Here is a 230,686-nt window from a genome sequence, read left to right as displayed (position 1 = left end):
TGTGCGAACAAGTAGATCCGGATGTCATTTTAATGGATGTTCGTATGCCCGAAATGGATGGTATCAAAGCTTTGAAAGTGATAAAGGAAAAGTGGCCTGATCTTCGAGTTATTATGATGAGCACCTTCAGTGAGGTAGAACAAGCGGTGACTTCTCTTCAGAACGGAGCAGTCGGCTATTTGTTGAAGTCGATCCTGCCAAAAGAGTTAATAGAAACAATCCGGCTCATTCATATGGGGGGGACGTCTATTACACAAGAAATCGCGGAACAGGTGTTTGAGGAGATGAAGCAGCAAAGCCTGCGTCTAAAGGAGGGGGGAGGATCTGTAGGATCTAATCCGTACGGATTAACAAGACGCGAGTTGGACATATTGGAGCAGCTTTTTCAGGGACTCCGTTATAAAACTATTGCTGCCAACATGATCCTCTCGGAAGGTACGATTCGTAACTATGTATCGATCCTCTATTCAAAGCTTGGGGTCAATAACAGGGATGACGCTATAAACAAAGCGCAAGAGGAGGGACTGCTTGGCAAGGCAAGCGAGTTGAGTGGCAGGTATATTCGCTAACACCGTCATAAGCTGGGCATCAGAAAAGATCAATTAGAATATAGACGGGGTCAATAATCTGATCGTCGTCGCTCGTCTATTCATTCGACATTAAAGACAACGGAACTAGGAAGCTAACGCTTCATTCGTTATCTTTTCGATATCGATTGGAGATCTGGATCCTTCGCTGACTAAGTCGGGTAAAATATTTTGGAGAAAATACTCGACGCAATGAAGCTTGACCTGTTTTATTTTGATTAGGGCATTTCGGTACATGACGATGAACTCTTTCTCCGTATTCCCGCGCTGCAGCTCTGCGAAGGCTTCGTAGATTTGATCCATTTTATCGGCGACTTCTAATATTCTGCCTTCCACCGAATCATCCTTGCCTTCGCGCAGTTGTCTGCGGAAAATGTGCTTGAGGTCCTCAGGAATATTCTCTTCGATGAAGTGTTCGACCATACCTTCTTCTACTTTCTGCAGCATGGCTCGGAGTTCTAACGAATAGTGCTTAACGGGCGTTTTAATATCCCCGATAAAGATTTCGCCGTAATCGTGACTGCTCGTAATTTCATATAGCTTTTTCCAATCCACGGTGACTCCGTTGCTTTCTTCAATATCGGCCAACGTCTTCGCGTATTGGATGACCTTCCAAGAGTGAGCCGAAACGCTATGCTCCTGAAATTTGAATTTACCTGGGCAGCGAATGATTCTCTCTAAATCAGTTAGGGATTGAAAATACGTATGGATACCCATGCGGTGGATTCCTTTCTTCGAAAAAGAGATGATTTGTTGTGCTACATTCAGTATAAATTTGATTTGTAAATAGGCGATTAACAACTTCATATTTATATCCCAACCTGCCGAACCTCCTCCCACTTCGCCTTCAAAGCTTTCAAATCTTCTACGAAAAACCTAAGTAGGTTAGGCCGTCTCCTTACGGCAAGAGGGTGATAGGTAAAGCTGATGGGCGTATCCTGATACTCATACCAGCTGCCTCGTAACTCCTTTACACTGGCATTCTCTTTATCTGGGAATATGGATTCCGCTACGACATTACCAAATCCAAATAATACAAGCGGCTGCTTCTGAAGGAGCTGCATCTGCAGGTGAGGGAGACACGCCGTTCTAGCCTCGGGTTTATTGTAGGCACGCTTGGGTCTACATTTTAGCAAGTAGGTGACATAAATATCGTGGACATCTATCCCGGCTTCTCTCATACCGAATTGGAGTGTCTCCCTGGTGCCGCAGAGGAAGGGGTTCCCTGCTGGGTCCTCCCGGGCTCCGGGATTATCCAGGATCATCATCAGCGGGGCCTTTGGATTTCCCTCTCCCCAGATGACACGGCTGCGCTGCCTGGATAATTCGCAAATTTCACAGTGCTCTATACCATCAGGCGCTTGTTCTTCGGGTAAAATCACATAGGGATGATCCATTTTCTTATCAGCAGCTCCTTCCCCTTCACACATCATTGAATCTATTATGCCCATTCAATGCAAAAAACTTGCCCATAACAAAGTATAAGCGATGGAGAGAAAGGCCAACATAAAACCATCTGTTATACAAGGAGCTTGATACATGACGTATGGGGAAATCCTATTTCGTACGGCAGTGTCTTTCATTGTTCTGCTTGTTTTGACACGCCTGCTTGGTAAAAAACAGGTCGGGTCTCTGATATCTGGCTGGGCCAACAATTAAAGAAGGCGGGCATTCATGCCTTAGATCAAGTGTTCTACGCAGAGCTCCAATTAGACGGAAGTCTGTATATCGACATGTATGAGGATTCAATCCAATAAAATAGACTCTCCTATTCGTCTCTAAGCCGCAGGCCGTCCTTGGCCTTCGGCTATTTATAAATCTCTCAAAATACCGATATAAATGATATATACATAGGGCACGAAAATTACTGTAACCGAGGTGTAAGGCATCATGAAACTATTCGCAAAGAAAGAGAAGGCAGCATCCTCTAAAAAGGCAGCTTCCGTTAGGGAGGAAGCTCAGAAGCTTCAGGATCAGGTGAAGGTAGATATTCAAAGAGATCGCAATTTGAAGCAGCAGCTGGAGATCATCGGTTTCACGCAGGAGGACCTGGCGATTGCCAAGGCGCTGCAGCCGCATATTATAGCTAACATGGATAGAATATACACTCCTGTCTACAACAATCCTTTTCCGGGTACCAAAAAGGTGGTAGATATGACGGCTATAGGTATCGATATAAAGGGCAGTTATCAGCATTTAGCCAGCCTTTTTAGCGGAAATATTGATGACAGGTATGCCGAAATCAGGTACGGATTGAGTAAGTTCTATTTGAAATCTGGGGTTGAGGTAAGATGGTACCTTTGTGCGCTCCAGGCGATTACCGATAACGTCTTGGATGTCTTATCTGAGGTATACAAGGGCGATTATGAAAGTTATGTTCTTGCCTCCAAAGTGACCGGAAAGGTCTTTAACCTGGAGCACCAGCTAAGCCTATCCGCCATGCAGGAGCTGCAAAATGAGGCTATTGCCGCCAAGGAAATTCAAGCCAAGCAAAATGTTAAATCAACCATCGGAGGGATCACCGAGGAGTTGGCGGCAATGTCAGAAGAAGTGGGAGCTTCGGTGGCGGATACGGTAGTTCGTTCGGAGATGATCATGTCGGATCTGAATGAGGGACTGCAATCGTCCATTGTGACTTCGGAAGCCTCCGAAACGGGAAGAGAGCAGCTCGATAAAGTCATAGACCAAATGATCTCATTAAATGAGAGCGTCAGCCATATTAGCACTAACATCGTCTCGCTGGAGAAGAATTCACAGGAAATCGGTGATATCATGGCCGACATTACCTCAATTGCAGGACAAACCAATCTCCTGGCTTTAAATGCGGCAATTGAAGCAGCCAGAGCCGGAGAACATGGCAGGGGATTCTCTGTTGTAGCTTCCGAGGTCAGAAAATTGGCCGAGCAGACCAGCCTCTACTCGAACCATATTTCCGAGCTGGTTCTTTCAACTACTCATCAAATCGAGAATGTCGTAGAGCAGATCAACGAGATCCATTCCAAAACCGAGTCTGCTAACGAGAATGTGCAGGATACAGTAAAGAGCTTTGATGCGATCTTAGCCGCAAGCCTTACCAGTAAGGAACAGAATGAACGAAGCAACAAGGAGATGAGCAGCTTCGCGCTGACCTTAAAGGAAATCGGTGAAGCCGACATGAAGGTAGCGGAGCTTGCCGATGAATTGAATCGGACCATGCATGAGTTTTAATAGACAGAAAAGATACGTTTAAACAACAACCGCTTCTCGGTAATCAGCCGGGGAACGGTTGTTTTAGTAAAGTTACAATCTGCAAAGAGTAGACTTAGCCAGCGAGTTAGACAATTCCCATATTTGGGAAATAGTGATTGACACAGCAAGCAATTATCCTACAGAATACAGACAGAGCATCGCCCTGATAGGGACTTTTTGTGTGCGTAATAAATTATGATAGAAAGGGTGAAAGCGTATGCATAACGACCTGTTCACGATTGGGCCGCTTACGATTCATGGTTATGGCTTGATGATTGCACTGGGGATCGCCGCGGCATATGTGGTCTCCGTATATCGGGCCAAGCGCCAACATCTGGAGGGCGACCATATCGCGTCGTTGGTCATCTGGTGCCTGGTGGGCGGAATAGCAGGAGCCAAAATATTGTTTTGGATCACTCAGATAAGCAGCATCGTCAAGGACCCGGCAATTTTGCTGAACTTTACCGATGGCTTCGTCGTATATGGGGGGATTATCGGGGGCATCCTGGCCGGGTATCTGTACTGCCGCAAGGCTAAGCTGCATTTCATGCAGTACTTCGATCTGATCATTCCCTCGGTGGCGCTTGCGCAGGGATTCGGCCGAATCGGCTGCTTTCTTGCGGGCTGCTGTTATGGCCAGGAGACATCCGGTTGGTTCGGGGTCGTATTCCCGGAGAATTCATTTGCCCCGAGCGGTGTTCCTTTGATTCCCACCCAATTGATTTCAAGCGGGCTCGATTTTGTGCTCTTCTTCGTATTGGTACTCTTCTCCAGAGTGAAAAAGGTTCACGGGCAGGTCGCGGCGTTGTATCTGTTATTGTACAGCGCAGGGAGGTTCGTGCTTGAATTCTACAGAGGGGATATCATACGCGGCAATGTGGGCTTGCTGTCCACGTCCCAATTTATAGCCATGATCTTATTTGTGATCAGTATCGGGATGATGGTGACATCTTTAAAGAGACCGAAGCCGGAGGCGCTCTAAGCGTTCTCAAGAGGCTGATTGAAGAGTTAGAAGCCAACCTGGTGATCATAGGGGTTGGCTTTTTTTAATCCTAATGTGAGTTAATTCTTATGGGTATTCAATTCAGAGGTTCGGCGGGCAGGTCTTAGACGGTCTGCGCGATTTTATCCAAGACATCAAGTCCGGAACCAAATTTGCACATGGCATCACAATGACAGCGAAGCTCGGAAAAAAGAATATAGGAGATGGCCAGATTGGTTCCTTGTCTAAAGGCAGGTCGTAGCAATTGGGCACGAATTTCCTTCTCCCGCTTGTTTGGCGCGACCAGATAGAAGTGGACGGAGTTGTTATTCACAACCGACAGAGAGAGATCATGAAGACGAAGAATACCGGAATAAATGGACGTGCTTTTCTCGACTTCAAAGGCACTCACAATATGGCCAGACGAATCCAACCAAAGGACATCAATCAATGCGATAGTCTGAGCTGTTTGATGAGGGATTTCGGGTAAGTGGAGGCGAGGGACTGAGTGCTCACCAAGCTTCTTTCCCTTCCATTCCCGGTTATGGTCGTTCTGAGCAATCCAGACCTGATAACCAAGCGAAGTCCCGAGCCGGGCTAGTTCGGCCTGCATTTCGGTATGCTCGCTGCTCTCTGCAGAGTCCTCCATAATTTCCTTACGCCGTTTCAAGTTATTTTTATTTTGGCTTGTTATGATGTCTTGTAAAACTTTCTCCGCGTTTTCCTCTACCACATAACGTCCTGAACCTACTTCGAAGAGAAGGCCGGCAATAGCGCCTAAGTCCTTTGAAAATAGGGTACGATACTCGTTATTCACTTCTATAATCTTGTCTCGCATGTCCAGATAAGCCATCCAAGAGCCGAGCTTTATTTTCTGGTTGAATAGGAGATTAAAGCCGTTAACCATTGCGGTATTGAAAGGGGGGAAGAGAGTCGGATGCAGGAAATACAGGATGTTGGCCGCTGCAGGACCAAGGCCCTTAATTTGAAGCCGATCCAGCTTAATAATCTCTTCGACGACCTGCTCTTCTTGCTGTGAATGAAGACAAGCCTGCAGGAAGCGGCCAAAGGCCAATTGATTCTCATCGTTCTCGTAAATATCGGGGATACGCAGCTTAGGTTTCCAGTAAAAAGCGTGAGCAGCCCCATAGAAAATCTGTTTCTGCTCAGAAATTGCGGTTACTACGGTCTCCAACACGGAACCCTTAAAGTCATTCCCAAAGGTTCGGGTCTGAATGGCCTGGATAACATCTTGTACACCCGACTTAATCGTACGAAATGCTTTCAATCGCTCTTCGTTATGTAGGAACCATATTTGATACACGGATTCCGGGTCGTTACGGTACTGGTGTGCCAAACTTTGAAAGATTGCGTTCATAGGGGCCTCCATCTACAGAATAGCGTGGATAGTAAATAATCAATTGATTATATAATCAGATCATTATATAGTTATCGAGGGCATTCGCCCTGTGGAAAGGAGAGATTTAATGACCATTGAGATTGAGAGGATGGCTGATATCCTGAAGCTGCTTGGGGACCGAACCAGACTGACGATCATGACCTTGCTTCATGAAAGAGAACTGTGCGTATGTGAAATCGTAGATTTTCTTAAGACAAGTCAGCCTAATATTAGCCAGCATATGCGGAAGTTAAAGGCGGGAGGATTGGTTACAGAGGCAAAAAGAGGCCAGTGGGTATACTATTCCCTTAATACCCAGGATAAGCCTTACGTGGGTGAGATTCTGAGGCACGTCCCTTCCCAGCGGAAGGCGATTGAGCAGCAAACCATCTGTGAAGACAATAATTGCTGCATTTGATACATACAGGAGGTTCATATGGTTTACGCTGCTGTTCTTATATTTTTGATTACCCTTGTGTTCGTAATATGGCAGCCTAGAGGGCTTAACATTGGATGGTCTGCGCTTGGTGGAGCCGCTCTGGCCCTGATCTGCGGGGTAGTGACTTTCGGAGATGTGGCGGATGTCACCCGGATCGTGTGGAACGCGACGCTCACCTTTGTTGCTATTATTCTTATCTCGCTAATCTTAGAGGAGATCGGCTTCTTCGAATGGGCAGCTCTGCACATGGCTCGGGCAGCCAAAGGGAAGGGGATCAGGATGTTCATCTATGTTGTCCTTTTGGGCGCGCTGGTTGCTGCCTTATTCGCCAATGATGGAGCCGCCCTGATTCTAACCCCGATTGTTCTGGCTATGGTGCGGGCGCTTAAATTTGACAGCCGGATGGTCCTGCCTTTCATTATGGCATGCGGATTTATCGCAGATACGACCTCGCTGCCTTTCGTAGTGAGCAACCTGGTGAACATCGTGTCGGCGGATTACTTCAATATTGGATTTATGGAGTATACGGCTCGCATGTTTGTACCTAATCTTTTCTCGCTGGCGGCTAGTATTCTTGTACTTTATTTCGTGTTTCGCAAAAGTATTCCCAGAACCTACAACGTCGATGAGCTGAGAAAACCTCATGAAGCTATTAAGGACATGCGGATGTTTAAACTCTCCTGGGTCATTTTGGGTGTGCTATTAGCAGCCTATTTCTTAAGCGAGTTTATTGCTGTACCGGTGTCCCTATTTGCTGGAATCGCCGCGATCGCCTTTATCCTGGCAGCTAGGAGAAGTCCGGCAGTGGAACTTAAGACGGTGATCAAAGGCGCCCCGTGGAACGTTGTGGTTTTCTCGATTGGAATGTATGTCGTGGTGTACGGCCTGCGAAATGCGGGATTAACAGACCAGCTGGGAGATCTTATCGAGTGGGTTGCAGAGCAAGGTCTGTATGCTTCCACGATAGGAATGGGCTTCTTGGCCGCAGTCCTATCCTCAATTATGAACAATTTGCCTACGGTGATGATCGATGCCTTAGCGATCAAGGGAACGCAGACCGAAGGTGCAATTCGGGAGGCCCTTGTATATGCGAACGTTATTGGCTCCGATCTCGGCCCTAAGCTCACGCCCATTGGCTCCTTGGCGACCTTGTTATGGCTTCATGTTCTGTCTGGTAAAGGTGTTAAAATCACGTGGGGATATTATTTCAAAATTGGATTTGTGCTGACGATCCCAACGCTGTTCATTGCACTGACCGGGCTATACTTGTGGCTGCGGGTAATTTCATAAATATAATTTGGAAAGAGGTTATTCTCATGGATAAAAAATTAGTCTATTTTCTTTGCACAGGCAACTCCTGCCGCAGTCAGATTGCTGATGGCTTCTTGAGTACGCTTGGCAGTGACCGTTATGAAGTGGCAAGCGCGGGCCTTGAAGCCCACGGATTGAATCCGCGGGCGGTACAGGTCATGAAGGAAGCTGGCGTAGATATTAGCAGCAATACGTCTAACGTAATTGATCCTGAGCTTCTGAATCGTGCCGACTATGTGATTACGTTGTGCGGCCATGCTGATGAGCATTGTCCGGCGATCTCTAATCCGGGCGTAACCAAATGGCACTGGGGATTTGAGGATCCAGCCAAGGCTACCGGTACAGAGGAAGAGATTATGGGCCAGTTCCGGAAGGTTCGTGATGAGATCAAGGGCCGGATTGAGCAGTTTGTGGAGACATGCAGATAGACCTTAGGAGGCGCTATGAGAGCGAGACTGCCTCGCGGGAATACGTCTAATGATCCATTCGGCGAAGATCAGATTGGGAACCCAGCAGATCCAGGCAATGGCGCGGTAATATACGTTGAAATCTTCGAATCCGGATAGGAGCATGCATATAGGCAAGTAGATGCGCAGTGTTACCGCTGCCAGGGTTAGGGCATAATTGCGAAGCATCCAGCTTTTATGCTTATGCAGATTCTGTTCAACTACGATTGCGCGAAGGCCTTTAGTCAGGGTGTAGAGCCAAGAGAGGGAGAGAAGCACAAAGGCGACAGTAGAAATCCATCCGCCGGTGGCTTTGAACGCGATAAATATTCCGGAGGCTCCTGAGAAAAATACGCAGCCGCTATAAATGGCACCGAGTGTCCGGTGCAGGCCGCGGTATTTCACACGGATGGAGTCGATAAATTGGATCCATCCGATGGAAATGGCGATGATTCCTGCGGTTATATGAAGGTAGAGAACTAAGAAATAAAGATCGGATAATTTCAGATGCTGGTTGTTGACTTTATCTTGTATCATGCCTGATGAGGCTGCCCCGAAGCCAAAATATTGTACCCCTAAATATACGCTGACTCCTAAAGCAAGAATGGCGATCATTGCGACCCATACCCGTTTTGTACGCTGCTGGAACATGAAATCCCTCCTGAACTTGAAAGAATTGCTACCCTGTTATTTTACATGAATCCGTCCATTAGTTAGTTGGGCTGCAGATGGATTTGTGATCGGTCGGAGGGAGGATTATGGTTTCATCCGGTAATGCTTGGGTGAAAGCCCCTTTAGCTTCTTGAACACTTTGGAGAACAGAAGCGGGTCGCTGTAGCCGACCGAGCGGGAAATATCGCCGATCGATAGGTCGGCCTTGTCCATCATCTCACACGCTTTATTAACTCTATATCGAACCAGATACTCCTGGATGCTTGTGTTCATTCGTTCTTTGAATAATGAGCCCAAATAGCTTCGATTCAGTCCAATAAAACGGGCAATATCCTCAATCGTAATTTTCTGAGCATAGTTCATTTCAATGAAATCCGTGACTTTCTCCACGTACATCTCCGCAAGGCTTTCCCTTTCACTGGGGGGTGCTGCCGGTCCGAACTCCACGATGAGCGACAGCATTAAATACAAGAGTCCAGTCAATCGGGCTTCTTGGGCTTTAAGGTAACTTTTCGACTCGATCATCATTTGTAGGTATTGGTAGATCAAGTCGTCTTTTTCATAGTGGAGAATCGGGGAGGACTGCGTCAGACCTGCTTGCTTAAGGAGCAATTCAGCCAGCGTTCCATGAAAGCCAACCCAGCAATAAGACCAAGGGCGGGCGGTATCGGCTTGATAATAAGTAACTACATCGGGACAAATCAAGAACCCCTGTCCCTTCCGCAGAGGATACCTCTTCCCACCGACCTCATAGATTCCTTCCCCGTCCAAAATATAGTGCAGCAGATAATGCTCCCTTACAGCAGGCCCATAATCATGTCCGGGTATACAATCCTCCACACCAAATTGAGTCAAATAGAGTTCTGAATGATGCTTGCTGCGCGGCAAATATTCAATCATGGCGGATCTTCCCTCTCATTTCTCATTTAGTATATTATTTTTATAACTTCATATTATCTAGCATTTTAACATGTTTTGTTAGCGTCATGCCATGTACTGCATGACTGAAATATAATATATTTCTTTCTGAGAATACAACCGCTGTGTGTAAGGGGAATCAAGCTTTAAGACATATTAAAATTAACTAGATTCAAGCCTGCATGCTTTATGGGAGAAGGCTGCCAAAGAGAGGATGTATATTCATGAGCGTAATGGTTCAGGAGAACACCGGGCTGTTTCATCTGCAGTCGGCTGGCATGAGTTATATGATTCAGATCGTGGACGGGTATCCGCTGCACGTCTACTGGGGAGGCAGGCTGAGGCACCGGGATTCCATGGACGATCTGCTGATTCATACCCCGGCGAAGGCGGGGCTTGATCGGCTGCCCCAGGAATATCCGCAGTACGGGAGCGGAGACTTCCGGAATCCGGCGTACCAAGCGGAGCTTGAGGATGGAACCCGGATTACAGAGCTGCGGTATGACGGATACCGGATTATTGAGGGAAAGCCGTCCTTACCGGGGCTCCCGGCCGTATATACGGAGGATGAATCCGAAGCGGAGACCCTGGAACTGGATCTGAAGGATGCTTATTCAGGCCTTAAGGTCGTGCTTAGCTATACGGTCTATGCGAATCGTAATGTGATCACTCGTTCAGCCCGTCTGAGTAACGGGGGAGACAAGAGCCTACGGCTTCGCCGTGCTCTAAGCGCAAGTGTTGATTTCTCGGGCAAGAGTGACTTGGAGATGGTGTACCTGTCAGGAGCATGGGCCCGGGAAGCGAATATGGTCCGGAGACCGATTCATCAAGGCGAGACCCGGATCGATAGCAAAAGGGGGATGAGCAGCCATCAATTCAACCCTTTTGCGGCATTGGTGACTTCGGAGACAACCGAGAACCATGGTGAGGCATATGGCTTCAGCCTTGTGTACAGCGGTAGCTTTGAAGCCGGGGCTGAAGTGGATTCTTTCGGTTCCACACGGTTTAGTATGGGCCTGAATTCCTTTGACTTCGCATGGCTGCTTAGTCCGGGGGAGAGCTTTCAGACGCCCGAGGCGGTCATGGTCTACTCCGGTCAGGGACTTGGAGGCATGTCACGGACGTATCACCGCTTGTACCGGACTCGGCTATGCCGGGGGAAATACCGGGATGAAGAACGGCCTATTCTGGTCAATAACTGGGAAGCTACTTATTTCGACTTTAATGCGGATAAGTTGGTATCGATTGCAGAAGAGGGGGCAAGGCTTGGGATCGAACTGTTCGTCTTGGATGACGGCTGGTTCGGCACTAGGGACTCCGACAACTCCTCCCTTGGCGATTGGTACGAGGACCGACGGAAGCTGCCGGGCGGGCTAGCGGATGTTGCGCAGCGCGTGAACGAGCAGGGCCTGAAGTTCGGGCTCTGGTTCGAGCCCGAGATGATCTCGCCGGACAGCGAGCTGTATCGGAAGCATCCGGACTGGTGCCTCCATGTTCCGGGGAGAAGACGCAGTGAAGCCAGATGGCAGCTGGTGCTCGATTACACCCGCAAGGAAGTGCGCGATTACATCTATGACTCACTTTCAGCTATTTTCACAAGTGTGCCGGTCGCTTACGTGAAATGGGACATGAACCGGGCCCTGACGGAGATTGGTTCTGCCGCTCTGCCGCCTGAACGTCAAGCCGAGACTGCCCATCGCTATGTGCTTGGATTGTATGAACTGCTGGAGCGCATTACTACGGCATTCCCGCATATTCTGTTCGAGAGCTGCTCAAGCGGCGGCGGGCGCTTCGATCCCGGCATGCTCCACTATATGCCGCAGACCTGGACCAGCGATAATACCGATGCAGTGGAGCGGCTGAAGATTCAGTACGGCACCAGCCTGGTGTATCCGGTTAGCGCCATCGGGGCACACGTGTCGGCTGTGCCGAACCATCAGGTTGGACGGATGACCCCGCTTGAGTTCCGGGGAGATGTTGCCATGTCCGGGAACTTCGGCTATGAGCTGGATCTGACGAAATTTACCGATGAAGAGAAAGAGATCGTGAGGCGTCAAGTCTCAGCTTATAAGGAGATCCGCGGTTTGGTTCAGCAGGGAGACTTGTATCGGCTTAAAAGTCCATTCCGAGGAAATGAGTCAGCCTGGATGATCGTATCGGAGGACAAAGAGGAGGCTATCGTCTACTATTTCCAAGTGATGGCCGTGCCGAACCCGCCTCTGCGAAGTCTGCGTCTTGATGGGCTTAATCCGGAACTTGAATATGAAGTGCAGGCGGGCAATGGCAAGGAGATGTCAACTCACGGAGGAGACCGGCTCATGCAGTTAGGCCTGCCCCTTGCCTACGAGCAGAAGGACTATCAAAGCGGGTGGTTCAGACTCCGGGCGGTAACGCTGTAAACAGATGGGAGCTTAGGAACAGGCAGTTCTTGAGCTTCTATTTGATTGAGTTCAGCTAGGCAAAGGCCCCTTTGTAATCAAAAGGGGCCTTTACGCGTAGCTGCTGAATGGAGGGGAAGTACGATTCACCGCCCGCGGCTAATGAACGGGCATCCCAATCCGTTCATCTGCTCGCTCGATGGGGAAGGTGAGGATGACCGATGTGCCGACGTTGACGGTGCTGGTGACCGAGAAGGTGCCGCCGTGGCTTTCGATAATGCGGCGGCTGACCATAAGCCCGAGTCCGGTGCCTTTTTCTTTCGTGGTATAAAAAGGCTCGCCGAGCCTTGCCAGTCGGTCCTTGGAGATCCCGCACCCTGTATCGCGAATCTCGATCTCGATTGCCGCATAATTTAACTTGCGGACGCTGACTTCAATGGTTCCTCCGCTAGCGGTCGCTTCGAGTGCATTTTTAATAAAATTGATCATCACTTGCTTGATTTGATTCTCGTCACACACGAGCAGCGGCAGTTCGTCGTCAGTCGAAACTATGACCTCGATGCTGTTCAAAATCGCCTGCGTACTGAGTAAAGTGACGGTTTGCTGGATCAATTGCCCGATATCCTTCGGCACACGCTTCGAAATTTGCGGTTTAGCGAGCACAAGCAGCTCGGATAAAATATCTTCGATTCGGATCATTTCTTCCGAAATAATTTGGAGGTACTCCTGCTTGGTCGGCTGCCCGGACCTCATGAGCTGCAAAAATCCTTTGATCGCGGCAAGCGGATTGCGGATCTCATGTGCGATCCCGGCGGCAAGCTGGCCCGAGACGGACAACTTCTCCGAGTTGATCAGCAGATCCTGCGTCTTTTTCCGCTCTGTTATATCACGTATGACCGTGTAAATGGCAGCTTCCCCTTTAAAAACGGTCGGCATCGATTTCGATTCGACATGGATGATGGACCCGTCCGCACGAATCAGCTTATGTTCAATCAACTCAACGGTTTGACCGCCGGCAACCTCAAGCAGCCTCGCTTCGATCAAATCCCGATACTTCGGAGCGATGTATTGGATAAACGGTTTTTGCATGACCTCGGACTTATCGTTGCAGCCGATCAGGGCTGTACCGGCTTCATTAATAAACAGCCATTGCTGCCCGCGGGTTATAATGACCATATCCGGAGAGTCTTCCACAATTCGCCGGTATCCTTCTTCCGCTGCAAGCCGCTCCGTAATATCGCGGGCGATCGCAAGAAATTGAACGATCTCCCCCTGCTCATCGCAGATCGCTCGTATTTTGTTCTCCATATATACGATATGACCGTCTTTATGTAAGTTCGGGGCGGTTACGAGTACCTCAAGCGAGTCTTGGAAAGGTGACGAATTTTCAAATTCCCGTACTTCGTTCTGCTCCCATTGATTGCCGCCGTAAAGACCGATCACTTCTTCCGGCTTGTACCCAAGCACTCTCGTAATCGCAGGCGAAGTGTATTGGACGATTCCGGACTTGTCGGTAATTGTAATAATATCTTGCGAGTTCTCCGAAATCAGGTGATACAAATTCTCTGCCTGCTCCAGCCTTTCGCTCTTTAGCTTTTCGTTCGTAACGTCCTTCGCGATACAGAACAACGATTCAATCTTGCCGCCGCACGTAATCGGAACAGAAGTGACATTAACGTACAATGTACGTCCGTCTTTGTGAAGATAAGACATTTCGAAGTTGAGCGGCTCCCCTCGTAATGCCGATTCAAACTGCTGTTCAATTGAAGTTAAGTTGTGCACCTGGATCGCGTAAGGATTCGAGAGCAGTTCGTCCGCCTTATATCCGGTTAATTTCTCGCATGCTGGACTGATATATATGAGCCCGTCCGATTCAGAGTATAAGAAGACGGGTTCGGGATGGTTCTCTAAGATGGAATGGAATCGTTCTTCATATTCCCGCAACTGCTGTTCCAGCCGTTTCTGTTCCGAGATTTCGTGCATCTCAACGAGAAAATGCTGCATAACGCTGTCTGCGATAGTAATATGCAGCTGCATCCATACCCTTCGGCCGTCTTTGCGGACGAACGCCTGCTCCAGGCGCTGCGGCTGTCGTCTGTCTTGTTCGATCTGTGCAAGCAGCTCGCTGGTTGCGGCCGCTTCGCCGAATTGCATGATCTCATGAAAAAACTTCGGCTGCAGTTCATGCTCCGTATAACCGAGTATCCGGCAAAACGATTCGTTAACCATTAATAAAGCGCCCTCGTTGGAAACAACCGCCAAACCGGCCCCGGCATGTTGGAACCAATGGTCGAATAAGACTTCCCTATGTATCTTTTGGTCTGCGGACATGACGTACGTGACCCCCCTCACTTAAGCTTCATCTTTGAGGCTCATCGTCACTTCGAAAGCGGTAATCGTCGATTCTCTGGCGGCTAAAATGATGTGGGATTACAATGTGCTGCAGCTCATCTGAATATAAGCCGAGATCAACTGAACAGAGGGGAGACGTAAGTTTCGAAGGACGATGTTATTAAATCTGATTACGGCAAGATCGTGTAGAATAAGGCAGCCGAGCTTGGCCATTCGACTCATGACATAGAGAGCGCTACCATATCAACGATCGCGATCTGCGCCGTCGGCTGCCCGGGCAAGCTCAATGAAATATGGAATGCGCGCGGCGTCGTATGTCGGCGACATCTGTAAACATAATCGACATAAGGTGAACTCGAGCGAACTCTAGATTAAAGTGTTTCTATTAAGAGCGAAGGAACAGAGCTGCTACTTAGTGCAAACGATTGCACCTTACTGCCGAACGAACTGAAAGAGTAAGTTGTGTGGATTTTTTTTTATAGTATCCCATTTCAAAAAAATAGGCAATCTTTACAGTTTTGGGAGGGGAGGCATCTGCCGATTCCCATTGATGAACCAATGTTTCACACCTGCTTATGTCTCATACTTGCAATTTTCGTGTGGATTGTTGGTCAAATCAGAGTGGATAAACTAGATGAGTTAGAGTTATTATATGAATTTAGAATCAGGCACTTCTCCTATTCAAGGGAAGTGCCTGTTTATTTGCAGTAGTTCAGCTATTTCGCATTCTTATCCGGCTGATGAATACCGAACGTATTCCCTTCGGGATCTACATAATACCCCTGCCACGCCATACCGGGCAGAGCATATTTAGGCAGTGCAATCTTGCCTCCGTGCTTAAGAATTTGTGCCTCAGTGGAGTCGTAATCTTCTACTCCCATCGTGCAGGCATAGCCATTCAAAGCCTGCCCAGGCTGTGGAGATGCGCCCTGGCGCTGCATTAGAGCTCCGTTAATTCCGAGCTCGGCGGCCTCGCCGGTCACGGCTCCGAAGTAGGGCATTCCCGCATATTCGCTCCAATCCTCAAAGGTCCACCCAAATACATCTCCGTAAAACTTTTTGGCACGCTCCATGTCATCAACATGAATTTCAAAATGAACTAATCTGCCCATGATTTGCCCCCTTATTACTTATTCAGTACGATCGACACATCACCCTGTGCAGCCTTCCACTCCACCGCAGCTCCGAGAGCCTGAGACAAAAACCTCAGCGGTACGTAGGTCTTACCATCCACATAGATTGATGCGGTGCTCATCAACGATTGCTTTCCATCTATGGTTGCCGTCTTACTATACACGGTCAGCCAAAGGGTCCGCTCGCCCCGTGAAGCGTGGATTTGGCCATTGTTGTAATCTACCTTGGCACCGAAAGCCTCGAATAGCTCCCTCATCGGTACAAGCAGCGATCCGTCACGCAGTATAGGTGCGGATGTGAGCGGTAGGTTGGCACCGTTCCAGCTGACAGTCAGCTCATGCTGCACAGGCAGCACCTTGGGGGATCCGTTAAGGGGACTATCCTTGTGGGTAAAGTTCAAAGTCAATTTCGTTTTGCCCCATTGCCATACCTTGCCGCTTTTATCCATGGCCAAGCCGCTGTTGATCGACCGGGCCACAGCTTTCACGATATGGCTCAGTCCCTTTAGCTTAATGGAAGAGCTGGTATTGTCGGAGTTCCAGGAAGTTGTCCATACCTGCCCCTTTGAATCGGTCACGAGACTGTCCAATTGCGCCTCGTACCCTGCATCAATGGAACGGAAGGCAGAGTTGTGTGCGATCTTATGCAGATTGCCGCCATTAAAACCATACCAAAGACTTCCATCATCCGCGAATACGAACACGGCACCACGATTTGCAGACATCGCGTTCTCTGATATAGATACCACTTTGCGGTTACCTGGAAGTCGGTAGCTATTCGCCCCAGAATGTACATTATCCCCGTAATAAAACTGCTCAATAAGACCGTCCTTGCGAGCGAAGGCAAGATCTGTATTGATATCAGCATCAACGATGTCATGGGTAATCAGGATAGGCTGATCCAGCAGCGGATCTCGGGCCTGGTAATCAGAGCACATATCTTGGACAAGCTTGGAGTTCGCCGCGATGGCCACCTGGCAGCTCTGTCCCCAAGCCCACAGATTGCCGGTGTTATCCAGTGCCAGGCTGCCGGCATTGCTGCTCGAAATCTTGCGAATACTTGACAAGCCCTGCACCTGGTGGCTGGTAGAGGAGCCTGGTTTCCATTCCCATACAGTTCCGTCCCGCTTTAGCAGCAGCTTGGGGGTTATCTTCACAGCACCTGGGACGCTTGGCCCGCGTTTGGCTGGCTCGTTGCCGTGCCAATACCAGACTGTTCCATTCCTGTCCAGCGCAAGCCCGGTTCCATCTCCCTCAGCCGTAAAGTCAATGTCCACAATTCCGCTGAGTGCCCTTCCTTCACCGGGTGCGGGACTGGCGGCATAAGCGGCGGATGCCGATGAAGCTAGTAACATCAAGCTTAGTGACAGATAAGCTAGAAATTTCCTCACAAAAATTGAACCTCCTCTTGAATGATTATTACTATAGACAGTTAAATTATGGAGAAGTTTCGGAACACAATAGAATTAGTCTCAAGAATTACATGCAGGAAAGTGTATCGAAGGGGAAGAGACATGTTAAAATTCTAAATGCAGTAAGAATTACTTATAGGCAAGAGTGTGAAATGATTCTGGAGAAGCGGAGCGTTCTGAAAGCTTTCTGAAAGAAAGCTACATCGGAAGCCTATGCTTTGTGATTAGACTTCTACCTCTAAAAATTCAATGGAGAAGTCTGAGAACAACAGCGATCGTAGGAACATTTCATACGGCTGACCAGCATGTAAATCATTAGTTTCATTTATATAGATCTCATTACTATACAAAGACAGTTAGCAGGAAGGCTGGAATTATCATGAAAGTCATTGTTATTGGTGCCGGAATTGCCGGCGCATCTACGGCATACCATCTAGCTAAGCTTGGTACGGATGTGCTTATTATCGATCGACAGGAACAAGGACAGGCTACGGATGCGGCCGCAGGGATTATCTGTCCATGGCTGTCCCAGAGGCGAAATAAGGCGTGGTACCAGCTGGCGAAGGCCGGCGCGCGTTATTACCCGGCTCTAATTGAAGAGCTTGAACGAGAAGGGGAGACCGAGACGGGTTATGCCAGGGTAGGTGCTCTTAACATACATATAGATCCTGAGAGAATCGGCAAAATGGAGGAACGTGCATACCAGCGCCTCGAAGACGCACCGGAGATCGGTGAGATTACCCGGCTGGATGAGCATGCAACCCGCGAGCAGTTTCCCCTGCTCGTGGAAGGATATGCTTCCCTTCATATTAGCGGGGCCGCCCGGGTCGACGGGCGTGCGCTGCGCGGTGCTTTGCTCCGAGCTGCTGTGAGGAATGGGGCTGAGCTAATCCATGAGGACGCTAAGATTGAATTTCTTGCAGGCCGTGTAACGGGCGTAATATGCGGAGCAACCAGCTACCCGGCTGACAAGGTTATCGTGTGCGCAGGAGCATGGGCGGGGCAGGTGCTGAAGCCTTTGGGTGTTGATTTTCAGGTGAGATATCAGAAAGCCCAGATCATGCATCTGCAGCTCCCAGACGAGAAGCTGAATACGGGTGATTGGCCGGTCGTGATGCCGCCTTCGGATCAATATCTGCTTGCCTTTGAGCAGCAGAAGATTGTGGTGGGGGCGACGCATGAGAATAATGTTGAAGGTTATGATACGCGGGTAACTCCAGGGGGCATGCATGAAATTATAAGCAAATGCCTTACTTGGGCGCCGGGTCTGGCAGACAGCACTTTTCAGGAGGTACGAGTGGGATTTCGTCCTTTTACAGCTGATTTTCTGCCGGTAATTGGAGCGGTTCCGGGCTGGGAGGGACTTCTGGCGGTTAACGGCCTTGGCGCCTCCGGTTTGACGATGGGCCCATTCATCGGAAGCCAGATGGCCAAGTTAGCGCTGGGCATGCAGCCGGATATCGATCTAACCGATTATGATGTGAGCAAGGCGATTCAGAATAACACAAGGCAGTGAATAATCGGACATTATTCGAACAACTGCCCCTATAGAGAGAACCCGGCCGATTGGGGCCGGGCTTTCTTTTGCTGCAAGAGGAACGTAAAGGCCGTATAGCTGAGGGCAAGCAGGCTTTGCAAGAAGTTAACAGAAACAGCTCGGTGTGCCAGGGCTAGGAGGCTCCTCGGTTCTTTCCTCACGTGGCGAATGCTCCTCCTCAAAGGCAAGCAGGGAATGGGTGGCGTGGCTCAGAACCGCCCCGGCCTGGGTTGAGGTTGCTACCAGTACGGCTTCAAACATCTCTTCACGTGTCCCGCCAAGCGACTTGAACTTCTGAGTGTGTACATCAATGCAATAAGGACAGCCTGTCACGTGAGCAACGGCCAGCGCAATGAGCTCTTTAGTCTTAAGGGGAATGGTGTGGAGCTCATGATATACTTCTTTCTCAAATGCGAAGAAGGACTCAGCGGCCTGTGGAGCCAGACGAATGAGTTCGGGCACCTTCTTAAGGTTGGAGCTGTTGTAATAATTCGTACTTTGATCACCTGGGTTCTTCATACAAGTTCACCTCTATATGGAATTTGTATTTAGCTTAGCAATCTCCCAGCACATCAACCGTGACAAAGTCACATTGAACCATTATGTATGAGCTCAAGCAATAGATTACGATCCAAAATTTGAATACAGCCTCTGCGAGCTGAAATGATATTTTTACGGGCAAGGTCTTTCAGGGAACGGCTGATCACCTCTCTGGCTGTCCCGAGTTCAACAGCTAACTGTTCGTGGGTTATATGAAGAGTCGCTTGGTTGTCAGTGTCCATTTGCTTCAGCAAGAATTCCGCGATGCGGTACGGGATCGATTGGAAAGCAATGTTCTCCACGAGCTGAGTGACAGACGTAATTCTTTCGATAATTTGCTGGAAAATATGCTGCTTGAGCGGCAGATATAAGTCCATCCATTTCCTGAACAAGTGGATTGGGATTAATAGAACCTCGGTGTCAACTTCAATAGAAGCCGAGGCCTCGTAAGGTGTCTCTCCCAGGATACTGGCCATCATTAGGACACAAGTTTGCCCATTTTGCACACGGTAAAGAGTGATTTCTCTTCCTTGCGGGGTGAGTTTATAGATGCGGACCGTTCCTTGCAGAATGAACATGGCATGCTGCAGGACATGGCCTTCCCGGATGAAATGCGGAGTAGCAGGACTTACCGTCCGGATCTCGGCCTCTGCCCAATCCTCTTCAGGGATGAGGGACAGACTAGGGAGCAGAAGGGAGATTCGCTTCATATCAGCCTGGAGCATTTAATGCCGCCTCCTTGTCATAGGTTCTAGGATCAATACCTCGATGATACTCAGGTGTAACCCGTAAGCATAAGTCCAAAATGAAGAAGTTTCTGAGAGCGAAAAATATAACTTTTTCCAGGACAAATCGTCTATTATTATATACTGAAGAAGAGGTGAATAGTGGTGAAATCTTTATCAAAAATTGCGCTTTGCACGGCCCTCGGGGCGATGGTTGTTGTAGGTTCCGTGTATGCGGAATCCAAACTGAACTTGTTCATCAATGGTCAAGGTGTTGTGGCGAGCTATCTAGATCTTCAAGTCAAGGATGGCAAAGTGTATGCTCCGATCGATCGTCTTGCTGAGGAATTTAAAGGCAAAGCGGTCTACGATGCCGATAAGAATGAAGTTCAAGTAACGCTGCCGGATTCAGCTCAACAAGCGAATCAGATTGATCGTTTGGAATCAGCGATGGTCCCTTCAACACCTAAAGAAGCTTTGGATACCTGGGTCAAAGGCATTCAAACCCGCAATGGAGCGCTGCAATTCGCTGTGTTCTCACCTGAATTACGTACCAAAACCAAGAAAGAATTTGAAGATAATTACTGGGGCACGGGCGGCTCCAGTCCGCATATGTCTACGATAAGAAAGCTCAAAATCAAGTCGCTGAACAAAACAACGGTTCAGTTCTCTTTCGATTATGACCTGGTCGCTTCCAATTGGAAAGGCAAGGGCTTCGCCGTGGTCACTGTAAAGAAAATGGAATCTGAAGGTTACGAAGGCTGGTTTGTTACGAATATTAAAATGAAAGACCCGGGCGATACAGGTACTACCATCGGGGTTGAACCGCTGCACCCGTAGGGACGCAAGCGAGAGAAGAACAAGCCGCTCCTACCCGGGAGCGGCTTGTTCCTTGCAGGATTATGAGCATTCAGCAGCCGGGAGCCGGGGGCATCTCCTCAGATGATGGGTGAAGAATATGAACAAGAGGATCGCTGTAACGCTAGATTATTTTGATGGCCAGGATACACGTATACTTATGGCGCAGAGCACTACTGCAATTATGATGATCAATCTGGAGTACATGTCGAATCGCACCGTGCTCCTTTATTTTAGTACTGTTAATAATGATTTGGGAATATAAGGATGACAGGTTGATGTGATATACTGGTATTAGCTATTAAAACGGAGGTGTCCAAGATGCGATGGGAAGAGGTTAAAGAACGTTTTCCCAATGAATGGGTCGTTATGGAGGCAACCAAGGCTTCTTCTAAGGAAGGTCGCCGTTATATAGAGGAGATGGCTGTAATTGATTCCTTCGATGATTCTACCCAAGCATTGAAGCGTTACAGTGAGCTGCACCAAGAGAATCCTCGGCGCGAGTATTGCTTTTTCCATACATCCCGTTCAGAGGTTGTTGCAAGAGAACGATACGTAGGAATTAGAGGACCAAGATGAACATAGCCGAAATATACGGACTTCCTTTTGTAAGCATAACGGTTGCATTTAGAGGAAGAGAATTAAAGCTTGAGAAGGTTCTGCTCGACACCGGTTCGGCTAGTACGCTCTTAAATGCGGATATCGTACAAGAAATAGGCATGGTTCCCGAGGAAAATGATACTGTTGATATCATACGTGGAGTGGGTGGTGTAGAGTATGTCTATGCCAAAAATCTAGACTTAATTATAGTTGGGGAAGCTATACTTAAAGGTTTTCAAGTTGAAATCGGAAGTATGGATTATGGTATGGAAATCGACGGAATATTGGGCTTTAACTTCATGAAACAAGCAGGTGCATTGATCGATGCCAGAGCGATGGAGTTGAAAACTTTTCTTTGATAAGATTTTAACAGGCTTTGTCCATGAAGTGGGCAAAGCTATTTTTGTACGAATGCGTATTGTGCAAATAGAAAGATGTATACATGCATCGATACAATCATATACGATGTGGAGCCCTAGGAGGAAGACACGATGGATTCCAAAGCCAAGAAAATTCTAATCAACACACATTGGACCTCCGGCCGCTGGAGAGATGGTGAGTTCATCTGCTCGGACGAGGATTTCCAGTATGCGAAAAGCAAGGGACTTATGTTCGATCCGGTGACGATATCGCATGACGAGTGCGTTCAGAGGTTGAAAGAGCTTCATGAGATGAGCATCACCAAGGAAAAGGTAGCCCGCGCCTTCCTCCATAGTCTATCTACACGCAAAGTTTACTGGCGGAGCGCTTTGTCCAGCTATGCGCTTACGCATGACTTATCTATACATACCTATGCGCAGCGGCAGCCCGAAGGGCCGGCTTACTCTGCTTGCGGAGTGTGCAATGCAAATAGACTGATGGCAGACGAACAATACACCGACGAAGATTGGAACGTGCTTAATTTTGAGCGTGTAAAATGGGGCGGCGTCCGCCTTAACTATTTGATCTACTGCTTAATGGACCTTGAAATTCTCGCCAGGGAAGAAGAATTCGAGGTTAGCGAGGAGGACGTGGCCATTCTGCGGCGGATGCTTGAGGCCGCCCAGGCCTGCGGCGATGGGGAAGCAGCCCGTCAGCTGGAGAAGCGCTGGAAAGACATACTGCCGTCCAATCAAAATGAGCGGGATACCGTGATGGAGATTTGGGGGTTCGCCGGACTGCTGCAATCTCAGAATGATGATCGCCCGGATCGCGGGCGGGGGACGGACTTCGTATCGATGGCAACCTGGCGGGGCGAGGATGGGTACATCCGTGAGAGAGTGGAGTTCTTTTTCGGGGAGTATTTATAACGTACAAACTCTAAGGCGTGATGAGTGGCATCCACTCAAGTGTGAGATTTAGACTATCTATCATAGAGATATAGATTCCATAGAGTGTCTTTAACTTTAAAGGTAGGAGGGCGTTACCGTTGAGCGAAGCTGTAGAGCTTTTTCTAAATGAAGTGTGGAACGAGGTCATGGCGATTTATGCCAAGGAGAACCGCAGTATGGGGCAGGTCAAGAACCGGAGCAGGCTGCAGGCCGGAATAAGGGATTACCTGCGAGTGGCTTGGAGAAAAGGCAAATTTAGCTGGGCAGAGGGGCACATCCACATCGACGTGTCTGAACCCTTCTCCTGGAGCGACAGCTCGTACCAGATTGAGGCGGGTTCTTATATCGTGGAGCTGACCGATGAGCAGCTTACGGAGGAGTGGTTCCCGGCTTTGTGCGGGCGTGTGGAAGAACTGCTTCACTCGGAAGAGTTCGGCGCCCATTTCTTCGATTACAGGCTGGATGTCGTGTTCATATTCGAACGAGAAAATTCAACTATTGATCTTCAGCGCAGGCTGGTGAATGAGTCCAAGTTGGCTGAGCTGCGGAAGTCGCTGGATCATTTTATCCAGTCCAAAATCATGTCCGATTTGCCCGTGCTGCCGGGTGATCATGATCTGTTCTTTTTTGCCCAGCATCTGGTCAATCCGGACTTGATGAGTCAGGGCGAGAAGGGGATTGACCCGCTGCTTCGGCAGCTGGCGGGCAAGCTGCATAACTTCCCGAAGCGCAGAGACGCGTGGAGCCGGCAGTGTGCTTCGGCTTTTAGACAGTGGGCGCAGGATTATTTCCTGCCGCAGTATTTTGAACGCGCAGAGGATTATGGGCACGATTGGACTTTGAAAGGGGAACCGGATCTCGCTGGAGTAGACCCTGCAGAAGTGGATTTCTTCCTGTATGCGGCACTGCAGATCGGCCTCACCGAGCCGGATACCCGGCAGAAGTATCTGGAGCTTGCCGTGCTCCTGGGCTCCAAGCGGGCCCAAGATTATCTGCAGATCGGCAGCGGGAAGTTCAATAGCACTTACGCTGGTGAGCGGATGGAAGGCAAGAACAACGACGTGACACAGACGATCGAAATTGGGATTCTCTCTGAAGAGGAGCAGGCCTACGGGGAAGCTCTGGATTATATAACCGGCCTCTTGCGGCAGGGGTTCCCTAAGGGCTATCAACTGAAGCTGAAGAGCAGCCAGAAGCATTTCTTGCCCGTCAAAAAGCTGGCCAAGTCCAAGCTGCACCAGTTCTTTGCCAACGCGCTCAGCTATCCTTCGCTCTATCCGAAGCTTGCGGAATATGCGGATACCGCAATGGAGGAATTCGCTTGGTACGGAGATGTGGAACCTGGCGAAAAGTCGGTGATGCCGGGAACTTACGCCGTCATGGGCCTTGGCCTATGCAGCGAGGCCTATTTCCCACTGGTCTGCCGCTATATGGAATTGGTGGATACGGAGCATCAGATGGTGCAGGACGGTTACGCGGAGGTATTTATCGATGCCCATGGCGTACAGGCGGAGCACATGCCGGTGATCGTATCAATCCTGCTGGGCGGGAACGAGGAAGGCAGGCAGGTCAAGAATATAGCCATTGACCGCCCTGAGCTTGCGGATGCACTTGTCCAGGCGTTGAAAGACAAGGCGGATCATCAAGCCCACCTGGTGCTCAGCCGGATCTTTGGGAGTCCGAAGAAGCTCGCCGGGGCGGTGCGCCAAGCGCAGTCGCCGCTGCGAGAGGGGCTGGAGGAGCTGCTGGGGGTTTGGGGTTAGGACGCGAGTTGCCTGAACGGCTGCTGGCGCTTTGAGGTTAAGGCGCGAGTTACCCGGACAGCTGCTGGCAATTGGGTTAAAGCGCGGTACCTGAACAGCAACTGGTGCTGTGGGTTAAGGTGAGAGGTCCCGAACAGCGGCTGGCACTTTAGGCTAAGGCGAGAGTTGCCCGAACAGCTAGCTTGCACTTAAGGTATAAGCCAAGAGGCTGGAATAGCAACTCTTCCTCTGCTGTAACTTATTGAAAGATGGCAAAAGACAGGAGCCCGCGTTATACGCGGGCTCCTGTTTTAGTTGACCAATAAAGGGCTGGCCGCAAAGCGTCTAGCCTAGCGCCTGCTCATGCAGTTCAGGCCTGCTCTAGCTGCCGGATCAAATCGGCTTGGGCTTCCGCCGTCAAGCTCAGCCGCCCCTGCTCTTCGGCAATGCTTCCTTCACAGATACGCTGATCCAGCCAGTCGGTAATCCATCCCGGCGCATAACCGCCTTGGCTGAATTCACCGCCGAAGGCAATCATTGACGGATAGACATCCAGGTACTGCTGGCGTCCGGTATCCGGATGGGATTTCGTATAGAGCCAGAACTGCACGTCATACATCAGATAGGACAGCGGATCGTTATGGAACGAGAAATGGCCTTTGTCTTCGACAATCCGGGTACAGATACGCCGGATTGTGGACTCGATCTGCGGCACCTCCGTGACTTGGCTGCACAGCTCCTTCAGCAAGGGGGAGAACTCCCCGGTGGCCACCCTGTGGAGATCGGCTTCTTTATCCTCCTCAGAAGTATCAAATTCCTCCTCGTTCACCAAGCCTTTGATGAACGTCTCGAAATCTTCAGCCAGGAAGGTGATCTCATAGTCGCTCTCTTGGTCCACATGAATGACGGAGGGCTCGCCGTCCGGCCCGGAGGCTCTGTAGTCCAGCATGACCACGTCATGACCGGCAGATGGACAGTCGCAGATGACGACCCCAATGTCAGGATAGCCCCATTCTTCAATCATGAACAGGCTGCCCGTGTCTCCACAGAGCGAGTAGCTTTTCTCCCGGCCGATGCCCATAATGCTGGTAATAGCAATATGATCCTCAGCCCAGGAGGTCGCCTCATCGGTAGGGAAGCAGGTATTCTTCGGAATGCCGCCGTTCTGCTGCTTCATTAAGGCAATATATGACGCGGGCAGCTTGTATCCCAGCTCATCTTCAACTGAAGCGATCATTTCATCCGTTGGCGGTTCGCTAACGTAGGACTTCCTTGCATAGTCGCTATCTTCCCAGAACTCGTTCAGGAACTCGTCCGTAAAGGGAGCTGCATCTCCACTCGTACCCGTAGGCTCTAACGCGGCTGCCGCCCGTTTGGCTGCTATTCGCTGTTCCTCTCTGAGCTGCTTCCCGGCTTTTCGCAGACTCGATTTCAGCATCCACTCTGTGTCGGGATCGCCGGGCTCCAGCTTATCCGCAGCGCTAAAAGCCTGGGCCGCCTCTTCATACCTGCGCAAATAATAAAGAGCATAACCGACCCGGTAGTGCCACAGCGGGTCCTGCTGCCCGGGTTCGGCTATTAATGCAAATTGTTCAAGAGCTTCTTCATAGCGCTCCAGATTGTTATAGGCTCTGGCCAACCGGCTTACCACTTCATAATCGCGTTCCTCTTCAGGAATGGCCTGCAGCGTATCCACAATCTGCTGATGCTTGTCTTCTTCATGCCACTGGTTTAGTTGCTTGATAAGGTTTTGGTCCATGGGGGAGCCTCCGGAATTTAAAATGATTGCTTATAATTGGGGTAATAGGGGAATATGCCCAACCTCATATGTCTATTGTACATGCCGCAGATGAAAGTGTGTCAACTTTACTAAATGGGTTAGATTTTGTTGTGAATATGAGATGAAATGTGTTCCGTGCAACAAACCTACAAAAAAATGCAAGAAAGCGAAGAAGAGTGGTATTGGCACTAGTTTGCTTATAGTATGGGTTGTGAAAGGAGGGAACAACGCTTGAAGGTTATTTTTGAAGCCGACTCAACAATCAATAGAAACATTGCCAAAGTCTCTACCCACCCCGAGGAAAAGGGATCCTGGAGCAGTATAGAAGAAGTTCTCAGTGGCTGTGACAGACAAATCGTAGTCATTAACGCGAAAAATGACCGAAATGTTCAAATTTCGTTAAACTCCATTGCGGCAATTCAATCCGAGGATCGGATGTGCTGTGTACATGAGCTTAACGGAGAAATGTATCTGCTGAGCAAACGGCTCAAGCTTGTGGAAGAAGAACTGGATGAATCGGACTTCATGAGGATCAACAACCAGACCCTCATCAACACGAAGTACATCAAGGAATTCTTCTCAACAGAGCATGCCAGGATTCGGGTAGTCTTGACCAATAATTCCAGTTATTTTGTAAGTCGCCATTACATCAAACAATTCAGGGGGAAATATAAATGATCAACCAGTTGAAACAAAACTTTTTCGAGGTATTCACCATTACATCACTATGGGTAACCTTGCTTATGACCCTCTTTCTTAAGGATCAAACGATCAGCATGCTTTATTTATGGAATGTCGCGGGTATTGCGGTAATCTCGGCTGGGCTATTTGGAGTGATGTATAATGCGCTTTGGAACTACTTCTCTCTTAAGCCAGTGTGGAATATTCTTATCTCTTCCGTTCTTAACATGCTAGGTGGACTTGCTGCTGTCTGGTTGTTCTCAAAAGAGATGTTCGACCTGATCCTGCCGTGGGTGCCGGGAATGGTGGTATTATCTGTGTTTCTACATACGATTGCATTTTATTTCTACGCCAAAATGGATAGCAAGAAGACGGCTGAAGAATTGAACAAAATACTGAAGTAGACTTCATTCTAGTACGTTGACGTAGCTGCCTCCCAGAGGCAGCTACTTTTTGTTTGAGAGCAGACTTGCCGAGGGAGGAAATATAAGATATGGTTTAGCACTTTACATTCGTATTACCTAATAGATACCGGGAACAAAGTGAGGGAGGGCAGCTTTTCTTGTATACAATATCTGAGGAAGACCTCGTAGAGCAAATCAGGAGGCGCGATGAGAGAGCTATCGCTTCTATTATTCAAACCTATGGCGGGCTGCTTTCGGCCATTATCAGGCGCTTTGTCCACTACAATCAGCAGGAGTACGAGGAATGCCTGGACGATGTGCTGCTGGCGGCGTGGCAGAATATTGACTCTTTTGATCCTGAGAAGAATTCGTTCAAACAGTGGATTGCAGCGATTGCGAAATACCGTGCTATAGATTATCAGCGCAAAATTATAAGAAATCAGAGCCAAATCACCCATACTGAAATAACGGATGATTTATTTAAGGCGGAGCCGGTGCTGCCTCATCAGGATATTGATGAGGTGCTGTGTCACCTATCTCAAGTAGAACGGGAGATTTTCGTGAAATATTACTTGGAGGGCGTGCCTTCCCGCGAAATGGCAACCGAGATGAAAGTACAAGAATCCTGGATCCATAATAAGCTTTCGCGCGGACGGAAGAAGCTGAGACAGCTGTTCATTTCAAATAAAGAGGTGTAGTAGATGTCCTTATATGAAGAGTTAAATAATGTACGGATCGATGTATCGGCGTATGAGGAAGAGATGCTGACCGAGATAGAGCGGAAAAGATGGGAAAAGCGCGTGCTTCGCAAGCTTCCAAAGCGCAGAACTCCTTCCATGATCAAGTGGGTGGGACTGGCAGGCGCTATGGTTCTCCTAGCAAGTCTAATAATCCCGCTAAGCGGTACGGCGCTGGCCAAAATGCCGCTAGTCTACCAATTAATTGAGAGCTTCATCCAAGTGGATCACCCGCCGGACTTATCCAATTATAAGACGACCGTTGGCGAAACGGCCGAGAATGCCTATGGCAGGATGACCTTGAACGAAGTTCTGGTCGATACGGATCGTCTATTGATTAGTGCCACATTGGAGCCTAACAAGAGGATAAACAGATTTGATCTAGAAGTCCTCAAACCCACTATATTTATAAATGGAGAAGAGGCACGGGATCCCTATTTAACACAATCGATTGGCAGAGAGAACGATGGCGCCTACACAATAACCGGGGATGTGCCATTAAATACTCTGCCTCATTTTCCTAAGGGGGATCAACTTCAGTTTAAGATCTCATATAATAGCGTCAGGAAAGACGAAAAGGTTGTAATAGATAAACCCTGGGTGTTTGATGTCCGTGTCTCCACCAAGCAGATGCAGAAAGACACGGTTACCTATGAAATCAATAAACCTCTCCCTCTCAAGCATGGGGGAACGGTTACAATTAATAAGGTCGTGAGTTCCCCTGTCTCGACAACGCTCTATTACGATGTGAGCCAAGCTAAAATCGGTTCCTTCTGGATCAGGCTGGTATCCAAAGGCGGAAAGATAAAGGAACTTCAATTTTATGAATCCAAAATAAGCGGAGAACGCACTTATCACCGTTATGGTCCTCTGGATCTCAAGAAAGAGACCTACTGGATCGTGGCCGAGGACAAGAACGGTAAGGAAATCAGCCCCCGTGTACCCATTAAATAAGCATGAAATAACCCGCTCCTGGAGCGGGTTATTGCTTCTCATACGGGTTAGCTATCTATACCACCTAAGCCAGATAAGTAAGTGTTTTCTATTTAACCTTCAAGGAATGTGATTCAATAATGGAGACAAGCTGCTCAAAGTTGTACTTATGATTGACCATATCCACGGTCAGATCTTCGGCTGCCCTGGTCTCCATCTTAAAATGGAGGCCGTTGTATCGCAGAAAGATCACAAGTGCCGTAAAAGCGGTTCTTTTGTTAGCATTGTGAAATGGATGGTTTTGGCCAAGGGATTCAAACAAGGCAGCTGCTTTCTGGGCAATAGTAGCATACGCATCTTCTGCAAAGGCAGATGACTGGGGCCTTAGCACAGCGGACTCTAGCATGCTGGAGTCCTTTATCCCGACTAATTCACCCTCACTGTACCTTTGAATCATGGCCACATTAATGGCAATGACCTCTTGGACGGTCAAGTAACGTATGTTCATCTATCCTTTAATCCTTTTAGAGTCTGATCATAATCATGGATTACTTCAGTTAGACTATCTAGAAAGTCAGGGCTAATCTCGTCCGGCAAGGATACTTTATTAGCTTTTTTAATTACGATCTCCCCACTTGCTTGATTAACCTCGATCTGAACGGTGTCACCGAGATCAAGGCCCACCTGCTTTAATGCTTCTGTCATTGTAATTCCGAGACTATTCCCGAATTTGGTTACTTTTCTCTCCATGTCATTCACCCTACTCATCCTGAACTCCCTCCTTGCTATATTATTGAATCGTTATAACAATTATACATCGATACATATCTATTTGAAGCACACCAATGTGTGTTATATTTGGTTTGTAAAATGTTGGGAGAGCTGAACATGCCAAAACGCTTCATCATCTCTATTGCAGTCATATTTATTCTTGCCCTCATACTGGACTATTCCAATAAGGGCGTCATTTCGTTCCAGTTCCTTAAGCCTAAATTGGAGGAGCTCCATACGACGATCACGCCCGCCATAAATAATGAGCAAACCTTCAATGCGTTAAAGAACCACGCTAGAGATTGGCTGCCCCATGAGCTTGTTATGCTTCGGGACCCCGCGACGCTGGGTGATCCGTCAGGATACACCTTCGTAACCCTCACCCTAACAATAAGAAATACAGATTATATGAAGATGAGGAATCTGTATCTCGACCTGGATCCTGTCCTGGCAAATATGAATCAGATCATCCTGTATTCCAGAGATGCGCAATATATTGAAGTACCTCCCTTCAGGACATGTACGGTATCCTTCCATGTGTTGTTGAAGACAGACAGCCCCAGTCAAGAGGAGGCCCGTAAAATTTTGAGTTACAGCTATTTATATTTAAAATGGGATGGCAATCACAGCACAATAATCAATTTCCCCGAAAAAGCAAGCTTTTACAGCTATGAAAGGAGTACGGTTATGGACGTTCTGAGCGTGGTTATCGCTCTTATTCTATTTATCTTAAGCGCCCTGCATATCTATTGGATCTTTGGAGGGCGGTGGGGGACGACCGCCGCGATTCCGAGCAGGGGGGAGGAGCCGCTCTTTCGCCCATCCGCAATAAGTACAGGCGTGGTAGCCCTGCTGCTGGCTCTGGCGGCTTGGCTGGTATTGGAACTAGGGGCGGTTAAGCCTGTCTTGTTCCCGGAAGTTTTACTGCGGATCGGAGGATGGCTGATTGGAGCTGTGTTCACGCTCAGGGCCATCGGAGATTTCCGCTGGGTGGGGTTCTTCAAGAAGACAAAAGGCACGACCTTTGCCCGCATGGATAGTGTTTTCTTTTCCCCTTTGTGCTTGTTCCTTGGATTGTCTGTTCTGCTCATTGCAGCGTGGCGATGACCGCCTTCTTCAGGTCAAATCCAGTTGTGAGCAGTCCTAGTCATGGCATGATAATTCCTTGACAATGATGTCTAAGAGAAATAACATCTAATTCATAAAAATCTATCGGATTTATCGGCTAATAGACAATCAGGGGGCGGACACATGTTGAATTTATTCATACGAAATGAATCCCAGCGTGAATGGCTGGAGAAACTGCATCAGAAGGAAGCCGCGTTCAAGGAGAGGGCGGACCGGATCGACAAGCTGGGTATTTTCCCGGTGGACAATATACAGGAATTAACGGAGCTTGGGTATACACGGTCAACTCTGCCCGCTTCCTATGGAGGCTACGGGCTGGGGGTGTATGATATGATTCTTCTCCAGGAGACGCTGGCCAGCTTCGATGCTTCCACTGCATTGTCCCTTGGCTGGCACCTGTCCGTGGTAGGGGAACTATTCGAGAAGCAGCTCTGGACACAGGACAAGCTGGAATTTATCGCGCAGGAAGTCCAGAAGGGGGCCCTGCTTAACCGGGCAGCCAGCGAGGCGCAGACGGGAAGTCCAACGAGAGGCGGACGCCCGGGAACAACCGCGGTGAAGAAAGGTGACAGCTGGGTGATCTCGGGACGCAAAATTTTCACGACCTTGTCCCCGGTTCTGACCTATTTCATCGTATCGGCCTGGATTGAAGAGGAGCAGACAATCGGGCAGTTCCTGCTGCACAGGGATCTGGAAGGACTGCGCATCGAGGAGACGTGGGATACCATGTCGCTTCGGGGAACGGGGAGCCATGATCTTGTTCTTGATCACGTCACCGTGGGTGCAGATCAGCTTGTTGAGCTTGGACCTAAGCGGGTACCTGCGAGTCCGGGAGGCCAGTTGAATGCCTGGTTGCTCCACATTCCGGCCTGCTATCTGGGCATCGCCCAGGCGGCAAGGGACTATGCCTTGAATTTTGCCAACGAGTACACGCCGAACAGCATTAGCGGGCCGATCAGTCAGCTTCCGAACGTGCAGCATCTGCTGGGCGAGATTGATCTGGAGCTAATGAAGGCAAGGCATTTCTTATACAGTGTGGCAGAGGCCTATGACGATGAAGCCCGCAGAGCCCATTTGAGCACGGAGCTAGGCGCCGCCAAGCTCGTCGTTACCAATTCGGCGATTTCTATCGTGGACAAGGCGATGCGGGTAGTAGGCATTCGAAGCCTTCAGAATGATAACCCGCTCCAGCGTTACTACCGGGATGTAAGGGCCGGACTGCATAATCCGCCTATGGACGATGCCACCCTGAACAAAATTGCATTATCCGCCATCGAGCAGGCGAAGAGATAAGCTTCAGGGATCAGTAGTTAGCTGAGTTTTAAGATTAATGTAAGGGTAGGAACAGAGCAGGAAAGGGAGCTTTACTATACTGATCATAGAGAGCAAGCTAACAACTTGGTGAGAACTTCCTGGTGCATTACCCATGCTGATTGGGGCCCTTCTGGAGGGTCACGGATATTGGTGTGTGAGAGAGCAAACTCCACTCTGGACAACGAACATAATATAGAGGGTTCTATAGGAACGATCAAAGAAGAGACCTTGAGAGGTCTCTTCTTTGTGTATGAACGGAATTAAGTGCATCGCCGCGGCGCAATCTCCGGACTTCAGATAGCCAAGGAGGTGCAGCGGCTCGCGCACTATCTTGCGGAACGTGCCTTGCCGCATTTAAGAGGATAGGTCCTTCCGTAAGCTTTGCCATAAGCCACAATCCGGTTAATCATGGACGGGTCAGGCAGCAGGGTAAAAGGGCAGGGGTCCGGGCGAGTATTCACTTCGAGAATCCACGGCTTCAGCTTGCGGTCTACAGCAATATCCAGCCCCAGCTCGTTCATGAACGGATACCGTTTGGCCATCTTGGCCGAGGTAAGCAGGGCCATTCGGTCCATTCGCCGCAGCAGTCTTCTCGCTCCACGCTTGCCGGCCGGGCGGCGCAGCAGCTCTATGGGGTCATAGATGGTGCCTCCTTGACTGCCGTTCGTCACGGCTTTGCGGGGATGGGCGACTCTTCCGGCTGTACCTGTTGGTTCCCATACGCGATCAGGTCTGCGCTGAATCATAACGCGGAAGTCGTACGGCCTTCCATGGTGCCGAAGCACATGAATTCCCTTTTGAATTAAGTACCGCTTATGCCGGGTAATCCTCTGCAGCTGTGCGGCGAGCGATCTGAACGAGCGGCATTTCACGGGATGGGTACCCTGATGGTAGCTGTAATAGCTTTTGTGGACTTCAACCCGGATCACGCCTACTCCCATGGAACCGTTGTCTGGCTTCACATAGACCATTCCATAGCGGTGAAGCATCTTCAGCAGAGCTCTGCGGGAATAAGGACGGATCGCCGGAAGATGACGGGCAAGCTCACGGCTGGAGAGCAGAATATGGTGTTTAAGCAGCTTACTCTTTACACGTCTCTTTGATTTGCTCAAATTGTCATCCCTTTCCTGATCTTCTTCAAATTCATTTCATACTCTCATCGAATGGTAATTCTTAAGTTCAACCTATATGGCGTAGACTTCCGGTCCTTGTTCATCTTATGGGGGCAGCAGCTCGTATGTGTTAGACCAGAACCTAGCGGCAGGGGGATGCATACGCTACAAAGTGAACGAAAGTGAGCTGTAAGGAGTGTGCTGTGATGAATATGCCCGCCTGGGTGGTGGAGATATGGAACTGGATGAACAAGTCGTTCCCCTGGATTCAGTCGCGTTCGGGGAATCCTTCGGGACCCAGTCCATTTAGTGAATTGAATCAGCCGCTTCTGGTGACGGCGGAAGATCTGGAGACTTACTATTATGGCCCGGACTTTCCGTTCCCGGAGCAGTGGCAGCTGCACATGTACCAGACGTCCGGAACAAGCTCCGGACGGCGTAAGCGGATTTATTATTCAGATGCCGATGAAGCGGCCTATCTATCCATCAAGGAAGAGGTATTCCGGGCTATTTTGCAGGGGAACAGCTATCGGAGCGCGCTGTCGGATATGGGGACAGGTCATGCCGAGGCAACGGCTCTCGCTGTCTTCCGGGGACTTGGCATGGAGGCGGATTCCATCTCTTTCCGGCTGCCTGTAGAGCAGCATCTTGAGAAGCTCTCGGCGATGAAGCCGGAAGTTCTGTATACGATGCCATCTATTCTTGACCGCATCATCAAGGCGTCAGGAGACCCCAGCTCCTACGGGATAAAGCAGGTCATCCTGGTCGGGGAGATCGCTTCGCCGGGTTGGATCCAGAGAACCGCACAGCAGCTCCGAATCCCGGCAGATCGGATTACCGATACGTACGGCTCCATTGAAGTTGGAACCATCGCTTATTACTCTTATGCCCATGATCGTTACATCGTGACAGAGGGGCTGTGGGCGGAGGGAATTGATACGGAGGAGCTAGGTGAGGATCTTCAGCCCCTGCCTGAGGGGGAACAGGTACTGGTTCTGACTTCTTCGGTTCGGGAGGCTTTCCCCGTTGTGCGGTATGTAACTTATGATGTAGTCCGGGATCTGCGGCCGATCCTGGTGGACGGCTGCCTTAGGCAGAGCTTCAAGAGCCTGGTCCGGCGAATCGGCCCCGATCTGAAGCATGGGGAGAAGATCAGCATCTATGACATCGAGAACGTGGTGTATGCGCATGCGGGCAAGGCAGGGTTAGCTGTAGAGGTTGCGGGAAATACACTCCGCCTTCACATCGATAGTGAAGAGCTTAGCCCTGCGCTCATGAAGCAAATCGGCCATGAGGTTGAAGGCCGTATACCGGAGCTTGGTGAGATGATCCGATCGGGTATTTTAGGCGAGATTCAGGTTCTCCGTGGCCATGGACCGGCCAATGGCAACAGGAGCAGTGCGGTAAAAGGCAAGCGAATCTGGTACAGCTAAAAAGGGGGCTTTGTATCATGAGGCTGAGTGGAGGAATTGCCGACATTATTGGCGGCACACCACTGATTCATTTGGATAGGCTGTTCAACAATGAGCCTTACACAGTCTATGGCAAGCTGGAATGGATGAATCCCGGCGGAAGCGCCAAGGATCGTCCGGCTCTGTTCATGCTGAGAGAGGCGATTCTCCGCGGAGACATCACCGAGGAGACTGTAGTTGTTGAGTCGAGCTCGGGTAATCTTGCGATCAGTCTGGCGCAGCTGTGCGGTTATCTAGGGATCCGGTTCATCTGTGTGGTGGATCCGAGAACGACAGAGCAGCATAAGAAGATTATTCGAGCGCTGGGCGGCGAGATTGATCTGGTCACCCAGCCCGACCCGGCTACGGGAGAGTATCTACCGGCAAGACTCCAGCGGGTACAGGAGCTGATCCATGAGCTTCCCCATGCATACTGGACCAATCAATATGCGAATCCGGATAATGCTCTGGCCCACAACCGGACTACGATGAAGGAGATTGCCGACCGGATTGGACCTATTGATTATCTCTTCTGCGGTGTGAGCTCCTGTGGGACCCTGCATGGATGTGCGGATTACATCCGTGAACAAGGGTGGGATACCCGAATTATAGGGGTGGATGCGCTGGGCAGTGTAATTTTTGGCGGCGACAAAGCTCCTCGCAAATTCCCGGGCCTGGGATCGGGCATTGTACCGGGTCTGTACCGCAATGATCTGGCGGATGAAGTCGTATATGTGACCGATCAGGACTGTGTACAAGGCTGCCGGGAGCTGGTAAGCAGGGAAGCCATATTGGCTGGAGCCTCATCAGGGGGTGTCATCTCCGCCGTCCATAAGCTGAAGGCATCCATTCCTGACGGCGCAATCTGCGTATGTCTCCTGCCTGACCGGGGAGAACGGTATTTGGACACGGTGTTCAATAAGGAGTGGGTACAGAAGGAGCTTGGCATGCCTCCGGCAGGACCCGAGGAGGCAGGCGGATCATGCTCTATCTAAATGATGGACATATTCGGGACATCGGGTGGGATTGGTCCCGGTTGACAGATATTATACGTCAGGTGATTACCATACAGGATCAAGGAGAGACGGTGCATCCCTTGAAGCCGTACCTCCGGTTCGGCGACCCAAGCAATCGGATTATCGCGATGCCTGCCTATGTCGGGGGTGATCTTCAGCTTGCGGGGATCAAATGGATCGCGAGCTTCCCGAAGAATCGCAAGGTCGGTCTGCCCCGTGCCCATAATTCGATCATTCTGAATGATACAGGTACCGGCCGGCCGCGGGGGTTCCTGAAGAGCAGCCTGCTGAACGGGACCCGTACGGCTGCCGTCAGCGGGGTGATGCTTCAGAGCTATTTGGAGATGCGGGACCCCGAAAGCGTCAGTGTCGGAATTGTCGGATGGGGACCGGTTGGACGGCTTCATCTGGAGATGTGCGCAGAACTGCTTGGCAGCCGATTGAAGCAGGTGTATCTGTACGATCTGGAGCCCATTCAGCTGGACACAATACCAGAGGCCTTGCGTTCCAAAGCAGTGATTGAACAGGACTGGCGCCAGGTCTACCGGAAGTCCGATGTATTCATGACCTGTACCGTGTCCGAGCAACGCTATATTGATGAGCGCCCAAGAGAAGGTGCGCTGCTGCTCCATGTCTCGCTCAGGGATTATCTGCCGGAGAGCATCCGCCATCTTAAGGCTCTGGTTGTAGACGACTGGCAGGAAGTGTGCCGGGAGAATACCGATATGGAGCAGCTTCATCTGCGCCATGGTCTGCAGCGGCAGGATACGATCACCTTGGCTGATGTGGTTCTTCGTCAAGGACTAAGCGGGTATGGTGCAAGTGAGACGGTATTATTCAGCCCCATGGGTCTTGGTATATTTGATATGGGTGTGGCTGGATATTATATGAAGCAGGCCGAGGAGCTTGGACTCGGTACGGTCCTTGAGGATTGATTAGCGCATCCGCTTGGCTTGGATAGAGTATAGTATGGGCATTCATAACCTTGTTTAGGTAAGCCATTATTGTTCTGATATAATAAATAAAATAGTCAAGAATCGTATTGGCTCGGATAAGGAAGGTTGCCCATCTATGCAGGTATTCGAGGACTTCAATCTAAAGGTGAAGAAGACATTTAATGCAACAAGCAAGGAAGAAGTTCTCACAGTGACCGAAGCGGGAAGCCGGCTAGGCCTCTCCAAGGATCAAATGAAGGCTTATGCGGACAAAAACAAGCTGACCAAAGTTCCAATTATGCGCAGCGTGCATAGATACCTTTTGCTTAAGAGTGAAGTAGATGAGATTGTCAAGAATCAAGGTTAACAGTGGAAGTGACGAGAATGAGCCCGCATTGGGTCTCATTCTTATTTTTTTCCATAAATAGCATGGAGTTATGTCGAATTTTAGCATATATTGTAATACAATAACTTAACGTCTTTCCCAATAGCATGAATGTAAGAGGAAGACTCTATTAAATACTTATACAAGAATTGGGGAAGAACAGTCTAATGCGTTTGAAGAGAAAAGCTCGAAGTAGTAATCGCCCAAGAAGGTACATTTCCGTACAAAAGAAATTTTATTTCAGTCACATCCTCGCTGCGGTATGGATGATCGTCTCGATTGTCCTGTCCATCCCTTGGGTGCAGGATCTGGGTTTATTGTTCACCCTGCCTGCTGCTTTGTTCATAGTGATTGGCATCTCCTATATTCCGGGATATATGAACGCTTTTATGATCTCAAGTCTATTATTTGATAGACAGCCGAAAGTAAAGGACCAGGACCCTTCAGAGCCGATTACCATTCTGGTAGCCTGCTATAACGAGGAGGCGGGTGTCGCGGACACCCTGCGGTATATTGCTACCCAGGATTATCAAGGAGACATCCATGTCATTGTCATCGATAATAATTCGTCTGACCGGACTGCAGCGGTTGCGCTAGAATCGGGGGAGAGCTTAGGGCTAAGCCTGAGGGTAATTCATGAAAGCAAGCCTGGGAAGAATCACGCGCTGAACTCCGCGTTACCCCATGTCCACACCGAGTTGATGATTACCTTGGATGCGGACACTTTGCTGCATAAATCAGCCCTCAGGTATCTGGTTGCGAGATACGTATCCTCTCCAAGCGATGTCTGCGCGGTTGCAGGGGCTGTCCTTGTCCGTAACAGCAGGGGCAAATTTCTGGCGAGAATTCAGGAATGGGACTACTTCCTCGGGATTGCAAGCATCAAACGCCTGCAAGGGTTGTTCCAGGGAACTCTTGTTGCCCAAGGGGCCTTCTCCCTGTATAGAACCCAGAGTGTTATTGAAGTGGAAGGCTGGCCGGATGCGATTGGCGAAGATATTGTGCTGACCTGGCGTTTTCTAGGGAAGGGCTGGAAAGTATACTTTGAACCTTTGGCCGTGGCTTTTACGGATGTACCGGAGGGTTTGCATCACTTCTTCAGACAGCGCAGCCGCTGGGCCAGGGGCATGATTGAAGCTCTAAAAGTGGTCAAGCCCTGGCAGCAGCCGTCTCCTTATACCCGATACTTAACTTTTTGCAATCTGTTCATGCCTTATCTGGATGTGATCTATACCCTGGTGTGGTTGCCGGGGCTAATTCTGGTGTTCTTCGGTTACTACTGGATTGTCGGGATTGCGACACTGCTTGTGCTTCCGCTCACCTTCTGTGTGAACTTCATTCTCTACGCGTATCAGCGCAGTGTGTTCAGGAGGCTGGACCTCAGAATACGTAAAAATGCTACCGGTTTCTTCGCCTACGTGCTCCTGTATCAGATCATCATGAGTCCGGTTTCGGTGTGGGGATATTTGCAGGAGGCGTTCAAAGTGAACCGGGTGTGGAAATAACCGCGTACTTATCAAGCAGCAAGGCACCTGAGAAGGTGCTTTTTTGCTGCGGCAGAACAAGAAATAGCGGCACAGATCGGGCCGCGCCACAGGTTTTTTTGCCCGGGAAAAGAGACTCAGTCTATTACTATACGCGTACTTCTATAGATCTACCGAACATTTCCTGTTTGGGCCTATATTCTTTTGGTTATTCACTTGTTAATACTGTGTTAACATATGAACGGATGAGACATGCCGACAGGGGGAGAGAGAGAGTTGGAGTTAAGGAAGTGGACTAAGCAGGGAATACTGGGGTTATTGAGCTTCATTCTTGTGTGTGGAACGTTCTTGGGAACAGGGGGGAAGCCAGCCGCGGCGGCAGATTCATATAACGCATTCAGAAATGCATCGGTTAAGGGTCCGCTTATCGCCGGGTTGGGAGAAGGCAACACCTGGGTGCCACAGGGTCTGGCATTAGTTCCCTCGAAGGACTGGGTGATTACCTCCCACTACCGGGGTCAGGAGAACAGCTGGCAGGTATCGGGTATCGTAATCACGAGTACCACAACGAATAAGCGGATCAAGACGCTGTATCTCTATGATAATCCTATCATTCCGCATATGGGGAATGTCGGGGGTCTAGCTGTAAGCAAGAACCATCTATGGATTGTCTCGGGATTTACGATCTATAAGATTCCACTCAGTACGCTTTCGGAGAAAAAGGACAACAGCCGGGTAATGATGACAGGTTATGAGGTGAATCATAAGGCTTCTTATGCCGCCTATTCGGATGGGGTCCTGTGGGTTGGTGAGTATATGGACGGCAAGGATAGTGGGAAAACCACCTGTGACGCTGGTCCGAACGGCAGATTGTACGGCTACAAGCTGAATTCCAGCGATGATCTTTCTGCTAAACCGAAGGCTTCGTACACCCGGGCCACCCCGGACCGGATCCAGGGTCTGGCTATATCGAAGGACTACATCGTGTACAGTCAATCCTGCGGTCGGGATGTATCCAGCAAGCTGCTGTTCTACCCGGGAAGTAACCCGGCCAAGAAGCTCCGCTCTGTGACGCTGCCTCCTATGGCTGAAGGAATCTCGTTCTCGGGCAGCGTTCTATATACTCTCTTTGAGTCTGGAGCGTCTAAGTATAAAGGAAGCCCTTATCCACTCAAGAATATATACCTGATCAACACGAAAAAGCTGAAAATATAGATTAGCTTGTGACCAAAAAGAGGTGTCCCGGGCAGCCATGGCGATGGCTGCTTGGGACACCTCTTTTCTTATGGAGCACAGCTCACGTAATTGTTGCGCAGATTTCACGCTTTCAGATAATCGATCATCATATTCTTCAATAGGGTAAGCTGCCGGGAGGATTCCAGGTCGGAATCCAGGAGAAGGAAGCTGGCTTTAAGTGAGAGCTTCTTGGAGAACAAGCCGAAGGCATTGAACTTCCTGTCGATGGCGGTGTGACTGCGAAGTAACCCTCGGCCCTGCGGCAAATAGGCAGGAACAAGAGATGTAGACAAGCCCAGTATTTGGCAGTTGGCCAAGTACCGGGCTTGTCTCGTCTTACTGCTTATTAAATTACATAAGGAGTCGCTTCCATCGTCTGGGCCTTAGCCACGGCTTCCTCAAGGTTCATGCCTGTGAAATTCTGAGCGTGCAGGAATCTGCCGCTTTTCTTATCATCTACGAAGGCGCCTACAGCGATACCGGGAATAACGGTATCCACGGAGTTCGGAGCCTGCGGCCCTCCAAGATCCGTTCTGCACCAGCCTGGATTAGTCAGGCTGATAACGACATCGGTTTCGTCGATACGGGAAGCCAGATCCTTCGTGAATTTATCCAGCGCCGCCTTGCTTGCCGCATAGCCGGCTTGCTCAGGTTCATTCTTGATTCCGCTGGTTGTATTGATCACCCGACCGAAGCCGCGCTGAATCATCTTGGGAATCAAGCGGTTGCAGATCGTTACGGGCGCGATAAAGTTAATTCGGAAGCTCATGTCGAAATCCTCCACTGGCGTATTCCAGTAGTCTTCTCTATAAGCAATTTGCACGGCTGCATTATTGAAGACGATATCAACAGCAGTTCCTTTAGCCTCAATTTCATCCAGCATGGCCACCACTTCATCGTGATTGGCAAGTTCCGCCTGCACACTATAAGCTTCGACGCCAAGCGCTTTCACCTCATCTTCAACCTTGCTGGAGTGCTCAAGGCTTCTGCTGTGAAGGATAAGATTACATCCCTGCTTGGCCATAAACAGGGCGGTCTGATAACCAACACCCCTGCTCGCCCCTGTAATAAGAGCCCATTTACCTGATACATTTACCATCATTAAGATCTCCTTTGATATGGTTTGAACTTGTACTTCTTAAGTTCATTCCAATAGTTAGTATGGTTCCTGGCAGTCTAGATCTTTATAGATATTAGAGCAGTAAGTAAGCGCTTACATTTCAGTAGTATTGTAGCATATTTAATGTGTGGGATGTTAGGAAGGGTAGTAGGAATCCAGACTAGGGTTGACGAACTATAAGTATAAGCTAAATATGGAAGAAGCCCTATTCTCTCAAAGGATGTGCGAAATGAAAAAGGTACTGTTAAGATTGGGGATTTTGAGTATTGTATTAATGGTGAGTATGGGTGCAGCGAGTCCGAAGAACCCTTTGGATATTACCCAGAACCTGCCTATCAAGGATGACCGGGGGAAGCCTTGGGTCTTAAAGAATTCAAGTGAATACAAAATGAAATGGTCGATGACCGATCCAAGTCCCTTTCAAAATTACGAACTATACGAGGGGCCAAAAGGATTGATGTATATTAAAAGTTTTGATGACTTAATGTTGGTCAATCCCTTAACTGGATCAATAGTATGGAAGAAGCCATTAAAAACGGGTAGTGAACTTCAATCTACAATAGGCAGTGATCATACATACTACAGAGTTTCTTCCACAGAAGGTAAGCTCCTATCAAAAGATGTCTATCGTACAAACGTTACGCGTTATGATGTTACAGGTACGATGAGAACACTATCATCAATCGAGATGCGAATTGTTCCATGGTCGGAGGACAGTTCAGGTTTCTCAATAATAGATGCAGGGGATTCCCAAGGGAATTATCTTGTTATTTCGGATAAGGGCCTGCTGTCTATTAAGCCAGACGGTACGACCAACTGGTTAATAGGTACAATTCCTACTAAGGATGGAAGTTTAGACACAACTAAAGCTCAATCGATCCTTACTGACAATGAGGGAAACATTTATTTGAAGATAGATGAGACTCTTGTGTCACTAAGTGTAAATGGAACTGTAAATTGGGCGCGTAATTATCAGTTGAAAAATAGTAATACATTCTACTATGCCGATGGAGCAGGCATCCTGGGTGAATATACCTACTCCGATGACTTTAGTCTTCAGCACACGAAGCTTTATAAGATGACCGACCAGGGTCTGGTACAAATAACTGATCCGGCGGTTATAAACCAGAGAATGACAAATAGTGATCGCCATGGCGGAGTATACACAGTCAATGATAAGAATAATATCCTTACCAACGAAAATTACTCAACGGGGAAGCCTAAATGGACTTATCAATTAGGGAAGTTTGAGAGAAATAGCGGCATGAGCTTATTCAGCGGCAGCTTGGATTCCGACAACAAGGGTAACGTATATTTTGGAACTAATGCGGGAGCGGTGTACTCGCTTGATTTTACTGGAAAGCCAAGGTTTGTGCTCTGGATGTATAACAATGATTTGTCCTACCCCGAGATTTATGCGGTTAATGAGAATCTGGTAGTCATGAGCATTAATAACCATGTCATATGTATCGAGAAGAAAACCAAGAAATAAGGATAACTAACAAAAGGGACGTCATCATGACGTCCCTTTGATTGTTCTGCATTACATGCCAGAACGGTCTGGATTATGCAGCCGGTGGCCAGCTGAGCTTGAGTTATGCTTTAGGCTTCGCCCCAGGTACGGTCTCCAGTAAGGTATTTCTCGGTCAGTACTGCCAGCAGCTGAATTCCAACTTCGTTCTCCCCGCCTTCAGGGATAATCAGGTCGGCATACTTCTTGGATGGTTCGATAAAAGCCTCATGCATAGGCTTGACCGTAGCCAGATACTGCTGGTGAATCGATTGAATCGTTCTGCCGCGCTCCTCGATATCCCGAAGCACCCGGCGCAGGATGCGCACATCAGGGTCGGTGTCGACGAATACTTTAATATCAAGCTGCTCACGGAGCTTCTCATCAGACAGCACATGAAGTCCCTCAAGAATGATGATATGATTCGGCTTGAGTTCCACAGACTCCACAGTGGAACGGGCATGAACGGTGAAGTCATATACCGGGGCGTGAGCGGGCTGGCCCTCTTTCAGAAGAAGAAGATGCTGGATAAGCAGCTCGTTATCAAAAGCGAAGGGGTGATCGTAATTGATCGCCTCCCGTTCGCTCATACTGAGATACGAATGGTCCTTATAGTAGTTATCCTGAGATATAAAAGTTACTTTATCTGAGCCAAGACGGTGAATGACAGAGCGGGCAACGGTTGATTTGCCTGAGCCGGTGCCGCCGGCGATACCAATGATAAGCATGGTGATTCAATTACCCTCCCTAAGATGCTGCAATTTCAGTATTGTAGCACAACGCTTAACTTTTTTCATCTCGTTAGGGAGGGGGGAGCATGGCAGTTTTTTGAATATTATAGGACCCTGGAAAAACGGCCGTATAAGGTCGTGCCTATTGCTGTCGTTTTGCTTAACTGCACAAGGTGATTTACGATGGATAAGGAAGAATTGACACGATAGTATCGATACATTCGAGAGGGGCTATAAATCATGAGCAGCATAACTTTAGCAGAAGCCTTTGCGGGAACAGCCTATCCGGTGCCAGGACATGGAGTGCGTAACGTGAACGTGCTGATAGAAGCACTCGCCCATATGGATGGAGAACTGGACAGTGATGTTTATGGTACGGGTAAGTTAATAGAAGATTTCCAACATAAAATAGCTTCTTATCTAGGCAAAGAGACCGCCGTATTCTTCCCAAGCGGAACGATGGCGCAGCAGATCGCCTTGCGAATCTGGTGTGATCAGAAGGGTCTGCGGCGGGTCGCCTATCACCCGCTCTGTCATCTGGAGATTCACGAGCAGGATGGCATGAAGGAGCTTCATCAGATTGAGCCGGTGCTGCTGGCCGGGAAGGACAGGCTGATCAAGCTCGAAGATATCCTGGAGATGAAAGAGGACATTGCCTGCCTCCTGCTCGAGCTGCCTCAGCGTGAGATCGGCGGAGAGCTGCCCGCCTACGAGGAGCTTGAAGCGATCGCCGCTTACTGCAGAGAAAAGGGGATTAAGCTGCATCTGGACGGAGCAAGGCTGTTCGAGATCGTGCCTTACTATCAGCGCTCCGCGGCCGAGATCTGCTTGCTGTTCGACAGCGTATATGTCTCCTTCTACAAAGGCATTGGCGGCATCGCCGGAGCCATCTTGGCGGGAGATCAAGCGTTCACAGAGCGCTCCAAGGTATGGAAAAGACGACACGGCGGCGATCTGATCAGCCTGTATCCATATATCCTCAGCTCCGAATATTACTTCGACCAGCGCATTGGCCGCATGGAACAGTATTATGAGGAGGCCAAGGAGCTTGCAGCCCTATATAACCAGTGCCGCGGCGTCACCACCCGTCCGTTAATGCCTGTATCGAATATGTTCCATGTTCATGTTGAGCTGGACAAGGAACAGCTTGAGCCGCTGCTGATCAGCCTTTATGAAGAGACGGGGATCGGACTTACGGCGAACCTCCGGCCTTTAGGGGAGAAGGGCTGTTATTTCGAGATCAGTGTAGGTGACCGATACACGGGAGTGCCGAAGGACAGGCTGCGGGGAGCCTTTCAGCTGCTGGATGAGAAGTTAAGTGAGCTTGGAGAATTTGGACGGACCCGATAGTACGGTTGTGGATTAAGCTTGGATTCGGCTTCTCTGTAGGTTGGCGCTTCTGCTGGGCGGCGGCCCAGGTTTTTTGCAATTCCCCCAATATCCTGACTATACTATTTATACCAAGTCTTAACAGACGTGGGCTTTAGTAAATAAATCGTGTGCGGGAGGGGAATGAGCGTTGAGTTCAAATGAATCCGTAACCAGTTCTCTATTTACGAAAGAATTTACGAAGAATCCTTACCCGGTCTATGCCCAGCTGAGGGAGATGGACCCCATTTACAAATGTATTTTTCCACAAGGCAGTGAAGGCTGGATGATCACGAGATACGAGGATGCCGTAGAGGCTTTCAAGGACCCGAGACTCAGCAAGGATGTGGTCAAGCACGGGGGTCAGAATGGACATCAAAGTATCTTCGCCCAAAGTATGCTATTCTCTGATCCTCCGGATCATAAGAGGCTGCGGGGGCTGGTGCAGCAATCCTTCACCCCCGTTATGATCGAGGGAATGAGAGGGCGGATACAGGAGATTACGGATGAGCTTCTGGATGGGTTTAGGGGTAGAGATGAGATCCATCTGATTGATGAATTTGCCTTCCCTCTCCCGATTATTGTGATATGCGAAATGCTGGGGGTTCCAGCCGAGGACCGGGACAAATTCCGCCTGTGGTCGAACACCTTAGTCGGAGGATACAGTGAAGAAAATGCCGGCAAGTTGAAGCAGCATATGGATGAGTTCGTTCAGTATTTGGGAGCGATGTTCAATCGGCTGCGGGCGGAACCGGGGCAGGATATGATCAGTCAGCTTATCGCAGCCGAAGAGGAAGGCGACAAGCTTACGGAGCAAGAGCTGTACGGCGTCGTAGCCCTGCTGATTATTGCGGGACACGAGACGACGGTGAATTTGATCGGCAACAGCATCCTCTCCTTGCTTCAGTACCCGGATCAGCTTGAGCTTCTTGTACGTCAGCCTGAGCTTATTCATACCGCAATTGAAGAATCGCTTAGATTCAATGGCCCGGTTGAATTTAGCACCGGGAGATGGGCAAGAGAGGATTTTAATTTCAAGGGGAAGGAATTCAAGAAAGGTGACCTCGTTATCATTGCGCTGAATTCAGCCAATCATGACCCAAGTCAGTTTGAATCTCCCGATGTATTTGACATCACCAGGGAGAAGAGTCCTCATCTGGCTTTTGGGAAGGGCATCCACCTCTGTCTTGGAGCACCGCTGGCCCGGCTTGAGGGTGAAATCGCAATTAACAGCCTATTGAAGCGCTATCCTAATATGAAGCTGAATGCCGAGCCTGGTGAACTGGAGTGGAGACCGGGTATGATCGTAAGAGGAGTAAAAGAAATCCCGCTGCTCTTATAATTATTAATCCCCTATCCATTCTTCGAAGGCACTATATACAAAGAGACACCCGAATTTCGGGTGTCTCTATTTGTTATGAATGGCAGCTACTCTAGTAGGCCTGTAGAGTCCCTGAAGATCGGCTCGGTCCGTACGTGAGTGATCTGGTAAGGGTGAGAGGGATCCTTGACCCTCGATAAGAGCATTTCCGCAGCGGTGATCCCCATTTCGTTATTGAAAATATGCACCGTAGTCAGGTGTGGCTCTACAATGCGCGACTCGGGCGCATCATCGAACCCGCATACCCTAACCTCACCCGGGATCTGTACCCCTCTATTCTTCAGCGCCTTCATTAAGCCCACTGCAAGGAAATCATTCGCACAAATGAAAGCGGAGGGCAGCTCTTTCATGCCTTCCAATTGTTCACTCAGCCAGCTGTCACTGAAGAAATGGTCCTGATCAATAATGCAGTGAGACAAATTAAGCTGCCGCTGCGCTTCGATCAGTGCCCGATTGTAACCCACCCATCTCTCATTGAAGGACTTGCAGTGGTTGTAGTCCCCTACGAATCCTATCGTTTGGCAACCGCTTTCAATAAGCTTCCGGGTCATGAAGTAGGTACTGTGCTCATTCTCCATGAGCAGCAGATCGGCTTTAAGATCAGGGTAAAAGATATCCGCAGCACAGTCTATAAATATCGTAGGCAGCCCTAAGCTGCTGACGAGTTCGCTATATTGACTGTTGAACATCTCTATGCAGATGATGCCGTCCACTTTGGAAGTCTCAAAGTTGTTGGGCAGCGTGAGCGTACTGATTTCGGCTTCCCGAACAATATGAATCGATAAATTATAACCTTCTGCACTAATTCTCTTCTCAAGTCCGCTAATCAGAAATGAACCAAAGTGCGAACTGTTTGGCAGGTTACATGTCAGCAGGGCGATGTTACCTGGATTCTTGGGAAGGAGGCTCTCCGTTTCGACATAAGCGAATTGCTTATATTTCAGCTCAATGGCCCGCTTGATCACTTTGTTGCGGGTCTCGGCAGGGATACTGTCACTCCCATTCAGTGCTTTGGATGCGGTATTTCTGGATATCCCCAGGGAATCGGCAATATCCTGTATCGTAATTTTTTCTTTGGCCATAGTTAGATCTTCCACCTTTACTAATAACAACCGTCGAGTAGGGCTAACAATTATCTATGTTAAATGTATAATAGTTCAGGTTAAATAGCAACATGAAAGTTACAAATGCACAATTTGATATTACATATATAATCAAAAACTTAATCGCTGATTTTAATTTACAAATGTATGTTTTTTATTTCCGAAAATATCCAAAATGAGTAAGCTAAACCCTATTAGAATCCAAGAATTAAGGTGATTATATCGGATTTAGGGTGCAGGAGTAGACACAAAGTGAGAAATTTATTCTTAAATGAACAATTTAACTTGTCAAATGCGCAAAAATAATTTTACAAAAATGTATTGACTGTTGAATTTATATTTGGTAAATTGTAAAAACAGAAGCGAAATGAAAGCCCTTTCTTGTGTTCAAATGTAAACCTGATGAGGAAGATTGGAGGTAAGGGGATTGCAAAACCTGGTGGAAGTCGATAAAAGAGCGGCTGTACCTAAGAGAGAGAGTACTGCCCGAAGTAAATTAGCGTTTATCCGGAAGAACTATTTTCTGTATGTACTGTTAGCACCCGCATTAATCCTTACGCTTATTTTCAAGTATGTTCCGATGTACGGGGCTATTATTGCGTTTAAGGATTTCAGTCCGATGAAAGGAATCATGGGGAGTGACTGGGTCGGCTTTAAATATTTCGAGAAATTCATCACGGCTCCCAACTTTGAAGTGCTCCTGATCAATACGCTGAAACTTAGCTTATATGGGCTAATTCTTGGGTTTCCGGTACCGATTATACTGGCCCTGATGCTGAATCAGCTGCGTAAATCGGCAGTGAAGAAGAATGTCCAACTTGTCCTCTATGCGCCGAATTTCATCTCGGTTGTCGTTATCGTGGGCATGCTGTTCGTCTTCTTGTCTCCGACGGGCCCAATTAACCATCTCATTACTTCAATCACCGGACAGCCCGTCATGTTCATGACGGAACCTGAATACTTCAGGTGGGTGTATATCTTATCCGGCATCTGGCAAGGGGCAGGCTGGGCATCCATTATTTATGTAGCTGCTCTCGCCAATGTGGACCCTGAGCTGCATAATGCAGCCAGTCTTGACGGAGCAAATCTCCTTCAGCGTATTCGGCATATCGATCTGCCGACGATTAAGCCGATCATGGCGATCGTATTTATTCTCGCCGCAGGCGGCATTATGTCGATCGGTTTCGAGAAGGCCTATCTGATGCAGACTTCCTTGAACCTACCGACATCTGAAATCCTGCCTACCTATGTATATAAGATAGGTTTGCAGTCAGGCAACTACGCCTACTCGGCCGCTGTCGGACTATTTAACTCCGTCATCAACGTCGTTCTGCTTATCACCGTTAACTTCATAGTCAAGAGACTTAATGAGGGAGAAGGACTCTACTAGGAAAGGAGCGATCTCATGATTATCAAGCATTCCCGGCTTGACCGGTTCATTCTTGCAGTGAATTACATTCTGCTTTGTCTCGCTGTGCTGATTATTGTTCTTCCACTCGGTTATGTCGTCATTGCTTCATTTATGAATCCAACCGTGCTGCTGAATAGCGGAATTTCCTTTCACGTCTCTGACTGGAGCTTGGAAGGTTACAAGATGATCTTAACCAATCCGGCCATGATCCGGGGCTTTGGCAATGCGGTATTCTATTCGATCAGTTTTGCACTCATTACGGTGACGGTCTCTGTCTGTGCAGGCTACGCCCTTTCTGTGAAAGAGATGGTTGGCCGGAAATTATTCATGACCTTGTTTGTGATCACGATGTTCTTCGGGGGTGGGCTTGTGCCAACATACCTGCTCGTGAAGAATCTAGGCATGCTCAATACGGTGTGGGCGATTCTGGTCCCTGCTGCCGTAAATGTTTGGGATATTATTCTAGCCAGAACCTTTTTCCAAGGGGTTCCGAAGGAATTGAAAGAAGCGGCTAATGTTGACGGAGCTTCTGATATGCTGATCTTCTTCAAGATCGTACTGCCGCTATCCAAGCCGATTATCTTCGTCATTGCCTTGTACGCCTTCGTGGGTCAGTGGAACTCCTATTTCGATGCCATGATTTATCTGGATAATCCGAATCTGCATCCGCTTCAGCTGGTTCTAAGATCGATCTTGATTCAGAATCAGGCAGCATCCGGTATGATCGGTGACCAGTTAGCCATGGCGGAGCTCAAGCGTCTCTCTGAAATGATTAAATATTCGTCTATTGTAATTTCGAGCTTGCCATTGCTTGTGATGTATCCTTTCTTTCAAAAGTATTTCGAAAAAGGTGTCATGGTGGGTTCACTCAAATAGTGACCAGCTTCGACATATAGCGTTACGGATTTTTACCCTATATAAATTGGAGGTCATGGTATGAAAAATGTAAAAACAGTCTCCGTATCCGTTCTCGCAGCTGTGCTGCTGTTGTCCGGGTGCAGCAGCAACAGCAGTTCTTCACCTGAAGGAAGCGGTGGCGGCGCGAATGGCAAAGTCACACTGAATTTCTTGACCCAGAGCTCGGCGCTTGCTCCTGCAGACCCGAATGAGAAGCTGGTTAACAAGCGATTGGAAGAGAAGACAGGTATTCATATTAACTGGAAGAACTACACCAATGACGTATTTGTAGAGAAAAGAAACCTCGCGATCGCGAGCGGCGATCTCCCGGATGCTGTGTTCGATGCAGGCTATACGGATTATGACCTTCTGAAGCTGGGTAAAGACGGAGTTATTATCCCGCTTGAGGATCTAATTGAGAAGCACATGCCGAATCTCAAAAAGGTACTAGAGGCGGCACCAGAATATAAGGCGCTTATCACGGCTCCTGACGGGCATATCTACTCCTTCCCATGGATTGAGGAGCTTGGAACAGGCAAGGAAGCGATTCAAGCCGTCGACGATCTCCCATGGATCAATGTGGAATGGCTGAAGAAGCTGGGGCTGAAGATGCCAACAACTACGGAAGAATTGAAGCAGGTTCTAATTGCTTTCAAGACCAAGGACCCGAACGGAAATGGGAAGGCCGACGAGATCCCGCTGTCATTCATCGATAAGCCGGGCGGCGAAGACCTGGCCTTCTTATACGGCTCATTTGGACTTGGCGAGAATGGGGATCATGCGGTAGTGACGAACGAGGGCAAAGTTGTATTTACTCCGGCCGAGAATGGATACAAGGAAGCCGTTAAATATATTCATGATCTTTATCAGGCAGGACTGATTGACGTGGAGTCCTCACAGCAAGACTGGAACACCTACCTAGCCAAGGGCAAGGACAATCGTTATGGTCTTTACTTCACCTGGGATAAATCCAATATTACGGGTATGAATGACAAGTATGAAGTGATGCCGCCGCTGGCAGGCCCTGACGGCCATGTGAATGTGGCAAGAACCAACGGAATGGGATTTGACCGCGGGAAAATGGTCATTACAAGTGCCAACAAACAGCTCGAAGCTACAGCGAAATGGGTAGACCAGCTCTATGATCCGCTGCAGTCAGTACAGGACAACTGGGGTACCTACGGGGATACCAAGCAGCAGAATATTTTCGAATTAGACAAATCCAAGAATATGCTGAAGCATCTGCCTCTAAAAGGTACTGCACCAGTCGAATTGAGACAGAAGACAAGTATAGGCGGCCCGTTGGCCATCTTGGATGAGTATTATGGCAAGTACACTACGAAGCCGGATGACGCTGCCTGGAGAATGGATATTCTCAAGAAAGTCATGGTTCCGCATATGCAGGCAGAGCACAATATGCCGAAAGTGTTCCATTCTATTGATGAATTGGACCGCTTGACGACCATCGAGACTGACCTGTTCGCTTATGTGCTGAGAAAGCGCACGGAATGGTATCAGAATGGGAAAGTGGAAGAGGAGTGGCCAGATTATTTGAAGGAGCTGGATCGCCTGGGGCTTCAGGAATGGCTGAAGATCAAGCAGTCAGGATATGACAGAAGCACAAAATAAATCAATTGTTTAAGAGGTGCAAGATTATGAATGTTAGTTCTATACAGAAGTACCGCCCGGCGTATCACTATTCTCCCGCTGAAGGATGGATGAATGACCCAAATGGAATGGTGTATTTCGGCGGGGAATACCACCTGTTCTATCAGTATACGACCCATGGAGCGAAGCCTGACTTCGCTAACATGCACTGGGGACATGCGGTCAGCAAGGATCTACTCCATTGGGAGGAGCTCTCTGTTGCTCTAAAGCCAGATGACAACGGCGCGATTTTCTCAGGCAGCGTTGTCGTCGATCAGGATAACAGAACCGGCTTCTTTAATGAGGAGGGTTCCGGTCTAGTTGCGATCTATACGAATGCTGGAAATAAGACGATACCTGGGAAGGACCAGGTTCAAAGCATCGCTTACAGTAACGATAACGGAAGAACATGGTCCAAGTACGATGGAAATCCGGTACTGCTTCCAGCAGATACCGCCGATTTCCGGGACCCTAAAGTATTCTGGTATGGCCCGTCCTCGGAATGGGTTATGACGCTTGCAGTCAAGGACAGGGTGGAGTTCTATAAATCTCCGAACTTGAAAGAGTGGTCTTACGCCAGCTCATTTGGAGCTGAAGTTGCAGGTTCTCATCGAGGCGTGTACGAATGTCCCGATTTGGTCCAGATTCCGGTTGACGGAGATCCGAGTAACACAAAATGGGTGCTGATCGTCAGTGTAGGTGACCGCAATGGAATCAACGACAGTGATCCTGAGCCTCCGGCAGGCGGATCAGGTATTATGTATTTCGTAGGTGAATTTGATGGAACAACCTTTATACCGGACGATCAGGTGACATCAGAGGGCGATATAAGGTGGGTGGATCACGGCTCAGATTGTTATGCCGCTGTCACTTGGAGTAATATGACTACTGAAACTGGAAATCCACTCTGGTTAGGCTGGATGAGCAATTGGAGATACGCCAACCTCACTCCAACGGTGGACTGGAGAGGTGCCATGACGATTCCGAGAGAGCTTGCGCTGGAGACAAGAAGCGGGAAGGAGACCCTCGTTCAGCGGCCTGCACGGGAACTGGGACAACTCGGGGCTCCGGTTGTGTCACTTAAGGAAGTTAAGGCCTCCGAAGCGCAGTCTGCCTTATCCGCACTGCAGCTGGACAGTTATGTAATTAGGGCTGAGCTCGATGCGAAGGAATCCCTTGCCTTCAAAGTCCGGACTTCGGCGGACCAGGAGACGGTTGTCGGGTATGACTCTGGACTTAAGGAGCTGTATGTGGATCGGACGAGGTCGGGACAGGTAGAATTTCATGAAGATTTCGCTGCTCGCCATACTGCGGCGGTAGCTGAGCCGACAGACGGAAAGCTTGATCTCCTGGTGTATGTGGATCGTTCATCCGTGGAGGTATTCGCAAGCAGAGGGCAGGCGGTGATCACGGATTTGATCTTCCCGGAGCCGAGTGCCAAGGGACTCGGACTACTTACAGAGAAGGGCGACCTCAAGCTGCACTCACTCGAAATTCATGCGCTGACTTCGGAAGTCCGATAGCAGCAGGTATATGAGATGGGCTGCCCCGTTAGCGGGCAGTCTGTTTCTATTGTTTCTTATATAGAGTTAAGTCACAATGAAAGATAAGAAATAGAAAGCAGGAGGGATAGGTATGCGTATAGGTGCGATTGAAGCCGGGGGGACGAAATTCGTCTGCGGGATCGGCAATGAAGAAGGGATCATCGAAGACAGCGTAAGTTTCCCAACGGAACGGCCGGAAGAGACCCTGGACCGCGTCATAGCTTATTTTGAAGACAAGCAGATCGAAGCGATGGGGATCGGATCCTTTGGACCGATTGATCTTGATCCAGCCAGTCCGACTTATGGATATGTGACAACCACCCCGAAGCCGGGTTGGGCTAATTATGATTTTCTCGGTAAGCTGAAGCAATCTTTCCCTGTACCTTACGGCTGGGATACGGATGTGAATGCAGCTGCATTTGGTGAAGCCAAATGGGGGGCAGCTCAGGGGTTGGACAGCTGTGTCTACTATACCATTGGTACCGGTGTGGGCGTGGGTATCTATGCAGAAGGCAGACTGGTTCATGGGCTGGTCCATCCCGAAGGCGGGCATGTGCCGGTGAGACGTCATCCAGAGGATACATTCCAAGGAATATGCCCATTTCACGGGGATTGTCTGGAGGGAATGGCGGCGGGGCCTGCACTTGAAGCGCGCTGGAAGGTGAAAGGGCATGAGCTTCCAGAGGGGCATGAAGCCTGGGAGATGGAGGCCTACTATATTGCGGGGGCGGTAACCGGGGCCATCCTGATGCTGTCACCAAAAAAAGTCATTCTTGGCGGCGGAGTCATGCAGCAGGCTCAGCTCTTCGGATTGATTCGGGACCAGGTCAAATATAACCTGAATGGTTATGTTAGCTCAGAAGTATTATTGAATCATTTGGATAGCTACATCGTTCCTCCGGGTTTAGGAAATAGGGCTGGCTTGATAGGGGCCTTGGCACTGGGGGCTGAATCACTTAGACAGCGATAGGAGAAGCCTCAATTCCTATTTAGTTCCTTTTGGACTGTTTAAATTTTCCTCTCCCGTATTAAATATAATAAGAAAGGGGAGAGGATTGTTGACAACTAAGAAATGGGTAAGACAACAACTGGCCGTTCTGCTGGGCATCGCCTTGATTCTGGGTGCATTCAGCGCTTGGCCGAACACACAAGCGGAAGCTGCGAGCAAATACAGCACCTTTGACAAGGTGTCGGTAAAGGGCCCGGTGATTCCCGGCTTATCAGGGGATAAAGAATGGGTGCCTCAAGGGCTTGCCGTGGTACCTAGTAAGAACTGGGTGATTACGTCTCATTACTGGGGTGGCAGCGGAAGTACAGCTACTGCGATTGCGATTACCAGTACTACAACCAAGAAGCGGATCAAGACCTTATATCTCTACGAATCAAGTACCAAGAAGCATACCGGACATGCCGGCGGACTTGCAGTGAGCAAGAGCAATCTGTGGATCGCATCTGGCAAGACGGTATATAAAATCCCGCTCAGCACTCTGTCCAGCAAGAAGGACTACAGCAATGTGGTCATGAAGGGATATCCGCTGGGGCACAAAGCTTCCTATGCGACCTATGCGGAAGGTGTTCTGTGGGTGGGTGAATACATGGACGGTGAGGATGTCGGCAAGAAAATGTGTGATCCCGGCCCCAAAGGCCGTGCTTATGCTTATAAGCTGAACAGCAAGGACGATCTGCCGTCGAAGCCGAAGGCCGCCTATTCGTGGGTCACGCCTGACCGTGTACAGGGCATGTCAATTACGAAGAACCGCGCACTTTACAGCCAATCCTGCGGACGCAGTAACTCGAGTAAGCTGCTCATCTATACACGGGGAGCCTGGGGCAAGCAGATCAGCTCTTTGACTATGCCGCCGATGTCCGAGGGAATTGCCTTATATGGAAGCCAGTTGTACACGAACTTCGAGTCCGGCGCGCGCAAATATGCGAATGGAAGCATGCCGCTCAAAAATATGTACATTATCTACACCAGTAAATTGAAAATGTGAGTTGCAGCGTGTACATCTTTATCTAAGGGTGCTAGAGATGTACAGCTAGGGAACTCAAGTCAAGGAAGCTCCGGACCTGGGTGTCTGGAGCTTCTTCTGTATCTGTTCCTTCCGGCAGAGGGTTGTAAATGAATACAAGTTCGTTCGTATGTATTCAAGTTTTTTTCAACCAAGGAAGCTTTATTAGTAGAGGCGCTGGAAGTCTCATGGACCCGGGTTCTGGATGCATTTAAGCAAGTAGGGCTGCATAATCCGCAGGAGCGTACCTTGATGTTCCTCGCCAGAGGCATGCTGTGCAATATTTCGATGTCGCTGTCTCTGCCTTAGCTGATGTCGACCGAACAATAAGCTTTGCAGGCTTGTTGTTCGGTATTATTGATCAATTAGCTACTTTATAAGCAAGGTTTGGAAAGATGCTGATACTAGGGCCTAGCACCCCACGGATAAAAATAGGCGACCCACCGGGTTAATTCGGGGATCGCCTCTTCTTGGGATTAAAGTTTAACAATTTGCCCGGTTGCCTGGGACTCGAATGCAGCCAGGATAACCTTGAGTGAACGCAGGCCTTCTTCTCCAGAAATGCTCGGAGGCGTCTGACTTTGAATCGATTCTACGAAAGCATCAATGACGCCGCTAGGGACCTGCTTCTCGTTGGTAGCCATGGCGCCAACTTTGTAGGTTTCCACTGTGCCATTGGTTAACTCCACGATAACCTCGTCTCCTTCCACGGTACCGATCTTCATCACTCCGTTCTCACACCAGAGCACGGTGCTGTTATCCCCACCCCGATATTGAGTCCAGCTGGCTACGAGCGTACCGATCGCGCCGCTCTTCATGCGAAGAAGGCAGGCCGCATTGTCGTCGACTTCCGTTCCTTCCTTATCCAGGGTACCGATGAACGAGGCTACTTCAGCTACTTCATCATTCAGCAGGTAGCGGATAAAGTCGGACTTATGAACGCCGAGGTCACCCATAGCTCCAAGGATCGCTTCATCCTTCTCAAAGAACCAGCTGTCCCGGCCGTCTACACTCCACGCGTCTGGGCCCGGGTGGCCGAATGCCGTGCGGAAAGTAATTACTCTACCGAGTTTGCCCGAATCGAGAATTTCCTTGGCCTTCACATGCGGAGGCATCAGGCGCTGGTTGTGTCCAACCATCAGGTAGACGCCGTTCTTCCGTGCGGCCTCAATCATCTGCTGTCCTTCTTCTTCCGCCACAGCCATCGGCTTTTCTACCAGAACATGCACCCCGGCATTGGCAAAAGCAATCGTCATTGGAGCATGCAGGTAGTTCGGTGTACAAATACTGACGGCATCGATCTTCTCGTTGGCCAGAATTTCCTCATAACTGGCGTATGCTTTACCACCATGCTTTTCCGCCATTTCCTGTGCCCGCTCGATCTTGGGATCCGCGAAGGCCACCAATTCGACCTGCTCGTTATTCGTATACTCGGGTACATGACGACGCTGGGCAATGGCTCCGCAGCCGATCACCGCTACTTTAATTTTGCTCATATATTAGAAGTCTCCTTTGATCTTGTTAGAATTGGTTAAGATAATTAAGCTTCAGCCAGTTCAAGCTGTTCGATACGCTCTCGAGCGGCGGGATCTGGCAGAAGTCCTGCTCGACAATCAGCCACTGCACCCCTGCATCCGTGGCTGTCTCAATGACAGCGGGAAGATCTACGGAGCCTTTGCTGAGCTCCAGGGTAACCATTTGGCCCTGCTCATCCTTGCTGAAATCTTTCAAATGAAGCAGCGGCAGGCGGCCTGCATATTTATTGATATAGGCAATCGGATCCTGCCCGGCAAATTGAACCCAGCATACATCGAGCTCCACTTGTACGGCTTCCGGAGTTGTCTCAGCGAACATCGCATCAAAGGCAGTTAACTCCCCAACCTGATCCTGGAATTCAAAATCATGGTTATGATAGCCGAAGATCAGGCCCTGCTTGCGTGCTTCAGCACCTGCCTCCTGCAGGAAGGAGAACAGCTCTTTCCAGGCGTCTCCTTGCGGACGGTCTTCAGGTGCTAGGTAGGGACAAATGATATATTCAGCCCCGATAGTCTTAAGGTAGTCAATTTCCTTCTGAAGGTTTGTGCGCATCGCCTGAAGTGGGACATGGCTGCTGATCGCCTTTAGACCAAGCTCGTCTAAGAGCGCTTTCATTTCATCGGCTGGATTATCGCCGTAACCCGCAAATTCCACTCCTTCATAGCCAAGCTCCGCTACCTTGCGCAGCGTGCCGCGGAAATCCTCTGCCGTCTCATCGCGAAGCGTATACAGCTGCAAACCAATACCCAATCTTCTCAATTCACACACCTCATTCTATGGAATATATTAAGTGCTCTATCTGATTCCAGAATAAATGAAAATGAGCTAAAATGAACATACACAATCTACGCATAACCTGAACTATTTGATTACATTTTATATGATATGGATTGAACTAGGGATTGCATAACCGTGCTTAACGTTTATTTTGGAAGTTCATTCCATAGGGAGGACCACAAACCATATGGGGACAAGCTTGCTCATTTGCGATTATTCTTATCACTCCAAGCCTTTTGTACAGAACCATCGTGCTGGATTAACCAATTATCTGTTCAGACTGCAGACGGAAGGCTCCTGCAAGGTATACTGCCGCGGGAGGGAGTATAACGTACAGACCGGAGATCTGATACTGCTTAAACCCGGGGAGGACTATGCCCTTGAGGTGATTGACACCGATCATAGCGGCCGGATGTCCAGCGGGGACTATTATATTTTTTGTGAGGGCACATGGATTGATGAATGGTGGAGCCGCACTACCAGACCTGTCGTTCACAATATCGGAGTGGATGAGAAGCTGCTTCGGCTGTGGCAGAACCTGCTGATCGAGAAGCGGCGGGGGCCGCTGGAGGAGAGCAGCGAGATCATGGATTATTTGCTAAAAGGGTTATGCTTGTACATCGACCGGGCCATTGCGGAGAATACGCAGTCCAACCGGACAGGATTTGCTGCTCTAAGACTGAAGCGGTTCATCGAAGAGCATGCGACAGTGACCTTCAAGCTGGAAGAGGCGGCTAAATATGCCGGACTTAGTCTGTCCCGCTCCGTGCGTCTCTTCAAAGACTATTACGGAATGACCATGATCGGCTATGCGACCGAGATCAGACTCAATGCCGCTCTGGAGCGGATGAAATACAGCTCGATGACCCTGGAGAACATCGCAGAGACGTGCGGGTTCTCCAGCTACTCCTATTTCCACCGCGTATTTCGGGCCAAATTCGGGATATCCCCGAATGTGTACAGAGCGAAGGAAGGAGGAGGCTAGGGAAGAGCTTGGAGTGTAGTGATCAGAGGGAGCCATTCTGAATTATTCTAGGGCAGAATGGCGGGGTAAGTCATGATATTTTATTCGCAGGAGGGATCACGATGTCTTCTAATCCAACAAAGCTTTTAGAGACTGCGACGCTCGGCATGGGCTGTTTCTGGAGCCCTGATGCATTATTCGGCAGCCTGCCTGGCGTGATTAGAACTCAAACGGGCTATGCCGGAGGAACAACAGCGCAGCCCTCTTACCGAGATATGGGCGATCATTCCGAAATGGTCCAATTGGACTTTGACCCGGAGATTCTCAGCTTTGAAGAAGTCCTGCGTATTTTCTGGAACAACCATAACCCGGTTAATATCAACGATTATAAAGGGCGGCAATACAGATCAATGGTGCTGTATCATAATGTGCAGCAGAGGGGTCAGGCGGAGCAGGTAATCAGGGAACGAGAACGGGCAGGAAAAGTGAAGCCTGAAACGGAGATTTCGCCTTTTACTGCATTCTACCCGGCTGAGGAGCGGCACCAGAAATATTACCTTCACCGCTATCCAGATGCGGTGGAGAAGCTTAGCTCCATCTACCCGTCCCATCAAGAGTTGGTGAATTCAACCCTTGCAGCCCGCTTGAACGGATTAGCGAAGGGCTACGTAAATCTCGCTCAAATTAAGCAGGAAATTTCCGGATGGAAGGTGCATGAAGATGAGCGGGATCACTGGCTTGATCTAATCTCACGAATCAGGTGGTAAGAAAAAATGTGATTCTTGTCATATTGTGAAATAAATCACAATATAGGGGTGAGGGGTGTGATATATTTAACTCGTAAAGAAGATAAGGAGTGATTAAGATGAGAACAGTAGACCAAGAAGTAGTAACCAGAAACCTTATGCAGTTCTGCTATACCTGTGAGGATGCACATTTATGTACTACAGAAGCTGCTTGTCAGGAGTGTTGGGCAGCCAAAGGATTGCTTAATCTCGAAGAGCAGGATGGCGCCGAAGAGACCCGCGCACTACTTCAAGAATACTATGCTTGATCTGTCAACATCCTCACAGTCCATGAAGAGGCAAACCTGATCTTACCCGGTAGAGGGAGAGGTCAGGTTTGTCTTTTTCTATGTGATTGTTATGAAGCTTTACTCAAGCTCTCATTATACCTTTGCCCGGAATGACTTCCCGAGAGGCTGCCCGAGACCGAAATAGTGCCGGAAATTGTAGATCAAAGGACTCCATTTGTTCGGATCAATATAATTCTGCTCCAAGATAATCTCTTCGTGCACATGAACCTGGAGAACCTCAGTTTCTACTATGGCGAAGATGGGCTGATCATCGGGAACACGAATATGCTTGACCTTTGCTTCAAGCTGTATAGGGCACTCCGCTATTCGATCCGGCTGGACCGATAGGGACTGAACCGGAGTTAACCCGCTCGCGGAATACTTATCCTTCTCATATGTAAACCCCATATCTTTCTTGTCTTGTGGCACGCTTTCCTTCCCCGTAAATGGAGCCAACCGCTCAACATGTTCCCACAGCGAAGGCCCTGGAACGTTAATTACGCATTCAGGGTGTTTCTGCAGGTTCTCGAAAGCTTTTCCACTGACACCAAGACCTAATACGATACTGTAGCCCAGTGCCCATGATGAAGAGATTGGACTAATATTCACGCTTCTATCCTCGTTCAAGGTATTTAGCAGAATAACCGGAGTGCCGTAGTACAGAATACTCGGGTTAATGGTTATTGTCTTCATGATAATCTCCTCCCATTGCAAGTTCCCCCTTTATTGTAGAATATAGACATTTCAATTATCATCGAAATATGGATTACATACCTGATCGAACGGAATGGAACGTATAACGTTTGGGGGAGTTGATGGAGTGAAAATGAAAATGAATATGGAGATGAGCAGCAGCGTTGCTCTGGTAGCCTCACTTGCAAGCGAACCTACTCGTGCTGCCATATTAACCGCATTGCTTGACGGAAGGCTGCATCCAGCGGGCGATCTAGCTTATATGGCAGGCATTAAGCCGCAGACAGCCAGCTTTCATCTCGCCAAAATGGTTGAGGCTGGTGTGATCTCCGTTACCAAACAAGGAAGACACCGGTATTACGGCATACCTGATCAGCAGGTCGCCCAGGTGATGGAATCTTTACTATCGATCTCTAGGCCCGGGGAGATAAGATCGCTGAGACAAGCTCAGCAAGATGAGCGAATCCGAATGGCCAGAACTTGTTATGACCACATTGCAGGGAAGCTGGGTGTACAAATCGCGAGTTCACTGCTGAATCTTGGTGTACTTGAAGCAGATCAGGGTCAGAATCAATTCAAATTAACGGAGGAAGGTGAGAATTTCTTCAGCCGCCTGCAGATTGATGTGGCTGAAGTTAAGCGGAGAAGGCGTTCCTTTTCCCATAAATGCCTGGATTGGAGTGAAAGGCAGCATCATTTGGCGGGATCGCTGGGTGAAGCCCTTTTACATAAAATGATTGAGCTGCAGTGGATTGAGCGTTTACCTGACACGAGGGCTATTCGAGTTACGGATGAGGGCAGACAAGCGCTTCAGGAGAGATTCCTTATCGAAATCTAAGAGAAATTTATGCAAGGCATGAATATTCTACCGTCTTATTTTGTGTTACACTGTAGGGGCTTGAGGCTAAATGCCTATTAGTTTTGTTGAAGGGGATATTTTTGATGAAATTGCGTGATGTTGTCGGTCCTGTTATGGCTGTAATCGTGCCTTTCGTACTATTTGAGATTCTCAGGACACATCCTTCATGGGATGTCCCCATGGTTGCACTCAAAGGACATTTCTATGTGGTCAGCTCGGTCGCTATGCTGTCCATGATGGTAGCTATAGCTGTAGGAATCGCGGGACATCGCGTAAGAAATATAAAGGTCAGCTTTCTCGCATTGGCCTTCATTTCGTTAGGTGAAATATTCACGGTCCATGGACTGTCCACCCCTAATCTCATGATGCATGCTTCACATCTGCCTGGAGTTGCAGCACAGGCGAGCACGCTGCTTGCGACTTTCTGGTTGTGGTTGTCTTCGATGTCATCCGATTCAGCGCTTATTGTAAGGTTGTCCGGGCTGCAGGGCCGGCTGATCCCGGTATGGTTGGTTATTATTGTAGTTCTCAGCATCGTAAGCATTATGAATCCGCATCTAATGAATCTCATTCCGCTGGATCAGAACCCTTTGAAGTGGCCGGTTGCCTGTCTTGTGGCGGTCATGAACCTGATTACGATATACCGATATTTCCAATCCTACCGTTATTCCCGGTTCCCGTTGCAGAAAGCAATCATCTACAGCTGCTGCTGGCTTATAGTAGCCCAGTATATTATGTCGGCAGGGGAGTTGTGGCGTGTTAGCTGGTGGATGTATCACTTCCTCCTCCTGGCTTCAATGATTGTGATGATCACGGGACTGCTTCGCCAGTATGCTTCCAACCCTTCATGGAATATGACCTTCAAGGGGCTTTACTCGACAGATCCGATGGAGCGGATTACGAGCTGCCTGTCTCCCAGTGTGAGGAACTTGATTCATGCAACCGAAGAGAAGGACTTGTATACGGCTGGACATAACTTTAGAGTTACGATGTATGCGATGAAGCTTGGCGAGGAGATGAAGCTGTCACCCGAGGAGCTGCGGGCGATTTCCCAAGGGACCATTATCCATGATGTCGGCAAGATCCATGTTCCCAATGAAGTCCTGAACAAGCCGGGGCGTCTGACACCGGAGGAGAGGGAGATTATAGAGCTCCACCCGGTCAAAGGCTATGAGATGTGCCGTACGCTTGGATTTATGAAGGATGAGCTGGATATTATCCGTTACCATCATGAGAAGTGGGATGGCACCGGATATCCGGACCAGTTGAAAGGGGAAGAGATTCCCTTGTTGGCCAGAATCGTAGCTGTAGCCGATGTATATGATGCGTTAACCTCAACCAGAGCCTACCGGAAGGCCTGGACCCACGAAGAAGCGATGAAGCTGATTACCCGGGATCAGGGAACTCATTTCGATGCGGATTGTGTGATGGCCTGGATTCGCGTATGCGAGAAGGATCCGCAAGTCTATGAGTATCCTGCGCATCTGGTTGAAGAATGGGATCAGAAAAGGACGCTGACTGTACCAGAGGGCAGTGCCTAAAGAGACCGGAGCCATTAGATAGAGTTAGAACGAATGAGGCACAAGTTACAGTTATTTTAAAAAATAGATTAAGACTTAAAGGGGTAGTTCCGGCATGCCGATAATTTGGCTGCCGGGGCTACCCCTTTGTGCTTTTATTTGGTTAGATGATATGGAACTGTAGTTACAATGACTTTTCTCCGGTACAGCAGCTTGGTGCGAATCACAAGGCCGGACTGATTGTGGAGGATGTTGTGCCAGCCCTTCTTAGGGATGAACTGGGGAATTACCACGGTGACCTGATAATTCGATTCGCTTGCCTTACGCTGGACCGTGTCCACAAATTTGAGAAGCGGCTGGATGATACTGCGGTAAGGCGAGTACAATGTGACCAGTCTGACATCAGGCTGCCACTTCATCCATTTGGCTTCAAAATCGTTCTCTTCCTGCCTTTCAAAAGGCACATATACCGCAATGACTTGATGCGGGTTAAGCGACTTGGCATAGTTCAGTGAGTTCTCAACTACGTGCGTGATCCCCGCAACCGGAACGATGATGACGTTGCCTTCAATGGGCATGGCAGGCTCACAGGTTGTAAGACGCAGCTGGTCTCCCACGGCTAGATAATGCTTTTTGATCCGGTAGAAGATATAGATGATAATGGGCAGGAAGATCAATACAGGCCATACCTGCGCGAATTTGGTCAGGAAGAACATAATGGTAACGATCAAGCTGATCAAGGCACCGATGCTGTTGATGATGAGTTTGGGCATCCAGCCGCTCGGCTTCTCCCGAACCCATTTGAAGATCATGCCGGTCTGGGACAGGGTGAACGGGATGAACACGCCCACAGCATACAGCGGAATCAGGTGCTCTGTCTGACCTTTAAACACCAGGATCAACAGGATGGAGCAGACTCCGAGAATAATAATACCGTTAGAATACCCCAATCGGTCTCCGCGAACCGTGAACATTCTGGGAATGAACTTATCCTTCGCCAGATTGACAGCCAGCAGCGGGAATGCGGAATACCCCGTGTTGGCAGCGAGAATCAAGATTAAAGCGGTCGTCCCCTGAATGAAGTAGTACATGAAATTCCGTCCAAAGGTCTGTTCGGCAATTTGCGAGACGACAGTGACCTTGGCCTGAGGCGCAACCCCGTAGTAGTAAGCCATGAACACGATCCCGGTGAACAGCAAGGCAAGCAGTGTCCCCATCGCCATTAAGGTCTTGGAGGCGTTATTTGGGGCTGGGTCCTTGAAGTTCGGAATCGCGTTGGAGATCGCTTCTACACCGGTGAGCGCCGAACTCCCGGAAGCAAACGCCTTGAGAAGCAGGAACAGGCTAATCCCCGCTACAGGCGTACCCACAGGGGTATGCAGCTCAGGAGATACGTGGCCGGTCAGAATGTTGTAGATCCCTACTCCAATCAGAATGAACAGAGCCAGAACGAACAGATACACCGGATAGGCCAGAATGGAAGCGGACTCCGTCACCCCTCGAAGGTTCAAGGTCGTAATGAGTAACACGAATACGATGGCAATTACCACGGTATAGGGATGCAGGCTTGGAAAAGCAGAGGTGATGGCATCCGTACCCGCCGACACACTCACCGCAACGGTCAGGATGTAGTCGACCAGCAGGGAGCCTCCGGCAACCAGGCCGTAATTCATGCCGAGGTTCTCTTTGGAGACGACATAAGCTCCGCCGCCGTGCGGGTAAGCAAAGATGATCTGCCGATAAGATAAAATAAGTGCGGAGAGCAGTACCAGCACACCCACCGCAATCGGGATAGAATACCAGAAGGCCGCCGCACTAAGGGTAACCAGAACAATCAAGATCTGTTCAGGACCGTAGGCTACGGACGATAGTGCATCGGATGAAAGGATTGCTAGGGCTTTGGTTTTATTAAGCTTTTGTTCGCCAAGCTCATTGGATTTAAGCGGGCGACCAATTAGGAATCTTTTGAGAGCTGACAATCTTTTCACCACCATTTACGTCAATAATTTTAACAACTCAAGTACACCGTACGAAGTATAAAATGCCCACCAGCCTAATCTTAAATACTGTGGGCACATGGATATTTTCACTTCTCTTAAGCTCCACCTTCCTTCTCAAATAACGCTTACGGAGTTAGCTGTCGGATTCGGGCCCTTGAGTAGCCCTACCTTGGAAAGGATTCACCCCTGGATTGCTGCGGCAATCCGCTTGAACGGTTCCCCCGTACTTTGCAAGTTTCAGCGATTTGGAAATTGAAACCGATGCTTATATTACTCCCCTCTAACATCCTTGTAAACACTTTTTCATCCGCATTAAACCGCTTGTCCCACGGTTAAATAAGGTTGGATTTAAGCAAGCGGTTTCATTTGTTTGTACGCAAGGAAATTCCTTTCATGCACATTTTTGTCATAAAATGAAGAACCCCTTCCGGACATTCGGAGGGGTTCGCTTATTAGATATAAGATTAGTTCACTTTCGTAATGCGGTTCTCAATCTTCGCATCAATGTCTTTGCCAGCGAATTTTGTTTTTACATAATCAATAAATGCATCAAGATCCACGGCGCCCGCTTCACGGTTCGTGCCTTTAGTCAGAACCGTGTAGCCATCTCCGCCTGAAGCCATGAAGTCATTCACCGCGATTGTATAGTTAGCCGCGTCATCGATGGGTGTACCATCGGCTTTCTTAATCTCGGTAATCTTGGAGCCATCCGGCTTGCTGCTATCGTATTTGTAAGTTAAGCCGGAGACTTGACCAATACGGATAGTCGTACCGTTCCATTGCTGGTTAAGCAGCTCCTTGATCTGTGCTCCGGTCAAGGTCAGCTTCACCAACGCATTACCGAAAGGTTCTACCCCGAACATGTTGCCATAAGTGATATTGCCCTGCGGCAGGTCATTACGGATACCGCCGGAGTTCATGAACCCGAAGTCGGCCTTCATCGTCTCGCGCATGCTGTCCGCAATCAGATTGCCGAGAGCTGACTCGCCGGACGCATTGGCTGTACGGGTAATTGCAGCCGCAGTCTTGCCTACAGCAGCGTTCATTACTGGAGCATTCTTCGCTAGATAGTCACTGACCATCTTGGTGATTTCCGCATCCGGTGTGATCCCTTCATGCTTCGTATCCACAATAGCTGCTTTCTTGCTGATAATATTCTGGGAGGCACGGTCAATTTCTAGATCTAGATCAGAGAAAGCAACACCGTAAGAATAAGCTTCTACGATCAGCTTGCCGTCAACCACAGCATTCAGACCGCCATGGTCATGGCCTCCAAGAATCACATCGACCTCATCATCTACGCCGTTCGCCAGGTCTACGACTTCACCAGTCGGCGCGTCCTTGGAGCCGGCGAATGGATCGTGAGCCAGAATGACGATCGATTTGATGCCTTGTGCCTTAAGTTCAGCTACGGCTTTGTTCACGGCTGTAGTCTGATCTGTGAAGGTAAGGCCCTTGATACCGGCCGGGCTGACGATAGTAGGTGTGGTGTTCGTAACCACCCCGATAAACCCGATTTTCACGCCGCCCACTTCCTTAACGGTGTACGCCGGGAGGAACGGTTTGCCGTCCGCATCAAGGACGTTCGCCACCACGTAAGGGAAGTTGGCACCCGCAAAGTCATGTCCGTCTTTCGGGTTCTTGCCGCCATGAATCAGACGGAGTGCTTCTGCCGTACCCTTGTCAAATTCGTGGTTACCTACGGTTCCCACCGCGAAGCCGAGACGGTTAAGGAAATCAATGGTCGGCTCGTCCTGCAGCAGAGCGGACACAGGGGAACTTGCGCCAACCGCATCGCCTGCATGAACAAGCAGGGTGTTCGGGTTCTTTGCTTTGTACTGCTTCAGGTAAGCTGCGAGATAGTCCGCTCCCCCAACGGTGGAGGTCACTTTGCCTGTGGCATCCTTGTAATCTTTCTTGTAGTCCAGCTGGCCGTGGAAGTCATTAATGCCAAGCAGCTGTACAGAAATGTTCGTGATCAGCGTATCTACTACCTTCGCTGCTTCTGCGCGGTTTGAAGTTGCCGCAGGCTCGAATTTGCCACCACTGCGGCCGTTCATTAGGCCACGGTCCACAACGACGTTGATTTCAGCTTTGGACCATGCGCTCACTTTGGCACTGTCCGCAAACTTTGCTTCGGTGCTGACTTTGAGTTTCTCACCGGCTTTAATATCCAGTGCATGCTTCGCCATGACAGCCATCTCTTCGCGTGTTACCGGCTTATTCGGTTCAAAGGTAGATTTGCTAGTTCCATTAATGAGCCCGTTCTCGTAAGCGGCAATGACAGCGCCTGCGAACCAGCTCTTGTCGGATACATCCTTAAATGTGGATTTGCCCTTTGCCTTCAGGTTCAGCGCCTTCACCAGCAGGTTGGCGAACTCTGCACGGGTTACGGAAGCGTTCGGGTCAAAGGTCGATGCTGTCTTACCTGTCACAATCTGTTTGGAGACCAGGTCACGGATATAAGTGAAGGCCCAGTGTGCGGCAGGAACATCCTTGAAAATTGGGGCTTCAGGAGTTGGTGTACCCGGTTGTTCCGGTGTTGGAACCGGAGCGACTGCCTTGCTCAGATCCAGCTTGAAGATGCCGAAGCCTTTGTCATCGGTCTTGTTCGTATACTGAATGTTGTTCGTCAGCTTCGCGTACTGCTCGGCTTTTGGAGACGAAGTGAAGGTCACATTAACATCCGGATTAATCGGTGCAATAGACCAGTTGTTGTCCGCTGTAGGATTGATCTCTTTGTTGGCGGAAATGTAGTTCATCAGAATTTGACGGTTCTCATCCGGGCTGTCGATGATGTACTTGCTTCCTTTGACGCCAGGGAAGTTACCGCCGCCGCTTGCGCGGTAGTTATTGGTAGCCACGATGAAGTCCTGGTTCGGATCCACAGGCTTGCCTTGGTACTGCAGGTTCACGATCCGGCTGCTGTTCGCATCATTCACCGTACCGTCGATGTTGTACTTCGCCGGCTTGGTGACATCGACCTGGTATGTCACGCCGTCAATCACATCAAAGTTATACACCTGGAAGCTCGGGTTCAGAAGCGGCTGTTCATCCTTCTTGGAAGGATCGATCTGGTTGAACTTGCCGGCGGACATTTCCAGCCACTCCTTAACAACAGAACCTTTGACCAGGATGGCCTTGAGGGTATTGTCATACAAATACAGGTCGCCAGCGCTCTTAATGGCCAGAGGACCTTTCGCGATTTCGGTGAATTCTTCAGGGCCGTTACGTCCTGCCTTGAATGGAGCTCCTACGGACAGAATTGGTGTCTTGGCATACTCCGGCAGGTTCTTCTTCACATAGTCAGCAACGTAGTCTCTTTGCGCGTTCGTAACGATTTGAACCGAAGGGTCGTCCTGAACGAGTGCAAAATAGCTGTGGATTGGAGCCGTGGTGGTTCCGATCGGGCTGTTCGCATAGGTCATAGTCGCTTCATGGTCAGGTGTAATGGCATCCACCACGGCCTGATCAGGCTCTGCGAGAGACTTCTTGTTCGCAGCATCATAGATGGCTTTGGTAGAGGATTGGGAAGAGGCTACTTTCCATACCCCGTCTTTCTTCTCCAAAGTCAAATCGATAATACCTAGGTTGCTTCCGCCATATCCGGCCTGAACTGCAGGCACGCCATTGATAGTTCCCTTGGTGTTGTCCACTTCTGGGAGGACATTGCCTGCCGAGTCTTTGAACAGAGCATCCAGGGCTTTGTCGGAAGCGGCAGGGAACACCTTGTGAGTATGAGAGAAGGTGATGGCATCGATGCCAGGCACTTTACTCAGTGGAAGGACGACATCCTCGTCTTTCACGTAAGGCTTCGCCTTGCTGTTGAAGCCGGTATGAGCCATCGCGATGACGATATCGGCGCCCGCTTTTCTCATCTCGGGAACGAACTTCTCGGCAGTAGCCACGATATCCTTCGAAATGACTTTGCCTTCGAGATTGGCCTTGTCCCATTCCGTAATCTGCGGAGTCACGAGACCGAGCACACCGATCTTGACGGTCTGATCCTGACCTGCTTCATCTTTGTAAGTCTTGGTGATAATTTCATATGGCTTGAAACGGTTAACGTCATTATCAGGGTTGCTGTCTTTATCATCTTTGTAGACATTTGCGTTGATGTAAGGGAAATTCGCCTTCTTCACCACTTGATCCAGGAAATCAAGACCATAGTTGAACTCGTGGTTGCCGAGTGTAGCGGCGTCATAGCCCATCAGGTTCATGGCTTTATAGACGGCATGAGTCTGATCCGGCTTAACAGGGTTCACAAGCGCCTCATATGTACCCAGGGGCGTACCTTGAATTAAGTCACCGTTATCGACGAGCAGGGTGTTAGGCTGCTCCTTACGGGCTTCCTTCACAAGAGTTGCGGTTCTCGCCAGGCCTACAGTAGGCGCTGCAGCACTCTTGTAATAGTCATAGGACATCAGATTGGTATGAACATCCGTCGTCTCCATGATTCTGAGCTTTAATGGAGAATTTGCTGCGGCTGCGGCATCCGCAGAGGCAAGCACACCGTGGAAAGGCAGTGCAAGCAAGCTTAAAGCCAAGGAAGATGTAATCACTTTGCTAAGTTTTTTTGGTAGTCCCTTGTTCACGTAATTCTTCATCCCTCTCATTGAGTAGTCTATGAATCTTGCATGTACACCCATATAATAATGGAGATTTATTAAAAGAGATACAGATTTTAGATAAATAGGTCATTAGAATGTAAATTTATTGAACTCAGGTTAATAATAAGCTGCAAAAATAAAGCTGCTGGCCTAGATTTCAATTATCTGGAGTAAAATGGAAGTTAATTGTAAACCTAAGATCTGATCGTTGTGAAAAGAAAACACAAAGAAATCGCCCTTATCGGGCGACTTCTCTAAATGCTGTGCTTGGAATAGGAATTCCCTAACCTTGCTCTTGTTCCTTCTCCTTTTCTTTCTCTTTCTCGCCACCAAACTGAACGCCCAGATGGCCATTATGGCTGCCGAGGTTACCCCCAATGTCAAAACCTACCCCTTTGCCGCCGCCCATATGGGCATCACTGTGAATCCCTACGCCATGATTACCTCCGACTTTGCCGCCCACGTCGTAGCCGACTCCCTTGCCAATGCCAAGGTGGCCGCCGGCGTGCGCGCCAATACCGTTCTTGCCGCCTACATTGGCTCCGGCGTCAAAGCCGAAGCCCTGCTTCAGGCTCAGGTCAGCGCCGGCATGGGCGCCTATGCCATAGGTGCTGCCGCCCAAGTGTCCCTTGGCCTGGGCACCGATCCCTTGCGCGCCGATATGGCCTTCGCCTTGAAGCCCTAGCCCATGACTGCCGCCAATCTTGGCTCCCGTGTCCACCTGAAGGCCCTGACCACCGCCAAGGCTGGTATCGGCATGGACACCCAGGCCGTAACTGCTGCCGCCCAGGTGGCCGCCAGCCTTAAGCCCGGCTCCCTGGCCGCCGCCGAGGTGCCCGGCGGTCTGTACACCAACCCCATGCTCGCCGCCCAGGTTTCCGGCCGCATCGAAGGCTACCCCTTGGCCGCCGCCAATTTGGGCATCTGCATGAGCATCAAGCCCGTATTTGCCGCCATACTGGGCTTTGGACTGAAGGTTCATCTCGAAATCCCGGGGCTTATTCACAGGGCCCTCATTTCTACCATGGTGCTGTCCGCCCCCGTGATGATGCTCATCCTCGTGATGTCCGAATCCGCCTCCATGGTGATATCCGGGATATCCCCCGCCAGGGAAATACCCGGGATACGGATAGCCGAAATAGGGAGGAAAGGGCGGATAGAAAGGATAGGGAGGATATGAAGGATAAGGGTAGGGCGGGTATACTTTTGGATAAGGGTAAAGATAAGGACTAGGGTAAGAATACGGGTAAATGGAGCGATAGGCAGGATATCTATTTGGGACATACTGCGGATACGCCGTCTGAACAGTGTGGCCGGTACTCACGTCTCTTCTCATACAGGAACCCTCCAATAATATTGATGATGTAGCCTATTCACAAATGAGCCGAAATGACACCCGCCCAAGAGAACGGAGTATTTCCTTTGATGTGAAAAGGGGTGATTTATTGAATGATGACCCCAAATCGGATACCATGCTGTATAGGACTAGATCAGTTAAGGAGCTGGGAAGCGAGTGGAAATCTCAGAGCAGCAGGTGGCACAGTGGATGGTCGAGGAGATCAGACAAAGGGGCATCCTGCATCAAGAAGAAGCGATTAAATATGTCAGAGATCATTTCGGGGAACAGTATGTTTTTATAAATGAGAACGGCAATGCTTCACTGTCCAAAGAAGTGAAGAAGGCGTTCCGCAAGCTGCATGGCGGCCGGGTAGCCTGGGACCGGGATGGGTTCTTCTGGGCATGGACCTAGAGTTCGCAGGATCGCGTTGGCAGATTGGACAATAAGGAGAGAGAATAGAGGCTATGGCGAGTCAAAAATATTATGTGGTATGGGAAGGCACCACCCCTGGGGTATACGCAACTTGGGCGGAGTGCAAGGCTCAGGTGGATGCCTACAAGGATGCCAAATATAAATCCTACCCTTCCAAGGCAGAAGCCGAGAAGGCTTACCGGGAAGGCTGGAAGAAGCACTGGGGCAAGTCTGCTTCCTCCGCGGGAGGAAGCAGCCACAGCCGGAGTACGAAGAAAGCTCCTGGATCGGCAGGTAGTACGGCCTCACGGGAAGCCATCGATTATGACAGCATATCTGTGGATGTGGGGACCAAGGGCAATCCCGGCCCGATCGAGTACCGGGGAGTGAGCACGCGGACAGGTGAAGTGATTTTTGAGCGGGGCCCCATTCCAAATGGGACGAACAATCTGGGCGAATTTCTAGCGATTGTCCATTCGCTAGCCTACTTGAAGCAGAAGGGCAGCAAGATGACGGTGTACAGCGATTCGAGAACCGCGCTCAAATGGGTCCGCGAGAAGCAGGTCGCCACAACACTCGCGCGGAGTGAATCCACCCGCGAGGTCTGGGAACTGGTGGACCGTGCAGTGGCCTGGCTGAAGACGAACAGCTATGAGAACAGGCTGCTCAAGTGGGAGACCCAGGAATGGGGCGAGATTAAGGCGGATTACGGACGTAAGTAAGCTATTTCTATATGAAAAAGCTCAGGTTCCTTATGGGAATCTGAGCTTTTTTTGTAATTGAACCCACCTGTCCAAATACAAGAGAGCTGCCCCGTTGTAGAAATATCTACTTTGGGACAGCTCTTTTCTTTGGAATCCTATTTGAATTTGTTCATATAAGCGGAGAGCCCTGTGCTGAACTGGGAGATTAATTTGCGTCCCGCAGTCAGCTTGTCGTTGGCCTGCTTGATCAGCTTGGAGTCGACTTTGGTAGAATAGAGAGCCTTCTTCACCAGATTCATCCCTTCAAGTTGAAGGGAAGCGCCCTTGATATACAGTCCATTCAGTCTTGCCAGCTCCGTGTTCGAGGTCTTGATGGCTTTAAGCCCGGCGACAAACTTGGTGTAGTTAGGAATAACTGTATTGGCATAAGCCAGATACGATTCCTTGCGGTTCTTGCTGGTGAAGAAGCTGTACTTATTGGACGTATCAATAGCTTTATCCTCATAAGGTACAAGCTTATCCAGGGCAGCCGCGTAATCCTTGATCTGCTGGATAGCTGGGTTGACCGGCGGTTCTGTGACATGGAAAGGAATGCGGATAGGTTCATAACCATATACCGTGATAATTACATTCGCATCGCCTGGACCCTCCGCATATACATCAATGCTGCCAAATCCGTCCTCGGTGGTGACCACTGAAGGGTTATCCGAAGTGGAATCGACATCAATGGATAGAATGCCATCTGCGCATTTGTAGTAGATAGTTGTGCCCACTTTATAAGGATCTTTAGAGACAACCAGGTCATGGGTGTCTACCTGGAACGTGCACACGTCGTCCGTCAGCGGCTTAACTTCTGCAGCAGCACTTACCGACGGGAACGCCAGCACGGCAATCAGAATTGTGGCGAACAACCACTTGGTGAATCGATAGGTCTTCATTTTAAAAACTTCCCCCATACTCTGTAATATATTTCTTTGGTTCAATCCATGTACATGGATTGAACTAACGTCTATTTTTTAGTTCATTCCATGTACATTGTTATTATCGGGAAAATAGTCAGGTCTTTCCAGGAAATAAATTACTTTTCTCTACTCAATCATTCTATAATTGTAATATGGGCAAAAATTTTTACCTATTGAGGAAACTTTTAACATAGGTCCCGCGTCCAATATTAGCGAACAAGCAATTATAGGCTTGATAGAGGAGGATATTATGAAAAGAGTCGTTTTCTTGCTTACGATTATCGCATTAATTGCATCATTATCGTGGCACACACAGGCTCAGGCGGCGGCTTCGCCCATCCGCATTTATATGAACGGGATCAAATTAGCCGCAGACCAGGCACCTATTGAGAAAGAGGGACGCGTCCTGCTTCCGCTGAGGGCTATTTTTGAAGCGCTGGATGCGACGGTGGACTGGAACGCCAAGACGAGCATGATTACAGCCAAGAAGGGGAGCACTAAGGTCACCCTCAAGCTGAACTCCAAGGCGGCAACCCTTAATAATCAGAAGGTTACCCTGGATGTTCCTGCCCAAGAAGTCAATGGACGTACACTGGTTCCGGTAAGGTTCGTCAGCACGGCACTCGGAGCCGATGTGGAATGGAGAGCTTCTACCCGCAGCGTACATGTCAGCCATTCGGATACTCCTGAGCCGACCGAGCTGAGTCCGGTAGCTTACGTCACTCCGAGGATTATAAGTCAGTACGGGGATGGCCGGGATCTAAATGTCAGCTTCTCCAAATCCGCCAATGAATCTCTTGTAAGTCAATATCGTGTGCTCGTTGTCAAAACTAGCAGAACGGGCGCATTTGGCGAGACTGCCGCGCGGCAGGTATCCTCGGCGAACTATACCGCTGTAGGGCTTCAAGGATCGGACCGCTCTGTGAATCTGTCTTCGAACACCCGGGATACGGATGGAGAACTGCTCCGCTCTGGCCTGTCTTATACCGTGTATGTTCTTACAGTCGGCAGCAAGGGTCAAAGTGTTCTCTCTAGTGCATCTGGAGCTGTGACTTTGGGGTCGAATACAGCGGCTTCCTCTGTTAAAGGAACAGATATTGCCGATTACGGAGATGGGCGGGACTTGTCCGTCAGCTTCACCAAAGCACAGAATGAGTCCAATATTGCGAATTACCGGGTCTTTGTCGTGAAGACCAGGGATGTGAACAGCTTCAGTCCGTCCGCGGCAAGCAGTGCGGCGGTATCGAATTATACTACGGTGAACAAGACGGGGGCTTCCAGCCTTAGCGTTACACTCGGCTCCTCGGCTAGAGATACCTCCGGTGAGTATATCAAGAATGGCGTCTCCTATACGATCTATGTACTGTCAGTAAGCAGCAACTTAAGCATCGCTTCCCATCAATTATCTGCGGGTTCGCAAGCGTTCACCCTAAGCAGTGGTACAGTTACAGCTCCGTATATTACGGGGGTAAGTGATGTCAGTGACTATGGCGATGGCCGTGACGTGCGGATCAGCTTTAACAAGGTCTCCGATGAATCCCTAATCAGTGGATACAGAGTCTTTGCGGTTAAAGAGCAGAACGCTTCCAGCTTCACTCTGTCTTCTGCGAATGCACTGTATAGCAGCTATTACACTACAATTAGCAAGAGCGGCTACAATATCAGCCAGATGCTTAATTCCAACTCCAGAGATGTAAATGGTACCCTTCTCACCAATGGAACAGCCTATCGTTTCTTCGTTATGGCCGTTGGCACTGGCAGTTACTCGGGCACGAATACCCTGTCCTCGATGTCCTCATCGCTGACCTTATGGAATAACACCAATGTGAATGCAGTGACGAACGTGGGCGTCAGTGATGTAGGAGATTATAACGATGGCCGAGACCTGCGGGTGACCTTCACCCGGGCAGGCAATGAGACCAACATCAGCCATTACCGGATCTTTGTGGTCAGAAGCAGCAGTGCAAGCAACTTTGGCCTATCTACGGCGAACAACTTGTCCAGCAGCTATTACACCTATGTGAGCAAGACCGGATATAACATTGACCAGCTGCTTCCGAGTAGCGCCAAAGATACGGATGGATATCCGATTCGCAGCGGTATCAGCTACCGGGTCATTGTCCTCTCTGTGGGAAGCGGCAGCAGTGCGGGCAGTAATGCATTATCCAGTTACTCCTCTGCCCTTACCCTGTATGACAATATGAATGTCAGTGCTGTAACCGGCGTGAGTGCAGCAGATGTGAATAACAACAATAACGGCACAGATCTGCGAGTAAGCTTCAATAGGGTCAGCGATGAGTCTACCCTTTCGCAGTACCGTATCTTTGTCGTAAATAATGCCTCTGCAGGCAGCTTTAATCTGGCTAGTGCTCAGTCCAGCAGCTATTACACCCTGGTGAACAAGACGGGGTCTAATGTGAGCCAAGTACTGGCCTCCGGGGCCCGGGATACGAACGGGAACTTGATTCAAAATGGTGTGGCTTACCGGATCTTTGTACTCTCATTAGGTGGAGGCTACTATGCTGGCAGTAACGCACTGTCCTCAGCTTCAGCTGTAATTACGCTGGCTAATACAACCGTTGGGGCGGCAGCGGATGTTACCGCAGCCGATACCAAGAATTACGGGGATGCCCGTGATTTAAGGATCACGTTCAATAAGGCTCCAGATGAGACTGCACTTACGGAATATCGTATTTTTGTAGTTAAGAGCCAGTATGCCGCTAACTTCACGAAAGCGGAGGCGGTGTCTAATCCGAACTACACTTCTGTAAGCAAGACGGGAGGCGCTATCACCAAGGATCTTGCTTCCGGCGCGAAGGACACGGACGGAAATACGATTCGCAGCGGGATCAGCTACAGCGTGTATGTTCTTTCCGTGGGAACCGGATCTAGCGCGCTCTCTGCTAGCTCCCAGCCTGTCACACTTACGGATACCTCCAAGGTTGAACCAGCCACCAACGTTACGGCTGCCGTGAATAAAGATGGTGCGGGTAAGGCTACAGGGATTGCGGTAACCTTTGATCTTTCGGCAACCCCCTCGAACGTCAAGGAATACAGGGTCTTTGTAGTTCCTTCAGGTTCGGGGACGTTCGACTTGACGAGTGCCAATGACAATACAAACTTTACGAAGAGCAGCAGCGGGCAATTAACGATTCCAGTGTCTTCGAATGATACAACAAACCAGCCTATCTCCAGCGGAAAATACAAAGTGTACGTTCTGGCGGTCTCGTCCATCGCAGGCATTCCAAATGCCCTATCTGCTGCATCAGCCGAGATCACGATTGGGGATCCGCCAGCGCAAGTGCAAGCTCCGGTAACGGTTAAGGCTGTAACCAGTGTTACGGCGTCTCTGGACCAGACCGTACCCAAGCAAGTTAATGTGACTTACACAGTGCCTAACGACAGCAATTTTGCATCGTATACGGTAGCTCTTGTACCCGCAGGGGAGACTACTGTGACAGCAGCTAACGTATTATCCCTTGCCGTAGTAAGCCGCAGCGGGAACACGGGAGCTGCTGTGTTACTGGACGCAGCGGCAGTCACGGCAGGAACGTACAAAGTGTACGTTCTGTCTATAGCGGATGGCACGAACGCTACGATCAATGCCCTTTCAGCTCCTTCTTCCAATATCACCATTGGACAATAATCCACTAAGAGGCTGCCTCAGCATTCGTGCGGGGCAGCCTCTTGGGGCTGTATCTTCCTATAAGGATGTACCCCTGACTCACGAACTGAAAATCAATGCCATCAGGTGTTATGACGACTCTATACGTAGGCTGAGGCTGGAATCCCGCTTGACGAGCGGCCTCAGGTGTTAACCCTCAATGGCTCCTAGACTTTGGTCTAGGAACAATCCTCCCTCCAGATGGAGGTTAAATATTTCCAATCGTGTTATCCTGATAACAGATCAAAACGGGTAGAGGAGTGTTACATAACATGAATACAAAGTCGATTTTCGGACCTGTCTTCATTCTGCTGGGAACATACTTATTTCTAAATAAGACGGGTTCAATGGGGCCGGGAACTATATTTGAATACTTCTGGCCTACGCTGTTCATCATTCCGCTTGGCCTCCTGATGCACTGGCTGTACTTCTCCATGACGGGCCGTAAAGGCGTTGGCCTGCTCGTTCCGGGCGGAATCCTATTCACGGTGGGACTGGTGTGTCAGCTGGCTACGCTGTTTGACAGCTGGGGTACGATGTGGCCGGGCTTCATTCTGGCCCCTGCGGTGGGTCTGTTCGAGCTCTACTGGTTCGGCGGCCGCAACAGATGGCTGCTCATTCCGATTAACATTCTGACGGTGATTTCGCTTCTGTTCTTCGCCGTATTCTCCATTGGCTCTATGCTGAGCCATATGGTGCTCGGCCAGCCACTGATGGCTTTTGTGCTTATCCTGGCAGGAGCCGCGCTGATGTTGTCTCCGAAGAAGAAGAGGGAGTTTTAATCTCCGCTATAACGCCCGAGTGTCTATAATGACATCCGGGCGTTATTTTTTGTGAGCAAGGCAGAGGCTGGATGTTGAAATTCCGTCATGAAGGGGTGAGTCCCGGCTCCCGGTAGGGCATTCGGATCAGGTGAACCGCGTGCTTGCTGCTATCGGACTATACTCAGGCCGCAGGGAATCAGGTATGCTGAATACAAATTGCCAAAATTGGCATATTTCCTCAAAAGGAGTGTTCACATGAAGAAGAAATGGATTACAGCTGGTGCCGCTGCTGCTTTATTAATGAGCACCTCTGCTGGTGTATATGCGGGCGCAAATCTGCAGCAGATCCAAGCTTTCCTCGACCCGTCTATCAAATTTAAGGTGAATGGAAAGCCGTTCCAACCGCAGAATGACAAAGGGGCTGCACTGGCACCGATCACGTACAATGGAAGTACATACCTGCCGGTACGTGCCATTTCTAATGCTCTGGGCGTAGCGATTGATTATGATGGCAAGACGAATACGATTTTCCTGGGCGAGAAGCAGGACGGTGTTCCGATTGCCGATAGTGCTGGCGGAGACTTCCGGACTAAGGATCCTCAGTTAACGACGTATAACGGCAAGGATTATAAATATGTATTCTTCAATAACTCATCAGGGAGACGTTCCAGCGGATTTATGCTGTATCCAAAAGGAAAGTACCAGAAGCTGTATCTGCAGACCGCGGCAGTCGGCAAGGATATTGAAGAGTTCTTTGTTAGCGACAGCGATACAGATACGAAGCTGAAGATTGATAAGGTTAATGTATCTGATGGACTCAAGACGTATGAGATTGATATCAGCGGACTTCAAACTCTATATGTACATGCAGACCTTCAGGAAGGCGGGAACTGGTTCGTTCCGCTGACAACCTCCTATTATAAGTAAGTAGTCCACCATACAAGCTGAAGCCGGAATTTTACGGCTTCAGCTTGTTTTGATTTTGGGGCGGAATTTCCTAAGTAGATTTACTCCCTATATCTATGTGAAATTGGTGCAAACGATCCACCTTATCCTTTTAAATACAAATCTAAAAAAAACAAACCTTTCTTCTTAAATCCACAACTTGTTGGAAGCGCTGTTATCGCTAATAATTAACTTATACTTTTAAATAACAGGGGGCTACAAAATGGTACAAAAACCGTTAAGAAAAACGCTTTCCATTCTTATGGCAGGCGCGCTGACACTCAGCTTAGCCGCATGTGGAAGCGGAGCTAAGTCCGACTCGGGTACAGATAGCAGCAATGCATCCTCAGGTGGAGACAAAGCAAGTGACAAAAAAGTTACCATTACGTTCCAGAACATTTACCCAGACCCTACAACCCCAACTTATAAAACCCTTCATACGCTTGTAGAAGAGTACGAGAAGGCTAACCCGAACATTCATATCGAACTCGATACCTTGAACACAGACCAGCAGAAGATGAAGCTGAAGACACAGGCTGCTTCCAAGGAAGTGCCAGACATCACGATTGTTAACCCATCCGCACAAATGAAGCCGTTCGTGGATGCCAAATTGCTGGCACCGCTGAATGATGTGATCGATAAGAACGGATTGAAGGACACTTACCAGGCCGGACTCCTCGACAACTACAGCTTCGATGGCAATGTGTATGCGCTGCCAGATGGTAACAATATTGAAGTTGTGTATTATAACAAGGATCTGTTCAAGCAAGCAGGAATTGAGAAGGTTCCTACTACGTTCGATGAGTTCCTGGCCGACGTGAAGGCGCTCAAAGCCAAAGGAATTACACCACTCGCCATCGGAGAGAAAGATTCCTGGACTGGTTCCTTCCTGTTCATGAATATGCTGCTTCGCACAAACGGCGGCCCTGGCTTCCTGAAAGATGTAGTGGATGGCAAGAAGAAATTTGATGATCCTGCTTTTATTGAAGCTGTTGACCGCTTCCAGGATCTCGTTCAAGCTGGCGCATTCCCTGACGGAGCAACTTCCATTGATGCTAATGCTGGCGGTAACATCTTCAAATCTGGTAAAGCTGCAATGTGGGTGATCGGAACCTGGGAGACAGGTGCAATTGACGCTTCTTCTGTAGCCGGTAAAGTAGGGGCATTCCAGTTCCCGACGATTAACGGTAAAGGCAACCTTAACGATTTCATGCTCGCGCCAGGCAGTGGATTCGCCATTTCTGCTAATAGTGAGCATTTGCAGGAGACCAAGGATTTTCTCAACTACTTTACACTTAACTTCCCTAAGAAACAATTTGAGAATAAGAACGCTGTAGGTCTTGGACAAAAGGTAGAAGGTGATCTGAAATCTGGAGGTTACTCTGATCTTGCGATTGAAGTGGCGGGTCTATTCAACAACATCAAGGGCGGCGATCTGGCCTTTGATAACACGATGAATCCGGCAACCGCACAGGTTCACCTGAGCAGCATCCAGAACCTGTTCGTTCAGAAGACAGATTCCAAACAGGTGGCTGAAGAGCACCAGGCTGCATTTGAAGCGAACAAATAACTCAAGCGGTGCGAAGTGGCCAAGTGCCTCTTCGCACCGAGCTTTTAAACATAGGGGGCGAAAGTCGTGAATGTGTTGAAGGTGCCCGGACGTACGATTGCCGTCTTCGTATTGCCTTGTCTGCTGCTGTATGTATGTCTGGTGTTTGTCCCGATCCTTGTATCGTTCTATACCGGACTTCTAAGCTGGGACGGCATTGCGAGCGCCAAATTTATAGGATTAGATAATTTCAAAAATATGTTCTATCATGACCCGGTCTTCTGGCCTTCGGTCCGCAGAACTCTGGTGTATGCTGTTGCATCCATGCTGGAAATTCCATTATGTCTCTTGATGGCAATCTTGCTGAATCGCTATGTAAGAAGAGCGAACTCTTTGGTATCTATTTATTTCACTCCCGTTATTCTATCCGTCGTAATCATCGGTCAATTGTGGAAAACCATCTATAATCCAACCTCTATGGGCGGGATGCTCAATGGCGTTCTGATCTCCCTTGGACTTCCAAGCTGGGCGCATAACTGGCTGACTGAGCCCAACATTGCGATGTTCTGCCTGTATTTTGTATCCCTGTGGCAGTATTTCGGATATCATCTACTGATTCAATTTACCGGAATTCAGAATCTGCCGAGTGAAATTTATGAAGCGGCCAAAATCGACGGTGCCGACGGCTTCAAGGCAGATCGCTATATTACCCTGCCGCTGATCGTACCGATCTTCAAAATATCCGTTGTACTAGCTTTCATTGGCTCTCTGCAGGCTTTCGACCTCGTCATGGTTATGACGGGCGGCGGTCCAGCTCATGCCACAGATGTAATTTCTACACACATGTATAATAGTTCATTCTTGTCCATGAAATATGGTTACGGTAGTGCCATTGCGACCTTCCTGGTCATCGTATGCTTAATCTTTACCGTTATTATTAACCTGATCTTCAGCCGTATAGAGAAGAAAGTCGGATAGAAAGGGAGTGCACGAAAATGAGTAAAGTGAAAAAAGGATTCGTGTATCTTCTGTTCGCGATTCCGGTGATTACCCAGCTGTACCCGCTGCTCTGGCTGTTTCTGTATTCATTGAAGACCAATGAAGAAATCCTGGGCGGCAGCTTCTTCGCTCTTCCGAAAGTCTGGAAGTGGCACAACTATATTGAAGCCTACAAACAGGGCAGTTATTTGAAATATTTGTCCAACAGTGTCTTGGTCACTGTGGTGACTATGGTCTGTGTGATCATACTAAGCTCGATGGTAGCTTATGCGATCTCACGTTTCCGGTGGCGCTACGGGAACGTCATCCTGCTTATTTTCATGATGGGTCTGATGATCCCGATGCAGGCTACTCTGCTGCCGCTGATGATTATTTTCAAGAACATTCATATCCTTAATACGCATTTATCGCTCATCCTGCCCTACGTTGCCTTCTCGACACCGATTGCGGTGTTCATTCTGAGTGGCTTTATGAAAGGACTTCCGCATGAGATTGAAGAGTCGGCCTTTGTCGATGGGGCCAGTGTGTACCGGATCTTCCGCAGCATCATTATGCCGATCTCGATCCCGCCGATGATGACGGTATGTATTCTGACCTTTATCACCATTTGGAACGAGTACATTCTTGCCGCGACCTTCATCTCGGCCGAGAAGCTTAAGACGCTTCCATTCGGGGTGTACACGTTCGTCAGCCAGTATTCCGTGAACTACGGGGATATCGGAGCATTCCTGATATTGGGCGCGCTGCCTGTTATCCTGATCTACTTTATTCTATCCGAGCGGATCACCAAAGGAATGGTTGCCGGAGCCGTTAAGGGATAATTACGATTGCCGGGCTCACTCTGCCCTACTATAATGGAGTTAGAAGAAGTTCAATTTAAGAATTACCCATAGGCAAGAGTGTGAAATGATTCTGGAGAAGCGAAGCGTTCGCCTTTGTGACCGGATTTCCACCTTATTAATTTAATTGAGAAAACTGGGAACAACAGCGATCGGAAGAACATTTCACACGGCTGCCTCATGTGTAAGTCATTAGAAGAACAGCAGGACTACTGGATGGGAGGGGATAATCCTTTGAGAAGAGGTTTTCATTCCATAAACCATCGGTTGTTCCTGCTGTTCCTGTTTTGTATGTCAGGAATTGTACTTGTAGTGAGCCTGCTCTATTATAATCGCAACACGGAGCAGTTCCATGACAAAATAAGTGATCTGGCACAGAAGAACGTGTCACAGACTGTCGGCCTTTTCGATCTGCTGTATAAAGGATATGACAGTCTGTCGAAGACACTCAGCAACAACTTCGACATGGTCCGCAAGCTGAACGAGAACTATACAGAACCGGCTATGGCTTATTTTAACGAGCAGTCCATTACCAATATGATAGGAGCTATCTTTTATTCCCGGGATGATCTGGTTGGGATTCACGTGATTACAGATAAAGGCAAGATTTATAACTACGGGAACTACATCAATGTGGTCGACCCCCATTATCGGGAGCAGGAATGGTACAACCAGATTCAGCAGTCCTCCGGGAAAATGGTCTGGCTTGGCGTATTTCCGCACTCGCTGATCGACCAGAATCAAAGCATGCCGGTCTTCGCCTTCGGCCGTCAAATCTTCGATCTGGACGAACATAAGCGGATTGGCGTTGTGCTGTATGAGACGAATCCCAAGCCGATCATCGAGGCTCTGAACAATTTGAAGCTGGGACAGCACTCCAGCGTATACGTGGTCTCCAAGGGAGGGCGGATGGTCTCTACATCCGTTACTCCGCAGCCCAGTCCGGAAGTGCCGATTCCGGACCTCGGCAGTGAGAAGAATGTGGTGGTACAGCAGGATCAAGGTCATCTGCTAATTGCTTCCCGGCTGCCTTTTACCGATTGGTCGGTCGTCAGTATCACCCCGGATAAGGACCTGAATGTTGAGCTGATGCAGATGAAGCGATATTTGCTGATCGTGGTCTCCATTCTGATCATCGTGTCGGCTCTGATTGCTTCCATCATCTCCAAGACGTTCTCATCCCCGCTGAAGCGGTTGATCCGGGAAATGAAGCAGGTCGAAATGGGGAATTTCCGAGGGGAGCTTAATGTAACCTCTTATCAGGAAATTAACATTCTGGTGGCGTCCTTTAACCGGATGGTTAGGCGGATTGGGGAGCTGATTGAACGGGTGAAGATCTCGTCAGTTAGTGAGAAGAATGCAGAGCTGCATGCGCTGCAGTCCCAGGTTAACCCGCACTTCCTCTATAATACGCTGGACATGATCTACTGGATGCTTGATGAGAAGGGCGACGGAGATGAGCAGCTGGGCGAGATCATTCTGTCGCTTTCCCATATGTTCCGATACAGCAGTCATTGGGAGGAGGGGGCCGATGTCACCCTTCGGGAGGAATTTGAGCAGATCAATCATTATCTGAACATTATTCTGTTCCGGCTGGATGGAAGGCTGAAGGTAGAGACGGAGACGGATGAGATGTGGATGGATATCCGGATTCCGAAGATGACGCTTCAGCCGGTGATCGAGAATGCGGTGAAGCATGGGCTGGAATCGCTGGGCAGCAGACAGGGCGTTCTCAGAGTAACGGTCAGGGAAGACGGTCAGAATCTAAAAATTATGATTGCGGATAACGGCTGCGGAATGGAGCCGGCTGTGCTGGAGCGGCTTGTAGCCTCACTGGATGAAAGAAGACCATCCGGTAAAGGACCAGGTGGAATCGGGCTGCAGAATCTTCACCTGCGGCTGAAGATTATGTTCGGCGAGGAGTACGGTCTGGGAATTTACAGCATCCCAGGTGAAGGAACCACGGTGACCATTATAATTCCACTGCCGCAGAACCAAGGAGGAGAAGAACATGAACACCCTGAATATCCTGATCGCGGATGACGAGCGCGCAATTCGGGAGGGGATCAGACGGACGATCGAGCAGATCTGTCCGGAATATAACGTTCATTTAGCTGCCCGGGCCCCAGAGGCTGTTCAAATTATGGGGAGTCAGCGGATTGATATAGTGCTTACAGATATATTGATGCCTGGGATTAACGGGCTCGAGTTCATGAGGATCTCGAAGCACCGCTACCCGCTTGTGAAGTGGGTTGTGATCTCTGCACATTCCGAGTTCTCTTATGCCCAGGAGGCGGTAAGATTGGGTGCCCGGGATTATCTGCTTAAGCCGATAGGCAAGAAGCGGCTGGTTGAACTGATGGAGAGTCTGGAGACTGAGATCGAGCAGGAAAGTGAGCGCCTGAGAGAAGGGGAGAAGCTTCGCAAGAATCTCAAGTTTCTTCAGGAGGGCATTCTTCGCCGCTTGGCTTCTGGACTGGATACGGGCAACCTGGATATGCAGTCCTTTAGTAAGGAATACGCTGAATTCTATCTGATCATGGTACAGCTTGAAGGGGCGGAGACTCATCATGCCTTGGAGCATTTCATCGTCGAGAATGTGCTGTCTGAGCTGATTGATAACAGCGGCCGAGGGTTCGTCATGAGCTTTGATTCCAATTGCCTGCTGGGGCTAGTTGTACTTAACGAGGATCTCGATGTATTCAAAGGTTCGGTTAAGGGACACTTAACCCATTACGTGAAGATCCCTTTCCATATTGCAGTCTCCGGACTGAATAAAGATTTCAGTGCAATCCCGCAAATGGTCAAGCAGATGAGACAGGCATCCGCTGTGCAGTCCATTGAGCCTGTTAAAGGCAGTGGAGAAAAGTCGATTGACGATGCAATTGAATATATCAGGGAGCACTATAACGAGGAGCTCTCTCTCGAACGTGTGGCTTCCGTCGTCTACCTTAACCCTGCCTACTTCAGCCAGCTGTTCAAGCTGAAGACAGGGCAGGGTTACAAGGATTACGTTATCTCCCTGCGTCTTGAGCAGGCGAAGAAGCTGCTGCTGAATCCAAAGCTTCGGCTCGCCGAGATTGCCGAGCGGATAGGATACCAAGACATGCGGCATTTCACCCAGGTTTTCCGCCGGAAGTTCGGCTTAACTCCAACGGAGTTCCGGCATAAGCAGAATGTGAATGTGATCTAAGGGATTGCATTGTAGGAGCAAAGGCTGCCGGATGGATCCGGCAGTCTTTGCTGTGCTTCAAATCAAGTTACTTCGCTGGAATCTGGGCTCTCGCCTTGGCGATGATTCCGCTGATCTTCATCTCCAAAGTGTGAATCCCCTTCTTCTGATCAACAGTCTGGCGGGTTAGAGAGAGAAGGACAGATAAGCAGTCCGCTGTTCGCTTGGCGTCCTTTTTCTTCAGCAGCTGCTTGAAGTCACTCCATTCTGCAGAATACCGTTTCTTGGGGATATCTACCGCGCTTTTGGCTGATTTGATCTGCACTTTGACAGAATCTATGCCAGAAAGGACTGCTCGAATGTCCTTGATCTTCTTGGCTTTCTCATCTTTGGCGGCTTTCAGCTGCTTCTCCTTCAGCTTGATATCCTCCCTGGCCAGCTGGACAGCAAGCCGCATCTCGGCCGTAGCAGATTTGGTGCCGCTGACGGAGCTGTAGAGCACGAACATCGGCTTGTACTTGTCCTTGGTCATCTGGAGCTTCTTCTCCAGTTGAGCGACTTTGTCCGCATCAATCCCTGTGATCTGTTTGCGAACGGCGATTACCGCTTCTTCGTTCCCATAATGTGCATTCTTGATGGTCCCATCCAGAGCGGACTCCTGTGCAAGCAGTGAGGATAATTCACTGAAAGACGCAGTAATCCGGCTCTTTAGCGGTGCATCCGCCGCTGCGGCAGCCTTCTCCACAGATAACTTAAGCGAATCGGTCAGCTGGGAGGTTGATCCCATTACCGATGAGGGAACTGCTGCGGCAAGTACAGCAGCCAGAATGATGATGGCTATTGATTGGTTCAGATTCATAGTAAGTGCCTCCTTTAGATTGTTGTGCCTAAGCGGCAGGGCATGATGGAGAGGGGCTCTATGCAGTTGCGGGAACCGCTGCCCCTCTGCGCAGTCCCGCAGCTCTCGCTCTGTACAAGACTGCAACACTGAGCTCGATCACGCCAAAAAGCACCCGTAAGAAAAGGCATCTCGCCTGATCTTACGGGTGCTTCCGCGTAAGTACATATGTTTGCATTGAATATACAAGAGACCTGAAGGGGTGTCAAGTGGAATTTCATTTAGAATGAGCAGGAAAAACACGATCAGAAGTTGAAAAAATTAGAAAATATCTTTTTGACCTGTCGATTCTGGAGCCTCCCGTTCGTTGCAATTATAGATACCCATAAGAGACAAGGAGAGGATCTTCAATGAGATTTATGATGATTGTAAAAGCAACCCAAGATTCCGAGGCTGGTGTAATGCCTAGTCAAGAGCTATTTGACGCCATGGCGCGGTATAACGAGGAACTGGCTAGAGCAGGTGTGTTAGTTGCTGCAGAAGGACTTCACCCAAGCTCAAGCGCGATTCGCATTTCTTATCCGGAACCGGGCGGTAAGCCGGCGGTATTGGACGGGCCTTTCACGGAAGCCAAGGAGCTGATCGCGGGATTCACCTTGATCGAGGTGAAATCGAGGGAAGAGGCAATCCAGTGGGCCATGAGGATGCCAGACCCGCACGGCTTAGGAGAAGGTGAAATCGAGCTGAGACAAGTATTCGAGGCCCCGGAACTGACCCAGGACCCGGAAGCCTTAGCCAAAGAAATAGAAATGCGTGCAAGTGTAACGAGGAAGCCAGGTCGTGAATAAGTCCGCTGCCCACCGTACCATCGATGGAATTTGGAGAATTGAATCGCCCAGGATTATTGCAGGTCTGGCACGTAGGGTCAGAGATGTCGGTCTGGCCGAGGATTTGGCTCAGGATGCCCTTATTATTGCACTTGAGCGGTGGCCAGAATCAGGCATCCCGGATAACCCGGGAGCGTGGCTGATGACAACCGCGAAACGCCGAGCTATCGATCACCTGCGCAGAAGCAAAGTGCGTGACCAGAAATACGCGGAGCTCGGCTGGGAAATAGAAAGACAGTACGAGCCGGATTGGGATGAAGCGATCGACGATCCAGTCGGAGATGATCTCCTTCGTCTCATGTTCACAACGTGTCATCCCGTTCTTTCCGCCGAAGCCCGGGTGGCGCTCACACTCCGTCTGCTCGGGGGACTCACGACAAAAGAAATCGCGAGCGCGTTCCTCGTCCCGGAGCCGACTGTCGCTCAGCGGATTGTCCGAGCGAAGCGCACGCTCGCGGCTGCGCATGTCCCTTTCGAAATGCCGCCAAGGGCAGAGCTGCCAGCGCGGTTGTCGTCTGTACTTGAGGTGATCTACCTTATGTTCAACGAGGGCTACGCCGCATCCTCCGGCGGAAGCTGGATCCGGCCGATGCTCTGCGGGGAAGCACTGCGGCTCGGAAGGATATTGGCTGAGATAGCACCCGCCGAACCGGAGGTCCATGGACTCGTGGCCTTGATGGAGATTCAATCCTCCAGGTTCAAGGCGCGGATTGACAAGAAGGGGGAACCCATTCTGCTTATGGACCAGAACCGCGCTCTATGGGATCATCTGCTTATTCGCCGCGGGCTGTCTGCGATCGAACGAGCCGAGCGCCTTGGCAGGGCATTCGGCCCCTATCTGATTCAAGCTTCGATCGCAGCATGCCATGCTCGTGCCCGTACGGCTTCGGAGACGGATTGGGTCCGGATTTCGGCGCTGTACGATGCTCTTTCCCAAATCGCACCGTCGCCCGTCGTCGAACTGAACCGTGCCGTCGCACTCTCGATGGCGTTCGGCCCGGAAGTAGGCCTAGAAGTCATCGATGCGATAGGGCAAGAACCCTCCTTGAAGAACTACCACCTTTTACCGAGCGTTCGGGGGGACCTTCTTATGAAATTGGGACGCACACAAGAGGCGGGTATAGAATTCAAACATGCTGCTGCACTCACCTGTAATGAAAAGGAGCGCGAGTTTCTTTTGAGACGCGCAGCTGATTGTGCCATAGACTAAAATAAGGATCCGAGAGGAGAGTTTAAAATGAATCAAGAGGTTACCGAGTTTATCGAGAAAGTTAAAGAGCCGTGGCAGGCCCATCTTTGCCAAGAGTTACGCCAGGTCGTCTACCATGCTATTCCTGACGTTCAGGAACGCATTCAATACAATAAGCCCCATTTCTTGAAGAACAAGAAATATGCAGCAGTGATCTCGACTTCCAAGGATGCTGTTAGCTTTACGATCTTCAACGCAGCAGGACTGGAGTTTCCCGCAGGATTGTTCGCTGGCCCCCCAGAACGAAAGACGATCAAGTACCGAAGCGGGGAGCAGATGGATGGGGGTCTGCTAACTGATTTATTAAGACAAGCATCTGATACGATCTAGCCCGAACCCCGCCCAGCATTGGGCGGTTTTTTATTTCAGAACCCCATAATACGTGTCGATTTCCCCATCGGTGGTTCGTCGCCCTATATAGAGACTTGTATAAACAACGTGCAAAGGAGAAGTTCTATGTATACAGTAACCTCGAAAGACGGTACCCAAATTGCCTATGACAAGGTGGGTCAAGGACCTGCACTTATCCTCGTTGGAGGTGCGTTCAGCTACCGGAAATTCCCGCAAATGGTGAAGCTCGCCTCCCTGTTATCGGAGCGATTCACGGTTTACAATTATGACCGCCGCGGCCGCGGGGATAGCGGAGATCATCAGTCCTATGCCACTGGGCGAGAGATCGAAGATCTCCAGGCTTTAATCGATGAAGCGGGCGGCTCAGCCTATGTATATGGGCTGTCATCCGGTGCGGTTCTTGCCCTGCAGGCAGCAGCGAGTGGGGCAAGCATCACCAAGTTGGCATTGCATGAGCCTCCATTCATTGTGGATGCGGCAGATCGCCAGCCGCCAAAAGATTTTATTAAGCAAGTGACGAGGTTAATCGGGGACAATCGCCGTAAGGAAGCGATCAGCTATTTCATGACCAAGGGAATGGGGGCTCCTTCCTTCGTAGTCGGGATTATGAGATTAATGCCGAGCGTATGGCCGAATCTGATGGCAGTAGCTCACACGCTCCCTTATGATGCAGTATTGCTCGAAGGATATACGGCCGGCCGGCCTCTGCCCGCAGATGTCTGGTCTACAGTCCAAATACCTACATTGGTACTTGAGGGTACGGAGAGCCCGGCTTCGCTTCGTCGTGCCGCCCAGGCATTGACCAAGGTACTGCCTCGTGCGCAGCTGTTAAGCAGGAAGGGGCTCGGCCACACCAAGAAGCTTGATGCTAAGACAATCTCGCCAGAGCTGGTGACATTTTTTCTGGGAAAATAAATATGCGGCTCATATCTTATAAAAAGAGGACCAACTGGCACTTGTAGTGGAATGTAGTAGAGCAGCAAAAAACAGAGAATCCAATATTGGAAATAAGTGGTTTAGGAGTATAATATATAAGTTGCAGCATGAAAAGAAGGAGAGGACTAAAATTAAAAGGATAGCTCTGGTATTGGCCTCTTTGTTGTCATTAAGTACGCTATTTGCATGTAGTAATCAGCAGAATTCAGAACCTCCTACATCAAGTAAAGATAAGGCAGTCATAAGCAAGGAGAATACGGATTCAAAGTCTTCTAATTTACCCAGTGTCATTAAAAGTCAGTTTCCAGATGAAGCTCCGGCAAGAATCATAGATAAGGTGAATAATACCATCTCTATTCGTGCTGAGATTCAAACCGATGAGGGTATTCTGCGAGTAGAATCGAAAGGACCCGAAGAAATTGGGCACTTGGATGCCCCAAGTATCTACGGACAAGCAGGAGATTTAACTTTCCAGAGTAACTATATCCTTATTTATGGGCAAGACAATAAAAAGCAGATCGTAAAAGAATTGCCTGCTTTAACTTTTATTCAGCCTTCAGACCAGCCCATTTCATTTCATAAAGTTCACTTTAAGGAGACAGATGTCTATCTCCTGACTCCACAATATCAAGCTGCACATGGTTATACTTTTTATGCGGTAGCAATAGGGAAAGGTTCTGGAAAGGCTGTACCCTTAAGCTTTGTATATGATTCCGTGAAATTAGACAGTTATAATTATTCCGATAAGGAGCATTTACCGTACAATAAAAAAGATCTTTTCATCGTTAAGCCAGGCATAAGCGCAGGCTCAGATGATACTAAAGAGAAACAATTTCAATTAGACTTAGAAAAAGGTGAATTTATTGCAAAATAAAGGGGTTCTTCGGGTATTACTACCTGAAGGACTTCTTTTTTATTAAAGAATATTGAGTCCTTACCCCCTACGGGATACGAATAACTTCGGTCCCCTGCGGCCTGAAAGGAGTTCGGGCTGTTAGGGTAATGACATACATCAAGAGAATTTAAGGGAGAGATATGAATGCCTGACAAGAACGGATTAGCTCAAGGAGAAGAGAAGCAGCAGACAGAGGGACAACCATCCGGAGAAATCACGCTGGGCCAGTATCTACTGGACTGCCTGAGAGCCGAGGGGATCACGGAGATATTCGGGGTACCCGGCGACTATAATTTTACCTTGCTGGATACGCTGGAACGCTATGATGGAATCCGGTTCATCAACGGACGCAATGAATTGAATGCCGGGTATGCGGCGGACAGCTATGCAAGGCTAAAGGGAATCTCCGCCCTGATCACCACCTTTGGGGTGGGGGAGATGAGTGCCTGTAATGCGATTGCGGGCTCTTATAGTGAGAACGTGCCGGTCGTGCATATTGTTGGTTCCCCCAAATCGATGGTGCAGCAGGCCCATAAGCTGATGCATCATACGCTGCATGATGGGGACTACCAAGTGTTTCGTAAAATGTACAGCTCTATCACCGCCTACACGGCGGAGATTACTCCCGAGAATGCGGCCATCGAGATTCCAGCAGCCCTTTCTATTGCCAAGCGCAAGAAAAAGCCGGTCTATCTCGTCGTCGCCATAGACCTGGTGATGAAGCCGATCCTCGCCCGGCGGGCTCAGCTCCAGGATTTGCAGACAAGCACATCCTCGCTGAAAGCGGCTGTTGCTCATGCGAGTCAGCTGCTTGGCAGCTCGAAGCGGGCGGTAATCCTGTCCGATTCCATGGTCATGCGTCATAGACTCATGAACCCGGTTCGCGAACTGGCCGAGGGCATGAGCGTACCCGTGGCCTCGATGCCGCTCGGTAAGGGCGGGTTCGATGAGCATCACCCCAATTATATCGGGATGTACGGGGGAGCCTTTGGCAGCGAGCAGGTCAGTACCATCGTGGAAGAGGCGGATTGCGTAATCGCCGCGGGGCTCATCTGGTCTGACAGCAATACGGCCAACTTCACCGCCAAGCTGGATCCTATGAGAACCATCAATATTCAGCCGGAGTCCGTCAAAATCGGAGAAGCCGTGTATATGAATATCAAGGCGGAGGATATGCTGCGTGAGCTGATGAAAGTGGGGTTCGAGCAGGAAGAAGACCTGCCAAGCCTCTCTTTTCCTTACGAGCAGGAAGCGGCAGATGTCGCCGCGGAGAAGCTCTTAACCGCCGATGCTTATTATCCGCGGATTCAGCGAATGCTGAAGGAGGGGGATATTGTGGTTGCCGAGACGGGAACGTTCATGAACGGAATCTCCCAGATCAGACTGCCGGAGGGAGCGAGTTATATCGCTCAAGCGGGCTGGGAGAGCATCGGCTATGCGACGCCAGCCGCTTTTGGGGCATGCATAGCTGCGCCGGGACGCCGGGTGCTTCTCTTCACCGGCGACGGCTCGCTGCAGCTGACGGTACAGGAGATCAGCTCCATGCTGGCGAATGGCTGCCACCCGATTATTTTTGTGCTGAATAATGATGGTTACACGATTGAGAAGTACTTGAATGTGAAGACCGAGCAGCAGCGGTACAATGAGGTACCGATGTGGTCTTATACGAAGTTGGCTGAGGCCTTCGGCGGGGAGGCTTATACCGCCCGCGTGCAGACGATTGGAGAACTGGATGAGGCCATGGAGCAAGCTCAGGCGGCACAGGCGCAGGGACGGCTCTCCATCATTGAGATGGTAGCGGCGGATCCGATGGATGCTCCAGAATATCTCCGGAGAACCAGGGACTATCTGGAAGAGCAGGAGAAGCAGCAGAAGTGAGTTAAGAGAACTAAGTTAAGATAAAAAAACAGCCGTCCCCGAGAGGAATACCTGGGTGACGGCTGTTTCTGTTCGATCTACAGAACCGGAATTATTCTAGCTGCTGTGGCTACTGCTTCGGTTCTGCTCAGCGATAATTTCATTATCTTCACTGTTATCCCGGGTTACTTTCTGAGTCAGAATAGCCCCGACAGCTACCAGAATCATCACTGCGATATAATATCCCTTCTCGTTCAGCTGCATATCGGCATTATAAATTCCGATCAGGAACAACGCCACACCTGCAAAAAATGTGAAATAAGCTAGAAACGTGAACGCAGGCGTGTTTCTTTTTCTGTACTTTTGCACCCTTAATCATCCCTTTTTATTTTTTTGATTGAGTTGTAATAGATGCCTTATAGGCTGATTCTCCTACATGCAAGGCAAATATGGATATATCTTACTATGCCGGGTTCCATATTTCTACATATTTTTACTTCTAGGCGAGAGTTGTCCCTTTAAAAAGGACCCATTCATCTAGATACTGCTGTCCTTCATCAGCTTGCTGAGCTTGGTCTCCGTGTTGGAATCCTGGACTGGTGTATAGACGCTGCACCTTAGATCGGCGGAGCCCTGAACCTGTAGGGAGGTCAGGTTGAACAGCATCTTGCCGGCACGTGCATGCCGGAATTCAATCATGACCTCGGGTGCGGAACTGACGTCACTTTCATTCCAGAGCGCCTGGAAGTCCGGGTACTGACGGGTCATTTTGTCAATGAAATCGGAATACCAGGGGTCAGCAACATACTGTCCGTAATACGCGCGGAAGATGGAGAGGAAGCCCCGGACAAAGTGCTCCCAGTTCACGGCCAGACTGCGGAGCTCTTTCTTGTTGAACAACAGCTCAATCATGTTCCGCTCCGCTGCGGGAATCAGATCAAAGTTAAGAAACACGTGCGAAGCCGCTGCATTCCAGCCTACAATCTGGCATTTGCGGTCAGAGATAATAGTCGGACAGTATTTAAGCTCCTGCAGTATTCGGCTGAGTGAGGGGCTGATGACCGTGCCCGCTTCCCTCTCTGAAGGCTTCGTGTGTGAGCCCGATTCAAGCGCCAGATCATATAAATATTTGCGCTCATCGGCGTTCAGCTGAAGTGCCCCTGCAATGGCATCCAGGACAGAGGGGGATACCTTGATATCCCGGCCCTGTTCCAGCCATGTATACCACGTCGTACTGACCCCGGCGAGAGCGGCAACCTCTTCTCTGCGAAGACCTGGAGTTCTCCGCCGTGTCCCCGGGGGAAGGCCTACGGTATGAGGGTGAAGCTTCGAGCGCTGGGCTTTGAGAAATTCGGATAAGGCTTCAAGTCGTGCTTCCGGTTTCATAGTAATCGTCCTTTACAGGTTTATTGTAGTGTTAATTATACTAGGATAAATACAAACTTGTAATAGGATAAAGGATGGTTAGAATAATAAACAAATAATAAATGGTTATTAAGGGAGAGGTGCCAAGATGGAAAGAGTAGTAATTACGGGATTGGGGATTGTATCGCCCCTTGGAAATGAACTGGACACGTTCTGGAACGGTCTGAAGGAAGGAAAGTCGGGCATCAGCACGATTGATACTTTTGATGTATCGGGATACAAGACCCGGATTGCGGGCTTGGTCAAGGGACTTGATCCCGAAGGCAGATGGGGACGTAAGGAAGCTCGCAAGATGGACAGGTTCAGCCAGCTTGGGCTTGCGGCAGCGGAGCAGGCGCTTGAGCATTCCGGCCTGAAGCTGGATCAGATCGACCGTGAGCGCCTCGGGGTATATGTTGGCTCAGGCATTGGCGGGATTGAGACCCTGGTGAACAACGTGGATCTTCTGCGGGATCGCGGTCCGGGCAGAGTTAGCCCAAGCCTGGTTCCGATGATGATCTCCAATATGGCTGCGGCGCTCATCAGCATTCACTTTGGCGCGATGGGACCGACGCTCTCGCCGGTCACCGCTTGTTCGATCGGAAATACGGCGATTGGCGAGGCTTGGCGCGTGATTCGCAGTGGGGATGCGGATGTGATTTTTGCCGGGGGAACGGAGGCCGCTGCGCATCCCATTGCCCTGGCCGGGTTCGGAAATGCTACGGCACTTTCAGTCCGAAATGAGGAGCCTACCAAGGCTAGTCGGCCGTTCGATGCGGACCGGGACGGGTTCGTGATGGGAGAGGGAGCGGGCATCCTTGTGCTGGAATCCTTGACCCATGCCCAGAAGCGCGGCGCGCAAATCTATGGGGAAGTGATCGGCTATGGAGCAAGCTCGGATGCCTACCACATGGTGGCTTCTCACCCGGAGGGCATCGGCGGTTACCTGGCGATGAAGAGCGCCGTCAAATCGGCGGGTCTTACTCCGCAGGATATCGATGTAATCAGCGCCCATGCGACCAGCACGGAGGTGGGCGACATCGCGGAGACCAAGGCGATCAAGAAGCTGCTGGGCGAGGATGCCTACCGGGTTCCAGTCACGGCCAACAAGTCGATGATTGGCCACATGTTCGGAGCTGCCGGCGGGGCCGAAGCTATCGCTCTAGTACAGACGCTGCGAGAAGGCATTGTGCCGCCGACGATCAACCTGGATCAGCCCGGTGAAGGCTGCGATCTTGATTATGTGCCGAACACGGCCCGGACGGGCACGTTCGAGATCGGTTTGTCGAATTCCTTTGGCTTCGGTGGGCACAATGCGGTGATTGTGCTGAAGAAGTATGAGGGGTGACACGGGGAGAGTAGGTGAGCGGGCAGATCTAATGGACTAAGCTCCCTCCATCTACTTTTTATAAGAACATAAGCTTTTATGTACAAAAGAAGCGAGGGATTATAAGTACCCTCACTTCTTTTTAGCGTAATCTAATTTCAACACCGATTATGTATAATTTTCCCTGATCGACTAATCTGCTCCATAGAAATATTCATGTAGACAATCAAAGTAAACCATGTTAAAATTCCCAAAAAATGAAAGGAGTATGGGTTAATTAGATTTAAATTTGGAGGTGTTCTGGTGATCAAACGATATGCATATTTCTTTTTTTGGACTATTGGATTCATATTAATTTTATATTTAGCAAGCCAATCTTTGGAATACTTCAATACTAAGTCTGATGAAACATTTAACGCTTCATACGAATTTTGGCCTTGGGGAATAGCTAACATCATTATCGGTATTTACTTTTCTTTGTATAGGGGGATACCAAAAAAAATTATATTCAATTCATCTCAGCTCGTTATACTTATTTTAAGTTTTATATTTACCGCTTATCCATTTCTAATATTTTACTTGGGATTACCTAATTTATTAGGAATAGATATTGTAATGGTTTATAACAACGAAAGTAGTATTCTTATTCCAGTCCTTTTTGGCTTTTCCATAGTCAATACTTTTTTTGGATTTAAATACGACTAAACTTATAAACTTAATAGAGTAATGTTATCATAATCTGATGGATACAAAGGGTGCGGGTAGAATCAAAATTTCACAGTTAGCACTAACACCCTCAGAATCCCGGACAATCTTATGTCACGCCTGAGAGAGGCTGCTTGGTTTATGTTGGTCTAAAAAAGGGTGCCGGAAGCGGCGCAGCCTTCCGGCAAGGCAAGCGTGAACGTGCCGCGGTTAGACCGGCACGTCCTTGCGGCCCCTGTGCATGGGCTTCCCGCACAGGGGGCAGGCCTTCGCGGCGAGGCCATGGTCCCTCGCCGCAATCCGGGTCCAGGTAATACAGCCTGGACCTTGGCACAGCCAGGCGGCGACGCTCTCCGTTCGCGTCGCCGCCGCTGAACTGCCGCTTCGGGCGGGCGAAGCGCCCGAAGACCGGCCTCCGCTGCGGGCGTAGCCAGTGCCCGCAGCCACTTCACTTCGAGCCCGCAAAGCGCTCGAAGTGGTGACCGCGCCTTCGGCTGCATCGCCGCCGAAGGCCGAGAGCAGAAAGCGGGAGACGGCCGCTTTCTTGCCGCGGTACCTTGCGGGGGAGCTGATGATCAGCTCCTCCTTGGCGCGGGTGATCGCGACGTAGGCAAGCCGCCGCTCCTCTTCCAGGGCGGCCGCCCCTTTGGAGGCACCGCCCGCTTCGGGATAAGCGGTATCCTTCATGCGGTCGGCCTCGATTGCCGAGCTGTGCGGCAGACTGCCTTCAATGGCGCCGATCAGCATCACGACCGGGAACTCCAGGCCTTTGGACCGGTGGATGGTCATCAGGGCCACACGGTTCCCTTGTTCCCGGGACTTATCACTGCTCTGCTCCCGGCTCTTCTGAATCACATCACTGATGAATCCAAGGAAGCCTGCCACCGTATCAAAGCGTTCAGCTGAAGCCTCCAGCTCGTCCAGCATTTCCTTAATCATTTCCTTGTGCTGGGTCAGCAGCTTGCGCTCATCGGCCTCGACATAAGCATTGTAGAATTTCTCCCTCATCAGGGCGATGGCCGCCGAAGGCTTCATGGAGGATAGAGTTCGGATCAGTTCCAGCCTGTCCTGAATCTTGGTTATTTGGAAGTCCTTCAGGCCAGACAAGGTCAGAAGATGAACCAGCGGGCCTTTCTTAGCCCGGACAGATTCCTGCTGGACAATATGGGACATTCCCCGTTCCCGGTTGATGTAGAGGGTCGGCAGTACGCTCTCCATAGCGGTGAAGTCACGCCGATTGAGGCCAAGCCTTAAGTGATCCACCAGGGGGAGAACAAGGGTATTCTCATAGAGCAGCTGGCCATCCCCATATTCAATATATGGAATTTCGCGGATCATCAGCTGCTCCAGAATGGCCCGGTTGTTGCTGGTTGCCCGGTAGAGTACGGCGTAGTCCCCATAAGTTCGCTTGCCAGCCCGAACCTCATGCTCGATGCGGTCCAAGGCCAGCCGCGCCTCCTCATCACTGGTAAGCGGGCGCGTATACATGGGCCCTGAAGCTCCTGATCTTACAGCTGCCAGCGTCTTGCTTCTGCGGTGCTTGTTATGCCGGATCACTTCATTGCCAAGGCCCACAATCCGGGTGCCGGAGCGGTAATTAATATCGAGCGTAATGACTTTGGCCCTTGGATAAGTCTTCTCGAATTCCAGAATATACTCGCTGCGCGCTCCATTAAATGAATAGATGGTCTGATCATCATCTCCAACGACCATAAGGTGATCCTGCGGAGCGGCAATCATTTTGACCAGCTCATATTGCAGATGGTTCGTATCCTGGAATTCATCGACCATAATATAACGGAAGCGGTCCTGTATGGTGCGCAGCAGGGCAGGATTTCCCTTCAGCAGCCGGTAGGCCAGGATCAGGACATCGTCGAAATCCATCTTTTCGTGATCAAGCTTCCACTGTTCATACTGCAGAAGAATGCGCTTGGTCTCCCGCTCGGTCACACTATCTTCGGGCATATCCGGAATATCAATCAGGTTGGTCTTATACGAAGAGAGCAACGACAGCAGCGTTTCCGGTTGATAGGCATCCTGGAGGCCCATTTCCCGCATCATCTGCTTGAGCAGGATGTGCTGTCTGCGGGTCTCGCTCCAGATCTCAAGTTCATTGCCCTGCCTGCGAATCAACTGCAGGAAGAAGGAGTGGAACGTCCGGGCCTGTAGTAAGCGGATATCCTGTGGATGAATCCCGGGGAGCACAGCAATCCGGTCCCGCATTTCCTGGGCAGCCTTGCTGGAGAAGGTCAGCAGCAGGATTTCCCGCGGATCGACACGTCTTACCGAGAGCAGGTAGCCGGTGCGGCAGATCAAGACTGAGGTTTTGCCGGACCCGGCTCCGGCCAGGGTGAGCAGCGGTCCCTTGAAATGGCGAACGGCCGCGATCTGCGAGGCATTCAGCAGGATGCCGCTGGCCTCGAGCGTGCGGAAATAGGCAGCATCGGGATCGCCTGCGCCGACGACCTCGCGGCTGGTCCGGGCAGCAGCCATCCTGGCTTCGGGAACGCGCTGCTGGGCCGCACCCGAAGGTATTTTATTGAAAATGGATTCTCCCATTACATTCACCTTCATTTAATCGGTATATAAGTTCGACTTCTATATAAATTGAATTCAAGAATTACTTATAGGCAAGAGTGTGAAATGATTCTGAAGAAGCGAAACGTTCGCCTACAAGCCTTCTGAAAGAAAGCTACATCGGAAGCCTATGCTTTGTGACCGGATTTCTACACAGCGATCGTAGGAACATTTCCCGCGGCTGCCTTACATGTAAATCAATAGTCCCACTTCTATAAAGCAATCCAAAACATATTTTTATTCAGCTTAATAGCATACCTCTATTCTTCCAAACATACAATAAGTAGAGCACTGGGAAGTGAGGCAAAAACGGAGGTTAGCCGACCAGGGTTCTGGAAAATTCAGCATTTTTGGTATATGATTGTAAATCTAGCATAGTTAAGTTAAGATGGTACATAAGTTGAATTAAGAATTACTTATAGGCAAGAGTGTGAAATGATTCTGGATAAGCATAGCGTTCGTAAGAACATTTCACACGGCTGACTAACATGTAAGATCAATAGTTCAACTTTTATACCGACAACTGCATATCAAGCGGGAGCTCAAGGTTTTGGGCTGAGAGGGTAGGAATTCCACTATCGACCGTTATACCTGATCTGGGTAATGCCAGCGGAGGAATTGAAATGGACGAAGTCTGTCTAATTCAAGAGACCCTTTTTATTGTTGAAAAGAGGTCTTGTTATGTCCATTTACACGCTCGGCCTTTCTCGGATAAATCACAGAGGAGGCTTTTTTTGTTATGACCAAAGAGACGATTCAGCTTCAAACTACTGCCCTGCCGGGCAGCCGCAAGGTGTATGTAGAAGGCTCGCGCCCGGATATCCGGGTGCCTATGCGCGAGATTGCACTTAGTCCTACTTCAGACAGCTACGGCAGTCATGAGAATGCGCCGGTCCGTGTGTATGATACGAGCGGCCTTTATTCTGATGCTGAGGCACAGACCGATATTACGAAGGGGCTTCCTGAGAATCGCCGGGCCTGGATCAGGGAGCGCGGGGATGTGGAGGAGTATGAAGGAAGACAGATCAAGCCGGAGGATAACGGCTATCTAACCGATGATCCAAGGGCCAACACCCAGCAGTTCCCGGATTCAGGCAGACGTCCGCTGCGGGCGAAGCCGGGCCACAATGTAACCCAGATGCACTATGCACGTAAGGGGATTATCACACCGGAGATGGAGTATATCGCGATCCGCGAGAATGTGTCTGCCGAGTTCGTGCGGGACGAAGTAGCGCGCGGCAGAGCTATTATCCCCAGCAATATCAATCACCCGGAGAGCGAGCCGATGATTATTGGCCGGAATTTCCTTGTCAAGATTAATGCCAATATCGGGAACTCCGCCGTGGGCTCTTCTATTGAAGAGGAAGTGGAGAAGATGACCTGGGCAACCCGCTGGGGCGCGGATACGATTATGGATCTGTCTACAGGCAAGAACATTCACACGACCCGGGAGTGGATTGTCCGCAACTCTCCTGTACCGATTGGAACCGTGCCGATCTATCAGGCTTTGGAGAAAGTGAACGGCAAAGCCGAGGATCTGTCTTGGGAAGTCTACCGGGATACCCTGATCGAGCAGGCCGAGCAGGGGGTAGATTATTTTACAATTCATGCTGGTGTACTGCTGCGCTATGTCCCGCTTACGGCGAAGCGCCTGACCGGAATTGTCTCCCGCGGCGGCTCGATTATGGCGGCCTGGTGTCTGGCGCACCATCAGGAGAACTTCCTGTATACGCATTTTGAGGAAATCTGCGAGATTATGAAGGCTTATGACATTGCCTTCTCGCTTGGCGATGGTCTTCGCCCGGGCAGTATTGCGGATGCGAATGATGAAGCTCAGTTCGCGGAGCTTGAGACGCTGGGGGAACTCACGAAGATTGCCTGGAAGCATGATGTGCAGGTGATGATTGAAGGACCGGGCCATGTGCCGATGCATTTGATCAAGGAGAACATGGATAAGCAGCTGGAAATCTGCGATGAAGCGCCATTCTACACGCTCGGGCCGCTGACAACAGATATTGCGCCGGGATATGATCATATTACTTCCGCTATCGGCGCCGCCATGATCGGTTGGTTCGGAACTGCCATGTTGTGCTATGTTACCCCGAAGGAACACCTTGGTCTGCCGAATAAAGAGGATGTAAGAGAAGGCGTCGTCACCTACAAAATAGCGGCTCATGCTGCCGACCTGGCCAAGGGCCATCCGGGCGCGCAGGACCGGGATAATGCGCTCTCCAAGGCGCGCTTTGAATTCCGCTGGCGCGATCAGTTCCACCTCTCGCTCGATCCCGAGCGGGCCATGGAATATCATGATGAGACCCTTCCTGCTGAGGGAGCCAAGACGGCCCACTTCTGTTCCATGTGCGGACCGAAATTCTGCAGTATGCGGATTACACAGGATATCCGCCAGTATGCCAAAGACAACGGCCTGGACAGCGAAGCGGCAATCCAGGAGGGTCTGGAAGCCAAGTCGAAGGAGTTCAAGGAGACGGGCAGCGTAATCTATAAATAATTCTATTTCACAGAAGAAATATCGAAGAGACATAGAAGAGACAAGACATAGAAGAGTCTTAGGGAGTCTAGCTGATCCTGAGGACTCTTCTTTTTTTGTGATGTCGAAAATATCTCATATTGTCGAAAAATCTACAAAAAACTGGGTAAAAATTCGATATAATAGAAAGTAGACAGATTGGCGATTCCGTCTGTACGGAGCAAACAGTCTATTAATATATAGTAGGGACCGAAGGAGGTAGAGTGTTGAAGAGTAGCAAATTCACTAGGATGCTGATGGTGATGCTATCCGCAGTCTGTATCTCGAATGGAGCCTGGGGCATAGGCACTGTCCAGGCAGCTACCGGGGATGAGCAGCAGATTGCCGCACAGAGCAGCACGGATGAGGGGCAGCGGAGCGAGGATAAATCCCGTTTTTATAAAGATATAACATCACCAAGTCTTACAAGTGACAGCTCGGTGATGAACTTTTTGAAGGACAACAAGGAGCTTACCGGGTTAACCAATCCGCAGATGGACCTCAAGCTGATAGATAAGAAGCAGGATGATATCGATCAGACCCATTTCTTGTATCAGCAGCAGGTTCAGGGGATACCGGTGTACGGCAAATACATGAGGGTGCACCTGGATGAGAACAAGCAGGTTGAGGAGGTTGCGAGCCGAACTGAACCGGAAACGGTGGTTATGCCGGATAATCTCACAGCAGCCATCACCTCCAGTCAAGCTGTGAATATCCTCAAGCAGTGGATTGAGGACCAGGAAGGGACGAAGATTAGCTGGAGTCCTGTGAATGTCGGCACTCAGGTGCTTAATACCTCAGCCCCTACAGCCAAGCTGATCATCTATCCTAGTGATCAGGAATACCGGCTTGCTTATGAGGTTAACGTGACCTATCTTATGCCGTATCCCGGCAAATGGACAGGATATATTGATGCCGAGAATGGCTCTATTATTGACGAATATAGTACTTCCTATCAAGCAAGAAGTATGAATCCGTCCAATATGACGACTGGAGTCAGCACAGGCTTCAATGGGGACACGAAGTCGCTGAATCTTTATAAAGATCCAACGACCAACAAATATCAAATGCTCGATATCACCAAGCTAATGTGGCAGATGTATACGGATAAAGACCGCGGCGTATTCACTTATGCTTATAGCGGAACGGATAGTGCAGGAGCCATTTATTATACGAATATTGAAAGCTCTTCAACATCCTTCACGGATCGTCAGGCGGTAGATGCCCATTTCAATGCGGGGAAAGTCTATGACTATTACTATGGGAAGTTTGGAAGAAACAGCATTGATGCCAAAGGTGGCTCAATCCTCTCCATTGTTCACATTCCTGATCTATGGAGCACGACCAACCAAGGCGGAGCATGGGATAATGCGGCCTGGTTCGGAGGCTATATGCTGTACGGGGATGGCAGCGGGTCCGCAAGAGGCGGATTTGACTGCTTGTCCTGCGGACTTGATGTCGTTGCCCATGAAATGACGCATGGCGTGACCGAGAATACGGCGAATCTGGAGTATCAGAATCAATCCGGGGCGCTGAATGAGTCTTTCTCTGACCTAATGGGCGCGTTAATAGAGTCGAATAATGATCCGGCTGATACCAAGTGGTGGTTAATTGGAGAAGATCTGAGATTGGACCACCGGGCTTTGCGGAATCTGAAAAATCCGGGCGATACGACGGTTCTATCTCCACAGCCTGGTCAAATGAGCAGCTATGTGTATCTCCCTAATGACAGCACCCATGATAATGGGGGCGTTCATACGAACAGCGGTATCCCCAATCATGCCGGTTACCTGATGGTAGCCAATTTGGAATCGATTCTGGGAACAACAGGAGCCAAGGAAGCCGTAGCCTCCATGGCTTACGATGTATTAACACATTATCTGGTGTCTAACTCGAACTTTGTTGATGCGGCTAACGGGTATGAAAGTGCTGCGCAGAACTATGTGAAGGCGCATTCTGAATATCAGTATATTAGGCAGCAGATTATCCAAGCGGTTACAGGAGCCTGGAATGCGGTAGGCATCCAGACTGCGGACACCGCGGCACCTGCCTTTAATCAGGGCTATCCGCATACAGGAACGGTGACCGATGTGTCTGCTGAAGTGGTGCTGAGTGTAGATGAAGCCTCCAAGGTATATGCAAAGGTGCAGCCAGCTGCTGATCCAGCGCCGACCATAGAAGAGCTTAAGCAGTCTGCATCCCAGACCGCCGCTGCCAATCAGGATATTACGCTGACCTTCGGCAATCTGAATCCTCAGACCTCCTACGCCGTGTATCTGGCAGCATACGATACAACCGGGAACGTAAGCAGCGTTCCGGCCAAGGTGTCATTTGTAACCAAGCAGCAGGTTAAGCCGGCTGATACCGCGGCGCCGGTATTTGCGGCAGGTTATCCAAAAGCCGGCGTAGTGACGGACAACTCTCTTCATCTGCTCGTAAAGACGGATGAGAATGCGTCCGTGTACGCTCTGCCTGTTCCTGCAGGTCAGGCCAAGCCGACTGCCGAAGCGCTGCAGCAGCTTGCACCTTCTGCTGTATCTGCGGGTCAGGAAGCGGATATTTATTTCGACAAGCTTAGTCCCGATCAGGACTATATCATCTATATCCTGGCCAAGGATATGGCAGGCAATACCCAGGCAGCTATTACCGAGGTGCCTGTTCATACGGCAGCGCAGTACAGCGGAGAGCCTGTTCTCACCGTGCTGAATCCTGTCATCAAGGAGGACTTAAGCAATGACGGCACCTTGTCCGCTACACAGTCCCTGTATGTGGATCACGGGACATTTGTTCAGGATATGACCGGGGGCGTCCTGCTCGAAGGCCTTCCAGCAGGCCTCGGTTATGAAGTTATGAGAAGCAGTGATCAGCTTGTGCTGATTCATTTTACGGGAAAGGCACTCAGCCACACCAATGCAAACGATACGGTTGTCACAGTGAAAGTTAAGCCTGGCTTTATTATAGGTGTGACAACGGAGACGAAGGCAGGCGTGTTCACCCTCGACTTCATTGATCCGGTAACTGTTCCGGCAGATTCCACGGGCGGAAGCGGTGGAACTAGCGGAACTGGCGGAGACACTTCTGGAGGGAGTACTTCAGGAGGAACTGCTGGATCCGGAGGCGGTACTTCTGGAGGAGGCACCTCCGGTGGAAGTACGCCGGGCGGAGATACTTCAGGCGGAACTGGTGGATCCGGTGGCGGTGGCGGAAGCTATGGAGGAGGCGGCAGCTCAGGCGGCGGAGGCGGTGGTGCTCCGGCAGCTCCTGCAGATGGATCGCAAGCTGAAGGTTCCTTTAAGGATACCGCATCGGGCTTTGAATATGTGCCTGCCTCAGATGAAGTGAAGAGCACCCAGCAGGGTGGACAGCAGGAAGTGACGCTGGACGTGACTGCGGATACAGTCAGCAGCGCAGTGGGGCGGATGTCGTCCACAGATAAAGTCTGGTTGATCAGACTTGGTAACGAAGCGGATTCATGGAAAGTGACTTATCCTCTCAATGAGCTGCGAAATGCACCCTCTATCCCGGGTGCAGGGATCGAGCTTAGTACAAGTGCAGGAAGCTTCACACTTCCGTTATCGGTTCTTAAGCAGAGTGCGGTAACTGCCCAGGCGGGAAGCTCGGCTGAGGGATGGAGAATTGAAGTTACAGTCAAGAAGGCTGATTCAGTGGACAATGCCATCTGGAGTCAGGCGGTCTCCAAATTATCAGCAGGTAACCTGCTTCAGCCGGTAGAGTTCGAGGTAGCTCTGACTAACCATGTTCAGAAAGTGAAGCTGCAGGACTTCGGCCGGGAATATGCCGCTCGTACGCTAAGACTTTCTGCAGGAATTCCGCAGAACTGGACTGCGGTTACCTTGGACGCGAATGGGGAGCTTCAATTTGTTCCCGCTGTTCGGGTGAAGGAAAATGGTTATGATGCGGTTCAGATTCTGACCACGCATACCAGTCTGTATGGAATAGTAGCAGCCAGCAAGAGCTTTAGTGATCTTAACGGACACTGGTCAAGAAGTGATGTGGAACTGCTCGCTTCCAAGCTGCTGGTCAAAGGCGTATCGGCAAGCAAGTTCGAGCCGGATCGCCAGATCACACGGGCCGAATTTGCAGCATTGATGGTACGTGCATTAGGGCTGAATTTGGCACAGAATCAGACCAGCTTCACCGATGTAAAGGCGGATGCCTGGTATGCAGCTCCAGTGGAATCGGCTTATCAAGCCGGTCTGATCCGAGGAACGGGTGCTAACCAGTTCAAGCCAAATGCCCCGGTTACCCGGCAGGAAATGGCGGCAATGCTCGGATCAGCCATGAATCTGCTGGGCAGACAGGCGATAGATGGAGGCAGCGGAATCGAGATCTTCAAGGATCGAGGTACGGTAGCTTCCTGGGCGACCTCCTCGGTCGATGCGGCTGTCCGCGCCGGGCTCCTTCAGGGAAGCGGCGGTCTGTTCAGACCGAGCGCCGCGTCTACCCGGGCGGAAGCGTCCGTGGTCCTGAAGCGCCTGCTGGTGTTTGGGCAGCTGATGGAATAGTTTTACGCAGCATGCGTTTGATGTTAGATGGTTTACAGACTTAGAAAGACGGCAGGTCCCAGATTATCAGGGGCCTGCCGTTTTTGGTCTTTTATAGAGCTATGATCGCTAGATTAATTTAAACCATAACCATTTCAGAACGGCATAAGTAATGACGATGGCTGCAAACACGACCACGATCCAGAACAGAGCGGCCAGCTTGGGTGTGTTCTCTAGAATGCCGCGATAGACAACAAAGTAGCTGTCCTGAAATGAGTAATCCTCGGTCTTCTTAATATTAAGCATACTGACGACCAAGGGATAATTGATGGCGAACAATATGATTTCAACGATAAGTGCCACTACACTGCCTTGTATAATAGTGGCTTTAAGATAAGTTCCTTTCACGACCCACTTCCTTTGCATTTATGAGTGTCTCTATGCCCTTTCTGTATCTTACCATAATCATTAAAGGGACGAGGGAGTTATTGACATTTAACAAACAAAATTATATTATATCTATAAATAAGCAAACGAATTGGGGAATTACAATTATGAATTCGGAGTTGATTTGGAACTCGACTTTATCCGAGCTTGAACGGGGCTATATCGAGAAGGATGAATTTTATGTATGTATTTGCTGCGGCAAAAGCTTTGAGAAAGGGATTATCTATCCCGAAGATGGTGTGCTGTATGAGACCGAGAAGTATGTTCGTGTGCATCTGGAGAAGAAGCATGGCTCTGCCTTTGAGTATCTCATTAGCCTAGACAAAAGCTTTACCGGGTTATCCGAGATTCAGAGCAATTTGCTGAAGTTATTTTACCAAGGCAAGAGTGATAAGGAAGTGCAGCAGGAGCTTGGGATTGGAAGCACTTCGACTGTACGCAACCACAGGTTCGTGCTTAAGGAGAAGGAACGGCAAGCCAAAGTGTTTCTTGCCATTATGGAGCTTCTAAGAACGAGGGATAAGCATGCTCCAGCCATGCTGAAGGTTCAGGGCAGCAGCAAGGATGACCGCTACCGGATTACAGAGACCGAGAAGGAGAAGGTCCTCGCCAAGTATTTTCCTGCGGGAACGAATGGCCAGCTGAAGAGCTTTGGCATGCGGGAGAAGCAGAAGCTGATTATTCTTAACGAATTGTCCAAGCGATTTGAGCCGGAGCGGATCTACGCTGAGAAGGAAGTTAATGAGATCCTGAGCGCAGCTTTTGAAGATTTTGCCCTGCTGCGGCGTTATTTAGTTGAGTATGGATTCATGAACAGACAGCCGGACGGCAGTGAGTATTGGCTTGGCGGGCCGGCGACAGAGCAGGAGGAGAATAGAGTGGATCGCAAACAAGAACTGAAACTGATGGCTAAAGAAGTCAAGATTCAGGCAGGCGTGTACCAGATTAAGAATACGAAGAATGGCAAGATTTATGTGGATAGTACTCCAAATCTCAAGTCAATTAACGGCCAGGAATTCTCGCTCGAAATGGGTTCTCATATGTGCAAGAAGCTTCAGCAGGAATGGAGCGAGATGGGCAAGGAGAACTTTGTAATTGAGGTGCTGGAGACGGTGAAGGAGAAGGAAGGCGTGCGCCTGGATATGAAGGATACGCTGAAGAAGATGAAGGAGAAGTGGCTTGAAGAACTTCAGCCTTTTGGGGACAGGGGCTATAACTAATAAAGCTCAAGGGGGACACTTGGAATGAACATGCCGAAGAGTGCGCTTATGATTGTGGATGTACAATTAGCGCCATTCATATGGGCACAGTATGGGGGAAAAGAGTTATATCAGGCGCAGGAGCTGCTTCACCATATTCAGTCTTTGATTCAAAAAGCCCGTTCGGCTGGATCGCCGGTAATCTACATGCAGCATACCGAGGACGGAGAGTCTCCTCACGGATTGGGGCAACCGCTGTGGCAGATCCATCCTGAGGTCGCCCCCCAGGAAGGAGATCTGACTATGGTTAAGTACCATGCGGATCCTTTTCTGAGGACTGAGCTTCATGTGAAGTTACAAGAGCTTGGCATCACACGTCTGATCATTACCGGAGTGCAGACGGAGTACTGTGTGGATTCCACATGCCGAGCTGCTAATAGCTTGGGGTACACTAACGTTCTAGTCGCGGATGGACACAGCACCTTTGATTCAGAGAATCTAACAGCCCAGCAGATCATTGACCATCATAATAAAGTCCTTGGCAGCCAGTTCGCTGAGCTCAGACGTACGGAAGAAGTCTTATTCTAAGTCGCCCGTAGCTCTCTACGCTGGGGACAGAGGCTATCATAATTAGAGTTGTGCAACCAGCAATAGAAGAAGAACCCTATACGAAGGCCTCAAGTTCGCTAGGACATGTGGCCTTTTTCGTTTGGAACTAACATTACATAATGAGGTTGATTCCCTAAGGGATAGTGTCGAATTTACAAGTTAAATCATTGCTGACTTAATAAGGGATATATTGTATGATGAGGGAATTAATGAACTTAGGCGGAAGGGGCTTTGGGGGAGCCGAATGAGAATTATTTATGTTCTTATGTTTCTGTCACTGTGGACGCTCGGGGTTATTATTCTATTGTCCAGAACAAGGAGCAACGTATGGATTGGACTGACCATCCTGCTGGGGGGCTCAGCCAGCTTTGCCTTTGCCATGCATCTGTCGATCATGCCGATGATTCATGATGCCCAGTGGCTTCATCCTGTTCTAAGTATGCTGCTGTATGTATCTACCGTTATTGCTATGCATATTTACTTCTACGTGCTTCCGTATGTATTTTTCATGGGCGGGCTGTGGTTGAATCAGGGGTTATCCTCTCGCCTCAAGGTAGCCGTATCGCTAGTCCTTCTTCCAGGTCCGGTAGCCATGACGGCGATCCACCTGGCTTCAGAACCGTGGAACATCTTCAGCTTGGCCTGGTTCAGGTGGTGGGATGGGGTCTATGTGCTGATGGGGTGTGTCTTCTATTATCTGGCTTACTTCAAGGAAATGAATCTAGAGCGGAAACAGAGCCTGAGGCGGGCAATGTTAATTTTCCCTACAGTCATGGTCTGGGCTTTTACATCCGATTATGTAAATTTCGATTCCCTGAAGCTTGGAATGTGGTCGTTCGAGCTGGACAGTAACGGTATGTGGCAGGCGAATTTCATCGCCATATTAGGAACGGTTGGGTTGATCCTTACATATTCGATTCGCAATGGCTTCCTCGGCATCAAGCTGAGAATCGAGCGTGAACGGCTGGATCACTCCATAAGGACATTGACCATGGGCGTATCGATTCTGAATCATTCGATTAAGAATGAGATCCAGAAGATCGACTATCTGGCAGAGAAATGCAGCACCTTGATCCGGTCCGGCCAGGCCGAGAAGGCAGCCAGTACGATTGATCAGGTACATCATTTAACCGGACATCTGCTTCACATGGTGAACCGAATTAAGGAGAAGGCAGAAGACGTAGTCCTTGACGAAGAGCTGCACGATGTTCGATCGTTGGTGGAATCGGTTATGGACTCGGCTAGAACGTTAACGGAGAATAGACCCGTGGAGCTATCTGCCAGGTATGAGGCGGAAGGATCGCTGAAGTGTGATGCTGTTCATATTAGAGAGACGCTGTCCAATCTGATTCGTAACGCATTGGATGCCATGCCGGATAGCGGCGGGGAAATTACGCTGAAGACCGCTGCGACCAGGAAAGGGTTCAGGATAGAGGTCAGGGACAATGGTGCCGGAATCCCCAAGGAGCATTTAAGCAAGATATTTGAACCCTTCTTCACGACCAAAAAGAATGCGCTTAACTACGGTTTGGGGCTCTCTTACTGCTCAAGTGTGATGTCAAAGCACGGCGGCAAAATGATGGCAGCCTCAAATGAGTACGGGGCGGGTGTTACGCTGACACTGCACTTTCCCGCGTTCAAGTTCAGACCGCAGGCCAAAGATGCCAGACAGCTGAACCGGGAGGCTAACAGTCTGGATCATCTCCATCCATCCTGAAATGAGTCAGCTTATTCTTGATGCTCCTTAGCTGCGACTTGATTGTATTCGTAGACTTGTGAAGTTGTTCCGAAATCTGTCGCTTGCTAAGCCCGTTCTTGCGGAGATCGAACACCTCGCGTTCCGAAGAGGTGAGTTCCATCAGCTGTACCTCACTGCGCATAATACGGGCAGCGTCGGAATGGATGGCGGCCCGGCCAAGATGAGCTTCACGGATGGCGTGAAGCATGTCTTGAAGGCTGGATTTGTTGATATAATTCAGCGCGCCGAGCCGGAAGGACTTCATGACCACCTCAGCATCCGTAATGGATGTGAGCATGATAATCTTGACCTGCTCCCTACCGGGCAGGCGAAGGATCTGTTCGACGGCTTCCAGGCCGTCGAGGTTATTCTCACTTAAGTTAATATCCATCAGAATAATATCAAGCTCATACTTAGAAGCCATATCAATGGCTTCTTTTTTTGTTGCGGCAATCGCTTTTACCTCAATATCGGGCTCGTCTGCCAAATCTGCACTGATATTCTCCCGCCAGAACGGGTCATCATCTACAAGCATGATCCGGATAACACTCACTTCACAATCCTCCCAGCTGCTGCTTACCAGATACTTACAAGTTACATTCAGTATAACAATAGGCCTAGGCTTCGCGATAGGGTGAAAAGTTATCACCCCTGGTGAAGAAAGTTCATCCTCCCCAGACCTGGAAATTGGGCTCTATAATTCGTATTGCAGCGGCGGTTGCTAGGCCGTATGTGTATGAACGGTTGAAAGGGGGAAGTAAAGTTCCGCCTGATGCGTCATGGGCGGCAGCCGAACAAGTTCTAAAGGGGTGAAGTTAGTGTCACTTGCCGATGAAGTGCAGGGTATTGCTGATGTAATCAAGGCCAAGTTCCCGGATGCGCTCATTCATTACTATCAGGAGCCTATCCCTGCGGAGAGGGAGAACGGTCAGTTCGTCATTATCCTGAAGCAGGATATTCGCCGGAGCGAGAGCCTCTCCCAGACATGGACGCAGCGGCAGTACAGCGTAATCGGTTATGGAGAGGATGTACAGCAGGCTGTTAGCCGTATGGAAGATTTAAGCCGGTTCATGATGAATGAGCAGGGCTCTGCCTTGACTCCAGCTGCGGGAAGGGCGCTCAAGATTGAATCCTTCTCCTTCGATGGAGCTGAGCAAATGGAGGGCGGCCTTCAGAAATGTACTGCGGTGCTTCAATTGCAATACCGGGAGCCGGTGGCGACCGAGGAGTTCACGAAGATGAGCCATATAGGAGTTAGAACGGAATACAATTCGAAAGGTGGTCATTAATATGGGTGGAACATGGGATCCGATTACTCTGCCGGTTCGGCCGGGTCTTTATATTAATTTTGTGGAGGCAGCCGCAGCGCAGATCAAGGGAGGAACCAGAGGTACGGTTGCACTTCCGCTGTTTCAGTACGGTACAGCCGAAGCTGGCCAGTTCTATACGATTGAGAAAGAAACAGAAGCAGCCAACCTGTTCGGTCTGGCTAATGTGACGGCGATTCGCCTCATTCTGCAGGGCGGTGCCAAGGAAGTTCTGGTCTATACCGTTCCGGCAGCGCCAGCCAAAGCCAAGAGTGATGCTGAGGTCTACCTGGCACTTAGGGACGCTTTCGAGTCACGCAGCTTTAATGTGTTTGTCTATCCAGGAGAACTTACGGCAGAGGAGCAGGACAATACACGGAACTGGTGTATTCGCAACCGAGGGGAAGGGAAGCACTTCCTGACAGTATTCGGGGGTTCTGCTGAGGAGGACCTGAATCCTGAGCTTGGGAATGCGCGGACAGACCGACTCTCCGATGACTACGCGGTTAATTTGATTACCGGCGCCAGAATTAACGGAGAAGCTTACAGCTCAGCCCAGTATGCTCCGTACATTGCCGGTCTCATTGCCGGTACAGGCATTAATAAGTCTATTACTTATACTCCGGTTCGTGCTACGGATGTGATGAAACGGCTGAAGAACAGCGAGATTAATAACGCACTCAAGAAAGGATCGCTCGTGCTAGTCCATGACGGGGAGAAAGTGAAAGTAGAGCAGGGGCTGGTGACCAGCAAAAAGAAGATTCGTGCGATCCGTGCAAGACAGGCGGTGGCTACAGATATTCCAAAGGCGGCCGCAGATTCTTACATAGGCAAGCTCGATAACAATGCGGATGGCCAGGCGGCCCTGATTGCCGCTGTCAAAGCTTACTTGGAGCGCCTTGAACTGAACAATGTGCTTACTGATATCGTGGTCGGGCTTGACCCTGACCGCAAATCCGAAGGCGACAGTGTCTTCCTGTTAATCAGCTTCACCGAGATTGACAGCATGGAGCGGATTTTCCTGACCATCAAGGTCTAATACCGGAGTTAGTTACAAACATCAGAACATTATTAGGAGGGATTTGTCTTGCTGGATGCAACCCGTGTAATTAATGGAACTTATGGATATGTGTATCACAACGGGCAGTGGCTGACCAATATCAAGACGGCCGAAGCCAATGTGGAAATCACGAAAGAGGAGATCAAGCGGTCCGGGACCCGCTGGACAGCACACAAAGTAACAGGACTGAGCGGAACCGGTACGATCTCGGGATATAAAGTGACTTCCGAATTCGTAGAGCTAATCGGCCAGGTGGCGGATGATTCCAAAGGTACATTCATCACCGAATTGATTCTGAAGCTGGAAGACCCTGAATCTTATGGAGCTTATCGTGTTCGTCTGAAAGGGGTTATGTTCGACAAAATCCCGCTCGTGCACTTTGAGGTGGGCTCGCTGGTGGAAGAGGAGCTTCCTTTCAACTTCACGGGTTATGAACTGCTCGATGTCATTCATGCCGAATAAGCTGTTCCCTTCGGGAACCTGCTTGCAGTATGCAGCTCAAAATCAGCGAAGCGGTAGGGAATTTCTAATTAGGTTAAGAACCACTTTTCATACTCATTAAATAGGTTCAATCCATTCTATATCAAGGAGATGTATACATTATGGCAGTTACAGATACAAGACAGAGCGCGGTGCTTCACGCCCTGCTTAGCATTGACAGCAAGCCCCAGAGGGATATTCCTATGAAGCGGCTTGGGGTGGATTTTCAAATTCAAGCGCTGGATGGCAAGACCATCAACCGAATTCAGGAACAGTGCACGCATTATACGGGCAAAGGTCCGAAGAGGGAGAAAGTGCTCGATGAAGAGCAGTTCGGTGCCCTTGTGATTCAGAAGGCATGTCTGATTCCCGATTGGACCGCCAAGGAACTGATTGAGAAGTACGGAACACCTACAGAGGCGATTCTCGGTCTGCTGCTGGCTGGTGAGATTGCCAAGTTATCCACGGAGATTCTGGAGATCAGCGGCTTTGACAGCGATGACGAAGAAATAAAAAACTGATCAAGGCGGGCGGCGAGGCCTTCCTGGTGCATCTCATCTTTCAGCGGCATCATATTCCGCCGGATGAGGTGTACAACAAGGATGAAGGAACCAAGCGCTTCATGTACGCGTCCATGCTGCTTCAACTGGAAGAAGAGGAGAAGGCGCGAAAGGCAGAGAGGCAGGCCGCCCGCAGAGGAGGCTAGCAGGCCGGATCAGCGAGGAGGTGAAGAAGCTTGAGCAACAACCTGTCGAGCGCGGAAAAGCTGAGTAAGCTGCTTGAGAGAATAACACAAATGACCGCGAATCTGTCCAAGCCGGCCGTGTACACCAAGATCAGTGAAGGCTGGCAGAAGGCCGCCAAAGGGCCTGTCCTTGCGGCTGCCATGCAGCTGGAGATGGCGCGCGGTGGCAGAAATGCCATCAAGAAAGCCTACGCCGTGCGAGCCGAAGCGGCCAAGCAGGAAGCGGCCAAAGCGGCCAAGGCCGCAGCGGAGCAGGCCGAGGCGATTGAAGCGGCTTCGATGAAAGCCGCTATGGCTGCGGCGGCTGCCGGCAAGGGCCGGAAGGCAAAGCGCAAGCTTGAACGGCTGCAGGCGATGCAGGAGGCGAAGGAGAAGGTTAGCGCCGCAGCCAAGGCGGCACAAGCCGCAGCGGCGCAGCCCGCCGGGAGTGCAGCGGCGGCTCCCGAGAAGAAGGGGCTGATGGAGCGGCTGAGGAGCAAGTTCACCCGTCAGCCGGTCAGTATTCGTGACCGGATCAAGACCAAATTTGATAATCCGCCCAATGCTTTGCAGCGCGGGTACAGAAGGCTGCGCAAGCCGCTGGGTGATGACCCGATCCATGTCTCCATGGAGAAGAACAAGGGAGCGGTCTCGGCCATTACCGGGACGGCCAGCAGCTTGTTCACCCTGGTCAAGGATCAGTCCATAGAAGCTGCCAAGAAGTACAGCGAAGCTTTTGGGGTGCTTCGCTCAACCTCTGGGGCAGCCGCTATGGATATGGATGTGCTTGTCGGCTCCTTCAAGAAGGTGGGAGGACAGGTTCCGCAAAGCCTCACCGAGGTGGGCAAAGCGATGGGGATCCTGAACCGGGATTCAGGTCTGACCGGGCAGAAGCTTGAGGACATGACCAAGACGCTGCTGGATGCTTCCCGCCTTACCGGTACGGACAGTGCCGCGGCAGCAGACTCCGCCGCCAAGGCGATGGGGGTATGGGGAATTGCAACGGATGGCAGCAAGCAGATGATGGAGAAGTTCTTTGCGGCGAGTCGTGCGGGTGAAGTCTCTATGGGTGATCTGATGAAGCGGATGGGTCAGGCGAGCGATCCGATGAAGCAGATGGGGCTTGGGTTCGACCAGACGATGGTCCTGATGGCGAAGTGGCAGAAGGAAGGGATAACCCCGATTGAAGATGCCATGAAGAAGGGCTTTCCTACCGGCGGGATTACGGAGGTTGCGAATCAAATCCGCAGTGCCGCTACGGAGGCCGAAGCCGCCAGAATAGCAACCGAGAGCTTTGGAAGCAAGGTCAGCGGCGATCTGGTCACCGCCCTTCGAGGCGGTCAGGTAGAGTTCAAAGGAATAGCGGACGCCATGGGCGCATCCGAGGGCGGCATACTCAAGCACTCCAAATCGGTGGAGAGCTTCGGCGACCGGTTCGCCACACTTCAGAACCGGATTACCCTGGCCCTGGCCCCGCTTGGCGAGGCGCTGATGCCGTTCGGTGAAGCTATGGTCAGCGTGATGGAGTTCATTACGAACCAGGCGGATATTCTTGTCCCTGCCATCACCGGTATGGCGGCAGTACTGATCGGCTTGTTCGCGCCAGCTTTGTGGGCCTCGGCTGTGGCGGGCTGGGCTGCGGTTGCGCCTTTCCTGCCTATCATAGCTGTGGTCGCCCTGGTGGGTGCCGCGATTGCTGGGCTGGCCTACCTGTTCAAGTACCATATGCAGACCATTCTGGATTTGGTAGAGACCGTATCTACTGCGGTATCCTCCTTCTTCGGCGACCTGTCCGGCAGTGACAAGAATCTGTCAGCGACCGTACAGGTGCAGGGGAATGCCGCCGCACAGGCGACCGCAGGCAGTGCGCCGCTTCAGAATCGCTATCATGGTCTGGATTATGTTCCTTATGACGGTATGCAGGCTAGGCTGCATAAGGGCGAGCGCATTATGACAGCCAGCGAGAACCGAGCGTTCTCTGCTGCTGGATCTGGTGGGAGCTCCATTTCGATCACTGGCAATACGTTCAATGTCCGTCAGGATTCCGATATTGATGCCATTGCAAGAGCTCTGGCCCGTGAGATCAAAAGTGCGGGAGGATTGATGGCCTGATGGCTTCACTGGAATTCTGGTTATCTACGCTGGATATGAAGGAATGGCTGTGGCTGCCCGTTAACCCGGAGCAGCTCTCGGTCAAGAGTTCCCATAGTTATGAAGATGTGAAGGTGACCCAGCTTGGGGAATACACGATTATCGGGGAAGCCGAGCTCAAGGTGTACTCGTTCTCTTCTTTTTTCCCCCGTGACTATCATCCCGGCTATTGCGAGTATGAGGATCTTATGAATCCGTGGAAGACTGTGGAGCTGATTGAAGGCTGGATGGCTGCACGCAGACCGATCCGCCTTAGTATTACGGGAACTGAGATCAAGAAGCAGGTGACCATCAGGTCGTTCCAATATAGTGAGCGCGCTGGGAGTCCTGGCGATGTGTATTACGAGCTTGAACTGAAGCAGTATGAAGAAGTTCAGTTCCGGCAGATCGAGAAGAACGAGTCGGGTAGTGCCGTAGTGGCGGAGGGAAATACCCGCCCGGACTCCAGAATTCCGCCCAAGGCTTATGTCGTTATTCTCGGTGATACGCTGTGGAAAATCGCCCAGCGGACACTCGGAAAGGGTGATCGGTGGAATGAGATTTACAGCTTGAATCAGCTGACGATCGGGAAGAACCCGAATTCGATCTACCCGGGTCAGAAGCTGGTGATTCCTTCATGAACTGGAGTATTGTCTACATCGAATCCGGGGTTCAGACCTTCCTTGATCCGATTGTAAAGTCCATTCGCTGGTCGGGGGACAGCAAGCAGGCTTCCCGTAAGCTGGTCGTTGAGCTGTCGAATACAGCAGATATGCGGAGCCGCCTTCAGAGGCCGGAGAAGGGAAATGAGCTGCGGCTGATGATGGGCGAGAAGAAGGAGCTGTTTCGCGGCGTTATTTTCGCAGACTCGATCGATGCGGAGGGACAAATGTCGCTGACGGCTTATGATGAGAACATTTATTTGACCAAGAACAAAGACACGAAGATCTTTCGCAGTATGAAGGCATCCGATGTGGTCAGGAAGCTGTGCAGCGAGTTCTCCGTAGATCTGGGCGAGATCAAGGATACCGGATTTGTGATCCCGAAGCTCGTATTTCGTGACAAGACCTTATTCGAAATGATGGTGATAGCCATCACGGAGACCCGTAAGCAGACAGGGGAGCAGTTCTATCTGACTTCCCGGGAAGGCAAGCTGCATCTCCTCCCTCGCAAGGAGCAGGAAGTGAAATGGGTGCTGGAGAACGGCGTCAACATCCTGGGTGCCAGCTACGCCCAATCGATTGAAGAGATGAAGACACAGATCAAGGTAGCCGGCGGAGACAATAAGAAGAAGGAAATGACGGCAAGCGCCAAGGATGCCGAGCTGATCCGGCGCTTCGGCATTATGCAGCATTTGGAGAAGCCGGACCAGAGTATGATGAGGTCCCAAATGGAGCAGCGTGCCAAGCAGCTGCTGAAGGAGATGGGCACCATCGACGATGAGGCCCATATCGAGTGTCTGGGCATCGATGAGGTAGTGTCGGGTTCAGCGGTCTACGTCAAGGAGTCCATGACAGGGATTCTTGGCGGGTACTATGTGTCTTCGGACGACCACTCTTTTGAGGGCGGAACTCACAAGATGTCATTGACTCTGTCAGCAACAGACGAACTGCCCAAGATGGAATATAAGGAGTCTAAGGAGGCCTAGCCCATATGGAGAGAATTGAAGGCTCTGGAGCAAGCCAGCTTGTCCAGTTAATCCGGGCGATCGGATACAACTCGGATGTCTCCATAGAGCTGGCGACGGTAACGAGCGCGCCTCCAGAGCTCAAGATCAAGGTGGATCACATGAATGTGGAACTGGAAAAGGACGACCTGATCGTCGCCGAGTCACTTACCAAGCACAAACGCACGATCAATCTGAAGAGCAGCGGAGGAACGAAAATCTCCGCCAGCAGCCCGCCCCTGCCGGCTCCGCCGACAGGTCTGAAGGTGGGTGTGACCATGGTGCAGATGCCCCCTGGGCCGCATGATCACCCCTTGTCATTCACCAGTCTCGACTTATCGGATGCGGATCAGACGGTGGAGGAAGCCGAGCTTGAGTTCGTGGATGAACTGAAGAAGGATGACCGGGTGCTGGTTGCCGGAATTCAGCAGGGGCAGTTCTATATTATTTTGGACCGGGCGGTGATGTACTAATGGCTCTATCTCCGCTGAGGAAGCAGGAAGAGAGATTTGTTCTGTTGAAGCCGCAGCCGCGAGCCTCGCGGACCTACGCCCTTGATTTCGATTCTGGAGAGATTACAGGGCGAATGATAGAGGGAATGGAAGCTCTGCGCCAATATATCCGTAAGGCCATTATCACCCCACGTTACCGGTATCTTATCTATAACGGTCAATACGGCTGTGAGCTGGATAGCCTGCTGGGCCAGGACATTTCTCAGGAGCTCCTGAAGAGCGAGATCACAAGAGTAATTACCGAAGCGCTAAGCTATGATGACCGGATTGAGGGGGTTAGCCGCTTCCAGGTCGTCCGTAAGGCGGATGAGCTCCACGTGACTTTTATGGTGCAGACAAGTGAAGGCCTGATCGAACAGGAGGTGAAGATTTAGCCATGTATGAGAAAGAGACTCAATCTGCCATTTTGCAGCGGATGCTCGCCCAGATCCCGGATGATATTGATAAACGCCAAGGGGCCGTCACTTATGATCTGCTCGCTCCGGCGGCGATTGAAATGGCTCACGCCTACATAGAGCTGGACAATGTACTTCGGTTCGGATTTGCCGGTCCTCAGCAGCCGTCGGAATATCTGGAGCTTAGAGCACAGGAATTCGGGCTGGCCCGGCGCCCCAGTGTGAGAGCTCAGGGAATGCTTGAGTTCAGTGGAGATAACGATATAACGGTTCCGGCGGGAACAGTGGTCTCCACCGACCAAGAGGAGCCGGTGAGCTTCGTGACTACGGAAGCCGGAAAGATTCAATCAGGTACATTGCAGGTACATGCAGAGGCCGTATTGGGAGGAAGCCGAGGCAACGTGGCCGCACGCCAGATTAAGCTGGTACTCGGCAATCTTTCGGGGATTGTGAATGTAACGAATACGGAGGCCTTCATCAACGGGGCCGATCTGGAGTCGGACGAATCGCTGCTCGGGAGATATCTCGACAGGGTGAGAAGACCGGCGACCAGCGGGAATGTCTGGCATTACCGGCAGTGGGCGCTTGAGGTGCCGGGAGTCGGGGATGTGAAGGTGTTCCCCGTCTGGAAGGGGAACGGGACGGTGAAGCTTGCTCTTCTATCCGACGACAAACGGGCACCGAAGCCTCCTATTATAGAGAACGTCCGGGTGGCCGTCGAAGAGCGCAGACCGGTTGGAGCCAAGGTTACAGTATCTCCTGCTGTTGAGATTCCGATCGAGGTAGTCGCCAAGGTGACTCTTGCTGGTGGAGCCTCGCTTGCGGAGATTAAAGAGTTGTTTCTTAAGGAACTGGCTGAGTATTTGGCTGATTTGGCATTTCAGGAGTCGACTGTACGCTATAATCGGATCCTTGGCTTATTGTTGAATATTGAGACGGTTATTGATTTTGATGATTTGACCCTCAATGGCGAACCCGGAAATCTTCACATGGAAGAAGACCAGGTTGCTGTGCCCGGGGCGGTGAACTTTATTGTTACGTAATATTGAGCTAGACATGCACGATTATCTTCCAAAGTATTATTCGGATTCCAGGATTGTGAATCATCTGCTCGGAAGGGAATCGGCCGAATTAATCCGCTATCATGAACAGGTGCAGGATGTGCTTAACCAGTTCTTTGTGGATACAGCCACCTGGGGTCTGGCGAAATGGGAAGAGATTTGCGGCATTCCTGTTCAGGAGAGCAAGCCGAGTGACCAGCGGCGTTCCCTGATCAAGTCCAAACTGCGCGGATCTGGTACGGTAACCGTAGCCGGGATCAAAACGGTGGTTGATTCGTTCCAGAACGGGGAAGTCGAGGTTAAGGAGAATTTTGCCGACTACGAAGTCGTCATTACATTCATTGGGAGAAGAGGTATTCCGCCCAACCTGAATGATGTTAAAGCGGCCGTCCGCGAGATTGTGCCCGCCCATCTGAATGTGAATTACCAGTTCACCTATCTGCGGTGGGAAGAGCTCGATAAGGCGGAACTCACATGGGATGAATTGGAGGCGCTGCATAAGAATTGGGATCAGCTGGAGGTATGGAAGCCATAGGAAAGGGAGTGACGATGGATGGGGAATTTACCAACAGGGCTTAAGACATTTGAAGCTGCAGATACGGTTAGGCGGTTAGCACAAAATGAGAATATCCAGGCTATAGATGCCTTGTTCAATGATACCAGAGGGCACCGTCATACCGGGAAGCCGGGTGATGCACCCCAGATCGGCAAGGAAGGGATTGCTTCAGGAGCAGTCACCAGCGAGAAAGTAGCGGTGGGCGCCATTCTTGGCGACAAGATCGCAAAAAGCTCAATCGAGCGCCAGCATCTGCGTTCAGGGGGCCTAAGTTCTAACATAGCTAGATATAAGTCAGTCACAATCACCGGAGGTGAACTCACAGGGGTTCCGACGACACCCTATACGTTCCAGTGGGGCAGCAAGGGGGATAATCATTTGTGGTCGCTTCCCAAAGAGGCCGTTCTCCCCCAGTCCATTACAATCTTCTTGGGCAAACGGCATATCCAGGTAGAGGGCATGTCCTTCGGCTCTTGGGTTGGCTCGGATCTGAGCACAATGCCCAAAGGATTTACGATCGAGGTCAGTAACGATGCAGCGACCTGGACCCCGGTATTTACGTTCGGGGGAGGCATGTATGAGCCGTTCAGCATGATTCCATTTAATCAAAGTCAGGATGCTACCTATGTAAGGCTGACGGTTACAGCCCATGCTGTATCAACAAGAACGGTCATTTCCTGTCTGGCTGTCTATAGCAGATATCATGGCCAAGCTGATGGGGATGCGCTTGAGGATATACGACCTTGGGGAGTGAATGCGAGGCTTCAAGGACTGAGTATTATGGCCGAAGGCAATGTGACCGACAACGGAGCCGGTGTGCTTACGCTTGAGAGGGAAATCATCGTGATGAACGGACCAGCAGGTACTTATTTTCGCGTAAAAGCCGGCACTTACCAGATTCCAGACTGGGGTTATCTTTATGTGGATATCCCTTATGAACATGCGGTTACTGTGCAGCCCTCGGTCGGCCGGTGGAACGAAGGCCTGCGGAATTATGACAACAAGGACCGGTTAGTTCTGGCCCAGCGCAACGGGAACAAGACCATTTATCTGAATGCCTCGATCCAGTCCAGATTATCAGGGGACCAGCCGCAGGCCGAGAAGGTGAACGGGATTTCCCTGCGGGTGGATAACGGGAATTTTCAGTTCAACGATGGATTGGGGTGGAGAGGTGTGGGGATCAAGAAAGTACAGCGGGGACGAGGATTTCTTCGTGCAGATAGCAGCACAGGGGAATATACCAACTACAGGGAGATTATCATTGATGCCGTGGATATGAACAAAACATTTATTAACGTGCATTTTACCGGGTTTCAATCAAGACCTGAATGGGGCAGTACTCGTCTGGAATATACAGAGACGGATCTGGTTGCGGAGCTGGTGTCCTCTACCAAACTAACCGTGCAATCCACGCTCAGCTTCCCGTTTGCATACAACTCATACGCATGGGAGGTTATCGAATTTGCCTAACTATTATGCACAAATAGACGCTGATGGAAGAGTAGAGGGACTAAGTGAGTTATCTGGAGAAGTCCTATCAGAGCTGCTGATTCCAATTGATGAGGAGCATTATAAGAATCCTAACCTGATGTTCACCCGTTATGTTCATGGTGCCTTTGAGGGGATACATTCGGATATCAGGGCGGATAAGACCACGATTACCGGAGACGGCAAGGATGTGTTAACCCTGCAGATTGTAGTGTCTGACTGGAAGGGTCAACTCCTGCGCGAGTATAACGAACCCATTCTTGTTGAAGTTAGTGGAATCCAGCAGCAGGTGAAATGTTCGGATGGCGCAGCCGAAATTACGATTACAAGTGAAGAGCCAGGCGAGTTCCGTGTCAGAACCTTGGGGCTGGACCGCAATGCCGAGATGAAGGTGGTGGTGAATAGTGGGAACTAAGAAGGATAGCTCGCTGAAAGCGACCATCTCCTCAGAGAATAAGCCGGGTACAGAAGAGCAGGCGGAAGAGCTGGTGTCATCTAACGTGTTGAAATCCCCGCTTCCTGCCAAGAAGCCTAGATCAGGTGCGAACCACTTCCATATAGCCGCAGATCCTTTGAGGGTCAAGTCTGAAGAGATCCGGCTTCGGCAGTCGAAGCGCACCCAGGGCTTACGGACAACAGAGATCTCCAATCAGGTTCTCTATGAGATGCTCTCGGATATCCTGGATAATCAGGCGATTCTGGAAGCCAAGCTTCAGAGGATGATGGGAACTAGAGGCTGAAGGGTGATATTGTAATGGCTTGGCCTATGGGGCCAGGTCTTTTTTGTTATATTTTCTAATTTGTTTTGAACAATTATGTAGACTAAGGATTTAATTGACATGGAAGAAGGTAAGTTATTATAATCTGACTAATCGATTACGTAATCGATTAACAGATCAGGAAGGTGGTAAATAGTTGTGTGGGATGTTGTAGCACTGGGAGAAGTATTAATTGATTTTACACCATCGGGGTGGTCTGACCATGGAAATGTACTGTTCGAGCGCAACCCCGGAGGGGCACCGGCCAATGTGCTTACTGCACTGTCCAAGCTGGGAAGGAAGACGGCCTTTATTGGCAAAGTAGGCCAGGATCAGTTTGGCCGATTCCTAGTTGACTGCCTAGAGAACAACGGTATTGAGACGTCTGGAGTTGTCTTCTCATCCGATACCTCAACCACGCTTGCTTTTGTGCATTTAAATGAAGAGGGTGAACGAAGCTTCAGTTTTTATCGGAACCCTGGCGCAGATACTGAGTTGAACAGTTCCGAAGTCAATCCTGAGATGCTTCGAAATGCTAGAATTTTTCATTTTGGTTCTGTTTCCATGACCCATGAGCCTGCTGCTACGGCAACGTTGGAGGCTTGTAAGCAGGCAAGTGAATGCGGAGCGCTGATTTCATTCGATCCTAATCTCCGGCCCGATCTTTGGAAAGATGAGTGGTCTGCGAAGGAAGCTATAGCAAAGGGGCTGGGTTATGCCGATATTGTTAAGCTGTCTTTCGAAGAAATGCAGTTTCTCACGTCTGCGGATGAACTGGAGGAAGGCGCTGCGCACCTGTACGAACAATATGGTACACCTGTTATTCTGATAACGCTGGGCGAGAGGGGATGCTATTTCCACTGTAGAGATTATAGTGCCTTTGTTCCTGCTTACGAGGTTCATACGGTAGATACCACGGGTGCGGGTGATGCTTTTCTGGGCGGTTTTCTGAATAAGCTGCTTGAAAAGGGAGGCCGCCTAGCGAGTCTTAGTGAAGAGGACTATGTGGAAATGGTTCGTTACGGAAATGCTGTAGGGGCTCTAGCCACCACTAAAAAAGGAGCCATCCCGGCTATGCCAAGGCAGGAGGATATTTGTGAATTTATGAACGAGGAATTAAGTCGCCATAGATGAATATTTTGGGTTGACAGTAAAAATTGAGCAAATTATAATTCGAAATGAGCATAGTAATCGATTAAATGACCACATATAATCAAAAATAAGCTTAAATAATCAATTTATACGATGCAATAGGGAACTAGAAAAAGGAATAATTTAATTCTCTTAAAATGTAAGCGCTATATTTCGCCCGGTTAGTCTGATAAGGAGGTGGTCACAAACGGCGTTTTTTGGAAGTCCAGGGGGCATGAATAGGTAGGTCCATATTTTTTCAAGGAGGATGGTGCACGTACCAAAGGAGAGCGAACTGAGGCGATCTACGGCTAAATAGATATCGTCCGGCTTCACTCCAGGCTGATTTAAGGTCACTGTATGGTCGCATTCCTGCTAATCCATGATTAGCACAACACACTATAACTTGGGGGTATAAACTTTGAAAATAACAAAATCACTGATGCTTATTCTTTCCGCAGTTCTATTGGTCCTGATGTCCGCTTGTTCAAGCGGTACGGACACGGCAGCAACCGGGACACAGGATGCAAAGTCTGCATCCGGCACAGAATCCGGCAAAAAGCTCAAGATCGGTTTGACCGTTCCAACATTAGGCAACCCGTTCTTTGTTGCAATGTCCAAAGGAGCCCAATTAGCGGCTGTCAAATATAACGCTGATATTACCACGGTAAGTGCAGATCAGGACCTGGCTAAGCAGACCGCGCAAATTGAAGATTTCATCACCAAAAAGATGGATTTGATTCTTCTCAGCCCTTTTGACTCGAAAGGGATTGCGGCTGCTGTCCAAGAAGCCAAGAATGCCGGAATTCCAGTTATCTGTGTGGATGGCTCTGCTGAAGGGGGCATTACTTCCGTAGTGATGTCCGATAACGTCATGGCAGGGCAGCAGGCCGCCAAATATCTTGCAGACCGGCTTAAAGGCAAAGGGAATATCGTGATTATCGACGGTCCGCCCGTATCGGCTGTAACGGATCGTATTAAAGGCTTCGAAGATATACTTAAAGGGTTCCCGGATATTAAAGTTATCGCGAAGCAGAACGGTGAAGGTAACCGCGAGAAGGCGCTGAGTGTGATGGAGAACATCATGCAGGCGAACAAAAATATTGATGCCGTATTCACTATTAATGACCAAGAAGGCGTAGGTGTGAAGATTGCTGCGGAACAGGCAGGCCGTGGTGATGAATTCTTCATCTCCAGCGTGGATGGAGCGCCTGAAGCTGTTGAGGCTCTGAAGGAGAAGAAGGCTTTTGCCGCAACTTCAGCTCAGTTCCCTAACGAAATGGTAGTGAAGGCAGTTGAGACTGGTATTAAAGTTATTGGCGGTGAAAAAGTGGATCCCCAGATCCTCATTCCGGTTGAGCAAATTACACAGGACAATGTGAGCTCCTACAGAGGTTGGTAGTTCCACTGTAATCACTTAAGTTCATACCTGAGGAGATGGTGTTACGGATAGAAGGAGCCATCTCCTCTAACTGCTCTAATGGACTTAGATCTGAGCAGCAGCACGGGATTGAAGAGGAGGAATAGGCTGTGTCTAGGGTAGCGAATTCACTAATCAACCGGAAGCCGCAAGGCACCCATTCAAATGAGATCGTTCTCTCTATGGATGGGATATATAAATCATTCTCGGGTGTGCAGGTGCTGCGTGATATTCACCTGGACTTGTACAAAGGTGAGGTTCACGCCTTAATGGGAGAGAATGGAGCGGGCAAGTCCACTTTGATGAAAATCATGGCCGGGATCTACCGCCCTGATTCCGGAAAGATCGTATATCAAGGTCAAGAGACCGTCTGGCATAACCCCTTGGAAGCCAGGGGCAAGGGAATAAGTGTGATCCATCAGGAGATAAGCTTGTCACCGAACCTGACGATCGGGGAGAACATTCTGATGGGAACCAAATTCCCCAAGAATCGGCTGGGTCTCATTCAGTGGGATGTGATTCATAAGCAGGCAAAGACAATTCTGGAATCGATAGGCTCCAGCCTAGATCCCAGAACGAAGGTCTCTGAACTGAGCGTCGCTCAGCAGCAGATTGTAGAGATTGCGCGGGCGCTTTCTTTTAACTCTGAAGTATTGATCATGGATGAACCTACGGCTTCGCTGACTGACAAAGAAATTGATAAGCTGTTTGTCATTATTGATGACCTGAGACAAAGAGGCGTTGCCATCGTCTATATTTCTCACCGTATGGATGAGATTTTCAGAATATCAGACCGGTGTACCGTGCTTCGTGACGGCCAGTGGATCTCAAGCCATCCGATCAGCCAGACGAATCCGGAACTGTTGGTTAAGCAGATGGTCGGCCGCGAACTGAGTGACCTGTTCCTGAAGACATTCACTCCGCCAAGCCTTGCGGAGAAGGAGCCGGTTCTTGAACTGATTACCGTGTCGGATAAGGACATTGTGGATAAGGTCTCGCTCAAAATCCACCCCGGAGAAATCGTTGGGCTGGCAGGATTGGTCGGGGCTGGCCGAACGGAGCTGTTCCGCACAATATTCGGCATCAGCAAGATGACCACTGGAGAGATCCGGCTGGACGGCAAGCGGGTCACAATTAAGTCACCGATTGAAGCGATGAAGCACGGGATCGCCCATGTACCTGAGAGCCGGAAAGAGCAAGGGCTATTTCCAAATCTGTCCGTGAAAGAGAATATTATTATGAATCAAATGCATACGTACCGGAAAGCGGGAGTTCTGCAGTATGAGCGGATGAATCCTGAAATTGACAAGTACATTAAGGATTTAGGCGTGCGTACGGCCTCTCCGGAGCAGAATGTAATGGGCCTCAGCGGAGGGAATCAGCAGAAGGTGGTTATTGCCAGATGGCTCTCGATCGGACCGAAGGTCCTGCTGCTGGATGAGCCTACCCGCGGGGTGGATGTAGGAGCCAAAACCGAAATTCATAAGATTATTTGCGAATTAGCGGAGAAAGGCCTGGCGGTTCTGATGGTGTCTTCAGAGCTTCCGGAAATCCTGGCAGTCAGCGACCGGATCCTGGTGATGCACGAGGGCAAGCTGAAGGCTGAACTGTCCCGGGAAGAGGCTACTCAAGAAAAAATCATGTACTATGCCACAGGGGAGATAAAAAAATGAATACAAATACACCTTTGACCTCGAGGAATCCGTTAACGTTCAAGCAAAAAGTGCTGCCGGTTTGGAATCAGCTTGGGATGCTCATTATTTTGATACTGCTCTGCGCCATTATGGCCATGTTCGCTCCTTATTTTACAGAGGTTCATAATATCTTGAATATCCTGAAGCAATCCTCCATTACAGCGATTCTGGCTGCCGGAATGACCGTGGTGATTCTAACAGGCGGAATTGATCTCTCCGTCGGGTCTACGCTGGCGCTGTCGGGCGTGATTTCCGTCATGCTGACCAATGCGGGCATTCCTCCTGTGCTAGCCATGCTGACAGGAGCAGCGGTTGGATATATAGCTGGCTTCATTAATGGATACTTTACAGCGGTCACGAAGCTGCCTGCATTTGTGGTTACGCTTGGCAGTATGACTTATTTGAGAGGGATTGCCTTTGTTATCAGCGGCGGGCTGCCGCTGGTCTTGACGAATAAATTCTTCATCTTCTTCGGGGCTGGCTCCATGCTTGGAGTACCTACTCCCATTTACATCATGGCTGTCGTATATGTCATTATGTTTTTTGTTCTGAAATATACGATGTTCGGTCGTCATTTGTACGCGATTGGCGGTAATGAGGAAGCTGCCCGCCTTACGGGCATAAAGGTGGAGAGAACGTTAATCAACGTATACTCGATCAGTGGTCTTATGGCAGGGATTGCAGGGGTGGTAATGGCCGGGCGCGTAATCTCCGGTCAGCCGAATGCGGGGATCAGCTTTGAACTTGATGCCATCGCGGCTGTTATTCTGGGAGGAACAAGCTTCGTTGGCGGTGTCGGCAAAATCCAGGGCACCATTATAGGCGTATTAATTATGGCTGTGCTCAGCAATGGGCTAACTCTGCTGGATGTCGATTTCTACTGGCAAATGATCGTAAAAGGAATTGTGATTGTTATTGCCGTCCTGCTTGATAAGTTCCGCAATTAGCCGCAGGACACTTCCTTGCAGCAGCTTTTCATTAAAGGTTCGGCAGCTTGTTAACGGTTAGGGGGAGGCTGGGGAGAAAATGACAGTTAAAATCAGTGATGTTGCGATGGAAGCGGGTGTTTCTACGGCTACGGTGTCAAATGTGATCAATAACACAAGGAATGTGTCCGTTGAAATGAAGCAAAGAGTGATTGAGGCCTTGAACAGGCTGGGATATATGCCGAATCCTGTGGCTCGTTCGCTCCGAAGCCGGAAGAGCAATACCATTGGGCTGATTGTTCCGATTAAGACCTGCGATAACGCTGATAACTTTTACCTTTCTGTAGCGAATGGGATCGAAAGTGTGCTGAAGAGCTCTGGATATCACTTGCTGCTCAGCAATTCACAGGAGGATCCGGTGGAGGAGATCAAGCGGATCCAAATGTTCAATATGCAGCGTATTGACGGGTTGATTATTGCGCCTACCTGTGGCCTTTGCGATGGAAATGATAAACTGTTCGGTGACTATCCGGTTGTTTTTATCGACCGCAAGCCTTCTGCACTTGCCGGGGACTGGGTTCTGGTCGATGGGATGAAGGGGGCTTACCGTGCGGTGGCCGCCCTTCTGGACAAAGGACACCGTAGAATCGGTTGTATAGCTGGTCTCATGGATATCTCAACCAGCAGAGAGAGGATGGAAGGCTACCGACGGGCGTTGAGTCAATACGGTATCGCTTATTGTGAATCTCTGGTCAGGATAGGGGATATGAGCTTAGAGAGCGGGTATGAGCTAACCAGGCAGCTGATTCAGGAGAGCCGTGTAACTGCACTCTTCATCGCGAACAATGCCATGAGCAGGGGGGCGTTGAAATATCTGAAGGAGAACCAGATCAAGGTTCCTGATGATATTGCGCTGATTGGGTTTGATGATTATGAATGGACAGAGTTTGTCTCCCCGGCCTTATCCGTAATCAGGCAGCCTTCTAATGAACTTGGGATTAAAGCTGCGCAATTGCTGCTCAGCCGCATAAAGAATGGAAATCTGGAAACCCAGGGGCATATGTTCGATGCGGAGCTGGTTGTCAGGGGTTCATTCTAATATAAAAGAGAGTGAATTCGAACGATCTACGGCTAAATAGATATCGTCCGGCTTCACCCCCGGCTGATTCGTGCGTATAGGGTTCATGTATGGTCGCCACTATACGGTCTTTGTATTATGCCATATTATTTTTGACGACTCAAGATGGGTGTTTACTCCGCCTTGCTGCGTGGGATAGAGGCTAAGTTGACAGTTGTAATATCTCGCAGTAATGTTAGTAATGTTAGTAATAAGCACTCTAAAATGAGGTTATTGTATGGCTGTCCGTATCAAAGATGTAGCGAAGCACGCAGGCGTGTCCACGGCAACCGTCTCTCATGTCATTAACAAGACAAGATTTGTCTCAAAGGAAGTGGAGACGAAGGTCCAGCTAGCGATGGAGGAACTGAAATATATTCCTAACCCAGTGGCAAGGTCCCTGCGCAGTAAGAAATCATTTATTATCGGCCTGATCGTACCGATCCAGAATAGCGATAATTCAAATCACTTCTTCATGTCAATTGCAAATGGAATCGAAAGTGTGCTCAGAAGCTCAGGCTATCATTTGCTGCTAAGCAATTCGCAGGAGAATATTGAAGAAGAAATCCGCTGTATCAAGATGTTCAATACGCAGAATATTGACGGGTTGATCCTGGCTCCGACAGAGGGCGTTTCTTATTTAGATAAAGAAGGCCTGTTCGGGGATTATCCGATTGTCTTCGTGGACCGCAAATTGAAGGGGAAGAACAAGCTCGGGGATTCCATTGTATCGGATAGTGTTGAAGGTACTTATAATGGAGTCAAGGCATTGGTGGAGAAGGGTTACCACAAAATTGGCTTTATCTCTGAACAGTTAGGGTTAACCTCTGTCGATGAACGTATGGAGGGTTATAAAAAAGCCTTGGCGGATTGCAGGGTCCCCTACGATGAGTCGATTGTTATGATTGGTGAAGGAACAAGTGAGAACGGTTACCTGTTCTCGCAAAGAATGATTGCCGAGTCCAAGGTTGATGCCATTCTTGCCGCGAATAATATGATGGGTAAAGGTATAATTAAATACGTACGGGAAGCGCATCTGCTGATACCGCAGCAGCTGGGTTTAATTGTATTTGACGACTATGAGTGGACAGAAGTTATGGATCCTCCGCTGTCTGTCATCAGACAGCAATCCTTCGAGCTCGGGAAGAGAGCAGCCGAAATTATGATGAGCCGGATACAGAATCCCAAGGGGAAGTTTGAGGAGTATCGGCTTCCAGCGGAGCTGATTGTTCGCGGGTCCTTTTGATCTAACGCACATTTGCCGTTTTGGCAGAAGTGCGTTTTTAATTTGTTGACGATTACCCAGGGATCAACGGGTTGCAGGTATACTATCTACATGGGCATTTAAGAGACAGGAGGATAGGCGATGTATCAATACACCGATCAAGAGTTTAACGAGGTAGACTTCAGCCGGACGGATCAAAGAGACGGGGAACTGACCCGGTGCACCTTCGTGCGCTGCCGGTTCATCGGAACTTCGCTGGAGGAGATTACCACGGCGGGCTGCCGTTTTATAGAATGTGACTTTACTGCCGCGCATCTGAATGCGTCGATCCATACGGAGTCGGCCTTCGAGAACTGTATCTTCCATGATGCCAATCTATTTGTATCGAAATTCACTGAGTGTAAAATGACAGGCTCCGACTTCACGAAGGCTCAGCTCGATGGGATCACAATTGAGCAAGGAGATTGGTCCTATACCAATCTCAGATTTGCGGGTCTCGCCAAGCAGGACCTGCGGGGCATTCGCCTGCTCGAAGCCGACCTTACAGGTGCGAATCTGGAGAAGGCGGATCTTAGAAAGGCGGAGCTGACCCGGACGCAATTCGCCAAGGCGAAGCTGAAGGGAGCCGATCTGCGCGGGGCGGAGATGGATGGGGTCAATTTCAGGTCCTTTTCGGTGGAGGGGGCCCGAATGGACGGGAATCAGGCGGTGTCCTTCATGCGGGCTTTCGGGGCTAAGGTGGACTAGCGGGAAGCTCGATAAGTTGAAGCAATGATAGGTTGAGTTCCTCATAACAACACACACATCCCGCACGGCTCTACCTCTGAAAGATAAGGGCGGCCATGACCCACCCGGCCTTCTTACCCGGCCAGCTTCCGGTTAACCATGAGTTCGGCTGGCGCAAATAAGCACCACCCTCCGGAAGTCAGGCAAATGACTCCCAGAGCGGTGGTGCTTTTGTTTAATTTATACCCATTATGGTCCGAGAATCGGAGATAAAGGCCGTCTCTCTTATATAATCAACTTCGGCTGAGTTCACAGCTCTATGCTCAGAATCTCGCGAATATCCTGCTCGGAGAGGGAAGACAACGACTCTTGTCCAGGCTGAATGACTTCTTCAATCAGATTCTTTTTCCTCTGCTGAAGCTCGTACATCTTGTCCTCTACTGTACCCTCGGACACGAGGCGGATGACCTGCACGACGTTCTTCTGTCCAATCCGGTGCGCCCGGTCAGCAGCCTGCTGCTCGACAGCGGGATTCCACCAGAGGTCATACAGGATGACCGTGTCCGCTCCCGTCAGGTTCAGACCGGTTCCACCGGCCTTGAGGGAGATCAGGAACAGGTCCCCTTCTCCTTCGTTGAACCGGCTGCACAGCTCGACTCGCTCCGCGCCCGGGGTCTGGCCGTCCAGGTAGAAATGCGGTACTCCCTGATAGCCTAGCTCCCGCCGGATCAGCCCCAGCATCTGGGTGAACTGGGAGAAGATCAGCATCCGCTTGCCAGCACTGCGACAGTCATCGATGATCTCCAGCAGCTGTTCAAATTTGGCAGAGCTCCCGTTATAGCCTTCGACGAACAGGGCGGGGTGGCAGCAAAGCTGGCGAAGCCGGGTCAATCCGGCCAGGATCTTGATCCGGTGCTTCTGCAGATCATCCTCCTTAAGATGCTTAAGGGTCTCCGCCTGAAGCTCGGCGAGATAAGCCGCATACAGCCTCTTCTGTTCAGGCAGCAGTTCAGAGGCCTGTACGGTTTCGATTTTCTCAGGCAGCTCCTTCAGGACATCCGATTTCAGACGTCTTAGCAGAAAAGGGCGAACCCGTCTGGCTATGGTCTCCCTGGGGAGGTCATTAAACGCCTGACGATTCGGGAACAAGGCCGGGAACACGGCGCTGAAGATGGACCACAGCTCTTCAAGCCCATTCTCGACAGGTGTCCCGGTCAGGGCGAAGCGATACTTGGCCTCGATGGACTTAACAGACTGCGCGGTCAGCGTACCGTGATTCTTGAACGCTTGGGCCTCGTCCATAATTAGAGTATGGAAGGGCTCCGCCGCATACAGGTCCTTATCCTTCCGTAGAAGCGGATAAGAAGTAATGATGACTTCCGCCGAAGAACTTCGACGGAGCAGCCGGCTTCGCTCACTGGGGCTTCCGTCAGCAATGACTGTACGCACCTCCGGAGCGAATTTGGCCAGCTCATTCCGCCAGTTATAGACAAGCGAGGCGGGAGCCACGACCAGGATTGGCAGCTCCTGGCTTCGGGCCTCAGGCAGCACGGAAAGGATAAAGGCAATCGCCTGCAGCGTCTTGCCGAGCCCCATATCATCAGCAAGAATTCCGCCGAAATGATAGTGGGCGAGCGTCTTCATCCACTGGTAACCGTATTTCTGGTAATCCCGAAGCACCTTATCCAGCGTGGCTGGAACCGGGAACTCCAGATTATCGGGACTACGCATATTCTCTAGTAGGCGCCGGAAAGACTTACCCAAGATTAACGAGCTGCTCTGCTCATGGGCATCCAGCAGATGGAGGCCCCGGACAGCCGGAACACGAACCTGGGACCCCTCGATATCGCTAAGACGAATGCCAACTTCATTGATCAGTCTTACAATTCGCTGGAATTCCTCGCTTTCGAGCGGCATCAGGGAACCATTCGGCATCCGGTAATATTTGCGTTTCTCGCCCAGCGATTTGAGCAGATTCCTAATTTCTGACTCCGGGATTCCTTCCATATCGAAGCGGAACTCCAGCCAATCGGTACGTTCATCGATATCGGCCCGGATTTTGGGCGGGGTGGATGGTGCCATGATTCTGACTTTGACTGCGGACGTTGCGAATACATCCATGAGCTTCTCCAACTGAGGGACAATATGATACAAGAATTCATACTCTCCGTCCTCGTCCTCCATGAAATAACCGCTCTCGCTCATCGCGAAGGCACTCTGCTCCATGAGGTCCAGAATCTGCCGCTCCTTCTCGCCATCTCGCATAAGAATACGGCCTTCCCCGCGCCGGGAACCCTCCGTCTCCAGCGGGTTAATCACGATATCGCCATACTGGAATTCAAGCCCTGCGAGCAGCTTGTCTCTAATCCGATCAAGATACAGCCTGGCTTTGAGCGCGGTCTTCATGATCCGGTCCGATACTGCTTCGGCTATACGAACCTCACCGAGCTTCATCAGGCCGGGAACGACTCTTTCCATAAAAGGTTCCATTTGCTGCGTAGAGATTAGAATTCGGGATTGGCGTGAGGTATCCAGCATCTGCTTTAGCTCAAGAAGCCGCTTGCAGCGCTCGGCGGGCAGCTTCAGCAGCTTTCCTTCGGAGAGGACTAGGCCGTAGGTTTCAAGTATAGTAAGCTCATCCAGGCCCTCAATATCCAGCTGGTAGCCCTCAGACTGAGCTTCAGCCTGATCGAACTGAAATCGCAGCGGCAGACCTTCATCCGACAGATGAAGCCCGTCGTAGGTTCGTTCCTCCTGAATCAGCTTCACCGATGGGGCGGCTGTCAGCAGAGGATACAGAGCTTCCCAGAAAGATGGCGGCACGGGCAGCATGCGGTCACCGCTGAACCTGTTCGAATAAGCCGGGTGGCTGCTTAAGGTCTCGCGGTACATTCTCTCGTGCTGATAAATGCGGATCAGCTGCTGAATCACCGCATCATTCTCAGGACTGAAGCTGTGCAGCTCCGGTACGTAGCTGAAATGCTTGGAGAACATCATCGAATCCTGCCGCTCGATGCGGTCCAGGAAATCCCTTATTTTCTGAACAATATAGAGTCTCTTCGAGCCAACCTTCAGCTCGACCCCGAACATAAATTTATTATGACTATAGGCAAAAGGCCGGCAGATGAACTCCACATCCAGCTGCTCCCTGGGATCGAACAGACGCGTGGCACTGGGACGCGCAGGCTTATCCCGGAATAATCCGAGCAGCTCACCGGCCAGCCGGGAATCCCCATGAGAATTCCTGTGTGAATCCCTGGGCGATTCAAAATGCTCCGAGCCCTCGAAATGGTATACTCGCAGGGGCTTCTTTTGCCCGGATTCCTCCAGCGCACCGGGATTGACACTTCCAATGGACGGGGTGGGGCGAACCGGGGAGTAACCGCCTTGCTCGGTCTGGTAAATCGTCAGCAGGACAGCCGCAATATGCTTGCAGTACTGGAAGCTGGAGTAATACGCCGAGCAGGTGCATTTGGCATCGACATCACTGTTGCTGTCGACTTCGACCTGTATGTTATAGCTTTGTTTGCCTTGGACAACGGCCGCGAAGCTTCCGGATTCGGGGTCATATTTCTGGAAAGTGACCCGTTTCCCTTCGCAATAGGCCTCTCCCTGCTCAAAGGATTCCGGTCCGCATAGCAGTTTGATAATTCGCTGTGTCAGCTGAAAATTCATTAGACTTGTCCTTTCTATGGGGTAAGGAAATGCTGCTGCAAAAGCTTATATAAATGATCCACGGACTGCATCGCGTACTCGAACTGGACAGGCTCCCCATCCTCAAGCAGAACTAGGCAAGGTACGCTGGAGATTCGCCATTGTTCCCGCAGCACCGGGGCGTAGTTGATGTTGATTTTACTAATCTGGATAGACGGATCAGCAGCCTGCACAATGTCCAGCATCCGTTCGCCAAGCTGGCAGGTGCCGCATAGAGCGGTATAGAAGAAGACAGCCTCCCTGCCGCTTGGAGTGTGGGTTCTGCGGATAAGCTCCTGTTCGTTCACTTCTAGAAGTGGCATCGCCGCACTCCCTTTCCTGGCATATAAATGATAGAACTAGGCTTAATTACAATACTACCAGTATAGGCTTGATCAAGCGGAATTACGAGTCCTGGTAGAGGAGAGCCAGAACGTATCTCATGAACGGATGTATTCTAGCGACAATGAAATATAAATAAAGCCAGGGAGACTTAACAACTTCCCTGAATTCGCTTAAGGATTGCTATTTGGCGTGAACTAAGTTAATTTGATCAAAAAAGCTATGGCGTAAACTATAAAGAAATTAGGAGAGGAACAAATCATGCTCATATCAATATTGATCTTTATGATTGCAGGACTGGCCGAGATCGGCGGTGGGTACCTGATTTGGCTGTGGCTTCGTGAATCGAAGCCGGCTTGGTACGGCCTGATTGGTGCTCTGATTCTTATCGTCTATGGGATCATCCCTACATTTCAGAAGTTCCCTTCCTTTGGGCGCGTCTACGCCGCGTATGGGGGGCTGTTCATTGTCCTGGCTCTGCTATGGGGATGGCTGGTTGACCGCCGGAATCCCGATCTGTACGACTGGATAGGCGCGGCAATCTGCATGATTGGAGCGTCTATTATTCTGTGGGCTCCGCGGAGTTAGAGGAGTCTGTAAGGTAGAGGCGGTGTATGGGAAAATAAAACTGCCGGCATTACCGGCAGCCAGAGAACCCATCCCGGCCGGGGACAATACGGTGCTCCGGCTGTCATCTAATATCTGCCTCATTCTTTGGCAGCGTAATATCGGCTGCGTTGTACCGCTATCCGGCCCTGTAATTTAATCTCTGCAGTTAAGATTTACACCAGGAACATGGCCACCACGGTCGTCACAGCAAGGCCGATCAGCACCGGCTTTAAATTACGCCGGGCGAGCTCGAACGGGCTCACGCCACAGATCGCTGCGGCTGGAATTAGCGCCCAAGGAATTAGGGTGCCGCCGCCGACCCAGATGGCGGCTACCTGCCCAAGGGCGGTCAGGGTTGCGGCACCGGAGCCGATGGCTGTAGCAAAAAGGTGGGCGATGGACCCGGCCAGTGAGATGCCGGAGAAGCCGGAGCCATCAAGACCCGTGATGGCACCCGTGACGGTGAGTGTGACGGAGCCGACCGCGCCGTTCAGCGGCACCGACCCGGCCAAGGCAACACCAAGGTCGTTCACGATACCGTGGGACGTCCCCGGCAGAACTTTGCCGAATAGCTCAGTAAATGCTGCATCTCCCAGATAGAAGAAGGCTGCGATGGGAATGACAGGGCCGAATACCTTGAATCCGAAGACGAAGCCGTCGATAAGATAAGACGTGACTTGTTCAAGGCCTTGATTCCGATGGGCAAGCAGAGTAACCGCAATAAGAATAAATACCGCCGTGCCGCCCACCAGCGCCGTGGCATCTCCGCCCTGCAGCTTGAGCACGAACATGACCGCTACATCCAAGATGAATAACAGCGGGATGAGGATAGCCAGAACTTTTCTAAGCATGGGGGAGAGCTTGAGAGATTCCTTATCAACTCCATGTATGGCCTCAGCTCGCTGCTCCTCATTCTCAGCGGTCAAAGCTGCAGTGGGGCTTGCTCCGGATACAAGTCCGTTCTTCCAGGTTCCGTTCCTCAGATCTCTTCGCATCATCCAGAAAGCGACCACTGTCGTCACAACGCCCATGACAATAACCAGCGGAACGCTGGCTTCCATTACACTTGATACCGGAAGCCCAGCAGCATCTGCGGTCAGCTTGGGCGCGCCTTGAATGATATAATCCCCTGACAAGGCAATACCGTGACCGAACAAATTCATCGCCATGGCAGCGCCCAGGGCCGGCAATCCGACGCGGAGCGCTACCGGCAGAAGGACGGCTCCGATCAGAGCGACGGCAGGTGAGGGCCAGAAGAAGAACGAGGTCACCAGCATAATAAGCCCGATTCCCCAATAAGCCATAGCTGGAGTTCGCAGGAAGCGGGTCAAGGGAGCAACCATGGTCTCATTGATGCCCGTACGGATGAGTACCCGGCTCATTGCCACAATGATGGAGATGATCATGATGGTACCCATGAGCTCTTTGGTCGCATAGATGAAGGAGCTGAAGATCCCCGATACCGAACCATGAAGCGTCTCGGTTGCGAGCAGTCCCAGAGCGAAGATCCCTACCACACAAATCATCGTCGTATCGCGACGGCGGATCAACAATCCCATAATAAACACAATAAAAGCCAGATACACCCAGTGAATTGCGGTTAACTGAATGCCCATACAAGCCACGCACCCTTTCTTCGCCTCTAATAACAGGTGCTATAAAGTATGCCGGGGCCTGGGCAAGTGTTCACCCGGATAGGTCTGTGCAGGAGATGTCGGGAGGCCCGCGTACAGAAGTGACATATAGATTCCTGTCATCGCAGGGTTAGAATGCCGAGTGATCTGAGTTTTAAAAGAGAAATAGAGTCGTACAGGCTGAGTTTTTTAGCGTAAACAAGTGTGTCTGATGGTTCTATAGACGCCACAACACAAAGACACCCCTAGGGGTGTCTTTGGATTCGTTGCAATGTATTGTATTTTACCCTATCGCTTAAAGCGCCGGAAGACTACGCATTAGAACCTCCGGCTCGCACCGCCGCCTCCGGAGGAACCGCCCCCGCCGCCGCGGAAGCCGCCGCCCCCACCGCCACCACGACCTCCGCCGCCCCATCCACCGCCGCCCCCGCGTCCCATCATGGAGAGCAGGGTCATGGTGATCGCGCCGCGGAAGAAGATGAAATCCACAGCCAGCAGGCCGATGATGACGATGATCCAAACGATGGATATCCCACCGCCGGTGCCCTGGCCGTCAGCCGTTCCGGATTCCGGCAGAACGACGGACTCGGGATTCAGCTTGTCCTGAACTCCATATTCTGCGGCCACTTCGTTATATAAGGCTTTGTAGGTCTGGACAATTGCCTGGTCCGGCTTATTCTCCTTCAGATAGGGAATGGCGGTCGAATCGAGGATTCGGCCAGCCTTGCCGTCAGGGATGGCTCCTTCCAGACCGTAGCCGACTTCAATCCGGGCTTGGCGCTCGCCCATGGAGAGCAGGAAGAGCACTCCGTTGTTCAGCTCTTTGTTCCCCAGAGCATACTTGCGCAGAGCCTGGTTCCCGTACTGTTCAATATCGGCTCCGCCGAGAGTGGGTACAGTAAGGACGGCGACCTGGGCCTTCGTCGCATCCTCGAGCGCGCGGCCAAGCTTGGTAAGCTCCGTCTTCTGCTCGGCGGAGAGCAGCCCCTCAAAGTCCTGGACATAGATATCGCCGATCGGCTCAGGGATGTCCAGGGCTGCCGAGACCGAAGCCGCGCCTCCAAGCAGCAGAAGCAGGAGGAGCAATGAAGCGGTCAGCGCCGCCGGCAAGCGGAAGCGGCCCCGCCCATTCATGCCCGCGTACCGTCGGCAGCCAGGCTAATGCGGCTGCCGCCAAAGAGGAATGAGGTAGATCCGTCTGTATTGAAATCCACCTGAGGGTTCTGTCTGGACTCGGTGGTCGTCTTGAAGTATTCCTTCGGATCAAAGCCCATAATCCCGCCGATCAGACGGCCCGGGAATCGCTTGATCATCGTATTATACTGCGCGACGGAGTCGTTGTAGTCCCCGCGTGCCACAGCAATCCGGTTCTCGGTTCCGGCCAGCTCGTCCATCAGCTGGGTGAAGTGAGCGTCAGATTTGAGGGTAGGATAGTTCTCCACCACGACCAGAAGGCGGCTTAATGCGCCAGAAAGCTGATCGTTCGCGGCAGCCTTTTCCTCTGTAGTACGAGCACCGCCGAGCGCGGCTCGGGCGTCGGTGACCTGCTTGATTACGTCCTTCTCATGCTGGGCAAAACCTTTTACCGTATTAACCAGGTTCGGGATCAAATCATATCTGCGCTGAAGATCCGTCTCAATCCGGCTCCATTTCTGGTCTACAATCTCTTCGGCAGTTACATATTTATTGTAATTGCTGATCATATAGATCACGATAATGACAAGGACCGCAACGACCCCGACAATCGGAATCAGACACCCTTTACCTTTTAAATTCATTCTGTAACCTCCTTGATCTTAATCCCATATTCATGGTGTAAGTTCTTATGAATTCATATACCCCATGGGCTTCACCGAGAATCTTGTAAGGGGTGAGTGTACAAGCGCAGAAAGCTTTGAGATAATAATGTATTAATAACCAAACTCCCGGTATTCATGGAATAGCCGGGTAATATAGAGGGATTCTATGGATAATTATCTGAAAGCGGTCACGCCTGACGGAAGGCTGGATGACTCTCATATCTTTGCACGCGAAATTCTATACAAAGGCATGAACGGCAGGTTCGTAGAACGGTTCTATGTATCCCCGGATCGGAGCTATATCTTCAAGCCGGTGACCCACGCGGGTCAGGCTGGCCGCGAAAGCTGGGTCTGTGAGCATATTCTGCCTTTAATTCCGGACGTTTATCCGAAGATGCTGGCGAGATCCCATTCAAGCGATGAGACGAGCTGGGCGATATTCGAAGATCTGGGCAAGCTAAAGCATGCTTTTGAATGGGATACGATCCTTGCAGTGACAAAAGCTATGGCACAGTGGCACGCTCTTCCTCTGGATCAGCTGCCCGCGCAGACACCAGCTATTGGACACAAGCCGCGGATAGAGCTTGCTGCGGCCGAGATTGCCCTGCGGGAAGAGGAGGCGGCCTCCTTATTCAGGGAGCTGTATATCCCTGCTAAAGCTGGTGCCCTGCTGCTTGCGGCTATCCGGGATCTGGCTGCTGCGGGGAATCGCTCCCCTTATGCGGCTGACCAGGTTCTCTCGCATGGGGATCTGCACTTAGGGAACTATGCCAAGGCGGGTGCGAAGCTGTATGTCCTCGATTGGGAGCATGCTCACCTAAATACGATCTACTGGGATCTATATCACCTGTTAGATATGTCCCATCCGCTTTTTCCTCGGCAGATTACCTCTTCCCTTCGGGACCGGGTGCTTACCGAGTATGCGGCGGAATCCGCTAATAACGGCAGACTGCTGGACAGAATCCAGCTGGGAGAAGAGTATGCTCTCTTTGCCGCGATCTACTCCGTCTGGATGCTGCTGCTGATTCGCCGGGATCTTGGGCAGAAGGAGGCCATATGGCCTGTCAGCCAATTACAAGCGCAGTGGAAAGAGACGGCGGACAGTCTCATGCAGTGCATGGGCAAGCTAGGATTAATTGATGGTTTAAGGGATACGGATATCGGCAATCCAATAGAGAAGGCGGTGGGAGAATGAAGAAGGTCGGACTTGTTATGCGCAAAATCCAGTTCTCCGAGGCCCAGGGACCGCGCGTATTTGCGGACCGGCTTCAGGCCATTGGCAGAGAAATCGGGGTGGACATTGTCTTCATCTCCCCTGAACGTCATGTCAGCGGGCATGATTGGCTCCCGGGTTATGAGCATGAGAAGGGAGATCTGGTTAACTATGATGTCGTTCTGGATCAGATCTATGAGCAGAAGATTGACCATGTGATCTACACGGTGTCAGGCTTTACTTTTCTGAAAATATTCCTGAAGAACAGCGTTCTGTTCCCGCACAGCTTCCCGGACCCGGCGCTGACCGGCTACGAAATGATGAAGCCGTTCTACTCTATTGTGGACAAGGCCATCGTGCAGACAGAATTTCTAAAACGTGAGATCGGGCGGAACTTTGGAGTTACGGATGTGACGGTAATTCCTATCGGTTTCAATGAAGCCATGGCACAGAAGCACTATGACCCTTCCCAGGTTGTAAATAACCGGATCATGTGGATTGGTCGTGACGAAGAGAACCGGCGGCCGGATCTGGTGGTTGAATACGCGCGGCAGAATCCGGATAAGGAAGTATTCATGGTGTTCGGCGGGGAGCGGTACCGGGAAAGTATGAAGAAATATGATCTTCCCTCCAACATCAAGCTTCAGTTTGCATTGTCCCAAGATGAAGTGTTCTCGCTTATGAATACCTCCAAGGTATATTGGAGCAGCTCCAAATTCGATACATTTGCAATGCCGCTGACCGAAGCTATGGCGATGGGCAAAATCGTCGTCAAACCGGAGCATCCGTGCTACGGACATATCAGTGCCCGTCATGCTTTTGCCGGGAATGAGGAGAACTGGTTCGAGCTCGTCAATATGGCGGCGGCCGCGCCTCATCAGGTGTCTGAGGAGAACCGGAGCTACGCCTTCGAGAAGTTCTCGAGCCGCGTAATGAAGCAGGGTTACGAGCAATTTTTCGATAAGTGGCTTAGAAGCTGAATCTAGGGATGACAAATTCCTGAGTTAATTTAAATGGGTCAAAAACAACCCGCAGCACCTTCCTGAATGAAGATGTTCCGGGTTGTTTGTGCATGCGCTCATTTCGTTGTGAGTAGGACACGCTGTTCTGCGTACAAGGCGTGCTTAGTAGATGACATGCTGTGTAGGACAGCATTGACCGTGCATCTGGTCACAACTGACAGCATGCAAAAAACCGCCCCCGGGCAGAATACCGGAAAGCGGTGTGCGGATAATTGGCCGTGAACTTTGAATTCATCGTTATATTGGACGGCAGCCAACTGAGGACTACCGATAAGGACGTATGGGTTCTAATGCTCTCTCTTGGACTCGTACATATAGGAAAGCTTGCGGATAATTTCCTTCTGCCATTTCTGATCCCCGAGGCTTGACGCCAGGTTAAGGAGATCCAAATACTCGTCAACCCGCTGGGTGTTCTGTGCTGCCGCTGTTCTCATGGACTTTACCCCTTTGTATGAAAATAGTTCAGTAGATAATAATGAGAATCATTATCACAAAGTTTCTATACTTATATTATGCATGATCATCGTAAAAATGCAATATGAAAAAGCGCCTTTTTTCGAGAAAATGTGACGGGTTTCAAAATCAAAAACTTGTGTTATAGTACGGGAGACAGGTGAACTGGAATAAGTATCCTTTAAGTGTGGAGGGGGATTATATTGGAAACGGAATCTTTATTAAAAGTGGAAGAGCTGGCGCTCAAAAAGTACAAGATTTTCAAGCAAAGCTGGATCCGTTATATCGCTAGAGCCATGCTGGCAAGTATGTTCATTGGCTTCGGAGTTATTGTCGCGTTCAAGACAGGCAACTTCTTCTACATGGAGAAGTCTCCGCTGACGTACCCGATGGCGGCAATTACGTTCCCGGCTGCGATCATCTTAATCGCTTATGGCGGCGGGGATCTGTTCACGGGCAACACGTTCTATTATACATATGGAGCGCTGCGCAAAAAGCTGAGATGGACCCAGGTGCTCAAGCTGTGGGGTTCTAGTTACCTTGGCAATATACTGGGAGCCTGCGCGTTTGCCCTATTGATCTATCTTACAGGCCTGTTTGACAGCTCTTCAGTAAACGGATTTCTCTTAAGCGTGGTTGAGCATAAAATGCAGGCCCCGACCATGGAGCTGTTCTTCCGGGCAATCCTATGTAACTGGTTGGTCTGTCTGGCGTTCTTCATCCCGATGTCGCTCAGCAGTGACGGAGCCAAGATGTTCGCGATGGTGTTCTTTGTATTCTGTTTCTTTATCTCAGGCTATGAGCACAGCATTGCCAACATGTGTACCTTTGCGATCGCGCTAGTGCTAAATCATCCAGGAACTATTTCTTTTGCGGGAGTTGTTAACAACCTGATTCCGGTGACGCTGGGTAATCTGGTTGGCGGGGTTCTGCTGATGGGCTTTATGTATTACTTTGTGAACAAGCCGTTCATCGAAGATGGCAGCGGAACTCATTAACAAGCACCATGAAGACATGCGCAGGCTGCCCTTGCGCATGTCTTTTCTTCTTGATGGGTAAGCGGTTATTTCAGAGGTAGACCGAACATAATCCCAAGGGCCTGCTTTAGATACTGCTCACAATCATCGCTCCAATCATCGAATAAGTATGAAAATATATTACCAGTTGTGTAGCAACAAGAAACCGTAGACAAGGAGAAGTGAAATGACTGATAAAGAGCTTGCGCCGGAATTGTACGAGCTGCTGAATGGGAGAGACTTAAGCAGCAAGCAGCAGGAGGCCTTGGTGCTGATGACGGTTAGCGAAGACGGCTGGCCGCATACTGCCATGATCAGTGTGGGTGAAATTGTTGCGATCTCGCAGAATTCATTGAGGCTTGGATTATGGCCAGGGACGGTCACAACCGGCAATATTCTGCGCACCGGTAAAGCAACCTTGGCTGCATTCTACGCAGGCAAGGCCTTCTACATCCGGCTGCAGCTCCGCCCGCTGGCTGAGCTGTCCGGAGCGAAGCATCCCCGCCTGCGCTTTGAGGCGCAGGTTATCTCCTGCAAGGCGGACACAGCTAAATACGCCGATATTGTAAGCGGCGTTCAGATTGTCCTCCATGACCCGGAAGCAGTGGTCACCCGCTGGGAGGAGACGGTGGAGGAGCTGCTGAGATAGCCGAGGGGATCTCACGAACAAGGATAGCGGCATAGAGAAAGTTGTCTTGGGGATAGTGAAGTACCATTCTCTGCTTTATCGTGTTTAACAAAAGGCCCGATAATTATATTTTCAATTGGCATCATAGTAGTTTTGCTATTTGATGGATCCACTTTTAAATACGGAATCAAAATTCCATTGGTAGATCTAAAGCTGGCTTTAGGCTGATGTGTATCCTTTCCACTGAACATGATCCTTATTTCTTGTTCGTGATCAAAGGCTGGGTGCTTAAAAAACATAGAATATATGGACCATCTATTGAACCGGGGGGGCTTTTTGTGAAGAAACAGCTATATAAAAAATGGTGGTTTTGGTTAATAGTTTTGTTTATTATTGGTACTTTTATTAATGTAACTAAGAGAGACGGTCCTAAAGAACATGACGAGCCTTTAAAAGTTGCAACGGTTGAAAATGTAAAGGAAGATGCTAACCAAGAAGTAACTCCTAAGCAGACAACAGAAACACAACAACAAACAGTAATTGAGAAACAACAGCAAAATAATCAAATAGAAAACGATCTTATACAGGTCACCAAATCAGGTGGGTTAGGGGATACAAAGTCACTTATTGAAAAAAGCTATGGAAATGATGAAAACGAGCCTGATTCAGGTATGTCATCATATAGAAATAATTCGCTCCTTGTTATATACTATAATGATATTGCATTTAACGTTACTCTTAGTTTTGAGGGATCTGGTAACAAGAAATTTGCTGAAGCATTAGGAGAGGCAAAAACCATTATGCCAACTGATGCAGTAAAAGTAAAAGAGTACAAAGCTGATGAGAACCGAGATGTGGTTCAGTATGAGAGTAAGGCACTTGCCAAACAACTAAATTCCTTTTATAACAATAATGAAGATTTAAAGCCTGGAACTTTTATTGTTATTTTAAAGCATGACAATAAAGGGGTTTATGCGATGATAATTGCTTCAGGAGATAATCCGTAATTTGTAATACCAAATAAAGGATCCCACTGGATGTGCTGGCGGGGTCCTTTTTTGCTTTACAACGTTAGGAATTTGCTCTACAAGCTTCTACTTATTTTCTAATGAATCTATCCAGTAAACTCTAATTATCTCACCGACTGGTACTTAATTGACCTCATTATCTAACCTCAAAAATACCTATTCTAGTTTCATTCTCCACGAAAGTCTATCACCGATATTAAAATATTTACTGATATACTTGTGTGTGTTATGATAATACCAACATTTTACATAAAATATAAAATTTTGGTATTTAAGTGAAAAAGAGGGGGGTCATGGTAAATCAGTTATTTTAATTTTGAATAAGAATTGGGAGGAATTGATTTTATGAGGAAACTATTAATTATTTTATCAACGGTTATGGTATTTGGTGGGCTATTTTCTGGAGCAGTTGAAGCAGAAGGCCAGGTGAACAGTGATAAGCAAATCAACAATAAAGTTCCGGATATACTCAAATCAAAGGTAAAAGCTAAGTATCAAATGTCTGATGAAGCAATCAATGACCTTACACCAGAACAGTTGAAAAATAAAATTGTAGATATTGATTCGGTAGAGGTATCAAAGAAAGAACAGTATTACCGGTTCAGTTATGATGTTACTGATCCAAACCATCCAAAGAAAATAAATGTTGCTGAGGTACCTAAAGATGAGGCTTATAAACAAATTGAAGCGCAAAAAAATCACAATATAACAACTTTGACAGAAAGTTGCGGAATTTCTAATGGGCATGATTGCGTTAAAGAAGAATGGATTCAACTTGAGACTTGGGTATCAAGAAATGCCGAACGAACCAGCGGAACTGTAAGTTCAAGATTTCAATGGTTGACACCTCCTTACTATACCGATCAGGATGTATTTTCCATAGGATTGAATTCAAACTTCTCTCCAACTCCAGGTACAGAAAGTGCTACTTATAAATATAGTTACGGTGTTGGGTACGAAATTGGTGATACCGTGGAGAACTTTTCTACCCCTACTGTAAGAGGCGAAGGAGGATATGGGTATACAATTCAATTGGCACACGGTGGTGGAGATTACTATGTATTTAATCATCGAGGATATATGGAATATAAATATTCTAAAAATGTTACAAACCCAACTCTTGTAGATGCATTTTCAACATATGCCCATCAACAAGTAGACTGGGATGTGGAACCATCATTTTCAATTCCATTGGGAGGTTCATTAGCTTTACAGCATAGTAATGACTTCGATAAGGTTTACGGTCATGCACAATTTAAACCTTGGTGATATAATAATAAAGGGGCGAGTATTCGCCCCTTTATTATTGGGGGTGATAAGTTGAATAGAAAAACATTAATCATATTAGTTTGTTTGCTGCTTATCATTGCAGTTGGATTTAATTTGTATCAGTATACCGAAATTAACAAGCTTTCAAATCAAATTTCTAAAATTGATACTGAATTTAAAACTGAGATATTAAGAACGGCAAGCTTGATAAGGCAAAATGATATTAAATTAGCGTTTGAAAATGCAGTTCGTCTTGATACATTAAGTAAGTTTACTTCATACTATAAGGATAAGACTGGGTTTTTGAATTATCCAGCCATTATTGTTACTGATATAAGGAATCACATCACATTAAGCAATGAAATTAAAAACAAGAAAGAAATTTCAGATTTATTAAATGAACTTTCCAAAAATCCAACCGATCAGGTTATTTCAGATAGAATTTTGATGCTTTTACAACAAGACTAATAAAGGAGGGGATTCTCTTTATCGACAGGGAGGTGAGTTGAATTAGATATTATGAAACGTTCTCCCATTACTTAAAATTGAAGAACAACCACATATAATATATTAAAAGTAAACAAATACCCTTCTAGCTGTTCTGGTAGGGTATTCGTTTGCATTCCTAAACCTTTCTGAACATGTTCGCAGACTCATTCCGTTGGTTTATTTCCCCATTACAAAGTCTCCAGTAAACCCTAAATCAGTGATACGATCTAAGCGCATGGTTCCGGCAATGTATAACTTGCTAGTCATAAACCAGACATGAACAAATTTATACCCAAGAGCTGGCTCAGACATTGAGCTAGCCTTTTTTGCTTGCTCCCCACCTCAAATAAGTCCGTCCGGATATACTCTAGACAGGCTTGTTTAGGGATGCTAGGGCTACTAGTAATTCATACTAAGCTAGTAGGAGATAGTTGGCGGTTTTGTTTCTTCTATATCCTTATAGAAAAACCCTATAATCCGAAGCATTGACGATCTTTCCCGGTGCGTGTAAAGTAATCCTCAACATAAATCACACTAACTTAATAGGAATTGTGTGAATAAAATAAAAACAATATATTCGGAGGGTGAACGATGAAGAAGAAATTAGCATTATTGACGGCGTTAGGATTATTGGTTGCTGTGATTGCGGGCTGCGGCACCGCCAAGGAGGACACTACAAGCGGAACAGCCAAAGCTGCGAGCGGTACTGCTGTGAAGAAGATTATTGTAGGAACCGGGACGCAGTTCCCTAACGTGTGCTTCATTGATGAGAACGGGAAGCTGACCGGATACGATGTGGAGCTGGTGAAAGAGCTGGATAAGCGTCTTCCGGATTATGAATTTGAGTTCCAGACCATGGATTTCTCCAGCCTGCTGCTGAGTCTTGATACGAAGAAGATTGACTTCGTTGCCCATCAAATGGAGAAGAATCCGGAGCGTGAGGCGAAATACTTGTTCAATAAAGAGCCTTACAGCATCTTCCTCAATAAAGTCGTTGTTCCTAAGACCAATACAGATATCAATTCCATTGATGACCTGAAAGGAAAGAAAGTAATTACGTCAGCAACAAGCAATGAAGCCTATATCTTGCAGGAATATAACAAGAAGAACAAGGATGCCATCAACATTGTCTACTCCAACTCACCTTCCAATGACAGAACGAATCAGATTCTGACAGGCCGGGTGGACGCAACGATCAGCACGGATTTCGCGCTGAAGTTTATGCCGAACGGTGACAAGCTGAAGACTGTGGGTGATGCGTTAACTCAATCAGACGTACTCTTCGTGCTTCGCAAGGATGAGCAGGACCTGGCGGATAAGCTTGATGAGGCGATCAAAGAAGTGAAGGCCGATGGAACGTTATCCAAACTGAGTGTTAAATGGCTGGGACAAGATTTTACGAAGAGTAAATAGCTATAAAAAAGTGATACGCAGGAGGGCGTAACGGAGGGGAAGCTTGGAACTGTAGGAGCGTCAGCGAACGCCTTGATCTCCGGATTTCAACCGCTAAGGCGGTTTCATTCAGAAATCTGGAGATCACAGCGGCCGGAAGTCCAAACATTTCCCGGAGTTATGACCGCTCCCGAATGTGAGCATTTAAATTGCGGCAAATATACTTGAAAAATAAATAGATAAGTTGAACTTAAGAATTACTCATGGGCAAAAGTGTGAAATGATTCTGGAGAAGCAAAGCGATCGGAGGAACATTGCACACGGCTGTCTGACAGTAAATCAATAGTTCAACCTATAAAGAAAGGGGCGGTCGTACACTTGGAGACCACGTTCGATATTTCTTATGTCTTTGATTTTCTTCCCAAGCTTGCGGCGTACATTCAGATTACCTTGTTCATCGTGATCTGTTCTGTAGTTCTGGGGCTTGCCGTGGGTCTCCTATGGGCCCTGCCCCGCATGTACAACGTACCGGTATTGAAGAATCTGTCTGCGATTCTGGTATCTTTTTTTCGCGGAACCCCGGTACTTATTCAGTTGTTCCTGATTTACTACGGCATGCCTGAGGTGCTCAAGCTCGTATCCATTGATGTGACGAGGACTTCCGTTCTCGTCTTCGTCATTCTGACGTATACACTGAACAGCGCGGCTTATATGTGCGAGATCATCCGGGCTGCCGTAGCCGCGGTAGACCGCGGACAGGTAGAGGCCGCCTACTCGATAGGCATGACGAAATACCAGGCTTTCACCCGGATTATGCTGCCTCAGGCGCTGGCCGTCTCCATGCCGAACTTCGCGAACAAGGTGCTTGCCAATTTGAAGGAGACCTCGCTTGCTTATACGCTGGGGACGATGGATATCAGCGGTAAAGCGCAGACACTCGGCAGCGCGACCATGCATTTCTTCGAGACTTATATAGCATTATCGCTGATCTATTTCGTCATATCCATGATCCTTGAGCAGCTGTTCCTCCTCGCAGAGAGAAGGCTCCATAGACATGAGAGACATTATAAGGTCCGAACAGGCTCCAGGCGGAGTCTACGTTCCAGACAGACGGGAAAGGAGGATGAGGGCTTATTCAGCTCGACCCGCAGTTTATCCTGACAGCTTTTCTGGACTTGTTCCAGGCCTTGCCTATGACCCTACTGATCACAGCGGTGTCCCTGATCGGAGGCTTCATTATCGCCGTTCCTGCAGCCCTCGTCCGGATCAACCGGGTGCCGGTGCTGAGCCAGATCGCTTCGGCCTATGTCACGGTCATCCGGGGAACCCCGATGTTGATGCACCTGTTCCTGATCTATTACGGCCTGCCAATCCTGATTGACAGTGTGTCCCGCAAGCTGAATCTCGGCTTCACCTCCGTGTCCATTCCTATTGTATATTTCGTCTTTGTTGCCTTCTCGCTGACCGCAGGGGCTTACATGACAGAAGTAATCCGGGCGGGCATTCAGGCGGTAGACCGGGGCCAGGTCGAAGCGGCCTATTCGGTGGGCATGACGCCTGTACAGACGTTCAAACGCATCGTTCTGCCGCAGGCGCTTGCGGTGAGCTTGCTTAACCTCTCCAGTGAGGTGATCGGCATGCTGCACGGAACCACACTGGCTTTTACCGTATCGATTACGGAGATTAATGGCAGAGCGAATATTGTGGCTTCGACCAACTGGAAGTTTTTTGAGGCGTATATTGCAGCTGCCCTGATGTTCTGGGGCTTAACGGTATTGATCGAACGGGTTACGGCCCGCATTGAGAAGAAGATAAATACGTTCAACCGAGGCGGTGTCGCATGATTGAGATCCGAAATATTACGAAGACGTTTGGCAGGCAGGAAGTGCTTAAGGGAATCGACCTGACCGTGGAAAAAGGGGAAGTTGTGGTCATTCTGGGACCCAGCGGCTCCGGCAAAACGACACTGCTGCGCTGCCTGAATTTCCTGGAGAAGCCCGATGATGGCACTGTGAACATTTCCGGCGAACAGGTGAACTGCAAGCGTCCTACCAAGCAAGAAATCCACTCCCTGCGCAAAAAGACGGCGATGGTGTTCCAGCATTACAACCTGTTCAAGCATAAGACGGTTCTGGAGAACGTGATGGAGGGACTTATCATCGTACGCAAGCTGGACAGAGTAGAAGCCAGGGTGAAAAGTATTGAGGTTCTGGAGAAAGTCGGGCTTGGAGACAAGCTGGATATGTATCCGAGCCAGCTCTCAGGGGGACAGCAGCAGCGGGTGGGCATCGCAAGGGCGCTTGCCCTTGAACCTGAAGTTATTCTGTTCGACGAGCCGACCTCCGCGCTGGATCCGGAGCTGGTTGGGGAAGTGCTGTCGGTGATTCGCAAAATCGCGGCCGAGGGCATCACCATGATCGTGGTGACCCATGAAATGGGGTTCGCGAGGGACGTATCGAATCATGTGGTCTTCATGGATGGCGGCGTCATTGTGGAAGAGGGCAAGCCTAACGAAATCTTCCGGTCGCCGAAGGAGGAGCGCACCAAACAGTTCCTGAAGCGGATCACGCCGGAACTCACTTATGATATTTAGGACAAAGGGGGAGATTCCTTATGGGAATCCAATTAAGCATTCTGGATCAAAGTCCTATCTTCGGAGATGAGACTCCGGAAGAGGCATTCCAGCATACGGTGGAACTGGCTCAGATCGCTGAGCGGCTGGGGTATTCGAGGTTCTGGGTATCTGAGCATCATGACGGAGATCGGGTTGCGGGATCATCACCCGAGGTGCTGATCGCTTATTTGCTGGCCAAGACGAACCGGATTCGAATCGGTTCCGGCGGGGTGATGCTGCAGCATTACAGTCCGTATAAAGTCGCGGAGAATTTCAATGTGCTGTCCTCTCTGGCACCAGGCAGAGTGGACCTTGGAATCGGGCGGGCCCCTGGCGGACTGCCAAGGTCAACCCGTGCGCTTCAGCAGGGCACCGAGGATGGAGGAGACCTAACCGGCAAGCTTAAGGAACTTAGCGAGTACGTGCATAACCGGCTTGCCGAGGATCATCCGCTTGCCGGCTTGCGGGCTACGCCTCTGCCAGGGCAGCCGGCCGAGATCTACCTGCTCGGCGCAAGTCTATCCAGTGCAGAGCTTGCCGCCGAGCTTGGACTGCCTTATGTGTTCGCCCTGTTCATCAACAGCGACCCTGTGGTGGCTGAGGACGCTTTTGCCGCCTATCACCAGTCCTTCAACTATACGAACGGTACCAAGCCGCAACCTATTCTCGCCCTCCCTGTTCTTGTGGCGGAGACGGATGCTGAGGCAGATGAACTGGCCAGCCAGCAGAAACTGTACAAAGTGTACTTGGACAGCGGCAAGAAGGTTACCGTAGGCAGCTTGGAGCAGGCGGAGGAATTCGGCAGGCAGTCGAATGAGAATTACAGAATAGAAGAGCAGCAGGCCGAGATCACCAAGGGCTCGAAAGAGACTGTCCGCCGGAAACTATTAGAGGTAGGAGAACGGTACGGTGTGGTAGAATACATCGTAATTACGGCGTTGCAGGATTTCGGCAAGCGGGTTCGCTCATACGAGCTGCTGAAAGAAGCTTTCACCGAGGCTGCGGTCGTACATACGGAGGGTTCTTTCAAGGAGGAGTAAGCATGTCACTAACAGATCAGCTTGTCGCGATACGTCGTGAGCTTCATCAATACCCGGAGGTCGCTCATGAGGAGTTCAGGACTACGGAATCTATACGTGGATGGCTGACGGAAGCAGGTATCCGTATTCTGGACTTTGGCCTGAAGACCGGGGTAGTAGCCGAGGTGGGCGAAGCTGAAGTGGGGCCAATCATTGCGCTGCGGGCAGATATCGATGCCCTTCCGATCGAGGAGGAGACCGGGCTTGAATTCGCTTCGAAGATTCCGGGCCGAATGCATGCCTGCGGACATGATTTCCATACAGCATCGGTACTCGGAGCGGCCTATCTGCTCAAGCAGCAGGAGGCTGAGCTTGGCGGCCGGGTCCGCTTCATCTTCCAGCCTGCGGAGGAGAAGGCAGAAGGGGCTGAGATTGTATTGCAGAGCGGTGCGCTTGATGGGGTCAGCGCGATCTTCGGCATGCATAACAAGCCGGATCTCCCGGTAGGCACAGTAGGGATACGTCCAGGGCCGCTGATGGCCGCTGCAGATGGATTCATTATCGAAGTAGAGGGGCTTGGAACACATGCTGCTGTGCCGGAGAACGGGAACGATCCGATTCTGGCCGCTTCTCATATCGTCACAGCACTCCAGTCCATCGTCAGCCGTAATGTAAGTTCGCTGCAAAGTGCGGTAGTTAGTGTAACCCGCTTTCACAGCGGCACGGCCTGGAATGTCGTTCCGGACAAAGCTGTGCTGGACGGCACGATCCGTACGTTCGAGCAGGATGTGCGGACTCGTGTCCTGGCCCGCTTTCAGGAAGTGGTTCACGGTGTGGCGGCCGCCTTTGGCGCCAAGGCAGAGCTGACCTGGGTAAAAGGACCGCCGGCGGTACACAATGATCCTGCGCTTGAGGAGCTTACAGTACAAGCTGCGAGGAACGCTGGACTGCAGATTGTTCTTACCAATCCGACTCCAGCTGGAGAGGATTTCGCCTATTACCAGAAGCAGATTCCGGGCTTCTTCGTATTTATGGGGACCTCCGGCAGTCGGGAGTGGCATCATCCAGCCTTTGACCTGAATGAAGAGGCGCTGCCGCTGAGTGCCAAGCTTTTCGCGGAGTGGGCGAAGCTCGCTGTCAGCCGCTTCAGCCATACCCCTGTAGGGGAGGGCTAGGCGATTCGCACTTCATACGATGTCATTGTCGTAGGGGCGGGGTCTATGGGGATGAGCGCCGGGGCCCATTTGGCCAAACGCGGCGTAAGTACCCTCCTTATTGATGCATTCGATCCTCCTCATCAGGAGGGAAGTCATCACGGGGATACCCGCCTGATTCGGCATGCTTATCATGGAGGCCCTGCTTATATTAACATGGCGATCCGGGCGCATCAGCTGTGGAATGAGCTGGAGGAGGAGATCGGCGAGACCCTGCTCGTCCAATCGGGCGTGCTGAACCTGTCCTCTCCGGCTGTCTATTCTTATGAGACGCGGCTGGAAGAGTCCAAGAGTCTGGGTGTGCCGGTTGAGTATCTGGATGCGGATGAGATTCATAGGCGATGGCCGGGAGTCACTGTCCCCGAGGACTATATGGCTCTGTATGAACCTCAGGCGGGCTATTTGTATAGTGAGCGCTGTATATCTGCTTATCGCAGATCAGCGGCGGAGGCTGGAGCGGAGCTGCTTGTGAATACCCAAGTAGAGCGGCTGGAGGTTAGCCTCAGAGGTGTATCGGTGTATACAGCCAAGGGAACTTTCCACGCGGGTCAGGTCATCCTCAGCGCAGGGGCATGGTTCCAGACGCTGGAGCCGTTCTTGTCCTTGAACATACAGCCGGTGCGTAAGGTGGTCGGCTGGTTTCAGCCTACAACTACACGGTTTGATGCAGGCAGATTCCCCGGATTCACGTTGAATACACCGGAAGGGGGATTCTACGGATTTCCCAGTCTGAATGGGGCCGGTCTTAAGATTGGTCGCCATGACGGGGGATTGCCATGGAATCCAGGTGAGCCGATTGCCCCGTTCGGCAGCTATGAAGAGGACGAGAGGGATCTGCGCAGAGCACTGGAGAATTATATGCCTGAGGCGGCAGGCGTGCTGAACCGCGGCTTGGTCTGTAAATATGAATTAACTCCGGATGAGGATTTCATTATAGACCGCCATCCTGTTCATTCCAATGTGCTGATCGCTGGAGGCTTCTCGGGGCATGGGTTCAAATTCGCAAGTGTAGTCGGGGAAATTCTCTCTAACCTTGCAGTCAACGGGACTTCGTCTCAGGATATCGGGTTATTCTCTCTTGACCGATTCAAATAGAAACCGTGCAGTGGATAATAGTGATATCCAGCCGATTCAATAGAATACAGAAGAGTGAAGCAGCGGGCTGTGAAGCCCGTTTTTTTTGCTGTGCAGAGACCTGGTAAGGCGAAAGAACGCTTTTAGATCCGGATATCGGACCATGCGCTAAAAATTAGTAATTCTTAACCGATATTAAATATAGACTGTGCTTGTGAAGTGGCGGATCATACTCTTCTGTACCTTCGTTCAGTAGACGTAGACATTCGGCCGTGTCGTCTTCCTTCAGTCAGACCTTCTTGTGACAGTTAGGTTCGTAGGAAACAGACTTAGAAACGCCATGGAAGAAGGAACATAATGGACAGAATCAATCTTATTATAGTATTTAATATTGTATTTGCTCTGGTTGTGGCCATAGGATTACTAATGCTGAGATCTCATCTTAAGCGGCTTCGCAGGAGTGAAGAGCGTTTTCAGCTCTCTACGAAGGGTTCGGGTGCCGTGATCTGGGACACGGTTTTTCCAGGCGGGGTATATTATGTCTCCGAAAGATGGTATGAGATTATGGGATATGAATTCGGTGAAGTAGACGGGAGACTGGAGGTTTGGGAGCATCTAGTCCATCCCGATGATATAGCTGAAGTTCGGCGGGCCAGGAAGGAGCATCTGGAAGGCGGAACCCCCGTCTATAATACGGAATACCGGATGCTGAAGAAGGATGGGGGGTACAGGTGGTTCTCTGTGCGCGGTCAAGCGACAAGGAGTGCCAATGGACGCCAGGTTCGCTTTGCAGGCTCGATGATTGACGTTACGGAGAAAAAGCTCTATGAACTGCGTCTCCAGCAAAGCTATGAGGAACTCAAGACCAGTGAGGAGAATTACCGCCTGCTTATCGATGCCGTGAACGACGGAATCTGGGAGATGGACTATGAGAAGAAGGAACTGCACTTGTCTCCCCGACTTATAGATATGCTCGGATGTGCAGATCAACCGAATTTTAATATGCGCCGTCTGTTCCAGCGGATTCATCCTGATGACCGGGGAAGGCTGAAGCTGGCTGCGTTAAGACACATCAAGCAGAAGACGGATTACTTCCAGGCTGAATATCGGCTAAGGCAGGACAGTGGTAGATACAACTGGTACATGGGACGGGGAAAGGCACTGTTCAATGAGCAAGGTGAGGTATACAGGCTTGCCGGCTCTAATACGGATATTCACAAAATGAAGCAGGTGCAGGAGGAACTGCACAAACTGGCGTACTACGATTCGCTCAGTGGATTGCCGAATCGGCTGTATATGCTTGAGGATCTGGACCGGTTCTTCAGAGAACCGGAAGGAATGGCTGCCATATTCTTCATTGATATGGATAACTTCAAATTCATTAATGATACACTGGGACACAAGTCCGGGGACTTGCTGATTCGCCAGGTAAGCCAGAAGCTGGTTGCGCTGCTGCCCCTTGAAGGAATGCTGTATCGACTGGCCGGCGATGAGTTCGTATACTTTATCAGGAATGTGGAGAATAAGGAAACTGTACTCACGATTGCAGATAATCTGATCCGTAAGTTCAAGCAGCCTATCCGGATTAATTCAAGCAATATATACGCCACCATAAGTATAGGGATTGCGTGTTATCCCGAGGATGGTGAAGATACGGAAGAGATGCTTAAGAATGCCGACGTGGCTATGTATAGATCGAAGAAGGTAGGAAAAGGAGTCTTCACGATCTATAACAGGACGATGCACTCGGAGCTGGCTGAACGAATGAATATAGATAAGCATCTCAGGAACGCACTTGACCAGGACGAATTCCTGCTGCAGTATCAGGCCCAGATGAATGTACAGACAGGGCGGATTATTGGCTTCGAGGCTCTACTTCGCTGGCATAACCCGGAGCTTGGGAGGGTCTCCCCGATGCTGTTCATCCCGATTGCAGAAGACAGCCGTACCATTATTGCCATTGGCAAATGGGCCATGATTACGGCGTGTACATTCATGAGACGAATCCATGAGAGGGGATACCCGGATTGCAGAATTTCCGTGAATATTTCCGTGATCCAGATGGTTCAAGAGGACTTCGTCACCATGGTGCTGGATATTCTGGAAGATACGGGACTTGCTCCGCAGTATCTGGAACTCGAAATTACGGAGTCCATCTTCATGGAATCCTATGAGCCGATTATTCATAAGCTGGAGATCCTGCGTTCTCTCGGCGTTCGCATCGCACTGGATGACTTTGGGACCGGATATTCCTCGCTAAGCTATCTGAAGCAGCTGCCGATCTCCACACTCAAGATTGATAAGGGCTTTATAGACAACCTGCCAGAAGAAGACAAGAATCGTTCCTTGACTGAGGCGATGATTGCGATTGGCCACAAAATGGGTCTGGAAGTCGTTGCAGAAGGCGTAGAGAGCTACAACCAGCTGGCTTACCTGAAAGATCACAGTTGTGATCTCGTGCAAGGCTATTTCCTCAGCAAGCCTGTTGATGAAGACGAAGTAGAGGCCCTGCTTTTGCGGTACTAGCATAAAGATACAAGGTACCAGCATTAATTGAGATTGTGTAATAGCAGTAATGGATAACGTGATAGCAGCAGTATAGTAAACGTTACAGCAGTAATTCTTAATAAGTAGTCTAAGCTGCAATTATTAATACAGCTGTTATATTAAATTGCCCATACGTAAGGCCAAGTGCCTTGGGGTATGGGCCTTTTTGTCTTCAGGCTCGCGGGCGAATTACGGTACTTTCTTTGATTTGTCCCTATCATATTAGGTTTTTTATCTATTTGAAAATGCTTACATCCATTAGAGTATAGGTACATCTAAATCTACTTTCATGCCTGTTTTGTCACAAAAACCAGTCCCGCAAGGAGCGATCATATTATGGAACAATTCAGATTACCCAAAATTCCAATGCCAAAGTTTCCGCTTCCAAAGGCCATTCAGGAAGTGCTTCTAGAGGCTGAAGAGCAGTTAAAGCACCGGCCCAAGCTGCTGGAGCTGTTCAAAAACTGTTTTCCCAATACCCTAGAGACTACGACCAAGCTTATGGAGGATGGAACAACCTTCGTGATTACCGGGGATATCCCTGCGTGCTGGCTGCGGGATTCGGTAGAACAGGTCATTCACTATATTCCTTTTGCCAAAAATGACTCCGATCTTCAGCGGATTATCGGCGGACTGATCAGACTTCATATTAAATACATTCAGATTGATCCTTACGCGAATGCCTTCAATGAACTGGCAAATGATTGGCACTGGAGCAAGGCAGATATCACGGAGATGTCCCCTTGGGTCTGGGAGAGGAAGTTCGAGCTGGACTCCCTCTGCTTCCCGGTTCGCCTTGCCTATAACTACTGGAAGGAGACGGAGCTCACCGATATTTTTGACCTGGAGTTCAGGCAAGCCATGCAGACCATCTATGACCTGTTCAAGACGGAGCAGCGCCACTTCGAGCAGTCCCCTTACCGGTTCACACGCAGCAATGGAATTCCGGAGGATTCGATCCGCAATCAGGGGATGGGGATGCCCGTCAACTACACCGGAATGGTCTGGTCCGGGTTCCGTTCCAGCGACGATGCCTGTGATTTCCACTATAATATCCCGGCAAATATGTTCGCCGTGGTTACCCTGCGCCAGATGCAGGAATTCGCAGAATGGGTGTACCGCGATCTGGCGTTTCTTGAACAGCTTAAGCAGCTTGAGGCGGATATTGATCATGGGATCAAGCTGTATGGCATCTACAGGCATCCTAAATTTGGTCCGATCTATGCTTACGAGACTGACGGATTCGGGAACTACTGCCTGATGGATGATGCCGGTACGCCGGGCCTGATGTCGATTCCTTATCTGGGTTACGTCCCGGCGGATGACGAAATCTATCAGAATACAAGAAGATTCGCGCTAAGCAAGGAGAACCCGTTCTACTTCGAAGGCAAGGCAGCCAAGGGCATCGGAAGTCCGCATACGCCTAAGGAATATATCTGGCACATGGCCTTGTCCATGCAGGGGCTGACTGCGATTACACGGGAGGAGAAGCTTGAGATGATCGCCCTGCTGGAAGCCACGGATGCGGATACCGGCTTCATGCATGAAGGGTTCCATGCGGATGACCCGGCTATCTATACCCGGAAATGGTTCGCCTGGTCGAACAGCCTGTTCTCCCAGCTCGTGTACACGGCCATGAAAGAAGGAATTCTATGAGCCGCTGCGTCCTTGTATTCTATGACCCGGATTTCCCGGGTGCCATTCAGCCCGGGCAATTGGACGTGAGTGGAAGCACCAGCCCTTCAGAATTAGAGAGTCAAGGTGTCCTTGAGGACCTTGCCGACGTGGGCCAGGTGGTTCGTGCAGATCAATTGGAGGGCGCGCTTCAGACATTTGAAGGGGGATGTTTGATTAACCTTCATGCGCCTTATTTTCCGAAGTCGGCATGGCCAGAAATTATTCGGTATCTCCGAAAAGGCGGCGGACTCATCAGCGTAGGCGGAGCTCCCTTTAAACATCCGGTTCGGCAGGAAGCCGGTGAATGGATCATTGAACCGGAACAGACTGCATATCATCAGGAGCTGTATATCCATGAAGCGCTTAAGGTGGATGGGGCCCGAATTCATTCCCTGACCGCTCTGGATACGGTTCCGCTGCTGGCTGGGCAGGAGGTTTTGTTTGCCCCCAGAACGGATACCTGGAATTTGGTACCCCATACGACCAAGTCAAGCGATCTGCCGCATCAAATGGGTTCTTCAGGACCGATGAGCACGCGGATCTATCCACTTATGAAAGGGCTTACGATAGACGACAGAGAGTCAGCTGCCCCCGTGGTGTTGTGGGAGAATACCCTGGGAGAATTCGCCGGGTCGCGCTGGTTGTTCGCGGGAATGCCGCTTACGGCGGGATTTTGGCGGGGAGGCGGAGGATCGGCTCTGGCTAAATGGGCTGCTTTCTGTGCCAAAGGCGTTACGGATATGTGGATCAAGCCGAATTATGCCTCCTATGAACCAGGGGAGCGTGCAGGGCTCACCCTGCAGCTTCAGGCCATCCGCAGTAAGAGAGAGATAATGGGGGAGGAAGAGCGGGTTCGCCTGAGTTCAGGAGTTGACGGTTGTGGTGACTCCGAGCCGGTTATATGGAAATTCAACTTGACAGCCGAGCATGAGAACGACCCGGGCTTAAGCTGGACCCATCAGCTGGAGCTAACGGCAGAAGATGAACTGAAGATTGTAAAGCTTCCGGTTCCGCTGGAAATCCGCGGCGGCCTGTACCATGTCGAATGCCATGCGGAGGCTTCAGACGGAGAGGTTCGTATTCTGCGTCAGGGCTTCTGGGGGCATGACCTGGAGCTGTTGGCAGCTGGCGAGCCTGTGACAAGCGGTAGGGATTACTTCGTTAAAGACGGCAGACCGATGCCTGTTGTGGGCATGACTTACATGACGAGTGATGTAGCTCGCAAATTCCTGTTCCTCCCAAATCCCGAGCTGTGGGACCGGGATATGGCCCAGATGCGGAAGGCTGGGATTAACTGGATCCGTACAGGGATCTGGACAGCCTACCGCAATATTATGCAGGTTGACGGGCATGTCTCGGAGGATGTGCTGAGAGCTATAGATGCATTCATCATGACCGCTAAGAAGCATGATCTTCAAGTGACGTTCACCTTCTTCTCATTCACCCCGGAGACATGGGAGGGGGTCAATCCTTACCTTGATCCGCAAAGTGTTGAAGCCCAGAAGCGGTTCATTCGCTCTATTGTATCGCGTCACAAGAATACGACGAATGTGGATTGGGACCTGATCAATGAGCCGTCGATGTTCGATCCGGTCAGGATTTTCTCGGATGGACCCAGCTCATGTCATGACCGCTTCGAGCAGATGGCCTTCATCAAGTGGCTTGAACAGCGGCACGAAAGTATTGAAGTGCTTCAAGCAAGGTGGAACATGACCCCCGAGCAGCTGCCGAGTTTCGCAGCGGCCCGGATCCCGGAGTCCTCGGAGATCAATTTCAATGTGCAGGATATGCACAAGGCGAAGAAAGGAACCCGCTGGCTGGATTACTGCTTGTTCTCCATGGATATGCACAACCGCTGGGCGGGTCAGCTATACAGCACGATTAAGGAATTATGCCCGGGGCATATGGTTACGGTCGGTCAGGATGAGGGACTTGGTGCACAGCGTCCGTCCCCGTTCTTCTACGAGGAGGTCGTGGACTATACCACAGTCCATTCCTGGTGGTTCAACGATTATCTGCTGTGGGACGGCATCTTCGCCAAGACGCCAAATAAGCCCAATCTGATTCAGGAGACCGGAGTGATGTATGTGGAGACTCCGGACGGCCGGGCGAAGAGATCGGAGCAGGAGCTGCGCAGTCTGCTGGAGCGCAAATACGCCTATGCCTTCTCCACTGCGGGAGCGGGTGCCGTGCACTGGATATGGAACACAAATTTCTATATGGATAATGCCAATGAGTCGCATATCGGGGCGCTTCGTGCAGATGGGACCGAGAAACCTGAGGCGGATGTCTCCTATGACTTCGGCCAGTTCATTGAAGGCGTCCGAGACATATTCGGAGAGCGGCAGCTTGAAGAGATTGCAGCGGTATTCCCTTACTCCAATGACTTCTCTAACCGGCAGCTGGCCTTCGAGGCGACCACCCGGCTAACGCGTATTCTTGCTTATGATTTGAAGCTGCCTTTCCGGGGCGCTTCGGAATACCACCTGGATGACCTTCAGGATAATCCGGCCAAGTTGATCCTGCTGCCGAGCGCCCATAACTTTGACGATGCGGCCATGGATCAGCTGATCGACATCGTCAGCGAGACGGGGGCGGTGCTGCTCGTCACCGGCCCAATCGGGCTTGACGCCTACTGGCGGCCATCGGATCGCCTGGCGAGTGTACTTGGCCCGCACGAGCTGCGCAACGTGCTGCGGGAAGAAGCGCTTGTCCTGCAGGGTCAAGCGCTGCCGGTCTCGTTCGGCCACCGGCGAATTGCCGAGGTGGCCAAAGAGGTGCCCGTTCACGGATCAGCCGAAGGAGGCTCCAGCGGAGCTTCTTCGGTCGTGAACATGGCCATGGGGCGCGGCCGGCTCATCTGGAGCCCGCTGCCGGCCGAACTTAGCGAGCGCAGCAGCACAACAGCTGCGCTGTACCGCTACGCCGCCGAGGCCGCTGGGGTCCGCAGCGACCTCGAGTGGCTGCGCGGGGGTGAGCTTCCCGGCGTCTACGGCCGGAAGCTCAGCTTCGCCGAGGGCTCGCTATTCGTGTTCGTGTCCGAGTATGCGCTGGACACGAACATCGAGGTCAGAGACCCGAGCAGCGGCTGCACTTATGCGTTCCTGCTCGAACAGGAACGCTCGGTCCTCTTCGCCGCGGATAAGAGCGGCGTCCTGCTTGGCACCTACCGACCGCATGAGGTCGAGGTGACAGTCACGCGCGAAGCTTAGGCGAATCCCGCAGGTTCACCCAGCAGGCAGCAGCAGGCACCCGCCGAAAGTGAGCTCACCCCTCTGGGGATGAAGCCGGAGAGCCCCGCCGGTCAAGCCCAGAACATGCACCCAAGGTAAGCGCATCCCGCAGGGACAGCGTCTCCAGGCAGGCAGTCGAAGGCAACTGCGCCCAACCCCGCCCCGCCGGCGAGGAAGGGGCAGGCCAGGTAACTCAAGTCATGCACTCAAGGTAAGCGCATCCCGCAGGGACAGCGCCACCAAGCAGGCAGTCGCAGGCAAACCGGCCCAACTCCGCCCCGCCGACGAGGTAGAGGCAGGCCAGGTAACCCAAGCCATGCACCCAAGGTAAGCGCATCCCGCAGGGACAGCGCCTCCAAGCAGGCAGTCGAAGGCAACCCGCCCAACCCCGCCCCGCCGACGAGGAAGGGGCAGGCCAAGTAACCCAAGCCACGCACCAGAGGTAAGCGAATCCCGCAGGGACAGCGCCTCCAAGCAGGCAGTCGCAGTCACCCCCGCCGAAGGCCAGCTCGACCCCGGCGAGATTAAGCCGGGGGGAGCCTCCTGAGCTCTTTGCTCAAGCCTAAAGCGGGTCTCCAAAGGAGACGGCAAGCGGCTCATAGCACACCGTACCTCAGTCCGGGCAGGAGCGCACCGGTAGAGCGTGTCCCCCAAAGGGGGACGACAAGCGGCTCCACGCTCCCACACGCAACTCGGGTGCACCCAATTCCAGCTCTCTCCACCAAAACCCAGGGTGTCCAGAGGGCAGAGCCCTTGGGGCCCTCCCTTGGCTAAGGGAGGGTTTGGGAGGGATCGAAACACAAGGAGGAAAAACAACCCATGCCAAAAAGATCAGCCCATATTATCTCCCACACCCATTGGGACCGGGAGTGGTATCTGCCCTATGAGAAGCACCATGTCCGTCTTGTTCAGCTGATAGATACGCTGCTGGATAAGCTGGATGGGGATAGTGAATTCAAGAGCTTTTACCTGGATGGTCAGACGATTATTCTTGAGGACTATCTGCAGGTTCGCCCGGAGAACTTGAATCGCCTGCAAAAGCATATTACTGCAGGGCGTTTGATCATTGGGCCTTGGTATATTTTGCAGGATGCGTTCCTTACGAGCGGTGAAGCCAATGTCCGCAATATGCAGATTGGGCATCAGGATGCTTATAGATACGGGGAGCCGGCGAAGATCGGATACTTCCCGGACACCTTTGGACTGGTCGGCCAGACCCCGCAGCTGATGCGGCAGGCGGGCATTACGAACGCTTTCTTCGGCCGGGGCGTGAAGCCAACTGGCTTCAATAATACCGTGTCCGACGGGGGATATGAGTCCTCCTTCTCGGAACTGATCTGGGAAGGACCGGATGGCTCTAAGGTGCTCGGCATCCTATTCGCCAACTGGTATTCGAACGGGAACGAAGTGCCTGTAGATGAAGCCGGAGCAAAACAATTCTGGGAACGGAAGCTGGCCGATGCTGAGAAGTATGCGTCCACCGGCGAGCTGCTGTTCATGAACGGCTGTGATCATCAGCCGGTGCAGCTGGATCTTCCAGAGGCGATCAGGACGGCCCGGGAGCTTTATCCGGACACAGAGTTCATCCATTCCAATTTTCCGGACTATCTCAAGGCCATTGAAGGGGCGCTGGACCGGAGCAGTCTGTCTACGGTACATGGTGAGCTGAGAAGCCAGCGCACGGACGGGTGGGGCACACTCGTGAATACGGCATCCGCCCGGGTCTATTTGAAGCAGATGAACCAGAAGGGGCAGGCGATACTCGAAAAAGCAGCCGAGCCGCTGGCCGCCCTGGCCCATGTGCTGGGCCGGGACTACCCGCATCACCTTTTCACTTATGCATGGAAGACACTGATGCAGAACCATCCCCATGACAGCATCTGCGGATGCAGTGTGGATGAAGTGCATCGTGAGATGGTGACCCGCTTCGAGAAGAGCCGTCACGTGGCGGAGACGATTATAGAGGACAGCAAGAAAGTGATCGCAGACGAGGTCGACACCTCAGTTTTCTCCACCTACGGGGAAGCTCCGCTTCCGCTGATCGTGATGAATACCAGCGGCTGGAGCCGCACAGGTGTGATTAGTGTGGAGCTGGATGCGGAACGCTTGTATTTGCGGGAGGGCTACACGCTAGAGGAGAGCTCAGCGCGGATGAAGGCTGTCGACCTGTCCGGCCGCTTGCTGGTAGATACAGAGGGTAGGGAAGTGGCATGCACGGTCCAGGATCTGGGCCTGCTCTTCGGCTATGACCTCCCGGATGATCAGTTCCGTCAGCCGTATATGTGCCGCCGGGTAAGATTAACGTTCGAAGCACAGCACGTACCCGCGCTAGGTCTGAGATCTTACGCATGGGTGCGCCAGCAGGGCAGGACGGCGGCTGCAGCTGTGGCTACGGAGCCAGATGACAATCAGCCTGATTCCCTGATCCGAGGAGATCGCATCTTGGAGAATGATTTGCTTAAGGTTGAAATTGCCGAGGACGGTTCTTTTTCACTACAGGACAAGACAAGCGGTAAAATCTATAAGGATCTGGGAGTGTATGAGAATACCGGAGATATCGGGAACGAATATATGTACAAACAACCGGAGGGAGAGCAGGCGCTGACGACCAAGGGACTCGCGGCCGAGATCGCCATTCTGGAGGATACCCCCTACCGTGCCAAGGTAGAAATTAAGCATGAGTGGGAAATTCCCGCGTCTGCAGATGCTAAGCTGGATGAGGAGCAGCGGGCGCTGGTCTATTATCCGGAGCGGCAAGCGCAGCGAAGCCGGGATACCGTAACCCTGGGACTTCGTACCGTACTGAGTTTGGAACGTGAGGGCCGAGGGCTGCATATCGAGACAAAGATCGATAATACGGCAAAGGATCACCGAGTCAGGGCGCTGTTCCCGACAGATCTGGATACGGCGGTACACCATGTGGATTCCATGTTCGAAATTCCGCAGCGGGACAACGAACCAGCTCCAGAGTGGGAGAACCCGAGCAATACCCAGCATCAGCAGTGCTTCGTGGATGTTAGTGATGGAATGGCCGGACTTACCGTGGCGAACCTCGGCCTGAATGAATATGAAGTGCTTCGCGATGGACGAAATACGACAGCGATCACGCTGCTGCGCGCCGTTGGCGAGCTTGGCGATTGGGGGCTTTTCCCAACGCCGGAGGCTCAATGCCCGGGAGAGATCACCATGCATATGGAGCTTATTCCCCACAGTGGAGATGGAATCGAATCCGGTGCTTATGCCGAGGCGTATCAGTTCCAGATCCCATGGACGGTATGTCAGACCGGGGTGCATTCGGGAACGATATCCCCAGTGTACGCGCCGTTTAAGTGGGAGGCCCCGCAGCTGGCTTTTTCTTCGCTAAAAATGAACCCAGACACCAAAGACCTGCTGCTTCGCTGGTTCAACATGAGCAGAGTTGAGGCGGAGCTCACCCTGGAATCCGGGCTTCCGTGCGAGTACATCTACAAGACCACCATTCTGGAAGAGGCGAATCCGCCGTCTACCAGCAATTCGGCTGACGGCCTTACTATACTGGCGGGGCCTTGCGAGATTCTTACTCTCGGGATTCATAGATAGAGCATCATGCATATCTACTAACTAGTCTGTAGAAAAAGAAAGACTGCCTTCAGTCATTTAATATGACAGGGCAGTCTTTTGCTAATCCTATCCCCGCCGAATTCACAAAAGGAGTTATAATATAGCGAGCGGACATTACATAACTTAAATCCACTCCGATATGCCGAGGGAGGGAATACTTAATGCAGCAAACCCATGAAGAGGCCATGGAATACTTGAGGACAGCTGCTGTCTCTGAGAGAAATTTAAAGTTCAGGCAAGCAGTAAATGCCTTGGATTATCGTCATATAACAGCCGAGGATGCTAATGTTCTGAGAGATATTTATTTCAAGCTAAAAGACATGGCACTACGAAACCAAATACTCGGCTGTTTCATGCATTTATCGAATCCTGAGCTGGGGCTGGGGCCATTTTTCCAGGATGCCTATAAAAAAGAACGATATCTGGACATGAAGCTGAAAGCTGTTCGTGGTCTCGCAAATTATGCCACAGAGCCTGAAATTGAGCGGACTATGAAGCACTTCACGAAACTGTTGATGAAAAGACCGGAACATACCCCTTACAACTATCAGGAATATGAATTTCTACGCTCTGCCTGCGGACTTCCGTATTTAATCAAGAAGTATGGTTATGCATGTTTTGAGCAGGCGTTTATGCAGGAGGAGCAGCAGTATAATGATATGCCCGACGCATTCAAGGGACATCATACCTATGATGAAGTCGGTAATTTCATAGTTCTGAGAAGTGCAGAGGAAGTGCAGAAAATGCTGAATAAGTTCTTTGCAGCCAAAAGGAGTAACAACGAATCCATTTAGATTGAAACAGCAAACGACCTGGACTTAAGAATGAAAAATGGGTTATGGGATTAAATGTATAATAATTATAAAAAAGGAAGTCGTGCTGGTGTAAGTAAGCTACCTAATGCTAGTAATAAAAGTAGAGGGGCTGACAAAGTTATGAGTGATGAGCTTGTGAACAAAAACCAGACAAGTGAATTGAAAATTCATGTAAATGAACTTGCAAAAAGGGAGACCATGTGGCCTGCATTCCATGCCTTAGTGAAGTCGGGGGAGTCCTCAGTTCCTGTTCTCATAAAAGCGTTGAAAGAGGACGATGATATTGTGAGGGCAGTATCGGCTGTTGTTTTGGGAGAAATTGGACCCATTGCGGATCAAGCAATCCCGGACCTAATCCAACTTCTGCATGATAATAATAAAGAAGCTCGAATGTCAGCCGCTTTGGCTTTAATAAAGATCGGTAACGAGGCTGTGCAAGCTCTAGAACAATGTTTGCAATCAGATAATCCATTGGCCAAATTTTGGGCTGCATGGGCTCTAATTATGAACGATTCCTCTAAGATGGAGGCTGTGCCCATCCTGAAGGAAGCTTGGGAGACCAGTAAGGATAAATATGTAACTCTGGCAGCAGCAGAGGGGCTCAGTAAAGCTATGAAGTGGAGAATTGATGAGTTGAAAGAGTGAATTGCAATGTTATTTTTCATGGACAATAATATTCTATGTCATGCGACAAGCACTTTCGGTGAATGAAGTCCGCGACAAGCGCGGGCTTTTTCACTTTTTAGAAGGAAATTTAATATAACATACAACTATAACAACATTCATCGATTAACAGGAATATTATTTCTATCATCCACAATAACATTTACATACTCGCCATATTTCTGTTTGATGTCAGCAGCTTGCTTGTCTGACAACTGCCCCCTGACCATGATTCTTTCACTAGGCACATCTATACCTATGGAATATGAAGAGTTCTTATCTGAGATAGAATTAACATAGTCAGCGACTTTTGGATACAGATTGCGAAGAATCTCCGGGTTAACCTTGCCTTTGCGTACGACCAGCTTACTTCCTAGTCTTTCTTTGAGAACCTTTAAGACGGATCTAATTTCTTTGGCGTTCTCTTGATAAGTGATAAAAACAACCTTAGGGCTGTTAACATCCGCATTATCATAGTAATAATCGGCCTGCTTCGGAAAAAGGTTGGGTTTATTAGCATATTCCTGCTTAATTGCTGATTCTACTATGGGGATGACTTCTTTTTGAAAATCAACTATCTTCTGAGCCTCATTAGCAACAGGAACTGTCTCTTTAACTACTCTGTCCTTTTGTAATTCAAATCCGATGATGCTGGCCATAATCACGGCAGCACCGAGTGATAGAGTAATCACCGTAGATTTTTGCATAGATTAACTCCTCCTAAATAGCCCGTCCCCCTTAAGTATACAATTTTTTCTTAATGCAATGTTTTTTCCAGGCTCCTATTGAAATACTGACCCACCGCAATTTTGGTGCGAGAATTAGCCTCATTAGCCTTGTCCTTGTACGCCAAAAACTCTTTCAAATCATTAGGATCATTGCTCTTGATGTAGCTGATTAACTTTTGGGCGGCTAGCTTGGAATTCTCAGCGCGTTCTCCTGCGAATGTAAAAATTTCATCCGGTCTATCAACAATGTAGGCAAGGTGGAGTTCATCAAAACTGTTAATGGCTTTGTCCACCGCGTCTACCGACTCCTGAAGCTTTGTTGTATTAACAGGCTCTTTAAGAAGAATTTTGCCCAGAATGTTCAACGATTCCTCATCAAACTCATTATAGCTGCTCGTAAAGTCTCTCTGAAGTCGGTCTAATATGCTGAGGTTAGTTAGATACTTGAATCTGTTGTCCCTGATCGTGAGGGTCTGATTGGTCAATTGAACCGAGAAGTTGGCTTGCCGGAGCAGATAGGCGGGAACATAGATCCGATCATTCTTGGTAAGAGGGGCATCGTTCTCCGATGGAACCAGTTCGGTGTTTCCGTTCCAGAGGATTTTAATTCGCCCATCCTTGTAAGCTTGTACCGCTGTGACCGTGGATAGGGTCAGAATAAGTAAGGTTAGTATGACGAAAATACTCTTTTTTCTCATCTTTTCCTCCTAAATTGAATGCAGTGTAAATACAGAATTCATCGTATACACTTCTGGTAAAATATTCAATAAATAAAGTGAACTGAGAAGTTGTATAAGGAGGAGAGGGCAACGGAGGGGAAGTTTGGAACTGAAGGAGCGTCAGCGCTCGCCTTTATCTCCAGATTTCATCCGCTATAAGCGGTTAATAAAGAGAAATCTGGAGATAACAGCGGACGGAAGACCAAACCTTCACCGGAGTTGCTGCTAGTCCTGACCTACAGCAATCTTCAGTCCATTTTATATAGGAGGAAAAATGAGAAATGTCCGTATTTAAACCTCGTTCCAGATCCGCGCCACATTCTCAAAAGCAATCCGGGTTCCTGTGCGGCAATCCTCCATGCCTTCATACTCAATCGAGATGTAGCCGTCGTAGCCGGAGCTCTTCACGATTCGCAGAATCTCATACAGATCCAGATCTCCTTGACCGGCAATCGCCCCGCGCAGGTAAGCTCCTCCAGCACTTCGGAACCAGCCTTCACCGGGGTTGCGGGAACCGGGACGAATGTAGAAGTCCTTCACGTGAACCATGGAGGCGTAAGGGATATTGCTGCGAACGGCCGTAACTGGATTCTCGTCCACACACACGAAATTGCCCACATCCAGCGTAGTCTTGAAGTTAGGCCGATCTACAGCGTGAATGAGCGCTTGTACACGGTCACTGGCCTGCACGTAGTACCCGTGGTTCTCGACACTAGTGATAATCCCATACTGTTTCGCATAATACGCAATCCGCTGGCAGGCACGGGCGATCCGCTCCAGATCCTGATTAAAACGCAGGATGGATGTGTCCTTTCTTGAGGCCACATCGTGGCGCATGAGCCGGGCGCCCAGCCGGTAAACCCGGTCCACTTCGGAGATGATCCGCTGAATCTCAGCTTCGTACTCCTCCTCGGTATCTGTAATGAAATTAGCGCCGATCGCGTAGTTGGAAATGTCCAGCTGCAAAGCCGATGCCTTCTCACGGATCTGATCTTCCAGTTCAGGATTCTCGTTAAAGTCATACCCAATCGGAACGATCTCGATATGCTCCGCGCCAATGCTGCGGGTCCATTCCATAACCTCGAGGATGTCCATCTCCCCCGCGGCCAACGCCTGATACAAGCTGTACGAACTAATTCCCAGTTTCATGGCTATTGCTCCTTGAATGATTTGATAAAAGCTACCGCCTGGCGGATGTCTTCCTCTGGATTTGCTCCAACTTCCCGTTCAATCGTCAGGTATCCGGTATACCCGATTCTCTGAAGTGCCGCGAAATAAGCGGGAAAATCCACTTGGCCCTGGCCAAGCGGAACCTCCTCGAAGGCCGCGCCGGAGGCCGCCATCTCGGCGATTTTCTCATGATCCATCTTTCCGTATCCCAGATAGCCGTACACATCTCTTGGATCGACGGGGCGCAGACGCTTCCCGTCCTTTACATGGGTGTGCACAAGGAAGTCCCGCAGCAGCTCCACCCCCGCGATCGGATCGTCTCCGGTCACCATCACCATGTTCGCCGGGTCGAAGTTCACGGACACACCATTGGTACTGAGCGTATCCAGGAAGCTTTTCAGATGGGCAGCCCGCTCAGGCCCCGTCTCGATCGCAAAATAAGCGTTCATGCTCTTGGCATACACGCCAAGCTCCTCGCAAGCCCGCTGCATCGAGTCATAGATACGGCTCCCCGTATCGTCCGGGACGATGCCGATGTGTGTCGTTACCACGTTGGTTCCCAGCTCAGCGGCAAGATCCAGAATCCGCTTGGACTTCTCGATCTTCGCCGGATTCGCCTCGGCATCCTGGAAGCCGTGACCGGCCAGGTCTCCGCACAGGGCGGAGACTTCCAGCCCGAGGCCCTCAATATAGCTGCGCAGCTCTCTGCGCTGCGTCCCGCTTAAGTGGGCAGGGTCCATCTCGCCGGATACGGCATAAATTTGGACGCCATCTGCGCCCACTTCCTTAGCTTTTACCAAGCCATCTCTAACCCCTACGCCAAAGCTGTCAACAATTACGCCGATTTTATTGGTAAGCTTCATCTCTACAGAGCCTCCTCGTTATTCGAAATGGATCTCCCGGCCTTCCTCCGCCGATTGATAGATTGCGTTCAGGATTTTGATCATCTCTACGCCGTCTTCCACCGGGCTGTTCGTCTCGATGAGGCCAAGACAGGCATCGACAAAGTGGTTGATCTCGTTATCAAAAGCCTCTTGGAAGTTGAAACCAGGCTCGCTAATCTGCGGCTCAATATTGATGATCGTGTTATGCTTCTCCGTCACAATGGAGAGTGCCGGTTCAATCTCCGCTCCGCCCTTATCCCCGTAAATATTCACATGGGCTGAGTTCATCTTGGCGTGCAGCGAGAAGCTGACATCGACCATCAGGGAGGCGCCGTTCTCGAACCTCACCAGAGCGTTCGCCATATCCTCAACGGTGTTCAAGGAAGCATCGTAGTCCGCCGCCTGATAGAAGCTGAAGTTCTCAATATGGGAGCGGTTGCCGAGCTTGTTGTACGTATTTCCGCTGACAGATTTCACTTTGGGTCTGCCCATAAGGTACCAGCACAGATCTATGACATGGACTCCGATGTCGATCAGCGGCCCGCCTCCGGAACGCTCCTTGTCCGCGAACCAGCCGCCCGGATTGCCGAGACGCCGGATGATGCTGGCTTTGGCATAGTAAATTTCGCCGAGGTCCCCGGCATCGATAAACTTCTTCAGCACCCCAATGTTGGAGGCGTGTCGGCGGACATAGCCGACCTGGAGCAATCTTCCGGTACGCTGAACCGCTTCTTCGATCCTGAGCGCCTCATCTACAGTCTTGCACAGTGGCTTCTCACAGAGCACATCCTTGCCGGCTTCCAGAGCGGCAATGCTGATCTCTGCATGAGTGTTGTTCCAGGTGCAGATGCTGACGGCATCCACCTCCGCGTTCGCAAGCAGGTCGTGGTAATCCGTATATACATGAGGAATGCCGTATTTCTTGGCTGTCTCCTGGGCCCTCTGTTCATTCAGATCGCTGATCGCCCACAGCTTGACTTTCGGGTTGGCCTGATAAGCGGATAGGTGACATTCGGAAATGGAGCCGTTGCCGATAAGACCGATTTTGAGTTCGCTCATATGTGATCTTCCATCCTTTCATGATCCGTGAGGGGTCTGGTACAATGGGGTTATAGTAAGCACGGATATGTTATATATGTTCATTGAATTCAATGTAGCACAGCTGGTAGATGGGGGAGAATGTGCAGGATGACAAAATATCTGGATTATATGATCAGTTCCGATCCGATACGGATCTTCAATCCAGCTGTTGAAGCAAGCAAAAGAAAGCTGAAGTCGATTGCGGTCATCAACGCCGGACATTTGCCTGGCAGAACGCTCCAGCGGAGGGAAGCAAAGTTCAATTATTGGGCGTTCGCCATGATTACGAAGGGCAGCGGCTATTATCAAGTGGACGGCGGCGAGCCTCAGCGGGTTGAGGCAGGAAGCTGGTTCTGTCTATACCCGGGAGCCGTGTTTAACTATGGTCCTGAGAAGGACGGGTTCTGGGATGAGTATTATTTTACGGTGGAGGGCAGCAGGGTTGCGGAATGGCTTGAAAGCTGGCTCCCCGATCCATCTCTGGTAAAAACAGCGGTCATGGATGAGAAGTTCATTCACAAGATGGAGATGACGTTTATGCTCATTGACAGCGGAGTTCCAAGTAATCTAGACCGTGCCGCCATGAGGATCGAGGCGTTCATGTATGAGCTTGTCACCCAGCCGGACCGTGTTCAGGAGAGCGGCCGTGGAGGTCTGGTGCTCAAGGTGATTGAGGACCTGGCAGAGTCTCTGCACACTATGCATGAGCCAGCGGAACTGGCGGCCAGACACCATATTTCCGTCTCCACCCTGCGCAGAATCATCCATGACTACACGGGTTTTCCCCTGAATGAGTACATTCACCAGCTCAAGATCGGGGAAGCGAAGAACATCCTGCTCAATACAGAGCTGTCCGTCAAGGAGATTGGAGAGGCGCTTGGTTACAAAGATACGTTCTATTTCTCCCGAGTATTCAAAAGAATTACCGGCATCTCGCCGAGAAGCTATCGCGGCCGGGGCGGGCAGTGACCTTCTTAATAATTTTATTCAAATTAGGCGTTCAACCAGACTTGCTGCCGCGCATAACCTAGAGTGTAAGCATTTTCTTCAGACATTCAAAGGAGCGTGTTAACTTCATGGCGGAACGGGAAAAGCATTATTTTGCGCGCGGCAATACGGCTGCTGGATTATATACGTTGTTCGATTCGGTGCTGGCCGGGCTAGACACGGTATTCGTGCTGGGTGGACGTGCGGGGGCAGGGAGTGCAAGGGTGCTGCAGGAGCTGGCGGCTGCCTGGAGCAGCAGAGGCTGGAGCGTGCACTATATTCATCAACCTCTGGACAGCCGGCTGCTGGAGGGCGTGATCCTGGAAGATGCACGTATCGGAGTCGTGGACGGAAATGCATGGGGAGCCGATCCGGTGCTGGAAGGTACGGAGATTCGCTATGTCGATCTGGAAAAAGTACTGGATAAGGAAGTCCTGGGCGCTTCCGCTGATGAGATTGAGGAGTTGGATCAGCAGATCAGCGCCATCTATAAGCTGGCCTATGCTACTTTCCACAAGACTCTGCTGATTCACGATGAATGGGAGAAGTTCTATATCGACAATCTGGACCGGGGGGCTGCGGATCAGATCGCGGCTCAGCTCACCGAGGAATATCTTATTCCTAGTGTGCCGCGTGAAGCCGATACGCAACAGGTGAAGGTGGTTCATCGATTCCTGGGCGCCGCGACCTGGCAGGGAGCCATTGATTATGTCCCGAACCTGACGAGGGATCTGAACACTCGTATTTTTGTAAAAGGACGCCCGGGTTCCGGCAAATCCACCCTGTTCAAGAAGCTTGCCGCAGAGGCCCAAAGCTGCGGCATCCGGACCGAGATCTATCACTGCGGATTCGATCCGAACAGTCTGGATATGCTGATCTTCCCGGATCTCAGTCTAGCAATCTTCGACAGTACCGCTCCGCATGAGCATTTCCCTGCCCGCAAGGGGGATTCGATTCTCGATGTCTACAAGCTGGCCATTGCAGACGGTACGGATGAGAAGTACGCAGACGAAATTTCCGGGATCAAGGACCGGTATACCAGTTCGATGAAAGAGGCCATTGCTCTCTTGGAGGGGGCCAAGGACACCCGGGATCTGATTACCGCGATCTATAACGACGCACTGGATATTCATGCGCTGCATGAATTGTCTGCAGAGCTGCTGCGGGAAGTGGATCAGCTGCTGGATCCGTCGGTGCTTCATTGACATACCACAAGCGGCCTCCTAAATGGGGGGCCGTTTTTTTACGATTTGGAAAAATTACCAAATTGTCCTATATTAGATTTAGATATGTAGGGGGAGGAGCTTCTAAATGATGTCCAAGCTTTTTAGGAATAATATGAGTTATTTTATTGGTGTAAGCTTGTTTATAATTCTGTTTGACCTCGTTGTTGTTAAGTCTGTACTGGCTAAAGAAAATGACCAACTGCTGTCGATTGGAGTTACGTTAGATTTTGTTGTTGTAATTCCCTTGTTACTTTACTTCCTTATCTATCGACAACGAAACAAAAAAATCATAGCGGTTCTTCCCTACGCACTTATAGGTTATATCGCTTTAGCGTTGACGCTGCCTCACACAAGTCAAGGAACACTGGACATTGTAAAATATACCCTTATACCCATGGAGCTTACGTTTCTATGTTATGAGATATTTAAAATCTACCAAATCGCAATTAATTTCAGACGGAATTTTACAGCGGGTTCCCATCCGATAGAAACGTTGCGGAGAAGTCTTGAAGCCATATTCAACAGCTCCAAAATAACATCTTTACTTGTTCATGATGCCTCCGTCTTCTATTACGCGCTATTGTCTTGGGGGAAAAAGCCCTATTTACGAAATGGTACTACTTCATTCAGTTATCATACAAAGTCAAGCTGGCTTATAACCATATTGATATTATCCAAGGTCCTGCTAATTGAAGGTGCGTGTATTCATCTTCTTATTATGCAATGGTCACATATCGCTGCCTGGGTGCTTTCATTAGGAAATATATATATTATTATTTTATTCATTGCGGATTACCGGGCTATGTGCTTAAACCCGATTTTAGTGTCACAACAAGACATAAGACTTCAGTATGGCATTCAAATGTCATCGTATATTGACATAGATAATATTGAATCTGTCTCTGTGATTAAATCTGGGGGATTGGCACAAAAGGACCTGAAAACATCCATCACGCCTCTTATCATAGAACCCAATGTGCTTGTACGTTTGAAAAGCAAGATTACGGTTATTCATTTGTTCGGAAAACGGCAAATCGTTGATCAGGTGTATCTATTCTTGGATAACCCACGTGAATTCCAAGAGGAATGTCAGAACTTAATGGAGCAACAACAAAATAGTTGAATACAATGCCAAGAGGACAGCCAATTCAAGGCTGTCCTCTTGGTTAAGTTGTCTATTTTCCTGCCAGCCCCAAGGGTCTTACTTCAAAACATAAGGCAGTTCAAAGGTCCACAGGTCCGTCCCGTTCTCCTTGGAGTCCAGCCGGTCTACACCAAAATCATTGTCGTTGACGATGACCAGGGTATGACCGTTCACCAGAGAGATGCCTTCGACTTTCTCGTTCGGATACTTTAGCTCTACCACATCCAGAATTGTTCTCTTGCTAGGAGGGACAATGCCGGCCTTATCGAATTCTTCCGTGCTGAGCTGCTCCAGCGTCTTCCCGGCTTTGGCGGCATCGTCATACTTGCCGAGGATATTGGTCGCCTTGGACAGGTCGATCTGGTAAATTCGCTTGAGCTGGGCTTTGTCGCCCGCGTTCTTGTCACGCTCATCAATCAGCAGCGTGTTCTCATTAATGACGTTCAAATCGGAGATGACAATGTCCGACTGCTTCAAATCCTTGAACTGCTTGGCGTCTTCTGCCATGTAAGCATACTCGGCAACTGGCTGAAGTGTGGCCAGGTCAAGCTTGAGAATTCGAAGTGCGCGTGAATTGTCGACATTCTTGTCCGGATTTCGAAGCGGGCTCTGCATCGCCATGAATAACCATTTTCCATCCGGGGTAATGCCTACGGCTTCCGCTCCCCGGTTCTGACGGCGGGTGAGGTAAGCGGCTGGAAGCACATCCTTTAGCGGGAGTTCAGGCGTATTCAGCTCGGAGCTGATGCCCTTGGGAGCCAGACGCTGCAGCAGGGTGCCGTCTCTTTTGACCTGTACCAGATAAGGGCCGTACTCATCGGAGATCCAGAATGTATCATCCTTCGGATTGTAGGCGAGGCCTTCCACATCCAGTCCATACGGATCATAAGAAATGACATTTGCTGCGGCTTTGTCGTAAGGAACTTCATCCCGTGACTTAAGGTTCGGCAGCCCGGTAATGAGGTTCGAGCCGGTAACCGGATCTTTGCCGTTAATCTTCAGCGGGATGGTGTCCAGAACCTTGATCTGGCCTTGAACCAGCTGGATTTTGTAAATGGTAGGCGTATAGTTCGGCAGCGGGAAAGTGCGGCGTGTGGTGCCGTTCACATCAATTTCCCCATTAGGACCACGGTCTGCCGTCGTATAGAAAATATCGTCCGGATCACCCGGAATATGGGCAAGGGAGGAGCCAATCCCGAACTTGATTCCTGGGGCCAGATCCGGCTGGCTGAGCGTGTATTTGCCAGTAAGCTTGGGCTTAATGGTCAAGGTAACACTCGTGTGAGCGGCATTCCAATCTTCATATGTACTGATTGTTGTGTTCTGTCCATTTAGCATATACGAAAGTTCTGCAGCTTGGGCTGTGGAGGACAGTGCGGAGGCGCTTCCAACCGAGAGAGCGGCGATTGCGGTGATAAGCCATTTTTTTGACGAGGACATAAGTTAAGAAACCCCTTCCAGAATAAAATAATCGACCTCAGTCGATGGATTAGATCTATTCTAGTGTTGTTATATTCGCGGAATGTATGTAATTCGTCTAGCCGGTGTAAAAACGTAAAAAGAGCATAAAGAGAAGGGGCTCTTCATGCTCTTCGGGTTAGGAGGTCAGTGGGGTCTAGCCGTTATGCATGCGTACTCGCCTGTATTTACTTGCAAACTGCAAATAAATACGTTATAACTATATCCAAGAGGTGACATACTTTGGAGAACGCGCGCGAACTGTTTCAAATTATGACCCGTCGCTTCGGCTTGCTCAATAAGAATTGCTGCAGTGTAGGGGGTTGTGATATCTCCCCTGTTCAAAGCCATATTTTGTATGAGGTAGATCGTCAGCATCATCCTTCTATGCAGCAAGTGGCTGACATTCTGGGGGCGGATATTACGACATTTAGCCGCCAGGTTCAGTCTCTAGTTCGAATGAACTTGATTCAGAAAACAATGGATCCATCTGATCGTCGTGTATTTACCTTATCCCTAACAACTGAAGGGAAATATGTAGCAACCACTATTGATCAGCAAATGCAAGCATACTTGGATGAAGTCTTCTCTTATATGAGTGAAGAGGAACATCAAATGGTCCTCAAGTCCATTAGGCTGATGAATGAAGCGATGTCGAAGTCAGGTAACTGCTGCCGCCCCATCAAGGGGTGATAGCTTTTGTACAATAGTTGCAATATGCAAATAATTTAAAATTTTGGAGGGAATAAGATATGAACAATCAATTACCAGTAGCCATTGTGGGTGGTGGACCTGTAGCCCTAGCTGCTGCAGCACAGCTTGTACAAAGAAACTTGCCTTTTGTTTTATTTGAAAAGGGGCCAAACGTGGGAGCCTCCGTCTTAAGCTGGAAACATGTTCGCATGTTCTCCACCTGGGAGTTTAATATAGATCCGGCTGCCAAGGAACTGCTATTAGAAAGCGGCTGGATAGCCCCTAATCCGAACGATCTACCGACGGGGCATGATTTGGTGGAGCTCTATTTGAAACCCCTATCTCAATTAGGTTCCATTAAGCCAAATCTATTTTTGAACGCTGAAGTTACGGCTGTGTACCGGAAAGACATGGACAAAATGAAGACACTCGGCAGAGAAAAGGCTCCTTTTATCCTGGAGTATAATCAAGATGGAATGACTGGAAAAGTCGAAGCTTCAGCGGTCATTGATGCAACCGGCACCTGGTTATCTTCCAATCCCATGACGGCAAGCGGAAAGATTTCCAGTGGGGAACTTAAATATGGGGAACATATTCGTTATGGCATACCGGATATCTTGGATGCGGATTATAGGAAATATGCTGGCAAAAATGTGGCTGTCATCGGCAGCGGCCATTCTGCGATCCAATCACTTATTCTTCTTCACCAGTTGCAGCAGCATGAGGCACAAACCCAAATCCATTGGATCTTAAGAAAGCAGCAAGTGGATGAAGCCTTCGGGGGAGGCGAAAATGACGGTCTGCTGGCACGCGGCGAACTCGGATTGAAGGCCAATAGATTTGTTCATGAGGGTAAGGTGGAAGTTCATACCCCTTTTCTTGTTCAAGAAGTTAGACAAGATCATGGCACCCGGAAGCTTACTCTTATAGGGCAACAAAGCGGAGAGCAAGCTGAGATCCCTCACCTGGACGAAATTATTGTGGCTACCGGCTCGCGGCCTGACTTCTCCTTCCTAAGTGAGCTTAGATATACTACGGATTCGGCGATTGAATGTGTTCCTCAGTTAGCGAATCTCATTGACCCTAACATTCATAGCTGTGGGACGGTTCGGCCACATGGTGAAGCAGAATTACAGCAACCTGAAAAGAATCTGTACATCGTAGGAGCTAAAAGTTATGGGCGTGCTCCAACCTTTCTACTTGCCACAGGTTATGAACAGGTTAGAAGCGTTGTAGCTGCTCTTGCCGGAGACTTCGTGGCTGCCCGCGAGGTCAAGCTGAAGCTTCCTCAGACTGGGGTTTGTTCAGTCTCCAAGAAGCGTAGTATTTCCGTTCAAGCAGCAACAGGGTGCTGCGGTCCAACAGTTCCGGCTTCAGGATGCGGGCCAAAGAGCTGCTAAATCAATATGAAGGTAATACGTTGCTGGAGCAGATATGTATATAAGTTAAGGAAACCTAGAATGCATGACAGATATTCGCTTAAGCCGCCAGAAGTAGAGTATAGTAGGAGTAGTTGAGAATATATCCCAGGGAGCTGAAGCTATGTCACAGGAGATCTGGATTAATGTGCCGGTTAAAGATGTCGAGAGGTCAACTGCTTTTTTCAATGAGATTGGATTCCAGGCGGCGAGTGTGGGTAACGAGAGAGCCCGGCTTGTTATAGGCGGGACAACGATTATGCTGTTCCCGGATGCGACGTTTGAGAAGTTTACAGGTGCAAGAGCCGTGGATACTTCCCATAGTGCAGAGGTGATCTTTTCCATTGGGGCTGAGAGTAGAGAAGAAGTAGATGCCTTTATTCAAAAAGTAGAGTTAGCCGGAGGACACATCTTTGGCAAGCCGAGTGAAATTGACGGCTGGATGTACGGCGCAGGATTCGCCGACCTGGATGGTCACCGCTGGAACCTGCTGTACATGGATGAGAGCAAGATGCCGAAACGCTAATATGAAACGCCGGTTACCTGGTTAAGGTCACTGGCGTTTTTTTCACCCCTATAATCTCATATCTATAATTCAAATCCAAAGTGGTCCCGATTCCTTCAATCCTCTAAAACTTCCACATTCTTAGCGGTCATTCGTTGGGAATCAGCTATACTCGGGTATTCGAATAGGTCGAATGCAACTTTTTGGCCCTCTTTAAGAAATCGAAAGCCGTTCGGTAACCTAATAGGGTGAGGTAGTATTTCGCTAAAGTGAACAAAAACATGGTTACCGTCCTGCCCGTCTAGCATGATCCGTCCGTAACCTTGATCTTCTTTGAACCATTTGACAATACCCCATCTTCTTTCTGCCATTTAAGCACCTTCTCTCTCACTTTATTAAATAGATATAAATATAAATGGATCGTTATTACTTACTTATATTTAGAGGGATTAATCGAATTAATCTAACTACAAAGTAAATGACGGCTAAGAATAAGATGAATAATCTATCAAGATTCGGAAGAACCCTCTCGTATGCGACTTTGGTTTCCTCATTAAAAAAAGTGAATTTCTCATAGAATAGATGATATTGAATATAGTGTCCTCTGCCAGAACTATCTAGTACAGCGATATCCCTTAGTTGAAATGTAATCCAGCAAGAAAGGAGGTATAGGAGTAAAAGAATAAATATAGTCATAAATTGTTTCATGCTAACCTACCTTGGCTTGTCATATTTTGCGCGGGCATTCTTTTCATATTTGTTCCTCCTTTAGATTAGGATCCACTTATTTAAACAACTAGAAATCAATATAGTTTCTTGCAACAAGTTGAAAACTGGTTGATTCCTCATCGTCCTTAAATCCATAAGTCAGCTCATGGACCGTGATATTGACGCGTTACGGAACCAGGTGAAGAAGGGGATCAGGGGATCGGGAACGGCATGGGTTATGATGCATGAATCACATTCGTTTTTTTGCTACAATAGAGTTCGAGTGATTAATATCACACCATAGACTAAGACATAACGAGATCAAGGCAACTACATATCGGACATGGGAGGATTTAAGCATGAACGTATCTGAAGCAATTCGAAATAGAAGAAGTATCGGAAAGGTGAAGCCGAATGACATTCCGGTCGAGTCCATCGAGCGAATTCTGGAAGCAGGAACGTGGGCCCCGAACCATCGCCTGACAGAGCCATGGAAATTCTTCGTACTTAGAGGTGAGGGCCGTGGATTGCTTGGAAATGCTCTGGCCGAGATTGCACTGGAGAAATTCGAAGACTCAGATTCACCAGAATGCCTGAAGGCCTTGGAGTCATCCAGGAACCAGCCGCTTCGCGCGCCCGTCATCATTACTGTGGCAGTAACGCCAGTGGATAAGGCAGGAGTCATTGAACTGGAGGAGTACGGCGCCGTCTTCGCCGCCATTCAGAACATGCTGCTTGAGATACACAGTCTGGGTCTGGGAGCTGTGTGGAGAACCGGAGCCCCATGCTTTAGTCCGAAGATGAATGATCATTTCGGTCTTCGTCCGCAGGATAAGGTGCTCGGGTTCATCTACCTTGGAGAGCCTGATGTATCTGATCTTCAGGGCAAAAGGACTCCGTTCCAGGAGAAGACCGTGTGGGTTGATACTCCAGAGAAACTTAAGGTTCAGGAGTAGACAAGAGTACATTCAGAAAATTACCTGAAATTAGAAGGGGGTATCCCATAGGCCATGCACATGGCTACGGGATGCCCCCTTCAATTTTAATATGCACTTAATCGCGCCTGCATCTGGGCCTGATCAGCATTCATTGCTGTATGCCCGATATGTTCTGAATGGATCGCTACTCTGGCGATTCATTACCATGACTTAAGTTCTGTTCTCTTCCAAGAGTCCTTGGCGACACAAATATAAATATAATTGTCATCCCATACGATATCTCCAACATTACCTGGTGCATGCGCGGATTCCGGCGTGCTCGAGTTCCGGATACGAATGCGGTCACCGTTGACATCAAGCTTACTTTCCGGCTGCGTAGTTCCAATTCCAACATTGCCTTTTTGTCTGTTTATGGTCACAGCACTATCCATCGCTTTGCCCTGATCATCATAGCGAATAATATTGAAGTCCGCTCCGGCATTGCCGCCCTGTTCCCCGCTGCTTGCGCGAAGTGTCCACAGTGGTGTCGTTACGTTGTTCGTCTCGTTTTTGGCGAATTGGATATCTTTATCTTCTTTCGAGGCTATCCGAAGGATCCCGTCCATCACGTTAAAGTTGGAAGAGTGGGTCCGAATATCCGCCACGTCAGTATCATAAGGGATCTCAAATCGGGTGAACAACTCATCCTTATGCTCGCCTGTGGGCGACATCGTTGTTTCAATCGAAATGTGCTTGTGGTCGTGCTGCTCAGGGTTATTCGCCTTATCGTGAGAAATGATGGCCGTTTTATCAACGCCCTTCTCATCGGCCCAGGCAATCGCGGGTTTGGCTTGAGATGCGGTCCATTGCAACCGGATCATATCCGACAAATGCCCCTCGGAAGCGATCCATTTTTTATCCGTAGACAGTTGAATTCGTTCATTCTTTGGCAAAGTTAATCCGCTTCCGGGCAAGGTTGATCCCGCTGAAGAGGAACTTGATGAGGAGTTCTCTGTTTGTGCCAAATAATTGACATCCTCCCAGGATACTAAGGCTTGCCGCTAGAAGGCTCAGTAATGTCAACTTTAATAGCTTCATTTCACAATTCTCCTTTTTCAAACATTTTTAGACTTTACTATAGAAATGATTCTATTATTCTACATAAAAGGCAATAGGGAATTGGGATCAAGTATGTATTTATCCAAATTTTGTAAGCGTTAGCAGCGAGGATTTTCTTAGGGAATAAGCCTTATAATAAATCATTAAATGGATAGCTGGCGGGCAGCTGCTCGCTCATAATCAATGGAGGCCGGGAGCATGGAATGAACAAGACAAACAGCAAGCCTTGGGGGTTAACCCGGAGACTTGCTGTTTGTCTTGGTTTGTATTGTTAGACAGGGATTACAGGCTGTCTCCATTTCAGAGAAAGGCTTCTTGTGGGACAGCTCCGTTAGGCTTCGTTCCAGTCCGTTATTTTGCCTTCAAGCGGCAGAAATTCTACTACTCCACCAACCTCACTTCAAATACTGGCAGAGATAGGGCCGTCTGACCTAGGGTGACATCCTCATTCTGGCTTGCGAGAGTACCCGATACCGTCACTTGACCAGCCGATAGCAGGCTGTCCGACTTAAGCAGAACGTAGCTGTCGCCGAGCTGGGCCAGCGGCCCGCTGTCCGTAATGCTCACGATGCTGCAGGTGAACCGGACCTTCTCGCCTTGATGCTGGAGCAGCTCATCTACAGCAATATCCGCATATTCGGATTCCGACTTGATCTCCTGATATTCATAGCTGCTGCCCGTCCACACATATCGGGCATTCTGGTCAGTTCCGGGCCCTTCGGGGTTCTGGACTAGTAGATTCCCGTCCTTATCCACCTGATAGCCATCCGCCTCAAGTTCAAACAGCTTATTCAGGCTTCCCGCCTCTACCGCGTAAGCCGCATAGGTCGCTTTCCGGGTCTGGGAATCCCCTTCTACCAATACAACCGGCCTGCTGCTTGAACTGAGCTTCTTCTCCATGGAGATGCGTAGGATCTTGCGGCCCTGCGGGAAATCACCCGCAGATACCAGCTTGATCTGACCTGCAGCATCCATCCCCGCATAGTAGATCCGGCCGGTATCATCCGTTCCGGCTGCGTACAGTTGCGCCCCGTAACTGCTGCTTCCGCCAATCACATTGGCGTAATTCTTGCTGCTGTCTGCGGCCTGTAGCAGACGGATCGGATCGGCCTTGGTCCAGGCCAGCTTGGCATCGGCAACCTCCTTGGACGTATCCCGGTACCCCGCAACCGCTTCATACAGGGCAATGGCCTGCTGAAATTCCCCGCGGGCGATCATCAGCTTTGCTTTCTTCAGCAGTCTGCTGTACTGCGTAGAAATATAGCCCGTTAGCGGCGACTTCACTTTGGCGGACTGTACGAAGTTCACGAATTCGCGGCCGTGGGAGGCGAACGCCGTGTAATTCTCTGTCTTGAGGTCCGAACGCAGCACCTGATCGGCAAGGGACTCGGCTGTCTTTTTGATCCAGGGAGCCTCTACGCCCGCATCCTTATAGATATTCCTCATGATCAGAGCCTCGTTCAGCATGCTGGTGAACATGCCCCCGGCAGACAGCTGCGTCAGCTTACTGGTATCGTACTTCTTGAACGCGGCCGACAGGCTGGCCAGGCGTTTGGCCTCGCTCCCATAGTAAGCCTCAGGAATTTGCAGGAGCTTATTCCGGAAGGACTCGTCCTGATAGGTGCGCTTCTCCACGTTATTGTCCATCTGGGTGATGAAGCGCTGTTCGAACTGCTTGAATTTATCCAGAAAATGATCCGTTACCTTGTACCCCGACGAGATTTGCTTGTAATAACTGCTATATTGCCCGCCTGTCTTCATATACTTATTACGTAAGGTAGACAGGTCACTGTAGCCCTGAACGAGCTTCGTAAAATCCGCATCCGAGTCAGGACTAGCGGACTGGGCCGCTTCATCTAGTCCGGCGAGCCGGTTCTTGATCTCAGTAATGGGTTCAAGCTGCATTAAGCGGGCGTTGACCTCATCCTCTTTGTACTCAAGCCAGCGGTTATTCCGGGCTTTCTGGTACCACTCTTCCGCCTGAACAAGGTCTTTCTTCGTGTAAGCACGCTCTGCCTCGCTGATCCAGGCTATCTTCTGCTTAATGTAATAACCCTTTACTGCAAGTAATATGAGCAGGGCCGAGCAGAGCACGATGAACAGATTACGCAGGGTTAACTTATTTTTGATCGTCATTAGATATAGCCTCATCGCTGTTGTCCTGTTGATTGGGCAGATTGGTGAAAATCAGGGTCCCACTGATATTTCGCGTTATAAATCTCAGCCACTTCCGTGGCGAGATTGCTGAACTGTAGATGCGGATCATCAGCCGTAACGATCCGGAACAGGCGTAGGAAGCGGTCTTTCGGCAAAAAACGCGCGTATCTGCGAGTGAACTCCGGGTAAAGTGTGACGTATCTTTTCATCCGGACGATAGCGCCCACGATGGCCGCCAGAATCTCCCGTCCGTTCGCCATACTGAGGAACTCCGGTTCGTGGTCGAGGACGTACAGCAGGGTGCGCTCCTTGATCAGCTCGGGCTTAATTCTCGCAATCTCGCCGATATATTCAGCCAGCCCCTCATCAAAGTCGAAGAGCAGAAGAGACTCTAGCTGCAGATCCATGTCTCTGCGGAGCACAAAATTACGAAGCAGCGAAATTTGCTGCAGGCGATTCCGGTCACTGTTCACTAGAGTTCCGATTTCCCTCAGCATCTCGTAAGCGAGCCGTTCATCCTGCTGCCTTATGCCGATCGCGGCTTCGATATTCAGCCGCAGGCCGTCAATCAGCCGCTGCTGCTCCTTCTCGAACCACTTATGAAGCTGGCGCGGAGCTTCAGAGAGCGTCATCTGCCTCTGAACGAGCCAGAGCAGTAGGGTAAGCACGATTCCTGATCCGAGGCAGATCGCAATCTGCTCAAAAGTTGTGCTAAATAGAACCCCGGCAAGTGTTAGGAAGAGCGCGATCAGCCGCTCGGTCTGCATGGAGCGCTTGGTCAGCCGAAGGGCCATGGTGTCAACCGGTATGAAGGAGGATCGGCCGCAATTGAGGCATTCTTTTTCCCATAGGACCGTGAAATTGTGGCAGTTCTTGCACACCCTGAGCCGCTGGTAGGCATAACGTGTTCGCCTGAAGGGACGGATCTGTACAGGGACTTTCTTCATGATCGTTCCCGCCTGTCGTTGATGATGGACAGCACCTGGCGGTCAATTTCCTCCTTGGGAAAAGGATGCTTGCGGTGAGAATAATAGAGAATCGTGCGAATGAGTACAAAAAGAAACAAAATTCCAATACATCCGTATGCAATCATAATATGGATCCTTTCTATCCTGGATGTGATCTGTTTCCCGTCATTATAAAAGGGTTCTGGCGCTACTTCAAATAAGTAGAGTCATAAGGCTCAGCGCCGCGTAACTGTGACATCCTGGTTTGAACTTTAGGATGGTAAATTATATCATATAGTCATATATATGGTAGAACTAATAAGGAATATGTCTCATTATAGTAGGTTTCTGTCTTTTTAACGCTATCTTAATATCTTCTTAATAAAAACTTAAGACCTGTTCCATAGAGTAGAATTATTCCGATTTTCAAGTGAAGGGGTATCCTTATGCTTCCAAGACAAAAATTAACGCTAACGCTGCTGCTCGCGCTCTCCCTGCTGATTCCTCTGACAGGCAATCTCCAGGTCGCTGAAGCCGCTCAGCAGTCTTCACAAATCGACGCCGTTCTGGTCGTGGACGACAGCAACTCGATGAATAAGAGTGACCGTAACAAAATCAGCAATGAAGCGATGAAGATGTTCATCGATATGCTCTCTGCCAAGGGAGATAAAGTAGGGGTGGTCGCCTATACGGACCGCATCCAGCGGGAGAAGGCGCTGCTTGAAATTCAGTCCGCTTCGGACAAAGACGACTTGAAGCAGTTCATTGACGGGCTTGACCGGGGCTCTTACACGGACATTGCGGTTGGTGTCAAAGAAGCCGTTAAGGTGCTGCAAAATGGCGCCGATCCGTCCCACGAACCGATGATCGTTCTGCTGGCCGACGGAAATAACGATTTCAACAAGGCTTCCGGCAGAACCCAGCAGCAGTCCGATCAGGAGCTGAATCAGGCTCTTGCCGAGGCGAAGAAAGACGGGGTTCCCGTCTATACTATCGGTCTTAATGCAGATGGCAAGCTGAACAAGGCGGCTCTCGGGGAGATTGCCCAGAAGACCGGCGGGAAGTCTTTTGTTACCGATACGGCCGATGATCTGCCGCAGATTCTGAGTGAAATCTTCGCCAGTCACTTGAAGCTGAAGATCGTACCGATCCAGTCGATTACGGCGAATGGAAGCTATCAGGATGTAACGGTAAATGTTCCGAACGCGAGCGTGCTTGAAGCCAACATTTCGATTATGTCTGCGAAGCCTGTTGAGGCGAAGCTGTATGACCCGTCAGGGAAGGAAGTATCTATTCCATCGAGTGATGTACTGGTATCAAAGTCGAAAACATACTCACTGATCAAGCTGCTGAAGCCGGATCAAGGAGACTGGAAGCTGAAGGTCAAAGGGGTAGCCAAGGACAAGATCGATATCAACCTGGTGTTCAACTACGATATGGAGCTGGCCATGGATCAAATCCCCGCTAAGACATACAGCAAGGGCGATAAGATCGATATTAACTCGTACTTAATCAGCAACGGGAACAAGATTCAGAATACAAGTCTTTATCAAGATATGAATGCCGTGCTGGTTGCAAAGGACCTGGACACCGGCAAGACCACAGAGACGAAGCTCGGGAATACCGGGAATCATTTCAGCGGTACCTTTGAGATCCCAGACAAACATGCTTACGAGATCAAAGTGAGGGCGGAGGAGAAGAGCTTCTACCGCGAGACGACTCCTGTGAAGATCAGCGCCAAGCCGGGCGGGGCAAGCACGGGGGCAGGTACCGCAGCAAGTGCGAATGACCTAGACAAGAAACCTTTTCCAACGTTAGCCGTTATTCTGGGAGTAATCGGTCTTGCTGTGGTCCTGGCTGCGCTCTACTTCCTGCTTCGCATGTGGAAGAAAGCGAACCAAGGCTTTGTTGGCCAGATCGTCATTGAGATTCGGGACGAGAACACGGGCGAGAAGACGTATCCGCAGTATAAGAAGCTGGCAGCCTTCAAAGGTAAGTTCAATCTCCACCAGCTGCTGCAGCTGGCGCCCGAGCTCCGTGAGACGGAGAAGATCATCTTCACGCCCGGTGCGAACGACCGGATCGTGCTGAAGAATACCAGCCCGAGTACCATCGAGAAGTCGGGCCGTGCGATCGACGCTACCAAAGGCCTCGAACTCAAAGGCGGCGACCGCCTGACCATCCCGCTGATCGGGGTGGATAAGACGATCTTCCTCGAATACTTGGTGTGAAATTAGATCTGTTGAAGGGGCTGCAATGGAGCGCGCTGCGCGGCCGGATCATTCTTCCGATCGTTGTTGCCTCCCGATTTCTTGATTTTATTACCCGCAGGGGGTAGAAATCGGGAGACAAAGACGAACGCTCCGCTTCTACAGAACGATTCCGGCCTCTCCGCTGGGTTCGTGGGTGGTAGCTCCTTCAAAGGCCTAACTTAACAATTTTGTTGTTGGGCAGGGGGCGGTGCTGTAGGGAACGAGCCCTACAGCACGTAGTTAAGGGATCTACATAGAGCCCGCTGCGCGGCCGGATCATTCTTCCGATCGTTGTTGTCTCCCGATTTCTTGATTTTATTACCCGCAGGGGGTAGAAATCGGGAGACAAAGACGAACGCTGGCTCTTCTACAGAACGATTCCGGCCTCTCCGCTGGTGAGAGGTAGCAGCTCCTTCAAAGGCTCAATTTAACAATTTTGTTGTTGGGCAGGAGGCGGTGCTGTAGGNNNATCTACATAGAGCCCGCTGCGCGGCCGGATCATTCTTCCGATCGTTGTTGTCTCCCGATTTCTTGATTTTATTACCCGCAGGGGGTAGAAATCGGGAGACAAAGACGAACGCTGGCTCTTCTACAGAACGATTCCGGCCTCTCCGCTGGTGAGAGGTAGCAGCTCCTTCAAAGGCTCAATTTAACAATTTTGTTGTTGGGCAGGAGGCGGTGCTGTAGGGAACGAGCCCTACAGCACGTAGTAGAAAGGCGAAGGGCGGTAATACACTAAAGACTTTATTAGTCTATGGTGAAGCTCGGCTGCAGCAATTACTTCCTTTCGTACCTATAGCCTAGCTCCGGTCTATGATTAAGGTTCTGTGAGGAACGTTGGTAGCTTCCACTTTGTTGAGTCACTGTGAAGATTGATGGAAGAAAGCAGACGATCAGCTCCCTTTCAGGTTCGTTTGGTAGTCTTAGGGATAACCAAGCCCAAGGTGAAAGGAGAGTTAGCAGTAACGTCCTTGTAACCCGATTTTAAATAAGTCTGTCGCTATATGAATTTAAATATAGAAAGTTCTGTAACTGTATTGTTCTTCTCTCTGAGGTAGAAGCAATTCCTGTGGTCCGGGAAAAGGAAACAACGTTAAAATCGGGCCCTAAGTAATTTGCACAGCATGAACATAGATTGCACAAGCCCAGCGGAGCGGATGGAATCGTTCTGGAGAAGCGAAGCGGTCGCCTTTGTCAGTGGATTTCCACTTAGAAAGTGGACAATCAAAGAAATCCCCTGACAACAGCGATCGTAAGAATGATCCATCCGCGCAGCGGTCTTTACCGCACGTATGGCATTACGCAAGAAACCTTCAACGAAATGAGTGATGCTTTAGCACACTTAAGATGTGCTTCGATTGCATTCACAGAACTCTTTTAATCGAGCAAGAAGGTACTTGAACCGCATATTTTATCGCTACTTAACGAACTCAATTTCGGAGCAAGCGGAGGAAAGCTGATCTGCTCCGACCACTTAGGGGGTCAACATATGAAACCGGTAGTAAGAGAACATATTCAGCAGCTCGACGTATCATTGGGCGGGGGGATCGTCAGTGAGAAGATTCGCGTCGATACCATCGACAATCCGATCCTCATCATCGGCCTTGGCGGAACGGGAATAGATGCCCTGCTGCGGCTGAAATATCAGATTAACCGCAGATTCAAGCTGCCAGAGGATCCGATCTCTAAGAAGAGACAGGAGAAGCCGGACAATGTCGAATTCCTTGCTTTTGAGACGAACGAGCAGGACCGCGGCAAACGCTACAAAGGCATCGGCCTCGATCCGATCAACGAATTCGTGCTGCTGTCCAATGCCGAGATCGGCGGTTTGCTGCAGAATCGCAGTATTCTTGAGCCTTACATTACAGACTGGCTGTCGCCAGAGCTCAGTATCACCGACGGCATGAACGGTGCCGCAGGGGTGCGGCAGGCGGGGAGACTGCTGCTTTTTACGAAGATTAATCAGGTGGTTCAGGCCATTGATAAGAAGATCAAAACGCTGTCCGTCGGCACCAACAAGAAGCTGATGGTGTTCCTGCTCACGGGATTGTCCGGGGGTACAGGCAGCGGGACGTTCCTGGATATTGCCTACATTGTCCGCGGCATTATCGAGAGGGACCACGGCTCGGCGGGGATTGACCGCGTAAATACGCTAGGCTATTTGTTCACACCGGATATTAATCTGGCCAGCAAGTCCTTAAGTGAGCATACCCGTGAATATATTAAAAAGAACGGCTATGCCGCACTGAAAGAGCTCGACTATTGGATGAATGTGGACAGTCGCGGCGAGCGGTTCCGTCAGCAGTACGGGAATATTCTGAACGTAAATTCCCCGCTGCCGCCGTTCAATCTATGCCATCTGATTTCGGCCACGAATACTGAAGGCAAGCTGCTGGAGAACGCCTACGACTACTGCATGAACGTAACGGCAGAGAACATTACGAACTTTATGGCCAGTGAAGAGAAACAGTCCGGCGAGGAATTCGCCATCCATGACTATATCAGCAACATTCGCACGAATATTGCGCAGATGAACAAGCTGTATCCGGCCAACTATGAATACAACATTATTGGTGCCTCGTCAGCAGTCCTGCCGATTGAGGAGATGACTACTTACCTGGCTTTCCGTTTGTTCGGCAAAATGGAGAAGATGTTCGAGAAAGCACCGACCCAAGACGATGTGGAAAAGTTCGCCCGCAAGCTTGGCATCGACCTGGATACGATGGTCAAGACGTTCGAGTCCCGCGTACCCGAGCCGCTTCCGGGCTACCAGAACAGCGAGCGACTGAGCTACAACAACGTGGTCAAGCAGCAGGTGGTTAATATGGATACCGAGCTGGAGCAGAACTTCCTTACTCGGGCTCGCGAGGAATACATTAAAGCGAAGAAGCAGCTTCCGGGTGAAATTGTAGGGCAATTCACGGATCAGATCCGCAGGTTGTTCCTGCATCCGGAACAGGGTCCGTTCTATGTCTCCCGTCTAATCTATACCGAAAAGGGCTTCAGCCTCCTCAAAATGCTGCTGTCCTACATCGAGACGCTCCGCGAGAACCTGACGCGGATTCCACGTGATATTGAAGCGGCCAGAGACCAGTCGGACGAGAAGCTTGGCGATGCCAAGAGCGCCTTCGTGTCCAAAGACAAGAAGAAGAACGCTTATATTGAAGCGAAGATCAATGAATATTGGCTGCATGCCGATGTGGAACGCACGGAGCAGATGATTGAATTTTACGAGGACCTGTACGATCTGCTGAACAAGGAGAATACCCGGATTTACAATGTGTTCACGGAGATTCTGAACGCGCTGAATTCGATTTTTGCCAAGAATGGAGACATCCTTCTGAACGGGGAAGAGCAGGAGGATCATAAGGGGAACAAGACGTACTATTGGAATATCGTCAGCGTGCCGGATATTTCTCAAGTGGTGGGCAGCCTCATGGAATCGAAGGATGTGGATGATCTGATCCGCGATTTCTCGCAGGAGCTGCTGGATCACTCTAATCAATGGATCAAGGAGCAGGAGATTGACATTGTCAGCTCGATCAGCGAGTTCCTGACCGACAAATTTGGGGATTTGATCACGCAATCGATGGAAGATTTCCTGCTGATGAAATACGGCCAGGATGAATCGATTGAGAAGTTCGTGGAGCGCAATATCGCCAGCAAGCTGGATGATGAGGCGGTTCCGGTCTTCCATTTGAGCAACAGCGCCGGCAATCTGTATTTTCCATCCTGGGGCTTCGTCTCGGTGCCGGTTCAGGCGCCAAGCATCCTCAAAGGGATTAAGAATTACCAGAACAATGCAGTGGGCAAGTCCCATTTCACCGTAAAAGAAAGCGAAGTCAAGAACCGGATCTTCTGGTTGAATACGAAGAACGGGGTACCGCTCTTCGTCTACACGCCGCTGAAGGTCTATGAAGAGAGCTATGAACGTACGATTCTTGACAAGGAAGGCATCGGTCGTCACCTGGTGCAGACCGACAAGACGAACTGGACTTACCTGCCATCTCCGATTCCAGAGAAATCATGGGGAGATGTGTATGCCAATCCGCGGGTGCAGGCCTACAACGCCCGGGTACGCAGTGAATTCGATCAGGCGCTTGAGCTGAAGGTCATTGCAGAGAAAGGGATTGACCAGAACACCAGCAACCGGTACGAGGTTGTTCTAACCAAGCCGTTCAGTTTGTCTGATGTGCTGCGCGCCTATGATATGCAAGTCTCTTCCAACAAACCGAATCTCGGTGAGGTGAAGCGGGCGCTGGGCGAGCTGAAGCGGCTGCTGTCCCAGGGGCTTGAGCGCGAGGGAAGCAAGGATATTTTTGGCAGCATTAATGAGGATATGGCCAAGGAGAACCTGATCCGTTCACCAGAGCTGATCACCCGTGTCCGCGAGGAGCTTGCGAAGTACAAGGCGATCCAGGAGCAGGCGGCTGCTCTGGAGGCCTTGCTCGGACAGCATCAGGATGAGGAAAAGTGGCTGGATCAATTCATTGAAGCCTTATATACAAGTACGATTACGAAAAAGGGCGCTTTGTACGTGTACGATCGTGACGAGGAGGAAGAAGCTTGGGAGCCGTTCGCGAATCTGATGAAAAGCCGGAATTTTGCCGAGTTCGAAGTGTATGGAAGCTTCCGCGCCCTGGACGAGAAGAGCCGCAGTACCCTGCTGCGCAAGGCGTCCCGCAGAGACGCGGAGCTAACGGCTTCCGAGGATATTACTCCGCTCCTGTCCAAGCTGGATGAGCTGTATGAAGCGTTCTTGGATGCAAGAGACCGCCTGGAATATGAACGGGTGGAGCTTGCGAACGGAGAGGAAGCTTACCAGTTCTACAAGCAAATGACCACCAAGCTCAGCGATATTCGCAGAAGGTTGAAGTAGCCTATGAGACAGCTACTGGAACAGTATGCGGCCGATTACGCGGCGGCTGAGGAAGGTCTGACCGGGAAGCAGGATGACCAGAGCAGCATTCATTACCCTGCAGTGTACCTGTTCATTGGCGATAAGGTGGCAGATGCCATTGATCCGATCATTCGGATTCATGATAAAAAATGGGATAACAGTGCAGGAGTCATGTATTTCCATCTGACTTCACAGGAGGGAGCGGCGGCAGGGGTTACGGCCGCCTTTTCCCCTTCTTATGGGGAAGGGAAGGTGCCAGGCGGAGAACGAGATGGCGCAAGAGATAGCGAAAGAGAACGATATGGATTAAGAGTAGAAGATGGCGAACGGGATGGAATAAGAGAATTAGAGGGAGTGAGAGTACGAGAAGGAGAACGAGATGAAGAAGGAGCACGGAAGTGGGAGCGGGAGCATCCTCGGGTTGTGCGGTACCGCATACCCCGCATCAAGTCGGAAGAGTCAGAGATCAATGTGAAAACCCTTCGGCCGGATACGTACCGAGCATTTTATCAGGAGCCGGGCTCCGTGCTGGAATTGAACAGGGCGCTGCGCCGTGTCAGTCAGCGGATCGCAGATTATGGGCGCTTATACTCTTCATTCGATCGTATTCATCTGTCTGTCATTACACAGGCGGGGGATCCGCTGAACGTATTCGTACCGGAAGTTACGGTGCTGGCAAATACGATCTTCGGCCAGTCTTTCAAGTCGGTCCAGACCGACTTGTTCACCCTCATCAGCGAAAGGGAAGATGCGGAGGCGTTCGGGTACAGCGGGGCTGCGGGGATCGCTTTTCTGAGAGAACTGGATATGATGCAGCAGTCTGATTATACCTTCTCGGGACCGCTGCTCATGACGGAGGATGGACTCTCCATCCCGGTTACACATTCTGCTTCTCCTCTATTTGATCTGGTCTACGTGCTGTCTGACAAGAACGAGCGCGGGGTCAGCTCGCCCGGCGGGCTGCGGGATAATGACGAGATCATCTCCCAGATCAGCCTGCTGAAGAACCGTCAGAAGAAAGATTCGCTGTATGACTCGGTCTCGGGTGCAGCCTACAATAACATGAGCTTTAAAAATAACATCATGACTGAATCCGGCCGCCAAGGTTACGTCTCCGCCGGATTCTCCAAGGTAAAGCGTCCGAATGAGTCCATTGCGCTGACCGTGCTTTACCACTTCTACCGACAGCTTATCCAGCGGATGAACGGCCCGCTGGAATGGAAAAACAGCGATAAGCTCAGCTTCTTCGGTCTGGACCCGGATTCACTCGCCGAGCAGGCGCGGCGGATCGTCCCGGACGAGACGCGGCTGGATGACATGAATGGCATGATGACCCACGGGGTCAGCTACTCTTCCTTGAAGTCGATGACGCTGCAGGAAGCGGAAGCGGCGCTGTTCGGGGATGGCGGCGAGCTGTATTTCCAGGGCAACTATGTTCGTGAAGCGGATAGAGCGCTGGCCGCGCTCCGGCTGGATGAGGAACTAGAAGCCACGGTCCGCAGGAGCCGGGCTCTTCACCCGCAGGTGGGTCTGTTTCACCTGGCGGAGTGGACAGATGAAGCAGGCGGCTCAGGCAGCCTGCGCGAGGCTTACCGCTCACGGATCCGTGAGCTGGCGGGGCAGGTGGAATCCGCGAAGGCGGAGCTGGTCCAGACCTATCAGGGTCTGGTGCACGACCAGCCTTTTCAGCGGCTGCCGATGATGGATAAGCACAATGTGCGCAGCTTCATCCGGTATTTTATCGATCATATCTATGCGCTTAAACTGTATATTCTCCGGCTTGAAATGGAGCTTAAGCTGGCCCGTCAATATGAAGTGGGGCTGGATCTGCTTCATGATCGGTTCAGGAAGATGACACAGCAGCTTGAGGAGCTCGAAGATACCCTGCGGAGCAGCGCGCTTCAGAGCATTCGGCTGGCTGATGACTACATTGGCCAGAACATCATGGAGTATTATGAGCGGGTTACCGCGGATGTCCTGATCGAGCTGGAGGCACGCCGGGGAGCGGACATTCTGTTCCAGGACCGTTATATGGGCAGTCCCGCCGAGATGCTGAGTGGGGGTATTCAGGGCTTAACAGAGCGTATGATCGCGGTATGCCGCAGAGATATCCTCACCAGTGAGCCGTTCTCGCAGACGTTCGAGGAGGAGCTGCTGCGGCGGGCCAATGTGACGGTTGAGTACAACAATAAGCAGGTGCTCTCCAAGGATGAGCTATTTAAGAAGCTGTACCGTACCCTTGAAGAGCACGCCGTGATTCATGTGCGGCTGTTCGATTATACACATGAGCACCGCTATGAGGAGAAGTATTTCTTCGGGGATGCGGGCAGTGAGTTCATGCGGTACGCACTGGGCGCGGATGAGACCTCCCGGATCTACAAGCTTGGCATGGTCCATGAGAACCGGAGCAGCGGGGTCGAAAAGCTGTGCATTATGGGCGGCTTTCACCTAGAGGACCTGATGTTCTACAGGAACGGAAAAGTCTACTACGAGACCTATATCCAGAACGGATATGAGTTTCATAGCACCGATCCAAAGCTGCTGCCGGAGCTGCGTTGAATGGTTATCTAGGGATGAAAAAATAGCGGAGGTAATCGATATATAAGCGAGCTTAAGAATTGCTCCTGGGCAAGAGTGTGAAATGATTCTGGAGAAGCGGAGCGCTCGCCTTTGTGCCCGGATTTTTCCCTTGTATAAATTCAAATAAGAAATCTGGGCGCAACAGCGATCGGAGGAACATTTCACACGGCTGCCTGATTGTGCATCAATAGAATAGTTCAGCTTCACTCTAATTTGTTGCTGGGTTTTCATCCGGAGATAAAAAATAGCGGAGGTAGTCGCTATATATTTTGAACTTAAGAATTGCTCCTGGGCAAGAGTGTGAAATGATTCTGGAGAAGCAGAGCGCTCGCCTACAAGCTTTCTGAAAGAAAGCTGCATCGGAAGCATGTCCTTTGTGCCCGGATTCTTACCTTTTATAAATTTAATAAAGAAATCTGGGCGCAACAGCGATCGGAAGAACATTTCACACGGCTGCCTGGCATGTGCATACAGGGTTTAGCTTCATCTTTGCCCGATATGTGCACCAAAAGTTCAGCTTCATCTTGATTCGCCTAATTTCTCCATCCTAGGATGAATAGTGGCGTAGAAACTCGCTGGTTTTCCATCCAACCGGATGACTTATAGAAAGGGTGCATGCCTACAATGCAGCGTAAATTCAATCTGCTCTTAACATTGTTCAGTCTGATTGGAGGGGTAATCGGCTTCGCCATCGGGGAGTGGCTGCTCGCTGAATTGGGCGGAAAGTGGCCTAATCTGCTGATCATAGGTCTATATTTCGGAATCCTTGCCCTGTCGGTGGGACTCTCCTGCCTGATTGCGGAGATGATCCTGCCACGGCTTAACGGAACCTCCTGGCGCCAGCGCTATGTGGATGCTTCGTGGAAGCTGCTTGTACCTGCCACTCTGGTGATGTTGTTCGTAGTCTCCCTTGCGCTGGAGTTCGTCTATGAACTGAATGGCGGAGGCGTAAAGCAGGTCAAGGATATCGCCATGGTGATCGACAGCTCCGGGAGCATGAAGCAGAACGATCCGAAGAATGATCGCTATGAGGCGGCCAAGAAGCTCGTAGACAAGATGGACGGGGACAAAAGAGTCGCTGTCATCACATTCAACGATGGAGCCAATATCATACAGCCTTTCGTCCGCCTGAGTGATCAGGCTGCGAGAACCGGGGTCAAGTCCGCTATCGATTCCATTCCTTCAACAGATGGGGGAACCAACATCGGGCTTGCCCTGACGGAGACGATGAAGCATATCACAGACCAGAGCCAGGGCGGTCAAGGCACGATGGTTATTCTGCTGTCTGACGGTGTCAGCAATGTGGATCTGAACAGCACCTTGGCTGAATATAAGAACCGTCATATTGCGGTGAATACGGTTGGACTGAATCTGGTGGATTCCAGCGGCTCCAATCTGCTCCAGACGATTGCTTCACAGACAGGTGGAAGCTACAGCGATGTATCCAATGCGGGAAATCTATCCTTCGTATTCCAGCAAATTTACGATACCCTTGGCGATCGCACGTTGATCACCGAGCGAACGGGTCCTGCGGCAGACAGTGTCTATTATGCGATTGTGCGAATTGCAGCCCTGCTGATTATTGGCGTAGCGCTGGGAATTGCCCTCGGGCTGATGTTCGACAATCGGTATCTGGCACGAAGCTTTGGGATTGGCGGTGCAGTCTCTGGACTGCTGGCCGGGCTCATTCTTGAGCTGGGTCTCAGCGGTCACGAGCATGCCGATGTACTCTGCCGTCTAACAGCGGACGTGGTGCTTGCCGCTGTGATCACGCTGTTCGCCTGGATCGTGCCGATCAAGGAGCATTATCGCTCTTCCCGCGGAAGGGCGCTTGCCGGACAGACTCGAGGCGTAGGAAGCTTCGCCGGGGGATCGAACGATACTCGCAGCAAGGGTTTTTAATAGCTTGAGAAAGAACATTGTACGGCATAATTATTTATCTTGAGTCCATTCCATATGAGAAAAAGACTAGACATCAAGCAAGAGCCACAGGAGGCGAAAATCATGCGGTTGATCGATGGGGATAATCCATCTGCCCTGGTAATCAGTGAACTGACTCACCGGGTTGATGAGGACAAATGTACCCTGCGCTGGCGCTGGCCTGAAGGTATTCAGTCCGTGTATATTCACAAGGCACCCGCTGGCGCTGGCGCAGCAGGATTTTCCGAAGAGCTTCCGCCGCTAAGCGCACTTCGGCTGTACACTCGCGATGAGTATAAGGCCAACAATGGTTACCATGACCGGATTCAGGAGATCGGTCAGCTTGAATATACGGTGTTCGCCGGTTGGACCGAGCAGGGTGAGGTCGTCCTGGTTCGCCAGCGTGACGGAAGGAACCGGACCATAGCCAGTACGGGCAAGGCTAGAATCTACTATTCGGTCCGCGAGAAAAGCGGACTGTTCAGTAAATACAAGACGGTACAGATTACGGTGACCTCCGAGGTTCCGATTGCCAAGGATGTGCTCTGTTATGTGAAGAAGCAGGGCGGATATCCGGCAAGTAAGGAGGATGGAACGGTCTATCCGTTCGTTACTCCGTTTGCGGCAGGCAGAAATGTACTGCCTGTCATCGAAGTCGGCAAGCAGGATCATGTCCGGTTGTTCTTCACGGATGGACCCAGGTATGGCCATACGTATGTACTAATTCCGGAATAACAGGCATGGAAGGAGGAAGGAAGTTATGAGTTTTTTCAATATGTTCAAAAAGAAACCTCAGCCGGCCCCGCGCCCGCTTTTCTACGATATCGTGTGTCCTTACTGCTTCAGCAAATTCTCTCCGGAGGAAGTGGTGTTCCGGGCAGCTCATCACCGGGAGGACGATGAAGATTATGCCCTTGGCGAGGACTATGAGCTGAACAAATACCGGGAGCGCTTCGGACTGGATACCGTCTATGATATTGAAGCGATTCTGCACCCGCGAGATATTCATGAGGAGCACCACATGTATTCGGACAATGTGCTTATTGGCCTCAGTGACCGGTACGGTGTGGTTACCCGGCGCAGACTCTGCCCAAGGTGTCACAACGAGCTGCCGGTGACGGCAGGGAAGGTGCCGAGCAATATTATCTCGATTATCGGAGCCTCGCAGGCAGGGAAATCGGTGTATATGACCTCGCTGATTCATACGCTCCAGCATGAGACCGCCGACCACTTTGGCGCGGCCTGTATGCCGCTGAATGCCGAGATCAGCCGCAAGTTCCGCTCCTCCTACGAGGAGCCGCTGTTCGAGCGGGGAGACCTGCTCGCATCCACGCAGAAGGAGAAGATGCAGGAGCCGTTTATTTTCCAATTCGTATTCAAGGATGAATCCAAGCCGCCGCTGACACTGGTGTTCTTCGATGTGGCGGGTGAGGGCATGGTGGATCAGGATTACCTCGGACTGCACGGCCAGCATATCAAGAATTCCGCCGGCATTCTGTTCATGGTCGATCCCCTGCAGATCCGTTCGATCCGCGAGAAGATCCGCATCAAGCATGGCGACAAACCCGGCGAGTGGGTGTCGCAGTATGACGAACCGCGCGATGTGGTGCTGACTTTATTCGGGGATTTCATCGCCTATGAGGATAAAGGGAAGACCGATATTCCAACCGCGGTCGTACTGACGAAGAGTGATATGCTGCATGCGCTGGCAGACGAGGAAGGGGAATACATTAAGAAAAATAGCAATATCTTCAACAATGCCGTCCACCGCCGGACGCTCAACTTGACGGAGTTCGAGAACATTGACGGTGAAGTTCGCCACTTGATCGAGAAAGTCGATCGTCCATTCAAAGGGACGATGGATGTGTACTTCAAAGACACCGCCTATTTCGCGGTCTCGGCTCTCGGAAGCAACCCCGTCGATCAGAAGCTCCAAGGTGTCGTCAGCCCGATCCGGGTCGATGAGCCGTTCATCTGGCTGCTGTACAAGCTGAATTACATCGAGGGGAGTGAAGCGTAGTGAATCACTCCGCTCCGATCCAGCAGCAGATCTATACCCGCGCACGGCGAGGTATCTTTCGTCAGACAGAAGGGTTCGATACGGTAGCGAAATCTGCGGGTCTTGAGGCCTCTTTTATCAAAAAAGTACTGCATCCGTTCTGCGTCTACGATGCACCCGCCGAGCTTACTGCACGCGGTGAGAGGGATAACGCGGCTTATCCCGGCGCCGTTCATTTGTTCCATACGGAGAATGGGGATACGGTGCTGGGACGCAGCATTTATCAAGCTGCTGATTTTACAGGTCTGCGCAGCGCATTCTTCACCCATAACTATGTCATTCCTGCTTCCCGCTCAGAGGAGCTGGTTCGGAATTACCGCTCCTATCTCCATGCCAATTTCCAGGACAGCTATGATATGGAGCAGGGCGGGCAGCTTCCTGTACTGGATCAGCTTCCTGTAGACCGGGCATCACTAGACAGCGGCAGGGTGAACCCTGTGCAGCTGCTGGAAGAACTGCATATCCCGGAGACGATGTTCAAGCAGCTGCTGTCTGCAGTCATGTCCTCGGCAGTCAGCGGACGCAAGGTCTATGTGGCGCTGGATGTCCCGGCTTCCTATGTATCGGAAGCGGCGGTACCCCTGCTTGAGCTGGTGTATGCGGCCCTGCCTTACAGCTATCGGAGGAAGCTCGGTTTCCTCACGTATGCCAAAGAGCCGCAGAGCCGGAAGGGCATCCATATCTCTTTCGTCGAACGCGGCAGTCTGCGTCATGGGGACCGCAGTATCGAGAAGGACTATACCTTCGATCTCGCCTCCGGGCGGGTGACGAATGTGGAGCTCGACTGGACAAAGCAGCCTTTTCTGGACCTGGTCTGGTCCCGGATTGGAAGGTTGGATCAGTTGGAAGATTTCCACCGGTTCGCGGATATTATGCTGAAGGATATGGGTCCTGAGAAGGCGATGTCGATCTCCAGTTATCATGAGCTTAGTGTGCTGTACCAGATTGAGGGAGGTAATGAAGCCCTCTACGAGGATCATAAAATTGCTGTGCTCAGCGGAATGCTGGAGTACCTTCGCCCAGCCGGCGCACTTCCGGCCAAGGAGCGGCTGAATGACCTGTTCCTGGCCCGGTTCGACCTCGAATTTGATATCGTCAAATCCGGCATGGTCCCTGAGCTTGCGGTGGCCGAATGCATCAAGGATTACTACCGGATCGATTCGAAAAATAATGAACGTAAGATCGTGGAATATTTCATACGTGCGGCGGTCAACGCGGTTAAGAACAAGAGCGCCTTTGCGGGAATCTATGCCCTAATTGAGAATCACCCTTCTCTGTGCAAAGCCTACTTCGATCAGGTGCTGAAGGATGACCAGCTCACTTCGCTGCTCTACGACCCTTACATGGAGGGGAGGCTCCATGCTGCTGAAGGGGCCCGGGAAGTTGTGAGTCTTGTACAGGAATGGGATCGGCTGTATCCGGGGATATGGGACAAAAGTGCGCTGAAGGAGCTGGCCCGGTCGGAACTGACCCGGAAGCTTAAGGCGCAGCAGAACCTTGCTGCGGCCGTGAATGAGGTGCTGCTCATGCTGGGCGCTCACCGGGAACCGGCCAGTGAGGCGGGCCGGTATGAGGAATGGCGGGAGCAGAAGAGACAGCTGAAGATGAAGCAGCAAGGGGGAGAACCTGCGAGCCTGGCTGGGCAGGATAGTGACCCTTGGAGTACGAAGAAGAGGCCAAGCAGGCAGCAGGTCAAGCAAGCGGAGGATACTAGGGAAGCTTGGGATACAAGGCAAGCTGAGGATGCTAAGGAGTCTTGGGGTACAGGGCGAGCGGAGAATACCAGGGAGACCCGGAGCACGAGGGAAGCTCAGGGTGCGAAGGATACCATGGCCTTATTCGGCCAGGGCGAATCTGGCAAATCGGCGGGAGCCGAGGGCCAACTCGGATTTGGAGCCACAGGAATCTATGCCGTCCTTGATGAAGCGGCCCGGCGTGTGCTGCTGATCGAGCTGGATCTCGATAAGATTACGAAGAAGGAGCTCCTGAGCCTGAACTGGCTGGCGGAGACAGGTAGAGATTATGGCTCACAGCGGCTCGATGGGCGTCTGAAATCCAAGCTGGCTATGCTGCAATCCTTATTTGCCTGGTTCAGTGAGACTGAACCCGATGTGCATGTGTTTGACGGACTAAAGCCTGCCGAGATGGATCAGGTCCAGCAGGCCGGCCGCAGATGGTTGAAGGATGAAGTGAACGCTGATCGGTTCGACCGGCTTACCCTGGTGTACTACCGGGGAGGAGCTGACGACTCCCTAGATTATGCTCCGCTGGTTGATGCCCTGCGAAATTATGCGGGGAGTCCGGGTGCGGTGTACCGGTTCTTCCACTGGTCGGCAGGGCAGCCATTGTATCTACGGGGAAGCAAGCTCGCTCCGGCTTATGAAGCCGCCATCCTGGCGTATTTCCGGAAGCATGACCGAGATGCGTTCAGGAAGCGGGCGAACTGGAAGGAGTACTTCGACAAGGCCAGCCGGACACTGAAGCCGGTATATGAGAAAGCCAGTCAGGAGCTGGCTTCTCCGCTGGCAAGGATGTTCGGCAGAGGCAGGAAGCCGATCCTTTTCAGTGTTTTGTTCCTGCTGCTGCTAGCCGCCGGAACCTTGGGTATTCTCCAGCTGTCAGGAGCCTTCGATAAGAAGGTACCTGCAGCCGTGGTTCCTCCGGTCGTGGACAAGCCGGAAGTAACAGAGCCGGCACCTGTAGTCCCGACACCAGACCGGGCCGTCTACGCCGAGCAGGTGAAGGACGAGAACGGCAAGGAAGTTACAAGACTAGTGTTTCTATTCAAGACGAGCGCGGAGTGTGAGGCTTTTCGGGCCAAGTCAGTTACTGTAACTACGCCAGAGGCGAAGAGTCAGGAACTGAAGCTTTCCAATCTGACTCATGAATGCAGCAGCGGCAGCTCTGCGGCGGATGGCGAGGCTGATGCGGAGACGACAGATCGTGCGAATCCGGCAAATATGGGGATCGGAAGCAGCAAGGAAGCGGGAACAGCTAGTGTTTCAGCAGATGGCAAGGACACCGGCAAGGCAGCGGGAACCGCTGATGGAACTACCGATGATATTGTCAACGGAACAGCCGCTGGCAAGGATGATGGAAACGATGGTGGAGCCTCCGATGGGACAGTTAGCGGAACTGCGAGCGGAGGAACTGCGAACGGAACTACCCATGGAAACGCCGATGGAACTATCAATGGATCCACCCATGGAACATCCGATAAGACTACCAGCGGAGCTTCAAACATTAACGCCGATGACAGCAGTGAAGCCGTGTCTGGCGGAGCGGCGAAGGAACAATCGAAGACGGATGCACAGAATGCGGATAACGAATCCGAGAATGCCCCGGTTATTAATCCGGCTGCTTATCCCAATAAGCTGACAGCGATGCTGGCCAAGGCATACAGCATTCCTCCAGGCAGCAGAATTAGTGCGGCCGATCTGGAATTTATATACTTTACCAAGCCAACAGCGAACAGCGAGAAGTAATTGACACCACCTGCATGCATGGATGGATTACTTGGCTGAACGGAATACAAGAAATAAAGGAACATTGGACCCAGGATCTCTGACGAGATATACCCGAGTCTGATGTTCCTTTTTTACTTTTGCATAAATATTCGCTTCTCCCGGTGTAATTTCCGAATCCCGAATGAACGGGGTTCTACCGGGTAACTCCCTTTACATAATTTATATTCATCGTTCACATGCAGATGACATATGGGCTCTAGTATGGGGTGAGAACTTCGTAGTTTTATGTAAGATTTTGTATAAAAAGAGATGGAGGAGGCGGAGTTTTGTTTAGAGAGCTGAAGTTACGCAAGGTATCTGTATTCGTATTGGTCAGTATGCTGCTGTTGGGTATGCTGCAGCCGGGGGGAATTCCGAGTGTCCAAGCTGCCAGCGAGGCAGCAGCTGTTACTAGTCCAGAGTTTAACCAGGACGGAACCGTTACCGTGCGCACCTATTCACTTAAGTCTGAGATGTATATTAATGGCAATTTTACGAACTGGGGGACATTTAAACCAATGACTCCAGACGGCACGGTTCAGGTGAACGGTGTGGATCAGAATGTTTTCTCTTATCAACTGAGCACAGAGGACTTCAATAAGACAGGCGGAGTCGTTCAGTATAAGTTCATTCCGCAGGCTTCTTGGTCGGGAGGAGACTACGTTGACTTTCTGAACAACAGCCCGAAGGTTGGGGGCAACTCTGCGGCCTATTTTCTGAAGGTGGCCCTTAACCAGAAGCAGCTGCAAGCGGGGCAAAGCACACCAGTTGAGGCGTTTCGCTACTTGTCTGACGGCTCTAAAGCCGATCTGACGGGAGCAGATGTCACCTGGACGAGCAGCAAGCCTGAATCTGTAACCATTTTAAATGGAAAAGCCGAGGTTGCCCCTGGCACTCCTGTGGGAACTGTAACGATTACCGGTGTCTATCAAGGGGTCAGCGCGACAACTGCTCTGGAAATCGTGGATACCCTCCCTGTTCCGAAGGTGAAATCAGCAGCCAATCTCACGGATTTGAATGACCGTCTGATGATAGGTGAGCCGACTCCGGAGATTACAGGTGAAGTGGAGGCCGAGGATATTACGAATGTGGCCGGAAAGGGAAATAACGTGGTGGCCCAATTGGGTTACCGTTATGAGACGGATCCGGATTATACGTGGGTTAATGCGGTGTATAAAGACGATGTAGGGAACAGCGACCGCTTTGGAGCCCATTTTACACCGGATCGTGCCGGCAAGTGGTATTATGCTATGCGCTTCTCCCTCGATAACGGAATAACGTGGGATCAGAAGATCCTTGGCTACAAGGTGAACAAGTTCTACGATGAACAGACCATTCTGAAGCCGTTCGATGTGCTGCTGACCTGGACGGGGGATGCGAAAACTACGCAGACGATCACTTGGAAGACGGATTCCAATGTTGCCCGGAATTACGTCCAGTATGCCGAGAAATCAAGCGTAGAGTCTTTTCCTGGAGTAAATATATCGGTAGAGGGTCAAGCCAAACCTTACAAAACGACGTACGTCACCGCAAATGTCAACGTCTTTTCAGCAACACTGACAGGCCTGAAGCCAGGCACTGCCTACGTTTACCGGGTCGGAGATGGGGCGAATTGGAGCGACACGGCTACCTTTACAACCGAGGCTGCCGCCGCTGCACCGTTCAAGTTCTTGATCTTTGGCGATAGCCAAAGCGGACGTCAGGAAGAGACGGATTACCGGAACTGGGGAGAGACGGTGAACACCGCTTATCAGGCCAATCCCGGAGTCAAGTTCATGGTCAACAACGGCGATGTCGTGGAAAAGGGAAGCTATGAGCACTGGCACAAATGGTTTGAAGGAGCCCAGGGCGTCATCGAGAACATCCCCGAGATGCCTGCCACGGGGAATCACGAATATTATTCAACCTACGGGGTGAATGAGCAGGCTGATAATTTCAAGATGCAGTTCAATCTGCCGCAGAACGGTCCTGATCGCTTGAAAGGCCTGGTCTACTCCTATGACTATGGCGACGTGCATTTCACCGTGCTGAATTCGCAGAATACGGAAGCTAACACCGACCAGAGCGAGAAGATGGGCGACATTCTTGCGGAGCAGGCGGCCTGGCTTGACAACGATCTGAAGAGTACGAACAAGAAGTGGAAGATCGTGTTCTATCACAAAGCCTCCTATTACAGCCGAAGCAGCCGGGATGTCGATGCCGAGGTAGTGAAAAAAGCTTTCCAGCCGATCATCGACAAATATCATGTGGATCTGGTATTTGGCGGCCATGACCATACGATTACTCGAAGTTACCCGATTAACAATAATAATTTTGTCGATAACACGAGCAAGGGGACTGTCTATTATATCACCGGCCGGTCGGGCAATAAGAATTATAATGATCCGTTCAAGCAGGTATGGGATGCTTATTACAAGAACGACACGGATGACACCAACTATCTTTTGGTGAGTGTGGACGGAGAGAATTTAACGGTAAAAGCAACGGAGAAGAATGGCAATGTGCTCGACTCCTACACCCTCAATAAGACGACCGGAACTCCAAGCCCGGATCTGCCGAAAATTCCGATCGAAAAGGCAGAGAATTTGTCTGCACTAACCAAACAACTCAGTGCAGGTACTAAAACGGACGATATCACGGCAGAAGTCAGTTCACAGAATGTGACGAATTATGTAGGACGTGGTGTAAATATTCAAGCGCAGCTGGGCTACAAGCTCAGTGAAGACGCTCAATATACTTGGGTGAATGCGGATTATGCCCAGGATGCAGGCAAGAATGACGTCTACCGTGCTAATTTTGTTCCGAATAAAGCCGGGAACTGGGATTATGTGATGAGATTCTCGGGAGATGGCGGGCTGACCTGGACATCTACGGATGCCAAAATCGTCAAGGCCATCGCCAACAATTCCGGGGGGAGCCCAGGTACGGGAGGCGGCGGTCAGCCAACACCGGCGACACCATCAACGCCAGCAACTCCTACAACTCCAGCAGCACCAACTGTTCCGGATAACAAGCCAGAGCCTGGCAAGGTTAATCCTTTCCAAAGCAAGGTGATTAACGAGGAGAAGGTAATCCAGGCCATTAAAGACTCCATTGCCGCCGCGAAGGATACAGCCGCCGCGTTCGGTGACATCGCGCAGCATTGGGGTCGCAATGACATCGCCCTGGCTGTGAAGCTGGGCATCGTCAAGGGTTACGAGAATGTCACGTTCCGTCCTGACGCCCCTGTAACCAGAGCCGAGTTTGCAGCTATGGTCTGCCGCGCTTTCGGAATGGAGACAGTTCAAGGGTCGGCATCGTTCCGGGATACGGCAGACATTTGGGCTTCAGGATACATTGGAACGCTGGCTTCGAAGGGTGTGATTAACGGTTATACAGATCAAACCTTTAGGCCGAATAAGGAAATTTCCCGTGCAGAGATGGTTACGATCCTGGGCCGTATTCTTGATTTGGGTCAGCTTGCGACCAGCACTAAAGCTTCTCTCACGGATGTAGGGAGCGATTACTGGGCCAAGAATGCGATAGAGGAAGCTTACAAGGCCCAGCTGATTCAAGGCGTAAATGCAACCCTGTTCAAACCGGACGACCGGGCGACACGCGCTGAGGCGATCACAGTTCTTCTGCGGGCATTGAAGAGCGACAGCTCCATTAAGCAGCTTATTGAACAGCAGTAGCTTAGTAATAGCGGGAGTCGCTGGGAATAGCAGAAACCGCTGAGGGCGGCAAGAACAGCGAGAATAGCGGAACAGCAAAGCCGCGGAATCGCTGAGAGTGGCGTGAGTGGCTAAGCTGCAAGCCTCCATTTCAATTCACCTGATAACGGTGTTGAAATGGGGGCTTTTTCTGCTGCTAATTCATTTTCCTGAACATGGTGGGCAAAGCTAAATTGTTCGTTTTTAAAGGACGAACTAGCTTTATTTCACTGATTGTCACAGTTAAAACTATAAAAATACGAACATTGTTAAACATACTTGTTGACACATTCGTGTTTGTTCGTTATGATTCTAAATGTCATCTGGCTTTGGTGGCACTTACAACTTCAAATTGACCATTCGTATATCCTCGATAATATGGATTGAGGGTTTCTACAAGGGACCATAAATTCCTGGCTACGAATAGGGTGCCTCAGCATACCTATTCACATATGGAGTGAATTTCAGAGCACAATGCTCGTGAGTTCATGACATACAGCCAGGATTTTTTGCGTCCTAATCAAGAGACTCATACACTAAACCGTATCTTCAGGAGGAACCATGAGTAAATATGATGTAATCGTAGTAGGTGCCGGTCCGGCAGGGATATTCGCATGTTATGAACTGAGCCTCAAGGCACCCAACTTGAAGGTGCTGCTGGTCGACAAAGGTCATGATATATATAAGCGGCGATGTCCGATCCTCGAGGAAAAGATCAAGCTGTGTCCGCCGGCTGCGGGCAAGAAGGAATTCGCAGGCTGCTTGCCTGCCTGCTCTATAACTGCCGGCTTCGGGGGAGCAGGGGCATACAGTGACGGAAAGTTCAACATTACAACCGAATTTGGCGGATGGATGACCGATTATATTGCTCCCTCCAAGGTACTTGAATTGATTAAATATGTAGACAGCATTAATCTAGGACACGGGGCTACGACGAATGTGACTGATCCATTGACGGATGCGATCCGGGGGATTGAGCAGCGCGGTTATGCCGCTGGACTCAAGCTGCTGCGGGCACAGGTGCGGCATTTGGGTACAGAACAGAATCTAGAGATTCTGAAATCCATTTATGAGTATTTGAGAACCCGAATTGATATGTCATTCAAGACGGAAGTTGAAGATATCATAACGACCAAGAATGAAGCAGGCGAGCTGCACATTGGCGGAATTACCCTTCGCGGCGGCGAAACCCATGAAGCTAATCTGGTCATGATTGCCCCGGGACGTGATGGTTCGGCCTGGCTCACTGAGATTCTGAAGAAGCGCCGGCTCAAGATGTACAACAATCAGGTTGATGTCGGGGTTCGTGTAGAGACTTCCGATGTAGTTATGAGGGAGATCAACGAACACCTGTATGAAGGCAAATTCATCTATAATACCTCGGTGGGTACCCAGGTGCGGACGTTCTGCAGCAATCCTTCAGGTCACGTGGTGGTAGAGAACCACAGCGGTGTGATGGCCGCTAACGGCCATTCCTACAAGGACCCGGCGCTGGGTTCAGCCAATACCAACTTTGCCCTGCTTGTATCCCACAAATTCACCGAGCCCTTCGACAAACCAAATGAGTATGCACGTGAAATCTGTCAGCGTGCGAATGACTTGTCGAATGGGGGAGTTATTGTACAAAAATATGGTGACATTATTCGCGGACGCCGCTCGACCCAGAGTCGAATTTCGGAAGGCTTCCTGGAACCAACTCTGAAGGAGGCGGTACCGGGCGATCTCGGCCTTGTGCTTCCCTACAATACGATGAAGAGTCTGATTGAAATGGTCGAAGCGCTGGAAAAGGTAACTCCGGGCATCGCCTCGGAACACACGCTGTTCTACGGCGTGGAGGCCAAGTTCTACTCCGCTCGTCCGAAGCTGGACGCTGCGCTTGAGACCGAGATCAAAGGTCTGTACTGCGGCGGAGACGGCGCGGGAATAACCCGCGGCCTGGCTCAGGCTGGAGCCGCTGGGGTATGGATCGCAAGAGGCATGATGGAGAAGGCCGGAATTACAGTATAGATATAGCCAGTTTGCGTAATGAATGGGGGAGCACTGCCTAACAGCTGCATGATGCAGCGGGGTGGTGCTTTTTTCTTATGGAACGATTCATGTAAGAAAATGTGACTTGCCGCCGGATGTGAAGTCAAGTCTGCAGAGACTGCTCGTTACGGTTCAAGGAACACAAAAAGGAACCTTCAATACCAGGTGAGATGGTGAAGGTTCCTTTTGTAGTTAGGCCAAAGGAGAAAATCGAAGAATCATCTTCGAGCTGGATGAATTATTTTGAAGACGTCAAATTTGATCAACTCTTATCTCTCTAAGCCTTCCGAAGTGTAAATACCGGCTCTATTCCACCCACAGCTTCTCCAAGATGGTTCTTGATCACCGGAGTCCGGTAGGCTTCGAGCTGACCCAGCTCTTCCGCTGACAGAACTCCAAGCTGACGCAGCACCTCCATGGCCGCAGGGTAAGCCGCGCGGCTGTTGCCGTCATCAATCTTCAAGGCAACCCCGATGCCTTGGCTCAGGAGTGCTGTACAGTGGACGCCTTCCGCGCCCACCTTGGTGATTACCTTGCCTCCGAGAACGCGAATGACATCGGTGTCATACTCCTCGGTTCCGCTGATCATCTGCGGATAAGACACCATCGCCTTAGTTATCCGCTTGATCGCGGAGGCTGTCTGCGCAGGAAGCTTCGAGGGATCAGCCAGCCGGGCATAGGCGGCAGCCAGCTTGTCCAATGGAAGCATCAGCGTGGGTATGCCGCATCCATCAACCGCTGAGCGAAGATCACCGTCCTGGGTTCCGGCCAGCTCCTTGAGCACCTCCCGTACCTGTGCCTGAACTGGATGCTTCGGATCACGGTATTGGTGCGGATCGCTGCCCAGATGCTTGGCCAGGGCAAGCAGGCCAGCATGATTGCCTGAGCAGTTGTTGTGAACAGGCGAGTAATGGCCTCCGCTGCGAAGCAGCCCCTCATAAGCCGGCTTGTAATAAGGCGCATGGGCTCCGCACATGAGCGCCTCTTCGGTAAAGCCAAGCTTATCCAGCACACTGAACACAGCTTCGGTGTGAATGGGTTCGCCATTATGGGAGCCGCAGATGACCGCAAGCTCCTTGTCAGTCAGTCCGTAGTGGTCCGCGGCCCCGGACTCTACGAGAGGAATCGCCTGAATGGGCTTGAATGCGGAGCGGGAGAACAGCGGCCTCGAGGGCTCACCCACTTGGTATAACAGCTGCCCGTCCTGGCCTACAACCGCGATGGAGCCGGTATGAAAACTTTCGATCTGATCTCCCCGTGTGACCTGAACCAGAATCTCTCCCATTCTTAGACCCCCCGCTTGGTTGGAGTGAAGGAGCTCTCTCCCTGGGCTGGCCGGAACCGCTGATTCTTCTTCCGGAACCTTGGGGAAGTCCGAACCTGTCCGGCTGGCTGCTTCTGCTTGATTTCCGACAGGAACTGCTCCACATGATCGAAATTATCGTGCACGAGCAGAAGCAGATCGCCAGGTTGGGTTAACTTCCAAGCCGCATGATAGGCTTCTTTTTCATCTAGAACGATATGAATCTCTGCCTGATCAAGTCCATTCTTCAGAGCCGAATCCCTCAGCAGCTGCGCGGCCTCCATCGGTGCTCTGCCCCGGAGGTTCTCATCCTCCTTGATTACAAAGAGGTCGGAATGCGAAGCGATCAACGATCCCATCTCACGGATAGCCTCATCGGGACGGTCACCCGCTGCGGAAGCGGCCGTAATCAGCCTGTTCATGCGCATCTGTGATAGCGTATCGTAAATGGCACGGATTCCTGCCGGATTATGCGCATAATCCGCAATAATACAGCGACCCTCGATCTGGGTGAGATTGAAGCGGCCCCGGTTCTGCTTCATGTCCGGGAAGAACGTGATGATGCTGCTGCGCAGCTCCGTGATAGACTTTCCGAGGGAGTGGGCTGCCGCCAAGGCCGCCAGGGCATTGGCTATATTATGGCGGGCGAATCCGTTAATGGTTATCGGAATGTCGCGGATCGGAAGAAATCTCCAGGTATGCCCTTCGGAGGCACATACCAGCCAATCATGATCCGCATACCATGCGGTTCTGCCTTCTTTAATGGCTTTCTGGATAACAGGATTATTGGCATGCAGGGAGAAATAGACGATTGTCCCGTCTGTATAGTCCGCCATAGCCACACAGCCCTCATCATCCGCATTCAGGATGCAGGTCCCCCCAGGAAGCACCACTTCCGGGATCAGCCGCTTCACTTTCCGGAGATCTTCCAGTGTCTCGATCCCATCAAGTCCAAGGTGGTCCTCCGCCACATTCGTCACAATTCCTACATCACAGTAGCGGAAGGCCAGACCTTCACGCAAAATACCGCCACGGGCCGTCTCAAGCACAGCGAGGTCAACTTCAGGATGGGACAGCACTTTCCGGGCACTTCCGGGACCGCTGCAATCTCCGGTATCGATACAGGTATCGTCGATCCAGACTCCGTCCGAATGCGTAAGGCCGATTCGGCGGTTCTCCTGCTTCAGCAGGTGAGCCGTAAGGCGTGCCGTTGTCGTCTTCCCGTTGGTGCCGGTCACCGCCACAATAGGAATGGCTGATTGTTCCTGGGTAGGGAAAAGGTAGTCGACGATAGCCGCGCCAGCATCGCGGCTAATTCCCTCGGAAGGGTACAAGTGCATACGGATGCCTGGGGCAGCGTTCACCTCCAGAATAACAGCTTCCCCTTCCTGGTAGGGAACTGTAACATCCTGGCTGATGATATCAATCCCGGCAATATCGAGCCCAATGGTCTGAGCGGCCAGCACGGCCAAATGGGTGTATGACGGATGAACCTGATCGGTTACATCAATCGCAGAACCGCCAGTGGAAAGGTTGGCATTGCCAATGACACGAATGACCTCGCCATGAGGAGGGATCTCATCCAGGCTGCGCTCCCTCTTGGCCAGGCAGCATTCAGCTAGCTCCATAGGGATTTTGCTCATCGGCTTCTCGTGATCTTCACCCCGGAGAGGGTTCTCATTCTCAGCTTCAATCAGCTGGCGGAGAGTCAGCACCCCGTCACCGGTAACGGCGGGCGGCAGGCGCAGGCTGGCAGCGACCAGCTTCCCATCAACAATAAGCATCCGGTAATCCTCCCCGGCATAATATCGTTCGATAATAAACTCGGTGTATCCGCTGTGCTCCTGGGTCACATAATCATAGGCTGCTTCCAGATGTTCAAGGTTTTGCAGGTTAGTAACCACGCCTTTCCCTTGTCTTCCGTCTACAGGCTTAATCACTACCGGATAACCAACTTTTTCCCCTGCCATCCTGAGTTCATCAGGGGTTTTAATGACAACTCCATTTGGTACTGGAAGTCTTGCGCCTTCAAGCAAGTTCTTCGTCATTTCCTTATCACAGGCATTCTCGACAGCCAGATAAGAGGTCTGACTGGAAATAGTAGCTTGGACCGATTTCTGCTTTCTCCCCGTTCCAAGACGAAGGAAGCTATCCTTGCCCACACGTTCAACGGGGATCCTGCGAGCGAGAGCGGCCTGGTAAATGGATTCCGTGCTCGGACCCAGCTTGTTGTCATAATATAGCTGGGCGGTCCGGGCGATATGAGGCTCAGCATCAATATGCTCTTCTCCGCTCAGAATGCCCTCTACAATCTGCATCGCACAGTGGAAGGCGTGAATACCTGATTCCTTCTCTCTGTAATCGTAAGTGACATAGTAAATACCCGGGCGGGTCTCGCTGGTAATGGTCTTTCCCCGCTTCACTTGAATGCCAGCCAGGTACTGAATCTCAAGCGCCATATGCTCCAGAATATGACCCATCCAGGTACCTTCCATAAGACGTTCTACAAACCCGCCAGCATAGCCCTTGGAGCATGTATGCGTTTTCAAACTTGGTATGATAGATAGCAGCCGTTCTGTGAATCCAGGAATCAGATTGGAGGGCTTATGCTCGAGCTCTCCCAGATCAAGCTCAATCCAGATCGTCGGTTTGAAGCTGTGAAGGTTAGGCCCTGAGAGGTATTTGATCTTATTGATCTTCATGATGTTCTCCTCCTGGAGCTTGAATAAGCTCTCGTGTAATCAAATCAAAGGTATATCCCCGGGCAAGTGAATGCAGTCTTACTCCCGAAATTGTAATATCGTGATTGTCACCATGGGAGGTGGTATCTACATAGGTCAGTTTCTTACCGTCAAACAAGCTTACCGAATGTTCACCCAGCACCTCGAATAACCTGCCTTCTTCCTTCACCCAAATTGCGGTGTTCTCGTCAATGCCAATCCCCATAATTTGCGGGTTGTGGGCAATGGCATTCATTAACCTTCCGAATCTGGCTCGCTGGGAGAAATGCTGATCAATGATGGCGTCCTCCATAAAGTCGAACCCTGCACCCATTTCCACAATGGTCTCATCTTCCGTGTCAACCGAAGACATAATCATATGGCGGCTCATAACGGAGGCTCCTGCACTGGTTCCGGCAATCATGAAGGCCTTCTGCAGCCACAGTTCCTTGAGTGTCGTATAGAACCGGGTACCACCCAGAATGCTGGTAAGTCTAACCTGGTCTCCGCCTGTGATGAATAAGGCGTTACAGTTCTGGAGCTGTTGTACGGTCTTGGGGTCTTCCGCTTTCTCGCGGGTATCTATATGAAAAAGTACCGTTTCAGATACACCCAATTCTTCAAAGATGGAGCGGTAAGTATCTCCTAACTCTTCCGGGTATTCTGTAGCTGTTGTAAGGATGCCGATCGGTCCATTCTTTTCCCGGGAAATATCGACAAACTTCTTGAGAATCTCCCGATCATTCTCCTTATCTTCATTGCCGCCGATGATCAACAAATCTCCTTTGGACATCCAGTACACCAACCTTTCCGTTATAGTAGAATCGCTGAGCGTAATCATCATTACCCTCGGGTATTTTCAAATGAACCAATTCTGTCATTTCATGTCTAGTTTACAAAGATAGCCCTTTCGGATCCCAGTTATCTATTACAATAGGGTAGATTCATATTTTTCCATATCAAAGGAGGAATTATTAACGTATGCGCACGACATGGAGACAGAAGCTGCTGGGAACGATTTTGACCGGCTCACTTGCCTTGGGAGGCTTGGCCGGACTGCTGCCGCAGACCGTAAGTGCAGAACAAACAGCGTACGGCAGTGTTGAGCAGATACAGCAAGTGCAGCCGACCCTGCAGACAGAAGTGGGACAACCATCACCGATGACATTGACATCCTCCGCTGCGCTTCCGAACGGCCAAGGGAAGAAGGTGCTGTTCGATAACGCACATGCCCAGACGGCCGGGGCGGCAGATTGGGTAATTGACGGGGCATTCTCGGATTTCGCGAATGGACTTAAGAATGACGGCTTCACCGTAGACTCGCTGGAACGGCAGGTTCCCTATACCTTTGGGGAACAGGCAGTGACCTATGATAAATTGCAGAATTATGATGTCTTCGTGATTGGAGAAGCGAATATTCCTTACAAAAAGTCTGAGCAGGATGCTCTGATCCAGTTCGTGCGCAGCGGCGGGGGCGTATTCTTCATCGCCGATCATTATAATGCGGACCGGAACAAGAACCGCTGGGATTCCTCCGAGGTGTTCAACGGCTACCGCCGCGGAGCTTGGGAGAATCCGGCTAAAGGCATGAGCGCCGAGGAAGCAGCATCACCTGCGATGCAGGGGCTTGTCAGCTCTGACTGGCTGGCCGACAACTTCGGGCTCCGCTTCCGTTACAATGCGCTGGGTGACGTCAATGCCAGTGACATTGTAAGCCCTGATCAGTCGTTCGGGATTACTGCTGGAGTCAGCAGTGTCGCGGTACACGCCGGTTCCACACTGGCGATTCTTGATCCGCAAAAGGCGAAGGGCCTAGTCTATGTGCCAACCGGTGTTCCCGCTTGGGGGAATGCGGTAGACAGCGGCGTATATAACGGGGGCGGGCGTGCTGAGGGTCCTTTTGCAGCAATTTCAAAGCTGGGTCTTGGCAAGGCTGCATTTATCGGAGACTCCTCGCCGGTAGAGGATGCCACACCGAAATACGTGCGCGAAGAGAATGGAAAGTCCAAGACCACTTATGATGGATTCAAAGAAGTGAATGACGCCGCCTTCCTGGTTCAGACGGTGGAGTGGCTGGCGAACAAGGAAAGTTATACCCGCCTGAGCGAGGTACCGGGCATTACCCTGGATACACCGACTGAGCTGCTGCCGTCCGAGCAGCCGGCGAACTCAGTAGAACCACAGGCTGAACCGTGGGCCGCTCCGGAAGCAGGCTACAAATGGTATGATCCAGCCACCTTCAAGCCGGGCTCGTATGGATCCAGCAAGCTTCCCGATGCGAAGCCGGTCTATGGATTCGTCAAGCAGCAGCAGCTTCCAAGTGAGCAGGAGTTCCAGATTCGGCTTATTGCGGATGGGTTAACTCCGGGACAGACCCTGTCTGATCTGAAGGTAGGGATCTACCTTGCCGGAGGCACTCAGATCGCCAGATTCAAGAATGCAGATGGAACCTGGTCAGATTATGGATACAGCCCAGGCTTCAGTATGACGGCGAATGCGGCCGGACATGCTGCTGCGGACCTTACCGTACAGCTGAAGCCTGGCTCCTCTGGTGCAGCAAGTCTTAGACTTAAGCAGGGCAGCAGCAATGTGATTACAGAGAGTGTAACGATTGCCAATGTACCCGCCGAGCCGCTTCCTAACGATGGGCCTGCCGTACCCGCAGTGACGTCTATTGCGGCGGCAAGACAGGCAGTTGACGGTACCGCGGTTACCGTTCAGGGCACAATTACGACAGAGCCTGGCCTATTCGGCGGCCAGGGGTTCTACCTGCAGGATAGCAGCGCCGGTATTTACGTATTCCAGAGTGCAGCCGGGTATCACGCAGGTGATCAGATCGTTATCAGTGCGGCCAAGACGACCTATAATGGTGAGATCGAGCTGGAGAGTCCGGTCAAGATCGAGAAGAAGGGGACTGCCGAATTGCCGGCACCAGTGATCCAGTCCTCTTTGACGGACAGCAACCAAGGGCAGCGCGTGACGCTGCAGAATGTGATCATTCAGAATTATAAGACCGCTTCCCCAGCCGGCTCATTCGAGTTCGATGCAGCGTCAGCTTCGGGGGAAGGAGCTGTCACACACGTGAGGGTGGATGGCAGAACCGGGGTGGATGCTTCCGCATTTCAGCAGCGTTATCCAGCGGGAAGCGCGGTAAATATCACAGGCATCTCTTCTATATTCAAGGGTACGTATCAGCTTAAGACGATCTCCGAGGCTGAAGTTGAGTTGGCCGACACGTCTGCACCTGTGACCCAGGTTGCGGTGGACGGCAAGACAGGCGAAGCGGAATACAACGCAAAGGATGTGACGCTGACTTTCTCAGCTGACGATGTAGGTACGGGAGTCGCACGCAGCGAATACCGCGTGAACGATGGCGATTGGATTGCCGCTTCCGCTCCCGTAACTCTACCCGGAGAAGGTAGATTTGTAGTGGAATACCGCTCTGTGGACAAGGCGGGGAATGTTGAGGCGTCCAAGACGATTGTGATTCGTATCGACAAGCAGGGACCAGTCATTACCCTCCCAGCTGGGGCCACATTCTATCAGACCGATGCAGCCCTTCCGGCGGTAAAGGTAGAAGACACAGGCAGTAGGGTGCAGAATACGGTGTATACCCTGGATGGCAGAGTGATTACAAGCCCGGACAGCGTGGCTCCTTGGACTCTGACCCTTGGCAAGCATACGCTGAAGGTAACTGCGACCGATGCAGCAGGGAACAGCACATCGGCTTTGTTAACCCTTGAAGAGACGATGGACATAGATCATCTTGATGAGCTGGTGCGTCTCGGTGAGGCCAAACAGTGGATTACGAAGTCGGCCGAAGTGAAGAAGCTTCAGAGCAAGGTTACGGCCATTCAATCGGCAAAAAGCAAGCAGGAGCTGCTTGTACAACTTGCGGCATTAGGCACTCAGGTGGCCGCTCAGACTGGCAAGTCTATTACGATTCCATACTCAGCTATGGTCCTCGCCGATCTGATCTATATCGGGAAGAAGGCTGTTTAGAAAGGGTAGTACAATAAGAGGCTCCAGAGTTAGTATTTAAGAGCGTAAATAGAAATTCTTCTCTCAAATTAAGCAAAAGCGGCAGGCTAGGGGATTCCCCGGCCTGCCGCTTTTGCTGGACGTGCCAAGCACTGGACGTGCCAAGCACTGGACGTGCCAAGCACTGGACGTGCCAAGCACTGGACGTGCCAAGCACTGGACGTGCCAAGCACTGGACGTGCCAAGCACTGGACGTGCCAAGCACTGGACGTGCCAAGCACTGGACGTGCCAAGCACTGGACGTGCCAAGCACTGGACGTGCCAAGCACTGGACGTGCCAAGCACTGGACGTGCCAAGCACTGGACGTGCCAAGCACTGGACGTGCCAAGCACTGGACGTGCCAAGCACTGGACGTGCCAAGCACTGGACGTGCCAAGCACTGGACGTGCCAAGCACTGGACGTGCCAAGCACTGGACGTGCCAAGCACTGGACGTGCCAAGCACTGGACGTGCCAAGCACTGGACGTGCCAAGCACTGGACGTGCCAAGCACTGGACGTGCCAAGCACTGGACGTGCCAAGCACTGGACGTGCCAAGCACTGGACGTGCCAAGCACTGGACGTGCCAAGCACTGGACGTGCCAAGCACTGGACGTGCCAAGCACTGGACGTGCCAAGCACTGGACGTGCCAAGCACTGGACGTGCCAAGCACTGGACGTGCCAAGCACTGGACGTGCCAAGCACTGGACGTGCCAAGCACTGGACGTGCCAAGCACTGGACGTGCCAAGCACTGGACGTGCCAAGCACTGGACGTGCCAAGCACTGGACGTGCCAAGCACTGGACGTGCCAAGCGCTGGACGTGCCAAGCGCTGGACGTGCCAAGCGCTGGACGTGCACAAAGCGCTGGACCTTTGGAGCGATGCGCTTGGAGGGAAGCTAGTAGCGCTGAACCATGAGTTTAGGGCTACTCTCAAATGGCGTAATCCATCGCAAATTGTCGCCTCCTGTTATTGCGCCACAGAAAAGTCCTGCCCTGCTGAAGGAGCATCCGTTCATCGTATGTCGCAATCGTTTTTTCGGTTGGAAGGACTTGGCGGCTTGGCAGAAGGCTTCCCGGCGGTTTAGGAGGCTGTTAATTTACAGACCAAGCAAAATGGATATCCTGGTACTTATGCCCCAAATATTACCATATTTAGCAAGCGAGCAAATGCTGGTGAGCGAATTACGGACATCCCGCTCGGGGCGCGGATGTGTCTATATTAAGGGGAATATATCATTTAGGACATAAGCTGCAAGAAGGCTAAACCATATTTGGAACTTAATTGGAAACTAGGACGATGTAAGCATTTACATAGATTTATTCTATAAGCTAGTATGGCCTTAGGATACGAATTAGAAAAATTTGTATCCAAAAAAATAATGAAAGCAGGGATTATTTATGAAAATGGCCATGCTTAAAAACCCGGTTCTGAGAAACAAAGTTGGGTATGAAGGCGAGAATCCTTCAGGTAACGTACTGGAAGAAATCAAGGATCATGACGTTGTCGGTGCAATCAGCTGGGGAACTGTTCTGACTTCTTTGGCTTGTCTGGGCGCGAGCTATGCTCTGGGTGACAAAGGACAAGTATGTACAGCAACTGTTGAGTGTATCAACAACTGCCGGAAATAATCTTAATTTTACTTACGTATAAGTCGTTGGCATAGGGCAGTGGACTGCTGAACTGCCTTATGCCAGCGGCACAATATAGGGGTTAAAAGGGAGGCGTTCGCATGGAGCTCGCAGCTGAATCCGTTCAAATTACCAGTAAGGATATTGTGGATTATTGGCTTCACCTATTTCCCGAAATCGAGAATGAAGATAAGTTACATGAGTTATTACATACGATTCAGGCTCTCTCTCTGGAAGGTCTGATTGAACGAAGCTTGGACAGAATGTACCGGTCAGAGATGACCGTAAGTGCGGAGAATGCCGAGCTTGCCGAGCTTTTAAAGCTGGAACTTAGCCCCTATTTGAGAGAAAATGCAGCACTTGAGCGTTACGTCCCTTTTGCCCACTTTGTGCTTCCGGTTGTGAATGCGGGTCTGGATTCTTTTATCGCTGAACTGAGCAAGATGGATGTGGCCCAGGATCAGAATTCCTTCATAGAGAATACCGTGAAGCACATTCTGGACAGTCTGTTCGAGCTATCCTACAGGGTGATTGTCCTTGAGGTGAACGCCGCACGTATGAACGGGGAACTTAAGGGCGGGACCTCACAGGAACGTCTGATTTATTTCTCGGAACAGCTGTTAACAGATAAGGAATATCTATTAAGTCTATATCAGGAATACCCGGCACTAATTGAGATTCTAACTATAGCAAAAGATAACTATTACAATTTCACATTAGAAATTATACGGAATACAGCGAGGCATATGCCTGAGCTTGAGGAGAAGCTAAATCACGGTGAACCGCTGGGAAGCCTGACGAGATTGGAGACCGGAGCTGGCGATGGCCATAAGGGCGGAAAGGCTGTATCTATTCTGGAATTCTCGTGCGGCCGGAAGCTGGTATACAAGCCGCGGAGCCTGGAGCTTGAACGTGGATTTAATGAGCTGCTGGATTGGCTGAATGAGCAAGAAATCCATCAGGTGCTGGATTTCCGGACAAGCCAGGTCTATACCGTAGAAGATTACGGATGGATGGAATTCATCGAGAATGAAGAGTGCGAGGACTCTTTCGCGCTGGAAAGATTCTATAACAGATCGGGCCAAATCCTCTGCCTGCTGTACGTTCTGAACTCTGTAGACTTCCATTTTGAGAACCTGATTGCTTCCGGGGAATACCCAATGCTGATTGATATGGAATCGATCTTCCATGCGGTGGTCAAGGGTGAGAAGAAGGAAGTGAACAGTGGTTATATCAAGGCCAGGGAAGTCATTAATGCTTCCGTGAACATGATCAGCCTGCTGCCTACCCAGCTTAGCAAGCGCAGTGGTGCGGATGAAGTCAGCTTTGATCTGGGTGGACTTAGTGTCAAAGAAGAGCAGACCATCCCGATTAAGTCTTTGTTCATTGATGGAATTGAGACAGATTCAGTCAAGGTGCTGCGCAAGGACAGCGTAATTACACCGAAATCGAACAATCCAGTGTTCGAGGGTCAGATCGTCAGCTCTGAGGATTACGTCCCGCATCTGAAATACGGCTTTGAGCAGCTATACCGGTGGATGTTGAGTCGTAAGGCTCTGGTCTCCGGCACGGTAGAGAAGATCTTCTCCTCTATGAGAAGCCGCCTGATCGTGAAAGCGACCGCTTCTTATGGACAGCTGCTGAAGATCGCGTCACATCCGGACTTCATGCGAAGCCAGGATGATCGGAGGATGATTCTGCACCGGGTTGCCATTAAGGCTCCTGAAGTGCAGCGCTGGATTGTGCAGTCTGAATATGAGGATTTATATCAGAACGACATTCCTTATTTCACGGTATGGATTAACGATACCAAGATCATCAATTCCCGTAACGAGGAGTGCAGTGATCTGCTGGAGACAAGCTCCATGAACGCGGTGCAGAAGAAGCTCGCCGGGCTCTCTGAGGATGATCTGAACAGACAGTTGGAATTTATCGAGATGTCCTACTTCAATAAACGCACGGATGAAGCGGACCTGACTGGCGTGGAGCTTGGGGTACAAGTGAACAAGCTTACCCCTGAGCGGTGGTTGAAGACAGCCGAAGAGATCGGGGAGCACATCCTGAAGAGCAGCCTCAGTGGGACAAATGATGCCGGGAACCGGGATAAATTCTGGATCAGCACGAGTCTGCAGGGGTTTGAGGAGAACATCTGGAAGCCGGATGTGCTGGGCTTCGATATGTATAACGGCAATGCCGGGATTGCTCTTTTCCTGGGGTACCTTGGGAAGATCACAGGCCGGGAGGATTTCAAGGAAGCCTCATTCCAGGCTATGGAGATGCCGCGCAGCATCATGCAGAATCTGGAGAAAGACCAGCCTTATTCAATGGGAGCTTTTACCGGGCTGCCCGGCATTATGTACACGCTGAATAAGCTTGCTGAGCTGTACAAAGACGAAGACAGTATTGATTTCATCAATACGAATATGGATACACTTCTCGCCATGCTCCCTACAGATGAGATTCATGATGTGATTGGAGGCGCAGCAGGAGCCCTGGGCATAGCGCTTTCCTTATATCCATCTTCCAATAATCGATTAAGAGAGTCCTCCTTGCAGTTTGCCTACGCAAGCTATGAACAGCTCATGAGAACCTGCAAGGAAGAGGCGGGCATGATCTACTGGCCGTCGGTAGGAGATAAATCCTACTCGGGATTCTCTCACGGCAGCGCCGGAATCATTGCCTATATGCATAAGCTGTACACCATTACGGGAAACCAGGATATCCTGTCCAATATAATCAAAGCTCTCAGATTTGAGCGTAATCTCTACTCTGCCAAAGACCATAACTGGTTCGTCTCGGACCGCCGGGATAAGGTAAGCAACGGCTGGTGTCACGGGGCGCCGGGGATGCTGCTGAGTAAGCTGATGCTGAAACAGCAGGGGTATACAGATACGCTGCTGGAGCTGGAAATGGATACCGCTATCCGAACTACCGCACAGCATGGAATCGGCAATAATCCAACTTATTGCCACGGGGATCTTGGCAATCTGGCTGTTCTCCGCTATGCCGCTCAGGCGAGAGGCGATACCCGGCTGCTAAATCAGGCGGTCAGTGCTTATCAGTATCTCTTTGACGAAGTGCTGTCCAAGGAGTGGAACCAGAAGAACATGAAGAGTGGATGGTCCCTCAGCCTGATGATCGGCATTACCGGTTTTGGCTACTCGATGCTCAAGAATTATGCTCCTGACGAGGTTCCCGAGTTTCTCTGGCTTCAGTAAAAAAGGATATATCGGCGGTTCATGCCGCCTTTATATAAATTAAAAGAACTGAGAGGAGAATGAATGATGAAAGCAGAACTGAATCAAATTTCCGGTATGATCGAGGAGAACGAGCTTGAACTGTTGGCAGGCAATGAGGATGTAAAAGGCGGCTGGACGCCTGTAGCTACCGTCGTTATTTCCGTTATCGGTATCACTTTGAATGCAACACCTTGCCCTACATCAGCTTGCACTAAATCATGTTAATTCCGTAAACATACATTAGGCAGGGGATGCATGCTTCCCCTGCCTAATACCCTATTCAAGCAGCTATCCATTACCCCTGAGGAGGATTTGTATGTCTATTGAGATGAAGGACAATGAGTGGATTAGAGAGATGAGGGACTTCGAAGATCTTGAATATTATCTTTCAGATCAGAATGAGGACAGACATGCCTTCCATTTGTTTTTTGCCAGATTTCTGGATGGATTCAGAATGGAGCTAGACCGGCTGCTGAGCAGCTTTGAGCAGGAAAGTCAGCTGAAGGTACATAAGGAGAGTATAGTTCCTGATGTCACGGAAGCCATGCTTAATGAGCTATCTTCATTCAGCATCAGAACTCTGATCTATGAGATCAATGAGAAGCGGATTCTGGGTCTCCTGCAGGGAGAGACTCCCGAGAAGAGATACGAGTACTATAACAATCAATTCAAGAAGAAAGAGCCGTTCTATGAACTGCTGAACAAATATCCGGTTCTCTACACGCTGATGCATCACATGATCCAGGGCAGACTTGGACTGATTAAGGAAGCGCTCCATCACTTATCCCGCGATGCCCGGCAGATTGCGGACGAATTTAGCCAGCCTTTTACGGAAATCACCCGAATTCGGGTTACCTCAGGCGATACGCATAACAATGGAAAAAAAGTCCTCGGGATCACGACAGATACGGGGAAATTTATATATAAACCGCACAGTCTCTCTACAGACAGTCTGTACAACCACCTGGTTGATTTCATGAATCAGCAGGGAACCTTGAAGATGAGGCTCGAATACGTCCCGAGTATCGACAAGGTCGATTATGGCTGGCAGAAGTATGTGGAGCCGGGGACATGCACCTCGGTAGAGGAAGTCTGCAGCTATTATTACCGGTTAGGGGCCAATCTGTCCCTGCTTCATATGATTGGAGCGACAGATATTCACTTCGAGAATCTGATCAGTGCGGGGGAACACCCGTATATTATCGATCTTGAGACGCTCGTCGAGAACAAGACGATGGAGATGGAGCGCAGCGGGGGACTGGTTGAAGAGTTCAACCGCAGCATTAATGAGTCCGTGCTCGGAACGGCGGTGCTGCCGCTCAATTTCAAGAACAGCATATTCGACTTCGATATGAGTGCGATGTCTAATTTCGAGGAACAGAAATCTGATTTCTGGAAAATGTTCGTCGTGCTAAATAATTACACCGATGAGATCAAGCTCGAACGCATGCCGGGCAGCATAGGGAAAGCTTCCAACTTTGTCATTCTGAATGGCGAGAAGATCGAGCCGTATCTGTATATTGAGGACCTGCTCGAAGGCTTCGAACAGGGTTACCGCCTGATCTGTGAACATAAGCAGCAGTTCATGGACGCGCTGTTCAGCTACTGCGATCGCTTTGAGGTTGTTGTCAGACAAGTGCTGAAGCCTACCAGCATCTATGCCAAATTTCTGGAAGCCTCTACGCATCCGAATTATCTTAAATCCCCCACTGACCGGCTAACGCTGCTGTCCAAGCTCAAGACGAAGAAGGATCTGGCGAATGACAAGATTATGGCCCAAAGGGACTTCGAAATCGCGGCTCTGTTCCAGTGTGATATTCCGTACTTTACCACCACGATGAATTCGAAGGATATTATATGCAACAACAATGGAGTAATTCCGGATTACTTCCAGTTAACGCTCATGGACATCATCTTAAAGCGGGTAAGCCGTATTACGCTTGAACAGCTGGAGCATCAGTTGTATCTGATCCGTCTATCCATCTCGACCTCGGTGAACAACAACTGGCTAAAGGAAGCTGGAAGAAGCTTTCCAAGGCTGAATGAGCAAATTCCGTATTTCAAGAGCAGCATGGATTATACCAGCGGCGCGCGTGAGATTGGGGATTTTATGGACAGATCAGCCGTCTGGAATGAGGAGCGGACAACCTGTACCTGGCTGACGCAGCTCATTGATGGGGAACGGCTGAAGCTTGGGGCGATGAACTATTTTCTGTATGAGGGCGGGGGAGCTATTCTATTCTTGTATATGCTGGCAAAAGAGACCGGAGAGCAGAAGTATCACCGATTGGCCGAAGCGGGCTTGAGAGGAATTGAGGAGCAGATGAGAGGAGCGGACATGAAGCCGGCACTGTCTTCTTTTAATGGAATAGGGTCTCTGATCTATATCTATTACACCCTGTATAAAATGCATGGGGACGCCCCCGCCTACGCCAAATATGAGAGCTATCTCGGTCAGCTGGGCGAAGCCGAAGTAGAAGGGGATCACGAGATTGACTATGTGTCAGGGATCGCAGGACTGATCACGCTGCTGTTAAATATTTATGAAGCGGAAGAGGACCCGAGGCTGCTTGGAATCAGCGATAGATTAGGAGATTATGCATACAACCGGATTATTAACACACCAGAGACGATCCTAACCGGGATGTCGCACGGCTTCTCGGGCATGACACTCGCGATGATCAAGCTGGGAACACATTTGAAGGAAGACCGCTATATTTCTCTGGCTCGTCATCTGCTGGAACAAGAGAATAAATACTATAGCGGTGACAAGATGAACTGGCTTGACCTTAGAGACGGGGAGCAGCAGGCCGATCCGGTGTATTGGTGTCATGGGGCCCCTGGCATTGCGCTAGCCAGAACCCAGCTCCTTCCGTACAGCAAGGAACTGGATTCATTCCCACTGGAATCGGATATTCACCGGGGGGTTAGCAAGCTGCTGCAGGACGGCTTCTCGGAGAAGCATGATCACAGCCTGTGCCACGGGGTATTCGGCAATATCGATATCCTGCTTACGGCGGGAACCGTGATAAACGAACAGGGGTGGCTGGACCAGGCACATGCCGAGGCGCGGCAGGCCCTTCAGCGAATCCGGGATACCCGGGTGATCTGTGGCTTGAACAATGCCTTTGATCTGATGTCCTTCATGGTGGGATTAACCGGCATCGGTTATGCTCTTCTGCGATTGAATAATCCCGATCTTCCTTCTGTACTAGCTATGGAGATCTATCACTAACTCTCTACCAGACCGGTAAGAAAGGAAGATACTATGCAAATGGCTAGGAGAAGGCATGTCCCTTATATCAGTCAAATGGTTCAGACCGAGTGCGGCCTCTGCTGCTGCGCGATGATTCTCAGATATTACAAGAGCAATGAAAGTCTGCTGGACTTAAGAGAATTCATCGAGGTCGGCCGTGACGGGTTGTCCATGAAGCAGCTTCAGGGTCTGCTCGTGGAGCGAGGCTTCGATTCCAAGATGTACCGGGCAAGCGTCGAGCAGCTGAAGAAATTCAAGATGCCGGTGATCGTGCACTGGAATAACGAGCATTTCCTCATTGTCGAGAAGTTTACAAGCTCAGGCGTGCTGATCGTCGATCCTGCGACGGGCAGCCGGAAGATTACCGAAGCGGAATTCGCGGAGAAATTCAGCAATTATGTGCTGACCGCGATTCCGACCGAGCAGTATACACCGCGCAAGAAGACGAGAAGAAGCCCGTGGTTCCACGTCATGATGATGATCTGGGAGAAAAAACGGCTGATGTTCCTCGCCCTGATCGTCTCGGTGGTCAGTTATCTCATTATGCTGCAGATTCCGAATCTGGTGGAGTCGATTATCGATCAAGCGGCCAAATCGACGGACGTCGGATGGCTGAATAAGTATTTGCTCGGCATCGCCGCCATCACGCTGCTGTATCTGTTCGTCCTGCTGGCCAGGGGACTGAGCTATATCGTTCTGAACGTAGCTGTGAGCCGGGAACTGGTCTCAAAGACGTTCCTGCATTTGCTTAAGCTGCCTTTCAAATTCTTCGATGTCCGGACTTCAGGGGACCTGATCTACAGACTGGGGAGTATTAATGGTCTCAGGGAACTCTTGACCACACAGCTGATCGGCGGGTTCGTTGACCTCGGAGCCATGGCCTTCATTCTGTATTACATGCTCAGCAAGTCGGTGCTGCTGACCCTGACCGCGATTGGTATCTGCGCGCTCAACGTGCTGTTCATGGCACTCACAAGAAAGTCCATTGCCGATTCCATCAACAATGAAATTGTAATGCAGACGAAGTCTCAATCCATTCAGGTGGAATCCCTGTTCTCCATTTCCTCAATCAAGATGTCGGGTATGGAGGATCAGGTCTATCAGAACTGGGATGGCAGCTTCGAACAGGTGCTGGATAAGTACAAGAAGAGATCGGTGATTCAGAACATCTATAATTCGGTCAACGGCACATTCCAGACTATCGGCCCGATTATCATTCTTATTATGGGGATGTACCTGACCTTTAGCAGGCAGCTAACAATTGGAGAAGTGATTGCTTTTCAGGCTTTGTCCGTGACCTTTTTTGGCCTAAGCACCTCCCTCTTCGGGGTATATACGCAGTATTTGCTCGCTACGACATACCTGGACCGGGCTCACGATATTTGGGAGCAGGCACCTGAAGTAACTCCCGAGAATCCGATCCCGCACGATTTGAAAGGACAAGTGGAGCTTAAGAATGTCAGCTTCTCTTATACGGCACATTCCGATAAAGTGCTGAAGGACATCAATCTGCGCATCGAAGCTGGTCAGAAAGTCGCGATTGTCGGCTCCTCCGGTTCAGGCAAAAGCACCCTGGGGAAAGTATTGGTAGGGCTCTATTCACCGACAAGCGGTGAGGTCTTCTACGATGATATTCCGATGAAATCGCTGGACCGCAAGGAGCTGTGCAGGCAGATGGGGATTGTTCCCCAGGATATTACGTTATTCAACAAGACGATCTATGAGAACATTGTCATGAACAAGCCGGTAGAGCTTGAGGAGGTTATGGAAGCGGCCAAGATCGCCCAGATTCACGATGAAATTATGGCGATGCCGATGGGCTACAGAACCGTGATCTCTGAAATGGGGATGAACCTTTCAGGGGGACAGCGGCAAAGAGTCGCCTTGGCGAAAGCCCTGCTTAACCAGCCCAAGCTGATCATTCTGGATGAAGCGACAAGCTCCCTGGATGTAATAAACGAATCCCGCATTTCATATTATCTTAAATCAGCAGGCTGTACACGAATTGTCATTGCCCACCGTCTTTCGACGATTAAGGATTCGGATGTCATCATTGTGATGAAGCATGGCGAGATTGTCGAGCAGGGGAGCCATGAAGAGTTGATTGAACTAGGAAAAGTCTACAGTGAGCTGTATAGTGCTCAGGTCGGTTCGGAGGATCAAGCCTTAATGCTAACTTAGATGGGGTGAGCCCAATTTAGGCTCATTCCATACAGAACTGGAGGAATTATAATGAGAACCAAAAAAGGCATATATATGGCGGTATGTGTTGCGCTTGGACTTGTAATAGGGCTCATGATGAACCAGCTGTTATGGGGTCTGCTTGGCGGACTCGTGATTGGTGTGATTCTGGAATTCGGAACCAATAAGAAAGCCTAACATTACAGAGCTGAATAGAGGTGTAATGACGAAATGCCCGAGTATATTTTGAGAACCCAGAAGCTCAGCAAGTTTTACAAACAAGACAAGGTTCTGAATGACGTTAATATGGGTATCCGCAAGGGAGATATATACGGTCTCATCGGGATGAACGGGGCAGGCAAAACTACCTTAATCCGCATTCTAGCCGGCCTCACCCCAAGCTCGGGGGGATCGATTGAGCTGTTTGGCAGGACGGAGGAAAGTCAGATTGAGCAGCTTCGGAGTAAGGTGGGCTGGCTGATCGAGACGCCTGCACTCTACCTGAATCATACGGCCTACGAGAACCTGGAGCTGGAGAGAATCCATAAAGGGATTGAGGACAATCAGGCCATTGAGAAGGTGCTTCGAATTGTCGGGCTTGAAGATGCCGGAGACAAGAAGACCGCGAATTTCTCTCTGGGGATGAAGCAGCGTCTCGGCATCGCGATGGCTTTACTCGGAGAACCTGAGTTATTGGTACTGGATGAGCCAATCAACGGACTTGATCCGGTGGGAATTGTCGATATGAGAGAGCTCCTGCTGAAGCTCAATCAGGAGTACGGAATCACCATTCTGATCTCCAGCCATATCCTTACGGAGCTGGCCCAGATCGCAACCTGCTATGGCATCATTAATCATCATACTTTGGTTCAGGAGTTCTCGGCTGAAGAGCTAAGTCAGAGAAGCAAGCCGTACATTTCCATTAAGTCAAAGCCTGTGGAGAATACGATTCGGGTCCTTGCCTCCAAGCTGAACACAGATCGGTTCGAGGTGGTGGGGAATACCGTCCGGTTATACGATTACTACACGGAATCCGGCCGCGTAGCCTCGCTTCTCCATGAGAATGGAGTTGCTGTCGAGGAGATCTCCTGTAAAGGACAAGACCTGGAGCACTACTATATGACGCTGCTCGAAAGGAACTAACGCAATGGGTAACCTAATTAGAGCCGAAGTATATAAGCTGAAGTCTTCCAAAGTATTGTACATCGTGGCCGGCCTGTTAATTCTGCTGTCCCTGTTCATTTCCTACTGGTTCAGAACCTATACCGGTCAGCGGATCATGCTGCTGGTATTTGAAATCCAGCTGATGTTCCCGTTAATTATCGTTATTGGCCTGCTCGGGGCGAGCTTCATCTCCAATGAATACAAGTCGGGCGGTTTCAAGAAGTACATTTATTACGGGCATAACCGCCGCCGGATTCTGCTCTCCAAGAGTATGGTGTTCACTGTTGTAATCTCGCTGCTGAGCTTAATCATGCCCATTGTGACAACCCTCATTAACTCAGGTATGAACGGGTTCGGTGAGAGTGATGGGGTAAGTCCGGGGGCACTGATCTTTAGAGCGTTTGCGCTGAGTCTGCTTGTCTATGTGGGGATCGCCTCTGCGGCTTTCTTCATCTCGATGCTGTTCAAGAACAGTCTGGCCACACTAGGCATCTTCTTCGGATTATACAACCTGTACGTCATTCTTCAGGGCTTGGCCATGAATAATGAGACATTCCGGTTCATTTACCAGAAGACAATTCTGGGGCAGATTGCGGTAGCCTCCGCGCCGCAGATTACAGCGCCGCAGATCTGGCAGCTGATCATTGTTGCCTTGGTGACAACAGGGGTATTTATGTATTTAAGTGTGTTTTCATTCCGGCGTATGGAGATTAAGTAAGGGCGCGCCTTAAGACTTATAAAAGTGTTGCCAAGCAGGCTGCCTTGGGGGATATCCCGGGGGCCTGCTTTTGATTTATATTGGGGATAACGTGTCCTATATTGAGATACTTTGAATCATTCCCCGATCCAATTACATAACAAAATGCAAAAATATGATACAATGTTATCTTTAATTGATGGTTTTGTTAGTTTTTTGGTTGCTAAGACGAGCTGATTTTGTGATAATATGAAAAGTAATTTGGACGTGAAGTGAAAACACGAGAATAGGTGATCGGATGAAGGGCAAAGTTACTGTTCAAGAGATTGCGGACTTTGTAGGGGTATCCAAATTCGCGGTCTCCCGTGCGCTTGCCGGGAAATCGGGAGTCAGTGATAAGACGAGAGAGAAGATTTTAAAAGCAGCAGGCGAGCTAGGGTATTTCAAGCATGAATCCAAGCAAGTCATGCCCGAGCCTTCAATAGAGAATGAAAGTAAATGGACGGGGAACATTGTGGTGCTGTTCCCGAATATCCGGTTCCAGAACCGGGATTCCTTGTACTGGGGGCCAATCTTCGATGGCGTCTCGGCGCGGCTGAATGAGAAGGGAATCGACATCATTACGCTGACTGAGCCTTCAACCGAGGATATCTTCTCGCTGATCAATCCGGAGGCGGTAAGTGGAATCATCACGGTCGGAACTGTATCTTCTTCCATTCTGGCTGAGATTGGCCGGTTGAGAATTCCAGTGGTTATGATCGACCACATGGACCCTATTCTGAAGTGTGACACGGTCTTCACGGATAATCAGACGTCGATCAACGAGATGATGAACTTTCTTATTAATCGAGATTACAAGAGCTTTCAATTCGTCGGAAATCCCGGCTACGCGCCAAGCTTCCGGGAACGATGGACAGCCTACCGGGCATTCCTGGAGGAGAAGGGGATTGAGGGGAATCAGGCACCGGGCTTGATATCGCCGGCAAGAGAGGATATTGCGAAGACGATTATGGAAATGAATCCCCGGGACCTTCCTGAGGTGTTTCTGTGCGCGAATGACAAAATGGCCTCATTTGCAATCGAAGCGCTAACAGCTAAAGGGATTCAAATTCCAGGGCGATGCGTGGTAACCGGCTTTGACAATCTCAATGTGGAACTTCCCCTGCTGGCAACGGCTGAAGTGAACAAAGAGCGGCTCGGAGTAAGGGCCGTGGATCAGATCCTGTGGCGGATTCAGAATCCGGACTTTGCGTATGAACGCAAGATGGTCTCGACGGATATGATTATTCGTGAAGAGAATGGTACGAAGCTTTAGAATTAAGCGCATACTCATTTGTCCGATACTTGGGTATTTAAAAGATGAAGACAGCACATCCTGCACAGGAGGGCTGTCTTTTTTTGTGCTCCAGGCTAACTTTGTTAGTGTATTAACCTAACAAATTAATAACACGTTAGCTAAATATGCAAACTTGTTATTGAAATATATCCTAACAGGTGATACATTTGTTATGAAGTATATTCGTGTTATCCCAAACGACGGGGAGGACCTAAGTGATGATAGAGCAACAACTAAACAACTGGACTTTTAAAGCCTGCGACGAGCAGCAGTGGCTTCCTGCCGTAGTACCCGGCTGTGTGCATACAGATTTGCTGCGTAATGGATTAATTCCTGATCCTTTCTATGGAACGAATGAGCATGATCTGCAGTGGATCGACAAGAAGGACTGGGAGTACCGGTCTGAATTTGAAGTAGGACCTGAGCTGCAGCAGCTCTCACGGATTAATCTGGTATTTGAAGGTCTGGATACTTACGCGGATGTCTATCTGAACGAACAGCCTATATTGGCTGCGGATAATATGTTCCGGATCTGGAAGATCGACGTTAAGGAGCAGCTGAAGCCAGGCATCAATACCCTTCGAATCCGCTTCCGCTCTCCGATTCAGGAGGATCTTCCGAAGCTTGAGCAGCTTGGATATGCCCTGCCGGCTGCGAATGATCAGTCTGAGCTTGGCGGACTTGAGAACAAGAGGGTCAGTGTCTTTGCAAGAAAAGCTCCTTACCATTATGGCTGGGACTGGGGTCCGCGCTTTGTGACCAGCGGAATCTGGCGCGCAGCCCGGCTCGAAGGATGGACACAGCTTCAGATTACTGATCTGTATATCCGTCAGGACGAAGTTACTGCCAATGCGGCTAAGCTGACAGCCATAGCTGAAGTGAACGCCGAGGCGAACTGGGCGGGGACGCTTCGCATTACAGCTGGCGGTGAGCAGTGGGAACAGCCGGTCCAGGTGACAGCAGGGCAATCTACGGTGTCTATGGAAATCGAGATAACGAATCCTGACCTGTGGTGGTGCCAAGGCCTTGGCGAAGCGAACCTGTATAATTTCCAGGCGGAGCTGATGTTCGATGAGGAGTCTCTTGTGAAGAGATCCGTTCGGACAGGACTGAGAGACCTGAAGCTCGTTCGTGAGAAGGATGAGGCGGGCGTGTCCTTTTATTTTCAGCTGAATGGAGTGCCGGTCTATGCGAAGGGCGCGAATCACATTCCGAATGACAGCTTTACAGCAGAGGTCACCCGCGAACGTTATCTGCATGAAATTGGTTCTGCCGTAGAATCGAATATGAATATGCTCCGGGTATGGGGCGGCGGCATCTATGAAGAGGATGTCTTCTATGAACTGTGTGATGAGCATGGCCTCTTAGTATGGCAGGACTTTATGTTCGCCTGCAGCATGTATCCCGGAGATGAAGCATTCTTGAACAGCGTGCGTGCTGAGGCTGAAGATAATGTGAAGCGGCTACGCAATCACCCTTCCATCGCCCTGTGGTGCGGGAATAATGAGATTGATTCGGCTTGGGCGCATTATGTTGAAGATGCCGGCTGGGGCTGGAAGAAAGATTACAGTCATGAGATTCGGGAGAAGCTGTGGGCCGATTATCAGGCCATCTTCCACAAGCTGCTGCCTGATGTCGTGGCCGAGCTATCGCCGGGCATTACGTACTGGCCTTCGTCCCCGCTTCGTAATCTGACCGGAGATCAGGAGCAGCATGCATTCAAGACAACGGGGGATGGAGACATTCACTATTGGGGCGTATGGCATGCGGTAGAGCCATTTGAGAACTATAACAAGAATGTCGGGCGTTTCATGAGCGAATATGGATTCCAGTCCTTCCCTGAGCTGAAGTCGGTTCTCGAATATGCACCGGAAGAAGCATTGGCGCTAGAGTCGGAGATTATGCTGGCCCACCAGAAGAACGGCCGCGGAAATCAGCTGATCAAGGAGTACATGGATATGTACCTGCCAGAGCCAAAGGACTTCAAGTCGTTCCTCTACATGAGTCAGGTTCTGCAGGCTGAGGCGATTACCATGGCGATTGAAGCGCACCGCCGCAGCAAGCCTTACTGCATGGGTACGCTGTACTGGCAGATGAATGACTGCTGGCCGGTGGCCTCATGGGCGGGAATGGATTATCAAGGACGCTGGAAAGCACTGCAGTATGCGGTGAAAAGAAGCTTTGCTCCCGTTATGCTGACTGTCCAATCTACTGAGGATATCGTCAAGTTCCATGCCGTGTCGGATCTGGGAACAGCGGTTCAGGCCGATCTTATCATTGAGCTTCGCACAAGCGCGGGTGAGCTGGCGGCCGAGAAATCCCTTCAGGTGTCCCTGGCTGCAGGTGAATCTGCTCAAGTTGCCAGCTTCTCCACAGCTGAGCTGCTTGGTGACCGTGATCCACATGGTGTGATCCTGACGGCAGCACTGAAGCAGGGTGAAAAGGTCATTGCGGCGAGAGAGCATTACCTGACTCCCGAGAAGGAGCTCAAGCTGGCTAAGCCTAATATCAAGGTGACCGAAGCCCAAGGTGAGAACGGCGTTATGGTATATACGCTGGAGACGGATACCCTGGCCAGACAAGTCTGGCTGTCCACATCGGAAGAGGGGATCTTCTCGGATAACTTCTTCGACCTGATTCCAGGTCAGCCAAGAACCGTGGAGTTCAAGCTCCGGTCAGGAGAAGGCTCATTCGTGCCAGCAGCGGCTTCAGCCTTGGAAGTACGGTCCATGGCGGATTTTGTAGGCGCGGAATCACTCGTGCAGCTGGCATAGTGAACACGGTTGAGCTTATCTGCAACTCATTCCCCGGACACTCCGGGGAGTGAGTTTTTGCATTTGGAGATCTTTTTTAGGAGCTGAACTCTTGAAAAAAGAGCAGTCCATGGTGTACGATTTCAGTTCTCAAACATATACATAAAAACATACTTAAATTAATCCTATGAATATAGTCGGTATTATGTTACAATATTCGAGCACATTCATCTTTCTGGTGCTGTACGGATTCTTCCTGTACCAGAGAAGGGTAATTATTCATACTTAGTGCAATTAGAGGGGGATATTTATTATGACTACATTCTGGGTGATACTCAACGTAGTTGTTATGTTGGTTCTTGTGGGCTTCTTGCTATGGCTGCAGAAGAAGCATGTGTCATTTACCAAGCGTGTATTTGCCGGACTCGGCCTGGGAATCGTGTTCGGAGTTATTTTGCAGCTCGTATCGAAGCCGGATTCGGATGTGGTTACGAAGTCAACGGATTGGTTCAACCTGATCGGTTACGGTTATGTGGGGCTTCTCCAGATGATTGTCGTTCCGCTGATTATGGTGTCGATCATTTCGGCTATTATGAACCTGAAAGGCAAGCAGAATTTGGGCAAAATCAGTGCCTCAATCATTGCTGTGCTGCTGATTACTACGGCGATTGCAGCATCCGTGAGCATCGTAACCAGCCTTAGCTTCAATCTAAAGGCTATTGAGATTCAAAGCGGAGATAAAGAGCAGCAGCAGGGAGCGAAGCTGGAGGAACGTCTGGGTGATGTGAAGGATCAAACCATTCCACAGCAAATTCTTGAATTTATTCCTACCAATCCGTTCGAGGATATGACTGGGGCCCGTCGTTCTTCTACGCTGGCTGTTGTTATTTTCTCCGCATTTATCGGGATAGCTGTATTGGGTCTGGATAAGAAGAAGCCTGAACAGGCCGATACCTTCCGCAAAATGGTAGATGCCGTATACGCGGTAGTCATGCGCATTGTAACTCTGGTGCTGAGGCTGACGCCTTACGGGATTCTTGCCCTGATGGCCAAGACGATTGCTACAACGAATGCAGATTCGATCGTGAAGCTGATCAAGTTCGTCGGTGCTTCTTATGTGGCACTTATCGTCATGTTCATCATCCACCTGATTCTGCTGGCATTGTTCGGCTACAATCCGGCCAAATATGTACGCAAAGTGCTGCCAACGCTCGTGTTCGCGTTCACTTCACGTTCAAGCGCGGCAACCATTCCGCTGAATGTGGAGACACAGACGAAGAAGCTTGGCGTTCCAACCGGTATCGCCAACCTGGCAGCGACCTTTGGCGCTACGATTGGTCAGAACGGCTGCGCAGGAATCTATCCTGCGATGCTGGCTGTCATGATCGCACCAACCGTCGGAATTGATCCACTCAGCTGGGATTTCATCCTGACTTTGATCCTTGTAGTAACCATCAGTTCATTCGGAGTGGCCGGGGTCGGCGGCGGAGCTACCTTCGCTTCCCTGATCGTGCTCTCCACCATGAACTTGCCGGTTGCGCTGGCGGGTCTGCTGATCTCGGTTGAGCCGTTGATCGATATGGGCCGTACTGCCCTGAACGTTAACGATTCGATTACGGCTGGTGTGATTACAGGTAAGATCCTTGGTGAGAACGACAAAGAAGTGTTCAACAAGGATGTAGATCTTGATGTGGCTACGGCTTAAACTGAACTAAGAATTGGCAATGTAGAACTGAGTCGTCTAACTGGACTAAGCTAGACTAGACTGACCAAGCTGAGCTAGCGCTGCATTGGTGCTGGAATATGGCTGAAATGAAATCCCGGACTGCTGAAGCGGTCCGGGATTTTTGTGTGTTCGCAGGCAGAGCTGTTGTAACTCCTCCTCTCCAGATCGGATGTACTTGCGGGGAATAGAGGCCTGATCAAGACATGGACACAAATTGGATGGCATACGATTTGGCATGAGATGCGGCAAAGTGAAGTAACCGTGTCCCTTCTTCAGTCAACGAATCCTTCTCCTGATCTGTTAACGACTTGAAGGGCTCTATCCGAAGACAGGCCTGTCCTTTTTCCAG

At 50.2% G+C, this 230,686-nt stretch carries 186 protein-coding genes, 1 pseudogene and 3 riboswitches (2 of these 190 cut by a window edge); of the genes and pseudogenes, 135 read left to right on the top strand and 52 right to left on the bottom strand.

The features are described from left to right. On the top strand, positions 1 to 569 hold the final stretch of the coding sequence (locus tag EJP77_RS11065; protein ID WP_127199287.1) for a helix-turn-helix transcriptional regulator. 1,273 nt of this gene lie to the left of the window's left edge; only the last 569 of its 1,842 coding nucleotides appear in the window; its start codon lies beyond the left edge, outside the window; its stop codon occupies positions 567 to 569. A 105-nt stretch (positions 570 to 674) separates the two neighbouring features. On the opposite strand, the gene EJP77_RS11060 is transcribed toward EJP77_RS11065, so the two are convergent. Both EJP77_RS11060 and EJP77_RS11055 read right to left on the bottom strand, forming a co-directional pair. Further along, positions 675 to 1,304, bottom strand: a complete 630-nt coding sequence (locus EJP77_RS11060) for a YfbR-like 5'-deoxynucleotidase (protein WP_127199374.1) — start codon at positions 1,302 to 1,304, stop codon at positions 675 to 677. Positions 1,305 to 1,396: 92 nt separating this feature from the next. After that, complete coding sequence (locus tag EJP77_RS11055) at positions 1,397 to 1,984, bottom strand: uracil-DNA glycosylase (protein ID WP_127199286.1); 588 nt, start codon at positions 1,982 to 1,984, stop codon at positions 1,397 to 1,399. 493 nt (positions 1,985 to 2,477) lie between these two features. Here EJP77_RS11055 and EJP77_RS11040 point away from each other — a divergent pair, with 493 nt between their 5' ends. Continuing rightward, positions 2,478 to 3,794 (top strand): globin-coupled sensor protein, encoded by a 1,317-nt coding sequence (locus tag EJP77_RS11040; RefSeq protein ID WP_127199285.1) that lies wholly within the window; start codon positions 2,478 to 2,480, stop codon positions 3,792 to 3,794. A 238-nt stretch (positions 3,795 to 4,032) separates the two neighbouring features. After that, a complete protein-coding gene (locus EJP77_RS11035) occupies positions 4,033 to 4,797 on the top strand; it encodes a prolipoprotein diacylglyceryl transferase (protein WP_127199284.1) in 765 nt (254 codons plus the stop codon). Between the two features lie 124 nt (positions 4,798 to 4,921). Here the strand turns inward: EJP77_RS11035 and EJP77_RS11030 are convergent, their stop codons facing one another. Then, positions 4,922 to 6,175, bottom strand: a complete 1,254-nt coding sequence (locus EJP77_RS11030; protein WP_127199283.1) for a hypothetical protein — start codon at positions 6,173 to 6,175, stop codon at positions 4,922 to 4,924. 109 nt (positions 6,176 to 6,284) lie between these two features. Between EJP77_RS11030 and EJP77_RS11025 the strand changes: the two genes are divergently transcribed. From EJP77_RS11025 to arsC, 3 genes are read left to right on the top strand one after another with little or no spacing between them, the layout of a single operon-like run. Then, on the top strand, positions 6,285 to 6,614 hold the full coding sequence (locus tag EJP77_RS11025; protein WP_127199282.1) for an ArsR/SmtB family transcription factor: 330 nt from the start codon (positions 6,285 to 6,287) through the stop codon (positions 6,612 to 6,614). A gap of 18 nt (positions 6,615 to 6,632) precedes the next feature. Next, on the top strand, positions 6,633 to 7,925 hold the full coding sequence (locus EJP77_RS11020) for an arsenic transporter (RefSeq protein WP_127199281.1): 1,293 nt from the start codon (positions 6,633 to 6,635) through the stop codon (positions 7,923 to 7,925). A 26-nt stretch (positions 7,926 to 7,951) separates the two neighbouring features. Further along, on the top strand, positions 7,952 to 8,374 hold the full coding sequence (gene arsC, locus EJP77_RS11015) for an arsenate reductase (thioredoxin) (protein ID WP_127199280.1): 423 nt from the start codon (positions 7,952 to 7,954) through the stop codon (positions 8,372 to 8,374). Between the two features lie 3 nt (positions 8,375 to 8,377). Here arsC and EJP77_RS11010 read toward each other — a convergent pair whose 3' ends face one another. Together EJP77_RS11010 and EJP77_RS11005 are read right to left on the bottom strand one after the other, a co-directional pair. Beyond that, positions 8,378 to 9,043 (bottom strand): DUF2306 domain-containing protein, encoded by a 666-nt coding sequence (locus tag EJP77_RS11010; protein ID WP_127199279.1) that lies wholly within the window; start codon positions 9,041 to 9,043, stop codon positions 8,378 to 8,380. 105 nt (positions 9,044 to 9,148) lie between these two features. Further along, complete coding sequence (locus tag EJP77_RS11005; protein WP_127199278.1) at positions 9,149 to 9,964, bottom strand: AraC family transcriptional regulator; 816 nt, start codon at positions 9,962 to 9,964, stop codon at positions 9,149 to 9,151. Positions 9,965 to 10,206: 242 nt separating this feature from the next. Here EJP77_RS11005 and EJP77_RS11000 point away from each other — a divergent pair, with 242 nt between their 5' ends. Next, positions 10,207 to 12,381 (top strand): alpha-galactosidase, encoded by a 2,175-nt coding sequence (locus EJP77_RS11000; RefSeq protein WP_127199277.1) that lies wholly within the window; start codon positions 10,207 to 10,209, stop codon positions 12,379 to 12,381. Positions 12,382 to 12,519: 138 nt separating this feature from the next. Here EJP77_RS11000 and EJP77_RS10995 read toward each other — a convergent pair whose 3' ends face one another. The 3 genes from EJP77_RS10995 to EJP77_RS10985 form a co-directional block, all read right to left on the bottom strand. Beyond that, on the bottom strand, positions 12,520 to 14,691 hold the full coding sequence (locus tag EJP77_RS10995) for a PAS domain-containing protein (protein WP_127199276.1): 2,172 nt from the start codon (positions 14,689 to 14,691) through the stop codon (positions 12,520 to 12,522). Between the two features lie 737 nt (positions 14,692 to 15,428). Continuing rightward, a complete protein-coding gene (locus EJP77_RS10990; protein ID WP_127199275.1) occupies positions 15,429 to 15,824 on the bottom strand; it encodes a VOC family protein in 396 nt (131 codons plus the stop codon). A gap of 14 nt (positions 15,825 to 15,838) precedes the next feature. Further along, on the bottom strand, positions 15,839 to 17,236 hold the full coding sequence (locus tag EJP77_RS10985) for a stalk domain-containing protein (protein ID WP_127199274.1): 1,398 nt from the start codon (positions 17,234 to 17,236) through the stop codon (positions 15,839 to 15,841). Positions 17,237 to 17,633: 397 nt separating this feature from the next. Between EJP77_RS10985 and EJP77_RS10980 the strand changes: the two genes are divergently transcribed. After that, positions 17,634 to 18,773, top strand: coding sequence for an NAD(P)/FAD-dependent oxidoreductase (locus EJP77_RS10980; protein ID WP_127199273.1), 1,140 nt, complete (start codon positions 17,634 to 17,636; stop codon positions 18,771 to 18,773). Positions 18,774 to 18,899: 126 nt separating this feature from the next. Here EJP77_RS10980 and EJP77_RS10975 read toward each other — a convergent pair whose 3' ends face one another. Next, the gene (locus EJP77_RS10975; protein ID WP_127199272.1) at positions 18,900 to 19,313 is read right to left on the bottom strand and encodes a carboxymuconolactone decarboxylase family protein; all 414 of its coding nucleotides are present in this window, start codon (positions 19,311 to 19,313) and stop codon (positions 18,900 to 18,902) included. Positions 19,314 to 19,381: 68 nt separating this feature from the next. Beyond that, entirely contained in the window at positions 19,382 to 20,059 is a 678-nt protein-coding gene (locus EJP77_RS10970) for a Crp/Fnr family transcriptional regulator (RefSeq protein ID WP_127199271.1), read from the bottom strand. Positions 20,060 to 20,224: 165 nt separating this feature from the next. Here EJP77_RS10970 and EJP77_RS10965 point away from each other — a divergent pair, with 165 nt between their 5' ends. The 5 genes from EJP77_RS10965 (at position 20,225) to EJP77_RS10945 (ending at position 24,590) form a co-directional block, all read left to right on the top strand. Continuing rightward, entirely contained in the window at positions 20,225 to 20,899 is a 675-nt protein-coding gene (locus EJP77_RS10965) for a hypothetical protein (protein ID WP_127199270.1), read from the top strand. A gap of 339 nt (positions 20,900 to 21,238) precedes the next feature. After that, a complete protein-coding gene (locus EJP77_RS10960) occupies positions 21,239 to 21,496 on the top strand; it encodes a hypothetical protein (protein WP_127199269.1) in 258 nt (85 codons plus the stop codon). Beyond that, positions 21,493 to 21,876 (top strand): retropepsin-like aspartic protease, encoded by a 384-nt coding sequence (locus tag EJP77_RS10955; RefSeq protein ID WP_127199268.1) that lies wholly within the window; start codon positions 21,493 to 21,495, stop codon positions 21,874 to 21,876. The genes EJP77_RS10960 and EJP77_RS10955 overlap by 4 nt, the downstream gene beginning before the upstream one ends. A gap of 132 nt (positions 21,877 to 22,008) precedes the next feature. Further along, positions 22,009 to 22,806, top strand: a complete 798-nt coding sequence (locus tag EJP77_RS10950) for a hypothetical protein (RefSeq protein ID WP_127199267.1) — start codon at positions 22,009 to 22,011, stop codon at positions 22,804 to 22,806. Between the two features lie 119 nt (positions 22,807 to 22,925). Beyond that, complete coding sequence (locus EJP77_RS10945; RefSeq protein ID WP_127199266.1) at positions 22,926 to 24,590, top strand: DUF6138 family protein; 1,665 nt, start codon at positions 22,926 to 22,928, stop codon at positions 24,588 to 24,590. Positions 24,591 to 24,939: 349 nt separating this feature from the next. On the opposite strand, the gene EJP77_RS10940 is transcribed toward EJP77_RS10945, so the two are convergent. Further along, positions 24,940 to 26,328 (bottom strand): SMI1/KNR4 family protein, encoded by a 1,389-nt coding sequence (locus EJP77_RS10940; RefSeq protein WP_127199265.1) that lies wholly within the window; start codon positions 26,326 to 26,328, stop codon positions 24,940 to 24,942. 252 nt (positions 26,329 to 26,580) lie between these two features. Here EJP77_RS10940 and EJP77_RS10935 point away from each other — a divergent pair, with 252 nt between their 5' ends. The 4 genes from EJP77_RS10935 to EJP77_RS10920 all read left to right on the top strand — a co-directional run bounded on the left by EJP77_RS10935 (position 26,581) and on the right by EJP77_RS10920 (position 29,125). Beyond that, a complete protein-coding gene (locus tag EJP77_RS10935; protein ID WP_185897314.1) occupies positions 26,581 to 27,027 on the top strand; it encodes a LytTR family DNA-binding domain-containing protein in 447 nt (148 codons plus the stop codon). Next, positions 27,024 to 27,434 carry a hypothetical protein gene (locus EJP77_RS10930; protein WP_127199263.1) on the top strand — a complete coding sequence of 137 codons (411 nt, stop codon included), beginning with the start codon at positions 27,024 to 27,026 and terminating at the stop codon, positions 27,432 to 27,434. Before EJP77_RS10935 ends, EJP77_RS10930 begins: the two co-directional genes overlap by 4 nt. Positions 27,435 to 27,592: 158 nt before the next feature. Then, positions 27,593 to 28,132: a sigma-70 family RNA polymerase sigma factor gene (locus EJP77_RS10925; RefSeq protein WP_127199262.1), complete on the top strand. Its 540-nt coding sequence runs from the start codon at positions 27,593 to 27,595 to the stop codon at positions 28,130 to 28,132. 3 nt (positions 28,133 to 28,135) lie between these two features. Next, on the top strand, positions 28,136 to 29,125 hold the full coding sequence (locus tag EJP77_RS10920; protein WP_127199261.1) for a DUF4179 domain-containing protein: 990 nt from the start codon (positions 28,136 to 28,138) through the stop codon (positions 29,123 to 29,125). An 88-nt stretch (positions 29,126 to 29,213) separates the two neighbouring features. Here EJP77_RS10920 and EJP77_RS10915 read toward each other — a convergent pair whose 3' ends face one another. After that, on the bottom strand, positions 29,214 to 29,612 hold the full coding sequence (locus EJP77_RS10915; RefSeq protein WP_127199260.1) for a type II toxin-antitoxin system death-on-curing family toxin: 399 nt from the start codon (positions 29,610 to 29,612) through the stop codon (positions 29,214 to 29,216). Next, positions 29,609 to 29,872 carry an AbrB/MazE/SpoVT family DNA-binding domain-containing protein gene (locus EJP77_RS10910; RefSeq protein ID WP_127199259.1) on the bottom strand — a complete coding sequence of 88 codons (264 nt, stop codon included), beginning with the start codon at positions 29,870 to 29,872 and terminating at the stop codon, positions 29,609 to 29,611. The genes EJP77_RS10915 and EJP77_RS10910 overlap by 4 nt, the downstream gene beginning before the upstream one ends. 120 nt (positions 29,873 to 29,992) lie before the next feature. On the opposite strand from EJP77_RS10910, the gene EJP77_RS20905 reads away from it, so the two are divergent. Together EJP77_RS20905 and EJP77_RS10900 are read left to right on the top strand one after the other, a co-directional pair. Then, the gene (locus EJP77_RS20905) at positions 29,993 to 30,982 is read left to right on the top strand and encodes a DUF3995 domain-containing protein (RefSeq protein WP_246021865.1); all 990 of its coding nucleotides are present in this window, start codon (positions 29,993 to 29,995) and stop codon (positions 30,980 to 30,982) included. 147 nt (positions 30,983 to 31,129) lie between these two features. Then, positions 31,130 to 32,296, top strand: a complete 1,167-nt coding sequence (locus tag EJP77_RS10900) for an acyl-CoA dehydrogenase family protein (RefSeq protein WP_246021871.1) — start codon at positions 31,130 to 31,132, stop codon at positions 32,294 to 32,296. A 347-nt stretch (positions 32,297 to 32,643) separates the two neighbouring features. Here EJP77_RS10900 and EJP77_RS10895 read toward each other — a convergent pair whose 3' ends face one another. Beyond that, positions 32,644 to 33,429, bottom strand: coding sequence for a YheC/YheD family protein (locus EJP77_RS10895; protein WP_127199257.1), 786 nt, complete (start codon positions 33,427 to 33,429; stop codon positions 32,644 to 32,646). Between the two features lie 206 nt (positions 33,430 to 33,635). Between EJP77_RS10895 and EJP77_RS10890 the strand changes: the two genes are divergently transcribed. The 6 genes from EJP77_RS10890 (at position 33,636) to EJP77_RS10865 (ending at position 39,915) form a co-directional block, all read left to right on the top strand. Then, positions 33,636 to 34,862 (top strand): phenylacetate--CoA ligase family protein, encoded by a 1,227-nt coding sequence (locus EJP77_RS10890; RefSeq protein ID WP_185897313.1) that lies wholly within the window; start codon positions 33,636 to 33,638, stop codon positions 34,860 to 34,862. A 17-nt stretch (positions 34,863 to 34,879) separates the two neighbouring features. After that, a complete protein-coding gene (gene sbnA / locus EJP77_RS10885; protein ID WP_127199256.1) occupies positions 34,880 to 35,875 on the top strand; it encodes a 2,3-diaminopropionate biosynthesis protein SbnA in 996 nt (331 codons plus the stop codon). Then, positions 35,863 to 36,831 (top strand): 2,3-diaminopropionate biosynthesis protein SbnB, encoded by a 969-nt coding sequence (locus EJP77_RS10880; protein WP_127199255.1) that lies wholly within the window; start codon positions 35,863 to 35,865, stop codon positions 36,829 to 36,831. The genes sbnA and EJP77_RS10880 overlap by 13 nt, the downstream gene beginning before the upstream one ends. A gap of 136 nt (positions 36,832 to 36,967) precedes the next feature. Next, complete coding sequence (locus EJP77_RS10875) at positions 36,968 to 37,198, top strand: MerR family transcriptional regulator (protein WP_127199254.1); 231 nt, start codon at positions 36,968 to 36,970, stop codon at positions 37,196 to 37,198. Between the two features lie 185 nt (positions 37,199 to 37,383). After that, entirely contained in the window at positions 37,384 to 38,721 is a 1,338-nt protein-coding gene (locus EJP77_RS10870) for a glycosyltransferase family 2 protein (RefSeq protein ID WP_127199253.1), read from the top strand. Between the two features lie 255 nt (positions 38,722 to 38,976). Next, positions 38,977 to 39,915 (top strand): hypothetical protein, encoded by a 939-nt coding sequence (locus EJP77_RS10865; RefSeq protein WP_246021864.1) that lies wholly within the window; start codon positions 38,977 to 38,979, stop codon positions 39,913 to 39,915. Positions 39,916 to 40,019: 104 nt separating this feature from the next. On the opposite strand, the gene EJP77_RS10860 is transcribed toward EJP77_RS10865, so the two are convergent. Both EJP77_RS10860 and EJP77_RS10855 read right to left on the bottom strand, forming a co-directional pair. Beyond that, positions 40,020 to 40,253, bottom strand: a complete 234-nt coding sequence (locus EJP77_RS10860) for a hypothetical protein (protein ID WP_127199252.1) — start codon at positions 40,251 to 40,253, stop codon at positions 40,020 to 40,022. Positions 40,254 to 40,282: 29 nt separating this feature from the next. Then, a complete protein-coding gene (locus tag EJP77_RS10855; RefSeq protein ID WP_246021863.1) occupies positions 40,283 to 41,038 on the bottom strand; it encodes an SDR family NAD(P)-dependent oxidoreductase in 756 nt (251 codons plus the stop codon). Positions 41,039 to 41,285: 247 nt separating this feature from the next. Between EJP77_RS10855 and EJP77_RS10850 the strand changes: the two genes are divergently transcribed. After that, positions 41,286 to 42,548: a PQQ-binding-like beta-propeller repeat protein gene (locus tag EJP77_RS10850; protein WP_185897312.1), complete on the top strand. Its 1,263-nt coding sequence runs from the start codon at positions 41,286 to 41,288 to the stop codon at positions 42,546 to 42,548. Positions 42,549 to 42,658: 110 nt separating this feature from the next. Here EJP77_RS10850 and udk read toward each other — a convergent pair whose 3' ends face one another. Continuing rightward, on the bottom strand, positions 42,659 to 43,294 hold the full coding sequence (udk, locus tag EJP77_RS10845; RefSeq protein WP_127199250.1) for a uridine kinase: 636 nt from the start codon (positions 43,292 to 43,294) through the stop codon (positions 42,659 to 42,661). 243 nt (positions 43,295 to 43,537) lie between these two features. Between udk and EJP77_RS10840 the strand changes: the two genes are divergently transcribed. Beyond that, entirely contained in the window at positions 43,538 to 44,647 is a 1,110-nt protein-coding gene (locus tag EJP77_RS10840) for a threonine aldolase family protein (RefSeq protein WP_127199249.1), read from the top strand. 169 nt (positions 44,648 to 44,816) lie between these two features. Next, positions 44,817 to 46,007 (top strand): cytochrome P450 family protein, encoded by a 1,191-nt coding sequence (locus EJP77_RS10835; RefSeq protein ID WP_127199248.1) that lies wholly within the window; start codon positions 44,817 to 44,819, stop codon positions 46,005 to 46,007. 86 nt (positions 46,008 to 46,093) lie between these two features. Here the strand turns inward: EJP77_RS10835 and EJP77_RS10830 are convergent, their stop codons facing one another. Then, positions 46,094 to 47,128 carry a LacI family DNA-binding transcriptional regulator gene (locus EJP77_RS10830; protein WP_127199247.1) on the bottom strand — a complete coding sequence of 345 codons (1,035 nt, stop codon included), beginning with the start codon at positions 47,126 to 47,128 and terminating at the stop codon, positions 46,094 to 46,096. Positions 47,129 to 47,576: 448 nt separating this feature from the next. Here EJP77_RS10830 and EJP77_RS10825 point away from each other — a divergent pair, with 448 nt between their 5' ends. From EJP77_RS10825 to EJP77_RS20900, 7 genes and pseudogenes are all read left to right on the top strand, one after another. Then, entirely contained in the window at positions 47,577 to 48,539 is a 963-nt protein-coding gene (locus tag EJP77_RS10825) for an ABC transporter permease (RefSeq protein ID WP_127199246.1), read from the top strand. Positions 48,540 to 48,554: 15 nt separating this feature from the next. Then, positions 48,555 to 49,436, top strand: a complete 882-nt coding sequence (locus EJP77_RS10820) for a carbohydrate ABC transporter permease (RefSeq protein WP_127199245.1) — start codon at positions 48,555 to 48,557, stop codon at positions 49,434 to 49,436. Positions 49,437 to 49,496: 60 nt separating this feature from the next. After that, complete coding sequence (locus tag EJP77_RS10815) at positions 49,497 to 51,086, top strand: ABC transporter substrate-binding protein (RefSeq protein ID WP_127199244.1); 1,590 nt, start codon at positions 49,497 to 49,499, stop codon at positions 51,084 to 51,086. A 26-nt stretch (positions 51,087 to 51,112) separates the two neighbouring features. Next, positions 51,113 to 52,627 carry a glycoside hydrolase family 32 protein gene (locus EJP77_RS10810; protein ID WP_127199243.1) on the top strand — a complete coding sequence of 505 codons (1,515 nt, stop codon included), beginning with the start codon at positions 51,113 to 51,115 and terminating at the stop codon, positions 52,625 to 52,627. A gap of 112 nt (positions 52,628 to 52,739) precedes the next feature. Further along, positions 52,740 to 53,618: an ROK family protein gene (locus tag EJP77_RS10805; protein ID WP_127199242.1), complete on the top strand. Its 879-nt coding sequence runs from the start codon at positions 52,740 to 52,742 to the stop codon at positions 53,616 to 53,618. An 88-nt stretch (positions 53,619 to 53,706) separates the two neighbouring features. Next, positions 53,707 to 54,642 carry a hypothetical protein gene (locus EJP77_RS10800; RefSeq protein WP_246021862.1) on the top strand — a complete coding sequence of 312 codons (936 nt, stop codon included), beginning with the start codon at positions 53,707 to 53,709 and terminating at the stop codon, positions 54,640 to 54,642. Between the two features lie 147 nt (positions 54,643 to 54,789). Further along, positions 54,790 to 54,969: pseudogene (locus EJP77_RS20900) on the top strand (hypothetical protein); the annotation flags it as partial. Positions 54,970 to 55,136: 167 nt separating this feature from the next. On the opposite strand, the gene EJP77_RS10795 reads toward EJP77_RS20900, so the two are convergent. Both EJP77_RS10795 and EJP77_RS10790 read right to left on the bottom strand, forming a co-directional pair. Beyond that, entirely contained in the window at positions 55,137 to 56,156 is a 1,020-nt protein-coding gene (locus tag EJP77_RS10795; RefSeq protein ID WP_127199241.1) for a Gfo/Idh/MocA family protein, read from the bottom strand. A gap of 25 nt (positions 56,157 to 56,181) precedes the next feature. Next, entirely contained in the window at positions 56,182 to 56,955 is a 774-nt protein-coding gene (locus EJP77_RS10790) for a sugar phosphate isomerase/epimerase family protein (RefSeq protein WP_127199240.1), read from the bottom strand. A gap of 205 nt (positions 56,956 to 57,160) precedes the next feature. Between EJP77_RS10790 and EJP77_RS10785 the strand changes: the two genes are divergently transcribed. The 3 genes from EJP77_RS10785 to EJP77_RS10775 all read left to right on the top strand — a co-directional run bounded on the left by EJP77_RS10785 (position 57,161) and on the right by EJP77_RS10775 (position 58,991). Next, positions 57,161 to 57,958, top strand: a complete 798-nt coding sequence (locus EJP77_RS10785) for a helix-turn-helix domain-containing protein (RefSeq protein ID WP_127199239.1) — start codon at positions 57,161 to 57,163, stop codon at positions 57,956 to 57,958. Positions 57,959 to 58,059: 101 nt separating this feature from the next. Beyond that, complete coding sequence (gene msrA, locus EJP77_RS10780) at positions 58,060 to 58,704, top strand: peptide-methionine (S)-S-oxide reductase MsrA (RefSeq protein ID WP_127199238.1); 645 nt, start codon at positions 58,060 to 58,062, stop codon at positions 58,702 to 58,704. A gap of 98 nt (positions 58,705 to 58,802) precedes the next feature. After that, positions 58,803 to 58,991, top strand: a complete 189-nt coding sequence (locus EJP77_RS10775) for a hypothetical protein (protein WP_127199237.1) — start codon at positions 58,803 to 58,805, stop codon at positions 58,989 to 58,991. A 114-nt stretch (positions 58,992 to 59,105) separates the two neighbouring features. Here EJP77_RS10775 and EJP77_RS10770 read toward each other — a convergent pair whose 3' ends face one another. Beyond that, positions 59,106 to 59,705 (bottom strand): flavin reductase family protein, encoded by a 600-nt coding sequence (locus EJP77_RS10770; protein WP_127199236.1) that lies wholly within the window; start codon positions 59,703 to 59,705, stop codon positions 59,106 to 59,108. Positions 59,706 to 59,850: 145 nt separating this feature from the next. Between EJP77_RS10770 and EJP77_RS10765 the strand changes: the two genes are divergently transcribed. Together EJP77_RS10765 and EJP77_RS10760 are read left to right on the top strand one after the other, a co-directional pair. Continuing rightward, positions 59,851 to 60,543, top strand: coding sequence for an ArsR/SmtB family transcription factor (locus EJP77_RS10765; RefSeq protein WP_127199368.1), 693 nt, complete (start codon positions 59,851 to 59,853; stop codon positions 60,541 to 60,543). A 104-nt stretch (positions 60,544 to 60,647) separates the two neighbouring features. Continuing rightward, complete coding sequence (locus EJP77_RS10760; RefSeq protein ID WP_127199235.1) at positions 60,648 to 62,105, top strand: HD-GYP domain-containing protein; 1,458 nt, start codon at positions 60,648 to 60,650, stop codon at positions 62,103 to 62,105. Between the two features lie 134 nt (positions 62,106 to 62,239). Here EJP77_RS10760 and EJP77_RS10755 read toward each other — a convergent pair whose 3' ends face one another. The 3 genes from EJP77_RS10755 to EJP77_RS20655 all read right to left on the bottom strand — a co-directional run bounded on the left by EJP77_RS10755 (position 62,240) and on the right by EJP77_RS20655 (position 70,030). Further along, positions 62,240 to 64,078: an APC family permease gene (locus EJP77_RS10755; RefSeq protein WP_127199234.1), complete on the bottom strand. Its 1,839-nt coding sequence runs from the start codon at positions 64,076 to 64,078 to the stop codon at positions 62,240 to 62,242. A 112-nt stretch (positions 64,079 to 64,190) separates the two neighbouring features. Beyond that, a riboswitch (cyclic di-AMP (ydaO/yuaA leader) is annotated at positions 64,191 to 64,337 on the bottom strand. Between the two features lie 211 nt (positions 64,338 to 64,548). Next, positions 64,549 to 68,679: a bifunctional 2',3'-cyclic-nucleotide 2'-phosphodiesterase/3'-nucleotidase gene (locus EJP77_RS10750; RefSeq protein WP_425464234.1), complete on the bottom strand. Its 4,131-nt coding sequence runs from the start codon at positions 68,677 to 68,679 to the stop codon at positions 64,549 to 64,551. 298 nt (positions 68,680 to 68,977) lie between these two features. After that, positions 68,978 to 70,030, bottom strand: a complete 1,053-nt coding sequence (locus EJP77_RS20655; RefSeq protein ID WP_185897311.1) for a hypothetical protein — start codon at positions 70,028 to 70,030, stop codon at positions 68,978 to 68,980. Positions 70,031 to 70,207: 177 nt separating this feature from the next. Between EJP77_RS20655 and EJP77_RS10740 the strand changes: the two genes are divergently transcribed. Together EJP77_RS10740 and rnhA are read left to right on the top strand one after the other, a co-directional pair. Beyond that, entirely contained in the window at positions 70,208 to 70,444 is a 237-nt protein-coding gene (locus tag EJP77_RS10740) for a DUF6953 family protein (RefSeq protein ID WP_127199232.1), read from the top strand. A gap of 53 nt (positions 70,445 to 70,497) precedes the next feature. Next, positions 70,498 to 71,166, top strand: coding sequence for a ribonuclease H (rnhA, locus tag EJP77_RS10735; protein ID WP_127199231.1), 669 nt, complete (start codon positions 70,498 to 70,500; stop codon positions 71,164 to 71,166). Between the two features lie 137 nt (positions 71,167 to 71,303). On the opposite strand, the gene EJP77_RS10730 is transcribed toward rnhA, so the two are convergent. After that, positions 71,304 to 72,086: a hypothetical protein gene (locus tag EJP77_RS10730; RefSeq protein ID WP_127199230.1), complete on the bottom strand. Its 783-nt coding sequence runs from the start codon at positions 72,084 to 72,086 to the stop codon at positions 71,304 to 71,306. Between the two features lie 274 nt (positions 72,087 to 72,360). On the opposite strand from EJP77_RS10730, the gene EJP77_RS10725 reads away from it, so the two are divergent. The 8 genes from EJP77_RS10725 to EJP77_RS10690 all read left to right on the top strand — a co-directional run bounded on the left by EJP77_RS10725 (position 72,361) and on the right by EJP77_RS10690 (position 84,063). After that, positions 72,361 to 75,756, top strand: coding sequence for a copper amine oxidase N-terminal domain-containing protein (locus tag EJP77_RS10725; protein WP_127199229.1), 3,396 nt, complete (start codon positions 72,361 to 72,363; stop codon positions 75,754 to 75,756). Positions 75,757 to 76,046: 290 nt separating this feature from the next. Beyond that, positions 76,047 to 76,556: a hypothetical protein gene (locus EJP77_RS10720; protein ID WP_127199228.1), complete on the top strand. Its 510-nt coding sequence runs from the start codon at positions 76,047 to 76,049 to the stop codon at positions 76,554 to 76,556. A gap of 237 nt (positions 76,557 to 76,793) precedes the next feature. Next, a complete protein-coding gene (locus EJP77_RS10715; protein ID WP_127199227.1) occupies positions 76,794 to 77,465 on the top strand; it encodes a stalk domain-containing protein in 672 nt (223 codons plus the stop codon). Positions 77,466 to 77,706: 241 nt separating this feature from the next. Further along, on the top strand, positions 77,707 to 79,053 hold the full coding sequence (locus tag EJP77_RS10710) for a sugar ABC transporter substrate-binding protein (RefSeq protein WP_127199226.1): 1,347 nt from the start codon (positions 77,707 to 77,709) through the stop codon (positions 79,051 to 79,053). A gap of 66 nt (positions 79,054 to 79,119) precedes the next feature. Further along, on the top strand, positions 79,120 to 80,010 hold the full coding sequence (locus EJP77_RS10705) for a carbohydrate ABC transporter permease (protein ID WP_127199225.1): 891 nt from the start codon (positions 79,120 to 79,122) through the stop codon (positions 80,008 to 80,010). 17 nt (positions 80,011 to 80,027) lie between these two features. Further along, positions 80,028 to 80,852, top strand: a complete 825-nt coding sequence (locus EJP77_RS10700; protein WP_127199224.1) for a carbohydrate ABC transporter permease — start codon at positions 80,028 to 80,030, stop codon at positions 80,850 to 80,852. A gap of 252 nt (positions 80,853 to 81,104) precedes the next feature. Continuing rightward, on the top strand, positions 81,105 to 82,913 hold the full coding sequence (locus tag EJP77_RS10695; protein WP_127199223.1) for a cache domain-containing sensor histidine kinase: 1,809 nt from the start codon (positions 81,105 to 81,107) through the stop codon (positions 82,911 to 82,913). Continuing rightward, on the top strand, positions 82,891 to 84,063 hold the full coding sequence (locus EJP77_RS10690) for a response regulator transcription factor (protein ID WP_127199367.1): 1,173 nt from the start codon (positions 82,891 to 82,893) through the stop codon (positions 84,061 to 84,063). The genes EJP77_RS10695 and EJP77_RS10690 overlap by 23 nt, the downstream gene beginning before the upstream one ends. 67 nt (positions 84,064 to 84,130) lie before the next feature. Here EJP77_RS10690 and EJP77_RS10685 read toward each other — a convergent pair whose 3' ends face one another. Next, positions 84,131 to 84,901 carry a hypothetical protein gene (locus tag EJP77_RS10685; RefSeq protein ID WP_127199222.1) on the bottom strand — a complete coding sequence of 257 codons (771 nt, stop codon included), beginning with the start codon at positions 84,899 to 84,901 and terminating at the stop codon, positions 84,131 to 84,133. A gap of 389 nt (positions 84,902 to 85,290) precedes the next feature. Here EJP77_RS10685 and EJP77_RS10680 point away from each other — a divergent pair, with 389 nt between their 5' ends. The 6 genes from EJP77_RS10680 to EJP77_RS10655 all read left to right on the top strand — a co-directional run bounded on the left by EJP77_RS10680 (position 85,291) and on the right by EJP77_RS10655 (position 91,076). Beyond that, a complete protein-coding gene (locus tag EJP77_RS10680) occupies positions 85,291 to 85,728 on the top strand; it encodes a YciI family protein (protein ID WP_127199221.1) in 438 nt (145 codons plus the stop codon). Next, on the top strand, positions 85,721 to 86,977 hold the full coding sequence (locus EJP77_RS10675; protein ID WP_127199220.1) for an RNA polymerase sigma factor: 1,257 nt from the start codon (positions 85,721 to 85,723) through the stop codon (positions 86,975 to 86,977). The genes EJP77_RS10680 and EJP77_RS10675 overlap by 8 nt, the downstream gene beginning before the upstream one ends. Positions 86,978 to 87,004: 27 nt before the next feature. Then, positions 87,005 to 87,346, top strand: a complete 342-nt coding sequence (locus EJP77_RS10670; RefSeq protein WP_127199219.1) for a DUF1801 domain-containing protein — start codon at positions 87,005 to 87,007, stop codon at positions 87,344 to 87,346. A gap of 126 nt (positions 87,347 to 87,472) precedes the next feature. Continuing rightward, complete coding sequence (locus EJP77_RS10665) at positions 87,473 to 88,282, top strand: alpha/beta fold hydrolase (protein WP_127199218.1); 810 nt, start codon at positions 87,473 to 87,475, stop codon at positions 88,280 to 88,282. A gap of 121 nt (positions 88,283 to 88,403) precedes the next feature. Further along, positions 88,404 to 89,177 carry a hypothetical protein gene (locus EJP77_RS10660; RefSeq protein WP_127199217.1) on the top strand — a complete coding sequence of 258 codons (774 nt, stop codon included), beginning with the start codon at positions 88,404 to 88,406 and terminating at the stop codon, positions 89,175 to 89,177. 165 nt (positions 89,178 to 89,342) lie between these two features. Further along, positions 89,343 to 91,076, top strand: a complete 1,734-nt coding sequence (locus EJP77_RS10655) for an alpha-keto acid decarboxylase family protein (RefSeq protein ID WP_127199216.1) — start codon at positions 89,343 to 89,345, stop codon at positions 91,074 to 91,076. A 96-nt stretch (positions 91,077 to 91,172) separates the two neighbouring features. On the opposite strand, the gene EJP77_RS10650 is transcribed toward EJP77_RS10655, so the two are convergent. Next, positions 91,173 to 91,424, bottom strand: a complete 252-nt coding sequence (locus EJP77_RS10650; protein ID WP_127199215.1) for a YiaA/YiaB family inner membrane protein — start codon at positions 91,422 to 91,424, stop codon at positions 91,173 to 91,175. 168 nt (positions 91,425 to 91,592) lie between these two features. Next, positions 91,593 to 92,441 carry a helix-turn-helix transcriptional regulator gene (locus tag EJP77_RS10645; RefSeq protein WP_127199214.1) on the bottom strand — a complete coding sequence of 283 codons (849 nt, stop codon included), beginning with the start codon at positions 92,439 to 92,441 and terminating at the stop codon, positions 91,593 to 91,595. Positions 92,442 to 92,568: 127 nt separating this feature from the next. Between EJP77_RS10645 and fabF the strand changes: the two genes are divergently transcribed. Next, on the top strand, positions 92,569 to 93,807 hold the full coding sequence (gene fabF / locus EJP77_RS10640; protein ID WP_127199213.1) for a beta-ketoacyl-ACP synthase II: 1,239 nt from the start codon (positions 92,569 to 92,571) through the stop codon (positions 93,805 to 93,807). Between the two features lie 282 nt (positions 93,808 to 94,089). Then, a complete protein-coding gene (locus EJP77_RS10635) occupies positions 94,090 to 94,491 on the top strand; it encodes a hypothetical protein (protein ID WP_127199212.1) in 402 nt (133 codons plus the stop codon). Between the two features lie 210 nt (positions 94,492 to 94,701). Here EJP77_RS10635 and EJP77_RS10630 read toward each other — a convergent pair whose 3' ends face one another. Beyond that, entirely contained in the window at positions 94,702 to 97,050 is a 2,349-nt protein-coding gene (locus EJP77_RS10630) for a UvrD-helicase domain-containing protein (RefSeq protein ID WP_127199211.1), read from the bottom strand. Between the two features lie 542 nt (positions 97,051 to 97,592). Then, positions 97,593 to 97,703: riboswitch (TPP riboswitch) on the top strand. Positions 97,704 to 97,807: 104 nt separating this feature from the next. Between EJP77_RS10630 and thiC the strand changes: the two genes are divergently transcribed. Both thiC and EJP77_RS10620 read left to right on the top strand, forming a co-directional pair. Next, a complete protein-coding gene (gene thiC, locus EJP77_RS10625; RefSeq protein ID WP_127199210.1) occupies positions 97,808 to 99,577 on the top strand; it encodes a phosphomethylpyrimidine synthase ThiC in 1,770 nt (589 codons plus the stop codon). 245 nt (positions 99,578 to 99,822) lie between these two features. Then, on the top strand, positions 99,823 to 104,121 hold the full coding sequence (locus EJP77_RS10620; RefSeq protein ID WP_127199209.1) for a M4 family metallopeptidase: 4,299 nt from the start codon (positions 99,823 to 99,825) through the stop codon (positions 104,119 to 104,121). A gap of 108 nt (positions 104,122 to 104,229) precedes the next feature. On the opposite strand, the gene EJP77_RS10615 is transcribed toward EJP77_RS10620, so the two are convergent. Then, entirely contained in the window at positions 104,230 to 104,508 is a 279-nt protein-coding gene (locus tag EJP77_RS10615) for a hypothetical protein (RefSeq protein WP_127199208.1), read from the bottom strand. Between the two features lie 146 nt (positions 104,509 to 104,654). Here EJP77_RS10615 and EJP77_RS10610 point away from each other — a divergent pair, with 146 nt between their 5' ends. The 3 genes from EJP77_RS10610 (at position 104,655) to EJP77_RS10600 (ending at position 108,072) form a co-directional block, all read left to right on the top strand. After that, complete coding sequence (locus tag EJP77_RS10610; RefSeq protein WP_127199207.1) at positions 104,655 to 105,767, top strand: DUF2087 domain-containing protein; 1,113 nt, start codon at positions 104,655 to 104,657, stop codon at positions 105,765 to 105,767. 24 nt (positions 105,768 to 105,791) lie between these two features. Then, the gene (locus tag EJP77_RS10605; protein WP_127199206.1) at positions 105,792 to 106,334 is read left to right on the top strand and encodes a cysteine hydrolase family protein; all 543 of its coding nucleotides are present in this window, start codon (positions 105,792 to 105,794) and stop codon (positions 106,332 to 106,334) included. A gap of 265 nt (positions 106,335 to 106,599) precedes the next feature. Then, positions 106,600 to 108,072 carry a sensor histidine kinase gene (locus tag EJP77_RS10600; RefSeq protein ID WP_127199205.1) on the top strand — a complete coding sequence of 491 codons (1,473 nt, stop codon included), beginning with the start codon at positions 106,600 to 106,602 and terminating at the stop codon, positions 108,070 to 108,072. Here the strand turns inward: EJP77_RS10600 and EJP77_RS10595 are convergent. Continuing rightward, positions 108,041 to 108,646, bottom strand: coding sequence for a response regulator transcription factor (locus EJP77_RS10595; protein WP_127199204.1), 606 nt, complete (start codon positions 108,644 to 108,646; stop codon positions 108,041 to 108,043). The two genes, EJP77_RS10600 and EJP77_RS10595, sit on opposite strands and share 32 nt — an antisense overlap. Before the next feature lie 265 nt (positions 108,647 to 108,911). Here EJP77_RS10595 and EJP77_RS10590 point away from each other — a divergent pair, with 265 nt between their 5' ends. The 22 genes from EJP77_RS10590 to EJP77_RS10485 all read left to right on the top strand — a co-directional run bounded on the left by EJP77_RS10590 (position 108,912) and on the right by EJP77_RS10485 (position 128,490). Continuing rightward, entirely contained in the window at positions 108,912 to 109,382 is a 471-nt protein-coding gene (locus tag EJP77_RS10590) for a hypothetical protein (RefSeq protein WP_127199203.1), read from the top strand. Position 109,383: 1 nt separating this feature from the next. Continuing rightward, the gene (locus tag EJP77_RS10585) at positions 109,384 to 110,439 is read left to right on the top strand and encodes a phage tail sheath subtilisin-like domain-containing protein (protein WP_127199202.1); all 1,056 of its coding nucleotides are present in this window, start codon (positions 109,384 to 109,386) and stop codon (positions 110,437 to 110,439) included. Positions 110,440 to 110,487: 48 nt separating this feature from the next. After that, complete coding sequence (locus EJP77_RS10580; protein WP_127199201.1) at positions 110,488 to 110,922, top strand: phage tail tube protein; 435 nt, start codon at positions 110,488 to 110,490, stop codon at positions 110,920 to 110,922. 140 nt (positions 110,923 to 111,062) lie between these two features. Further along, the gene (locus EJP77_RS10575) at positions 111,063 to 111,461 is read left to right on the top strand and encodes a phage tail assembly chaperone (RefSeq protein ID WP_127199200.1); all 399 of its coding nucleotides are present in this window, start codon (positions 111,063 to 111,065) and stop codon (positions 111,459 to 111,461) included. 26 nt (positions 111,462 to 111,487) lie between these two features. Next, entirely contained in the window at positions 111,488 to 111,646 is a 159-nt protein-coding gene (locus EJP77_RS10570) for a hypothetical protein (RefSeq protein WP_221886012.1), read from the top strand. A gap of 30 nt (positions 111,647 to 111,676) precedes the next feature. Beyond that, entirely contained in the window at positions 111,677 to 113,776 is a 2,100-nt protein-coding gene (locus EJP77_RS10565) for a phage tail tape measure protein (RefSeq protein ID WP_127199198.1), read from the top strand. Further along, entirely contained in the window at positions 113,776 to 114,435 is a 660-nt protein-coding gene (locus tag EJP77_RS10560; RefSeq protein WP_246021861.1) for a LysM peptidoglycan-binding domain-containing protein, read from the top strand. Before EJP77_RS10565 ends, EJP77_RS10560 begins: the two co-directional genes overlap by 1 nt. Then, positions 114,432 to 115,442 carry an XkdQ/YqbQ family protein gene (locus EJP77_RS10555; protein ID WP_127199196.1) on the top strand — a complete coding sequence of 337 codons (1,011 nt, stop codon included), beginning with the start codon at positions 114,432 to 114,434 and terminating at the stop codon, positions 115,440 to 115,442. The genes EJP77_RS10560 and EJP77_RS10555 overlap by 4 nt, the downstream gene beginning before the upstream one ends. Before the next feature lie 5 nt (positions 115,443 to 115,447). Next, positions 115,448 to 115,933 carry a DUF2577 family protein gene (locus EJP77_RS10550; protein ID WP_127199195.1) on the top strand — a complete coding sequence of 162 codons (486 nt, stop codon included), beginning with the start codon at positions 115,448 to 115,450 and terminating at the stop codon, positions 115,931 to 115,933. After that, positions 115,933 to 116,346 (top strand): DUF2634 domain-containing protein, encoded by a 414-nt coding sequence (locus EJP77_RS10545; RefSeq protein WP_127199194.1) that lies wholly within the window; start codon positions 115,933 to 115,935, stop codon positions 116,344 to 116,346. The genes EJP77_RS10550 and EJP77_RS10545 overlap by 1 nt, the downstream gene beginning before the upstream one ends. 2 nt (positions 116,347 to 116,348) lie before the next feature. Further along, positions 116,349 to 117,410, top strand: a complete 1,062-nt coding sequence (locus EJP77_RS10540; protein WP_127199193.1) for a baseplate J/gp47 family protein — start codon at positions 116,349 to 116,351, stop codon at positions 117,408 to 117,410. Further along, a complete protein-coding gene (locus tag EJP77_RS10535) occupies positions 117,400 to 117,963 on the top strand; it encodes a YmfQ family protein (protein ID WP_246021860.1) in 564 nt (187 codons plus the stop codon). Before EJP77_RS10540 ends, EJP77_RS10535 begins: the two co-directional genes overlap by 11 nt. A gap of 18 nt (positions 117,964 to 117,981) precedes the next feature. Next, the gene (locus EJP77_RS10530; protein WP_127199192.1) at positions 117,982 to 119,454 is read left to right on the top strand and encodes a discoidin domain-containing protein; all 1,473 of its coding nucleotides are present in this window, start codon (positions 117,982 to 117,984) and stop codon (positions 119,452 to 119,454) included. After that, a complete protein-coding gene (locus tag EJP77_RS10525; protein WP_127199191.1) occupies positions 119,447 to 119,887 on the top strand; it encodes a hypothetical protein in 441 nt (146 codons plus the stop codon). The genes EJP77_RS10530 and EJP77_RS10525 overlap by 8 nt, the downstream gene beginning before the upstream one ends. Next, positions 119,877 to 120,212, top strand: coding sequence for a hypothetical protein (locus EJP77_RS10520; RefSeq protein WP_127199190.1), 336 nt, complete (start codon positions 119,877 to 119,879; stop codon positions 120,210 to 120,212). Before EJP77_RS10525 ends, EJP77_RS10520 begins: the two co-directional genes overlap by 11 nt. 177 nt (positions 120,213 to 120,389) lie before the next feature. After that, positions 120,390 to 121,364 (top strand): carbohydrate kinase family protein, encoded by a 975-nt coding sequence (locus EJP77_RS10515; protein ID WP_127199189.1) that lies wholly within the window; start codon positions 120,390 to 120,392, stop codon positions 121,362 to 121,364. A gap of 418 nt (positions 121,365 to 121,782) precedes the next feature. Continuing rightward, positions 121,783 to 122,763 (top strand): ABC transporter substrate-binding protein, encoded by a 981-nt coding sequence (locus tag EJP77_RS10510; protein WP_246021859.1) that lies wholly within the window; start codon positions 121,783 to 121,785, stop codon positions 122,761 to 122,763. A 128-nt stretch (positions 122,764 to 122,891) separates the two neighbouring features. Then, positions 122,892 to 124,454: a sugar ABC transporter ATP-binding protein gene (locus tag EJP77_RS10505; protein WP_281278477.1), complete on the top strand. Its 1,563-nt coding sequence runs from the start codon at positions 122,892 to 122,894 to the stop codon at positions 124,452 to 124,454. Next, the gene (locus EJP77_RS10500; RefSeq protein ID WP_127199188.1) at positions 124,451 to 125,422 is read left to right on the top strand and encodes an ABC transporter permease subunit; all 972 of its coding nucleotides are present in this window, start codon (positions 124,451 to 124,453) and stop codon (positions 125,420 to 125,422) included. The genes EJP77_RS10505 and EJP77_RS10500 overlap by 4 nt, the downstream gene beginning before the upstream one ends. Before the next feature lie 79 nt (positions 125,423 to 125,501). Next, positions 125,502 to 126,500, top strand: a complete 999-nt coding sequence (locus EJP77_RS10495; RefSeq protein ID WP_127199187.1) for a LacI family DNA-binding transcriptional regulator — start codon at positions 125,502 to 125,504, stop codon at positions 126,498 to 126,500. A gap of 256 nt (positions 126,501 to 126,756) precedes the next feature. Continuing rightward, positions 126,757 to 127,764, top strand: a complete 1,008-nt coding sequence (locus EJP77_RS10490; RefSeq protein WP_127199186.1) for a LacI family DNA-binding transcriptional regulator — start codon at positions 126,757 to 126,759, stop codon at positions 127,762 to 127,764. A 120-nt stretch (positions 127,765 to 127,884) separates the two neighbouring features. Continuing rightward, positions 127,885 to 128,490, top strand: a complete 606-nt coding sequence (locus tag EJP77_RS10485; RefSeq protein WP_127199185.1) for a pentapeptide repeat-containing protein — start codon at positions 127,885 to 127,887, stop codon at positions 128,488 to 128,490. Between the two features lie 288 nt (positions 128,491 to 128,778). Here EJP77_RS10485 and EJP77_RS10480 read toward each other — a convergent pair whose 3' ends face one another. Together EJP77_RS10480 and EJP77_RS10475 are read right to left on the bottom strand one after the other, a co-directional pair. Beyond that, positions 128,779 to 132,144, bottom strand: a complete 3,366-nt coding sequence (locus EJP77_RS10480) for a DEAD/DEAH box helicase (protein WP_127199184.1) — start codon at positions 132,142 to 132,144, stop codon at positions 128,779 to 128,781. Positions 132,145 to 132,158: 14 nt separating this feature from the next. Continuing rightward, a complete protein-coding gene (locus EJP77_RS10475; protein WP_127199183.1) occupies positions 132,159 to 132,485 on the bottom strand; it encodes a thioredoxin family protein in 327 nt (108 codons plus the stop codon). Positions 132,486 to 132,762: 277 nt separating this feature from the next. Between EJP77_RS10475 and EJP77_RS10470 the strand changes: the two genes are divergently transcribed. Further along, the gene (locus EJP77_RS10470) at positions 132,763 to 133,092 is read left to right on the top strand and encodes a YnfA family protein (RefSeq protein WP_127199182.1); all 330 of its coding nucleotides are present in this window, start codon (positions 132,763 to 132,765) and stop codon (positions 133,090 to 133,092) included. 194 nt (positions 133,093 to 133,286) lie between these two features. Here the strand turns inward: EJP77_RS10470 and EJP77_RS10465 are convergent, their stop codons facing one another. The 3 genes from EJP77_RS10465 to EJP77_RS10455 all read right to left on the bottom strand — a co-directional run bounded on the left by EJP77_RS10465 (position 133,287) and on the right by EJP77_RS10455 (position 136,525). Continuing rightward, positions 133,287 to 134,729, bottom strand: a complete 1,443-nt coding sequence (locus tag EJP77_RS10465; protein ID WP_127199181.1) for a hypothetical protein — start codon at positions 134,727 to 134,729, stop codon at positions 133,287 to 133,289. A gap of 336 nt (positions 134,730 to 135,065) precedes the next feature. Then, complete coding sequence (locus tag EJP77_RS10460) at positions 135,066 to 135,881, bottom strand: TPM domain-containing protein (RefSeq protein WP_127199180.1); 816 nt, start codon at positions 135,879 to 135,881, stop codon at positions 135,066 to 135,068. Then, complete coding sequence (locus EJP77_RS10455) at positions 135,878 to 136,525, bottom strand: LemA family protein (RefSeq protein WP_127199179.1); 648 nt, start codon at positions 136,523 to 136,525, stop codon at positions 135,878 to 135,880. The genes EJP77_RS10460 and EJP77_RS10455 overlap by 4 nt, the downstream gene beginning before the upstream one ends. A gap of 187 nt (positions 136,526 to 136,712) precedes the next feature. Between EJP77_RS10455 and EJP77_RS10450 the strand changes: the two genes are divergently transcribed. Beyond that, positions 136,713 to 137,741 (top strand): phosphotransferase family protein, encoded by a 1,029-nt coding sequence (locus EJP77_RS10450; RefSeq protein WP_127199178.1) that lies wholly within the window; start codon positions 136,713 to 136,715, stop codon positions 137,739 to 137,741. Beyond that, positions 137,738 to 138,739, top strand: coding sequence for a glycosyltransferase (locus EJP77_RS10445; RefSeq protein WP_127199177.1), 1,002 nt, complete (start codon positions 137,738 to 137,740; stop codon positions 138,737 to 138,739). Before EJP77_RS10450 ends, EJP77_RS10445 begins: the two co-directional genes overlap by 4 nt. Positions 138,740 to 139,068: 329 nt before the next feature. Here EJP77_RS10445 and EJP77_RS20650 read toward each other — a convergent pair whose 3' ends face one another. Beyond that, complete coding sequence (locus EJP77_RS20650) at positions 139,069 to 139,215, bottom strand: hypothetical protein (protein WP_185897310.1); 147 nt, start codon at positions 139,213 to 139,215, stop codon at positions 139,069 to 139,071. Between the two features lie 222 nt (positions 139,216 to 139,437). Here EJP77_RS20650 and EJP77_RS10440 point away from each other — a divergent pair, with 222 nt between their 5' ends. The 15 genes from EJP77_RS10440 (at position 139,438) to EJP77_RS10370 (ending at position 158,413) form a co-directional block, all read left to right on the top strand. Next, the gene (locus tag EJP77_RS10440; protein ID WP_127199176.1) at positions 139,438 to 140,232 is read left to right on the top strand and encodes a formate/nitrite transporter family protein; all 795 of its coding nucleotides are present in this window, start codon (positions 139,438 to 139,440) and stop codon (positions 140,230 to 140,232) included. 205 nt (positions 140,233 to 140,437) lie between these two features. Beyond that, entirely contained in the window at positions 140,438 to 140,899 is a 462-nt protein-coding gene (locus EJP77_RS10435; protein ID WP_127199175.1) for a pyridoxamine 5'-phosphate oxidase family protein, read from the top strand. A gap of 317 nt (positions 140,900 to 141,216) precedes the next feature. After that, the gene (locus EJP77_RS10430) at positions 141,217 to 141,885 is read left to right on the top strand and encodes a hypothetical protein (protein WP_127199174.1); all 669 of its coding nucleotides are present in this window, start codon (positions 141,217 to 141,219) and stop codon (positions 141,883 to 141,885) included. A 366-nt stretch (positions 141,886 to 142,251) separates the two neighbouring features. Then, complete coding sequence (locus tag EJP77_RS10425; RefSeq protein ID WP_127199173.1) at positions 142,252 to 143,175, top strand: hypothetical protein; 924 nt, start codon at positions 142,252 to 142,254, stop codon at positions 143,173 to 143,175. Positions 143,176 to 143,226: 51 nt separating this feature from the next. Beyond that, positions 143,227 to 143,643, top strand: a complete 417-nt coding sequence (locus EJP77_RS10420) for a hypothetical protein (RefSeq protein ID WP_127199172.1) — start codon at positions 143,227 to 143,229, stop codon at positions 143,641 to 143,643. 612 nt (positions 143,644 to 144,255) lie between these two features. Further along, entirely contained in the window at positions 144,256 to 145,077 is an 822-nt protein-coding gene (locus tag EJP77_RS10415) for a transporter substrate-binding domain-containing protein (protein ID WP_127199171.1), read from the top strand. A 357-nt stretch (positions 145,078 to 145,434) separates the two neighbouring features. Continuing rightward, positions 145,435 to 146,217 carry an amino acid ABC transporter permease gene (locus EJP77_RS10410; protein WP_127199170.1) on the top strand — a complete coding sequence of 261 codons (783 nt, stop codon included), beginning with the start codon at positions 145,435 to 145,437 and terminating at the stop codon, positions 146,215 to 146,217. Beyond that, a complete protein-coding gene (locus EJP77_RS10405; RefSeq protein ID WP_127199169.1) occupies positions 146,190 to 146,900 on the top strand; it encodes an amino acid ABC transporter permease in 711 nt (236 codons plus the stop codon). The genes EJP77_RS10410 and EJP77_RS10405 overlap by 28 nt, the downstream gene beginning before the upstream one ends. After that, a complete protein-coding gene (locus EJP77_RS10400; RefSeq protein ID WP_127199168.1) occupies positions 146,897 to 147,649 on the top strand; it encodes an amino acid ABC transporter ATP-binding protein in 753 nt (250 codons plus the stop codon). Before EJP77_RS10405 ends, EJP77_RS10400 begins: the two co-directional genes overlap by 4 nt. A 20-nt stretch (positions 147,650 to 147,669) precedes the next feature. After that, positions 147,670 to 148,710 (top strand): LLM class flavin-dependent oxidoreductase, encoded by a 1,041-nt coding sequence (locus tag EJP77_RS10395; RefSeq protein WP_127199167.1) that lies wholly within the window; start codon positions 147,670 to 147,672, stop codon positions 148,708 to 148,710. A 2-nt stretch (positions 148,711 to 148,712) separates the two neighbouring features. Further along, on the top strand, positions 148,713 to 149,864 hold the full coding sequence (locus EJP77_RS10390; RefSeq protein WP_127199166.1) for an amidohydrolase: 1,152 nt from the start codon (positions 148,713 to 148,715) through the stop codon (positions 149,862 to 149,864). Positions 149,865 to 149,867: 3 nt separating this feature from the next. Next, positions 149,868 to 150,998: an N-methyl-L-tryptophan oxidase gene (gene solA / locus EJP77_RS10385; RefSeq protein WP_281278490.1), complete on the top strand. Its 1,131-nt coding sequence runs from the start codon at positions 149,868 to 149,870 to the stop codon at positions 150,996 to 150,998. Between the two features lie 336 nt (positions 150,999 to 151,334). Next, positions 151,335 to 153,503 carry a putative bifunctional diguanylate cyclase/phosphodiesterase gene (locus EJP77_RS10380; protein WP_127199164.1) on the top strand — a complete coding sequence of 723 codons (2,169 nt, stop codon included), beginning with the start codon at positions 151,335 to 151,337 and terminating at the stop codon, positions 153,501 to 153,503. Between the two features lie 357 nt (positions 153,504 to 153,860). Further along, the gene (locus EJP77_RS10375) at positions 153,861 to 155,180 is read left to right on the top strand and encodes a glycoside hydrolase family 125 protein (protein ID WP_127199163.1); all 1,320 of its coding nucleotides are present in this window, start codon (positions 153,861 to 153,863) and stop codon (positions 155,178 to 155,180) included. Next, a complete protein-coding gene (locus tag EJP77_RS10370; protein WP_127199162.1) occupies positions 155,177 to 158,413 on the top strand; it encodes a beta-galactosidase in 3,237 nt (1,078 codons plus the stop codon). The genes EJP77_RS10375 and EJP77_RS10370 overlap by 4 nt, the downstream gene beginning before the upstream one ends. 219 nt (positions 158,414 to 158,632) lie before the next feature. Here the strand turns inward: EJP77_RS10370 and EJP77_RS10365 are convergent, their stop codons facing one another. Next, positions 158,633 to 159,034 carry a hypothetical protein gene (locus EJP77_RS10365; protein ID WP_127199161.1) on the bottom strand — a complete coding sequence of 134 codons (402 nt, stop codon included), beginning with the start codon at positions 159,032 to 159,034 and terminating at the stop codon, positions 158,633 to 158,635. 219 nt (positions 159,035 to 159,253) lie between these two features. On the opposite strand from EJP77_RS10365, the gene EJP77_RS10360 reads away from it, so the two are divergent. The 3 genes from EJP77_RS10360 to EJP77_RS10350 all read left to right on the top strand — a co-directional run bounded on the left by EJP77_RS10360 (position 159,254) and on the right by EJP77_RS10350 (position 163,494). Continuing rightward, entirely contained in the window at positions 159,254 to 162,013 is a 2,760-nt protein-coding gene (locus EJP77_RS10360; RefSeq protein ID WP_127199160.1) for an alpha-mannosidase, read from the top strand. A 182-nt stretch (positions 162,014 to 162,195) separates the two neighbouring features. After that, a complete protein-coding gene (locus EJP77_RS10355) occupies positions 162,196 to 162,828 on the top strand; it encodes a hypothetical protein (protein WP_127199159.1) in 633 nt (210 codons plus the stop codon). Between the two features lie 141 nt (positions 162,829 to 162,969). Then, the gene (locus EJP77_RS10350) at positions 162,970 to 163,494 is read left to right on the top strand and encodes a HEAT repeat domain-containing protein (protein ID WP_185897309.1); all 525 of its coding nucleotides are present in this window, start codon (positions 162,970 to 162,972) and stop codon (positions 163,492 to 163,494) included. Positions 163,495 to 163,631: 137 nt separating this feature from the next. On the opposite strand, the gene EJP77_RS10345 is transcribed toward EJP77_RS10350, so the two are convergent. The 5 genes from EJP77_RS10345 to EJP77_RS10325 form a co-directional block, all read right to left on the bottom strand. Further along, positions 163,632 to 164,219 carry a hypothetical protein gene (locus EJP77_RS10345; protein WP_127199157.1) on the bottom strand — a complete coding sequence of 196 codons (588 nt, stop codon included), beginning with the start codon at positions 164,217 to 164,219 and terminating at the stop codon, positions 163,632 to 163,634. Positions 164,220 to 164,269: 50 nt separating this feature from the next. Beyond that, the gene (locus EJP77_RS10340) at positions 164,270 to 164,938 is read right to left on the bottom strand and encodes a hypothetical protein (RefSeq protein ID WP_127199156.1); all 669 of its coding nucleotides are present in this window, start codon (positions 164,936 to 164,938) and stop codon (positions 164,270 to 164,272) included. A 312-nt stretch (positions 164,939 to 165,250) separates the two neighbouring features. Then, positions 165,251 to 166,108, bottom strand: coding sequence for a sugar phosphate isomerase/epimerase family protein (locus tag EJP77_RS10335; RefSeq protein WP_127199155.1), 858 nt, complete (start codon positions 166,106 to 166,108; stop codon positions 165,251 to 165,253). A 2-nt stretch (positions 166,109 to 166,110) separates the two neighbouring features. Further along, positions 166,111 to 166,992 carry a sugar phosphate isomerase/epimerase family protein gene (locus tag EJP77_RS10330; protein WP_127199154.1) on the bottom strand — a complete coding sequence of 294 codons (882 nt, stop codon included), beginning with the start codon at positions 166,990 to 166,992 and terminating at the stop codon, positions 166,111 to 166,113. Positions 166,993 to 167,010: 18 nt separating this feature from the next. After that, positions 167,011 to 168,072 carry a Gfo/Idh/MocA family protein gene (locus EJP77_RS10325; RefSeq protein WP_127199153.1) on the bottom strand — a complete coding sequence of 354 codons (1,062 nt, stop codon included), beginning with the start codon at positions 168,070 to 168,072 and terminating at the stop codon, positions 167,011 to 167,013. A gap of 129 nt (positions 168,073 to 168,201) precedes the next feature. On the opposite strand from EJP77_RS10325, the gene EJP77_RS10320 reads away from it, so the two are divergent. From EJP77_RS10320 to EJP77_RS10310, 3 genes are all read left to right on the top strand, one after another. Beyond that, positions 168,202 to 169,062 (top strand): helix-turn-helix domain-containing protein, encoded by an 861-nt coding sequence (locus tag EJP77_RS10320; RefSeq protein ID WP_127199152.1) that lies wholly within the window; start codon positions 168,202 to 168,204, stop codon positions 169,060 to 169,062. Between the two features lie 107 nt (positions 169,063 to 169,169). Further along, entirely contained in the window at positions 169,170 to 170,285 is a 1,116-nt protein-coding gene (locus EJP77_RS10315; RefSeq protein ID WP_127199151.1) for a hypothetical protein, read from the top strand. A gap of 106 nt (positions 170,286 to 170,391) precedes the next feature. Then, positions 170,392 to 171,429 (top strand): hypothetical protein, encoded by a 1,038-nt coding sequence (locus EJP77_RS10310; RefSeq protein WP_127199150.1) that lies wholly within the window; start codon positions 170,392 to 170,394, stop codon positions 171,427 to 171,429. A 78-nt stretch (positions 171,430 to 171,507) separates the two neighbouring features. Here the strand turns inward: EJP77_RS10310 and EJP77_RS10305 are convergent, their stop codons facing one another. Then, positions 171,508 to 172,890 carry an esterase-like activity of phytase family protein gene (locus EJP77_RS10305; protein ID WP_127199149.1) on the bottom strand — a complete coding sequence of 461 codons (1,383 nt, stop codon included), beginning with the start codon at positions 172,888 to 172,890 and terminating at the stop codon, positions 171,508 to 171,510. 261 nt (positions 172,891 to 173,151) lie between these two features. Here EJP77_RS10305 and EJP77_RS10300 point away from each other — a divergent pair, with 261 nt between their 5' ends. The 3 genes from EJP77_RS10300 to EJP77_RS10290 all read left to right on the top strand — a co-directional run bounded on the left by EJP77_RS10300 (position 173,152) and on the right by EJP77_RS10290 (position 175,545). Continuing rightward, positions 173,152 to 173,601 carry a MarR family winged helix-turn-helix transcriptional regulator gene (locus tag EJP77_RS10300; RefSeq protein WP_127199148.1) on the top strand — a complete coding sequence of 150 codons (450 nt, stop codon included), beginning with the start codon at positions 173,152 to 173,154 and terminating at the stop codon, positions 173,599 to 173,601. 59 nt (positions 173,602 to 173,660) lie between these two features. Next, positions 173,661 to 175,001, top strand: coding sequence for an NAD(P)-binding domain-containing protein (locus EJP77_RS10295; protein ID WP_127199147.1), 1,341 nt, complete (start codon positions 173,661 to 173,663; stop codon positions 174,999 to 175,001). A gap of 142 nt (positions 175,002 to 175,143) precedes the next feature. Continuing rightward, positions 175,144 to 175,545, top strand: coding sequence for a VOC family protein (locus tag EJP77_RS10290; RefSeq protein WP_127199146.1), 402 nt, complete (start codon positions 175,144 to 175,146; stop codon positions 175,543 to 175,545). Between the two features lie 95 nt (positions 175,546 to 175,640). On the opposite strand, the gene EJP77_RS10285 is transcribed toward EJP77_RS10290, so the two are convergent. Then, positions 175,641 to 175,895, bottom strand: a complete 255-nt coding sequence (locus tag EJP77_RS10285; RefSeq protein ID WP_127199145.1) for a cold-shock protein — start codon at positions 175,893 to 175,895, stop codon at positions 175,641 to 175,643. 696 nt (positions 175,896 to 176,591) lie between these two features. Between EJP77_RS10285 and EJP77_RS10280 the strand changes: the two genes are divergently transcribed. Then, the gene (locus EJP77_RS10280) at positions 176,592 to 177,188 is read left to right on the top strand and encodes a nitroreductase family protein (protein WP_127199144.1); all 597 of its coding nucleotides are present in this window, start codon (positions 176,592 to 176,594) and stop codon (positions 177,186 to 177,188) included. Between the two features lie 182 nt (positions 177,189 to 177,370). On the opposite strand, the gene EJP77_RS10275 is transcribed toward EJP77_RS10280, so the two are convergent. The 3 genes from EJP77_RS10275 to EJP77_RS10265 all read right to left on the bottom strand — a co-directional run bounded on the left by EJP77_RS10275 (position 177,371) and on the right by EJP77_RS10265 (position 181,372). Then, entirely contained in the window at positions 177,371 to 178,174 is an 804-nt protein-coding gene (locus EJP77_RS10275; protein ID WP_246021857.1) for a hypothetical protein, read from the bottom strand. 475 nt (positions 178,175 to 178,649) lie between these two features. Continuing rightward, positions 178,650 to 180,404, bottom strand: a complete 1,755-nt coding sequence (locus EJP77_RS10270; RefSeq protein WP_127199143.1) for a hypothetical protein — start codon at positions 180,402 to 180,404, stop codon at positions 178,650 to 178,652. Between the two features lie 11 nt (positions 180,405 to 180,415). Then, positions 180,416 to 181,372, bottom strand: a complete 957-nt coding sequence (locus tag EJP77_RS10265) for a hypothetical protein (protein WP_127199142.1) — start codon at positions 181,370 to 181,372, stop codon at positions 180,416 to 180,418. Positions 181,373 to 181,818: 446 nt separating this feature from the next. On the opposite strand from EJP77_RS10265, the gene EJP77_RS10260 reads away from it, so the two are divergent. The 9 genes from EJP77_RS10260 to EJP77_RS10220 all read left to right on the top strand — a co-directional run bounded on the left by EJP77_RS10260 (position 181,819) and on the right by EJP77_RS10220 (position 204,288). Then, the gene (locus tag EJP77_RS10260; protein ID WP_127199141.1) at positions 181,819 to 183,603 is read left to right on the top strand and encodes a vWA domain-containing protein; all 1,785 of its coding nucleotides are present in this window, start codon (positions 181,819 to 181,821) and stop codon (positions 183,601 to 183,603) included. 1,510 nt (positions 183,604 to 185,113) lie between these two features. Further along, positions 185,114 to 188,503 (top strand): tubulin-like doman-containing protein, encoded by a 3,390-nt coding sequence (locus tag EJP77_RS10255; RefSeq protein ID WP_127199140.1) that lies wholly within the window; start codon positions 185,114 to 185,116, stop codon positions 188,501 to 188,503. Between the two features lie 3 nt (positions 188,504 to 188,506). Then, a complete protein-coding gene (locus EJP77_RS10250; RefSeq protein ID WP_127199139.1) occupies positions 188,507 to 191,083 on the top strand; it encodes a putative RNA-binding protein in 2,577 nt (858 codons plus the stop codon). 645 nt (positions 191,084 to 191,728) lie between these two features. After that, a complete protein-coding gene (locus EJP77_RS10245; RefSeq protein ID WP_127199138.1) occupies positions 191,729 to 193,006 on the top strand; it encodes a vWA domain-containing protein in 1,278 nt (425 codons plus the stop codon). A gap of 102 nt (positions 193,007 to 193,108) precedes the next feature. Continuing rightward, the gene (locus tag EJP77_RS10240; RefSeq protein ID WP_127199137.1) at positions 193,109 to 193,759 is read left to right on the top strand and encodes a beta-mannanase; all 651 of its coding nucleotides are present in this window, start codon (positions 193,109 to 193,111) and stop codon (positions 193,757 to 193,759) included. Between the two features lie 25 nt (positions 193,760 to 193,784). After that, positions 193,785 to 195,044: a TRAFAC clade GTPase domain-containing protein gene (locus EJP77_RS10235; RefSeq protein ID WP_127199136.1), complete on the top strand. Its 1,260-nt coding sequence runs from the start codon at positions 193,785 to 193,787 to the stop codon at positions 195,042 to 195,044. Beyond that, positions 195,044 to 198,568: a GAP1-N2 domain-containing protein gene (locus EJP77_RS10230; protein WP_127199135.1), complete on the top strand. Its 3,525-nt coding sequence runs from the start codon at positions 195,044 to 195,046 to the stop codon at positions 198,566 to 198,568. The genes EJP77_RS10235 and EJP77_RS10230 overlap by 1 nt, the downstream gene beginning before the upstream one ends. Positions 198,569 to 198,876: 308 nt before the next feature. Next, positions 198,877 to 202,263 carry an S-layer homology domain-containing protein gene (locus tag EJP77_RS10225; protein WP_127199134.1) on the top strand — a complete coding sequence of 1,129 codons (3,387 nt, stop codon included), beginning with the start codon at positions 198,877 to 198,879 and terminating at the stop codon, positions 202,261 to 202,263. Positions 202,264 to 202,621: 358 nt separating this feature from the next. Then, positions 202,622 to 202,721, top strand: a riboswitch (purine riboswitch). A 121-nt stretch (positions 202,722 to 202,842) separates the two neighbouring features. Beyond that, on the top strand, positions 202,843 to 204,288 hold the full coding sequence (locus EJP77_RS10220; RefSeq protein ID WP_127199133.1) for an NAD(P)/FAD-dependent oxidoreductase: 1,446 nt from the start codon (positions 202,843 to 202,845) through the stop codon (positions 204,286 to 204,288). Between the two features lie 298 nt (positions 204,289 to 204,586). Here the strand turns inward: EJP77_RS10220 and EJP77_RS10215 are convergent, their stop codons facing one another. From EJP77_RS10215 to EJP77_RS10205, 3 genes are read right to left on the bottom strand one after another with little or no spacing between them, the layout of a single operon-like run. Beyond that, on the bottom strand, positions 204,587 to 205,594 hold the full coding sequence (locus EJP77_RS10215) for an asparaginase (RefSeq protein ID WP_127199132.1): 1,008 nt from the start codon (positions 205,592 to 205,594) through the stop codon (positions 204,587 to 204,589). Between the two features lie 2 nt (positions 205,595 to 205,596). Beyond that, entirely contained in the window at positions 205,597 to 208,314 is a 2,718-nt protein-coding gene (cphA, locus tag EJP77_RS10210) for a cyanophycin synthetase (protein WP_127199131.1), read from the bottom strand. Beyond that, the gene (locus EJP77_RS10205; protein ID WP_185897308.1) at positions 208,301 to 209,125 is read right to left on the bottom strand and encodes a cyanophycinase; all 825 of its coding nucleotides are present in this window, start codon (positions 209,123 to 209,125) and stop codon (positions 208,301 to 208,303) included. Before EJP77_RS10205 ends, cphA begins: the two co-directional genes overlap by 14 nt. A 188-nt stretch (positions 209,126 to 209,313) precedes the next feature. On the opposite strand from EJP77_RS10205, the gene EJP77_RS20895 reads away from it, so the two are divergent. From EJP77_RS20895 to EJP77_RS10145, 13 genes are all read left to right on the top strand, one after another. Next, the gene (locus EJP77_RS20895) at positions 209,314 to 212,334 is read left to right on the top strand and encodes an OmpL47-type beta-barrel domain-containing protein (protein ID WP_246021856.1); all 3,021 of its coding nucleotides are present in this window, start codon (positions 209,314 to 209,316) and stop codon (positions 212,332 to 212,334) included. 153 nt (positions 212,335 to 212,487) lie between these two features. Continuing rightward, a complete protein-coding gene (locus EJP77_RS10195; RefSeq protein WP_127199129.1) occupies positions 212,488 to 213,441 on the top strand; it encodes a hypothetical protein in 954 nt (317 codons plus the stop codon). 313 nt (positions 213,442 to 213,754) lie between these two features. After that, the gene (locus EJP77_RS10190) at positions 213,755 to 213,985 is read left to right on the top strand and encodes a plantaricin C family lantibiotic (RefSeq protein ID WP_246021855.1); all 231 of its coding nucleotides are present in this window, start codon (positions 213,755 to 213,757) and stop codon (positions 213,983 to 213,985) included. Positions 213,986 to 214,086: 101 nt separating this feature from the next. Continuing rightward, positions 214,087 to 217,203 (top strand): type 2 lanthipeptide synthetase LanM family protein, encoded by a 3,117-nt coding sequence (locus EJP77_RS10185; RefSeq protein ID WP_127199128.1) that lies wholly within the window; start codon positions 214,087 to 214,089, stop codon positions 217,201 to 217,203. A 63-nt stretch (positions 217,204 to 217,266) separates the two neighbouring features. Further along, on the top strand, positions 217,267 to 217,449 hold the full coding sequence (locus EJP77_RS10180; protein ID WP_127199127.1) for a class II lanthipeptide, LchA2/BrtA2 family: 183 nt from the start codon (positions 217,267 to 217,269) through the stop codon (positions 217,447 to 217,449). A 91-nt stretch (positions 217,450 to 217,540) separates the two neighbouring features. Further along, positions 217,541 to 220,459 (top strand): type 2 lanthipeptide synthetase LanM family protein, encoded by a 2,919-nt coding sequence (locus tag EJP77_RS10175; RefSeq protein ID WP_127199126.1) that lies wholly within the window; start codon positions 217,541 to 217,543, stop codon positions 220,457 to 220,459. A gap of 39 nt (positions 220,460 to 220,498) precedes the next feature. Further along, positions 220,499 to 222,661: a peptidase domain-containing ABC transporter gene (locus EJP77_RS10170; RefSeq protein WP_185897307.1), complete on the top strand. Its 2,163-nt coding sequence runs from the start codon at positions 220,499 to 220,501 to the stop codon at positions 222,659 to 222,661. 51 nt (positions 222,662 to 222,712) lie between these two features. Next, positions 222,713 to 222,859, top strand: a complete 147-nt coding sequence (locus tag EJP77_RS20645; RefSeq protein ID WP_185897306.1) for a hypothetical protein — start codon at positions 222,713 to 222,715, stop codon at positions 222,857 to 222,859. A gap of 33 nt (positions 222,860 to 222,892) precedes the next feature. Next, positions 222,893 to 223,804 (top strand): ATP-binding cassette domain-containing protein, encoded by a 912-nt coding sequence (locus EJP77_RS10165; RefSeq protein ID WP_127199124.1) that lies wholly within the window; start codon positions 222,893 to 222,895, stop codon positions 223,802 to 223,804. Between the two features lie 4 nt (positions 223,805 to 223,808). Next, positions 223,809 to 224,543, top strand: a complete 735-nt coding sequence (locus EJP77_RS10160) for an ABC transporter permease (protein ID WP_127199123.1) — start codon at positions 223,809 to 223,811, stop codon at positions 224,541 to 224,543. Between the two features lie 277 nt (positions 224,544 to 224,820). Continuing rightward, complete coding sequence (locus EJP77_RS10155) at positions 224,821 to 225,837, top strand: LacI family DNA-binding transcriptional regulator (RefSeq protein ID WP_127199122.1); 1,017 nt, start codon at positions 224,821 to 224,823, stop codon at positions 225,835 to 225,837. 239 nt (positions 225,838 to 226,076) lie between these two features. Next, on the top strand, positions 226,077 to 228,632 hold the full coding sequence (locus EJP77_RS10150) for a beta-mannosidase (protein WP_127199121.1): 2,556 nt from the start codon (positions 226,077 to 226,079) through the stop codon (positions 228,630 to 228,632). Positions 228,633 to 228,924: 292 nt separating this feature from the next. Further along, positions 228,925 to 230,316 (top strand): L-cystine transporter, encoded by a 1,392-nt coding sequence (locus EJP77_RS10145; protein ID WP_127199120.1) that lies wholly within the window; start codon positions 228,925 to 228,927, stop codon positions 230,314 to 230,316. Positions 230,317 to 230,533: 217 nt separating this feature from the next. Here EJP77_RS10145 and EJP77_RS10140 read toward each other — a convergent pair whose 3' ends face one another. Next, on the bottom strand, positions 230,534 to 230,686 hold the 3' end of the coding sequence (locus tag EJP77_RS10140; protein WP_127199119.1) for a winged helix DNA-binding domain-containing protein. The gene runs 996 nt beyond the window's last position; only the last 153 of its 1,149 coding nucleotides appear in the window; the start codon falls outside the window, past its right edge — the gene reads right to left on this strand; the stop codon is at positions 230,534 to 230,536.

It is taken from the genome of Paenibacillus zeisoli, assembly GCF_003994465.1.
In the GTDB taxonomy this organism is placed as follows: Bacteria; Bacillota; Bacilli; order Paenibacillales; family Paenibacillaceae; genus Fontibacillus; species Fontibacillus zeisoli.
The sequence above is the reverse complement of the archived record's forward strand: the minus strand, read 5'-3'. Positions and strand labels throughout refer to the sequence as shown.

Coding starts and splice junctions, on each gene's coding strand:
- EJP77_RS10555 (WP_127199196.1), top strand. CDS start 114,432: ATGAACTGGAGTATTGTCTACATCGAATCCGGGGTTCAGACCTTCCTT.
- EJP77_RS11020 (WP_127199281.1), top strand. CDS start 6,633: ATGGTTTACGCTGCTGTTCTTATATTTTTGATTACCCTTGTGTTCGTA.
- EJP77_RS10765 (WP_127199368.1), top strand. CDS start 59,851: ATGGAGATGAGCAGCAGCGTTGCTCTGGTAGCCTCACTTGCAAGCGAA.
- EJP77_RS10820 (WP_127199245.1), top strand. CDS start 48,555: ATGATTATCAAGCATTCCCGGCTTGACCGGTTCATTCTTGCAGTGAAT.
- EJP77_RS10880 (WP_127199255.1), top strand. CDS start 35,863: ATGCTCTATCTAAATGATGGACATATTCGGGACATCGGGTGGGATTGG.
- EJP77_RS10415 (WP_127199171.1), top strand. CDS start 144,256: ATGAAGAAGAAATTAGCATTATTGACGGCGTTAGGATTATTGGTTGCT.
- EJP77_RS20905 (WP_246021865.1), top strand. CDS start 29,993: ATGCCAAAACGCTTCATCATCTCTATTGCAGTCATATTTATTCTTGCC.
- EJP77_RS10550 (WP_127199195.1), top strand. CDS start 115,448: ATGGAGAGAATTGAAGGCTCTGGAGCAAGCCAGCTTGTCCAGTTAATC.
- EJP77_RS10775 (WP_127199237.1), top strand. CDS start 58,803: ATGAGAACAGTAGACCAAGAAGTAGTAACCAGAAACCTTATGCAGTTC.
- EJP77_RS11040 (WP_127199285.1), top strand. CDS start 2,478: ATGAAACTATTCGCAAAGAAAGAGAAGGCAGCATCCTCTAAAAAGGCA.
- EJP77_RS10220 (WP_127199133.1), top strand. CDS start 202,843: ATGAGTAAATATGATGTAATCGTAGTAGGTGCCGGTCCGGCAGGGATA.
- EJP77_RS10270 (WP_127199143.1), bottom strand. CDS start 180,404: ATGACGATCAAAAATAAGTTAACCCTGCGTAATCTGTTCATCGTGCTC.
- EJP77_RS10665 (WP_127199218.1), top strand. CDS start 87,473: ATGTATACAGTAACCTCGAAAGACGGTACCCAAATTGCCTATGACAAG.
- EJP77_RS10540 (WP_127199193.1), top strand. CDS start 116,349: ATGTATGAGAAAGAGACTCAATCTGCCATTTTGCAGCGGATGCTCGCC.
- EJP77_RS10285 (WP_127199145.1), bottom strand. CDS start 175,895: ATGGCAGAAAGAAGATGGGGTATTGTCAAATGGTTCAAAGAAGATCAA.
- EJP77_RS20655 (WP_185897311.1), bottom strand. CDS start 70,030: ATGAGAAGAGACGTGAGTACCGGCCACACTGTTCAGACGGCGTATCCG.
- EJP77_RS10975 (WP_127199272.1), bottom strand. CDS start 19,313: ATGAAGAACCCAGGTGATCAAAGTACGAATTATTACAACAGCTCCAAC.
- EJP77_RS10190 (WP_246021855.1), top strand. CDS start 213,755: ATGAAAATGGCCATGCTTAAAAACCCGGTTCTGAGAAACAAAGTTGGG.
- EJP77_RS10335 (WP_127199155.1), bottom strand. CDS start 166,108: ATGAAACTGGGAATTAGTTCGTACAGCTTGTATCAGGCGTTGGCCGCG.
- EJP77_RS10710 (WP_127199226.1), top strand. CDS start 77,707: ATGGTACAAAAACCGTTAAGAAAAACGCTTTCCATTCTTATGGCAGGC.
- EJP77_RS10725 (WP_127199229.1), top strand. CDS start 72,361: ATGAAAAGAGTCGTTTTCTTGCTTACGATTATCGCATTAATTGCATCA.
- EJP77_RS10630 (WP_127199211.1), bottom strand. CDS start 97,050: ATGGGAGAATCCATTTTCAATAAAATACCTTCGGGTGCGGCCCAGCAG.
- EJP77_RS10755 (WP_127199234.1), bottom strand. CDS start 64,078: ATGGTGGTGAAAAGATTGTCAGCTCTCAAAAGATTCCTAATTGGTCGC.
- EJP77_RS10485 (WP_127199185.1), top strand. CDS start 127,885: ATGTATCAATACACCGATCAAGAGTTTAACGAGGTAGACTTCAGCCGG.
- EJP77_RS10760 (WP_127199235.1), top strand. CDS start 60,648: ATGAAATTGCGTGATGTTGTCGGTCCTGTTATGGCTGTAATCGTGCCT.
- EJP77_RS10295 (WP_127199147.1), top strand. CDS start 173,661: ATGAACAATCAATTACCAGTAGCCATTGTGGGTGGTGGACCTGTAGCC.
- EJP77_RS10495 (WP_127199187.1), top strand. CDS start 125,502: ATGACAGTTAAAATCAGTGATGTTGCGATGGAAGCGGGTGTTTCTACG.
- sbnA (WP_127199256.1), top strand. CDS start 34,880: ATGAGGCTGAGTGGAGGAATTGCCGACATTATTGGCGGCACACCACTG.
- EJP77_RS10175 (WP_127199126.1), top strand. CDS start 217,541: ATGTCTATTGAGATGAAGGACAATGAGTGGATTAGAGAGATGAGGGAC.
- EJP77_RS10730 (WP_127199230.1), bottom strand. CDS start 72,086: ATGAAGACCTATCGATTCACCAAGTGGTTGTTCGCCACAATTCTGATT.
- EJP77_RS10255 (WP_127199140.1), top strand. CDS start 185,114: ATGAAACCGGTAGTAAGAGAACATATTCAGCAGCTCGACGTATCATTG.
- EJP77_RS10655 (WP_127199216.1), top strand. CDS start 89,343: ATGCCTGACAAGAACGGATTAGCTCAAGGAGAAGAGAAGCAGCAGACA.
- EJP77_RS10530 (WP_127199192.1), top strand. CDS start 117,982: ATGGGGAATTTACCAACAGGGCTTAAGACATTTGAAGCTGCAGATACG.
- EJP77_RS10930 (WP_127199263.1), top strand. CDS start 27,024: ATGATCAACCAGTTGAAACAAAACTTTTTCGAGGTATTCACCATTACA.
- EJP77_RS10155 (WP_127199122.1), top strand. CDS start 224,821: ATGAAGGGCAAAGTTACTGTTCAAGAGATTGCGGACTTTGTAGGGGTA.
- EJP77_RS11010 (WP_127199279.1), bottom strand. CDS start 9,043: ATGTTCCAGCAGCGTACAAAACGGGTATGGGTCGCAATGATCGCCATT.
- udk (WP_127199250.1), bottom strand. CDS start 43,294: ATGCTTATCATTGGTATCGCCGGCGGCACCGGCTCAGGCAAATCAACC.
- EJP77_RS10810 (WP_127199243.1), top strand. CDS start 51,113: ATGAATGTTAGTTCTATACAGAAGTACCGCCCGGCGTATCACTATTCT.
- EJP77_RS10160 (WP_127199123.1), top strand. CDS start 223,809: ATGGGTAACCTAATTAGAGCCGAAGTATATAAGCTGAAGTCTTCCAAA.
- EJP77_RS10150 (WP_127199121.1), top strand. CDS start 226,077: ATGATAGAGCAACAACTAAACAACTGGACTTTTAAAGCCTGCGACGAG.
- EJP77_RS10145 (WP_127199120.1), top strand. CDS start 228,925: ATGACTACATTCTGGGTGATACTCAACGTAGTTGTTATGTTGGTTCTT.
- EJP77_RS10235 (WP_127199136.1), top strand. CDS start 193,785: ATGAGTTTTTTCAATATGTTCAAAAAGAAACCTCAGCCGGCCCCGCGC.
- EJP77_RS10245 (WP_127199138.1), top strand. CDS start 191,729: ATGCAGCGTAAATTCAATCTGCTCTTAACATTGTTCAGTCTGATTGGA.
- EJP77_RS10970 (WP_127199271.1), bottom strand. CDS start 20,059: ATGCTCCAGGCTGATATGAAGCGAATCTCCCTTCTGCTCCCTAGTCTG.
- EJP77_RS10450 (WP_127199178.1), top strand. CDS start 136,713: ATGGATAATTATCTGAAAGCGGTCACGCCTGACGGAAGGCTGGATGAC.
- EJP77_RS11000 (WP_127199277.1), top strand. CDS start 10,207: ATGAGCGTAATGGTTCAGGAGAACACCGGGCTGTTTCATCTGCAGTCG.
- EJP77_RS11005 (WP_127199278.1), bottom strand. CDS start 9,964: ATGATTGAATATTTGCCGCGCAGCAAGCATCATTCAGAACTCTATTTG.
- EJP77_RS10500 (WP_127199188.1), top strand. CDS start 124,451: ATGAATACAAATACACCTTTGACCTCGAGGAATCCGTTAACGTTCAAG.
- EJP77_RS10475 (WP_127199183.1), bottom strand. CDS start 132,485: ATGCCACTTCTAGAAGTGAACGAACAGGAGCTTATCCGCAGAACCCAC.
- EJP77_RS10715 (WP_127199227.1), top strand. CDS start 76,794: ATGAAGAAGAAATGGATTACAGCTGGTGCCGCTGCTGCTTTATTAATG.
- EJP77_RS10325 (WP_127199153.1), bottom strand. CDS start 168,072: ATGAGCGAACTCAAAATCGGTCTTATCGGCAACGGCTCCATTTCCGAA.
- EJP77_RS10395 (WP_127199167.1), top strand. CDS start 147,670: ATGGGAATCCAATTAAGCATTCTGGATCAAAGTCCTATCTTCGGAGAT.
- EJP77_RS10315 (WP_127199151.1), top strand. CDS start 169,170: ATGGCGGAACGGGAAAAGCATTATTTTGCGCGCGGCAATACGGCTGCT.
- EJP77_RS10250 (WP_127199139.1), top strand. CDS start 188,507: ATGAGACAGCTACTGGAACAGTATGCGGCCGATTACGCGGCGGCTGAG.
- EJP77_RS10355 (WP_127199159.1), top strand. CDS start 162,196: ATGCAGCAAACCCATGAAGAGGCCATGGAATACTTGAGGACAGCTGCT.
- EJP77_RS10855 (WP_246021863.1), bottom strand. CDS start 41,038: ATGATGGTAAATGTATCAGGTAAATGGGCTCTTATTACAGGGGCGAGC.
- EJP77_RS10850 (WP_185897312.1), top strand. CDS start 41,286: ATGAAAAAGGTACTGTTAAGATTGGGGATTTTGAGTATTGTATTAATG.
- EJP77_RS10955 (WP_127199268.1), top strand. CDS start 21,493: ATGAACATAGCCGAAATATACGGACTTCCTTTTGTAAGCATAACGGTT.
- EJP77_RS11035 (WP_127199284.1), top strand. CDS start 4,033: ATGCATAACGACCTGTTCACGATTGGGCCGCTTACGATTCATGGTTAT.
- EJP77_RS10720 (WP_127199228.1), top strand. CDS start 76,047: ATGAATACAAAGTCGATTTTCGGACCTGTCTTCATTCTGCTGGGAACA.
- EJP77_RS11030 (WP_127199283.1), bottom strand. CDS start 6,175: ATGAACGCAATCTTTCAAAGTTTGGCACACCAGTACCGTAACGACCCG.
- EJP77_RS11025 (WP_127199282.1), top strand. CDS start 6,285: ATGACCATTGAGATTGAGAGGATGGCTGATATCCTGAAGCTGCTTGGG.
- msrA (WP_127199238.1), top strand. CDS start 58,060: ATGTCTTCTAATCCAACAAAGCTTTTAGAGACTGCGACGCTCGGCATG.
- EJP77_RS10465 (WP_127199181.1), bottom strand. CDS start 134,729: ATGGGCATTCAGTTAACCGCAATTCACTGGGTGTATCTGGCTTTTATT.
- EJP77_RS10170 (WP_185897307.1), top strand. CDS start 220,499: ATGGCTAGGAGAAGGCATGTCCCTTATATCAGTCAAATGGTTCAGACC.
- EJP77_RS10940 (WP_127199265.1), bottom strand. CDS start 26,328: ATGGACCAAAACCTTATCAAGCAACTAAACCAGTGGCATGAAGAAGAC.
- EJP77_RS10890 (WP_185897313.1), top strand. CDS start 33,636: ATGAATATGCCCGCCTGGGTGGTGGAGATATGGAACTGGATGAACAAG.
- EJP77_RS10265 (WP_127199142.1), bottom strand. CDS start 181,372: ATGAAGAAAGTCCCTGTACAGATCCGTCCCTTCAGGCGAACACGTTAT.
- EJP77_RS11060 (WP_127199374.1), bottom strand. CDS start 1,304: ATGGGTATCCATACGTATTTTCAATCCCTAACTGATTTAGAGAGAATC.
- EJP77_RS10455 (WP_127199179.1), bottom strand. CDS start 136,525: ATGAATTTAAAAGGTAAAGGGTGTCTGATTCCGATTGTCGGGGTCGTT.
- EJP77_RS20650 (WP_185897310.1), bottom strand. CDS start 139,215: ATGAGAACAGCGGCAGCACAGAACACCCAGCGGGTTGACGAGTATTTG.
- EJP77_RS10240 (WP_127199137.1), top strand. CDS start 193,109: ATGCGGTTGATCGATGGGGATAATCCATCTGCCCTGGTAATCAGTGAA.
- rnhA (WP_127199231.1), top strand. CDS start 70,498: ATGGCGAGTCAAAAATATTATGTGGTATGGGAAGGCACCACCCCTGGG.
- EJP77_RS10680 (WP_127199221.1), top strand. CDS start 85,291: ATGAGATTTATGATGATTGTAAAAGCAACCCAAGATTCCGAGGCTGGT.
- EJP77_RS10875 (WP_127199254.1), top strand. CDS start 36,968: ATGCAGGTATTCGAGGACTTCAATCTAAAGGTGAAGAAGACATTTAAT.
- EJP77_RS10685 (WP_127199222.1), bottom strand. CDS start 84,901: ATGAATCTGAACCAATCAATAGCCATCATCATTCTGGCTGCTGTACTT.
- EJP77_RS10365 (WP_127199161.1), bottom strand. CDS start 159,034: ATGAGCCGCTTGCCGTCTCCTTTGGAGACCCGCTTTAGGCTTGAGCAA.
- EJP77_RS10805 (WP_127199242.1), top strand. CDS start 52,740: ATGCGTATAGGTGCGATTGAAGCCGGGGGGACGAAATTCGTCTGCGGG.
- cphA (WP_127199131.1), bottom strand. CDS start 208,314: ATGAAGATCAATAAGATCAAATACCTCTCAGGGCCTAACCTTCACAGC.
- EJP77_RS10995 (WP_127199276.1), bottom strand. CDS start 14,691: ATGTCCGCAGACCAAAAGATACATAGGGAAGTCTTATTCGACCATTGG.
- EJP77_RS10920 (WP_127199261.1), top strand. CDS start 28,136: ATGTCCTTATATGAAGAGTTAAATAATGTACGGATCGATGTATCGGCG.
- EJP77_RS10290 (WP_127199146.1), top strand. CDS start 175,144: ATGTCACAGGAGATCTGGATTAATGTGCCGGTTAAAGATGTCGAGAGG.
- EJP77_RS10910 (WP_127199259.1), bottom strand. CDS start 29,872: ATGAGTAGGGTGAATGACATGGAGAGAAAAGTAACCAAATTCGGGAAT.
- EJP77_RS10560 (WP_246021861.1), top strand. CDS start 113,776: ATGGCTTCACTGGAATTCTGGTTATCTACGCTGGATATGAAGGAATGG.
- EJP77_RS10375 (WP_127199163.1), top strand. CDS start 153,861: ATGGAACAATTCAGATTACCCAAAATTCCAATGCCAAAGTTTCCGCTT.
- fabF (WP_127199213.1), top strand. CDS start 92,569: ATGGAAAGAGTAGTAATTACGGGATTGGGGATTGTATCGCCCCTTGGA.
- EJP77_RS10330 (WP_127199154.1), bottom strand. CDS start 166,992: ATGAAGCTTACCAATAAAATCGGCGTAATTGTTGACAGCTTTGGCGTA.
- EJP77_RS10310 (WP_127199150.1), top strand. CDS start 170,392: ATGATGTCCAAGCTTTTTAGGAATAATATGAGTTATTTTATTGGTGTA.
- EJP77_RS10185 (WP_127199128.1), top strand. CDS start 214,087: ATGGAGCTCGCAGCTGAATCCGTTCAAATTACCAGTAAGGATATTGTG.
- EJP77_RS10830 (WP_127199247.1), bottom strand. CDS start 47,128: ATGGCCAAAGAAAAAATTACGATACAGGATATTGCCGATTCCCTGGGG.
- EJP77_RS10990 (WP_127199275.1), bottom strand. CDS start 15,824: ATGGGCAGATTAGTTCATTTTGAAATTCATGTTGATGACATGGAGCGT.
- EJP77_RS10490 (WP_127199186.1), top strand. CDS start 126,757: ATGGCTGTCCGTATCAAAGATGTAGCGAAGCACGCAGGCGTGTCCACG.
- EJP77_RS10915 (WP_127199260.1), bottom strand. CDS start 29,612: ATGAACATACGTTACTTGACCGTCCAAGAGGTCATTGCCATTAATGTG.
- EJP77_RS10950 (WP_127199267.1), top strand. CDS start 22,009: ATGGATTCCAAAGCCAAGAAAATTCTAATCAACACACATTGGACCTCC.
- EJP77_RS20645 (WP_185897306.1), top strand. CDS start 222,713: ATGAGAACCAAAAAAGGCATATATATGGCGGTATGTGTTGCGCTTGGA.
- EJP77_RS10345 (WP_127199157.1), bottom strand. CDS start 164,219: ATGCAAAAATCTACGGTGATTACTCTATCACTCGGTGCTGCCGTGATT.
- EJP77_RS10370 (WP_127199162.1), top strand. CDS start 155,177: ATGAGCCGCTGCGTCCTTGTATTCTATGACCCGGATTTCCCGGGTGCC.
- EJP77_RS10670 (WP_127199219.1), top strand. CDS start 87,005: ATGAATCAAGAGGTTACCGAGTTTATCGAGAAAGTTAAAGAGCCGTGG.
- EJP77_RS11055 (WP_127199286.1), bottom strand. CDS start 1,984: ATGGATCATCCCTATGTGATTTTACCCGAAGAACAAGCGCCTGATGGT.
- EJP77_RS10605 (WP_127199206.1), top strand. CDS start 105,792: ATGAACATGCCGAAGAGTGCGCTTATGATTGTGGATGTACAATTAGCG.
- EJP77_RS10960 (WP_127199269.1), top strand. CDS start 21,239: ATGCGATGGGAAGAGGTTAAAGAACGTTTTCCCAATGAATGGGTCGTT.
- EJP77_RS10305 (WP_127199149.1), bottom strand. CDS start 172,890: ATGTCCTCGTCAAAAAAATGGCTTATCACCGCAATCGCCGCTCTCTCG.
- EJP77_RS10815 (WP_127199244.1), top strand. CDS start 49,497: ATGAAAAATGTAAAAACAGTCTCCGTATCCGTTCTCGCAGCTGTGCTG.
- EJP77_RS10700 (WP_127199224.1), top strand. CDS start 80,028: ATGAGTAAAGTGAAAAAAGGATTCGTGTATCTTCTGTTCGCGATTCCG.
- EJP77_RS10165 (WP_127199124.1), top strand. CDS start 222,893: ATGCCCGAGTATATTTTGAGAACCCAGAAGCTCAGCAAGTTTTACAAA.
- EJP77_RS10425 (WP_127199173.1), top strand. CDS start 142,252: ATGAGGAAACTATTAATTATTTTATCAACGGTTATGGTATTTGGTGGG.
- EJP77_RS10645 (WP_127199214.1), bottom strand. CDS start 92,441: ATGAAACCGGAAGCACGACTTGAAGCCTTATCCGAATTTCTCAAAGCC.
- EJP77_RS10350 (WP_185897309.1), top strand. CDS start 162,970: ATGAGTGATGAGCTTGTGAACAAAAACCAGACAAGTGAATTGAAAATT.
- EJP77_RS10445 (WP_127199177.1), top strand. CDS start 137,738: ATGAAGAAGGTCGGACTTGTTATGCGCAAAATCCAGTTCTCCGAGGCC.
- EJP77_RS10390 (WP_127199166.1), top strand. CDS start 148,713: ATGTCACTAACAGATCAGCTTGTCGCGATACGTCGTGAGCTTCATCAA.
- EJP77_RS10600 (WP_127199205.1), top strand. CDS start 106,600: ATGAGAATTATTTATGTTCTTATGTTTCTGTCACTGTGGACGCTCGGG.
- arsC (WP_127199280.1), top strand. CDS start 7,952: ATGGATAAAAAATTAGTCTATTTTCTTTGCACAGGCAACTCCTGCCGC.
- EJP77_RS10795 (WP_127199241.1), bottom strand. CDS start 56,156: ATGAGCAAAATTAAAGTAGCGGTGATCGGCTGCGGAGCCATTGCCCAG.
- EJP77_RS10205 (WP_185897308.1), bottom strand. CDS start 209,125: ATGTCCAAAGGAGATTTGTTGATCATCGGCGGCAATGAAGATAAGGAG.
- thiC (WP_127199210.1), top strand. CDS start 97,808: ATGACCAAAGAGACGATTCAGCTTCAAACTACTGCCCTGCCGGGCAGC.
- EJP77_RS10610 (WP_127199207.1), top strand. CDS start 104,655: ATGAATTCGGAGTTGATTTGGAACTCGACTTTATCCGAGCTTGAACGG.
- EJP77_RS10380 (WP_127199164.1), top strand. CDS start 151,335: ATGGACAGAATCAATCTTATTATAGTATTTAATATTGTATTTGCTCTG.
- EJP77_RS10320 (WP_127199152.1), top strand. CDS start 168,202: ATGACAAAATATCTGGATTATATGATCAGTTCCGATCCGATACGGATC.
- EJP77_RS10545 (WP_127199194.1), top strand. CDS start 115,933: ATGGCTCTATCTCCGCTGAGGAAGCAGGAAGAGAGATTTGTTCTGTTG.
- EJP77_RS10360 (WP_127199160.1), top strand. CDS start 159,254: ATGCCAAAAAGATCAGCCCATATTATCTCCCACACCCATTGGGACCGG.
- EJP77_RS10435 (WP_127199175.1), top strand. CDS start 140,438: ATGACTGATAAAGAGCTTGCGCCGGAATTGTACGAGCTGCTGAATGGG.
- EJP77_RS10870 (WP_127199253.1), top strand. CDS start 37,384: ATGCGTTTGAAGAGAAAAGCTCGAAGTAGTAATCGCCCAAGAAGGTAC.
- EJP77_RS10460 (WP_127199180.1), bottom strand. CDS start 135,881: ATGAATGGGCGGGGCCGCTTCCGCTTGCCGGCGGCGCTGACCGCTTCA.
- EJP77_RS10575 (WP_127199200.1), top strand. CDS start 111,063: ATGGCAGTTACAGATACAAGACAGAGCGCGGTGCTTCACGCCCTGCTT.
- EJP77_RS10215 (WP_127199132.1), bottom strand. CDS start 205,594: ATGGGAGAGATTCTGGTTCAGGTCACACGGGGAGATCAGATCGAAAGT.
- EJP77_RS10840 (WP_127199249.1), top strand. CDS start 43,538: ATGAGCAGCATAACTTTAGCAGAAGCCTTTGCGGGAACAGCCTATCCG.
- EJP77_RS10280 (WP_127199144.1), top strand. CDS start 176,592: ATGAACGTATCTGAAGCAATTCGAAATAGAAGAAGTATCGGAAAGGTG.
- EJP77_RS20895 (WP_246021856.1), top strand. CDS start 209,314: ATGCGCACGACATGGAGACAGAAGCTGCTGGGAACGATTTTGACCGGC.
- EJP77_RS10260 (WP_127199141.1), top strand. CDS start 181,819: ATGCTTCCAAGACAAAAATTAACGCTAACGCTGCTGCTCGCGCTCTCC.
- EJP77_RS10585 (WP_127199202.1), top strand. CDS start 109,384: ATGGGTGGAACATGGGATCCGATTACTCTGCCGGTTCGGCCGGGTCTT.
- EJP77_RS10340 (WP_127199156.1), bottom strand. CDS start 164,938: ATGAGAAAAAAGAGTATTTTCGTCATACTAACCTTACTTATTCTGACC.
- EJP77_RS10480 (WP_127199184.1), bottom strand. CDS start 132,144: ATGAATTTTCAGCTGACACAGCGAATTATCAAACTGCTATGCGGACCG.
- EJP77_RS10770 (WP_127199236.1), bottom strand. CDS start 59,705: ATGAAGACAATAACCATTAACCCGAGTATTCTGTACTACGGCACTCCG.
- EJP77_RS10400 (WP_127199168.1), top strand. CDS start 146,897: ATGATTGAGATCCGAAATATTACGAAGACGTTTGGCAGGCAGGAAGTG.
- EJP77_RS10785 (WP_127199239.1), top strand. CDS start 57,161: ATGGGGACAAGCTTGCTCATTTGCGATTATTCTTATCACTCCAAGCCT.
- EJP77_RS10180 (WP_127199127.1), top strand. CDS start 217,267: ATGATGAAAGCAGAACTGAATCAAATTTCCGGTATGATCGAGGAGAAC.